The 230,686-nt window shown below is 39.5% G+C and carries 178 protein-coding genes, 2 tRNA genes, 1 other RNA gene, 7 pseudogenes and 4 CRISPR repeat arrays (1 of these 192 cut by a window edge); of the genes and pseudogenes, 100 read left to right on the top strand and 88 right to left on the bottom strand.

Features of this window, described 5'->3' with window-relative positions:
• Window positions 1–206: 206 nt before the first annotated feature.
• From AC504W_RS11680 to AC504W_RS11655, 6 genes and pseudogenes are all read left to right on the top strand, one after another.
• On the top strand, window positions 207–2,486 hold the full coding sequence (locus AC504W_RS11680) for a peptidoglycan-binding protein (RefSeq protein ID WP_494877844.1): 2,280 nt from the start codon (window positions 207–209) through the stop codon (window positions 2,484–2,486).
• Between the two features lie 734 nt (window positions 2,487–3,220).
• Window positions 3,221–4,426, top strand: a complete 1,206-nt coding sequence (locus tag AC504W_RS11675) for a response regulator (RefSeq protein ID WP_494879621.1) — start codon at window positions 3,221–3,223, stop codon at window positions 4,424–4,426.
• A gap of 317 nt (window positions 4,427–4,743) precedes the next feature.
• Entirely contained in the window at window positions 4,744–5,106 is a 363-nt protein-coding gene (locus tag AC504W_RS11670; RefSeq protein WP_096576366.1) for a response regulator transcription factor, read from the top strand.
• A 92-nt stretch (window positions 5,107–5,198) separates the two neighbouring features.
• The gene (locus AC504W_RS11665) at window positions 5,199–5,672 is read left to right on the top strand and encodes a chemotaxis protein CheW (RefSeq protein ID WP_494877842.1); all 474 of its coding nucleotides are present in this window, start codon (window positions 5,199–5,201) and stop codon (window positions 5,670–5,672) included.
• Between the two features lie 90 nt (window positions 5,673–5,762).
• On the top strand, window positions 5,763–9,083 hold the full coding sequence (locus AC504W_RS11660; RefSeq protein WP_494877841.1) for a GAF domain-containing protein: 3,321 nt from the start codon (window positions 5,763–5,765) through the stop codon (window positions 9,081–9,083).
• Window positions 9,084–9,169: 86 nt separating this feature from the next.
• Window positions 9,170–12,707, top strand: a pseudogene (locus tag AC504W_RS11655) (hybrid sensor histidine kinase/response regulator).
• Between the two features lie 82 nt (window positions 12,708–12,789).
• Here the strand turns inward: AC504W_RS11655 and AC504W_RS11650 are convergent.
• The 5 genes from AC504W_RS11650 to AC504W_RS11630 form a co-directional block, all read right to left on the bottom strand.
• On the bottom strand, window positions 12,790–13,353 hold the full coding sequence (locus AC504W_RS11650; RefSeq protein WP_494877839.1) for a Uma2 family endonuclease: 564 nt from the start codon (window positions 13,351–13,353) through the stop codon (window positions 12,790–12,792).
• A 38-nt stretch (window positions 13,354–13,391) separates the two neighbouring features.
• Window positions 13,392–14,294 carry an ABC transporter permease gene (locus AC504W_RS11645; RefSeq protein WP_494877838.1) on the bottom strand — a complete coding sequence of 301 codons (903 nt, stop codon included), beginning with the start codon at window positions 14,292–14,294 and terminating at the stop codon, window positions 13,392–13,394.
• Between the two features lie 64 nt (window positions 14,295–14,358).
• Window positions 14,359–15,438 (bottom strand): ABC transporter substrate-binding protein, encoded by a 1,080-nt coding sequence (locus AC504W_RS11640; protein ID WP_494877837.1) that lies wholly within the window; start codon window positions 15,436–15,438, stop codon window positions 14,359–14,361.
• Between the two features lie 51 nt (window positions 15,439–15,489).
• Window positions 15,490–15,861 carry a four helix bundle protein gene (locus AC504W_RS11635; RefSeq protein WP_103124178.1) on the bottom strand — a complete coding sequence of 124 codons (372 nt, stop codon included), beginning with the start codon at window positions 15,859–15,861 and terminating at the stop codon, window positions 15,490–15,492.
• A gap of 48 nt (window positions 15,862–15,909) precedes the next feature.
• Complete coding sequence (locus AC504W_RS11630; RefSeq protein ID WP_494877836.1) at window positions 15,910–17,037, bottom strand: ABC transporter ATP-binding protein; 1,128 nt, start codon at window positions 17,035–17,037, stop codon at window positions 15,910–15,912.
• Between the two features lie 270 nt (window positions 17,038–17,307).
• On the opposite strand from AC504W_RS11630, the gene mrdA (AC504W_RS11625) reads away from it, so the two are divergent.
• Window positions 17,308–19,149: a penicillin-binding protein 2 gene (gene mrdA, locus AC504W_RS11625; protein ID WP_494877835.1), complete on the top strand. Its 1,842-nt coding sequence runs from the start codon at window positions 17,308–17,310 to the stop codon at window positions 19,147–19,149.
• Between the two features lie 61 nt (window positions 19,150–19,210).
• Here the strand turns inward: mrdA (AC504W_RS11625) and AC504W_RS11620 are convergent, their stop codons facing one another.
• The 3 genes from AC504W_RS11620 to AC504W_RS11610 all read right to left on the bottom strand — a co-directional run bounded on the left by AC504W_RS11620 (window position 19,211) and on the right by AC504W_RS11610 (window position 22,049).
• Window positions 19,211–19,453, bottom strand: coding sequence for a DUF6737 family protein (locus AC504W_RS11620; protein ID WP_494877834.1), 243 nt, complete (start codon window positions 19,451–19,453; stop codon window positions 19,211–19,213).
• 118 nt (window positions 19,454–19,571) lie between these two features.
• Complete coding sequence (locus tag AC504W_RS11615) at window positions 19,572–21,290, bottom strand: DUF1565 domain-containing protein (protein WP_494877833.1); 1,719 nt, start codon at window positions 21,288–21,290, stop codon at window positions 19,572–19,574.
• Between the two features lie 135 nt (window positions 21,291–21,425).
• Window positions 21,426–22,049 (bottom strand): TetR/AcrR family transcriptional regulator, encoded by a 624-nt coding sequence (locus tag AC504W_RS11610; protein WP_096576344.1) that lies wholly within the window; start codon window positions 22,047–22,049, stop codon window positions 21,426–21,428.
• 91 nt (window positions 22,050–22,140) lie between these two features.
• Between AC504W_RS11610 and AC504W_RS11605 the strand changes: the two genes are divergently transcribed.
• The 4 genes from AC504W_RS11605 to AC504W_RS11590 all read left to right on the top strand — a co-directional run bounded on the left by AC504W_RS11605 (window position 22,141) and on the right by AC504W_RS11590 (window position 27,941).
• Window positions 22,141–23,529, top strand: a complete 1,389-nt coding sequence (locus tag AC504W_RS11605; protein ID WP_494877832.1) for an HlyD family secretion protein — start codon at window positions 22,141–22,143, stop codon at window positions 23,527–23,529.
• 96 nt (window positions 23,530–23,625) lie between these two features.
• Window positions 23,626–25,605, top strand: a complete 1,980-nt coding sequence (locus AC504W_RS11600) for an ATP-binding cassette domain-containing protein (RefSeq protein ID WP_494877831.1) — start codon at window positions 23,626–23,628, stop codon at window positions 25,603–25,605.
• Between the two features lie 50 nt (window positions 25,606–25,655).
• On the top strand, window positions 25,656–26,762 hold the full coding sequence (locus AC504W_RS11595; protein WP_494877830.1) for an ABC transporter permease: 1,107 nt from the start codon (window positions 25,656–25,658) through the stop codon (window positions 26,760–26,762).
• A gap of 57 nt (window positions 26,763–26,819) precedes the next feature.
• On the top strand, window positions 26,820–27,941 hold the full coding sequence (locus AC504W_RS11590) for an ABC transporter permease (RefSeq protein ID WP_494877829.1): 1,122 nt from the start codon (window positions 26,820–26,822) through the stop codon (window positions 27,939–27,941).
• Between the two features lie 26 nt (window positions 27,942–27,967).
• Here AC504W_RS11590 and AC504W_RS11585 read toward each other — a convergent pair whose 3' ends face one another.
• From AC504W_RS11585 to AC504W_RS11570, 4 genes are all read right to left on the bottom strand, one after another.
• Window positions 27,968–29,230 carry a sensor histidine kinase gene (locus AC504W_RS11585; protein WP_494877828.1) on the bottom strand — a complete coding sequence of 421 codons (1,263 nt, stop codon included), beginning with the start codon at window positions 29,228–29,230 and terminating at the stop codon, window positions 27,968–27,970.
• Between the two features lie 268 nt (window positions 29,231–29,498).
• Window positions 29,499–29,681: non-coding RNA, 6S RNA (gene ssrS, locus AC504W_RS11580), on the bottom strand.
• A 60-nt stretch (window positions 29,682–29,741) separates the two neighbouring features.
• Window positions 29,742–30,881 carry a 5-(carboxyamino)imidazole ribonucleotide synthase gene (locus tag AC504W_RS11575; RefSeq protein WP_494877827.1) on the bottom strand — a complete coding sequence of 380 codons (1,140 nt, stop codon included), beginning with the start codon at window positions 30,879–30,881 and terminating at the stop codon, window positions 29,742–29,744.
• Complete coding sequence (locus AC504W_RS11570; protein ID WP_494877826.1) at window positions 30,878–31,447, bottom strand: pentapeptide repeat-containing protein; 570 nt, start codon at window positions 31,445–31,447, stop codon at window positions 30,878–30,880. The genes AC504W_RS11575 and AC504W_RS11570 overlap by 4 nt, the downstream gene beginning before the upstream one ends.
• 689 nt (window positions 31,448–32,136) lie before the next feature.
• On the opposite strand from AC504W_RS11570, the gene AC504W_RS11565 reads away from it, so the two are divergent.
• On the top strand, window positions 32,137–32,460 hold the full coding sequence (locus tag AC504W_RS11565; RefSeq protein ID WP_187308075.1) for a slr1957 family protein: 324 nt from the start codon (window positions 32,137–32,139) through the stop codon (window positions 32,458–32,460).
• 173 nt (window positions 32,461–32,633) lie between these two features.
• On the opposite strand, the gene AC504W_RS11560 is transcribed toward AC504W_RS11565, so the two are convergent.
• Entirely contained in the window at window positions 32,634–33,869 is a 1,236-nt protein-coding gene (locus AC504W_RS11560) for a tetratricopeptide repeat protein (protein WP_494877825.1), read from the bottom strand.
• A gap of 311 nt (window positions 33,870–34,180) precedes the next feature.
• On the opposite strand from AC504W_RS11560, the gene AC504W_RS11555 reads away from it, so the two are divergent.
• The 3 genes from AC504W_RS11555 (at window position 34,181) to AC504W_RS11545 (ending at window position 38,457) form a co-directional block, all read left to right on the top strand.
• On the top strand, window positions 34,181–35,323 hold the full coding sequence (locus tag AC504W_RS11555; protein ID WP_494877824.1) for an IS4 family transposase: 1,143 nt from the start codon (window positions 34,181–34,183) through the stop codon (window positions 35,321–35,323).
• Window positions 35,324–35,870: 547 nt separating this feature from the next.
• On the top strand, window positions 35,871–37,676 hold the full coding sequence (locus tag AC504W_RS11550; protein ID WP_494877823.1) for a CHAT domain-containing protein: 1,806 nt from the start codon (window positions 35,871–35,873) through the stop codon (window positions 37,674–37,676).
• 190 nt (window positions 37,677–37,866) lie between these two features.
• On the top strand, window positions 37,867–38,457 hold the full coding sequence (locus AC504W_RS11545) for a chromophore lyase CpcT/CpeT (RefSeq protein WP_494877822.1): 591 nt from the start codon (window positions 37,867–37,869) through the stop codon (window positions 38,455–38,457).
• Between the two features lie 49 nt (window positions 38,458–38,506).
• On the opposite strand, the gene cpdA is transcribed toward AC504W_RS11545, so the two are convergent.
• A complete protein-coding gene (gene cpdA / locus AC504W_RS11540; RefSeq protein ID WP_494877821.1) occupies window positions 38,507–39,304 on the bottom strand; it encodes a 3',5'-cyclic-AMP phosphodiesterase in 798 nt (265 codons plus the stop codon).
• A 500-nt stretch (window positions 39,305–39,804) separates the two neighbouring features.
• Between cpdA and AC504W_RS11535 the strand changes: the two genes are divergently transcribed.
• Both AC504W_RS11535 and AC504W_RS11530 read left to right on the top strand, forming a co-directional pair.
• Complete coding sequence (locus AC504W_RS11535) at window positions 39,805–40,254, top strand: protein tyrosine phosphatase family protein (protein ID WP_494877820.1); 450 nt, start codon at window positions 39,805–39,807, stop codon at window positions 40,252–40,254.
• A gap of 135 nt (window positions 40,255–40,389) precedes the next feature.
• On the top strand, window positions 40,390–40,674 hold the full coding sequence (locus AC504W_RS11530; RefSeq protein WP_096576318.1) for a DUF5132 domain-containing protein: 285 nt from the start codon (window positions 40,390–40,392) through the stop codon (window positions 40,672–40,674).
• A 15-nt stretch (window positions 40,675–40,689) separates the two neighbouring features.
• Here the strand turns inward: AC504W_RS11530 and nblR are convergent, their stop codons facing one another.
• The 4 genes from nblR to petM form a co-directional block, all read right to left on the bottom strand.
• Entirely contained in the window at window positions 40,690–41,376 is a 687-nt protein-coding gene (gene nblR / locus AC504W_RS11525) for a response regulator transcription factor NblR (RefSeq protein WP_096576316.1), read from the bottom strand.
• A gap of 163 nt (window positions 41,377–41,539) precedes the next feature.
• Window positions 41,540–42,457: an NAD(+) kinase gene (locus AC504W_RS11520; RefSeq protein WP_494877819.1), complete on the bottom strand. Its 918-nt coding sequence runs from the start codon at window positions 42,455–42,457 to the stop codon at window positions 41,540–41,542.
• A gap of 142 nt (window positions 42,458–42,599) precedes the next feature.
• Entirely contained in the window at window positions 42,600–43,589 is a 990-nt protein-coding gene (locus tag AC504W_RS11515; RefSeq protein ID WP_494877818.1) for an SDR family oxidoreductase, read from the bottom strand.
• Between the two features lie 163 nt (window positions 43,590–43,752).
• Entirely contained in the window at window positions 43,753–43,857 is a 105-nt protein-coding gene (petM, locus tag AC504W_RS11510) for a cytochrome b6-f complex subunit PetM (protein ID WP_494877817.1), read from the bottom strand.
• Between the two features lie 294 nt (window positions 43,858–44,151).
• On the opposite strand from petM, the gene pdxA reads away from it, so the two are divergent.
• From pdxA to plsY, 3 genes are all read left to right on the top strand, one after another.
• Complete coding sequence (gene pdxA, locus AC504W_RS11505; RefSeq protein ID WP_494877816.1) at window positions 44,152–45,237, top strand: 4-hydroxythreonine-4-phosphate dehydrogenase PdxA; 1,086 nt, start codon at window positions 44,152–44,154, stop codon at window positions 45,235–45,237.
• A 64-nt stretch (window positions 45,238–45,301) separates the two neighbouring features.
• Window positions 45,302–45,375 (top strand) — tRNA-Val (locus tag AC504W_RS11500).
• 295 nt (window positions 45,376–45,670) lie between these two features.
• On the top strand, window positions 45,671–46,360 hold the full coding sequence (gene plsY, locus AC504W_RS11495) for a glycerol-3-phosphate 1-O-acyltransferase PlsY (RefSeq protein WP_494877815.1): 690 nt from the start codon (window positions 45,671–45,673) through the stop codon (window positions 46,358–46,360).
• Between the two features lie 141 nt (window positions 46,361–46,501).
• On the opposite strand, the gene AC504W_RS11490 is transcribed toward plsY, so the two are convergent.
• Complete coding sequence (locus AC504W_RS11490) at window positions 46,502–46,783, bottom strand: hypothetical protein (RefSeq protein ID WP_494877814.1); 282 nt, start codon at window positions 46,781–46,783, stop codon at window positions 46,502–46,504.
• Window positions 46,784–47,004: 221 nt separating this feature from the next.
• Between AC504W_RS11490 and AC504W_RS11485 the strand changes: the two genes are divergently transcribed.
• A complete protein-coding gene (locus AC504W_RS11485) occupies window positions 47,005–48,666 on the top strand; it encodes a CocE/NonD family hydrolase (RefSeq protein ID WP_494877813.1) in 1,662 nt (553 codons plus the stop codon).
• Between the two features lie 5 nt (window positions 48,667–48,671).
• Entirely contained in the window at window positions 48,672–49,157 is a 486-nt protein-coding gene (locus AC504W_RS11480; RefSeq protein WP_494877812.1) for a YcxB family protein, read from the top strand.
• A 24-nt stretch (window positions 49,158–49,181) separates the two neighbouring features.
• Here the strand turns inward: AC504W_RS11480 and AC504W_RS11475 are convergent, their stop codons facing one another.
• On the bottom strand, window positions 49,182–54,350 hold the full coding sequence (locus AC504W_RS11475) for a PAS domain S-box protein (RefSeq protein WP_494877811.1): 5,169 nt from the start codon (window positions 54,348–54,350) through the stop codon (window positions 49,182–49,184).
• Window positions 54,351–54,884: 534 nt separating this feature from the next.
• Between AC504W_RS11475 and AC504W_RS11470 the strand changes: the two genes are divergently transcribed.
• From AC504W_RS11470 to AC504W_RS11460, 3 genes are all read left to right on the top strand, one after another.
• Window positions 54,885–55,508 (top strand): 4Fe-4S single cluster domain-containing protein, encoded by a 624-nt coding sequence (locus AC504W_RS11470; protein WP_494877810.1) that lies wholly within the window; start codon window positions 54,885–54,887, stop codon window positions 55,506–55,508.
• Between the two features lie 258 nt (window positions 55,509–55,766).
• Complete coding sequence (locus AC504W_RS11465) at window positions 55,767–56,042, top strand: hypothetical protein (protein ID WP_494877809.1); 276 nt, start codon at window positions 55,767–55,769, stop codon at window positions 56,040–56,042.
• 271 nt (window positions 56,043–56,313) lie between these two features.
• Window positions 56,314–57,060, top strand: coding sequence for a DUF429 domain-containing protein (locus AC504W_RS11460; RefSeq protein ID WP_494877808.1), 747 nt, complete (start codon window positions 56,314–56,316; stop codon window positions 57,058–57,060).
• 68 nt (window positions 57,061–57,128) lie between these two features.
• Here AC504W_RS11460 and glgP read toward each other — a convergent pair whose 3' ends face one another.
• Together glgP and AC504W_RS11450 are read right to left on the bottom strand one after the other, a co-directional pair.
• On the bottom strand, window positions 57,129–59,693 hold the full coding sequence (glgP, locus tag AC504W_RS11455; protein ID WP_494877807.1) for an alpha-glucan family phosphorylase: 2,565 nt from the start codon (window positions 59,691–59,693) through the stop codon (window positions 57,129–57,131).
• Between the two features lie 278 nt (window positions 59,694–59,971).
• Window positions 59,972–60,283 carry a hypothetical protein gene (locus AC504W_RS11450; RefSeq protein WP_494877806.1) on the bottom strand — a complete coding sequence of 104 codons (312 nt, stop codon included), beginning with the start codon at window positions 60,281–60,283 and terminating at the stop codon, window positions 59,972–59,974.
• Between the two features lie 836 nt (window positions 60,284–61,119).
• Between AC504W_RS11450 and AC504W_RS11445 the strand changes: the two genes are divergently transcribed.
• The 9 genes from AC504W_RS11445 (at window position 61,120) to hpsP (ending at window position 73,819) form a co-directional block, all read left to right on the top strand.
• Window positions 61,120–61,248, top strand: coding sequence for a hypothetical protein (locus AC504W_RS11445; protein WP_281259093.1), 129 nt, complete (start codon window positions 61,120–61,122; stop codon window positions 61,246–61,248).
• A gap of 644 nt (window positions 61,249–61,892) precedes the next feature.
• On the top strand, window positions 61,893–62,603 hold the full coding sequence (locus tag AC504W_RS11440; protein WP_494877805.1) for an acyltransferase: 711 nt from the start codon (window positions 61,893–61,895) through the stop codon (window positions 62,601–62,603).
• Between the two features lie 402 nt (window positions 62,604–63,005).
• Window positions 63,006–63,092, top strand: a complete 87-nt coding sequence (locus AC504W_RS11435) for a hypothetical protein (RefSeq protein ID WP_494878632.1) — start codon at window positions 63,006–63,008, stop codon at window positions 63,090–63,092.
• A gap of 200 nt (window positions 63,093–63,292) precedes the next feature.
• A complete protein-coding gene (locus AC504W_RS11430; protein WP_494877804.1) occupies window positions 63,293–65,821 on the top strand; it encodes a glycogen/starch/alpha-glucan phosphorylase in 2,529 nt (842 codons plus the stop codon).
• Window positions 65,822–66,266: 445 nt separating this feature from the next.
• A complete protein-coding gene (locus tag AC504W_RS11425; protein ID WP_015114068.1) occupies window positions 66,267–66,383 on the top strand; it encodes a photosystem II reaction center protein I in 117 nt (38 codons plus the stop codon).
• 614 nt (window positions 66,384–66,997) lie between these two features.
• Window positions 66,998–69,601, top strand: coding sequence for a DUF3769 domain-containing protein (locus AC504W_RS11420; protein ID WP_494877803.1), 2,604 nt, complete (start codon window positions 66,998–67,000; stop codon window positions 69,599–69,601).
• 195 nt (window positions 69,602–69,796) lie between these two features.
• Window positions 69,797–71,458 carry a hormogonium polysaccharide biosynthesis protein HpsL gene (gene hpsL, locus AC504W_RS11415; RefSeq protein ID WP_494877802.1) on the top strand — a complete coding sequence of 554 codons (1,662 nt, stop codon included), beginning with the start codon at window positions 69,797–69,799 and terminating at the stop codon, window positions 71,456–71,458.
• A gap of 86 nt (window positions 71,459–71,544) precedes the next feature.
• Window positions 71,545–72,567 carry a hormogonium polysaccharide biosynthesis glycosyltransferase HpsN gene (hpsN, locus tag AC504W_RS11410; protein ID WP_494877801.1) on the top strand — a complete coding sequence of 341 codons (1,023 nt, stop codon included), beginning with the start codon at window positions 71,545–71,547 and terminating at the stop codon, window positions 72,565–72,567.
• Window positions 72,568–72,646: 79 nt separating this feature from the next.
• Entirely contained in the window at window positions 72,647–73,819 is a 1,173-nt protein-coding gene (hpsP, locus tag AC504W_RS11405; RefSeq protein ID WP_494877800.1) for a hormogonium polysaccharide biosynthesis glycosyltransferase HpsP, read from the top strand.
• Window positions 73,820–73,876: 57 nt separating this feature from the next.
• Here the strand turns inward: hpsP and AC504W_RS11400 are convergent, their stop codons facing one another.
• From AC504W_RS11400 to AC504W_RS11390, 3 genes are read right to left on the bottom strand one after another with little or no spacing between them, the layout of a single operon-like run.
• A complete protein-coding gene (locus AC504W_RS11400; protein WP_494877799.1) occupies window positions 73,877–75,010 on the bottom strand; it encodes a substrate-binding domain-containing protein in 1,134 nt (377 codons plus the stop codon).
• Window positions 75,011–75,018: 8 nt separating this feature from the next.
• The gene (locus AC504W_RS11395; RefSeq protein ID WP_494877798.1) at window positions 75,019–75,741 is read right to left on the bottom strand and encodes a hypothetical protein; all 723 of its coding nucleotides are present in this window, start codon (window positions 75,739–75,741) and stop codon (window positions 75,019–75,021) included.
• A gap of 9 nt (window positions 75,742–75,750) precedes the next feature.
• A complete protein-coding gene (locus AC504W_RS11390) occupies window positions 75,751–77,463 on the bottom strand; it encodes an extracellular solute-binding protein (RefSeq protein WP_494877797.1) in 1,713 nt (570 codons plus the stop codon).
• 291 nt (window positions 77,464–77,754) lie between these two features.
• On the opposite strand from AC504W_RS11390, the gene AC504W_RS11385 reads away from it, so the two are divergent.
• A complete protein-coding gene (locus tag AC504W_RS11385) occupies window positions 77,755–78,393 on the top strand; it encodes a peroxiredoxin (RefSeq protein WP_096576096.1) in 639 nt (212 codons plus the stop codon).
• A 139-nt stretch (window positions 78,394–78,532) separates the two neighbouring features.
• Window positions 78,533–79,117, top strand: coding sequence for a Uma2 family endonuclease (locus AC504W_RS11380; protein WP_494878631.1), 585 nt, complete (start codon window positions 78,533–78,535; stop codon window positions 79,115–79,117).
• Between the two features lie 5 nt (window positions 79,118–79,122).
• On the opposite strand, the gene AC504W_RS11375 is transcribed toward AC504W_RS11380, so the two are convergent.
• From AC504W_RS11375 to AC504W_RS11360, 4 genes are all read right to left on the bottom strand, one after another.
• The gene (locus tag AC504W_RS11375; protein WP_494877796.1) at window positions 79,123–80,601 is read right to left on the bottom strand and encodes an NB-ARC domain-containing protein; all 1,479 of its coding nucleotides are present in this window, start codon (window positions 80,599–80,601) and stop codon (window positions 79,123–79,125) included.
• 69 nt (window positions 80,602–80,670) lie between these two features.
• Complete coding sequence (locus AC504W_RS11370; protein WP_494877795.1) at window positions 80,671–81,096, bottom strand: HNH endonuclease; 426 nt, start codon at window positions 81,094–81,096, stop codon at window positions 80,671–80,673.
• Window positions 81,096–81,482: a hypothetical protein gene (locus AC504W_RS11365; protein ID WP_494877794.1), complete on the bottom strand. Its 387-nt coding sequence runs from the start codon at window positions 81,480–81,482 to the stop codon at window positions 81,096–81,098. Before AC504W_RS11365 ends, AC504W_RS11370 begins: the two co-directional genes overlap by 1 nt.
• A gap of 162 nt (window positions 81,483–81,644) precedes the next feature.
• Window positions 81,645–83,198, bottom strand: coding sequence for an HNH endonuclease (locus AC504W_RS11360; RefSeq protein ID WP_494877793.1), 1,554 nt, complete (start codon window positions 83,196–83,198; stop codon window positions 81,645–81,647).
• A gap of 205 nt (window positions 83,199–83,403) precedes the next feature.
• On the opposite strand from AC504W_RS11360, the pseudogene AC504W_RS11355 reads away from it, so the two are divergent.
• Window positions 83,404–85,807 (top strand): annotated as a pseudogene (locus AC504W_RS11355) (VIT domain-containing protein).
• Window positions 85,808–85,871: 64 nt separating this feature from the next.
• Here the strand turns inward: AC504W_RS11355 and AC504W_RS11350 are convergent.
• The 3 genes from AC504W_RS11350 to AC504W_RS11340 form a co-directional block, all read right to left on the bottom strand.
• Window positions 85,872–88,085, bottom strand: coding sequence for a dynamin family protein (locus AC504W_RS11350; RefSeq protein ID WP_494877791.1), 2,214 nt, complete (start codon window positions 88,083–88,085; stop codon window positions 85,872–85,874).
• 136 nt (window positions 88,086–88,221) lie between these two features.
• On the bottom strand, window positions 88,222–90,303 hold the full coding sequence (locus AC504W_RS11345) for a dynamin family protein (RefSeq protein ID WP_494877790.1): 2,082 nt from the start codon (window positions 90,301–90,303) through the stop codon (window positions 88,222–88,224).
• A gap of 16 nt (window positions 90,304–90,319) precedes the next feature.
• Window positions 90,320–90,646: a DUF3040 domain-containing protein gene (locus tag AC504W_RS11340; protein WP_096576079.1), complete on the bottom strand. Its 327-nt coding sequence runs from the start codon at window positions 90,644–90,646 to the stop codon at window positions 90,320–90,322.
• Window positions 90,647–91,333: 687 nt separating this feature from the next.
• Here AC504W_RS11340 and AC504W_RS11335 point away from each other — a divergent pair.
• The 3 genes from AC504W_RS11335 to AC504W_RS11325 are packed head-to-tail and all read left to right on the top strand — an operon-like array spanning window position 91,334 to window position 93,564.
• A complete protein-coding gene (locus tag AC504W_RS11335; protein WP_096576076.1) occupies window positions 91,334–92,308 on the top strand; it encodes a cysteine synthase A in 975 nt (324 codons plus the stop codon).
• Between the two features lie 53 nt (window positions 92,309–92,361).
• The gene (locus AC504W_RS11330; RefSeq protein WP_103124209.1) at window positions 92,362–92,694 is read left to right on the top strand and encodes a (2Fe-2S) ferredoxin domain-containing protein; all 333 of its coding nucleotides are present in this window, start codon (window positions 92,362–92,364) and stop codon (window positions 92,692–92,694) included.
• A 54-nt stretch (window positions 92,695–92,748) separates the two neighbouring features.
• Window positions 92,749–93,564, top strand: a complete 816-nt coding sequence (locus AC504W_RS11325) for a DUF5331 domain-containing protein (RefSeq protein WP_494877789.1) — start codon at window positions 92,749–92,751, stop codon at window positions 93,562–93,564.
• Between the two features lie 249 nt (window positions 93,565–93,813).
• Here AC504W_RS11325 and purU read toward each other — a convergent pair whose 3' ends face one another.
• The 7 genes from purU to AC504W_RS11290 form a co-directional block, all read right to left on the bottom strand.
• Window positions 93,814–94,668 carry a formyltetrahydrofolate deformylase gene (purU, locus tag AC504W_RS11320; RefSeq protein WP_494877788.1) on the bottom strand — a complete coding sequence of 285 codons (855 nt, stop codon included), beginning with the start codon at window positions 94,666–94,668 and terminating at the stop codon, window positions 93,814–93,816.
• A 64-nt stretch (window positions 94,669–94,732) separates the two neighbouring features.
• The gene (locus tag AC504W_RS11315) at window positions 94,733–95,347 is read right to left on the bottom strand and encodes a DUF4340 domain-containing protein (protein WP_494877787.1); all 615 of its coding nucleotides are present in this window, start codon (window positions 95,345–95,347) and stop codon (window positions 94,733–94,735) included.
• A 66-nt stretch (window positions 95,348–95,413) separates the two neighbouring features.
• The gene (locus AC504W_RS11310) at window positions 95,414–97,138 is read right to left on the bottom strand and encodes a GldG family protein (protein ID WP_494877786.1); all 1,725 of its coding nucleotides are present in this window, start codon (window positions 97,136–97,138) and stop codon (window positions 95,414–95,416) included.
• A gap of 70 nt (window positions 97,139–97,208) precedes the next feature.
• On the bottom strand, window positions 97,209–98,021 hold the full coding sequence (locus AC504W_RS11305) for an ABC transporter permease (RefSeq protein WP_494877785.1): 813 nt from the start codon (window positions 98,019–98,021) through the stop codon (window positions 97,209–97,211).
• Window positions 98,022–99,014 carry an ABC transporter ATP-binding protein gene (locus AC504W_RS11300; protein ID WP_494877784.1) on the bottom strand — a complete coding sequence of 331 codons (993 nt, stop codon included), beginning with the start codon at window positions 99,012–99,014 and terminating at the stop codon, window positions 98,022–98,024.
• A gap of 930 nt (window positions 99,015–99,944) precedes the next feature.
• Window positions 99,945–100,292 (bottom strand): hypothetical protein, encoded by a 348-nt coding sequence (locus AC504W_RS11295; RefSeq protein WP_494877783.1) that lies wholly within the window; start codon window positions 100,290–100,292, stop codon window positions 99,945–99,947.
• A 183-nt stretch (window positions 100,293–100,475) separates the two neighbouring features.
• Window positions 100,476–102,179, bottom strand: coding sequence for an iron uptake porin (locus tag AC504W_RS11290; protein WP_494877782.1), 1,704 nt, complete (start codon window positions 102,177–102,179; stop codon window positions 100,476–100,478).
• Between the two features lie 185 nt (window positions 102,180–102,364).
• Between AC504W_RS11290 and AC504W_RS11285 the strand changes: the two genes are divergently transcribed.
• Window positions 102,365–103,777: a hypothetical protein gene (locus AC504W_RS11285; RefSeq protein WP_494877781.1), complete on the top strand. Its 1,413-nt coding sequence runs from the start codon at window positions 102,365–102,367 to the stop codon at window positions 103,775–103,777.
• 20 nt (window positions 103,778–103,797) lie between these two features.
• On the opposite strand, the gene AC504W_RS11280 is transcribed toward AC504W_RS11285, so the two are convergent.
• Both AC504W_RS11280 and AC504W_RS11275 read right to left on the bottom strand, forming a co-directional pair.
• On the bottom strand, window positions 103,798–104,184 hold the full coding sequence (locus AC504W_RS11280) for a hypothetical protein (protein ID WP_494877780.1): 387 nt from the start codon (window positions 104,182–104,184) through the stop codon (window positions 103,798–103,800).
• A gap of 327 nt (window positions 104,185–104,511) precedes the next feature.
• Window positions 104,512–104,703, bottom strand: coding sequence for a hypothetical protein (locus AC504W_RS11275; protein ID WP_096576031.1), 192 nt, complete (start codon window positions 104,701–104,703; stop codon window positions 104,512–104,514).
• Between the two features lie 424 nt (window positions 104,704–105,127).
• Here AC504W_RS11275 and thrC point away from each other — a divergent pair, with 424 nt between their 5' ends.
• From thrC to cas5, 9 genes are all read left to right on the top strand, one after another.
• On the top strand, window positions 105,128–106,219 hold the full coding sequence (gene thrC, locus AC504W_RS11270; protein WP_494877779.1) for a threonine synthase: 1,092 nt from the start codon (window positions 105,128–105,130) through the stop codon (window positions 106,217–106,219).
• 151 nt (window positions 106,220–106,370) lie between these two features.
• Complete coding sequence (locus AC504W_RS11265) at window positions 106,371–109,421, top strand: PAS domain-containing protein (protein WP_494879617.1); 3,051 nt, start codon at window positions 106,371–106,373, stop codon at window positions 109,419–109,421.
• A gap of 514 nt (window positions 109,422–109,935) precedes the next feature.
• Entirely contained in the window at window positions 109,936–112,668 is a 2,733-nt protein-coding gene (locus AC504W_RS11260) for a type I restriction endonuclease subunit R (RefSeq protein ID WP_494874843.1), read from the top strand.
• Window positions 112,669–112,710: 42 nt separating this feature from the next.
• Window positions 112,711–114,483, top strand: coding sequence for a type I restriction-modification system subunit M (locus AC504W_RS11255; protein ID WP_494874844.1), 1,773 nt, complete (start codon window positions 112,711–112,713; stop codon window positions 114,481–114,483).
• 1 nt (window position 114,484) lies between these two features.
• Window positions 114,485–115,858: a restriction endonuclease subunit S gene (locus tag AC504W_RS11250; RefSeq protein ID WP_494874845.1), complete on the top strand. Its 1,374-nt coding sequence runs from the start codon at window positions 114,485–114,487 to the stop codon at window positions 115,856–115,858.
• A gap of 157 nt (window positions 115,859–116,015) precedes the next feature.
• Window positions 116,016–116,678, top strand: a complete 663-nt coding sequence (gene cas6 / locus AC504W_RS11245) for a type I-MYXAN CRISPR-associated protein Cas6/Cmx6 (RefSeq protein ID WP_494874846.1) — start codon at window positions 116,016–116,018, stop codon at window positions 116,676–116,678.
• A 2-nt stretch (window positions 116,679–116,680) separates the two neighbouring features.
• Complete coding sequence (gene cas8a1 / locus AC504W_RS11240; RefSeq protein ID WP_494874847.1) at window positions 116,681–118,258, top strand: type I-MYXAN CRISPR-associated Cas8a1/Cmx1; 1,578 nt, start codon at window positions 116,681–116,683, stop codon at window positions 118,256–118,258.
• On the top strand, window positions 118,236–119,207 hold the full coding sequence (locus AC504W_RS11235) for a CRISPR-associated protein (RefSeq protein WP_494874848.1): 972 nt from the start codon (window positions 118,236–118,238) through the stop codon (window positions 119,205–119,207). The genes cas8a1 and AC504W_RS11235 overlap by 23 nt, the downstream gene beginning before the upstream one ends.
• Window positions 119,204–119,842 (top strand): type I-MYXAN CRISPR-associated protein Cas5/Cmx5/DevS, encoded by a 639-nt coding sequence (gene cas5, locus AC504W_RS11230; protein WP_494874849.1) that lies wholly within the window; start codon window positions 119,204–119,206, stop codon window positions 119,840–119,842. Before AC504W_RS11235 ends, cas5 begins: the two co-directional genes overlap by 4 nt.
• Window positions 119,843–120,091: 249 nt before the next feature.
• A CRISPR array of direct repeats spans window positions 120,092–120,486; the repeat unit is 36 nt; unit sequence GTGATTCGTGGCTTAATGCCGTTAGGCGTTGCTCAC.
• Window positions 120,487–120,597: 111 nt separating this feature from the next.
• On the opposite strand, the gene AC504W_RS11225 is transcribed toward cas5, so the two are convergent.
• Window positions 120,598–120,903 carry a hypothetical protein gene (locus AC504W_RS11225; protein ID WP_494874850.1) on the bottom strand — a complete coding sequence of 102 codons (306 nt, stop codon included), beginning with the start codon at window positions 120,901–120,903 and terminating at the stop codon, window positions 120,598–120,600.
• On the opposite strand from AC504W_RS11225, the gene AC504W_RS11220 reads away from it, so the two are divergent.
• Window positions 120,902–121,027 carry a hypothetical protein gene (locus tag AC504W_RS11220; protein WP_494874851.1) on the top strand — a complete coding sequence of 42 codons (126 nt, stop codon included), beginning with the start codon at window positions 120,902–120,904 and terminating at the stop codon, window positions 121,025–121,027. The two genes, AC504W_RS11225 and AC504W_RS11220, sit on opposite strands and share 2 nt — an antisense overlap.
• Window positions 121,028–121,031: 4 nt before the next feature.
• Here the strand turns inward: AC504W_RS11220 and AC504W_RS11215 are convergent, their stop codons facing one another.
• Both AC504W_RS11215 and AC504W_RS11210 read right to left on the bottom strand, forming a co-directional pair.
• Window positions 121,032–121,325, bottom strand: coding sequence for a helix-turn-helix domain-containing protein (locus AC504W_RS11215; RefSeq protein ID WP_494874852.1), 294 nt, complete (start codon window positions 121,323–121,325; stop codon window positions 121,032–121,034).
• A gap of 122 nt (window positions 121,326–121,447) precedes the next feature.
• Window positions 121,448–122,101: a hypothetical protein gene (locus tag AC504W_RS11210; RefSeq protein WP_494874853.1), complete on the bottom strand. Its 654-nt coding sequence runs from the start codon at window positions 122,099–122,101 to the stop codon at window positions 121,448–121,450.
• A gap of 60 nt (window positions 122,102–122,161) precedes the next feature.
• On the opposite strand from AC504W_RS11210, the gene AC504W_RS11205 reads away from it, so the two are divergent.
• The 5 genes and pseudogenes from AC504W_RS11205 to AC504W_RS11185 all read left to right on the top strand — a co-directional run bounded on the left by AC504W_RS11205 (window position 122,162) and on the right by AC504W_RS11185 (window position 124,885).
• Window positions 122,162–122,515: a hypothetical protein gene (locus AC504W_RS11205; RefSeq protein WP_494874854.1), complete on the top strand. Its 354-nt coding sequence runs from the start codon at window positions 122,162–122,164 to the stop codon at window positions 122,513–122,515.
• A 90-nt stretch (window positions 122,516–122,605) separates the two neighbouring features.
• A pseudogene (locus tag AC504W_RS11200) lies at window positions 122,606–122,704 on the top strand (DUF723 domain-containing protein); the annotation flags it as partial.
• Window positions 122,705–122,905: 201 nt separating this feature from the next.
• Window positions 122,906–123,763 carry a GIY-YIG nuclease family protein gene (locus AC504W_RS11195; RefSeq protein WP_494874855.1) on the top strand — a complete coding sequence of 286 codons (858 nt, stop codon included), beginning with the start codon at window positions 122,906–122,908 and terminating at the stop codon, window positions 123,761–123,763.
• Window positions 123,764–123,983: 220 nt separating this feature from the next.
• Window positions 123,984–124,445, top strand: coding sequence for a Panacea domain-containing protein (locus tag AC504W_RS11190; RefSeq protein ID WP_494874856.1), 462 nt, complete (start codon window positions 123,984–123,986; stop codon window positions 124,443–124,445).
• Window positions 124,445–124,885 carry an MAG6450 family protein gene (locus AC504W_RS11185; RefSeq protein WP_494874857.1) on the top strand — a complete coding sequence of 147 codons (441 nt, stop codon included), beginning with the start codon at window positions 124,445–124,447 and terminating at the stop codon, window positions 124,883–124,885. Before AC504W_RS11190 ends, AC504W_RS11185 begins: the two co-directional genes overlap by 1 nt.
• Window positions 124,886–125,011: 126 nt before the next feature.
• On the opposite strand, the gene AC504W_RS11180 is transcribed toward AC504W_RS11185, so the two are convergent.
• On the bottom strand, window positions 125,012–127,426 hold the full coding sequence (locus AC504W_RS11180; RefSeq protein ID WP_494874858.1) for an NACHT domain-containing protein: 2,415 nt from the start codon (window positions 127,424–127,426) through the stop codon (window positions 125,012–125,014).
• 107 nt (window positions 127,427–127,533) lie between these two features.
• On the opposite strand from AC504W_RS11180, the gene AC504W_RS11175 reads away from it, so the two are divergent.
• From AC504W_RS11175 to AC504W_RS11165, 3 genes are all read left to right on the top strand, one after another.
• Window positions 127,534–127,833 carry a TRADD-N-associated membrane domain-containing protein gene (locus AC504W_RS11175; RefSeq protein ID WP_494879452.1) on the top strand — a complete coding sequence of 100 codons (300 nt, stop codon included), beginning with the start codon at window positions 127,534–127,536 and terminating at the stop codon, window positions 127,831–127,833.
• Window positions 127,834–128,690: 857 nt separating this feature from the next.
• Window positions 128,691–129,176 (top strand): hypothetical protein, encoded by a 486-nt coding sequence (locus AC504W_RS11170; protein ID WP_494874860.1) that lies wholly within the window; start codon window positions 128,691–128,693, stop codon window positions 129,174–129,176.
• Window positions 129,130–129,555, top strand: a complete 426-nt coding sequence (locus AC504W_RS11165) for a hypothetical protein (protein WP_494874861.1) — start codon at window positions 129,130–129,132, stop codon at window positions 129,553–129,555. The genes AC504W_RS11170 and AC504W_RS11165 overlap by 47 nt, the downstream gene beginning before the upstream one ends.
• A gap of 418 nt (window positions 129,556–129,973) precedes the next feature.
• On the opposite strand, the pseudogene AC504W_RS11160 reads toward AC504W_RS11165, so the two are convergent.
• From AC504W_RS11160 to AC504W_RS11150, 3 genes and pseudogenes are all read right to left on the bottom strand, one after another.
• Window positions 129,974–131,107: pseudogene (locus AC504W_RS11160) on the bottom strand (ISAs1 family transposase).
• Window positions 131,108–131,489: 382 nt separating this feature from the next.
• Window positions 131,490–132,479: a TniQ family protein gene (locus tag AC504W_RS11155; RefSeq protein ID WP_494874862.1), complete on the bottom strand. Its 990-nt coding sequence runs from the start codon at window positions 132,477–132,479 to the stop codon at window positions 131,490–131,492.
• Between the two features lie 65 nt (window positions 132,480–132,544).
• Window positions 132,545–132,790, bottom strand: a complete 246-nt coding sequence (locus AC504W_RS11150) for a helix-turn-helix domain-containing protein (protein WP_494874863.1) — start codon at window positions 132,788–132,790, stop codon at window positions 132,545–132,547.
• Between the two features lie 173 nt (window positions 132,791–132,963).
• On the opposite strand from AC504W_RS11150, the gene AC504W_RS11145 reads away from it, so the two are divergent.
• The 5 genes from AC504W_RS11145 (at window position 132,964) to AC504W_RS11125 (ending at window position 141,922) form a co-directional block, all read left to right on the top strand.
• The gene (locus AC504W_RS11145) at window positions 132,964–135,660 is read left to right on the top strand and encodes a TnsB C-terminal domain-containing protein (RefSeq protein ID WP_494879545.1); all 2,697 of its coding nucleotides are present in this window, start codon (window positions 132,964–132,966) and stop codon (window positions 135,658–135,660) included.
• A gap of 2 nt (window positions 135,661–135,662) precedes the next feature.
• Window positions 135,663–136,814, top strand: a complete 1,152-nt coding sequence (locus AC504W_RS11140) for an AAA family ATPase (RefSeq protein ID WP_494874865.1) — start codon at window positions 135,663–135,665, stop codon at window positions 136,812–136,814.
• Window positions 136,804–138,192 carry a TniQ family protein gene (locus tag AC504W_RS11135; RefSeq protein WP_494874866.1) on the top strand — a complete coding sequence of 463 codons (1,389 nt, stop codon included), beginning with the start codon at window positions 136,804–136,806 and terminating at the stop codon, window positions 138,190–138,192. The genes AC504W_RS11140 and AC504W_RS11135 overlap by 11 nt, the downstream gene beginning before the upstream one ends.
• A gap of 92 nt (window positions 138,193–138,284) precedes the next feature.
• Window positions 138,285–140,240, top strand: a complete 1,956-nt coding sequence (locus tag AC504W_RS11130; protein ID WP_494879616.1) for a PAS domain S-box protein — start codon at window positions 138,285–138,287, stop codon at window positions 140,238–140,240.
• Window positions 140,241–140,245: 5 nt separating this feature from the next.
• On the top strand, window positions 140,246–141,922 hold the full coding sequence (locus tag AC504W_RS11125) for a hybrid sensor histidine kinase/response regulator (RefSeq protein ID WP_494877777.1): 1,677 nt from the start codon (window positions 140,246–140,248) through the stop codon (window positions 141,920–141,922).
• Here the strand turns inward: AC504W_RS11125 and AC504W_RS11120 are convergent.
• Window positions 141,914–142,789: a shikimate dehydrogenase gene (locus tag AC504W_RS11120; RefSeq protein WP_494877776.1), complete on the bottom strand. Its 876-nt coding sequence runs from the start codon at window positions 142,787–142,789 to the stop codon at window positions 141,914–141,916. The two genes, AC504W_RS11125 and AC504W_RS11120, sit on opposite strands and share 9 nt — an antisense overlap.
• Window positions 142,790–143,030: 241 nt before the next feature.
• Between AC504W_RS11120 and AC504W_RS11115 the strand changes: the two genes are divergently transcribed.
• Window positions 143,031–144,458: a hypothetical protein gene (locus tag AC504W_RS11115; protein WP_494877775.1), complete on the top strand. Its 1,428-nt coding sequence runs from the start codon at window positions 143,031–143,033 to the stop codon at window positions 144,456–144,458.
• A gap of 136 nt (window positions 144,459–144,594) precedes the next feature.
• Window positions 144,595–145,530: an alpha/beta fold hydrolase gene (locus AC504W_RS11110; RefSeq protein WP_494877774.1), complete on the top strand. Its 936-nt coding sequence runs from the start codon at window positions 144,595–144,597 to the stop codon at window positions 145,528–145,530.
• A 118-nt stretch (window positions 145,531–145,648) separates the two neighbouring features.
• Here the strand turns inward: AC504W_RS11110 and AC504W_RS11105 are convergent, their stop codons facing one another.
• Complete coding sequence (locus AC504W_RS11105; RefSeq protein ID WP_494877773.1) at window positions 145,649–147,268, bottom strand: tetratricopeptide repeat protein; 1,620 nt, start codon at window positions 147,266–147,268, stop codon at window positions 145,649–145,651.
• A gap of 326 nt (window positions 147,269–147,594) precedes the next feature.
• Between AC504W_RS11105 and mrdA (AC504W_RS11100) the strand changes: the two genes are divergently transcribed.
• Together mrdA (AC504W_RS11100) and AC504W_RS11095 are read left to right on the top strand one after the other, a co-directional pair.
• The gene (mrdA, locus tag AC504W_RS11100; RefSeq protein ID WP_494877772.1) at window positions 147,595–149,415 is read left to right on the top strand and encodes a penicillin-binding protein 2; all 1,821 of its coding nucleotides are present in this window, start codon (window positions 147,595–147,597) and stop codon (window positions 149,413–149,415) included.
• Between the two features lie 462 nt (window positions 149,416–149,877).
• Window positions 149,878–151,467 carry a B12-binding domain-containing radical SAM protein gene (locus AC504W_RS11095; protein WP_494877771.1) on the top strand — a complete coding sequence of 530 codons (1,590 nt, stop codon included), beginning with the start codon at window positions 149,878–149,880 and terminating at the stop codon, window positions 151,465–151,467.
• A gap of 211 nt (window positions 151,468–151,678) precedes the next feature.
• Here AC504W_RS11095 and AC504W_RS11090 read toward each other — a convergent pair whose 3' ends face one another.
• Window positions 151,679–152,350 carry a LuxR C-terminal-related transcriptional regulator gene (locus AC504W_RS11090; protein WP_494877770.1) on the bottom strand — a complete coding sequence of 224 codons (672 nt, stop codon included), beginning with the start codon at window positions 152,348–152,350 and terminating at the stop codon, window positions 151,679–151,681.
• A 99-nt stretch (window positions 152,351–152,449) separates the two neighbouring features.
• Between AC504W_RS11090 and AC504W_RS11085 the strand changes: the two genes are divergently transcribed.
• Both AC504W_RS11085 and AC504W_RS11080 read left to right on the top strand, forming a co-directional pair.
• A complete protein-coding gene (locus AC504W_RS11085; protein ID WP_494877769.1) occupies window positions 152,450–153,298 on the top strand; it encodes a sulfurtransferase in 849 nt (282 codons plus the stop codon).
• Between the two features lie 71 nt (window positions 153,299–153,369).
• On the top strand, window positions 153,370–154,053 hold the full coding sequence (locus AC504W_RS11080; RefSeq protein ID WP_494877768.1) for a methyltransferase family protein: 684 nt from the start codon (window positions 153,370–153,372) through the stop codon (window positions 154,051–154,053).
• 53 nt (window positions 154,054–154,106) lie between these two features.
• Here the strand turns inward: AC504W_RS11080 and AC504W_RS11075 are convergent, their stop codons facing one another.
• The gene (locus tag AC504W_RS11075; protein ID WP_494877767.1) at window positions 154,107–156,236 is read right to left on the bottom strand and encodes a protein kinase domain-containing protein; all 2,130 of its coding nucleotides are present in this window, start codon (window positions 156,234–156,236) and stop codon (window positions 154,107–154,109) included.
• A gap of 118 nt (window positions 156,237–156,354) precedes the next feature.
• Window positions 156,355–158,040 carry a protein kinase domain-containing protein gene (locus AC504W_RS11070; protein WP_494877766.1) on the bottom strand — a complete coding sequence of 562 codons (1,686 nt, stop codon included), beginning with the start codon at window positions 158,038–158,040 and terminating at the stop codon, window positions 156,355–156,357.
• Window positions 158,041–158,254: 214 nt separating this feature from the next.
• Between AC504W_RS11070 and AC504W_RS11065 the strand changes: the two genes are divergently transcribed.
• Both AC504W_RS11065 and AC504W_RS11060 read left to right on the top strand, forming a co-directional pair.
• Window positions 158,255–159,838, top strand: coding sequence for a phenylacetate--CoA ligase family protein (locus AC504W_RS11065; protein WP_494877765.1), 1,584 nt, complete (start codon window positions 158,255–158,257; stop codon window positions 159,836–159,838).
• Window positions 159,839–159,979: 141 nt separating this feature from the next.
• Complete coding sequence (locus AC504W_RS11060) at window positions 159,980–160,618, top strand: TetR/AcrR family transcriptional regulator (RefSeq protein WP_494877764.1); 639 nt, start codon at window positions 159,980–159,982, stop codon at window positions 160,616–160,618.
• Between the two features lie 88 nt (window positions 160,619–160,706).
• Here the strand turns inward: AC504W_RS11060 and AC504W_RS11055 are convergent, their stop codons facing one another.
• Together AC504W_RS11055 and AC504W_RS11050 are read right to left on the bottom strand one after the other, a co-directional pair.
• On the bottom strand, window positions 160,707–161,144 hold the full coding sequence (locus AC504W_RS11055; RefSeq protein ID WP_494877763.1) for a hypothetical protein: 438 nt from the start codon (window positions 161,142–161,144) through the stop codon (window positions 160,707–160,709).
• Window positions 161,145–161,157: 13 nt separating this feature from the next.
• Window positions 161,158–162,126 carry a hypothetical protein gene (locus AC504W_RS11050; protein WP_494877762.1) on the bottom strand — a complete coding sequence of 323 codons (969 nt, stop codon included), beginning with the start codon at window positions 162,124–162,126 and terminating at the stop codon, window positions 161,158–161,160.
• Between the two features lie 417 nt (window positions 162,127–162,543).
• Here AC504W_RS11050 and AC504W_RS11045 point away from each other — a divergent pair, with 417 nt between their 5' ends.
• The 4 genes from AC504W_RS11045 to AC504W_RS11030 all read left to right on the top strand — a co-directional run bounded on the left by AC504W_RS11045 (window position 162,544) and on the right by AC504W_RS11030 (window position 166,597).
• Window positions 162,544–162,858, top strand: a complete 315-nt coding sequence (locus tag AC504W_RS11045; RefSeq protein ID WP_494877761.1) for a DUF6825 family protein — start codon at window positions 162,544–162,546, stop codon at window positions 162,856–162,858.
• Window positions 162,859–163,046: 188 nt separating this feature from the next.
• Window positions 163,047–164,735 (top strand): ABC1 kinase family protein, encoded by a 1,689-nt coding sequence (locus AC504W_RS11040; protein WP_494878630.1) that lies wholly within the window; start codon window positions 163,047–163,049, stop codon window positions 164,733–164,735.
• 18 nt (window positions 164,736–164,753) lie between these two features.
• On the top strand, window positions 164,754–165,479 hold the full coding sequence (locus tag AC504W_RS11035) for a Stp1/IreP family PP2C-type Ser/Thr phosphatase (protein WP_494877760.1): 726 nt from the start codon (window positions 164,754–164,756) through the stop codon (window positions 165,477–165,479).
• 920 nt (window positions 165,480–166,399) lie between these two features.
• Window positions 166,400–166,597 carry an NblA/ycf18 family protein gene (locus tag AC504W_RS11030; RefSeq protein ID WP_015113604.1) on the top strand — a complete coding sequence of 66 codons (198 nt, stop codon included), beginning with the start codon at window positions 166,400–166,402 and terminating at the stop codon, window positions 166,595–166,597.
• 405 nt (window positions 166,598–167,002) lie between these two features.
• Here the strand turns inward: AC504W_RS11030 and AC504W_RS11025 are convergent, their stop codons facing one another.
• The 4 genes from AC504W_RS11025 to AC504W_RS11010 form a co-directional block, all read right to left on the bottom strand.
• The gene (locus tag AC504W_RS11025) at window positions 167,003–168,568 is read right to left on the bottom strand and encodes a serine/threonine protein kinase (protein ID WP_494877759.1); all 1,566 of its coding nucleotides are present in this window, start codon (window positions 168,566–168,568) and stop codon (window positions 167,003–167,005) included.
• Window positions 168,569–169,028: 460 nt separating this feature from the next.
• Window positions 169,029–169,478 (bottom strand): hypothetical protein, encoded by a 450-nt coding sequence (locus AC504W_RS11020; RefSeq protein WP_015113606.1) that lies wholly within the window; start codon window positions 169,476–169,478, stop codon window positions 169,029–169,031.
• 318 nt (window positions 169,479–169,796) lie between these two features.
• Window positions 169,797–170,972 carry an anhydro-N-acetylmuramic acid kinase gene (locus AC504W_RS11015; protein WP_494877758.1) on the bottom strand — a complete coding sequence of 392 codons (1,176 nt, stop codon included), beginning with the start codon at window positions 170,970–170,972 and terminating at the stop codon, window positions 169,797–169,799.
• A gap of 452 nt (window positions 170,973–171,424) precedes the next feature.
• Entirely contained in the window at window positions 171,425–174,109 is a 2,685-nt protein-coding gene (locus AC504W_RS11010) for a DUF3536 domain-containing protein (RefSeq protein WP_494877757.1), read from the bottom strand.
• A gap of 694 nt (window positions 174,110–174,803) precedes the next feature.
• Here AC504W_RS11010 and cax point away from each other — a divergent pair.
• Both cax and AC504W_RS11000 read left to right on the top strand, forming a co-directional pair.
• The gene (gene cax / locus AC504W_RS11005; protein ID WP_494877756.1) at window positions 174,804–175,895 is read left to right on the top strand and encodes a calcium/proton exchanger; all 1,092 of its coding nucleotides are present in this window, start codon (window positions 174,804–174,806) and stop codon (window positions 175,893–175,895) included.
• 413 nt (window positions 175,896–176,308) lie between these two features.
• On the top strand, window positions 176,309–176,911 hold the full coding sequence (locus AC504W_RS11000; RefSeq protein WP_494877755.1) for a peptidoglycan-binding domain-containing protein: 603 nt from the start codon (window positions 176,309–176,311) through the stop codon (window positions 176,909–176,911).
• A gap of 68 nt (window positions 176,912–176,979) precedes the next feature.
• Here the strand turns inward: AC504W_RS11000 and AC504W_RS10995 are convergent.
• Window positions 176,980–179,401 (bottom strand): annotated as a pseudogene (locus AC504W_RS10995) (sucrose synthase).
• Window positions 179,402–180,473: 1,072 nt separating this feature from the next.
• Window positions 180,474–180,546, bottom strand: a tRNA-His gene (locus AC504W_RS10990).
• 129 nt (window positions 180,547–180,675) lie between these two features.
• Between AC504W_RS10990 and AC504W_RS10985 the strand changes: the two genes are divergently transcribed.
• Genes AC504W_RS10985 through cobA form a run of 3 tightly spaced genes read left to right on the top strand, consistent with a single transcriptional unit; the run spans window position 180,676 to window position 182,614 of the window.
• Entirely contained in the window at window positions 180,676–181,056 is a 381-nt protein-coding gene (locus tag AC504W_RS10985; RefSeq protein ID WP_096575960.1) for a DUF4359 domain-containing protein, read from the top strand.
• A gap of 59 nt (window positions 181,057–181,115) precedes the next feature.
• Window positions 181,116–181,838 (top strand): sirohydrochlorin chelatase, encoded by a 723-nt coding sequence (locus AC504W_RS10980; protein WP_494877753.1) that lies wholly within the window; start codon window positions 181,116–181,118, stop codon window positions 181,836–181,838.
• Entirely contained in the window at window positions 181,835–182,614 is a 780-nt protein-coding gene (gene cobA, locus AC504W_RS10975) for a uroporphyrinogen-III C-methyltransferase (protein ID WP_096575956.1), read from the top strand. The genes AC504W_RS10980 and cobA overlap by 4 nt, the downstream gene beginning before the upstream one ends.
• Before the next feature lie 77 nt (window positions 182,615–182,691).
• On the opposite strand, the gene AC504W_RS10970 is transcribed toward cobA, so the two are convergent.
• Window positions 182,692–185,751, bottom strand: a complete 3,060-nt coding sequence (locus AC504W_RS10970; RefSeq protein ID WP_494877752.1) for a CHAT domain-containing protein — start codon at window positions 185,749–185,751, stop codon at window positions 182,692–182,694.
• Window positions 185,752–186,315: 564 nt separating this feature from the next.
• Here AC504W_RS10970 and AC504W_RS10965 point away from each other — a divergent pair.
• Window positions 186,316–187,167, top strand: coding sequence for a universal stress protein (locus AC504W_RS10965; protein WP_096575952.1), 852 nt, complete (start codon window positions 186,316–186,318; stop codon window positions 187,165–187,167).
• Between the two features lie 104 nt (window positions 187,168–187,271).
• On the opposite strand, the gene psbM is transcribed toward AC504W_RS10965, so the two are convergent.
• From psbM to AC504W_RS10935, 6 genes are all read right to left on the bottom strand, one after another.
• A complete protein-coding gene (gene psbM, locus AC504W_RS10960) occupies window positions 187,272–187,388 on the bottom strand; it encodes a photosystem II reaction center protein PsbM (protein WP_015113622.1) in 117 nt (38 codons plus the stop codon).
• Window positions 187,389–187,510: 122 nt separating this feature from the next.
• Window positions 187,511–187,807 carry a 2Fe-2S iron-sulfur cluster-binding protein gene (locus AC504W_RS10955; protein ID WP_015113623.1) on the bottom strand — a complete coding sequence of 99 codons (297 nt, stop codon included), beginning with the start codon at window positions 187,805–187,807 and terminating at the stop codon, window positions 187,511–187,513.
• A gap of 196 nt (window positions 187,808–188,003) precedes the next feature.
• Entirely contained in the window at window positions 188,004–188,141 is a 138-nt protein-coding gene (locus AC504W_RS10950; protein ID WP_006195022.1) for a photosystem II reaction center protein K, read from the bottom strand.
• Between the two features lie 195 nt (window positions 188,142–188,336).
• The gene (locus tag AC504W_RS10945; RefSeq protein ID WP_096575948.1) at window positions 188,337–188,702 is read right to left on the bottom strand and encodes a phage holin family protein; all 366 of its coding nucleotides are present in this window, start codon (window positions 188,700–188,702) and stop codon (window positions 188,337–188,339) included.
• Between the two features lie 275 nt (window positions 188,703–188,977).
• The gene (locus AC504W_RS10940; protein ID WP_494877751.1) at window positions 188,978–189,634 is read right to left on the bottom strand and encodes an ExbD/TolR family protein; all 657 of its coding nucleotides are present in this window, start codon (window positions 189,632–189,634) and stop codon (window positions 188,978–188,980) included.
• Window positions 189,635–189,780: 146 nt separating this feature from the next.
• Window positions 189,781–190,536 (bottom strand): MotA/TolQ/ExbB proton channel family protein, encoded by a 756-nt coding sequence (locus tag AC504W_RS10935; RefSeq protein WP_494877750.1) that lies wholly within the window; start codon window positions 190,534–190,536, stop codon window positions 189,781–189,783.
• A gap of 236 nt (window positions 190,537–190,772) precedes the next feature.
• Here AC504W_RS10935 and AC504W_RS10930 point away from each other — a divergent pair, with 236 nt between their 5' ends.
• A complete protein-coding gene (locus tag AC504W_RS10930; protein ID WP_494877749.1) occupies window positions 190,773–191,693 on the top strand; it encodes a class I SAM-dependent methyltransferase in 921 nt (306 codons plus the stop codon).
• Window positions 191,686–192,702 carry a PrsW family intramembrane metalloprotease gene (locus AC504W_RS10925; protein ID WP_494877748.1) on the top strand — a complete coding sequence of 339 codons (1,017 nt, stop codon included), beginning with the start codon at window positions 191,686–191,688 and terminating at the stop codon, window positions 192,700–192,702. Before AC504W_RS10930 ends, AC504W_RS10925 begins: the two co-directional genes overlap by 8 nt.
• 1 nt (window position 192,703) lies before the next feature.
• On the opposite strand, the gene AC504W_RS10920 is transcribed toward AC504W_RS10925, so the two are convergent.
• Window positions 192,704–195,097: a helix-turn-helix domain-containing protein gene (locus AC504W_RS10920; RefSeq protein WP_494877747.1), complete on the bottom strand. Its 2,394-nt coding sequence runs from the start codon at window positions 195,095–195,097 to the stop codon at window positions 192,704–192,706.
• Between the two features lie 255 nt (window positions 195,098–195,352).
• Window positions 195,353–195,907 carry a pentapeptide repeat-containing protein gene (locus AC504W_RS10915; protein ID WP_015113631.1) on the bottom strand — a complete coding sequence of 185 codons (555 nt, stop codon included), beginning with the start codon at window positions 195,905–195,907 and terminating at the stop codon, window positions 195,353–195,355.
• A 258-nt stretch (window positions 195,908–196,165) separates the two neighbouring features.
• Here AC504W_RS10915 and AC504W_RS10910 point away from each other — a divergent pair, with 258 nt between their 5' ends.
• Both AC504W_RS10910 and uppS read left to right on the top strand, forming a co-directional pair.
• Window positions 196,166–197,095, top strand: coding sequence for a ferritin-like domain-containing protein (locus AC504W_RS10910; protein ID WP_494877746.1), 930 nt, complete (start codon window positions 196,166–196,168; stop codon window positions 197,093–197,095).
• Window positions 197,096–197,153: 58 nt separating this feature from the next.
• Window positions 197,154–197,897 carry an undecaprenyl pyrophosphate synthase gene (gene uppS, locus AC504W_RS10905; RefSeq protein ID WP_494877745.1) on the top strand — a complete coding sequence of 248 codons (744 nt, stop codon included), beginning with the start codon at window positions 197,154–197,156 and terminating at the stop codon, window positions 197,895–197,897.
• A 171-nt stretch (window positions 197,898–198,068) separates the two neighbouring features.
• On the opposite strand, the pseudogene AC504W_RS10900 reads toward uppS, so the two are convergent.
• The 3 genes and pseudogenes from AC504W_RS10900 to AC504W_RS10890 all read right to left on the bottom strand — a co-directional run.
• A pseudogene (locus AC504W_RS10900) lies at window positions 198,069–198,155 on the bottom strand (molybdenum cofactor biosynthesis protein MoaE); the annotation flags it as partial.
• A gap of 30 nt (window positions 198,156–198,185) precedes the next feature.
• Window positions 198,186–198,311 carry a hypothetical protein gene (locus AC504W_RS10895; RefSeq protein WP_494877744.1) on the bottom strand — a complete coding sequence of 42 codons (126 nt, stop codon included), beginning with the start codon at window positions 198,309–198,311 and terminating at the stop codon, window positions 198,186–198,188.
• 2 nt (window positions 198,312–198,313) lie between these two features.
• Entirely contained in the window at window positions 198,314–198,859 is a 546-nt protein-coding gene (locus AC504W_RS10890) for a hypothetical protein (RefSeq protein WP_494877743.1), read from the bottom strand.
• Between the two features lie 364 nt (window positions 198,860–199,223).
• On the opposite strand from AC504W_RS10890, the gene cas10 reads away from it, so the two are divergent.
• Genes cas10 through AC504W_RS10845 form a run of 9 tightly spaced genes read left to right on the top strand, consistent with a single transcriptional unit; the run spans window position 199,224 to window position 208,173 of the window.
• A complete protein-coding gene (gene cas10 / locus AC504W_RS10885; protein WP_494877742.1) occupies window positions 199,224–201,608 on the top strand; it encodes a type III-B CRISPR-associated protein Cas10/Cmr2 in 2,385 nt (794 codons plus the stop codon).
• A complete protein-coding gene (locus AC504W_RS10880; protein WP_494877741.1) occupies window positions 201,605–202,318 on the top strand; it encodes an RAMP superfamily CRISPR-associated protein in 714 nt (237 codons plus the stop codon). Before cas10 ends, AC504W_RS10880 begins: the two co-directional genes overlap by 4 nt.
• Window positions 202,315–203,592, top strand: a complete 1,278-nt coding sequence (gene csx10, locus AC504W_RS10875; RefSeq protein ID WP_494877740.1) for a type III-D CRISPR-associated RAMP protein Csx10 — start codon at window positions 202,315–202,317, stop codon at window positions 203,590–203,592. Before AC504W_RS10880 ends, csx10 begins: the two co-directional genes overlap by 4 nt.
• Window positions 203,589–204,098 (top strand): hypothetical protein, encoded by a 510-nt coding sequence (locus tag AC504W_RS10870; protein ID WP_494877739.1) that lies wholly within the window; start codon window positions 203,589–203,591, stop codon window positions 204,096–204,098. Before csx10 ends, AC504W_RS10870 begins: the two co-directional genes overlap by 4 nt.
• A gap of 5 nt (window positions 204,099–204,103) precedes the next feature.
• A complete protein-coding gene (gene csx7, locus AC504W_RS10865) occupies window positions 204,104–204,973 on the top strand; it encodes a type III CRISPR-associated RAMP protein Csx7 (protein WP_494877738.1) in 870 nt (289 codons plus the stop codon).
• A 2-nt stretch (window positions 204,974–204,975) separates the two neighbouring features.
• Window positions 204,976–205,953, top strand: coding sequence for an RAMP superfamily CRISPR-associated protein (locus AC504W_RS10860; protein WP_494877737.1), 978 nt, complete (start codon window positions 204,976–204,978; stop codon window positions 205,951–205,953).
• A complete protein-coding gene (locus tag AC504W_RS10855) occupies window positions 205,950–206,387 on the top strand; it encodes a hypothetical protein (protein WP_494877736.1) in 438 nt (145 codons plus the stop codon). The genes AC504W_RS10860 and AC504W_RS10855 overlap by 4 nt, the downstream gene beginning before the upstream one ends.
• A gap of 19 nt (window positions 206,388–206,406) precedes the next feature.
• Window positions 206,407–207,495 (top strand): RAMP superfamily CRISPR-associated protein, encoded by a 1,089-nt coding sequence (locus AC504W_RS10850; protein WP_494877735.1) that lies wholly within the window; start codon window positions 206,407–206,409, stop codon window positions 207,493–207,495.
• Window positions 207,496–207,519: 24 nt separating this feature from the next.
• The gene (locus AC504W_RS10845; RefSeq protein WP_494877734.1) at window positions 207,520–208,173 is read left to right on the top strand and encodes a hypothetical protein; all 654 of its coding nucleotides are present in this window, start codon (window positions 207,520–207,522) and stop codon (window positions 208,171–208,173) included.
• A 43-nt stretch (window positions 208,174–208,216) separates the two neighbouring features.
• Here AC504W_RS10845 and AC504W_RS10840 read toward each other — a convergent pair whose 3' ends face one another.
• The 13 genes and pseudogenes from AC504W_RS10840 to AC504W_RS10780 all read right to left on the bottom strand — a co-directional run bounded on the left by AC504W_RS10840 (window position 208,217) and on the right by AC504W_RS10780 (window position 218,852).
• Window positions 208,217–209,032 carry a hypothetical protein gene (locus AC504W_RS10840; protein ID WP_494877733.1) on the bottom strand — a complete coding sequence of 272 codons (816 nt, stop codon included), beginning with the start codon at window positions 209,030–209,032 and terminating at the stop codon, window positions 208,217–208,219.
• A 114-nt stretch (window positions 209,033–209,146) separates the two neighbouring features.
• The gene (locus AC504W_RS10835; RefSeq protein ID WP_494877732.1) at window positions 209,147–209,485 is read right to left on the bottom strand and encodes a XisI protein; all 339 of its coding nucleotides are present in this window, start codon (window positions 209,483–209,485) and stop codon (window positions 209,147–209,149) included.
• The gene (locus AC504W_RS10830; RefSeq protein WP_494877731.1) at window positions 209,473–209,889 is read right to left on the bottom strand and encodes a XisH family protein; all 417 of its coding nucleotides are present in this window, start codon (window positions 209,887–209,889) and stop codon (window positions 209,473–209,475) included. Before AC504W_RS10830 ends, AC504W_RS10835 begins: the two co-directional genes overlap by 13 nt.
• A 117-nt stretch (window positions 209,890–210,006) precedes the next feature.
• Window positions 210,007–210,336: direct repeats of the CRISPR family, unit length 35 nt; unit sequence GTTTCCATCCCCGTGAGGGGTAATTAATTGAAAAC.
• A gap of 295 nt (window positions 210,337–210,631) precedes the next feature.
• A pseudogene (cas6, locus tag AC504W_RS10825) lies at window positions 210,632–211,746 on the bottom strand (CRISPR-associated endoribonuclease Cas6).
• Window positions 211,747–211,901: 155 nt separating this feature from the next.
• Window positions 211,902–212,132: a hypothetical protein gene (locus AC504W_RS10820; protein ID WP_494877729.1), complete on the bottom strand. Its 231-nt coding sequence runs from the start codon at window positions 212,130–212,132 to the stop codon at window positions 211,902–211,904.
• Window positions 212,133–212,260: 128 nt separating this feature from the next.
• Window positions 212,261–212,560, bottom strand: coding sequence for a hypothetical protein (locus tag AC504W_RS10815; RefSeq protein WP_494877728.1), 300 nt, complete (start codon window positions 212,558–212,560; stop codon window positions 212,261–212,263).
• Between the two features lie 125 nt (window positions 212,561–212,685).
• A complete protein-coding gene (locus AC504W_RS10810) occupies window positions 212,686–212,955 on the bottom strand; it encodes a hypothetical protein (protein ID WP_494877727.1) in 270 nt (89 codons plus the stop codon).
• Between the two features lie 128 nt (window positions 212,956–213,083).
• The gene (gene cas2 / locus AC504W_RS10805; RefSeq protein WP_494877726.1) at window positions 213,084–213,362 is read right to left on the bottom strand and encodes a CRISPR-associated endonuclease Cas2; all 279 of its coding nucleotides are present in this window, start codon (window positions 213,360–213,362) and stop codon (window positions 213,084–213,086) included.
• A 2-nt stretch (window positions 213,363–213,364) separates the two neighbouring features.
• Complete coding sequence (cas1, locus tag AC504W_RS10800) at window positions 213,365–214,402, bottom strand: CRISPR-associated endonuclease Cas1 (protein ID WP_494877725.1); 1,038 nt, start codon at window positions 214,400–214,402, stop codon at window positions 213,365–213,367.
• Window positions 214,403–214,488: 86 nt separating this feature from the next.
• The gene (locus AC504W_RS10795; RefSeq protein WP_494877724.1) at window positions 214,489–214,650 is read right to left on the bottom strand and encodes a hypothetical protein; all 162 of its coding nucleotides are present in this window, start codon (window positions 214,648–214,650) and stop codon (window positions 214,489–214,491) included.
• 22 nt (window positions 214,651–214,672) lie between these two features.
• Window positions 214,673–215,796: a CRISPR direct-repeat array (repeat unit 35 nt; unit sequence GTTTCCATCCCCGTGAGGGGTAAGTGATTTAAAAC).
• A gap of 328 nt (window positions 215,797–216,124) precedes the next feature.
• Window positions 216,125–218,143: a CRISPR-associated endonuclease Cas1 gene (cas1, locus tag AC504W_RS10790; RefSeq protein WP_494877723.1), complete on the bottom strand. Its 2,019-nt coding sequence runs from the start codon at window positions 218,141–218,143 to the stop codon at window positions 216,125–216,127.
• 287 nt (window positions 218,144–218,430) lie between these two features.
• Window positions 218,431–218,709 carry a hypothetical protein gene (locus AC504W_RS10785; RefSeq protein WP_494877722.1) on the bottom strand — a complete coding sequence of 93 codons (279 nt, stop codon included), beginning with the start codon at window positions 218,707–218,709 and terminating at the stop codon, window positions 218,431–218,433.
• Window positions 218,709–218,852, bottom strand: a complete 144-nt coding sequence (locus AC504W_RS10780) for a hypothetical protein (RefSeq protein ID WP_494877721.1) — start codon at window positions 218,850–218,852, stop codon at window positions 218,709–218,711. The genes AC504W_RS10785 and AC504W_RS10780 overlap by 1 nt, the downstream gene beginning before the upstream one ends.
• 150 nt (window positions 218,853–219,002) lie before the next feature.
• Between AC504W_RS10780 and AC504W_RS10775 the strand changes: the two genes are divergently transcribed.
• From AC504W_RS10775 to AC504W_RS10765, 3 genes are all read left to right on the top strand, one after another.
• Window positions 219,003–219,746: a DUF4384 domain-containing protein gene (locus AC504W_RS10775; protein ID WP_494877720.1), complete on the top strand. Its 744-nt coding sequence runs from the start codon at window positions 219,003–219,005 to the stop codon at window positions 219,744–219,746.
• 554 nt (window positions 219,747–220,300) lie between these two features.
• Window positions 220,301–220,987: direct repeats of the CRISPR family, unit length 35 nt; unit sequence GTTTTCAATTAATTACCCCTCACGGGGATGGAAAC.
• Window positions 220,988–221,080: 93 nt separating this feature from the next.
• Window positions 221,081–222,198 (top strand): IS630 family transposase gene (locus AC504W_RS10770; RefSeq protein WP_494873173.1). Its coding sequence is split into 2 segments (ribosomal slippage): window positions 221,081–221,501 and window positions 221,501–222,198, totalling 1,119 coding nucleotides; the frame shifts between segments, so codons are not numbered across the junction.
• Window positions 222,199–222,323: 125 nt separating this feature from the next.
• Window positions 222,324–226,121: a tetratricopeptide repeat protein gene (locus tag AC504W_RS10765; protein ID WP_494877719.1), complete on the top strand. Its 3,798-nt coding sequence runs from the start codon at window positions 222,324–222,326 to the stop codon at window positions 226,119–226,121.
• A gap of 28 nt (window positions 226,122–226,149) precedes the next feature.
• Here the strand turns inward: AC504W_RS10765 and AC504W_RS10760 are convergent, their stop codons facing one another.
• Together AC504W_RS10760 and AC504W_RS10755 are read right to left on the bottom strand one after the other, a co-directional pair.
• On the bottom strand, window positions 226,150–226,284 hold the full coding sequence (locus AC504W_RS10760; RefSeq protein ID WP_494877718.1) for a hypothetical protein: 135 nt from the start codon (window positions 226,282–226,284) through the stop codon (window positions 226,150–226,152).
• The gene (locus AC504W_RS10755) at window positions 226,259–226,744 is read right to left on the bottom strand and encodes a molybdenum cofactor biosynthesis protein MoaE (RefSeq protein ID WP_494877717.1); all 486 of its coding nucleotides are present in this window, start codon (window positions 226,742–226,744) and stop codon (window positions 226,259–226,261) included. Before AC504W_RS10755 ends, AC504W_RS10760 begins: the two co-directional genes overlap by 26 nt.
• Before the next feature lie 442 nt (window positions 226,745–227,186).
• Between AC504W_RS10755 and AC504W_RS10750 the strand changes: the two genes are divergently transcribed.
• Together AC504W_RS10750 and AC504W_RS10745 are read left to right on the top strand one after the other, a co-directional pair.
• Window positions 227,187–229,994 carry a hybrid sensor histidine kinase/response regulator gene (locus tag AC504W_RS10750; RefSeq protein ID WP_494877716.1) on the top strand — a complete coding sequence of 936 codons (2,808 nt, stop codon included), beginning with the start codon at window positions 227,187–227,189 and terminating at the stop codon, window positions 229,992–229,994.
• Between the two features lie 57 nt (window positions 229,995–230,051).
• Window positions 230,052–230,686 carry the 5' end (the start) of a PAS domain-containing protein gene (locus AC504W_RS10745; RefSeq protein WP_494877715.1) on the top strand. 1,846 nt of this gene lie beyond the right edge of the window, so 635 of the gene's 2,481 nt are visible here — the first part of the coding sequence; its start codon is at window positions 230,052–230,054; its stop codon lies beyond the right edge, outside the window.

Here is a 230,686-nt window from a genome sequence, read left to right as displayed (position 1 = left end):
CAGAATTCAGAAGCGTTGATGTAAATACACGCAGTTAACCTCAAGACTTTTATCTTTTGTAAGCTGGCATTAGCATAGTTATAAAAAGTGTTATATGATACTTGGTTGTAAGTAAAATCAATGGTGTCTAAGCATCTCAAAAGTTTTTCAGTTCCTATGGCGGCAAAATATCTTAACTTTTACTTAATCTTGGGTATTCTTTAACTATGGATACACTCGCTTACCTGCATTTAGCTGAAATCTACGAAACGTCTGTGAATTCAGAACAGGAAAATATTGCCGATTCTGATTTATGTTATCCAGAACTAAGTTGGGTAGCAGAAGGACGTGGAGCGTTTACGCTATTTATTTCTTGTGCTTTTGGGATTAGTTCTTTGGGTTGGAGTAACCCGGCGCAGGCGCTAAAAAAAGGCGAAAAAAATTCACAAGTCGCATCGTTACAACAAAAACTGCAAGCATCTGGATATTTCAAACAACCTGTAACTGGATATTTTGGCCCTGTGACAGAGGCTGCTATCGTCAAATTTCAAAAAGCGCATGGATTAAAAGCTGATGGGGTGGTTGGTTCTCAGACATTGGCTGTACTAGAATCTGGTTTGGGAACGGCGACTGCATCTGTTGTTAAAACAAAACCTTCTGTAACTAAAAGTACTCCGAAAAAGTCACAACCTCTTAGTTCTCAGGTAGTTTTACAAAGGGGTGATCTTAGTTATGAAGTGATGTCAATTCAGCGGAAATTGCAAGCAGCAGGATATTTTGACCAACCCATCACCGGAGATTTTAACGCTGCGACGGAAGAAGCAGTGATTAAATTTCAGAAAGCTTACGGACTATTTGCTAATGGAATTGTTGATGCTCGGACATTAACAGCAATAGAATCTGGTAAAACTCAGCAAGCTGCTGCACCGTCTCAGCCTATCACACCTGCTGTAGTTAGTTCACCAAAAGTGCGATCGCCTCAGATTTCACTGTTACGCAGAGGTGATATCAGTGCAGAGGTGAAGTTGATTCAACAACAACTGCAAGCATCTGGATATCTAGAACAATCAATTACAGGGTCTTTTGATGCAGCCACAGAAATAGCTGTGCTGAAATTCCAAAAAGCTCATGGACTGATAACTGATGGGATTGTTGGGCCGAAAACATTCGCAGTCATGAAATCTAAATCTATTAAATCTGCTTCCCCAACTCCTCAAACTGCACATCAAAATTCTCTAATTCCAGATAAATCTAAACAACTCAAAAATCCCATCAAAGAACAAACCAAACCATCGCCAAAAGCTAATTCTATAAAATTCGCCAATGATACTAATCAACCTACCAATGACAATTCTCTAGTTAAAAATCAGACTCCACAATTAGAAAATTCAAACATAGAAAAAACATTAATAGCATCTGCGTCTGAGTCTGATTTAACTCAACTCGTAAGTGAAAATTTTCCATTAGACACTTCTGCCCAAAAAGACAATATTCAGAAAACTGCCACCAGTCATTCTAGTAAAATGACAATCAAGAAGACTATTTCTGGCAGAATTTCACCAAAATCTATTGTACATTCAGGAAATGGGTTATTTTTTGCCCAAAATATGATGTACAACCACACAATAACTGTATACAATCGCCAACATAAATTAGTCAAAGTTATTCCTGATAAAGTTGATTTATCAAAATTTGGTTACTCTAAATTTAAAGGTAATTATCAAGGCGCACCTGTTGAAGCTAGTTTTTCTCAAGATGGGAAGTACGCCTGGATTTCTAACTACCAAATGTATGGGACAGGATTTAATAATCCTGGTAGTGATAAATGTAATCCCTCGCAAAAAACTGATAAGAGTTTTTTGTATCGGATAAACACTGACTCTTTAGAAATTGACCACGTTGTTCAAGTCGGGTCTGTGCCTAAATTTGTTGCTACATCTAATAATGAAGGTTTGGTACTCGTTAGTAATTGGTGTTCTTGGGATTTGAGTGTTGTAGATACTGCCAAAAATAAGGAAATCAAAAGAATCCCCCTTGGCCCTTATCCTCGTGGTATAGCAATAGATACAGTTGCAGATAAGGCTTATGTAGCTGTTATGGGTTCTTATGATATTGCTTCAGTTGACCTAAAAAACTTTTCAGTCAAATGGCTGAAAAATATTGGTAATGCACCAAGACATTTAAATATAGACCCAACTGGTAAATATCTCTATGCTTCTTTAAATGGGGAAGGCAAAATCGCCAAAATTCAGTTACCACAAGGTAAGTTAATAGGTAAAGTTTCTACAGGTAATGCACCACGCAGTATGGTGTTATCTGATGATGGACAACGGCTTTATGTTGTTAACTACAGCGATAACACAATTAGTAAAGTTCGCACTAATGATATGAAAGTCATGCAAAAGATTACTGTTGGTGCTAATCCTATTGGAATTACTTACGACCCACAAACAAGAGAAGTTTGGGTTGCCTGTTATTCCGGTAATATTATGGTATTTCAGGATTAAGTGATAGTTTTGCATAAATATTAACTGTCTCTCACTATCAGATTTTAGTGACTGCTATGGATAGGAGAGACAGCTTTCTAGAGTTAAAATTTCCAACTCAAAAAACCAAGCCTATAGATGATTGTACTAAAACTCTAAAACCTTTTTTCTATAAAGGCGAACAGTTTTCAGCTTTTGGCAAATCAAATAATTTTCCTACTTACTAAAATTAAGAGGTATCATGCGTAAATAAACTTATTTATCCAATTGATTAATCAAGAACTATTAACTAACCTGAACATTGATAACACTAAATATTTCGTTACAAAATTTAAATAATAAAAGCATTATCTTGATAATATATAAGTTGCTTGATGATTTAAAAATCAGGATTTACACGGTTATTTCTGGAATTAAAGTTGTTTAAGATAATATTAATAAAATTTTATTGTTGAAATATAACAATTCAACTTTTAAATAAAAAATTAGCTTAGTTGGGTAATAACTGACCAAAAGTTTGTATTAGATAAGTTTTTTACTAATATAAAATTTTCTTTGACTGTTTTTCTGACTCTATTCCATTTTGCTGAACGAAGGCGAGATATCAATATCCATAAAATAGCCATATAAAAGCGAAGGTTGCAAACAATTTGGCAAGCTTCTAAGTGCTGGAAAAGGACTCTATGGCTAATGTGGATTTTGGTAAGCTAACTTGTGCATCAGATGAAAAAGTATGACTCACCCATCCGGAACTAATGGTATCAATCAACATAATTAATGAATTTAAAACTTGCACTCAGCTGCAATACAATGGTCAGCTGAATATTAAAAGTGTTAAAGGACAAAATTGGTCTTTTTATTATCGCTTAGGGCGGATAGTTTGGGCTGTAGGCGGTACTCATCCTTTTCGGCGCTGGCGAAGATATATGGCACAATATTGTCCACAAATTGATCTGGATAAAATTCAGTTTCGCCAGCAAGATTTCGTAGTTAATTATTGGGATTATCGCCTGTTAGAAATTCTATACAAAAGGCAAAAAATTCAAAGAGAACAAATTCAAGCGATTGTAGAAAGTACAATTACCGAATTGTTATTTGATTTAGCCCAGCATACAGATTTTGTTGCGTTTAGTTGCGATCGCAACCAAGATACCATTTTAGAAACACCAATGAGTTTCACTAGTGCAGATTTATCTGTTAAACAGATGCAAGACTCGTGGAAAAGTTGGTCAGAAGCAGGCTTGGCAAACTTTTCTCCCGACTTAGCACCAATTCTCAGGATACCAGAACAACTCCAACAACAGGTAAGTCCATCTGTTTACAATAACTTCGTCAATTTGATGAATGGTAAACAAACACTGCGAGATTTAGCTGCAAAAATGAAGCAGAATGTTCTACCTGTCACTCGTTCATTACTTCCCTATATTCTCAAAGGCATTATTGAATTAATAGAAGTACCAGACTTACCTTTATTGTCTGCTGAAGTTGATAGTACATCTGTTTCCACACAAACCAAAAAATCTGATATTCCATTGGTAGCCTGTGTAGATGATAGTCCCCAAGTCTGTAAAATGCTAGAAGATATTGTGACTTCTCATGGCTTAAGATTCATCAAAATTCAAGACCCCATCCAAGCACTCCCAACTCTCATTCAAAATAAACCAGATCTAATCTTTTTAGATTTAATTATGCCAGTTGCAAGTGGTTACGAAATTTGTACTCAGTTACGACGAGTATCTACTTTTGCTAATACACCTGTGATTATCTTAACAGGCAATGATGGTTTATTAGATAGAGTCCGCGCTAAAGTTGTTGGTTCTACCGATTTTTTGACTAAACCTGTCGCTGCGGATAAAGTCATGAGTGTGATACGTAAATACCTGCAAGTCCAAACACCTTCAAAAGTTACACCATCCACCAATCAGAATACATCTAGTTTAGAGATATCTTTAGGACATTAGTTATCGACTACAGATTGTTACTCTGATGAAAATTGCTAGTAACTAGTTACAAAACATATAAATAGATATTTATCCAGCTTAGTCTAGTAGTTTAAACAAACTTTAGTTTGTTTAAACTATGTCACTTTCTCTTTGTTTTGAGAAAGTGTTAATTTTTTCTAGATTTTTTACAAAACAATCTAAAAGTAAGTGTTTTTTCTATAACATTTATAAAAATAATCAATCAAAATTAAATAAAGAAAAAACTCAGATATCTCGGTGAATATATATTTGAAGTTTTTGTTTTTATTTGTAAGTTAATTTAGTAGGAAATTTCTATGAATACTATTTTAGTTGTTGAAGATGGTTTAACAGATATGGAAATACTCAGCCGCTATTTACAACAAGCTGGTTATTCGGTAATCAGTGCAACAAGTAGTGAAGAAGCTCAAGACAAGATACAAAGAGCTAAACCAGATGTAATATTTCTAGATGTAATTTTGCCAGGAAAAAGTGGGTTTGAAATTTGTCGGGAGCTAAAAGCTAACACCGAAACTAAAAAAATACCTGTTGTTTTTTGTTCAACTAAAAATAGTGATGTAGATAAAATGTGGGGCAATATGTTAGGCGCAGAGGCTTATTTATCTAAGCCAATTGATAAAGAAGAATTAGTGAAAACACTGAAGCAATTACTTCCGTAAGAGCGTTAAGTATGTAATTCAAGTTATTGATCAATATTTTGATTAATTTGAATTAAATAAAAATATCTCACTAATTAAAGGGCTAATTAATCTTGGAAACTCAGCAAAAATTTTTAAGTTTTACTTTAGGTAGTAATGATCAGGCTGTCATCTCATTACAACACATTGCCGAAGTTTTACAGGTCTCATTGGTAGATATATGTGGTGTACCACAAATGCCTAGTTGCGTTCTAGGTATCTATAACTGGCGGGGTGAAATGCTTTGGTTAGTTGACTTAGAGGAGATGCTAGGTTATCCATCACTTTTGCGAGGAGTTAATTTTCTTTCCAAAATGATGGCAATCATTTTAGAAGTTGATGGCAAAAATCTCGGATTTTTAGTCAGAAATATGATGGATATTGAGTGGTTAGAATCTCAGCAAATGAAGCAGTCATCTGCTGATTTATTTTCACCTAAAATTTCAGCTTTTCTCCAAGGTTACTTTATCAATGCTGTTGAAGAAATGGTTCTTAGTTTAGATGCAGTAGCGATTGTTAAATCTCCTATGTGGGTGAGCATTAATTGAGATGGAGATTTGAATCTTTACCACAAGTACAAGTACAAGTAAAAGCGGAAATCGACAAATAATTTAATAAGGGAAGAGAGGTAATTTAAAATGACATTTACATATCATAACGGTCAAGAAGGACATGAACACATACTCACTGAAGTAGAAGGAATAGAAAATCAATATACCAATGAGATAACTACAAAGATTCAGAATAATGAATTAACTACAGTCAATACAGTTGCTCAAGAATTTAAAATGTGGCGGCAGCAACTGCAATCTGTAACAAATTTGATGCGTCAAAGCACAAATATAGATACATTGCTTAAAGTTACAGTAAATCAAGTTAGAGAAAAATTTAATTGCGATCGCGTCTTAATTTATCAGTTTACTTCTATCGATTCTGGCACGATCTTAGCAGAATCGAGAACTCTAGGTTGGACACCTATGTTAGGTGAAAATCTTCCAGGAATGCTGTTTGGTTTACATAACAATCAAGATTATTTAGAATCTGTAGCAATTGACGATATCGACCAAATCCAAGTTACACCTTATCAAAAACAATTACTTGATAAATATCAAATTAAAGCGAGTTTAAGTTTACCAATTGTACTTGAAGATAAAGTCTGGGGATTACTTGCTGTTAATACTTGTTCTTATATCAGACAATGGCAGGAAACAGAAATTACTTTTTTAGCTCAAGTTACCACAGAATTAGCGTATAAATTACACAGTTTTGAATTCCATAGAGAATTACAACTGAGAACTCAGGCTAAAAAATCAGTAGCGAAAGTTATTGATAAGATTATTCAAGTATCCGATATTGAAAAGATTTTTCAAACCACTACTCAAGAAATTAGGCAGTTATTACGCTGCGATCGCGTAGGTGTATACCGCTTTAATTCTGATTGGAGTGGCGAATTTGTCGCCGAATCAGTTGGGCATGGTTGGATAAAATTAGTAGGGCTAGGTATTAAAACTGTTTGGGAAGATACCCATTTACAAGAAACTCAAGGCGGACGTTATCGCCACCATGAAAGCTTTGTTGTTAATGATATTTATCAGGCAGGTCATTTTCAATGCCATATCGAAATTTTAGAACAGTTTGAAGTCAAAGCTTATGTGATAGTTCCTGTATTTGCCGGAGAAAAATTGTGGGGTTTGTTAGCAGCTTATCAAAATTCTGGTACTCGTAATTGGCAAGAGTGGGAAGCTAACTTTTTAGAGCAAATTGGCTTGCATTTTGGTGTAGCGATTTCCCATGCAGAGTATCTCGAACAAATGCAAGTGCAATCGCAACAATTAGTCCAGATTGCCCAACAAGAAAAAGCTTTAACCAAGATAGTCAACCGTATTCGCCAATCTCAAGATGTAGAAAGTGTTTTTAAAACAACTACCCAAGAAGTTAGACAATCATTAAGATGCGATCGCGTTGCTGTTTATCGTTTCAATCCAGACTGGGGCGGTGAGTTTGTTGCTGAGTCAGTAGGTAACAATTGGGTAAAATTGGTAGGGCCAAATATCAAAACAGTCTTAGACGATACTTATCTGCAAGAAACTCAAGGAGGTCGATATGTTAGAGGTGAAAATTTTGTAGTTAATGATATCTACAAAATTGGTCTAGCTTCCTGTCATATCGAAATTTTAGAACAATTTGAAGCTAAAGCTTATATTATTGTCCCTATCTTTTTTGGTGAACAATTATGGGGTTTGTTAGCAGCTTATCAAAACTCTGAAAGCCGTGAATGGCACCCTTGGGAAGTCAACTTTTTAAATCAGATAGCCTTGCAATTTAGCATCGCTAAATTACAAATAGAGCATTTAGAACAAGTGCGACTTAAATCTGAAAAATTAACTCAGATAGCTGAACAAGAAAAAGCTTTTACTAAGATAGTTAACCGAATTAGACAATCTATAGATGTAGATGAAATCTTCAAAATTACAACTCAAGAAGTTCGACAATTATTACGATGCGATCGCATGGCTGTGTATCGCTTCAATTCTGACTGGAGTGGTGAGTTTATTGCTGAGTCAGTTGGTCATAATTGGGTCAAACTTGTAGGACTAGATATTAAAACAGTCTGGGAAGATACCCATCTCCAAGAAACTCAAGGGGGACGATACGCCAAAGGTGAAAACTTTGTCGTCAATGACATTTACCAGGTAGGTCATTCTCAATGTCACATCGAAATTTTAGAGCAATTTGAAGTTAGAGCTTATGTAATTGTTCCTATCTTCTTTGGTGAAAAATTATGGGGTTTATTGGCAGCTTATCAAAATTCAAGCACTCGTGAATGGGAAGAATCACAAGTCAGCTTGTTAGCCCGGATTGGTGATCAATTAGGATTAGCATTACAACAGACTGAATATTTGCAACAACTACAGGCGCAGTCAGCACAATTAGCAGAAGCAGCTGCACGAGAAAAAGCCGCCAAAGAATTATTGCAACAAAGATCTATTCAACTGTTAATGGCACTTCGGCCTGCTTTAGATGGTGATTTAACCGTCCGTGCGCCCATCACAGAAGACGAACTAGGCACTATTGCCGATGCTTACAACAATACTCTACAAGCACTGCGGCAAATAGTAATTCACGTCCAAATAGCATCTCAACAAGTAGCGCAAACTTCTGCCAATAGTAATGCTTCTCTTGCTGGACTAAACAATTTAGCACAACAACAGTCTGAAGAAATTACCTCTGCTTTGGGCGATATTCAACAAATGGTAGATTCTACTCAAGCAGTGGTAGCTAACGCCCAATTGGTACAAGTAGCGGTAAAAAAAGCTAACCAAACGGTAGAGTCTGGTGATACAGCTATGAACCAAACTGTTAAAGCCATTGAAGCAATTCGTGAAACTGTTGCTCAAACCAGCAAGAAGATTAAGCGGTTGAGTGAATCTTCACAAAAAATCTCAAAAGTAGTAAATTTGATTAGCAATTTTGCCACCCAAACTAACGTTTTAGCACTAAATGCAGCCATTGAAGCAACCCGTGCTGGTGAATATGGTAAAGGCTTTGCAGTAGTAGCTGATGAAGTCCGTTCTTTATCTCGTCAATCAGCAGCAGCAACAATTGAAATTGAAAAATTAGTTCAAGAAATTCAAGCAGAAACTGGAGAAGTTGCAGTAGCAATGGAAACAGGTATTCAGCAAGTTGTAGAAGGTACAAATCTAGTCAGCGAAACCCGACAAAACTTGAATGCCATTGTTTCGGCAACTGCTGAAATTAGCCAATTAATCCAGCAAATTACCGCAGCTACTCAAACACAAATGGGTCAGTCTGAAACTGTTACTAACTCAATGCAAGATGTTGCAGAAATTGCTAACAAAACCTTTGCTGAATCTCAAGAAATTGCTGCCATTTTCCAAGATTTATTAGGGATGGCGCAAGAACTATTAACAGCTGCAAGTAAGTTCAAAGTTAATTAAGTAATCGGGATAAGGGAGTAGGCAGTTTTGATGATTTACCACTCCCAACTCCCAAATCTCCATCCACCACTCTCCATTTCCCAATTATGATTACAGATGCTGAAATCCGCGAACAAGGTTATGTTTATTTTCTATCAGAAGCCCCAGAATTGTTACAAACAATTGAGCAAGAGCTTATAGGTTTTGCAGAAGAGGATGGTAATAGAAAGAATAAAGTTCATGCTTTAATGCGGGCAACGCATACACTCAAAGGCGGTGCTGCTACTGTTGGACTAGAAGCAATTCAAATAATTGCCCACTCTCTAGAAGATGTATTTAAAGCTTTATATAATCCAGATATAATTATTGATGCTGATTTACATACACTCTTACTTAAATCTTATGAGTGTTTGCGTCTAGCCTTAACCGCAGAATTAACCAGCAGTGCCATTAATGTTGAAGAAATTATTGGAAGAGCAACTGATATTTTTACACAGTTACAAGAAAAACTTGGTGATGCTTTTGGTACGGATAATTACATTCCAACTTCTCAAGAATTAGGATTTGATGTTGTTCGGATCAATCTTTGAAGTAGGAGTCCAACAACGCATTGAAAATATTAGTGCAACTATTAATCATCCTCCTAATGATGAAGAATTTAGAGAGTTTTTAACCTCCCAAGCAGAAGTATTTCTTGGCTTGGCACAATCTCTAGATTTACGTGGATTAGCAGAATTCGCGCAAACAATTATGGCTGCGCTGCAAGCCAAACCTGCTGAAGTTCAGCAAATTGCGAAACTGACGCTGCAAGATTTACAAGCAGTACAGACAGCAGTATTATCAGGCGATCGCACTTGTGTTGATATAATATCTCCAGCTTGGCAAAATCTCACACAACTAGTTAAACCAGAACATTTATCTCCAGACGTTCAAGATAATTCGCCTACTTGCCATTTACTCAAAACTGCGGAAGAATTTTACCAATTTTTAACTATATCTAGCAACCACAATCATGAACGGATTCAGCCAACAACAGCTGAATTTTACCTCAAGTTAGTTCAATATATTTTGAGTTGGTTTCAGCATCAGAGACAGATACCTAAGCAAGAACTTAATTTATCTCTACTCATTCCCAAGTTAGATACTGAAAATCAAATAAATTATATTGAAAACTGGTTAAAAGAATTTTTAAATTTTGTGCAGAATCAAGAAGACAGTTATAGCCTTTGCTTGTATCGCCACGGAATTATTTTAATTTTGCTACTTGCAGTTGCTAAATTTGAGTACAGCAATGATAAGCATGAGAGTTATAGTCTTTTAACCAGAAAATTGCAAAAACAAATTCTGATATTAGCCCAAGAATATAAAAATTATCCACCTGTCAATAGTCAAGAAAAGAATTGGTTAGATCATCCAAGATTACAAAGTATTTTAGTTGTTGATGAAATATCAAAACCTATTTTTGCTGAGACAGATAACTTTTTAGAATCTATCTGGGGAGGAGAAACGGTAGATGGAAATATTCAAAATGAACAATTAGTTAAAATTACTGAACAAGTTAAAGAACAACCAAGTTTAGAGCTAGTCACAGAAACAGAAAGTAAGCTTAATAAGCTAGAAGATGAAAATATTCATATTAACAGAACTCAACATTCACGCCAAGCTTCATTTGTCCGTGTTGATGTTGAAGGATTAAGAAACCTCAATTACCTAGCAGGCGAATTGCTGATTCATCAAAAGAAACGCACCCTTCATGATGAACAACTACAAGAAGTAGTTGAACAATTATCAAAGCAGCTTGGTAGACATCAAATATTATTAAATCAGTTAAAAGATTTACCACTACAGTTGCCAAATATTACTAATCAATCCATACAAAATTTTGCAGCAGTGAAATTTGACTCACTGGAAATGGATGTATACACAGAATTTAATTTATCACTACACGCAGCACTAGAAGAAACTCTACAACTACAAGAAACTACAGAATCTCTGGATTTAATTATTAAACAAGCCGTTCAAGTAAGTGATCAAAAACAAAATTTAGTTTTTACTATTATTGATAAGTTGGTAGAAGCCAGAATGTTACCTTTGGGTGATATCTTGCATCGTTTTCCCTCAATGGTCAAGAAGTTAGCCAATCTTTATCATAAAAATGTAAAATTACAACTTATTGGTACAGAGGTGCTAGTGGATAAAGCGATCGCCGAAAAACTGTATGATCCACTATTACACCTAGTACGCAATGCTTTTGATCACGGGATAGAATCTCCCCAAATACGCCGGGAACAGGGTAAGCCAGAACAAGGTTTAATTACAATCCGAGCATATCATCAAAGTAGCCAAACTATAATTGAAGTTCAAGATGATGGACAAGGATTAAATCTGGAAAGCATTCAGAAAAAAGCTATTGAGATGAATCTTGCTACATCTAATGAAGGTAAATCAGAATTATTAGATTTGATGTTTGCGCCGGGATTATCTACAGCCGAACATGTGAGTAAAATTTCCGGACGCGGTATAGGATTGGATATTGTGCGTTCTCAAATGGAAGCGCTTGATGGTTCGATTTCAGTCCAAACTTTGCAGCACCAAGGTACAAAATTCACACTCAAAATACCTTTTTCTATGACTACTGATCAATTGATGCTAGTTCAAGCGGGAGGCGTTGTTTATGCACTATTACTAGATAGTGTGGAAAAAATTGTCATTCCAGCCCCGCAACAAATTAGGGAATTTGAAGGTAAAAAAGTTTTACACTGGAATACAGACCAAGATGAAACTTTGATCAATTTACATCCACTTTCTGAATTAATAGCTTATAACTGTTCTTCTGTTAAGAGTAATAGTTTTCATAATATACAAACTACTCTTGACACAAGATTGATGAATAATCCTGTATTAATACTCAGGTGTAATCAGAGTATTTTTGGATTAGAAGTTGACCAAATAATTGGCGAACAAGAACTAGTAATTAGACCATTGGGAAATGCGATCGCGCCACCAAAATATGTTTACGGTTGTAGTAGTTCTGCTAATGGAAATCTCATTTTAGTGATTGATGGCGCTCTACTGTTAGAGTCTTACCATATACAAGCCGCGCCTGAACTGACAGTGCTACCAATGGTTGCGCCTGATCAAGCCGCTTTGCCAATATCTGAAAATTTATCTATATCTAGTAATTCAAATGCTCAAGAAATACCATTATCTGAGCCAGTAGAACCTATTTACCAAGCCCCAAAGGTAGTTTTAGTAGTGGATGATGCTATTAGTTTGAGACAAACTCTCTCTCTGACTTTGCAGCGAGATGGCTATCAAGTAATTCAAGCACAAAATGGTATAGAAGCTCTAGAACAGCTACAAAAATATCCAGATATTCAAGTGATTATTTCCGATTTGGAAATGCCCCGAATGAATGGATTTGAACTATTAACCAGTATTCAGCAAACCCCAAATATTGCTAAACTTCCTGTAGTAATTTTATCGTCTCGTAGCGCTGAAAAACATCGTCAACTAGCTCAAGAACTTGGTGCTAAAGCCTACTTAACTAAGCCTTATTTAGAGCATGAATTACTCTCGACAATTTCATCTTTAATTAATAAAAAAGATGTAGTAAATAATTTGATAATGGAATTAACTTGTTAACCTTTTGGAAAGATAGAATAGGATGTCGCAAATTTTCATCCTGTTTCCTATTTCCTTTCTCTATGAAGGAAATTAATTTTATCTAACCGCCCATTTTTAACCAACTAAAAATTTGATTAACAGTTAGTCTTAGTTCAATTTCTGGTAGAACAGGTAAAGTATCTTCTCCTTGAAATAACTCTGGTTGCTGTTCTGGTAAAAAGACAAGAACACTCAGGTCATCAGGATCAAGAAACCATCCCAAACGACTACCAAATTTTAAACAATATAAAATATTACCAATTACTTTGTTTGGTTTTTGTTCTGGGGAGAGAATCTCTATTGTCCAGTCTGGTGGTAGTTCAAAGTTATCTGGTACTTCTTCATTAATAGTTAACGGTATTCTGCGCCATTGAAACACTGCTACATCTGGTACAATTGAGCGATTACCAAAACTACATCGTAATTCAGGAAATGCGTAAGCAATTTTTGGCTTTTCAGCAATTTCATTGACTGCGCTACATAGTTTACCTTGTAAACGACTATGTCTCCCTTTTGGCATTGATTTAGGTATAATTTCTCCATTAATATATTCCAAGCTCGGCTTAGTTTCTGGCAGTTTGAGAAACTCTTCTAAAGTTAGAGCTTGAGTTGGAGCAATATTCATAGCTCTGTAAATTTGGGTTGAATGTCTATAGATTTAGTTTATCGGCTTGGTGTTGGTTCACCAAATTTAATTAAAAAGGCGATCGCTACACTCACCGCTAAAATTAATGACATACTCAATGCTGAACCAAAACCCCAATTTTGAGTAACTCCCAGGAATTGGTTGTAAACTAACCGCGCCGCTGTCATACTCGAAGAGCCACCCAAGAGTTCTGGGTCAATAAAATCTCCTAAACCTGTAATAAAGACGAGAATTGAACCAGCCGTTATTCCTGGTGAAACTTGGGGTACGGTTACTTTCCAAAAAGTCTCGACAGGATTTGCACCTAAATCAGCAGCAGCTTCTAGCAAACGCTTATCTAATTTTTCTAGAGAAGCATATAAAATTAAAACCATGTAGGGCAATAAGCTGTAACTCATACCAATGAATACAGCAGGGATGCGGTTAAGTAAGTCTAAAGTTGGTAAGCCTAAATTACTCAGAATACTATTTAATAAACCAGTTCGACGCAGAATTGTAATCCAAGCATACGACCGGAGTAAAGAAGAAGTCCACAAAGGTAAAACAAAAGCTAATAATAGTAAATTACGCCATTTTTTGGGGGCGATTTGCGCTAACCAATAAGCAACAGGGAAACCGAATATTAAACAAATGATCGTTGTACCCAAGGCTAACCAGAGCGATCGCAAAATAACATGTAAATAAAGCGGGTCAAATATCCGTATATAATTCTCTAAGCTACTAGGATTGACTAAATCTCCCGGTCTAATATTGGGAACTAAACTTAGCTGGAAAATTATCAATGCTGGTAGCACTAGTAATAATAGTAACCAAATACCTGCCGGAGCTAGTAATACTAAGGGTTGTAGAAAGTTAAATGTAGGGCGATGTAATTTTTCAATGTTGGGAATCTCATCTGTATGATTAATTGAAGAAGACATATTTCTTATGAATACAAGTTTAAAGTTTGACTTGGGAAACTTATAAGCCTTTGTTTTATTTGTCTTAACCGCTAGTTAATTGAGTCCAGTAGCGCTCATAAACTTCCTCAAAGTCACCTAGAGGAGTAATCCGTTCACACTTTTCTAAAAGGGCGGCTTCAGGAAATAAATTTTTATTATCTTGAAGTTTTTTGGGTAATTGTTCAAATCCAGAACCATTAGGAGTAGAAATATTCAAATTTTGACTAATCATTGCTGCAACTTCAGGTTGCAAAATAAAGTTAATCCAAGCATAAGCACCATCAATATTTGGGGCGCTGTTGGGTACGACAATTGTATCAGTCCATAAGGAAGAACCACTGCGAGGAATCACATATTTAAATTTAGGATTTTCTTTAATCACCCGAATAGCATCGGCTGAGTAACACATAGCTAAGAGTAAATCTCCCGCCAGAATTTGGTTTTGCCAAGCATCAGTATCAAAAGAGGCGATCGCAGGTTTTAATTGCTGTAATTTGTTATATGCTTGTTTCAGTTCTTCTTCCTCTTTAGAGTTGTAAGAATAACCTAACATTCTTAATACTGCACCCATCACCTCCCGTACATCATTGAGTAAGGTCATCCGCTTGTTGAGTATGGACTGATTTTGCCAGAGATAATCCCAATCTTCTGGTGCTGTTTGCAGAACTTCAGAATTGTAAATTAACCCTGTAGTTCCCCAATTGAATGGTAAACTATAACGATTATTTGGGTCATAACTAGGATTTTTAAATTGCGGAAATAAATTATCTAAACCAATTAAGCGATTATGATTTAATTCGATTAATAAATTTTTCTCTACCATCTTCTGTACCATATAGTCAGAAGGGTAAATTACACTGTAAGCACCACCACCTCCAGCTAATAGTTTGGCTAACATCACTTCATTAGAATCATAAGGATCTACAAGCACTTGCAGCCCCGTTTGGCTGCTAAAAGTTTGGAGTAATTTTTTGTCGGAATATTGTGTCCAGGTATAAAGATATAATTTGTCACTATGAGTAGATTTTGTAGCCGCACGGACATTAGCTAATTTCCAACCACAACCAGTTAAAGATAAGCTAGAAAATGCTGCTATTTTTTGTAAAAAGTTTCTTCTTGTCATTAGTCAAGAGTCAATAGTCAATAGAGAGTAGTTTAAAAATGGCATACTTAATTAATTTTCAGGTATATTGCCGATTGATTTGAGATAAGCGTTTAATTGTGGTGCTAGTTCGTTAATCATACGTTTGAGTGTTTCTACTTGTTCAACTGTTAATAAATTACGGCAATATGCTCTTCTTAACCAATGTTGAGTTTCATTCAGCGAGCCTCTTGCCATTCTGACAAAGCGTTTATTATCTTGATAACTACCTCTGCCAACTCCCTCTGCTATATTTGCCCCAATACTATCTGCTGAACGTACCATTTGTGTACCCATTGTATTTTTGGCAAACATATCCCATTCATTAACTATTTGCCAAATTTCATCAGATAATTTTTCTGATAATTTATAAACCCGTAATTCTTTAAAATACTTGCTAGACATCTCATCCGTATAAACATGGACTATTGACCATTGACCATTGACTATTGACTATTGACTAATAGCCAAACAATCACTTTCAGCCCATAAAACGTAAATTGGTGTGTCTCTGTCTGGCAAATTACCAAAAGTATTAGGTTGCAAAACGTTGATATTTATCCCATTAGTTAGTTCCACCACATAAGTAACATGGGTTCCCAAATACATGACATTAACTAGTCTGCCTTCAAAGGAATTACTTGGTAAATTAGGCGGATATAATGATAGTTGGATTTTTTCTGGACGCACACTTACCACTACTGATTGTGACAATTCTATTGGTGTGTCTTCATAGCGGGTAACTATAATTTTCAGTCCGGTTTTGGTGACAACTTGTATACAATCAGCTTCGACAGCAGCAATTTCACCACTAAATAAATTAGTATCACCAATAAAATCAGCCACAAAAGCTGTTTGGGGACGTTCGTAAATTTCGCTGGGAGTACCAATTTGCTCAATTTTGCCTTGATTCATCACCGCAATGCGATCGCTCAAAGACAATGCTTCTTCTTGGTCGTGAGTAACTAAAATAAAGGTTAAGCCTAACTTTTTATGCAGGTTTGATAATTCAACTTGCATTTCTTTACGCAGCTTTAAATCTAAAGCGCCTAAAGGTTCATCTAACAGCACAACAGTCGGATGATTCACTAACGCCCTAGCTAATGCTACCCTCTGCTGTTGACCACCAGACAGTTGATTGGGAAAGCGCGATCGCAAACTTTCCATTTTGACGAGTTTTAAGGCTTCTGTAACTCGACTTTCGATTTCTGATTTGCGAATTTTTTTTAAGTGCAGTCCAAAGGCGATGTTATCCCAGACATTCAAGTGATTGAACAGGGCGTAACTTTGAAATACAGTATTGACTGGGCGGCGATAAGGCGGAACATTAGTCATAGACTGACCTTGAATCAGTACTTTACCTGCATCCGCTGATTCAAATCCCGCAATTAAACGTAATGTTGTGGTCTTCCCACAACCGGAGGGGCCTAAAATACTAAAAAATTCTCCTTTGCGGACATCCAAATCTATTCCATGTACTGCTGGTTCTTGCTTGAAAAACTTAAACACGTTACGTAGTTCCACATCCAGTGGCTGAAACGACGTAATCCCTCTCTGATTCTGCACAACAGATTGAGCCATAATCCTCAGTAGAATGCTGTGATTTAACCTGATTTTCCGTGAATGTAGCCTATTAAGCAGACTTAAATAACACTTTGGTTTATTGTATCCGCCAAAAACCCCAGATCGGGAATATACGTTTGTGATTGTTACAAGCTTAATATCAAGTGTAAGATTCGGGCATTCTATACCAAGCATCTGAATTGCAGAATTTCTATACTCTTAGGAGTTGGGAGTCGGTAGTGGGAATATTATTCAATCTAAAATCTAAAATCTAAAATTATTTGTTCTATGGCTTTATTTCCATCATCTTTACCGAATAGCAGAAAAGATACACGGACTGTTGGACGTGGTATACAGTCAATCTTCTTAATTGGATTCACTTTATTGACGCTGGCGGGGATTGAAGCACGGTTAGCATATTTACAAATCGTGGAAGGATCTCAACTGCGGAAACGTGCCGAATCTAACCGCGTTCGCACCATTCTGAAACAACCAGAACGAGGTAATATTTTTGACCGCAATGGTAAGTTGTTAGCCACTACCCGATATCCCCATTCTGTATACTTATGGCCGCTGGCACATACTAAGCCATCTTGGTCGGTGGTGGGGCCAAGATTATCCCAAATTCTGGGTATCCCACAAGAAGAAATGGAACATAAGCTAGATGCAGCGGGTGCTAATTCTGCTTCCCTGATTCGGATTGCGCGTGATGTCAGCGAAGCCCAAATTACAGCTTTAAAAGAGTATGAAAATGAACTAAAAGATGTAGAAATTAACACAGATGCGGTGCGCTACTATCCACATGGTCAAGAATTAGCCCATGTACTAGGTTATACACGAGAACTGACACCTGATCAGTTGAAAGATAAGCAAAAAGAAGGCTACCGTCTGGGTGATGTCATTGGTCAGATGGGCATAGAAAAGGCCTATGAGAAGACTTTACGCGGCGAATGGGGTGGTCAGCAGGTGGAAGTGGATGGTGCAGGTCGCCCAATCCGCATTTTGGGAGAAAAACAAGCCAAATCAGGTAAAGATTTACATTTAACGATAGATTGGGAACTACAAAAAGCAGCAGATAAAGCTTTAGGTAAGTATCAAGGTGCAATTGTCGCTCTTGATCCCAGAAATGGTGCAGTTTTAGCGATGGTATCTCATCCTGGCTTTGACCCAAATATTTTTTCTAAGCAAAAACTCTCGCAAAAAGATTGGGAAAGTGTACAAGGTAAAAACCATCCTTTAGTAAATCGAGCTTTAAGTGCTTTTCCTCCCGCAAGTACTTTCAAAATTGTCACCACAACGGCTGGCTTGGAGTCGGGTAAGTTTTCCCCTGGAACAGTGCTGCAAACCTATGGTTCCTTGACTGTTGGTGGTGTGACTTTTGGGGAATGGAATCACGCAGGGTTTGGGCCTTTGGGATTTCCTAGGGCGATCGCTATGAGTAGTGATACATTCTTTTATCAAGTTGGTAAAGGTGTTGGTGGCCCGACTTTAATTGCATGGGCGCAGAAGTATGGTTTCGGTCAAAAAACTGGAATCGAGTTCCCCAGTGAAGAATCTAGGGGTTTGGTTCCCGATGAAAATTGGAAACAAAAAGCTTGGAAAATTCCTTGGACTGTGGGCGACACAATTAATATGTCCATTGGTCAAGGCGCTTTGCAAGTGACACCACTACAATCAGCAATTATGTTTTCTGTTCCCGCCAATGGTGGGTATCGTGTGAAGCCTCATTTGTTGAAAGACAACGAAGAAGCAAAAAGCTGGCGCGAATCTTTAGATATGAACCAGTCAACTATTAACGTTCTGCGGGATGGACTACGAAAGGTAATTACTGAAGGTACAGGGAAACGCTTAAATTTGCCAACCATCGCTCCATCATCCGGTAAGAGTGGTACAGCAGAAGCTGGTGTTGGTCGGCCTAATCATACTTGGTTTGGTGCTTATGCCCCAAGCGATCGCCCAGAAATTACCGTTGTCGCCTTTGGCGAAAATTCCGGGGATCATGGTGGTACAGTCTGTGGGCCAATGGTTTTACAAGTATTGGAAGCGTATTTTCAGCATAAATACCCCGGTAAGTACCAAAAACCAGAATCAGCCAATTCTCAAAACGCTAATGGTGTTAACGGCGATTAATCATCAATCAATGTGATATTTAGGGGTGTTAGGTATATATCTAAGCAAAACCCTTACGCCCCTATTCCAAATTCTCCTTTTGATACGATTCCAAAATTCCACTACGAATCATCAATTGTGGCCAAATAAATACAAAAAAGCCCATCCAAGTGAGTACAGGAATAGACACAAGAATTGTTAACCAAACAATTTTAAATAGTAACCAACTACTACTAATCAAAATTATAGATGTCAAGACTATAGACCAAGGCTGACACCACCAAGGTTTATAGTCCCAAGGATTTAAAGGCTTTTGTTCAGACATAAAACATCATAGACTGCGTGAATCAAACAGGGATGAGGAGCTAGGGATTAGTGTTTTTCAAAACTCAATACTTTTCTTACTTTACACCCCTACACCCTTACACCCCTGTGTTGTTTAATCAACCATTCACAATATATTGCGAATTAATCGCCGCTACACGGTCAGCATCAACCAAAGCTTGATAAACCATCACCGCTACTTCCGCCCGTGTCGCATCGCGGGTAGGGTTGAGTTGCTTCAGGTTAGGATGATTGACGATAATTCCCTTGTCTATAGCTTTTGCTACTTCATCTTTGGCATAGTCAGGAATTTTGGCTTGGTCATCGAAAATTTTGATCGCGTTGGCAACATTACCAGATGTGCCTAACTCTAGTCCATTAACCAGAGAAACCAGAACTTGCACACGCTGAATATTTTGGTTAGGGCGGAATGTATTATCTGGAAAACCAGAGAGAAATTGACCCTGATATGCTTGCTGAATGACTTTAGCTGCCCAGAAGTTTGCTGCTACATCTTTAAATTGAGTTGCTGCACGCTTGGAGGATGGTGCAAAAGCTTTGACAATTAACGCTGCATACTGCGCCCTGGTCATCGTGGCATCTGGTTTAAAGGTGCGGTCTGGAAAACCGTTAACTATACCTTGTTTGACTAATTCCCGAATAAAGCCCACTGCCCAATGATTAGCAATATCGGTTAAATCTATAGGGTTGGGTGTAGGTGTTGGTGTCGGTACAGGGGTCGGTGTGGGAACTGGGGTAGGTACGGGTACAGGGGTCGGTGTAGGTGTTGGGGTTGGTACAGGAGTAGGTGTAGGTGTTGGAGTTGGTACAGGGGTAGGCGTGGGCGTTGGGTTTGGTATAGGGGTAGGCGTGGGTGTTGGGGTTGGTACAGGGGTAGGCGTGGGCGTTGGGTTTGGTATAGGGGTAGGCGTGGGTGTTGGGGTTGGTACAGGGGTCGGTGTAGGTACTGGTGTGCTGGCAAACTGGATATTACCGCTGACTTTGCTAGGGTCAATTTGATTACCAACGGAAATCAGTTGATTAGAACTGGCATTTTGTAAATCGAATTTAGCGTTATTGCGGAAAATGTTACCTCCAGGACTGGAAGCACTGCCTAAGTCTGGTAGGGCAGTGGAAATTACAGTCAGACCATCGTCGGTATTATTTTCACTGACATTGTTGCGTAGTACGGGGCGGGCGCTACCAGAAACGACGATACCAGAACGATTTTCGGTAAATTTATTATTTAAAAGTGTGGGTGAGGCTGTATCACTGATGGCTATGCCAAAACCTGTTTTAACGCAGGTATTATCTTGAATTTGACCTTGGGAATTTTTAGCGATCGCAATTCCATTGGCAGCATTTTCTGTAAATACATTACCTTGAATTACTGGGTTAGCATCACCAGTAGCGAATACTCCCTCACGTTTACAATTTTTGAAGGTGCAATTGGCAATGGTGGGAGTAGTTGATTCCGCCCAGACACCACTACCACGACTGGCTGGGTTTGTGACACTCACTCCCCTGAGTACAGCACCATCCAACATAACAAAGGTGACGTTTTGAGCAGCAAAAGTCCGGCTGAGGTAAGTACCACTACCTTCAATTAAAATACTGCTGCCTTTGTTAGCTTCGTTACCAACTACTTTCACACCAGACGGAATCGTTAAGGGAAACACTTCTCCACTAGCTACGCTGTAATTTCCATCTGTGAGTTGAATTGTGGTGTCTGGCGTGGCTACCTTGAGGGCTTGGGTAATTGTTTTAAAAGGTGCTTGTTGGCTACCAGAATTCGTACTATTTCCGGTTAAAGGATTTACGTAAAAAGTTTGAGGCATATTTATACCGCTAAAAAATACATAGTCATACTATTAGCGCTAACTTTGCGAATGGCTAGTTATCGCTAAAATTTGCAACATTGACTACCAAATTTAGCTAGTAGATTCCAGAAAAGCTGCTATTTGCTACTTATTTTACCTTGATTGGCTCATTACCAAATTCATCAAACTATCTAACAAGCGATCGCGCGATAAGTCCATGAGTTCTTTACCGTACAGCATTTCCTGTATAATTACGTAAGAAACTAGGGAACCCATGAAAATATGGGCGATCGCTTCTGGATCGGTAATACCTAATTCGGGATGGGATGCAAAATACTGACTCAGCAACAACCGACCGCGTTGTACAACTGTTTGGTTATAAAGTTTGGCAAGTTCGGGAAAGTTTTGTGCCTCAGTAATAATCAAGCGTAACAGCGCCAAATAATCAGGATTCTCAGCAACTTTGGTTAAGTAAGTTTCACCAACTTGACGCAATAAACTTTCAGGTTCGCCGTGCAGTTCTGTGTTAGAAAAAATACTTTGAAAACAAGTGAGCGTTAATCGTTCCATCAACGCTTTAAATAGTCCTTCTTTGTCTCGAAAGTGGCTGTAAATCGTTTGTTTTGCAACTCCAGCTTCTGCACTTACTCTATCCATACTGGTTCTGGCGTAACCTTCGCGCAAAAATACTCGAATCGCTCCTTGCAAAATTTGTTCTTGTTTTTGCGTAATTGCAGGTAACACAGTTTCCAGTTGAGAAGTAAAGGAGTTAGGCATGAAAAGTAAATTTTTTTGCTAATCTCTTGCCGTATCATACTGGACAGTCTAGTATGATGACCAAAATATTTTGACAATCCAGGATGCTACTATGACTCAGACTACCCCAATCCCCCCGGAAAGTCTTACAAATGTCCCAGTATCCAAGCAACAGCGCCGCAAAAAACCAATTCCTTTACTGGTTGGAGGTTTGCTAGTTATAGGTGGTATTAGTTACGCAGTCTGGCATAGTCAACCCCAAGGTGCAGTAAATATACTGAAAGTTAGCGGTCGGATTGAGGGTTATGAAACTGAGATTGGGGTAAAGCGTTCTGGCAGAATTGAGTCAATTGCCATGAGGGAAGGCACAGCAGTCAAAAAGGGACAAGAATTAATCACAATGGATGACAGCGATGACCAACTTCTGCAAGACCAATTGCGTGGTGCAGAAGCCAGGATAGCATCGGCTGAATCGGATGCACAGCAAGCAATTTCTGATGTTGAGCGAGTAGAAAGAGAAATTCAAGAAATTACCAGCCAAATTAACGAAGCCAAACTGAATGTGCGCCAGTCTCAAGGCGATACCCTAGGACGAATTGAACAAGCACAATCAAACGTTGCAGCCGCCAAAGCCCAGTTAGTGCAAGCACAAGCCCAAGTTAAACAAGCAGCAGCAGAAGTAAATTTAGCGCAAATTAACCGCGATCGCTATGCCAAACTAGTCAAAGAAGGCGCTATTAATCAACAACAATTTGACCAAGCCCAAACCACCCTGGACACAGCCATAGCTACCTTAGAAGCAAGACAAGCCGCAGTTAACGCCGCACGTCAGCAGTTAAGCGCAGTTGAAGGGGCGTTAACTCAAGCCAAAACCACAGGCTTCAACCCTGATATTCGCAACGCCCAGTTAACAGCTTTATTCAGAAAACAGCAGCAAAGTTATGCCCAACTAAAATCTGCACAAGCTAAAGTTAAATCTGCACAAGCTAAAGTCAAAGATACCCAAGCCGCAAAACAACAAATCCTCACCCAAATTGCCGACTCTAAAAAAGATTTAAACGTCCTCAGCCCGATAGATGGTGTAGTCACAGCCCGGAGTGCCGAACCAGGCGCAGTAGTAAACAGCCAAACGAAGATTTTGACAATTGTTGACCCCAAAACATTATATTTTCGCGGTTTTATCCCCGAAGGTGACATTGGCAAAGTGCGTCTAGGACAAACAACTAAAATTATTCTGGATTCTGCCCCAGATAAGCCTCTGCAAGGCAAAGTCATTGCCATTGATCCCCTAGCTTCCTTTACACCAGAAAATATTTATTTCCAAAAAGATCGAGTCAGACAAGTAGTAGGAATTCGCGTCGAAGTCACAAATCCCGATGGTTGCTTTAACCCCGAAAATCCCTACGCCCAATCAGATGTACCCTGCGCCAAAATTGGAATGCCAGCTGATGCAGAGATTAATTTGAAGGCAGGAGGCAGGGGGCAGGAGGCAGGAGGTTGAAGAGAATAAACCTCTTGTAAAAATCAGAGTTTGTTTATTCAACAAATAACCCTCTCAAAACTCTCTCTGCGCCTCTGCGTCTCTGCGTGAAAAATTATGAAACAGCCACTCACCATCTCACCGCCATCATCCAGCCCCACCACAACCGCCATCAAAGTACAAGCATTACACAAGCACTATGGCAACTTAGCAGCCGTTCGAGGGATTGATTTCAGCGTCCAAAAAGGCGAGATGTTTGGACTAATTGGCCCTGATGGGGCGGGGAAAACTACCACCTTTCACATCTTAGGCGGTGTGATGGAAGCAACCGCAGGGGAAGTGCAGATATTTGGACAGCCTGCGCGAGATGCCAGATTAATAACGGGTTATCTCACCCAACAGTTTTCGCTGTATTTAGATTTAAGTATTGATGAGAATTTACGTTACGCAGCAGGATTACGGCAAGTAGCGGATGATTTGCTGTGGGAACGTCGCCAGAAATATTTAAAGTTAATGAATTTAGATAGATTTGGCGATCGCTTGGCGGGACAATTATCTGGAGGGATGAAACAAAAGCTGGCTTTGTGTTGTGCTTTAGTTTCTCAACCAGAAGTTTTGTTATTAGATGAACCTACCACTGGTGTTGATCCCGTTTCCCGGCGAGAATTTTGGGATGTGTTAGCTGAACTTTCCGCCGAAGGGATGACAATTGTCGTGGCGACACCTTACCTCGACGAAGCCGAGCGCTGTCACCGTGTGGCTTTGATGTACACTGGACAAATTCATGAAATTGGCACACCCGCAGATTTACGCGCTAACTTGGGCTTGCATCGCTTAGAAGTGCGAACCGCCAATTTAACAGCCACCGAAGAGATACTTTCCCAGACTGCACAGAACAATATTATAGATGTGCAGATTTTTGGCGATCGCTTGGATGTCCTCGTTCCAGATTTAGATGCTGGAGAAACTGAAGTCCGCCAACTCTTGCAACAACATGATTTACCCTCACCCAGTATCGAGCGTGGCGAACCCACATTAGAAAACGTCTTCGTCACCCGCCTGCGTCAACAAGGTTCTGTACCGCAGTTTTTTCCTTTCCCGCGTTCTCGCAAGCGGGAAGTAGGGAGCAGGGGAGCAGGGGAGCAGGGGAGCAAGAGGAGTATTGAATGCTCAGAACTGGCTATCTACGCCCACAACCTGAGTCGGATTTTTGGCAAGTTTCAAGCTGTCAAAGATGTCAACGTTGAGGTGCGCTACGGTGAAATATTTGGGTTATTGGGTGCTAACGGTGCGGGAAAAACCACCACAATTAAAATGTTGTGCGGACTGTTAGAAGCCAGTGGTGGGGAAATTTCTCTGGGTGGGGAAACGGGAAATTTGCGGAGTGCAGACTTACGCCGACGCATTGGTTACATGAGTCAAAAATTCACCCTCTATGATGATTTAACCATTCTGCAAAACCTCGAATTTTATAGCGGAGTTTACGGCGTACCACGCAAACTCCGGCGAGAAAAAATTGATTGGGTAATTGCTACTTGTGGCTTAGAAGGACAAGAAAATCTCGTTACTGGACAATTACCCGGAGGTTGGAAACAGCGAGTTGCTTTCGGTGCTTCCGTGATGCACGAACCAGATATTTTATTTTTAGATGAACCAACATCAGGAGTAGATCCTTTAGCGCGTCGCCAGTTTTGGAAGCTGATTAATGACTTCGCCCGTAACGGTACAGCGATTTTAGTGACAACTCACTATTTAGAAGAAGCAGAACAGTGTAACCGCATGAGTTTTATGGTTGCAGGCGAAACAGTCGCCGAAGGTTCACCCAGTTCCATCAAAGCCTCTCAACCAGGAAAATTAATCGAAATCAAAGTCAATCAAAATCAAGCAGCTTCTAAGTTACTCAAACAACACTTAGATTCTTGGCGAATTTCAATTTTTGCTGATAGTTTACACGTTGTTCTCGACAATCCCGAACAGGAAGTAAACCAAATCACTCAACTATTAAAAGCCAATCAAATTCAAGTTTATTCTCTCCGCCCCATACCCTTCTCTTTAGAAGATGCCTTTATTGGCATAGTAGAACGCTCCCAAACCTAAAAACTCCGCGCCCCTTTGTGTTTACCTCCCCACACCTTTGCGTTAAAAAAATGAAAAGAATCATCGCTCAATGTATTAAAGAAATAGCCCAATTCCGCCGCGATCACCTCACTTTAGCCTTAGCCTTTATCTTACCATTTATCACCCTAATTATTTTTGGTTTTGCTATCCGATTAGAAAGTAAAGATATCCCTTTAATTGTGCAAGATTTTAATCACACAAACCTCAGCAATAGCTACATTGAAAGATTATACGCCACTAATCAATTTACCCCTAAACAATGGTCAGGTGGCAACCCTACACGAGATGCTATAGATAAAGGAATTGCTAAAGCTGCCGTAATTATTCCCCCTGAATTTAGCCGTGATATTCAAGCAGGTAAAAGTACAACATTACAAGTTTTAATTGATGCGACTGATGTTAACAACGCGCGAGTAATTAGAAATAGTATTCAAAGAGTTACAAACTTTTTCATGCAGGAGCATGGATTGTTACCACCGACTAATAGTATTACAGCCAGAATGCGTTTGTGGTTTAATCCCGGCAGATTAGAATCACTTTATATTGTGCCGGGCGTATATGGTGTTGTGCTGTGGATTTTTCCGTCATTGTTGGCTGCGATCGCAATGGTCAGAGAAAAAGAAAAAGGTACAATTATTCAAGTCTATGCTTCCAATATTAGCGCCACCGAACTCTTACTTGGTAAAGGATTAGCCTACTTATTAATTGCCATAATTGAAACCTTAATAGTGATGATATTAGGCTCAATAATTTTCCAAGTTGGTATAGTAGGCAACCCTATAACTTTATTAATTGGAACTCTACTATTCTTGATGGATAGTGTACTATTCGGCTTACTTTTAGGAGTACGCAGTAGTAACCAAAATGCTGCTGTTCAAGGCGTTTCTCTCGTGGGTTTTATCACATCATTATTATTATCAGGTTTTATTTATCCCCTCAATAACATTCCCTTCCCTCTTTCATTAGCGCCTAACGTAGTTCCAGCGCGTTATTACATTGATATTACTCGTGATGCCTTTGTCCGTGGTACAGGATTTGCCGGAGTTTGGTTTGATTTAGTCATGTTGACAATCTTGGGTTTATTCTTCTTTAACGTATCGCGCCGAGTCTTAAGCCGAATGCAATTACCTAATTAATCTGAAAAAAACTGCTTCTTCTCTTTGCGTCCTTAGCGTACTTTGCGGTTTGTTAAAATGAAACTTATTCGTCAACTATTCGACAGTCCATTTTGGGCATTAGTCAGAAAAGAAATCAATCAAATCTTACGTAACAAGCAATTAATCGTTTTACTAATTGTCCCACCCACAGTCCAACTATTGCTATATGGATTTATCCTCAATCCTGACGTACATAATTTACGCTTAGGTGTTATTGACTATGCCAACGTCAGCGCCAGTCGTGAATTAGTTTCAGCCATGACATCCAATCGAATTTTTACACTTGAATCTGTACCAAGTAGTGAAAAAGATTTAAGTCGGCAAGTAGAAGAAGGTAAGCTAGATGTCGGCGTGATCATTCCCCCGGATTTTCCTCGAAAACTCGCACAAAAATCAGCAGAAATTCAGGTATTTATTGATGCCGTAAATGCCAATACAGCCGGAATTACGGGTAATTATATGAATCAAATTATTCAGCAATATAACTTGCATTTAACTCAAGCGCAAGTTAGTCCCCCAATTTCCCCAGAAGTTGTCTTTCTTTACAACCCCGGATTAATTAGTAGCTGGTTTTTTGTACCGGGAGTTATGGGTTTAGTTCTCACATTAATTGGCACATTAGTTTCTGCAATCACAGTTGTGCGCGAAAAAGATACGGGAACATTAGAACAATTATTGATGACTCCGGCGGCGAACTGGCAAATTTTATTGTCGAAAATTGTGCCTTTAGCTGTGTTATTACTCGGCGATGTTCTACTTGCTTTAACATTAGCCACAGTAGTATTTCATGTCCCATTTCGGGGAAATTTTTTCCTGTTTTTTGGCTTGTCGAGTATGTATGTGTTTGTCGGGATTAGTTTAGGAATTATGTTGGCGACTGTTTGTCGTTCGCAACAACAAGTTGTACTTACATCTTTTTTTATTAATTTACCAATGGTACAGACTTCTGGTGCGATCGCACCAATCGAAGCCATGCCACCTTTTTTTCAAGTTTTGTCTCTACTCAACCCCCTACGTCATTACATCGCCATTGTCAGAGGCATTTTACTCAAGGGAGTTGGTTTAGATGTATTATGGATTAATGTTCTGGCATTAGTTGCTTTTGCGGTTGTTTTATTAACTATTAGTATTAACAAATTCCGCAGTCAATTAAGCTAAATATATTTCTCAACTTCTTGCATTGGTTAAATTTGCAACGTTTTTTTAACAGTAAAAAAGAATGTACTACCTTGATTAACTGTTGATTCTAACCAAATACTACCACCATACATTTCAACAATTTTTTTGACGATAGATAAACCGATTCCCGTACTTTCTGAATCGTCTGTAGTAGATAATTTTTGAAAAATCTGGAATATTTTTGTAAAATATTTTTCTTCTATACCAATTCCATTATCAGTCACACTAATTTGCCAATAATCATCTTCCTCTGTGCAACTAACTAGAATTTGTCCTTGAGGTTTATCTATAAACTTGATGGCGTTACTTAGTAAATTCTGAAATACTTGTTCAAGTTTAACCTTTTCCCCATAAATTATAGGTAAAGTCTTAGTTATTTCGATTTGAACATTCTTGTTTAGTGCAATAGTTTCAATTACATCTCTCACCAACTCATTTAAATCAATTTGGATTTTGTCTTCTCTAATTCTGCCAACTCTTGAATATTCTAAAATGCCATCAATCAAATTTTGTAACTTATTCACCCTGTTAATAAGTCTATTAACTAAGCCTTTACCTTCTTCATCAAATTTATCTGCATAGTCATTTAATAACCATTCAGATAATAAACCAATTCCTCTTAATGGAGCTTTTAAATCGTGGGAAACTATATAAGCAAAGTCATTCAATTCTTGATTAGTATTTTTTAAATCTTGTAATAATTTACTCATTCTTTCTTGAGAATTTTGGCGTTGCACAATCTCCATTTGTAGTTGTTTATTTGCTGTGGCTAGTTCAGCAGTCCGTTGTTCTACCAGTTCTTCTAAACGTTCTTTGTATTGGCGTAACTCATTTTCTACTAATTTACGTTCTGTAATTTCAATTTGTAACGCCTGATTTGCTGCTTCCATTTGGGCTGGACTTGGTAAAGCCAGTGCTTGTGGAACTAAAGGTATTAATGTTAATGCAGTGTAAAAAGAAATAATCGCTGTCAGTGCTTTTATACTTCCAGATAACCAATAGTAAGGATGCCAAAGTGTCCAAATTTCGATTAAATGAGTTGTGCCACAAGAAATAATAAAAGCACCGAATAAAATAAAAATATTTTTAAATGGTATATCTTCTCTTTTACGGACAAAATACACCAACATCAGGGGAATTGAATAATAAGAGAAAGCAATTATAGAATCTGACAGAATATGTAGCCATACTAACTCTGGCTGCCACAAGTAACAATGACCATGCGGAATAAAATTTTCTGATAGAAAAGAATTGAAAAATTCTTCCATTTAAAGACTCCTATTCTATTTTTATTATCATAATTAGGTTCAAATATTACCTAATTATAAAGTAAGTATTACATAAAGGTTAGTTTTGCTATCTAGCTGTATAAGTGAATGCTAATACTAGTTTTGAGTAGCTCAATAATCAATTTTTAAACTTTTAAGAAATATGAGGAGTAGGCAAAGAAAGAAACTGTTTCTGGAAAATTTTTCATACTGATGGCAATAACTAAAGCTCCCAAATTTAGTTAAAATTTGGGAGCTAAAAAATTTTAAGTTCACCGCAACGCCGTTTTACCTAAGTTTATGACCTGGTTTAACCAGGTGGGTACCGCTGTTGCTCGTTTAAAGTTTCCGGGTACATGCCCGGTCTACTGCCACGATAACTGTTGGTTCCCTTTTCTTTAAAGACATAGATCAAAAAACTTGATGGCAGTCACCAACGTCGCAGTGCAACTAACTCATTATAGCTTTCTCAAACAACTTGTGTGTTCAATATAAAGATTTTCTGACCAATTTAACTGGGATACCAGATAGATTCTAGGGTGTGGGCTAGATGATTTGCAGTTGCTGGGTTATGCTCATCTAGCAAAACTGTAACGTGTCCCAATTTTCGCCCAGGACGAGATTCGGTTTTGTTGTACCAATGAACGGTTGCGTGGGGAATGGCGGCTAATTGTTGACGCTGGCTTTGATAGCCACTCGCGGAATTTTCATATCCCAACAGGTTCACCATAATAGCCATGCGACAGTGTAAAGTTGGATTACCTAAAGGCAAACCACACACGGCTCTGAGGTGTTGTTCAAATTGAGAAGTTTCGCAAGCATCAATAGAGAAATGTCCCGAATTATGGGTGCGGGGGGCTATTTCGTTGACTAGAACTTTACCATTTTTGGTGAGAAATAGTTCTATGCCAAACACTCCAACAACTTCTAGGCTATTTAATAAGGTATGGGCGATCGCTTGACTTTGTTCTATTTGATTAAGTGTAATATCCGCAGGTGCTATCACGCGCCGACACACTTGTTGTTCTTGTTGAGTTTCTACCACTGGATAGATGACAACTTCACCATTTACCGAACGGGCGGCAATTACCGCTAATTCCCGTTCAAATGGCACAAATTCTTCAATTAAGAACTGTGATTGATTTGCTGTTTGAGCTAACTTTTGCTGTAAACTTGCTAAATCTTGAATAATAAATGTGCCTTGTCCGTCGTAACCATGACGACGAGATTTTAAAACAACAGGAAAAGTTAAAGCTTCTAGCTGAGAGGTTAAATTCTCTATATCATCTGCAACAAAAAATTGCGGAACAGGTAAGTCTAAATCTCGCAAATAACAACGCTGATGATATTTATCTAATAACGGCGATAACGCTTCTAACCTCGGACGGAAGCAAACACCTTGATTAGCTAATAAAGATAAAGCATCGAGGTCAACAAATTCATTTTCAAAGGTGATGACATCACTTTTTTGAGCTAAAATTTCTGTGGCTTTTGCATCATCAATTGCCGCAAAAACTGTATCTTGGGCAATAGCTACAGCCGGATCAAATTTACTAGGAGTCTGTACAATTAATTCTACTCCTAGTTTTTGCGCTGCATCTCCCATCATCCAGGCTAGTTGCCCACCACCAATTACACCAACACGCTTCATCGACATCCTAAAGATTCACGAGTTTCTACGCCAGTTTTGGAATTTACTCCACTAGCTTTACTGCACAGTTCTTTGATTTGCGCTTTATCCAAAACTGCATCAGTGAAGTCTGCACCTTGAATATTTACATCTGTAAACAGGGCGCGAAGTAACAAGGCTTCTTTCAAAACGGCATCGCTTAAATCAGCCCCTGTTAAGTTTACCTGATCGACCATCGCATTAGTTAAATCGGCATGGTGAAGATTGGCTTTAGTCATTACTGAAGCACTCATGACGGCTCCACGCAAGTCGGCACCTGTAAAGTTAGCCATCTCCATATTCGCGTTAGAAAATTCCGCAGCTTGCAACATTTGTCCCGAAAAATCTCGTCTCGCTAACTCTGCATTACTAAATGACAAGGGATGAGTCCAGTCTACTGCAAGGGCGTTAAGAGGCAGGAGGCAGAAGGCAGCAGGCAGGAGCAAGAGGGTAAGAATAGTTATTACTGTGTAGTGATTTTTGCTCAGGCGAATCAGACAAAATAAGAAAATTCCTAAAAGTAATGTTAATCCTGTTAGCCAAAACATATTGTTTTTTTAAGTATTGTAGATTACCTTAGCTTAACATTTTGTAACTTAAGTCAGGCGATCGCTAAATTATTCATGAGACATAAGATATCCAGCTTCGTTGCGAGTGAGTATCTAGAAACTACTAATATTCACTACAGCATCTGCTCACTTTTATATTTACAATTCTTGATTTTATAAATTGGATTTTGCGATATAAATATTCTTATTAAATAGAATTCAGAAGTCAGGATATCAGGATGAGTGGTAGATAAACTAGTGGTAGATTCGGAAACCCACACTTTATTGTTGAGAAAGCCTTATTCTTATTCAACTTTATTCATCTATAAATAGAGTTATTTACATTTCTTTATGATGGATTTTCTAAGTAAAGTTTATTAACTTTTGCTGTTAACCTCAATTATCCCCTGTTAGTCTTCTTATTAAGGTGATTAGTCAGCGTTGCTTGAGCATATTGATTATCTGTCTGGAATGCTTGGCTACCTGCACAAGAGGAGAATTAACTTGAGTTTCATAATAGTTGCTTGGCAAGTATAAAAAGATAGGAGGAAGGTGAAAGTTTAAGAGGTTACAAAATAGGCTTTTTAGCCTTCTCTAACAGTCGGAGTATTTCTAGTGCCACTTGTTAGTTAGAAACCTATCAGTTTATATTCAGCAACTACACAAAATTCGTAAGCAGCATTACACAAATGATGAAACATTATTCTCTGGAATGGATTGAGACTTGGTGCCAAGAAAACGGCTGGACAGAATTATTTGTTGAACGCCGGAATAATTATTGGGCATTTCCTCCAGGCGGAGTAATGCCAGAACCAATTCCATCTCATGTGTTGAGAGGAATTAAAGCAGAAAAAGGACTCACCTTTGAAGAAAGAATTTGGTCAATGTCAGCGGTAATTGGTACGGTTGTAGCTGTCGCAAGCACCTTTATACTTAGATGTCCAATGCCTTTGGTAGTGGCCTTTGCCTTTAATGCTGTTACAGTAGCTCAATTAGAATTAGAAGATGTTTAATCGGAATCAAAGGTCAATAGTGAGCCAGCGCGGTCTTCTCCCAAAGGGAGAGGCTAACGCCCGCCGTAGGATGCCCCAAGGGCTGTAGGGCGTTTTCCCCATGAGCGACTGGCGTTAGCGATGTTAGGAGCGTCACCCCGAAGGGGTCAATGGTAATAAAAGTTGACAAATGATTATTGACCAGATTCTTTGGAGATTTTTTCAATTTGTTGGGCAAAGTAAGATTCCTCATGTTTAAGTTGTTGAGCTAGTTGTAAGCCTTGTTGAAAGGCTGAGAGTGCTTGAGGATAGTCTTTTTGTTGTAGGTAAATTTGCCCAATTTGATCATAAGCTTGCATTAAGCCATAAGAGTTAGAAGTTTTTGCTTGGGTTTCGATGAGAATTTGACTGGTTTGTAATGCTGCGTCGATTTGTCCTTGGGAACGATAGAGGGCAATTAATTTTTGTAAAGCTTCCGCAGCTATAACAAATTGTTGTGATTCCCAAGCAGTTGTATAAGCTTGTTGATAGTTATTAAAAGCTTCTTGAATGAGGTTAGGGTTTTGTGTGGCTAAAGATTCGTAATTAGCAGCGATCGCTAATTTTAATTGTGGTATTTTGAGAATATTTTCCGGGTCAGTATACAGTAAAGCTAACTTATTTAATGTATCGATAGCCTGTTGCGGTTGTTTGCCTTGCTGGTAAATATAAGCTAACTGTTTTAGATATGTTAGCTCACTGGTGCGATCGCCTCCAGCGGTAGCTATATTAAATAATTCTTGATATGTGGCGGCGGCTTGGGGATAATCAAACCAAGCTAAGTTTAATTCGGCAATTGTTTGCAGGGTTGATAACTCTGCGGTTTTATCTTGTTGCTGGCGTACCGCTGTCAAAATTTGATTGTAAACTTCTAAAGCATTTTTAGGCGATCGCACATTTTGATAAGCTTCACCTAAAGCCTGCAATAATTCTACATTTACGCCTTGTTGAGCAATGGTTTTTGGTAATAAAGCCTGTTTTTGAATTACTTGCAATCGCTGATTTATATAAAATAACTCTTGACGGTCATTTTGATTCCACGCGATCGCACCTACCCTAGATAATGCTTGAATTTCGGGTATTGTACCTAAATAACGCCGCAAACGGATTTCCCGGTTCCAAATTTCCCACGCCGTTACCTTATCTCCAGCTTGCAATGTCGCTGCTGCTTGTTGATTTAATTCATTCAATGCAGTGTTTAACTGTATTTGTTCTACCAGAGTTAACGGTTCTTTATTCGCAGAACTTCGCACCAGAGGATCAGGTGTAGTAATTTCTAAGGGACTGGGGGGAAATTTATCTGCTTGGTTAGGGTCTTTAGGTGCAGCCAGTGTGAAAGAGTTATTTAATAATATAGAAAAAATTGCGATCGCACATAAGGGCCTGAGCATAAACACTTTACCTTTTTACTTTTACCTTGTTGTACCAGCTCAATAATGACGACATTTTTATCAAAATTCTCCAGACGCGAGGATATTTGTTAAATACTACACACAGATGAACCTCTCTCCAATCTCAGATACTTCAGGGGGCGACAATCGCCTCTAAACCATGCCAGATAATGGTTTTGGAGACACAGACCCCTTGAAAAAATTGGGTACTTATTGAGAATGAACTGTACAGTTATTAAGCAGCTACCTGTAGGGTACAGTTTAATGGTAAAAAAAAACGGTCTCGTAATTTGATCAAGACCGTCATCAAAATGCTGGCATCATTCTACCAAAACTTCTTAGAAAAATACCTAAATAAAGCACAGTTATTCACCCTAAAGATGTTGGTGTGGTTATTACAAAATCAGAAACAGGTGAAGATAGAAAGACTGGCAGCAACCTTACCTCTACCAATACAACAAAACAGTCGTAGACGGCATATACAAAGGTTTTTAACATCGAATACTTTGAGTGTAGTCTTATTGTGGTTTCCCATCATTGAAGCCATAATTAACCAACATTTTAAAATAGGGTCACAATTAACCATTGCGATGGATAGAACACAGTGGAAAGAAAATAATGTGTTGATGGTGAGCGTGATTTATCAAAAAAGAGCTTGGCCAATATATTGGTGTTTGTTAGGGAAAGATGGTTGCAGTAACCTAGAAGAACAGCAAAAAGTATTACGCCCAGTAATTCGCTTATTAAAAAAATACAAACTAGTAATTATTGGGGATAGAGAATTTCACAGTGTAGAACTGGCACAATGGCTCCACAAGCAGAACCTGAGTTTTGTATTCCGTCAAAAAAAAGATACTACTTTTCGGAAAAAAAGACAGAAGTTTCAGCCTTTAAGTAGCATTGAGATTTATCCTGGTATTCGCTCCTTTTATACCGATGTTAAAGTTACTCAAAAACAAGGTTTTGGTTGGTTCAATTTAGCTGTTTATTGGAAAAGGAAGTATCGGGGAAAGCAAGATAAGGAAGCTTGGTATTTATTAACTAATTTACCTGATTTAAACACTGCCATCAAAATATATGCTCAACGTTTTGGGATTGAGGCGATGTTCAAAGATTGTAAAACAGGCGGGTATAATTTAGAAAGTTCCCAAGCCAACCCTGATAGACTTGTACGTTTAATATTCTTAATTGCTTTAGCAATGACGAGTGCTTGGTTACAAGGTCAAAAAATTAAATTACAGCGACAACAATCTTATGTCTGTCGTTCTCAAGAGCAAAGTAAAGCTGAAAAAAGGCACAGCAATTTTTGGATAGGTTTGTATGGTTTTAATTGGATAGTTGCTTGGCAAGGGTGTCAAGCATGGGTCGAGGAACTGGTCACTTCCATTCGCAATAAGCAAGCATATTATCAGCGAGGTTTAAGGGCTATGGAGCTTATACAGCAAGCACTTTAGGGAGCTTGTCGCCCCTTGAACTCAGATACCTATCCATCACCTGGATCTTTCTCAACATTTGTGAAGATATCAAAGAATATGCTGAGAAAAGTGTAATTTTAGGTCTTGTCTTTCCAGAGTTAAGTAGATGCTGACGATATCACCTTTTTGTATTTAAAAAATATAATTAACATTTGTTGTAATTTCGTTTAACTTGTTTATTACTTATTCAAGTAATTACGTACACATAATTATTGAGCTGTTTTTTAACATAATAACAATCGCTACATTCCTTTTTATTCCTTATTCACTTTCTCCACTATAAAATGTATTTTGTCTAGCTACTTAATATATTTTTCATGAAAATATGATAAATCTTTATCATATTTATCAAAGTATATCTTTACATACTTAAGTACGTAGTTGTGTTAGTATTTTTTTTAAAATCTATGTAAACATTGCTTCTGTATGAAACAATCGTTAGCTCGTAATTTGAGAGATGAGTGTCATCAAATTCTGACGAGAAGATAGTAACAAAACTCAAGATTTTGACGAAGGCTAAATAGCAATGCAAGACACTCAACTTCAAAAAATTTTGATATTGTCGGCAAACCCCCTAGGTACAAGTAGGCTTCGTATAGATGAGGAGAAGCGCGAAATTAGGGAGGGTTTAAGACGGTCAAAACAACGCGACCAGTATTCCATCGATACCGCAGAGGCAGTACGCTATCGAGATATACATCGAGCTATCCTCGACTACGAACCTCGCATAATCCACTTTTGCGGACACGGAGCAGGGGAAGAGGGTTTAGTTTTTGAAGATGAGACTGGGCAAGTCAAATTAGTTGATGCTCAAGCTTTAGCTGGATTGTTTGAGCTATTTGCAGATCAAGTTGAGTGTGTTGTTCTCAATGCTTGCTATTCAAAGTTGCAGGCAGAGGAAATAGCCCGACACATCAATTATGTAGTTGGTATGAGCAAAAAAATTGGGGATAGTGCAGCGATTGAGTTTGCAGTTGGTTTTTATGATGCACTAGGAGCAGGTCGTTCATTTGAGTTTGCATATAAGTTGGGACGTAACGTGATAAGAAATGCAGGGATTACAGAACACCTAACACCAGTTTTGTATCTCAACAGTAAAACAATTTCTTCATCTCCAGTTCCTAAAGAGCTTGTAGAAATTCAGTGTAAGATTGATTGTAAAGTTCAGAAATACGCAGGCTTGGTATCTGTTGAAAATACGCTCCAAATGCTTCCTCAAGATGTTAGAAGATATATATCTGTACAATCTCCTAACTTACAAGCATGGGTGGAAAATAAACTAGAAAGAATTATTAAACCTATACTACTTGATAAAAAATATGTAGATATATTACTTGATTTTCAAGCAGAATCTCAAAAAATAAAGCGAGAAATGCAAGCTGAAGCAGAGTATATTGGTTATCAAGTCCAACATATTGTTTCTCTTCCTAAACTGGAGCATGATTCAATCAAAGAGAAGTTAGAAATTAAAGCTGAAAAACAAGTGTTTTCTACTAATGATGCTAGGCTAAAGATAGCACTTAGTACTGCTATAAATGTTAAGTTTGAAAAGTTCGATAAAATAGAAAACTACCTAAATCAGACGATTTATGAACTAAAAGACTTAATGAAGGAAACAATCAATAGTACTACCACAGAAATTTTACGTACTATTGACCCAGAAAGATTTTATATGCGTTTCTATGAGCCTCAAAAAGATGAAAAAGGAAATCTGGTAGAAATTTCTGTTGAGAAGGAATTGAAAAATAAGATTCAACAAGCATTAGAAGAACGATTTGGTGCAAAAGTACTTAGTGTAGTTCCTATTCCCGAACAAACAGATATTATTAATTATTTGCAGAGACTAATGGGAATAGTATGTTCTTTTAAATGTGAAGTACCTTCCCTAACAGGTGGAGAACCTGTTAAGTTCCAGGGGGATTTCAATATTTTAGGTATTCAAAAAGAGAGTTGGTATATATTCCAATCTGCATTCCAATCTATGCGAGAATCGCAGCAAGAATTACTGCAAGAACTTGAGGCATTAAAAAAAGCATATTCTAAGGAAATTAGTGCAGGAGACATTGAAGGTAGTAGAGATAAACTTGAAGAAATTAATCTGAGAATTCGCACTATAGAAAATAAAATATTTGGTATAGATGATGTTAGAAGGTCTATTGAAAAGAGTGTCATTGCAAAGTTGACGATTGTGGATAATCAACTTTTTCGATATATAGACATGAAACTATTTTCTACTATGAAGCGATACATCAACCAGTGGGCAAGAGAGAGTGTTCTTGAGCAATATGGACTGGAAGTGAACATCAGAAATCTATACATTACCCGCGGTTAGATTAAACTTGGTGCTGTAAATAAAAATTTTGTACTAAAACTGTTAAGAACTCCTAATTCAAGCACTATCACCCATTCGCGTAGAATTCAATCTGAGTTCTGCTTCACAAAATTTCATACTTTAGACTTCAGACTTCATACTTCATTAAAATACTCAAAGAGATTTTTAAACAACGAAAGATAATCTATAAATGACAAGCTCTACAGATATTACTACCCTAGCGCGGTGGATGGCAGCTGATTTTAGCAACCAAGCGCAGGCTTTTGAAAACCCGCCATTTTATGCACATATCCGCGTGTGTATGCGTCCCTTACCTTTGGACTTGTTATCAGGGGTAAGTTTTTTTGTAGAACAAGCTTATGACTATACCCTGAATGACCCCTATCGCTTGCGGGTGTTAAAGTTGGTAAATGCAGGCGATCGCATTCAAATTGAAAACTACACTGTTAAACAAGAAGAAAAATTTTACGGTGCATCCCGTAACTTAGAAGTCCTCAAAACCCTCACAGCCGATGACTTAGAAAAATTACCAGGCTGTAACATGATTGTCGAATGGACTGGTAATAGCTTTAAAGGTACTGTAGAACCTGGGAAAGGCTGTATTGTGTTTCGTAAAGGTCAAAGAACTTACTTAGATAGCGAATTTGAAATCGACGGCGAGAAATTTATCAGCCTTGACAGAGGACGCGACCCAGAAACCGACGAACATATCTGGGGTTCCGTCGCCGGGCCATTTTACTTTGTCCGGTGGGCGAGTTTTGCCGATGAAGTTAAGTTATGAGTGCTGAAAGCCGAGTAAATAGGGATTTGACTTTTAACTTTTGACTTATTTAGTATCCCGTTGCTGCTAACTCCAGTGGATGAAAATAGGGAACTCGTTCTATCGATGTTTCCCAACTACCACTGGGGTATAGTTTCAGCAGCCTAAATCCTGGAGATTTTTCATCAATAGCAAAAGTGGAACTATGAGAACGAAACTGAATACAAGTTGAGGGAGTTCCTAAATACCCGACGTTGTGGCGTTGGCGTTGGAATTGTTGATGAATATGACCGAATAAAACTAATTTAACTTGTGGGTAGCGATCAATCACTGCAAATAATTCTTCGGGATTTTTCAGGCCACTGCTATCAAGCCATGCAGAATTCACTAAAAAAGGTGGATGATGAAACGCTATCAATGTTGGGTTATTACCTAGTTTTGCTAATTCCGAGTCCAGCCAACTTAGAGTATTAGTTGTCAGATGACCATGTACACATCCAGGTACAGCCGAATTCAGTAAGATAAAATTCCAATTACCGCGTTGGAAAGACTTGCGCCGGGAAATCATTCCTACATTCAGAATTTCATTCATAGCGATCGCACAGTCATGATTTCCTGGTAGCCAGTAAGTAGGTATTTGTAACTGATGAATTAAACTTTGCAGATGTTCATAAGAATCAGAAGTACCATCCCCAGATAAATCTCCGGTTAATAATAGTAAATCAATTTCCGATTTTAACTCCTTTAATCGCTCCAGCACTACCTTAAATGACTCAATGGTAGGCATTCCCAGTAGTTGATGGCTTTCTGAGGCAAACAGATGTATATCTGTTATCTGAGCGATCGATACGGTAGATACTTGATTCATCCTTCACTGCTCACACTATGCTTATCTTTGTACCCTGATGTTTGTTTCTGGCAGAATCTTGAAATTTAATTCAAGTAGCAAAACTAGCTTGATATTAAATGCCTGCCCTATAATTAGTGTGGCAACTTACCCCTGAAGCTGTCAGCTTTAACTCAAAAATATGTTGCCATACTTTAAGTAATTTTTATACTTAAAGCTGTTTATAAAAATGCAATTTTAAACAAAATTTTTTTGCATCTATCTTAAGATAGAAATTTTATTTTTTGTAGTTGACTTGCTCAAGGTAAATATAGCTAGTTACCGATGAAAATCAACCTTTTATAGCAATAACTAAGGTTGTGAGGACATCAGTAAATGAAGCAAAAGACTTTTAACTCTGTAACCTGTAACCTGCTCTATCAGGTCTGAGTAAAATAGGTTGAATATTTTGTGTAATTACCCTAGCTTTTTTACATATTCATTCTTATACTACGTTAAACCCATGAATATACCGGGCTAATATGAGTAACAGCAAAAAAGTGAGTGAAAATCTGAGTACTGGGGGACAAGTAACTCCTGAAGAATTACAGCAGTTAGCACAAGAAGGTTTTAAGTCGGTGTTAAATCTACGTTCCCCTGACGAAGCAGGTTTTTTAAATGATGAGCAACAACAAGCAGAAGAAGCAGGACTAGAATACGCCAACATCCCATTAAAACCTTCACAAGCAAATCAAGAACTAACAGAGTTAGCCATTGAAAAGATTGACAACTTACCTAAACCAATTTTGATTCATTGTGCGGCGGGAGCAAGAGCAGGTGGTATCGCCTTAATAGCCACTGCTGTGAATGAAGGTTTAACTTATGAACAAATCATTCAAAGATCTAGTGAACTTGGGATTAATTTGGAACAACCACACCTCAAGCAATTTTTACTCGATAAATATATTGCAGATCAAGCCGAGAACGTTTAGTTCAACTTTAACCAAATAACCTCAACTGTCATCAAATACACGTTACATTACTTTGCAGTCTGAAGCTTGTTTGCCTAAGTACTAACGAAAAAGAATTAAAATAAACTGAGGTAAAACCAGGGAGGTGAACATAATATGTCAGTAAAACTTTTACCAGACCTTGGAGATTTAGCCGAAGGACTAGGAATTACAGGTATTGTCGGAGTTGTGCTTGTGCCTGTATTGTTGCCAGTAGTAGCTGGTGTTGGTAGACCAGTAGCCAAAGCAGTTGTCAAAAAAGGAATCTTGTTCTACGAAAAAAGCAAAGAAGCGATCGCAGAAGTTAGCGAAACCTGGGAAGATATCATTGCCGAAGCTAAGGCCGAAATTGGTGAGGAACGGATGAAATCAGCCGAACCCAGAGAAACACCTTTGCGTTAAAAAATCAATCCCATACTAAGACTCTCGCAAAACATATCCCACACCCCGCACTGTTTGAATCAGGCGTTTTTGCCCCTCATCTTCAATTTTGAGGCGTAAATAACGAATATACACCTCAATCACATTTGACTCACCCATAAAATCATAACCCCAAACATTTTCTAATATTTGTTCACGGGTTAATACCTCACGGGGATGTTCCATTAAAAACTTTAATAACTCAAATTCTTTCATTGTCAAATCAATTACCCGTCCATTATGGATAGCGCGGCGGGTTGAGATATCTAAAACTAAATCTCCAAAGCGTAACTGCTCTGTTGTATCAATATCAGGTTTTAAATAAAGGCGAATTAGCTTTAAAAATTCTTCTGGGCGGTAAGGTTTAAGAATATAATCATCGGCTCCCGCTTCTAGACAAGCTACACGGTCATCCACGGTATCTCTAGCCATCAAGACCAGTACAGGAGAACGCATTCCTGAACTTCTAATATTTTTACATAACGAAAGTCCAGATTCTCCTGCCAGCATCCGGTCTAGAACAATTAAAGCAGGTTGACAATCACGACTGTATTGCAAACCACTGGCTGCATCATGAGCCAAAATCGCATCATAACCAGCTTCTTGCAAATCAGAAGATAGCTGAGTTGCAAGGCTTTCATCAGTTTCAATCACCAAAACACAGGGACTGTGAGCAACTGTCATAAATTAAGTCAAAAGTCAATGGTCAATGGTCAACAGTCAAGAGTCAAAAATCAATCTCTCTTTTTATTCAGCACTTTGCTATAACTTTGTTTTCCAATTCTATTTATAAACTAGCAATTCGGGAAAAAACAAAGAAACAATTTTGACTATTGACGTTTGACCATTACGGTAACTCCACAGAAGTGGGTTTGGCTATATGCGGAAGACCCCATCCGAGTTTTTCGCGCAAGATGCGGAAAAATTCTGGTGGTTGTAAACGAATAAATCGGACACTATATTGCGATCGCTCTAAATATACCCGATCTTCCGAGAACACATAACATCCGCCATTACCATCTACCACCATCACCAAACGCGGAATATTTACCGGATAAATATTTACCGTCTCTGTATCTGGGAACACCAACGCTCTAGAAGCTAAAGAGTGAGGGCAAATCGGCACTAACTGTAAAGCTGAGATACCAGGAGTGACTACCGGGCCGCCTGCACTGAGTGAATAAGCCGTAGAACCAGTAGGTGTAGAAACAATTATGCCATCAGCGGCAATATCTACTGGCGCGTGCCGACCAATAGCAATTTCAAAATGGCACATACAGGTCAATGGTTCCCGATGTAGCACCATTTCGTTTAAGCACAAGGCTTCCCATAGTACCGACTCCCCGCGCAATACCTTCACAGTCAGCATTGCCCGCTCTTCGATTTCATACTCACCTGCCATTGCTTGTTCAAGAGCTTGAGGCAGTTGATTGAGATAGGCTTCCGTCAAAAACCCCATGTGACCGGTATTCACCGTCAATAGAGGAATACCAAGAGGCGCAACCTGACGAGATGCAGCTAAAACAGTCCCATCTCCCCCAAGTACAACAGCAAACTTCATGTCTGAGTCAAAACCTGGGGGTGTCAAACCGTCAATGGGAGTGTGGCATATAGGACTATCTGGATTAGCGTAGCCCAATATTCCACCGATGCTACTTGTGACACATACATCCCAACCAGCAGCGGTGAGTTTTTCTTCTAATTCGATAGCGACACGGCTGGCTATCGGTTTTAAATCATTGTAGATAATGCCTGCTTTCGGCACATTCAAATATCCAAACTTTTAGCGATGCTTTGTACTATGTAATCCTTACATATTTTGAGTCTGTGAGCAAAAGTCAAAAAGAAGGCAGGAGTAAAGTGTATACATTACTCAGCACTATTGACCCTTGACCCTTGACCATTGACTATTGACTATTGACCTTCTTAAACGGAGAACGTTTGTTTTTTTCCTTTTTGGTCTTGGTTTTTTCGTAATTTAGCTCTTTGAGCTTTTTCATAATTCTACTGAAATACTCTTGTAAGTAACTTTCAAGAGTAGCTGTTTCTCTTTGGTCTAAGCCAAAAACTTTGTATACCTCATCCATTTGGGCATTTAATGGCTTACCACTAGCCAAAACTTCTGTAAACGCCAGTCTGTCTGCCACATTCCATCCCCACTGAAAGAAGCGGACAAAACCGCGCACAGCACGCAATAAGTTTAAGGGCATCCGGGTGACTTTGGCATCTTTCCCCGACAAGCGCTCACACAAGCTAATAATTTCTTCTGCACTCCAAGCACGAGTTCCCACTATTGGGAAAGCTTGTTTTTGTGTTTCTGGCACACTCAAAGCCCGCACAGCAAATTTAGCAATATCTTGAGTATCCATGTAGGCGATGGGGGATGACTCACCAGTTACCCAAACTGGTTGTCCTTCTAAAATCGGAATGCCATATTGACCGATTAACCCTTGCATGAAGCCAGCTAAACGTAAGATTGTGTAATTTAATCCAGACTCAGCTAAAAATATTTCTGTACATCGCTTAATTTCCATCAGCGGTACTTCTGGGTATTTATCGGCATCAATTATCGAAAAGAAGACAAAACGCTCTACACCCGCAGCTTTTGCCGCTTGCATTAATGCTACTTGGCCTTCCCAGTCTACCTGTTTGATAGTTAAAGAATCAGTGGCACGGGATGTTGCCGCGTCAATAATTGTAGTGACTCCTTCTAATGCGCCTGGAAGAGTTTCGGGATAACACAAATCTCCTAGGACAAGTTCTGCACCCCACTCTTTGAGAAATGCCGCTTTTTTACTACTCCGAACCAGACAACGTACTTTATACCCCTCATCGATCGCACGACGAGCCACTTGTCTTCCTAAGGTGCCAGTGGCACCGACTATTAGTAATGTCATGAGGGTTTGTATTAAATCTTAAAGTTTTATGAAAAGAATCTTAACAGAATTATCTCTGTAAACAAAAGTTTACACTTTTCTTAGAAGTTATTTAATACTAGAGAATTATGGAAACAGCGTTGTCCGTTGTCCGGACACGCTATTTTGTCAGACTCCAGAAGGATTATTCTTCAGCACCCTGAATTTTTAGCAATAAAGTGCCTAAAGCCCAACCGACGAAGATTAAACCAAAAGCCAAAAAAGCTGCGTTAAAAATTTCGCCACCCATTATTATGTTTCTCCTTTGTGAAGGTTTGTAATAATTCTAAAGCCTAACCTTGAGATTGCATATCTTTTGGGCTGTCTGTTGCCATTAGACTTGCTGGCTCAAATCTAATTTTTGTCATTCTGGTAATTCAGAGGTGGAAGTTTTACTTTTACCAATTACCCCAGATAGACTGAAGTTGCTCAACAGCTACTATTGAATTAAACCTGTGTAAATAATTCTAAACTAGTTTGATGGTTAATCCCTAGGGCTGAGGAATCAAGCGAAGTTTGTACCAAATCCAGATAAAGTAGTCCTATGTATCACAGTGAGCAAAACTTAATAGTAAAACCACACAAAGAAAGTCGTCCGCGGTTAGCACTGACTTTGGGAGATCCCGCAGGAATTGGTACAGAAGTAATTTTAAAAGCTTTGGCAGATCCAGAAGTTAGTCAAAATTGTGATGTCACAGTCGTAGGAAATCGAGACTGGCTGGTGCAGACTTATGACGAGTTAAATTTATCAGGTAATTTAGTAGCGTTAGCGAATCCTAATAGCTTAAAAGTTGTGGATGTGCAATTAAATCAAAATTTTGATGAGATTGTCACAGGTGTTGGTAATGCAGGGAGTGGTGCGGCGAGTTTTGCTTATATGGAATATGCGATCGCCCAAACATTAGCAGGTGAATTTGATGGTATAGTCACAGCGCCCATCGCTAAATCTGCCTGGAAAGCCGCAGGATATAATTATCCCGGACAAACAGAACTTTTGGCAGAAAAATCTGGTGTAGAACGATTTGGGATGTTATTTGTAGCGCGATCGCCTTACACCGGTTGGACACTCCGCACCTTGTTAGCAACGACACATATTCCCCTGCGTCAAGTAGCAGACGCGCTGACACCCCAGTTATTAACCAAAAAACTAGATTTGTTAGTAGAGTGCTTACAGCACGATTTTGGCATCAGCAAACCGCGAATTGCGATCGCCGGCTTAAATCCCCACAGTGGCGAACAAGGACAATTAGGAACAGAAGAACTCGATTGGCTCATTCCCTGGATAAACCAAGAACAGCAAAAACGCCCTCATCTGCACTTAGAGGGGCCAATTCCTCCTGATACAATGTGGGTGAAACCAGGTCAAGCTTGGTATGGCAACTCTGCTATAGATAATCCAGCCGATGCTTACTTGGCACTTTACCACGACCAAGGCTTGATACCTGTGAAACTTATGGCCTTTGATCGGGCTGTTAATACTTCTATTGGTTTGCCATTTGTGCGGACTTCACCCGACCACGGTACAGCATTTGATATTGCAGGTAAAGGAATTGCTGACTCTACCAGTATGAAAGCCGCACTACAATTAGCCGCTGAGTTAGCTACGGCTAGAAAACAAGATGATTTCTAAAAAAATATCCTCAGTCTTGACTAGCCGGATAAATATAGGCTAATATAGACAATTGTGTGGTTAAGGACGTATAGCTCAGTTGGTTAGAGCGCTACGTTGACATCGTAGAGGTCACTGGTTCGAATCCAGTTACGTCCATTTGTACAGTGACTAATTATTTGTCACATGATTTAAAGCATAACTTTGCCGCGATGGCAAGCTTATGGTTCCAATTTTCCACCTGTAGAGAAAGAAGTTAACTAAGTTTACTCTTATAAATCTAGAAAGTGGCTGAAAATTGCCCGTTAATGTTTCAAGCTGCAACTTATTTACCCCTATCTAATTATCTTAAGGGATATTTAGTGAAGAGAATGAATTGTCTCTAAATCTAATAGTCAACACTCAAAAACCCTTACACTATTGACTACGAACTCTTGACTTGTTTGGATTGTTTATGGCTATTTGGTTAAGTTTGTGTGGAGCTATTTTGGTAGTAGCTTACTTGCTGGGTTCTTTTCCCACTGGCTATATTGCTGTTAAACAGTTAAAAGGTATTGATATTCGAGAAGTGGGTTCAGGCTCAACTGGCGCGACTAATGTACTAAGAACCTTGGGTAAAGTTCCGGGAGCTTTCGTTTTAGGGATTGATTGCTTGAAAGGAGTATTAGCGATCGCCCTAGTTTATGCTTTATTTAACTATGCTGCGACTTCAGAATTTATCCCTGCAAATTTAGATTTGAAATTATGGCAACCCTGGATGGTAACTTTAGTTGGGTTAGCTACCATTTTAGGACACAGTAAATCAATTTTTCTCGGCTTTACAGGTGGTAAATCTGTGGCTACCAGTTTAGGAATATTATTGGCGATGAGTTGGCAAGTTGGTTTAGCAACTTTGGGAGTATTTGCCGTTGTTGTGGCTATTTCCAGAATTGTATCGTTGAGTTCGATTACTGGTGCGATCGCTGTTGCGATTTTCATGGCTATTTTTCACCAACCATTACCCTATATTTTGTTTGGGATTGTAGGGGGATTTTATGTAATTATCCGCCACCGCAGTAATATAGAGCGCCTTTTAGCTGGTACTGAATCAAAAATTGGTCAGAAAGTAGTTACAGAAGTCGAAAAAACAGAACAGACTGTTTAATTTTTGATTTCGATATCTCAACTTGTAGCTATTTACTATAGTAGTTTGATTTAATTTTTGTACTATATGTAGGTGGGCAAACCTAAAATATATTAGTGAATGCCCACCCTACAGATTACTGAATGCTGTTTGAGCGAATAACTACTGAATTTGGAATGCAATCAACCCAATCAGTACAATTAGACCTAATGCTCTACGAAAATAATTAACGCCTTGAAATAATTCTAGCCATGCCCAAGTAAATAAAGCACCATTGGCTAGTATCTGCAACACTACATTGATTGTGCCACTCTGAAAAACTAAAGTTAGTAAACTTGCTACTACCCAAAGAATCAGCGGTGGGTTTGGCGGTTGGGCAATTACAATATTGCCATTACTATCACGGAAGATTTTATCAAATAATGTACTTTCTGTATTTTCCATAGGATAATTTCTATTCACCTAACAATAATTAACTTGCACAAGTTTCAGGCTGGAATTTATTACCAGCACCTTAGTTACATTAAAACATTCAATAAAATATCGAACATACATCTAATTGCTGAAATTAGCTCGGTAAGTCATATCATAGATTCAGATATAATTCCCCCAATAGGTACATCTCATAATCTGCGTTATTTTAGCTTGCTCATCTGTGGTTATATATGTACAAAGTCCTGCCTAAACAAACTGCATCTATGTATACCCGCGATGGTGTGAGACTAGATGCAGATATCTATCGCCCTGATGCAGCAGAGAATTTTCCGGTATTATTAATGCGACAACCTTATGGGAGAGCGATCGCCTCTACTGTTGTTTATGCTCATCCCAGTTGGTATGCTGCCCACGGTTATATTGTCGTGATTCAAGATGTCCGTGGACGAGGTACTTCCGCTGGAGAATTTAAGTTATTTGCTCATGAAATTGCTGATGGTGAAGATAGCATTTATTGGGCAGCACATTTACCTGGGAGTAATGGCAAAGTCGGGATGTATGGTTTTTCCTATCAGGGAATGACCCAACTCTACGCTGCTGCTGCTCAACCCAGCGCTTTAAAAACAATTTGTCCGGCGATGATTGGTTATGATTTGTATACAGATTGGGCTTATGAAGGCGGCGCATTCTGTCTGCAAACTAATTTTGCTTGGGCGATTCAATTAGCTACAGAAACGGCACGTCTATGCAATGATCAACCAGCTTATCAAGCTTTGTTGACTGCGGCACGTAATTTGCCTGTAAATAATCCCGAAATTCTGCAACAACTTGCCCCTGAGTCGTTTTATCATGAATGGGCAGCGCATCCCCAACCAGATACTTATTGGGAAGAACTTTCTCCCAAGAGCCACTTGCAAGCTGTTGATTTGCCAATGTTTCATATTGGGGGATGGTTTGATACGTACCTGCGTGGCACGTTGAATTTATACAAAGATATGGCAGCGCGGAGCATCACAGCCCAACATTTATTAGTCGGGCCTTGGGCGCATTTACCTTGGGGTCGGAAAGTTGGTGAAGTAGACTTTGGGGTGAAAGCGGCTAGTCCGGTAGATAGAATGCAAATTCGCTGGTTTGACCAGTTTTTGAAAGATATAGATACAGGCTTATTGCAGGAGTCGTCAATTTGCCTGTTTGAAATGGGAAGTAATATTTGGCGGACTTTCCCCAGTTTCAGTACAGCTAACCAACAATCTTATTTTCTGTCAACTACAGGACTCGCCAGCATCCGCGAAGACTCAGGAATACTCAGCAACGCCAGTCCGCTCAAGTCGGAAAACCCGCCCACGCGGCTGGCTCCTCAGCACCCAGCACCCAGCACTCAGGACGTTTTAGTCCACGACCCTTGGCGACCAGCGCCATCTTTAGGCGGTCATGCTGGATTACCAGCGGGTGTATTTGAGCGATCGCATATTGATTGCCGTTCAGATGTGTTAATTTATACTACTCAACCCCTTACAGAAGACTTGCATTTATTAGGAGATGTAGTAGTAGAAATTGATTGCAGTGCCGATCAACCTAGTTATGATTTATCTGCGGTGTTATCACAAGTGCAGCCTGATGGCAAAGTATATAATTTGACTCAAGGGTATATACATTGTCCACCAACAACTGCTGTCCCGATGAAGATTCAACTGCAAACAACTTGTGTACGCATTGCCAAAGGTAACGCCTTGCGTTTGAGTTTAAGTGCGGCATGTTTTCCTGCCTACGCCATGAATTCTGGTAATGGCGCAGTGCTAAATAGTGATGATTTACGCAATGCTCAGGTTATCACACTGACAGTAAATTGTGGTGGCGATCGCAATTCTCAAATTTTACTCCCAATAATTTAAATATAATGCACATCAAAACTAAAACTTTTCAAATTACACCAAAAGAATTACGCTCATTGTTAACTGTTGACTATTACAGGCGGATGAAGATTACCTTTATCCTTTTAGCAGTTTTATTACTAATAAATATTATTTTTTCTGTTTTACAAAATCGCTTTGATTGGTGGTTGATATATTTTGTCGCTTTAATGGCATACTTTGTATCTCTGCCTTTGTTTTTTCAAGTCCAAAAGCGCAATTCTACATTAAACTTTCAAAATCGCTACTGTGAAATTGATGAAAACTTTTTTGCCGTATTTTATGAAGATGGCAGTATTGTTAAACTTAATTACTCACACTTTATTCAAGTCACAAAAAAGGCAGACTATTATTTTTTGTACATGACTAAAGGTCAATTTCATTATTTACCAGTTGCTGCTTTTGAAAGTGAAAAAGATATTCACAGATTTGATTTGTTTTTACAAAGCAAGCAATTAATTAAATTATGGTAATGAAATTAGATCAAGTATTAGTAGCTAACTATCTTGTATATACTTTTTGGTTAAATCCATAATTTTTTCAAACTGAAAATTATGAGCTAAATCGGTTAAATATTGTTGAAAAATTATATTTTTGATAGGAATATCTGGCATTAATTCTACAATTAGATCATCACTGCATTGAGCCGCAGCATTGTGTAAATTTGCCAGCCATTTATCTGGCATTTGAGATAACCAAGACAATAAATCTTCATAGATAATCTGAGGCTGATAATTTGGCTGCATTGCATGAATAATTTGTTGATTTTCTTCCTGATAAATATATTTGACATCTAAATATTGGCGAATCTTTGTGAATATTTCTTCTTCTCGAAAAGGCTTGTTAATTAAATCATCACAGCCTGCTGAGATGATAGCTTGTCTTTGTTCCTCAAAAGCATGAGCAGTTATAGCAATAATAATAGGATGAACATGAGAAAAAACTGCTGCTTCATTTCTCTTTTTAATCACTTTTGTAGCGGCATAGCCATCCATAACAGGCATACGCATATCCATAAAAATTAGATGTGGTTGCCATACTTGCCACAGAGTTATAGCTTCCTGACCATTTGCAGCTTCACGTACTGCAAAACCCTTGATTTGCAGCAATTTAACCAATACTAAACGGTTTTCTAAAACATCATCGACAACCAAAATTCGATACTCTGTTTGTTCTGGTGCTAAACCCAGAACTCGGCGTTGAATTTGTCTAACTGGCTCTTGACTAGTTGAGGCAAAAGCAATATCAATTTGAAAAGTGAAAATACTACCAATACCTTCTTGACTGCGGACAGTTATATCACCCCCCATCAATTGCACATATTTCCGACTAATGGCTAAACCTAGTCCAGTTCCTTGTTGAGACTTGCGACCGATTTCCGTTTGTCCAAAGGCTTTAAACAACAAGCCAATTTCTTGTGGAGAAATGCCAACACCTGTATCTTGTACCTCAAAAATCAGGGACTGGGGAGTGGGGAGTAAGGAGTAGGGAATAATTGCTGTGTTTGTTTGTGCTTGAGTGATTTGATCTGCTAATTTGACACGCAGAATTACACTGCCTGTAGAGGTAAATTTAATTGCATTGCCTAACAGGTTAAGTAAAACTTGCCGTAGTTTGTTCTCGTCTGTTTGCACATATTGTGGTAGCTGCGGTGCATATTCAAATCGCAGTTGTAAACCTTTGGACTCTGCACGCAAACGCAACATTTCTTCGAGGTTTTCTAATAAAGAAATTAAGTTAAAACTACTGATGTTTAATGTGGTTTTGCCTGCTTCAATTTTAGACATTTCTAAGATGTCGTTGATTAAGTTGAGCAGATGTTCGCCTGCACGATTGATAATTGCTAGGTTCTGTTGATGTTCTTTTGACAGTTCATGGTCATAGCTCATAATTTGCGTAAAGCCAAGAATTGCGTTCAGTGGTGTGCGTAATTCATGACTCATATTGGCAAGAAATTCGCTTTTGGCTTTGTTAGCAGCATCAGCAGTAATCACCGCTGCTTGTAATGCTTGTGATTGTCTTTGCGTTTGTGCTAACAGTTCGGCTTGTTGTAAAGCAACTCCTAAATGATTACCAATTTGAACGACAATGTTAATTTCTCCGGTTTTCCATTGCCGAGGACTAGAGTTTTGATAACTGGCTAGTAATCCCCATAGTTGGCTACCGCAAAAAATTGGCACAATAATATAAGCTTTTGCTTGGAAGCGTTCTAATAAATCTATATAACAAGAATCAAACTCGGCTTTGTAAATATCTGCAACACAACGAAAACTGGCATCTTGGTTATAAACACCACCTTGGTTTGCTTGCAGATAAGTATCTTGAATTGGATAAGCTGCACTTTCTAAAATCTTTTCTAGACATCGACCATCTTCTAAAGCATTGTTGGTCACGATGGGATCAGTTCTCTGTTCTAACATTAGAGAAATCCAACCTTCGTTCATTGATTCTGAGACAAATTCACCACTCCAATCGGCATTGAACCGATAGACAACTACTCGATCGCAATTAAGTATTTGTCTTAATTCTTCAGTGGTTGCGGCAAAGATTGTATTTAAATCTAAAGTCTGGCGCATTCTTTGAATTACTTGGGCGATCGCTTTTTCTCGTTCGGCACTCTCCCTTAAGGCTGCTTCTGCTAGTTTACTCTCAGTAATATCTGTAATTGTCCCTATGTGTCCAGTAATTTCTCCATTTTCGTCAATTTCGGGTATGGCTTGGCAAATCACCCAAACACTTGTACCATCAGGACGCAGAAACCGATGCTCACATTTATATAGAGATTTAGCTGCTGTTGCTTCATACCACGTAGCAAAAACGCGATCGCGGTCATCTGGATGCAAAGCCTTAGCCCAGCCAGTACCCATAGCTTCTGATTGATTTAAACCAGTAATTTCACACCAACGCTGATTTAGATAAACGCAATTACCAAATTTATCGGTATGGTATATTCCCACAGGTGAAGTCTCGGCTAATGTTTGGTAGCGCAACTGACTTGCTTGCAAAGCCAGTTCAGCCAGTTTGCGATCGCTAATGTCTACTACAACTGTACCTACACCAGAAATACAGTTATCTTCGCCAGGAATGGGAAAATACGAAGCCAAAAAATAACCTAGTGTTTCTGGTTGCTTGGGCTTGGGTGTACAAATTTCTACATTGAGAATTCTTTCTCCAGTTAATAAGACATGTTTGTAAAATACTGCTACTAAAGGTGCAATTTGGGGGATAACTTCATATATCGTCTTGCCAATATGTTCTGCTTGAGACAAGTTATGAATTTCCGCTAAAACTTGATTAATCTGCACATACCGCAATTGCTTGTCTAGTATATTCATCCCTACAGGCACACTACTAAAAAAGGCATTAAGCCGCGCTTCTCGCAACGCCAATTCTCGTTCTAAAGTTTTGCGTTCTGTAATATCTTTATGAGTTCCGGTCATTCGCAAAGGCTGACCCCAATCATCACATTCGACAATTTTCCCGCGAGACTGAATCCACTTCCATTCACCATTAGCACAGCGCATCCGACACTCAACTTCATAAACAGCACTCACACCTTGAAAATGAGCTTCCAAAGCAGTAGTAACTATTGCTAAGTCTTCTGGATGGATATATTGCTCAAAAACTTGCGAAACATTTGTAACGCCATTTTCTTCATACCCCAGCATTTTTTTCCACTGCAAGTCACTATAGATTTCACCAGTGCTGAGATTCCAATCCCACAAGCCCAAATCACTAGCTTCTAGAGCAAGTTGTAAACGTTCTTCACTTTGTCTGTGGGCAGCTTCGATCATTTTACGCTGAATCAAACTGCCCAACTGGGTAGCAACAGCCCCGACTAACATCAGCAAACGCTTATCTATTAATGCTGCACTGCGTTTAAAAAATACTAAAACTGCTAATACTTCACCATCAGCTAAAATTGGCACACCAAAAGCTGCTTTTAATCCTACTTTGGCCGCTTGGGGCGATCGCAAAAACACTGGTTGTTCAGCAGCAGAAACATTTTCAATCCATTCTGGTTGTTTAGTTTCCCAAATCCTTCCTGGTAGTCCCTCACCCACAACAAATTTAACAGTTTGACTAATTATTGAGAATTGCTCTAAACTAATGTCCTCTCCATGCCAAACTAAGCTATGTTCTAAAACTTTACTATCATCGCTAGGTAGCCATGCTTCACCAAAATCCCAGTTGATTGAATGACAAATTAAGCGCAGCACTACTTTTAAAGCACTATTCACATCAACTGCACGGGTAATAGCTTGAGATGTTAACAGCAGTAACCTGCTTTCATTTTCTGCCTGTTTACGTTCAGTAATGTCTTTAGCTGTGCCTAAAACATATTTTTGCCTATCAATTTCGATTATTTCTGCACTGAACAACATTGTTTTGATTTCTTCATTTGCAGTACGGAAATCCACTTCATAGTTGCGGAGAGATTTTGTTTGTTGCAGAATTTGGGTGAGAAAAATACTTTCTTGACAATTAGCCCAAATCTGTAATTCTTGGTCAGTATGACCAATCACTTGGTGACGAGCATAACCAAATAGCCGACAAAAACTATCATTAACTTCGATGTAGCGAATTTCTGGCAATGTACATAAGATAATTGGGTCAGGAGAAGCTTTAAAAGCAGATGCTAACTTGGCTTCAGACGCTCGACGTGCAGTTTCGGCTCGTTGACGTTCCCGTGCTTCCAGTACCAAAGAAGCTAAATTTGTCAGAGAACGAGCAAAATTTTGGTCTTCTAATGTCCACTCACGCAATACTCCTACCATCTCCAAACACAAAACTCCCACGGTCTTTCCCGCTAATCTAATTGGTATATCGAGAATAGAAATAATGTTCAAGGCTGAGTAAGGTTGAGAGAATTCTTTAGTTCGAGGATCAGTGTGAACATTCTCCACAGCAATTACTTCTTCTTGCTGCAAAGCTTGAAAATAAATCGGATAATCTACTACCGCTAAAGTGCATCCTTTGCTATGTTGATGACGGCTTTGCTCAAATAAGTCTAGGCACTCAATAAAAGTTGCATTTTGCTTATATAACCAGATACTAGCTCGTTCAATTTCCAAATTTTTAGTAGCTGCTTCTGTAATTTCTCCAAATGCTGCCTTGATATCACCTTGATACAATATCTGATTTTTAGCTAATTCTGTTAATACTAAACTGTGATTACGCAGCTTAATATTAAGTAGTTTGAGAGTTTGTTCTGTGGATTTATCTTCTTTTTGTGTTAACGCCAACGTTTGCTGCTGAAAATAAGATATAGCTGGCTTTTTCTGACCTTGAAGATGAATGCAATTTTGCACGCGAATTAAAATTTCTGGCGCACAAAGTGGTTTAGTAATATAGTCAACAGCCTGTAATTTAAAGAATTTCTCTTTATCCTGTAAAGTTTCTATAGGACTAAGAAAAATAATGGGAATATTTTGAGTTTGTTTATCAGTTTTGAGATGTTGACATACTGCATAACCATTCATTTCTGGCATGAGAACGTCAAGTAAAATTAAATCAGGCAATGTTTCTCGCACTGCATCAATTGCCAGTTTAGCCGAAGTGAATTTTTTGACTTGATAATTTTGACCTTCCAGAAGTTGAGTTAAAAAATTTAAATCTTCAGGTTGATCATCAATTAATACAATTTTTATCAATTGATCATACATAATTTTTAGATAATTTTATATTTTATTAAGAATGTATGGTAATCAAAGTTAAAATAAAATATATTTTTAAAATTCAAAAATCATTAATAAATATAACGCAATTAGAAAAAATTCGTGTTTTTCCAAGACTTCTTGATGGACATAAAATTTTGAGAAAGTTACTCCCCCAATCAATAAGCAAGATACTCATAAGATAAATTTAATTGTTTTGTGGATGTTGATATGAAAAATAGATACTAGGCGTAAGCAGTGGAGAATAAACATTTTTCTGTTGACTTGTAGGTTTTTCTGGTGATACACAGTCTTGACCAGCTATCCTCACAAGTTCTTCATTTTTTTAGTGTTCAATTTTTGTTGGGTTTGGTATTTGCTGCGTAACAACCAAAATTAGATGCGGTTTAGTCAAATCAAATGCAGCAAATCAAGTAACTTGTAGCGATAATTGCTTTCATCAAGATTTTGACAGCGATCGCGCCACATAATTCAGATCAAAACATCAAGACTATTGGGTAATTTAAGCACAGGAGGAAACAGATGGAAACTCAACCAACTCGCCCATCACCAACACTTCCAGAAATTCCCCTTGGCTATCTCAACATTATGGGTTATGTTGACGAGTCAGAAGTTAATGGCCCTGGTTACCGTGCTGTTGTCTGGGTACAAGGTTGTCGTCGTGAATGTCCCGGTTGCTTTAATCTTGAGTCTTGGCCATTTGAAATTAACCAACTGATTTCTGTTGATACCCTAGCCGAACAAATACTGAGTAAACCACAAAACACAGGCGTAACCTTCTCTGGTGGTGAACCCTTTTGGCAAGCATCTGCACTAGCCGCTTTAGCACGTAAACTGAAAGCAGCTGGCTTAAATGTTATGTCTTTTTCCGGTTTTACCCTTAAGCAACTCCAGTCTGAATCTGCACCTCCAGGTTCGCAAGAATTATTAGAACAGTTAGATATTTTAATTGATGGGCCATTTGTAGAATCTTTGGCGATTAATTCTCCCGACTCACCAGTTTCTTCTAGCAATCAACGCGTGAATGTCTTTAACCCAGCTTTAGCAGACCAAATTACTTGGGCTAGTGACCAAATCGAAATCCATATTCTCAAGGATGGTAGCCGTATTGTTACTGGCTATCGTGGGCGACTGGAATTGACTTAAATTTTTTACAGATAACTATAAATTAACGTGTGTCTCTGTTGGTGGCGCACGTTAATTATATTCTTTCTGCAAAAATCATCAATAAATATTTTTTTTAGTACGTAATTATAAGCTGAAGATTTTTTGTGCAATATCTCAAGATAGAATTTTGACTTATTTTTTTATAGCTAAAGAATAATTTTTAACGGAATCAATCAGTTTATAACAGAAGCATAGGTAATTAATACATACCTATGTCAACTAAGTGAGGTCAAGATTATGTTATTACAAACAACTGCATCCGATTTACTCGTAGATTTATCTACCGAAAAACAGCAATTTTTAGCTGGTGGATGTAGATACTATGGTCGTAGTCAAGAACAAACTCAAGGATCATCACCAGCAGAAACATCACCTGAAATGTCATCGCCAGTAGTTGTATCGCAACCGATAGCACGTTTAGCTGTAGGTAGCATCATTACAGTTACACCATTTGCCAAGTGTTTACCTGGACAAAGTTGTTATGGCACACAAGGTTCTCAAACTCAAGATTAATAAGATTTTGAGAAGTCCTCTTGAAGACTTAAATTTTGAATCATTAGGAAAAGCCTCTTTGGTCTTTTCCATTAATTAAGTAAATGAAGCAGAGAAATAAATTAAAACTTATTTCTCTGTTTACTTATAAATATAAATATTATATTTAATTAATTGCTAAAGACGTATAATTATGCGTCCTTACAAAAAAGTTACCCATATCAGAGTTTGAGCGCGATGGGATTAAAATTAGAGATGGGTAAATTTTTCATTTGCAAGTAATTAGATATAGATGAAATTTATTGGGATTGATTTAGGTTGGAAATCGCAACCAAGTGGCTTATGCTGTTTACAATTAATAGACGGAAAGTTGCAATTAATAGATTTAGATCGCCAAGATGCGATCGCAGAAATTTTAGCTTGGATAGATACTTGGGTACAACCAGAAGAACCAGCCATCATTGCTGTTGATGCACCGACTCTCATTCCTAACGCTACAGGTAGTCGCCTACCAGATAAACTCAGTCATAAATACTTTGGCAAATATCACGCAGGCTGTTATCCAGCAAATCAAAATTTGCCTTTTGCAGCACGGACAATTAACTTTGGCTTAGAATTAGAATCCCGTGGTTATGCTCATGCACCAACCATAGAAGCAAAAAAATTTGGCAGATATCAAATAGAAGTTTTTCCTCACCCTGCAATAGTCCATTTATTTGGTTTAGAACGTATTCTTAAATATAAAAAAGGACGCATCAATGAGCGCCGCCTAGAATTAATTAAACTCTATCAATATATTCTCGAAATTTTACCCAATCTCGAACCTACCCTGAAAGTGCCACAATCTCATCTTTTTCCTTTTGACTTTTTCCTTTTACCTTCCACAGGTGCAGCCCTCAAAGCAATTGAAGATAAACTAGACAGTCTAATCTGTGCTTATGTAGCTGCACACTGGTGGTATTGGGGAGAACAACGCAACTTAGTATTAGGCGATCGCACCACAGGTTACATTGTCATCCCCAATAAAAGTCAAAAGTAAAAAGGTAAAAGTAAAAAAAGAATATTTTGCCTTTTACCTTTTACCTTTTGCCTTTATATTTTTGCCTTCTATTCCGCCCAAGCAATTAATCTTGGTTCATAAGCATTAGACAAGTGTGGGTGTTTGGGTAATACACGCAAGGACAAGCCTTGAAAACCAGAGGTAGTGTAGATAATATCTGCCGTGTAGACACTCAAGCCTTGAGAATCTTGGCCTTGGTAATCCATAACTACTGGTGTCGCATTGACGATTTCACCGTTAGCATCGATCGCACCTTGATATAACTCTACTTGTACATCATCATTGCTCAAAGTTGCTAAATCCACTTTGGCTTTGACAGTAACGCTTTGGTTAACCTTAATATCTGAACCGACTGAGACATCAATATCTTTGATAATGAGGTTAAACCAGTGGTCGCTGAGTTTAGCTTTCCAAGCAGCTAATTCCTTAGCTGGGGCGTAATTATCAGCAATCAGAGTATGACAGCGATCGCTGGCTGGGAAATAAGCCCGTTGAGCATAATCGCGCACCATCCGCGCTGTATTAAAGAACGGACAGTTCAAACGAATAGCATCTTTCATTTTAGCGACCCAAGGTCTGGGCAAACCATCATCGTCGCGGTGGTCATAAAATAGAGGCACAACTTCTTTTTCTAACAAATCGTAGAGAGCGTTAGCTTCCACTTCATCTTGATAATTGGGATCTTCGTAATTTTCGCCGTGTCCAATCGCCCAACCGGTGCGGACAAAATCAGCTTCATCCCACCAACCATCTAAAACACTTAAATTTGGCAATCCATTCATAGCGGCTTTCATCCCGCTAGTACCGGAAGCTTCTCGTGGACGACGGGGTGTGTTCAACCAGATATCGCACCCGGCTACCATTAGCCGAGCGATATGAATATCGTAGTTAGGAACAAAAACAACCTGTTTTTCTAAATGGTGTTCGCGGATAAAGTGATTGATATCACGAATCAGTTCTTTTCCAGGAATATCTTTGGGGTGGGCTTTACCAGCGATGACAAATTGGACTTTACGACTTTTATCACCAAGTAAGATGTGTTTAATGCGTTCTAAATCGCGCATCCACAGGGTAGCACGTTTATAAGTAGCAAAGCGTCGGGCAAAACCAATGGTTAAAACATAAGGGTCTAATACTTCTTGGGCTTGGGCAATTTCCGAAGCCGAAGCACCGCGATCGCGTAAATGTTTAACTAGATGCTCCCGCACGTAAAGTACCATATCTAAGCGGCAGCGTTCGTGATTGCGCCACAACTCCTCATCGGGAATGGCTTCCATACGCTCCCACAGTTGATTCTCTGGTGGTACTGACGACCAGTTTGGCCCTAAGTAGCGATCGTACAATTCTTGCGTTGATTTCGCTACACAACTGCGAGCGTGAACACCATTGGTAATAGCGGTGATTGGAACTTCTTCGACTGGGACTTTCTTCCACAATGCCTGAAACATCTGCCGCGATACCACACCATGTAGCTGCGCCACCCCGTTAGAAAACGTCGCCATTTTCAACGCCAGCACTGCCATACTAAACGGTGCAGATAAATCGCCAGTATTTTCTCGCCCTAATCCTAAAAATTGCTCTTTGGGCAAACCAAAAATATCTGCATAATATCCCAGATAATACAAAATCTTATCGGGAGGGAACAAGTCAATCCCCGCAGGTACAGGTGTGTGAGTCGTAAAGATGTTGCTAGACATCACCACCTGTTTAGCTTGGGCATAGCTCAACCCTTCTTCTTGAATTAAGAGCCGAATACGCTCTAAAGCCGAGAAGGCAGCGTGACCTTCATTCATGTGATAGGCAGTGACATCATAACCCAGAGTTTTGAGCATCTGCACACCACCGATCCCCAACATGATTTCTTGGTGGATACGCATATCGATATCGCCACCATACAGCTGATCCGTGATGTCGTGATCGTATTGGTTATTGGGTTCGATGTTGGTGTCTAACATATACAAAGGCACCATTCCCACCTGTACCCGCCACACTCTGGCGTACACCTTACGCCCCGGATAATCAACGGCAATCTGCAATTCTGAACCGTCGGGATTGCGTTCCAAATGCAAGGGCATATTATAAAAATCGTTGATGGGGTAGCGCTCTTGTTGCCAGCCATCAGCGTTGAGATATTGAGCAAAATACCCTTGTTGATAAAGCAAGCCTACACCAACTAGAGGTAATCCTAAGTCACTGGCTGATTTTAGGTGATCACCAGCGAGAACGCCCAAGCCACCAGAATAAACAGGTAAACAGTCAACCAAGCCAAATTCTGCCGAAAAATAGGCATAACACTCTTTGGGCTTTTGACTGCGTTGTTTCTGATACCAAGTTCCTTCTTGGAGATAATCTTCTAATTGTCGGGCGGCGCGATCCATTTGTGCTAAAAAGCCATCATCTTCCACTACCTCCAACAGCCGCGCTTGGGAGATAGTACCCAGCATCAACACTGGGTTATGGCGGCTAGATTCCCATAAATCTGTATCTAAACGGCGAAATAAATCTTTTGTCTCAACATTCCAATCCCAATGCAAGTTATATGCCAGCCGTCGCAGTGGTTCCAGGCGCGGTGGTAGTGATGGGGAAACATTAAAAGTGCGAATTGGCTGCATAGGTTAGCAACTCTCCAAGTTCAGCTATGGTTATTGTTTACCTTCTTTCTGCAATGTTGCCAATTCTTTATACTGTGTTTGTAAAGTACTGATGACTTTGTTAAGTATTCAAAACTTGCACGAGAATTATGGCTAAATCTTGCACCAAGCATCTTTGTTATTGTTCTGTGTTCTCTTTGAGTATCTGCTTGGTGAGCAAAATTTAATAATTGACATGTATCACATGACAACTCCCCATTCCCCCCATCACAGAGAGGTGAATGTCTGAGTAGCAGTGTTTAACTGCCCAAAGAAGGCTGATCTTGGGGGTTTGTTGGCATTTTGAGAGTTTGAGCCGCTGCATAAGCCAACTCTGCGGCTATCTTATAAGCAAGCTTTATATTAGAATTATGATTAGCAGGATTGGCTTGTCGATGCTTTAATTCTTTTTGAACCTCACCAGAGGCGATCGCTCGCTGCAAAATAATAAAAGCATCCAAGTCCTCTGAATCATAATCTTGCCGTAGTAACACTTGTATCTGGTTCTGCTCGGCGATACTCAAATAACCAGTTCTAAAAGCTTGCTGGACGATTTGTTTAATTTCCACCATAATTTCAACCAGTGTGGCAGTTAATGAAAGGAGCTTAGTCTGTAAATTTGGGTTTCTTGTGAGGATTCCTACTAAGAACTTGCATCTTCTCTAGATTTCAAAATTTATAATGGCGGATATTCCAGACACATCGTCCATTTGGCTCACCTGATCGGGTGATTTACAATTGTGAGATTATGGTTATTGCTCAATCTAGTTCAATTTAGACAGTTTCTCTATGAAGAAAAGGTAACAGCTTTTTCTAAATTGTGTTGATATAACTGCCCAATAGTAGCGCAGTTATCATTTACTAAATTCCAGACCTGCTATGTGTTTTTTGACTGACAAAAATTCTATAAAAAAAATTAAATTTTTTCTAGTGTAGTCAACATAGAACAACGGGTAACATCCCAATTTTGCCAATTGACCAAATGAGGAGAAATAGTCATTGCGTAGGCGTTAGCCTTCCCGTTCGCGTAGCGTCTCCGTCAGGAGAAGGGTAGGGAGCGAAGCGGAATGTCGTAATTGCAGCAGCTAGACTGTGCGATTGCTACGCTTCATTTCATTATGATCGCCAGACAAAATATGTTTTTACACCTTTGGGATGCTCCCGAACAGCAAATTGTTTCAATGTACTTTTGATGACCAAGATAAAATTTTGAATCCAGCTATTGATCCGCAAACGAATGTTGTTTAAATTACCAATTTCAGGCAATTAATTATATTTTGATTATCTTCCTACTTGGGAGTGAGACATTAAAAATAAAATGTGTTATTCTGGGAGGCAATTATTATGAAAAGCCACCCATCTAAATGAAATCGTGACTTGGTTAAGTTATAAATCATCTGTGTGCAACATGAGCGTAGCTCCATACTCTAAAAATTCATTGCAAGAAATTCGCCATTGCAGTCGGGGAAGCGCTTACTTGTTTGCACCGATGGTAAATTTTAATGTGATGGCTGAAGTCGGTGATACTCCACCTTAGTAAAATTTAATTAGCTGAAAAATATAACACAATTGGCAGCAATATAATATTATGATTGCTCAAAAATCAAGAGTAGATTTTGAGGTTCATCAATTAAATATATATTGGTGTGGAAAAAGTTTGTGCTTGTGAAATTATTTCATTGAACATCATTCAGAAAATTACATAGAGCAACTTGCGGGTAAATATAGCAGATTGCAGGTGAATAAAAGACAGATTTTCATCATAAAGGCATATATTCAAAGCCTTGTAAATCTGTGATTAGTTCTCTGCTCTCTGCTGAGTATATCCAGCGAATCAAACTATTGAATAGTCTGATGTTTGAGTTTGCCATATTAGCTGGAAAAATATTTCAGCAGTATAGTAGTATCTTTCTTTCATCAAGATTGAGACTAAGCAACAAGTTGGTATTGATAAAAGTAATTAATGGGAGATAAATGATCTCCGGCGATCGCCAGAACTGGACATTCCGCAAATATAGCTATTTAATGCTATTTTTTGCCTAAAAATAGCGCATTAGTTCGACAATGTTTGCCTAATTTCTTCACAGAAACATAACTTGACTAATTCCCGATCAGCAGCACTACCAAAAAATACCCATCTTCAATTCAGCTAACATAAACTTGTCTCAGAGATAAGCAGTCATGAGTAACCAAAAACATTTTTCCAAATCCCAGCGCTTCAAGGAATTACTGCTGATCACATTGTTAGGGGATATTCCCACCCTTGCCCTGGGTACAAAACTCCGGAGTTGGTTCTATCGCATTATTTTTGCTCAGTTGGATAGCTCAGTTTACATACAAAATGGTGTGGAATTTCTGGGAGCAGATAAAATTAGCATCGGTAAAAAAGCGCATATTTTTAAAGGTGTGAGAATCGATGCTCAAGGACACTCAAATAATCAAATTTCTTTAAGTCATGGGGTAGCTATAGAACGTAACGTTGATATTGGCTGTTTAGACAACACATCCATCTACATCGACGAAGAAACCTTTATTGGCCCTGATGTATGTATTGCGGGGCCAGGCGATATTACCATTGGCAAGCGCTGTCTAATTGCTGCCCACTCAGGCATATATGCTAACAATCATAATTTTTCCAATCCTCTAGAACCAATTAAATCTCAAGGCATTACTCGTCAAGGAATTGTCATTGAAGATGATTGTTGGTTGGGACATGGAGTGACGGTATTAGATGGTGTAACTATTGGTGAAGGCAGTGTGATTGGCGCAGGTGCAGTTGTCACTAAAGATATTCCGCCATTCTCCGTGGCCGTAGGTGTACCTGCACGAGTTGTCAAAAATCGGATGAGTCAGCAATTATCCGAGAGAGGCGTAGGCATTTCTTCACCATAATTAACGCGATGTGCGACTGATTTTTGAGCAAAAGTTGCACACGGCGTTAATTAACGCGAATTCGATGGCATTAAAAACCCCTCTCCAAACCTCTCACGCCAGTCGCCTCTCCTCCTCGGAGACGCTGCGCGAACAAATCGGGAAACCCGCCCACGGCGATGGCTCCCCGACGCGGGGAGAGGCTTAAAAGTCTGATTATTTCGTACTAAGTTGTAGATGTTTAGTTTAACCCCTTCCCATGTAGGGAAGGGGTTGGGGTTAGGTTTCATCGAACTCACGTTAATTACCACCGCATCTAAAGAAAAGTGTGTCTTTTTTTTCCTTCAGAAAACAAAGCCGTAGAATAACGATGACTTAAGTTATACCGACCCTGTTAATGGCAGCGTTAGTCATAAACAGGGTATTCGCATTGGCTTTACCGATGGTTCTCGCATTGTGGTGCAACTTTCCGGTACAGGTACTCAAGGTGTAATTCCAAGAGTTTATTGAGTAAGCTACGAGCCAAATCCAGCCAAACACAACCTTGATACCCAATCAGTACTTGCTTGTTTCATTACTCTGGCTGAAGAAGTAGTTCAGCTTTGAGAACTAACGGGACGAGAACCAACTGTGAGGACTTAGGGCTGAGTGCTAAGTCAGGAGTTAGACGTTCTGATTTGCCTACTCTCTATTCTCGATAGGAAATAATTATGACCACATTTGAGCAAGTTCCAGTATTTCAATGTGAATTTGAAGACGATCGCACCGGGTTAAGTAAAGAAACCATCAAACGCGCCTTGGCTGATAATCTTTTTTACATCCAAGGTAAAGTTCCGGCTACAGCCACGCCCAACGATTATTACATGGCGTTGGCTTACACAGTCCGCGATCGCATGTTGCAACGCTGGTTCAAAACCACTGAAGTCTATACAAAAAAAGGTGTCAAAGTTGTCAGTTATCTCTCAGCCGAATTTCTCTTAGGGCCGCACTTGAGTAATAACTTGATCAATTTGGGAATTTACGATCTAGTGCGTCAAGTAGTCGAGGAATCTGGGCTAGATTTTGTCCAATTACGGGAAACTGAAGAAGAACCAGGACTAGGTAATGGTGGACTGGGTCGCCTTGCAGCCTGTTACATGGACTCCCTGTCAACTTTAGAAATTCCCGCCATTGGCTATGGAATTCGTTACGAATTTGGCATCTTTGATCAAGAAATCCGCGATGGTTGGCAAGTAGAAATTACAGATAAATGGCTACACTTAGGCAACCCTTGGGAAATTCCTCGGCTAGAAGAAACCATAGAAGTTAAGTTTGGCGGGCGCACCGAAGCTTATTATGATGAAAAGTGCCGCTATCGCGTACGTTGGATTCCCGATAAAGTGGTGAAGGGTGTTCCCTACGATACACCCATCTCAGGTTATAACGTCAACACTGTCAATACCTTAAGGCTATGGAAAGCTGAAGCTCCTGAGTCCTTTGAATTCCAAGCGTTTAACGTTGGGGACTACTATGGTGCAGTCAACAGAAAGGTAGTTTCCGAAAATATTACCAAAGTTCTCTATCCGAATGATGAATTGATGAAAGGCAAAGAACTGCGGTTAGAACAACAGTATTTCTTTGTTTCTTGTTCTTTGCAAGACATGATTCGGCTGCACTTGCAAAAAGGTGAGAGCTTAGAGACATTTCATCAGTCCTTTGCGGTGCAACTCAATGACACCCACCCATCCATCGGTGTAGCGGAATTAATGCGGTTGTTGGTAGATGAGTATGAAATAGAGTGGGATCAGGCTTGGCAAATCACGCAAAACACCTTTGGCTACACTAACCATACGCTGTTACCAGAGGCTTTAGAAAAGTGGACTTTAAGCCTATTTAAGAATTTACTGCCCAGACATCTGCAAATTATCTATGAAATTAACCAGCGTTTCTTAGGTCAAGTGCGGGCAAAATATCCCAACGATAGCGATCGCCTAGCACGGCTATCATTAATTGATGAGAGTGGTGAAAAGTATGTCCGCATGGCAAACTTAGCCAGTGTGGGTTCTCATGCAATTAATGGTGTTGCAGCCTTACATACAGAGTTACTCAAGCGTGATGTGCTGGGCGATTTTCACGAACTTTGGCCGGAGAAATTCAGCAACAAAACCAATGGAGTCACACCACGCCGTTGGATAGTAGTCAGTAATCCCTTACTAGCTAACTTGATTACTCGCAAAATAGGGGCAGATTGGATTAGTCATCTAGAAGATCTCAAGCAACTCGAAGCCTTTATCGAAGATGGTGAGTTTCGTCGAGAATGGCGACAAACCAAGCAAGATATTAAGGGATATTTGGCGACTTATATCAAGGAAAACCACGGAATTGAAGTGAATCCCGAATCACTGTTTGATGTGCAAGTGAAGCGATTGCATGAGTATAAGCGCCAACACCTAAACGTGCTGCACATCATTACGCTCTACAAGCGGATTAAAGATAACCCCAACATTGAAATCACACCCCGCACATTTATTTTTGGTGGTAAAGCTGCTCCTGGCTATTTCATGGCCAAATTGATCATTAAACTCATCAACTCCGTTGGTGATGTAGTTAACAATGATCCCGATGTGCGCGATCGCTTAAAAGTAGTATTCTTACCAGATTACAATGTCAGGTTTGGTCAACGAGTTTACCCAGCCGCCGACCTTTCCGAACAAATCTCCACTGCTGGTAAAGAAGCTTCTGGCACTGGTAACATGAAATTTGCTATGAATGGGGCGCTGACTATTGGCACACTTGATGGTGCAAATATCGAAATCCGCGAAGAAGTCGGAGAAGAAAACTTCTTCTTGTTTGGACTTACAACCGAACAAGTATATGAATTAAAGTCCAAAGGTTATAACCCTTGGGACTATTACCATAACAATTCGCAACTCCAACAAGTAATTGACCTGATCAGTTCTGGATTTTTCTCTCACGGTGATACTAATCTATTCCGTCCCCTAGTAGATTCGCTCTTGTACCACGATCCTTACATGCTGTTTGCCGATTACCAGTCTTATATTGACGCTCAAGACCAGGTAAATCAAGCCTACCGTGACCAAGAACACTGGACACGGATGTCAATTCTCAATGCAGCACGTATGGGCAAATTCTCTTCTGACCGTGCCATTCTAGAATATTGTCAAGAAATCTGGAATGCTGTACCAGTGAAAATCGAACTAGAAGAATATATTCAAGGGAGGGCTGGTTTGAAAGTGTAACCCTCATTTCTCAAAGGCTTCAGGCGTTTGATGGGGCAGAGAGGCAGGGGAGAGGTTACTTTCATTCCCCCCCTGCTCCCTTGCTCCCCTGCACAAGCGCAGACTTTGAAAGGTGTGGTGAGAAATCCGGATGTAAGGGTTTAAGGGTTTTGAACACCTACACCCCCATATCCTTAAACTTCAGGAAACCTCTGGCATTAATTAACGTCACAACATTAGCCAGTCAAAAAATACATCTCAAAGGCATCTACGAATCAAATAAACCACAGTATGAGATAATAGCGAAACTTGTGCCATACTCTATGGGTTGGTCACGACATAGCCCTCCACTCTCAATAGAGTGCGCTCAAAACGAGGCAAGATTTGGGTAAGATATAGGAGCTATCTTTTCTGCATAGCAGATACTGAGAGAAGCTTTTTTCCGACCCCCTTTGGAGATATTTCTATGCTGACTTTAAAAATCGCTGTTTATATTGTTGTTGCCTTCTTTGTGACTATCTTTGTCTTCGGATTCTTGTCAAATGATCCTGCTCGTAACCCCGGTCGTCGGGATTTAGAGTAAGAACAAGACAAATTATCCGCGACTGCCGGAAGGTGGAAAACACCCAAAGTCACGGACAATTGCTTGCTATCCTACAGGAAAGCTTTACGCCTAAAACTGAATGGCAGTTGCTACAACAGGGAAAATCCGCAGCCAGTGGCTCAAACGGAGTTTCCCTTCGCAGTAACTGGGTTTCGACACAAAGTAAATCATGGTGAAGTATCCTACCTCAAAAACTCCAACAGACACTAGTACAGGTTGGCGTAAATAAACAGACCATCTGGAATTGCTAAGAGGCTCGTGTTATCACTATTCTTTCTTTTTCCTTTTGACTCTTGCGAGTTCGCCAGTTGCTTTATGCCGGGGAACCCGTCCACCGCACTGGCTCACTTTTTACTTTTGCCTTGTTGTACTAGCTTTTCATGAGTTTAGCTGATGGCAAAGTTGCTACCCAGTAGGAAGCCGCCTTCTGTCACAAACACAGGGCATTTTGATAAAGCAATCTCCTTGACAATGCAATTTCCTCTTTTTAGCAGCTTGCTGCATGTAGGCAGAAAGCAAAAGTCGGAAGACAACAGGTGAGTTCATCTTTCCGGCTATTAGTTGGCTATTTGTTCGGTTAATTTTGCCCAGATATGCTTCATCCAGTTCTGCCGCCTGCACCGCCTCCTGTTCTTGAACCTATAAAATCTACAAATTCTCTGCCATCGGTTAGTAATACCCAAGTTCATGCGTTTGTAGAGCCAGTTAGTGATACCCAAAACCTTCCAGAAAAGCCCCAAAGTACCAAAATTGCGGATAGTAAAAATGTACCGCCTCAGACATTAGTACCGATCGCATCGGCTGCCGATAATTTAGGCACTGCGAAAACTATACCCACTCCCAATACACCAGAAACTCTACCCCCAGCACTTTCGCCGTTTTCTCCATCGAGAAATGCTGCAACTTTAGGACAACCTTTAGGCATTGGCTATGGCATTCAGACAGTGAATGTAAGTGGTGAGAATCCACCTCAAACTGGCTCAAATATTCAGCAATTCCCCTCACCAAAAAAAGTTGTCACTGAAAAAATTGTCCAGCCAACATCTGTTCAGCAATTCCCATCACCAGAACAAGTTGTTGCGGAAAAAGTAAATTCACCAGCATCCCCAACGCCAACTACTGCGCCACCACAAAAACCAGAAACTATCAATCTCTCTGGTAAATTTAGCGATGATGTACCGAGTACTCAGCCAGTCCAAAATATTATTGAGTTTAAATCTCGTAACCTCAGCAACGAATCGACTACCCCAACAAACATAGAATTCAAATCACCCAACCAACCAACTCAAGCAGCACCTAGTTCTCCCACTCCCCAACCATCATCTCCCACAACCACACCAGTAGTGCGGGAGAGAATTGTCGAAGTTATCTCAGATCGGCAAGAGTATGATGAGCAACGGCGAATTGTCACGGCTGAAGGTAATGTAGTAGTGCGATTTGATGGGGCTGTAGTGGATGCCGATCGCCTACAAGTGAATTTAGCAAATTTAATTGCTGTTGGTGAAGGTAATGTTGCCCTGACTAGAGGCGATCAGTTGTTGCGTGGGCAACGCTTTACGTATAATTTCTTGCAAGACAGTGGGGAATTAGAAAATGGTAGCGGTGAAATTTATATCCCCACATCTTCGACAGATTTAGGCTTTTTACCTGCTGAGAACACCCCTGTTGGTTTGCAACTTAGACCACCAAGCGATCGCATTCGCGCTAATCAGCCACTCACAGATGTCAAAAGTCCGGGACAAGTTAATGTGGTTGTCGGGGGTCGCAGCGCCAGTAACTTGCCAACACCACCACAAGGTGGACAAGTTAAACGAGTCCGGTTTGAAGCCAGACACATCGATTTTTATCCGCGAGGTTGGCAAGCTAGGGATGTGCGCCTCACCAATGACCCATTTTCGCCGCCCGAACTAGAATTACGGGCGAGTAAAGTTACCCTGACACGTCAAGCCCCCTTAATTGACCGGATTAAAACCGAACGTCAACGTTTGGTATTTGATCAAGGTCTTAGCTTACCCATACCCATAGATAACCAAACTATTGACCGCCGGGAACAAGAAGTCACTCCCGCAATTGTGTCTCCTGGCTATGATGGCGATGACCGGGGTGGTTTATATGTAGAACGGAGTTTTACCCCGATAAATACAGAAACAGCACGTTGGATCATCACGCCGCAGTTGTTTGTGCAGAAAGCAGCACAGGGTGGTTTTAGCGATCCAGCGTCTTTGTTTGGTGTTAGAAGTAAAGTGAATGCAGTTTTAAGCCCAAAAACCACATTGCGCGGTTCTGGGGAATTAACCAGTTTTGACTTGAGCCAATTAGACTCAAATCTCCGGGCAAATGTGCGACTGCAACAGCAATTGGGCGATCGCAATCCCCATCTTTTAAATTTAGAATATACCTATCGCGATCGCTTATATAACGGTTCTCTTGGCTTTCAAACTGTCCAAAGTAGTTTGGGTGCGATTGTCCTCTCTCCTCTTATTCCTTTGGGGAAAAGCGGTATTAACCTCGACTATCAAGCAAGCGCACAATATATCAACGCCAATAGCGATCGTCAAGACATATATGGATCTGACCGCAGTTTTGAACGAGTCTCGTTAGGTCGTCTGCAAGCCAGTGCTGCTCTCAGCACAGGTGTGTACCTCTGGCAAGGAAAGGCATTACCAGCAACAGCTACCGAAGGATTGCGCTATACAGGTAATCCTGTGGTTCCCTACTTACGGGCGGTGGCTAATCTTAGAGGTACTACTAGTTATTACACAAGTGGTGATGACCAAACCACTTTAATTGGTACAGTTGGATTACTCGGACAAATTGGCCATTTTTCTCGTCCCTTTTTCGATTACACAGCCTTTAATATTAGTTACGCCCAAGGTTTCAACAGCGGATTGTCGCCTTTTTTCTTTGACCGTTCCGTAGATGTGAGAGTTCTCAGTGCCGGAATTGTGCAACAAATTTATGGGCCATTTCGGATCGGTTTTCAAACCTCAATTAACTTGGATACAGGCAGAGAAACCAGTACCGACTATGTTTTAGAGTATAGTCGTCGCACCTATGGCATTACCCTACGCTACAATCCTGTTTTAGAATTAGGCGGCTTCAGCATTCGCATTAGTGACTTTAATTGGACTGGTGGTACAGACCCATTTTCTACGAATCAAGTTAGACCAGTTGTTGGTGGGGTGCGACAAGAATAATCCACTTGAGTAAGTTTTTGAGTCTCATTAGACACCAGCTTTATGTATGTTATTATCAGGTTTTAGCTTTGAGGATAAAGTAAGTAGCCGTTATAAAACAAGAAAAAGCGCTAGGAAACTAGAGGCTGGAAAGCAGTATTTCTGACTCAGCAATCAGCACTTTTTATACAAAGGCTAATAGGCTAAAGCGCTGCTATGGCAAAAGTAAAATCAAAATTCCAGAAATCAAAAAACTCAAAAAAGCAGCCTGCAAAAAAGGAAGCACCTACTCTTAGCCTCCAAGAAAGGTTAGCCCAAAAACGTCAAGCAACTAAAGCCCGCAAAGAATTCATGGATTTGCTGAGTAAATCCTTATCTATAGGGCTATTTTTAGGTTTTTTGTTATTTTTATTCGGCGGAATTAAAGCAGCATTACCTGCTGTCTTGGGGATTCTGGTGATGTCTTTTTCTTATAAATATCCCCGTCAAGCGTTAATTGGCTTTATGATTTATGTTCCCTTTGGAGGAACAATTACTTATTACATTGGCAATAGTCCCATTTTGCAATTAGCGAAAGATTCATTTTATGTACCAGTGGCGATCGCACTTTGGCAAATTTGCCGTAAACAGAAGCTACCCTTCATTGTCCCCCAACAAATTAAAATTCCTCTGTATTTTGTATTAGCTTCAAGTTTATTAACTTTGGTGTTTATCAATGGCGGACAACAACTTAACCCACCGCCTGTTGGGCTATTACAAACACCAGTTAAAGAAATACCTATAGGCTTAGGAATTCTAGGATTAAAAGTATTTTTAGGTTATGTGCCTTTAATTACTTGCGCCTATTATCTCATTCGCGATAAAAAAGATTTTCTATTGTTAACTCGCTTACAAATTGTTCTAATCATCATTTGCTGTGGGCTGGGGCTGCTGCAATACATATTATTAGTGGTGGGCATTTGTGAAGGTACACGAAATTTAGAAGGTGCGGCTTTATTTAAAGCTACACTTGATGCCCGATGTTATTTTGGCGGAGCTTTAGTCTACAGTCCCAGTCAAGGAATTATTCGCCTCCCAGGAACATTTGTAGCACCTTGGCAATGGGCATGGTTTTTAATTTCTAGCACCTTTTTTGCCTTTGCTACAGGTTTTTCTGACCCATCGGTTTTGTGGCGACTAACAAGTTTAGGTTCTTTGGCTTTAATCTTTGTCAACGCAGTAGTTTCTGGACAGAGAATTGCTTTAGCCTTAGTACCCACTTGCTTTGTGATGCTGTTATTACTCACTGGTCAAATTGCTAACCTCAAACGGTTTATCCCTATTGGGGTGGGGCTAGTGATGATTTTGGGAATTGCAGTTGTGACTAACCCTGTAGTTGTTCAAGAACGACTAGATAGCTTTTTGGTTCGTTGGAATGCTTCACCACCACAAGACTTTATCATCCAGCAATTTGAGGAAAACTGGAAAAACGTCGATACCCCTTTAGGGAGTGGCTTAGGTCGAGCGACTAACTCAGCGCGTGCATTAGGTGAAACCAAGTTAGTAGAGACATACTATCCAAAAGTCTTATATGAGGTGGGTATTTTTGGTGTGTTGGGTTTTTTCGCTTTAGTTAATGTCCTGACATTTACAGGCTTCAAGACTTATCGTTCGATAAAAAACCGTAATTTCCGCAGTTACGGAGCATCTATGTGGGTGTTTATATTGTTTATTAGTTACAACACCTACTACTATCCTCTAGATGTTGATCCGGTCGCTGTATATTATTGGTTTTTTGCGGGAGTACTCTTCAAATTACCAGCACTGGATAAACAAGAAAAAGAAGATGCCGATCCTGAAAAAGCCAACAAGAAAAAACGCTTACAAATCAAGTTTTAATTGATTATATTTATCTTGGCAGTGACAGATATCATCACAGGTCATTCTACTACCAAAACAACCAATTTAGTTGAGCAGAAAATTACATGAATGATTTGCCTTTAATTTCCGTAATTATACCAACCTACGGACGAGAGGAAGCTTTAAGGGATAGTATTGCAGATGTTCTGATTCAAGATTATCCCCATTTTGAAGTTTTGGTAGTAGACCAATCGCCAAAACACCAACTAGAGGTTCAAGCTTATTTAGAAGAAGTAGCTGCACTAGGTAAAATTCAATGGTTTCGTCTAAATTGGGCTAGTTTACCTGGGGCGCGTAATTATGGTGTGCGGCGGTCATCTGGAGAAATAATTTTATTTATTGATGATGATGTGAAATTAACGCCTGGGTTTTTAATGGCTCATGCAAAAAATTATTTACAGAATCCAGAAATTGGGGCTGTAGCTGGGCGAGTATTTGACCGAATGAAGTTGGGCGAATCTGGGGGAAAATTACAGATTGAATATCTCCCTCCCCAAGCGATGAATCCTGGTCTTGCTTGGTATTATATCGATTTAGTACATACAATTAAACCCCAACAAGTGTTAACAGCTAGGGGTTGTAATATGTCATTCCGCCGCGAGATTTTTAGTAAGTATGGACTGAGATTTGATGAAAGATTTCGCGGGAGTGCGGTGCGAGAAGAATCTGATTTTTGTTTGCGAATTCGGCAGACAGGATATAAGATTTGGTATGATCCAGAAGCACATTTAGTGCATTTAGGTGAGGAGACGGGTGGTTGTCATGATATTAGTACGCGATCGCTCAAATATCAATTCACGTTCTATCACAATAATTTTTTGATGGCGTTGAAGAACTTGAATTTTAGCGAATTTTTACAACTATCTACTAGTTTATTTGATTGTCAGGTTTTGGGTCATCCACCTTGTAACAAAAGCGGTTCTTTTGTTGCTGTTTTATCTCGTGCTATGTTCTACGTTTTAGGCTTTATCAATGCGTTATCTAGTGTAATTCAATCTATCTGGAATGATGGGCAGATTTATACTAAGTTGGATGAACAGTCCCAAATGGTAATTGTTGATAAACAACCTTCTATGTCTACTAATTGAAAATCGCTGTTGCAGTTTTTATATCCCCGACTTCTTAAAGAAGTCGGGGATATGAGCTTATCGATAATCTTAAATTAAAATGCATATACTACAAATTGTTCCATCTATTTCTTTAATTTATGGTGGCCCTAGCCAAATGGTATTAGGGTTAGCTCCAGCTTTAGCAAAAGAAGGTGTAAAAGTTACTATTTTGACAACTGATAGTAATGGCGATAATGGTCAAAAACCTTTAGATGTACCGTTAAATCGCCCAATTCAACAAGATGATTATGAAATAATTTACTTTCGCTGTGCGCCATTTCGTCGTTATAAATTTTCGCTGGATTTACTCAAATGGCTAAAAAGTCATGCTAACGAATTTGATTTAGCACATATTCATGCTTTGTTTTCGCCGATTAGTAGTGCAGCCGCGACGGTCTGTCGTCAACAGAAATTACCTTATATTTTACGTCCTTTAGGAACTCTTGACCCGGCTGATTTACAGAAAAAACAACAATTAAAAAAGCTGTATGTAGAGTTGATTGAACGCCAAAATTTAGCAGGTGCAGCAGCAATTCATTTTACTAGTGAACAAGAAGCTAAAATATCAGCCAGATTTGGGGTAAACACAAAAGATTTAGTAATTCCTTTGGGTGTGAAACCGACTAAAAAAATGCAATCAAACGCAATGCGCCATCAGTTAGGTATACCTGAAAATATGCCTTTAGTTTTGTTTATGTCGCGTATTGACCCGAAAAAAGGCTTGAATTTGTTAATTCCGGCTTTAGAAAAACTGTTGGTAAATAATTGCAAGTTTCATTTTGTTTTAGCTGGGACAAATCCACAAGACCCAGACTATGAACAAAAAATCAATTCTCAAATCGAGAATTCACCATTGCGATCGCATACTACCATTACAGGCTTTGTGAGTGGTGAATTAAAAACTGGTTTACTGCAAGCGGCTGATTTATTTGTTTTACCTTCTTATTACGAAAACTTTGGTATTGCGGTTGCTGAAGCGATGGTTGCCGGCATACCTGTAGTTATTTCTGACCAAGTGCATATTTGGCAGCAAGTAAGTGATAGTCAGTCGGGATGGGTTGGTCAAACAGAGGTATATTCATTATTTGAGTTATTACAACAAGCTTTACAAAATCCCCAAGAATGCCAACGTCGGGGACAAAATGCTCAAAAATATGCTTTAGAACATTTTAGTTGGGATGCGATCGCTCGCCAAATGATTCAAGCTTATCAACAAATTCTAATTAAGTAACGAACCACAGAGGCACAGAGAAGTCAGTACGCTGCCTCCTCTGCGTGAAAAAATTTCCTAGTTTGCTCTTTCCCACTGGCGTTGAATTTCTGTAATTGTTTGAATATCTGGTGGTGGCAGAATTTTCACACTCGGCTTAACTTCTGCACCAGGAATATTTTGACTCCACGGACTATTCGGTACAGTTTTTAAATCAACATTACTATTAACTGGACGGAAACCATATTGTACAAATACTGCTTGTTGTTCTGGTTGGGTGAGAAAGTCTAAAAACTGCTTTGCGGCTTTTGCTGTACCTGCATCTACGTCTCGTCGAACAATTGCGGCTGTGGCGGTAGTTTCAATTGAGGGGTCTAAATAATAGATTTGGTAAGGTTTGCCTTTAGTCGCAGCTGACTGTTGCCAACGATGCAGGACTATACTTTCATATACAGTCGCAACATCAGCATCGTTAGGGCCTCTGACAATAAATTCTTGCAGGAGAGTATCGGTGGAACGAGGTGGTTGATAAACTGATTTTTTAATTAAACTAAACAGTGATTGCACAGATGAATTACTGAAACTATTGGCGTTGATAGTTCCACCTAATTTTGATTGTGTCCACAAATTTAAAGTCAACTGACCACTATTAGACCGCGTGGGGTCTGTAGTGACAAAATCAAAGCTACCCCAATTACTTACACCGCCAACTTTTCCCCAGTTACCGGCTTGCATTGCTTGTTCTAGTCTTGACCATTGAAAGCGTCCATTGGGGAAGAGAATTTTACCCCGTTCTGGCCACGCGATACCTACTAATAGAGTTTTTGCCAGTGGTCGAGGAGAATCGTAAAAAGGTTCAGTTTGATTTGTGGCGCGGAGGCGATCGCTTAGTTCTGTTAGAATTTCTCCATTGGCGGGAATTAAGATGGTCGGTTTAAAATCATTTTTCTGGTCAAGATAATTGTTAACTAATTCTTGAGAACCTTGGAATTTTAACTCTAATTTAATATTAGGATTTGCCTGCTTGAATTTTGCTTCTAATTGTTGCAAAGGTTCTTGTAGTTCTGTACCACTAACAATAACTACAGTTGTTTGCGAACCAGGAATAGGAATATAAGTTAGACCTAATGCTGCAATAATAATCGCAACGGAAGTAATCACTTTTGAAGATTTTGATTTTGCTTGAGAAGTATTTTTTAATCCTGGTGACATAAATTTGTTTATTTCCCAACTAATAAATCAAGATTTTCTACTAAGCTAGTTAGCTCATTGCTAAGTGATTGCATTTCGTTCAGGTGTTGAGAATCACTTAAATCAGAGTTACGCAATTTAGTTTGTAATTGTTGCAATATTCCTGTACAATCTTGAATTAAAGTCGAAATATTAATAATTCTGGCTAACCGCGTATCTTCACCATCTTGGGCTAATTTGAGATTGCGTTTAAGGCTTGCGGCTAATTGATTAAGATGTTCTTTTGCTACACCAGAACTCGCGCTAAGTTTTTGTTGTACTTCAACTAATTGCTGTTCTAGAGAACTAACCGAAAGTATTGGGGTGTTGCCGTATAAGTTCCAAGCTAGGCTGTCTATTTGATTTGGTAATGTAGCAGTGCGATCGCAATTTATATCTACGGCTGTTAAAAGTTCTATTTGGAATGAATCAGTTAATAGTTTTTTGGCTTCTGAACGCAAGTTTTCTGATTGATTAACTAATCCTAAAGCAGCCATCTTGACGGCATTTACTTCTCTTTCTAATTCAGGATTCGCTAATTCAAAAGTGCTGGGTTCACGAGATTTTATCAAACTTGCGCCAAGTATAGTAATACCAGAAGCGACTGGTAACATAACTAAGCTGGGCAATTGCAGTAAACGTACCCCGAAGAATAGAGAAATTCCTCCAGCTAATACTGCCAAAGGATAATATAGAGGATTTACTAATTTCATAATTTAAGTTTAAAACTCTACCTGTAAATTTGACATTAGCTGCAAAATAGTCTCAGGATTTCCTTGAGAATAATACCCCCCATTCAACTCAGCAATTTCTTTCAAAACATCAGCTTGAAATTCACCTTCTTTACCATAGCCAATAGTAAAAAATCCAATTCTTTGGTCAGTTGCAAAACCACTTTTTTTCAATTCTTCCTCTAACTCATTCAACTTAATTTTTGAACCTGCATCCTCTCCATCAGTTAATATCAACACAGCGTTAATAGCATCTTTACGCAGATTTTTTTGTAGCCAATTCCTAGCTTCTAGGGCAGCATCGTATAATTTTGTCCCACCATCAGCCTGAAGACCATTGATAAATTGCCAACCGCGATCGCGTCCTTGGGGTGTTCCATCTACTAATACAGGCGGACGAATTACTGAATCAAAATCAATCAAAGCAATTTGCTCTTTTGGCCCCAAATTCTTAATGTAATTTTGTAAAGTATTTTGTACAGCAGGTAATTTATCTCCTGACATTGACCCCGAAGAATCAACAACAACCACCACCAACGACGGTTTTTTTGCTGATTCTTGCCATGATTTCAGCATTGCGTCTACAACTTCTGGCTTTGGTGGACGCAAAGAATCATACTTAGCTTGGGCTTCTACACCGAATTCGGGAGTAAACTTAGCACCTAAAGCAACCCCTGGCGTTCCGGGACGTAAACCCAAATCAGTGGCAATTTTTTGAGTTTCTGGCGATCGCCAATAGGTGATAAACTTTTCCGCAGCCGCCTTCTCATCCGCGCTTACCCAAGGTGCATTCGGTACAATCGCCCGCATATTAGAAGTAAATGTAGCTTTGGGATAAACTGCTTGATAACGCTGCTGTCCCGTTGGTAAGCCTGAATTAGCAACAATTACACTAGATTCATACACTGAACCAACGGAAGCCCAAAATGGGCCATTCTTCACCATTGCTTGGGCGAGAGAATTAGTCGAAACACCGTAACGGGTAATTTTGCTTTGAATTTGTTGAATTTGGGATTGAAACTTCTGCACATCCGCCACTGTGACATCTTCAGGACGTTTACCCGATACACTGACGTATTGTGCTACCAGAGTTTGTAACCCAGAATTAGAACGCGTCGGCGCAGAATGTACATAATGAACTGTTAACGGTGGTGAGGCTGGGTCAATATCGCGGTGAGTTTTTGCTGTCACCAACACCTTGTAAGGGTCAGCTACTTTTCGTAATCCAGCCGCGACATCAGCTTGCGCCATAAATACCATTGGCGTGTTAGCAATGAGTGGTGATTCTATAATGTCTGGAATGTAATTTTTCCCCGGCGAAATTTGGTTCATCCGGTAAATTAACTGGCTTTGATATATATCTCCATCCAGAGAAATAATTGTGGGAAAATCTGCTGCATCCGCTTGTACTGTCCCTTTTTGTAATTGATCTGCTAGACCAACTATCTCAGTCACAACATCGCCACTACCTAGTGCTTCGCATTTCACCTGAAAAGCTGTACCATTATCTAGTTTTGGTTGTGTAGCATTAAAGTTTTTTGCCGCTTGGTTACAGAAGTCTCCCAAAGCACTACCAACTAATAGTTTGACTTTTAACCCTGTAAAATTATCGTCAGAAGTCGAGTTAGTGTTACACCCTGTCACGAACGCTAAAGCAGAGATTACTACAAGCTGCGTCAGAAACCGAGACCTTTGAAAAATCATGCACTTCTCCGAGAACGATTAGTGATTTAACAATCTCTGCAATAAGTTATGTTCCGATTCTATTGTGTGTTAGAAAAGTTAATTTTCAGTTAACTTTATTGAGTGCAAAAGACAAACATTATATCTGTATAATAATCAAGCCTCATCTAGTTACACTGCGCCTATCCCTGTCTCTACGCTGAGAAATTAAAATTTTGTAAAAAACAGCTACAAGTCGATAGGGAAACCGATGTTCTATGGGATGATGGCAAAGTAGACTACATCTGCCTCTTTATCTACAGGGAATCTCTCATGACTCTCCATCTTGGTGATACAGTACCCAACTTTACACAAGCCTCTACACATGGCGACATAAATTTTTACGAATGGGCAGGTGACAGCTGGGTAGTGCTGTTTTCTCACCCTGCTGACTTTACACCTGTTTGTACTACAGAACTAGGCACAGTTGCCAAACTAAAACCCGAATTTGACAAGCGCAATGTGAAAGCGATCGCCCTCAGCGTTGATGATGTAGAATCTCATAACGGTTGGGTAGGCGACATTGAAGAAACTCAAAGCACCACACTCAACTACCCCATTTTGGCAGACGCAGATCGTAAGGTTTCTGACCTTTACGACATGATCCACCCCAACGCTAACGCGGCTGTAACAGTGCGTTCAGTGTTTGTAATTGACCCCAACAAAAAACTGCGTCTTTCTTTCACATACCCCCCCAGCACCGGACGCAACTTTGACGAAATTTTGCGCGTAATTGATTCACTGCAACTTACCGACAACTACAGTGTGGCTACCCCAGCTGACTGGAAAGATGGCGATAAGGTTGTCATCGTCCCCTCCCTCAAAGACCCGGAAGTCTTAAAAGAAAAATTCCCCAAAGGTTACGAAGTAGTCAAACCCTATCTGCGGTTAACTCCTCAACCTAACAAGTAGTGATTGCTGAGTGAGAATAACTACTTAATATTGAGTAGATAAATTTTTAAGTCAATTCGTTTACAAGACGCAAAGCTTTATCTTTGCGTTTTTTTGTATTTACGTAAGAATGGAAAATAAAGTCAGATGTTGAACTATGATGCTGTCATCTTCCTTTGTTATACAAATGCCGCCATCAATGCAAATGACAGACGAACAATTCTTTGATTTCTGTCAAGTGAATCGTGATCTACGCATTGAGTGTAATCAATTTGGAGAAATATCAATTATGCCCCCGACGGGTACAGAAACAGGCAATCGTAACTTTAATGTAGCTTTACAGCTAGGAGTTTGGTCAGAAAAAGATGGCACAGGTATTTGTTTTGACTCCAGTACGGGCTTTACATTATCCACAGGTGCAAAACGCTCTCCTGATGCTTCTTGGATGAAAATAGAACGGTGGAATACTCTCTCACCAGAACAACAACAAAGGTTTGCACCTATTTGTCCCGATTTTGTCATTGAACTGCGATCGCCTAGCGATAGTCTCCAACCCCTGAAAGATAAAATGGCAGAATATATGCAAGAACTAGAGGTGCAGCTAGGTTGGTTGATTGACCGCAAGCATCGCCGAGTTTATATTTATTGTCCCGGTCAATTAGAAGAATGTTTAGAGAGTCCTGATACAGTAAGTGCAGAGCCATTTTTACCAGGATTTGTCTTGAATATGTCTAAAATTTGGTAGCCATATCATGAGCCTAAGCGTTTAATAATAGTTGTAATATTGCAAGCAATGTAACCAATTGCTAAGGGAGATTTACCCTTCAAAAGCAATAAAATATCCTCAAGAGTTTGCACAAGATTTGCACCATAAATTTGCCACAGTTTTTCTTGAAGTTGATGCAAAATGCGATCGCCTACAATATCATCGCTACCTGGACGTAATAACCAATGGGTTCGCAGGATTTTAAAATTACAAATATCATGACTCTGCACCACCTGAATAATCTCTTGAGCAGCACGTTCTACTAATTCATCAGTGACAATTTTCATCACCAGTGGTTGTAAAGTAAAAGCGGGTTCACCACTACAGATCCATTTTTCCAAAAGCGATCGCCTTTCCAAACTGACGATTGCTGATAAAACTGTGGCTGGATCAAGAGAAATGAGTAAATGAGTTTTCAATCGGCTGAAAGAGACTGGTTGTTGCCAGATTGCTAACCAATAGAGAATATCTTGTTCTAAATCAGCAAGTTGCTCAAACTGTTGCTTGAGGATAGCACGCAAGCGATCGCCAATTACTATAGTATTTTGACTGAGGAAGGCGGCGATATTCCCACCAAACACCGACTGAATCAATGGCGTAACAAGTTTCAATGCTAAGGGATTGCCGCGATAAAGTTGAATCAAGGTTGATAGTCCGAGTTCTTTACCTGTCAATCCTCTACTTTGCAATAATTCTATAGCCGAAGCTTTTGGTAATCCTTTTAAGGCAAGATGGCGAACTGTCTTTGTATTAGATTCAATTATGTTTGCTTGCTCACGACTGGTAAGGAGAATGCAACTTTGATGACAATCGCGGCTTAATTGCTTGATAAGATGATAGTGGTTTTCTGGTTCATCTAAACCATCAAGGATTAACAAATATCGCTGTTGTTGCAGGTGGTGGATAAGTTTTGCTATGTCTTGTGGAATAGACTGAACAGCAGTTTGCTCAAAGGTGTTGAGAAGTCCATTTAGCAGAGAATTTAGGGATGGTGCAGGATGAAGCGATCGCCAAATTAAACCATCAAATTGTAACTGAATGCGGTCGGCTAAAGCTAGTGCCAGAGCCGTTTTACCAATGCCAGCAATGCCTGTTATTGTAACTAATTTACAGCGATCACCTAAAATCCATTGCTCTAACTGAGCTAATTCTTGGTTGCGTCCATAAAAGCTTTCAATATCAGGTGCTTCATTCCAATCAAGGTATGGTGTAGAGATTTCTTCGGAATCTGCATTAGAGGTGTCTGCAATACTTTCCCAATTGTTGATACCAACAGTCTGACAGATAGCGATAAAAATTTCTTTTTGAATGCGATCGCCTTGCCAAAATCGCCGTAAAGTTGCTCTAGAAGTATGAGCATCTTGCCACCAACGCGCCGTGCTGGTTTTCGTCCAGCCAAGACGTTTTCGCGCCTTGTCTACAATTGCCAGTCCAGTCGTTGATGCTTTGAGCGAGTTTGACATATATCTGTTAACTGAGCAGATTGTCTCTATTTTGGCTCAACAGCAACGCTGGAATTAAAGTAATGTTACTCAGGTTTCAGTTGGTGGATGCCAACCAGCAGACACCCAAGCTTGCCTGACAGTAACAGCATAGGGATTGTTCAGTTGCAAAGCTACGACAGTTGCCCGGCCACAGGCAGTTAGACCTGTAATTTGAGTACCATCATTTGTCCAAATGAAATGATCAGGCCATTTTTGTTGACGAGGATTGAAAAGTTTTACTTTACGATTCGTTACTGTATCTCTTGCATCGGTCTGGATACCTTTGTAAGAATTGCATAATCGACAGGCAAGCCACAAATTTTCCTCATCATCACTACCGCCTGCTGCTTTAGGAATTATGTGTTCGATTTCTAGAATTCCCAGAACATACTTTTGCAGACTAAGACAGTAACCGCATTGATTATTTGCCTGTGTGCGAATTCGCGCCCTGACTTCTTCTGGAATTTGACTCACTAGCTTAAAGGTTCAATCAACCCACGTTTCACAGCTTCATTGAGCGCAGTTGCTTTGCGTAAGAGTCCTTCTTGATAAATTTGCATCAAGGTTTGTAACTCTGAACGTTCATTTTCTGTCATAGTACCTGCTTGTTGGCGATCTAGCAGTTCACTCAATCGAGAATCCTGTTCAGCTTCCATTTGCAGTTCTGTCAATTCTAGAACTTGTTCGTTGGAGAGAACAGAGATAGACTCTAGGCTGTTAACTTCTGCTCTCACTTGTGGAATCGAGAGTTGAATTGTATCTGCTAAAACACTGGCAATATCCCGATTTGCCAGTCGTGCAAAGCGTTCAGCGCGTTGGTAAATCTCGTCAGGCAATGTAATGGTGATTTTGGTACTCATGACTTTGAGATGGATATTCTTATTTAATTTTTACCTGCGATCGCGGCTGGGGTGCTATCACTGTTTTTTTACTCATCAATTTTGCCAGTTACTGCGATCGCTTTCATATTTGTTCTACCAAATTTTGTAGGATATCCTAACACGCCCCAATGCTTTTATTACTTAATTTTTATATCCTGTATTACAGTATGGATGTGTTAGCTGTCCATTTTCTATAGTTGCCAAGCCACCATCTTCTTTGCGTTGTATATGATCAATCGAAATTGAATTTCTATGAATCAGACCATTACAAATCTGACATCTAGGTGCGTTTGGTAATGTATTTTTTATATAAATTTCACTTTTTTTATGGCTATCAAAGTCTTTTTCTGATGAATTAATTTGTTGACTTACTTGACGAATATTTAAATAGTTAAAATCACTTTTAGACGTGATATTCTGTATTACATCATCTATTGTTTGTCCTAGTTTTAAATGATTCACTATCTCTTGAAAGAAAATAGATAGATATTTATAACTTTTTTGTACAGACCTATATTTGACATATATCTGCTGAATCAAATAATCGTTATCAATGAGAAATTCTTCAAATTTCTCCCTAACTTCAATAAAGTAATTGATTTTTTTGCGTTTATCCAGTTCCATAACAAAATCAACAATAGCGAGTAAAGATACGGTTCTATGCCTTCCTTCTTTTGAATAAAAATATACAATAGGGTGCAATCCTAAAGATGAAGGATGATTACCATTGAGTCTATATGAAATTTTTCTGACATTCTTCAGAATTTGTATTGTTGTTTCACCTGTTGTGTCATCATTAACACCTTTATTATTAAAATCTATATTATTAACAATATTCACAAAATCTAAAATTAGCGGTAGTGTTTGAGAAGAATATAGTTTTCCTCCCATTGGTATATCCAAAGTTTTTATAGTATTATGCAATTTGGGTTCAAAAAGTATCTCATTAATCTCTTTAGCTATTCCTTGTATTTGGTTTTGGATTTCATCTGGAAAAGATGACCAATACTTATGACCTCTGTCACTTCTAATTATTGCTCGTGCTGCAATGCTATTAGGTTTTCTTCTAGACTCTAGAAGTTTTAGTTCAGTTTTATCAATTGGTGCAGCTTGCTGATTAATTTTAAAAAATGAGCTTTCTGCTTTACTTGCATCACCTTCAACCCATTGAAGCTGTATTGCTAATGCTCCTAAATTTTTTGTATATTTGACAACTTCCGGTTTAACTTTATCAGGTCGTGTAAGAGCTAATCTAAAATCTTCGTAGGAGCCGACTGTTTTGTTAACTAATTTTCGTGTTTCGTCAGCAACCTTAATTTGTTCATCAGGAATGACTCCATCATAAAAGAGCTTTGATATCTTACCATCACCATAATCATCATTTACCCAAGCAGACAAAGCACTCAATCTATGGCTACCGTCAATTACGAATAAATAGCCACCTTTACTTCGCCACAAAATAATAGCTGGTATTAAATCACCCTCAATAAAACTTTTAATAAATTCACAGACTTTGAGTTTATCCAATTCGTTTGTTTCTCTTTGGAAATCTGGTTTGCGGATGTTTGTAAAGAAAAATGAATCTGCTTTGATATCATCAATATCAATTCTGTCTTTTTTTGTACCAGAATTTATATTTTCTTCTACTTCAAAATCTTCCCGTGGAATCAAAGCATCTAAATTAACTTTAGCCATGAAGTTTTACCCTGCTATTAATACTGTATATTATTTAACTAAAAATTATACAGTCAAGCTAATCTATGATAATTAACATTCTACTAAACAGCCATATTTGGCAATCAACCAACCACTGAGCATCGACTGAACACAAAACTGAGCATATCTGCCAAATCAACGCGCTTACGCTAGAGACATAACAAAACAGCGTGAGGTAACAGATATGACTCAAACTATAGAACGCCAAGCTGGTGGCTTATATGTTCAAACTCCTGAACAACGGCAAATTGCTTTTCCTCTGAAGCATACGGAAGTGCAAGCTAAAATTGCAGGGAATATCTCGCGGGTGGAAGTTACCCAAAGCTTTGAAAATCCTTTTACAACTACGTTAGAAGCTGTCTATATTTTTCCGTTACCGGATGAGGCGGCTGTTGATGATATGCTAATTCGGATTGGGGACAAGACTATTAAAGGTAGTATTAAAAAACGCCAAGAAGCACAGCAAATCTACGAGCAAGCGAAGGAACAAGGACGCACCGCCGGACTGTTGGAACAAGAACGGGACAACATTTTTACTCAATCTCTCGCCAACATTCAACCAGGTGAGCAAATTGATGTGATTATTCGCTACTCTGAAAGCTTGAAATTTACTGCGGGTAATTATGAGTTTGTTTTCCCGATGGTGGTTGCTCCACGTTACATTCCAGGGATACCCATTGAGGGAAACGCAGGCGGTGTAGGTTCGGCTACTGCACCTATGACTCAAAATCAAGATACGGATATAGTTCCAGATGCTTCACGGTTGAATGCACCTATCTTACCATCGGGTATGCGATCACCCCACGATATTAATGTAACAATAGAAATTGATGCGGGAGTTGAGATTCAGGATGTGCGATCGCCTTCTCACCAAATTCAGTTAGCTTATGAAGGTAAACGGGTGTTGGTGAAATTAGCAGGCGGGGATAAGATTCCTAACAAAGACTTGATTTTACGCTATCAAGTAGCAGGCGAATCTACCCAAGCCACCGTACTCACCCAAGCTGATGAACGGGGTGGACACTTTGCACTATATTTAATTCCTGCGCTCCAATACCGTCTAGATCAAGTTGTTCCTAAAGATGTAGTGTTTCTCATCGATACTTCTGGTTCACAGATGGGTGCGCCATTGATGCAATGTCAAGAATTGATGCGCCGCTTCATCAACAGACTGAATCCTGATGACACCTTCAGTATTATTGATTTCTCAAATACTACTCGGCAAATATCGCCTGTTCCCCTCGCCAATAATTCTCAAAATCGTACACGAGCTATCAATTACATCAATCAATTGAGTGCTAATGGTGGAACAGAGATGTTACATGGAATTCGCACCGTCTTGAATTTCCCTGTCACAGATCCCGGACGCTTGCGGAGTATTGTACTGCTGACGGATGGTTATATCGGCAACGAAAACCAAATTCTCTCAGAAGTGCAACGACATCTCCAACCTGGAAACCGACTCTATAGCTTTGGTGCAGGTAGTTCTGTCAATCGTTTTTTACTCAACCGCATTGCGGAACTAGGACGAGGTATGGCTTGCATCATTCGCCACGATGAGCCAACTGATGAGGTAGTCGAAAAATTCTACCGTCAAATCAATAATCCTGTTCTCGCTAACATTAATTTGCAATGGGAAGGTGATGGCGAGTCCCCAATTATCTATCCTTCCACCCCACCAGATTTATTTGCTGAACAGCCGTTAGTGTTATTTGGAAGGAAGCCTGACGCGCGTGCGGGAAAACTGCACATCACTGGAATGTCTGCGGGTGGTACACGCTATCAGCATACTTTTAACCTGAACTTTGAAGAAACTGGTAATGCTGCGATCGCTCAACTTTGGGGACGTTCCCGCATCAAAGATTTGATGAATCAGATGGTGAGTGGTGAAACTAAGTTAGGCGTGGAAGCAGTGACAGATACGGCGCTGGACCTATCAACTTTTATCGCAGTATACAGCTTTCGTTGCTGTGAGTGATGATGTGCGAGGTAATGCGGCTGAGGGTGCGATTTCAGTGCAAGTACCTGTAGAAATGCCTGAAGGTATCAGCCATCAAGGTATTTTCGGGAGTGCTGTTAGTGCTGCTGCGCCAATTATGGCAAGGGCGATATCTGCTGCACCTGAGTTTTTACAACGCAAAAAAACCCCACCTCTTCTAGCATCACCTCAAGCAGCGATGTCTCCCCTTGCACAACCTCTAGGAATGTCACCAGTTGAAGAAGAGAAAATTGAACTCCAATACGGTGGTATGTCTTATGAAAGTCTTCAGGATGTCACAACTCCTTTACCAAGAATTTCACCTGTTCAGCTTCTACAAGTTTTGAGTGTGACAGGATTAAATGAGCAGATGATTGCTCTTTTGACTCAGTATTTAGAATCTATCCAATTACCTACAGGTTGCAGTGGCGATTTAGTGTTTGAGTTGCAGATAAATAAGGGACGAGTGAGACAAGTAGTGCTGGATGAGCAGGCTTCTTCTTTTAAGGAACAAACTGTAATTGATATTATCAGGCGATCGCTTGTCTCTTGGCGACCCCCTCAAATGCTCACAACTACCGTGTCTTTAACACTGCGATCGCAAACGTAATACAAAATTATACCGGGTTAATCCCGGTTTTTTTCTCCCCTTACACCCGTATACACCCACACCCCTATTTCTTCTCAGATAAAACTGTATAAGCTTCATTCAACAACCGCATTTTTTCCTGAGCTTGTTTTTGCATTTGAGGTTGGTTGACAAATAAATCTGGATGCCATTTTTTAACTAAAGTTTTATAAGCTTGTTTAATATCAGTAAAAGCAGCATCTTGTGGTAAATCTAAAATTTTATAAGCGCGAGTAATTTTATCTTTTTCAGTTTGGCTTTGAGGTGGTTTAGGCGCTTGGGTATGTTGATTTGTCTGCTGTTTAGGATTCGGAGAACGCATCTCGGCTTTCATACGAGCGATTTCTTCATCCAGTTCCCAATTGCGAAACTTTGCTTCTACTTCTGCGGGTTTGGGTGAAGGTGTAGTTTTTGGTGGTGGTGGAGGTGAGTAAACTTGCTGTTTTGGCGGTTCTACCTTTTTATCAGAAGTTTTGGCTGTATTTTCCTGTTGTGGTGGACGAGTATAAACTCTTTCTGGCTGTCGATAAGATTGTTGTTGAGGTTGAGGAGGAATAAATTTTGGTGTTTCTTGATAAGGTTGATAGTTAGTAGTAATTTTGGCTTTTTCTAACTCATTCAGCAATTGATTAAAGCCTTGTTGAAGTTGTCGTAATTCCGCACGCTTTTGAATTAATTCTTGAGGTTCTTCAGGAACTTGAAAGTAAATTACTTTTTCAGCTTGAGTTTCAAATACAGATAATATTGATAAAGCTTGATTACTAAATTGAGAAAAATAATCTTCAGTTACATTTATGCAAATTTTAGCGACTTGTTGATGATAGGATTCATTATTTGATTTTTCTTCTTGTTTTTGAATATTCTTATTTAAAATATATGAAATACTCCCAACGACAGCAGCACCTACTGGCCCACCTAACAACCAACCAATTCCACCACCTACTGCGGCTGCACCAGGTTCACTTAACAGTTCATGATTATCTGACTTAGGCGGTAAAATAATTTGTGGTTCTGGAGGGAAAGGAATTAATAAATCTTCGGGACGTTCTTCTTTAAAAAAATCATAAGCTTGATATAGCCATTTCATTATAGGTAACTGTAAATTTGTCAGGTCTTTTTTGAGTTTACCTATTTGCCAAGATTTAAAATTATTTTCTGCTAATGCAACAGCCGCATCAGCTTGATATTTAGCAAGTAATTTTGGTAAAGATAGCCAATCACGTAATTCAGACAGACTCTGATTAAATCCTTGTGTAATCAGATTTTTGGCTTTTTGTTTAATTTCTATTTTGGCAGTTTGTTTGTCATTAAACTCTTTAAATTCGTTAGCAATAGGGTCAATTTTATTTTTTAATGATAATTGAATTTGGGATGCGATCGCCTGCACTCTCGGCAACCTCACACTACCCCGATTTTGTTGTAAAATGCCCACAATATTTTGTAGTGCAGTTTCAAAAGCCACTAAGCCGCTACTACTCGCAGCACTCACATCACCTTTTAACCTGGCGCGTAAAGCAGGTAAAGCATCCACACGATATAAATTGCTGAATCCTGGTGGTAACTCAGCACGAAAACTTTCTGCAACAAACCGCAGACGACTTTGCACTTGTTGTTGTTCTTCTGGTTCTAGTAAGTTCAGAAAATTCGCAACAAAAATAACTGTTTTAATATTTCTATCTAATAGCCAGTCGCGTAAATTTTCTCGCTCACCTAAAGTCATCAACTTACGTGCATCTAGTAATTGCACAACTAAATCTGCACTAAGTAATTGTTCTTTAACTAAATTATCTTGTTCATCTCTATCATTCGTTCCTGGTAAATCAAGAAACTCTACACCAGTTTCTAAAAAAGTATGGGGAGAAAATACTTCGACAGATACCACATCTTTTCGCATCTGTCTATCACCATCTAGAATTGCATATTGCTGTAAAATTTCCGTTCCACTGCGATAAATTTCCGTCCCATCCCGCAACATAATGCGAGTTCTGACATCAGAAGCATATTTGACAGTAATCGCTGCGCCTGTGGTGGGAATCAAATCAATTGGTAATGTGCGCGTCCCTAAGATGGCATTTAGTAAGGTTGATTTGCCATGATTAAAGGGGCCAAATACGGCAATTGTGAAGTTTGGGTTAGTTAGATAATTGCAGATGGAATTTATATCTTGATACAGTTTTGATGTGCGTTCTAAGTTGAGTAATTTAGATGCAGATTTGAGAGATGTTGCTAAGTTTTGGTAATTCTCATCCGGCTTTGGCATATTTCCCTGATTATTGTCTGCATCTAAATTTAGTTTAGCTTTGTTTTAACGCAAAGTTGCACGGAGGATTTTTCAAATAGTGAGGTGAATCTAAAAACCACAGATAAATAATTTATTTGTGGTTTAATTATCTAACTTAACTATAGTAAGCAAGCAGATTACTATAGGATGCTTCTATTTTTTGCAATTGAGTTATCACATCCTCTTGCAAGGTTTTTAACCGTTTTAACTCAGTCTCTCGATTAATTTCGTGTGTTTGTTTCTGCTTGACTAAATTATCTAATTCAGATTTACGAGAAGTAATATCATCGTTAATGCGTTGGCTTACTTCTTTTTCGTAAGATTCAAAACATTCTTTAACTGCATTGTAGACAGTTTGTGATTGTTCGTGCGCGACTTGGGGTAAGTATCTTACTAACTCTTTTTTGGCAGTTTTAACTAGCTCTTTACGTGCTTGGTCTGCTTGCAAAAAGCCTACACCTAAACCGAGTAATGCAAAGCCAATTGGCCCCAGTAAAACCCCTGTGACTGCTGTAATTACACCGCCAATTCCAATTACAGTAAAATAATTCAGCAGGATATTTTTCCAGTCAAATCCTGCGCCAGCTAATGCTACTCCAGCTAAATTACCTTTTGTTAAAGATAACAATCCCATTGCCCATTTTGCCCAGCCTGGAGATTTATCCTCTTCTGTGGAAGTGTGAGCGTTAACATTAACTTTTTGTCCTGTGAGTTTTTCGGTGATTTCATCTGTAATTTTGTTGTATGATGCACCATATTGTGCAGCACTATGAGATAGTTTTTTAAATGCTGCATCAATATCTTTCTCAGCAGTTAAAGTCCAAGCCGCAGATTTATCGGTAATGTATTGTTCAAAGGCTTTTTGTAGTGCATTATTAAAGGCTTCACGTTTACCATTACTAAGAAAATCTAACAGATTTAGTTCTGGTTGATAGCGTAAAAAATCAGTTTCAAATGTATTACCGAGATTTAAAACATAGCTGCGAAACGATTCTGATATTGTTCTCGCTTGAGTATCTCTAGTGTTGATGATTTCTTTTTGAAATTGATCGCGGATATCGGTGAGTTTGTTAAACTCTGGTTCTACTGACTCAATGCGTTTTTTTAATTCGTCTACATCTTGGTCGAGTAAAGGTATGCGTCTAGCTATGGCTTCGTGGGTATGATTACAGGCTTGTCTGGCTAAAGTTCTTACTTGACGGAGTTCTGCGATCGCCCGTTCTCTGGTAAGAAAAGTATTAATAGCACTCATAAACTCTGGAAAGCCAGTCCCACTCAAATCAGCCTGGGAATTCTTCAACCGTCGTCTGAGTGCTTGAATTGACGAAAGCTCAAATACTCGCTCATCATAAATATCTTGACCATCTACATAACAATAATCAGCTAAATTTGCTTTAAATACTTGTCTGAGTCTATCTTCTGCGGCTTGCAATTCTTCTGTATCATCAGGATCAATCAATGATTCTTTTACTTGATCCCAAGCATTGATTAAAAAGAAAACAGATAAACCTCGACCTTTAATATAATTTTCTAAATAACGTCTTTCTCCTAAAGTACAAGGTTGCGAAGCTCTCATGACAAATAAAATTGCATGACAGTTATTGACATAACCTAAAGATAATTCATTCCGCGCTTCGGTATCATTCAATCCAGGACTATCAACAATTTCAATTCCCTTTTCGAGTAATGCTAAAGGATACTCCACAATAGCGTAATCAACATCAGGAAATGCTTGTTTTTTCTCTTGTTCTAATTTCTTAGCTTCTGCTGGGTCAATAGTATATTTATACTTAAAACTCTGAAAATCTAGCTGTTGCGGACTCTTCCCATCATTAAAATGAATAGTAACTTTCTTTTCGGGGCCGTAGCGTAAAATTGTTAATACAGCAGTACAAGGATTAACATCACTCGGTAAAAGATTTTCCCCAATTAAAGCATTTAAGAATGTACTTTTACCGCGCTTCATATCGCCTAACACTAAAAGGCGAAACACACCTTGACGCAGATTTTTACTCGCTAATACAATATCTTCAATATTACGTTCTAAGCTCAATTTACCTGATGAAGAGTCTCCAGCTAACTCTGCTTTGGTAATTGTTTCAGCCAGATTATTCAAATGTGTAGAAATATCAGAACGTACTTGGGCTACTCGCTCTAAATCTTTCAGAAATTGGTCAGTTAGTACTTGATTACTCATGATAATAATACTCTAATTAAGGATTCTGCTTTGGTGATTCAAAAAATAGTTTGTAAGACATCCATACCAATCCTGCAATAATAATTACACCAGCAACGGCTGAGGCTATTTTGGCAGCAACCAGCACCGCCACACCCAAAGCAAATAACTTTCCGGCGAGGATAGCTTTTTTTACCCAAGGTTTGTGAGAATCTTCTGGCTGATGCTTCACAGTTTGATGAAAAGGTGCTTGAGAACCGTGAATGTCAGTTTCTATTTCTCGAAGTCGTAATTCAACTTCTCTTTCGCGCAGTATTCGTTCTCGCTGTTCTAGTTCTTGACGGCGATCTTCTTCAGATTTCATCAGTGTTTACTCCGTTGAGAACAAAGAAATGATATTGGCACTCAAAATCTAGTCACTGTGTATGCTAACTTACTATAAACTTCATAAACTCCAGTAATATTACGGCTTTAAGAATGGGCGTTTGTTCAATCAAGTTAGAAGTTAGATTCCCTAAAATCTCTTGCCATTCCAGAAATTTTTGGGAAGAAAAATTTATTCTTGAGTTATATTTAGTAGTATTTAATTACTTAAGTAACTCAATATAAATGACACAGGAGGTTGATAAATGTTCCTCCTGAAAACGGCGTTGCTGATTAACTTGATGAAATTTGTTTGGCGTTAATTATGGTTAAACATCTCAATTCATCTTGCATTTATGCAACGTCGGCTGGCTAATTGACCGCAAGCATCGTCGGGTTTATATTTATCGTCCTGGTGTACCTGTAGAAACTTGAGAAAATCCTGAGACTGTCAGTAATGAACCAACGGGGAGAACCCCCGCAAGCAACTTCTCTCTGTGGTTTGATAAATTAAGCCTTTTGATAATTTAATTTTTGCGTAAGTTCTGTTTAAGTAAGATTAGGTAGTAATTATTGCATTACATATATAATTTCCTATTGTTTGAGTAGAAAATCCATATAGAAGCCGTAAATTCTACAACCGCCATAAGCCAAAATTTTTATAGGTAAGAATTCGAGAAGATGGAAAATGGACATTAAAAACGGCTTTATTGGCACAGTAGGTAATACACCTTTAATTCGGTTAAACAGTTTTAGTGAAGAAACAGGATGCGAAATTCTGGCTAAAGCAGAGTTTCTTAACCCTGGTGGTTCCGTTAAAGACCGCGCCGCACTGTATATCATTGAAGATGCGGAAGAAAAAGGTTTGCTCAAACCCGGTGGTACTGTAGTTGAGGGAACCGCAGGTAACACTGGTATTGGACTGGCGCATATTTGCAACGCCAAAGGCTACAAATGCTTAATTATCATTCCTAATACCCAGTCTCAAGAAAAAATCGATGCACTAACAGCATTAGGCGCGGAAGTTCGTCCTGTTCCTGCTGTTCCCTATAAAGACCCAAATAACTACGTCAAGCTATCTGGTAGAGTTGCTGCTGAGTTAGACAATGCCATTTGGGCGAATCAGTTTGATAATTTAGCTAACCGTCGCGCCCACTACGAAACCACTGGCCCAGAAATTTGGACACAGACAGATGGTAAAATAGACGGATGGGTAGCGGCAACTGGTACAGGTGGAACCTTTGCTGGTGTTGCATTGTACCTGAAATCAAAAAATCCGGCGATTAAATGTGTTGTTGCTGATCCTCTAGGTAGTGGACTTTACAGCTATATCAAAACTGGTGAAATCCATTTAGAAGGTAATTCTATTACTGAAGGTATTGGTAACAGTCGAATCACAGCAAATATGGAAGGCGCACCTGCTGATGATGCTATCCAAATAGATGACACAGAAGCTTTGCGCGTCGTTTACCAATTGCTACGGAAAGATGGCCTCTTGATGGGTGGCTCAACAGGTATTAATGTGGCGGCGGCTGTTGCTTTGGCAAAACAATTAGGACCTGGACATACGATTGTTACAATCCTCTGTGACAGTGGTTCCCGCTATCAATCACGCATATTTAACAGTGAGTGGCTGGCCTCTAAAGGGTTATCAGTAAATTAGTCAATGGTTAATAGTCAATGGTCAAATGACCATTGACAAAGGACAAAGGACAAATGACAAACATAACTCAACCACCAAACTCAGCAGTCAGCGGACAAGTATCTACTCACAGGTGTGTGCGGGTGTGCCACAATCGCACCTGTAAGAAGCAAGGCGCGGCTAAGGTTTTAGCAGCTTTGACAAATTTACCAGTACCAGATGTGACGGTCACAGCAAGTAGCTGTTTGGGACAATGCGGTAACGGGCCGATGGTACTAGTTCTACCTGATATGGTTTGGTATAGCGGTGTGCAACCCCATGAAATACCTCTATTGGTAGAACAACATCTACGATGTGGTGAAAGAGTCAAACAGATGCTTTATTATCGATTTCATCCCCAAGGATAAATCTAATTACAAACAACCAGGTCTGCACTATTTTTGACTCAAGAGAGGCATCCGATGAATATTCAGCAGCTACGTCAATCATTGAAAATGAAGTGGCTGGGTTACTATCAACAAAATCGTCCCTGGCTGGTGAAAATGCGAGTTTGGGGAAATTATAATGGTCTGCGCCGACCCTCATCTGGCTTTATTTTGGCGACTTTATCGGTTTTAGAGCCAGAGTTTGAGCAGATGCTGACTTTTATGATGGATCTAAATAATAATCCTGATGCTATAGTCACAGCTTTGGGGCTGAACTTCAATCCCGATGATGAGTTACGTTTGACAAAGTTAGAGGAAGTTGTGGCTATCAACCAATGTCAGAGCGAGTTTACTGAGGAAAAATCTCTTGAAGAAAAACCTGTGCGATCGCTTGCCACGGCTAATGATATTATTCCTCAATCTCTAGCTACAATCCAACATCCCGAAAACATCATTTCAGATTTACCACAGGCACACAAACCTTTACCAGCCTTTACACTCGCTACCAAGGTAACTCGGCAATCTTCTGGTAAATCACGCCAAAATCAACCCATATCATCTTTAGCTTTGGCTACCACAGTTCCCAGCAACGGTAAAACCATCGCCTTAGCGGAAGTTCCCAATCATGTCAAACTTATGCCCAGAAGCATTGTAGTTTCTCGCCAAATAGTGGTGGATAGTCAAGCAAAAACTCCACCATCATTGACTGTGACTAATGAAGTGTCTGCCAATGGCAAATTACCAGAAAAATCCCAACCACAAAATTCACCTAGCAAAACTCAGCCATTTCTTAGTACCAATGCTCGTACTATAGCTTCTTGGGTAGATGAATTTTGTCAGGGTAGAGGGTGATAAGCTGTTAAGCATTTAATTTGCACATTGAGGCCGCAGGGGGGCAGGGAGCAGGGAGTAGGGGAGAGGGTTTGCAGCTTTTATTACCATGAGCATGGTGCAACTTAAATGACGATTAGCTTACCGTTTCACTGTAATTTTGATACAAATAGACCGCAGAGGTGCAGGGGAGCAGGGGAGCAGAGGAAGGAGCAGAGGAGACATTGTTTGCATCATTATTTGGTGAAATGGTGTGACAGCAAAAAACACTTACTCAAAAACGACGGTACGATTACCATAAACCAATACACGATTTTGTAAGTGTAGCCGTACCGCCCTTGCTAATACGACTCGCTCTAAATCTTTACCTTTTCTCACCAAATCTTCTACCTCATCGCGGTGGCTGACTCTCACTACATCTTGTTCAATAATTGGCCCTGCATCTAAATCTTGAGTAACATAATGAGAGGTAGCACCAATTATTTTTACGCCTCTTTCAAAAGCCCTATGATATGGATTTGCGCCAACAAAAGCTGGTAAAAATGAATGATGAATATTAATAATTTGGGGAAATTGACCAATAAAATCAGAACTAACAATTTGCATATATTTTGCTAAAACAACCAAATTAATTTTGTATTGGTGTAATAATTCTAGCTGTTTAGCTTCTTGTTCTGGTTTGTTCTCTTTGGTAATAGGAATGTGATGAAAATCAATACCAAATTGTTCAGCTACTACCTTTAAATGAGGATGATTGCTAATAATTAAAGGAATCTCTGCGTTGAATTCTTTAGCACGGTGTCGCCAAATTAAATCGTAGAGACAGTGGTCTTGGCGGCTTACCCAAATCGCTATACGTGGTACAGAGTCAGAAAAATGAAGTTCCCATTTAGCCCCTAAAGGTTGAGCGATCGCATTAAAAGCTGGAGCAATTAAATCTTTAGGTAAATTAAATCCGGCTAACTGCCATTCTATGCGTGTTAGAAATAACCCCGCCGAAAAATCTGTGTGCTGATCTGCATGAATAATATTACCGCCATTGGCATAAATAAAGTTAGCAATTTTGGCAACTAGTCCTCGTTGATCAGGGCAGGAAATGAGCAGGGTGGCAGTTGTCTTGGACATAAAATAATTTGTAATTCGTAGTTAAAGAAATTTAATTTCAGTCAATTCATACTTCATACTTCTTCTAAGGTGTTGGTAGAGGAAGATTAGTAGGTAAAGGTGTTGATTTACTGTTATCAACAGTTTGTCGCCATTCTGACAACTCCCGATTGACAGCATTGGCAAAATCTGTAGATACTAATAATACATTGATATTGCCGTTTGGTTGTGTAGAGGAGTCAGTTTGAGCATACACAAAACGATTATTAAAATCAGATTTGCCTAAAATCAACTGATGGGTTTGCTGATTTTTTAGTTTAATATCAATAGTGGCGTGGGGTTGAGCTAAACCAAATTCTGTTAGTTGGTTAGCGGGGGTTGATACGGTGCGATCGCTTTTACCTTTAACCAACAAATCCGTTAAATAAGAAACAATCGCATCATTAGCTGACTCTGATACTGGATATTTCAGCAACCATTTGGGATTACTACCTTGAGAGTTGCGTTCCAACATTAGAGTGTAAGCTTTTGTTTTTACTGTCAAAGACTGCACATCATCTTCTGCAAAAGTGAAAATTTGCTGCTGTTTCTCTTTGACTTCTTCTTGCTGAGTTGCACCTCGAATTTCATGAAAATACACGAAAGCACCTAAACCCAGCGCCAAAAATACCAAAATTAAAGTCGTTTTTGGAATAGTCATTGGTTAATAGTCAAAAGGTTGAAATTTCATAATTCACACTTCATACTTCATACTTCATACTTCTTCCTACCGTCTTCGCCACCAAATGAAAGCTGCCGTTAAAAAGCCAAGCAGAGGTAATACCAACAAAGATGACAATGTTAAGACATTGGCTTGTGATGTTGATAAAGTAATTCGACGGTTTTTCGGTTCTTTGGGGCGAATGGAAAGGGGTTGCTGGTCTTGTTGACTCAGCCAGGTGACAGAGTTGAGAAATACATCACCATTTAGTTGCTGTTGAAATACTCCATCGGTAGCAAAATCCGAATTTCCAAAAACTACTAACCGTGATTCTTTTGGAGATTGTTCAGATTTCTCTTCTGTTGCAGGAGTAGTGGCTGGTGAGGGTAAGGAAGTAGTGGTGGCTGTAGGAGTGGGAGTTGCTGGAGATGTCGTAACTGTGGGAGTGGGAGTTGCTTGATTTTGCGTTGTTGGAGTGGTTAAAGGCGAAGGAGTTGTCGCTGCTGTCGGAGTAGGAATAGAGTTAGATGTAGCTGGCAATTTTCTTGTTAACGCTACACCTAAAGTCAGCGGCCCTTTGAGGTCTTTATCAGGATTGAATTCTAATTTTTCGCTTTGCAGGTCGCTTTCAGCCCAGCTATTGGGATAGGCTTTGGTTTGCAGTAGGGGTGTGGACTGGATACCAGCAACGGAGGTAATTTCTATTGGTCTAGCCAAGCGATAAAAAGAAATATTTTTGCCAAAATCTTTGGTAATTGGGTGTTGTCCGTAGTCTGTGATGATGGGTGCTGCGGGGCCAAGTCCCACACCTGCACCGGAGACATCAACGGCTAAACGATTATCGAGGCGCACACCCCACTCTTGTAATAAAGGGCTGAGTTTGGGGTCAGTATCAGGATCAATCATCAGCAGCAAGTTACCGCCACGATTGAGATAATTTTGTAAGGCTTTTACCTCTGCGTCGAATAGTCCGCGTTTAGCGCCTGCTACCACTACAGCCGCAGCATCGTTAGGAACTTGCAGTTTGTCAGCTAAATTTAGTGGTTCAACGGTGTAACCTTTTTCGGTTAATCCTTGCACAGCCTGAGAAATTGCACTTTCGCCACCAGTCAGAGGATGTTCACCGTGACCTTGAAGAAAGTAAGCTTTAACAACGGTGGAATTAGTAAGTTGCTGTAGTCGATTCGTTAATTTAATTTCTGATAGGCGTTCATTGACGTTCAATGATTGTACTAATTGGCGTTTATTTCCAGATTCTAAATAAACTTCTCCATATTCTTTCACCCCAAATTTTTCAGCAATTCCGGGTCGGCTTTGGGGGTCAACATATTCAAATTGAAACTTAGAACTTTGCCGTTGATAGTTTTCTAGTAATTCTCTATCTTGGGGATTTTGATTAGTATCAAATACCCAAATTTTCACAGGTTGTGGCAAACGACGGACTAATTCTTGTGATTGGGGTGCTAGGGTAAATAACTGAGTTTCGGTTAAATCTTGGCGTAGTTGATAGCGAACACTCAAAAAGTTAATTAACCCTAAAATTACCAAGATAGCTAATGTAGCAACAACCGCATTAGTTCCTGCTTGGGTAGAACGACTAGCCCACCAACGGCTTTGCTGGCTTTGCCAAACTACCCAAAATATAATAACGGCAATTCCAGGAATCATAAAAGCTAGGGGTAATAGTCCCCAGCTACCAGATACTAACCCTGCTGTGAAGCCGACCATGAATAGAAACGGCCCCAGCCAAAATAAATATTTCCAAGGTTGCTTTTTTGTGATTTTTTTCATATTTTGTCAATAGTCAATGGTCAATAGTTGATTAGTCAATAGTCTAAAGTCCTGACTATTGACTAATCAACTATTGCCTTTGAAAACGTAGGGCATCAATTGATTGTGCTGTGAGAAAGATACCTAAAAAAATGTAACTAGCAAATAAAATTATGGCGCTGGTGTCAAAAATTCCTTGGATGAAGGTGTTGTAATGTTTGAGTAATGACAAATGACCCAAGGCTTCGCCGAAAGGGCCGCCGATACTTTTAGCGATTAAATCAACAAATAACAGTAACAAAACCAAGCCAAAGGTCAGAACAGCTGAGAGGATAGTGCTGTCTGTTAAAGAGGAAATAAACATTCCCAATGATAAAATTGCGGCTGCCAGCAAGATTAAGCCAAAATGACCGAGTAGGGGAATAGCTGGCGACATAGGTGGATTGGAACCACTAAGAGCGATCGCTTCAAATATCAACAGTGGTGCAACCATTGTAATTAAGAATGTCACCACGCCTAATAATTTTCCAACCGCTACTGCCCAATTTGTTAAGGGTGAGGTGGCTAAAAGTTCCAATGTGCCGCGTTTGCGTTCTTCGGCGTACAGTCCCATCGACAGAATTGGCAAAATAAATAGCAATAACCAACCCATTCGGTCTAAAAATGCCCGAATAAATTCATAGGGGACATCAATTAACGGTACTGGGACACCCAGTTGTTGACCTTGTAAGTCGATGGCTGCAACCGAGGGCAAAATTCCATCGGGGCCAAATAAAATGGTGACGAAAAATAACCCGGAGATGAACCAAAATACCCCAGCGATCGCATAAGCTAATGGCGAGATAAAGTAACTCTGTAACTCTCGGCGATAAATGGCAATAATATTCGCCAGTACTATACCCATTTATGCTGTTTCTCCTTCGTTGGCTGCTTCAGGTTCAAAATGCTTTTCTTCGGTGGTCAGTTGTAAGAACACATCTTCTAAGGTAGCGCTGACTCGCCGCATTTCTTGTAAACCGAATCCAGCCCGGATTAAGGTGGCGGCGATTTCTCTTCCCGGTTCTGTTCCCGGTTGAGCAATCACTCGCAAATAAGCGCGACCGTCTGTAGCATGGATCAGATGCTGACCAGGAATTGATTCTACCAGACTCACACCCGCAACGTTTTGCAAGACTTGTTTGGCTAGGTTTGCTTCGCCTTCAATTTCTAATTCATATCCTGACCCGCCTGTCAACTGTGTCATGAGGCTTTCTGGAGTATTGGTAGCTACAACCTTGCCACGATTAATAATAGCGACACGGCTACAAGTCATACTCACTTCCGGCAAAATGTGGGTAGACAAAATAATCGTGTGTGTCCCCGCGAGACTTTTAATCAAATTTCGCACTTCGATGATTTGGCGGGGATCAAGTCCAACGGTGGGTTCATCCAGGATGATGGCTGGTGGATCATGAACGATCGCCTGAGCAATGCCCACTCTTTGGCGATACCCTTTAGAGAGTTTGCGAATAATGACTCGCTGTTTATCTTGTAAGTTACATCGGGCGATCGCTGCTTTCACCTTGGCGGTGCGATCGCCTGCTGATACACCTTTGATTCTGGCGACGAAATGCAAAAACCCCTCTACTGTCATCTCTGGATATAACGGCGGTGTTTCTGGTAAATAACCAATTCGTTGACGCACAGCCAAAGAATTATCATGGACATCAAACCCAGAAATTTTCGCTGTACCGCTAGTTGCAGGTAAATAACCTGCTAAAATTCGCATCGTTGTGGTTTTACCAGCGCCATTCGGCCCTAAAAACCCTAAAATTTCCCCTGGTTCAACCCGAAAAGTCACATCTGTAATCGCTGGGGTAGAACCGTAAGTTTTACTGAGATGTTCAACTTCAATCATCGGTCTATGGGCGATCGTCAACTAGAGAATACCCAACAATCTTAGATCATCATGGAATAGCAATTGGTTTTGTGCCTAAAGAATACGCAAAAAAATTAGTAATTTTTACTACTGAATGGTGTCTGAGGAACTTGCACTCCAAAAACATAAATAAATTACACAAATTACTAATATTGTTTGTCTAATAAGACTTATAAATAAATTCAAAATGCTGTTTATATCTTAAATATTTTGGCATTTTGGCATTTAATGAAAATTTGATGGTGCTAAATTGATCAACAGTACAAGTATGACTTTGGTGAAAACAGTAAGTAGAGTATGAATACTGTTCTTATTGCCTAAATCCTGAGTCTTCTTGACAACCTCCTAATTTTAATTTGTATGATTCTTCTTTAATCCAAGGTGTATCGCCACTTTCAAGCTATTTTGACGGGTGAAAACCCGTCTTTTATTTTGCTGATTGTTATCAATCAAGCCATAAATACTATCTATAGATGCCAAAATTCGGTGAATTATATCAGCATTTTTGAATTTTAAAAGAATTCATCTTAATGATTTTATTTTAATGTAATCAATAATACCTAGTTAGCGTATTATCAGTTTTTATAAGTTTTGGATACATCCTATAGGAAGATGCTCGGAAGGAAAAATCATGAGTAAATAAATGCGGGATGTTGTTATGCACTGGATTTATAGTCAGGTTTGGTGGTGAGCCAAACCTTTTTTCTTTTTCCAGGTATTAAAATCATTTGACACTGATAAATCAGCCAAAAACGGTGATTGAAATTCCTGTAACTTGTATATACAAGAATTTATTTTTTGTTATAGCTTCATCTCAAAAATTTGGCTGATAAAACTGTTCCATCCGTTGATTAAATTAAATACTGTTGACTTTTAGACATCACTTAAGACACTCGCGTAAGTCCAGTTTTAATCTCTATATTCTCCAATTACCTCAATTTGACCGACTATGTTTTCGTTCAACTGTACTAGTTCCTCTGCCGGAATCCACCATTCTGTATGATATGAAGCTCCTACTTGATGAACTTCATATTTATCCATAAATTCTTTCTTGACTTGAAAACGTGTCACATAACCTACACCACTATCTCGAACATTCCATTTAGTAGCAATTTCTTTTGCATATTGCTCGTTTGTCACTGGGTAAAAAATTGGCTGTTCTGGCAGTCGCGGAGGCCATTTTGTATAGCCGCTTTGTTTTACCAATTCTAACTCTTTGGGGCCAGTTGGACGATATAAAGTTACTATTTCTTCCATTTACTTGGTTTTGTATTATCTTATGTATTATTATAGTAATATGTTTTTAATAGCTTTGTCTTTTAAATCCATTTTGACCTAAAAATAAAACTTGTTTTCTAGTTAAATCCAGCGGGAGATATGACTCCCGCCTTTCTTATTGCGCCCTAGTGTATGTTGGTAAAACTGATAATGAAATTTTCGCTAAAACAAAAAGGTACTACGAAGAATACCAATCGTAATTGGGTCGCTGTCTGGTGTATGTCCAGGTTCCAAGATATGAATTATCCCTGGCGTAATGTAGATGTTATCTGCCATTCGGAAACGATAAAAAGCTTCGATTTGAGTGGTGGTTCCTGGTTGTCCACCTGCACGTCCTAAACCTGTATTCTCAAAATCTGGCACATTATTACCCACAGGTAAATTACTACTAGTAATTTTTGGTGGTTGTCCCACATAAATACCGCCTAAATTTCCTGGAGCAAATAAATCAGGGAAATTCAGAAATACCATGTAATTCGTCGTGTCCACACTACCAGATCGCCCAGGAATAGACGAAGTAGTATAACCACCCCATGCGCCGACAGTGACGCGGGGCGAAATTTGCCAACTGACTGTCCCACCATAGGCATTGGTTTGTAAGGGTGCATTAGTCGCTGTTAAACATTCATCACCAACAAAGGTAAGCAAACAACCATTAGAAGCATAATTATTAACGTAATACAAACTCAAATCAACACTATCAGTTGGTGTTAATAACAATTGCACTGCTGTCGTCGTAGTTCCATCAAACAAACCATTGCGTTGACTGGGATTCCCCGGAGTGTAGCTAGTATACAAAGCTTGCACACTGGCGCGTTTGGCAAATTGCCAATCTACAGCAATTCCACCATGACCAAAGCCTATGTCTAAAATTGGGTTTCTTTGTGCTAACCAAGATAAAGGCCCTGTAGCTGCACTCTCGACTCGAACGGGGCCACGGAAAGCGTTGGTCATATTTACGCCTTCTGTGCCTACCATCACCGCTAATTTGTCAGTGACTAACCAGCGATAATTCAAGTCAGTAACAGTTAATATGTTATCTGTGGGATATTCGTAACTTAGTGCAAAGTCATTACTCAATTTAGGTTTTGTGGTACCATCGGCAGCTATCAACCCTGTAAATAGATAACTACGAGGTGTGAGTTGAGTAGTTAAACTCAGGTAAGAAAAGTTAACAACATTAAAGTTTGTTCCATTATCATCTGAGTCTTTTACACCATCTCTGGGATTAACATCACCACGGTTAGAACTCCGCCCTTGAACACCTACAATTAATAGTCCGTTAAGTTTTGTTGTGGTAGAAAATTGGTTAGCTTGAATTTCGGCGCTACGTGCTTCTAAGCTATCTACTCGTCCCCGCAAGGTAGCTAATTCGCTACTAAATTCTGTTTGTAAGCGTTTAATTGTCTCTAAATCTGCGCGGGTTACGAGTTCGGCGCTGGGTGCTGCTACTGCAATAATTTGGTTAATTTTATCTAAGCAAGCATTCATCCCTGCGGCAAATTCATATCGAGTAACAGCGCGATCGCCACGAAATGAATTATTCGGATAGCCAGCAATGCAGTTATAGCGCTCTACTAAAGATTGTAAAGCCGTAAAAGCCCAATCGCTGGGTTGGACATCATTCAATTGCGACACCGATGTGACTTGTGCCATCGGTTCTGTGTCTTCTTTTACACCCTGATTTGTTGCAGCGGTAGGAAATATCGAGGAATTTTGATTGTCTAAACTTAGACTTGTTTCTGTCTCTGTATTTGTATAATCCTGGGCGGATGCTGTTTGTGATCCGCCGTTTAATCCTGCTATCAAGAAAGATGCGATTATCCAGAATTTCAGATAATTATAGCGAATCACGTTAAGTTTCAATTTCTTAAACTCTACCTACAATACTGAAGTTCGAGTGTAAGCAAAAATATCAGGTTCGGCATGAGAAATTTTACCGACTTTGTACTAAATGAGACAAAACTTATTCTGGGCAACAGGAGAAAACGCGAGTATAAAAGTAAAAATAACCAGCCTTACACCACCTACTAGATTGACCGAGAAGCAATATGGCACATCCCTCGCGCAGATTATCGCTCAAATTTTTTAGACGCAATCAAACTTCCACAGACATTGTAGAAAAAACGCCGCAACAAGTAAGTTTGCTGACATCAACAATAGCAGTCACTGTTTTGTTCAGTAGTGCTGGGCTAATTCTGGTGTTTGCTTGGATTAGTTGGCTGTTTATTTTTAATCCCGACAAGATAGTTTGGCTGAACAAGTTTTTACCAGAATGGGCGCAAATTCCCTTCGGTTACAGCGAACACCCGCACACATTACCAGAAATTCAAGCCAGCTTACAAGCACAAAAACAAACATCCGGGGCGACTCTAGCTTTAGATAAAAACGAAAACGCATTTTTATTACCAATTTTTCAGCAACGCACCGATTGTCAGTCTAATTGTCAAGAACTAGCAGCACTGCGGGTTTATCAACTAGCAACAGATTCAGAATTTCAATCAAAAAGAGAAAAATATTATCGTCTAGCGACGCAACTATCTGTGACTGGAATCGAAAAATCTTTGATTGAAGGAACAGCAGAAAGTGATGATACTAATACTCTGCTACCTTTGAATACAATTAAAGGTTTTGATGACGAAACACCAGCATCAGGAGCATGGTTTAATTTACAGGGGCAATATAAAAAAGGTACAACTGCGATCGCCTATGGTCAGATTTTGTATTACAATCCAGAACGCTCTAACTTAATCCAACTTCTGTCTTGGAAGAATTCTAACGGCCAATTACCAAAATGGCAGCAAGTTACTGGTAACGATACTAAAGAGTTAATTCTAGATCAAACAGTCGGTTTAGAACCCCAATTACGCGTTTACCAAGTTAAACCTACCAAGCTTTACCTAAACCCAATTGAGCTAGATAAAATTTCTCTAAAACCACCAGCCATCAAGGATACTGCTTACCAAAATGCCATATCAATTGCGCGTAGTGGTTTGTGGACACCAGCCTCAGAATCTTTAAAATCTATTCAACAACAAGGCAAAATCGCTTTACCAGCCACAGCACAAGCTCAAATAGATTTAATTCGCCTACATGCTCAATTCACTAAAGCCCAAGCAGAAAAAACCTGGGCTAGTCCTAGTGAACAAGTCTTGGCCGATTTAATTGATGGACGTTGGTCTAAAGCTTTAAAAGTATTTAAAGCATCACCTCAAAATGTACAAGAAATTTCCATCCTTTTAAAAGCAGAAAAAGGCAAGTTGTGGAATCGTGTAGCAGCAACATTAGAAGTTAATCCACAACAAACAGAGGTATTAGCTTGGGGGGCCTTAATTTTAGCCGTTCAACAAGGAAATGAAAGTGCTAATTCTTGGCTAGAGAAACAGCCAAAAATTACTAAAGATACCATTGCAGAGATTCAAGATTTGCTCAAACGATTAAATCATGAGTCAGCCAAGTCTTAAATCTCAACAAATCACTACAACTACCTTTTTTGAAGGTAATTTTTCCGCTTATATAGCAGTAAAGTTATACCACTTGCGACTAAAACTGCTCGTAGCGAATCTGATTCAGGAATTGGGATAATTTTACCCGCACCACTAATTGAGTTGGTAAAAACACCAAAATCAGCTATTCTCCGACCAGTTGTGACTAAAAAATATTTTCGTTGAGAAGTTAATTCTCTACTGAATGCAGCAGTACCACCAGTTGTGGTAGTACTTGCTATTAGCACATTATTTAATTGTTGAGAGGGATGGAAACTGTCTTGATATAAAGCCAAAAAGATATCCCATCTTGTACGGAATTTTTCTAAGAATCCACCAGCACATTTATTTTTGCCCACGGAGCAGGTGTTTCTTGTTTTTGCCAAGGTAGAATATTTAGCTGTTTGAATATAAAACTGCTCAAACAGCTTTTGTCAGCATATTTATGTAGAAAATTACTCAGCAAGTACATAAAATCAGTACCTTACTACTATCCTAATTTTTTTTGATAGTGGTAATGTTTATGTATAAAGATTTTTTAGAAAAACAACTCAACGGGTCTTGATAGCGATCGCCAAACTTAGATTTGCTCAAAAAAATTATCAAAATTACGGTTTTATGTTTTGGTTAGCTAAAAACAGGCGTTAATCCAAAGCCCTATGCTCACAAACAGACTGATATAGTACAGGCGATCGCTTTTGCTAAAAATGAATTTATTCTTCTTCTGGATGAGCAGCAGCTAACTTTTGCTCTTTCAAGTTTTGTAATTGCTGTAACAGAGAATCTACCTCTGCTTCCAGGTTTTTCAACTTTGCTTGCTGATCTGCTTGATAGTAAGACTTGTTCAGATCACTGATTAAAGTAGCTTGAGACTGCCGTTCTGAAACACTAGATAATGTAGACATTGTTTATTAAATAGATACACAACTCAACTCACACCAATATTAAATATTATAGTAATGTCGGTTTAAGGTTTGTTAAATTATTGTGTAGTTTTCATCATATCATCTGATAGGTTACGAGTTTTGTGATAAGTGACGGCGATGAGAAATTAATGTTCCACTGTTCCTATCGCTACAAAAAATCGAGGTTCTTTATGCTTGAGGGTATAGGAGTTTGCGCTTGACGAGAGTTGCTATTCGGGTTTAGGAGAGCAAAAGGTTATGTTAAACTAACGATCTGCACAAATGTAAAAATCTTCTAAAAAACTACACCAAACAAAGATAATATTTTTCTGGAATACAAAGTGTAAACCGTGGAGAGACAAAGCTAAATACTAGCTTTCATCATCCATACCCATAAATCTTTAGTGAAAAACTTTTAAAACCTGTGACTGTGAGCTTGTCTGTTGCTAAATCTCATCGCCAACCTTGGCCCGGACTGATAGAAGCCTATCGTGATTACTTACCTGTCAGTGACAATACACCCGTTGTTACCTTGTTAGAGGGTAACACTCCCTTGATTCCGGTGCCGGCGATCGCAGAACGCATTGGCAGACAAGTCAGCGTATTTGTTAAGTACGACGGTCTCAACCCGACAGGGAGTTTTAAAGACCGAGGAATGACGATGGCCATTTCCAAGGCCAAGGAAGCTGGCGCGAAAGCAGTAATTTGCGCCAGTACAGGGAACACTTCCGCCGCCGCCGCCGCGTATGCCAAGCGTGGGGGAATGAATGCTTTTGTGCTGATTCCTGATGGTTATGTTGCTCTGGGCAAACTAGCGCAGGCTTTATTATATGGAGCCGAAGTTCTGGCAATTAAAGGGAATTTTGACCGCGCCTTAGAAATTGTCCGGGAAATGGCCGAGAGTTATCCCATAACGTTGGTTAATTCCGTTAATCCCTACCGTTTAGAAGGACAGAAAACGGGAGCCTTTGAAGTAGTTGATGCGCTAGGTAACGCTCCAGACTGGTTATGTATCCCAGTGGGTAATGCGGGGAATATTTCAGCATATTGGATGGGATTTTGCCAATATCACCAAGCGGGTAAATGTGATCGCTTGCCCAAAATGATGGGATTTCAAGCCGCAGGTGCAGCACCCTTAGTTAATGGTCAACCAGTCGCCCATCCCGAAACCATCGCCACAGCCATTCGCATTGGGAATCCGGCCAGTTGGGATAAAGCGATCGCGGCTCAAACTGCTAGTCAAGGAAATTTTCAAGCCGTCACCGATGCCGAAATCTTAGATGCTTATCGGCTTTTAGCTGCATCAGAAGGGATTTTCTGTGAACCAGCCAGTGCAACTTCTGTAGCCGGATTATTAAAAGTCAAAGACCAAGTACCAACAGGCGCAACAGTGGTTTGTGTGCTGACAGGTAATGGACTCAAAGATCCAGATACAGCTATTAAGCACAGTAATAGTCAATTTAAGCAAGGTATCCCCGCCGAATTAACAGCTGTAGCTACAGCAATGGGATTTTAAATACGCACAGTCAAAGGTTAATACTCAAGTCATTGATGATTAACCTTCCCAGCAACCTCTATAATCTGTTAACAGTTTTGTCTCAGCATTCCCTATTGCCTATTTTTAGGATAGATGTAATTTTTAGGGAGCTTGTGTTTGAGAGAAATTTATGCTGGGTTTTTTTAAAATTTTTTTAACTACTCAACAGTTTATTCCTCACGGTCATTGCTATCTTTGGCAATCAAATTTATTAGGGTTGCATATTGTATCTGATAGTTTAATTGCCCTTGCTTATTATTCCATTCCCTTGACGCTATTTTATTTTGTCCGCCAGCGTCAAGACTTACCATTCAACTGGATATTCTTGCTGTTTGGAACATTTATTATTACTTGTGGCACTACCCACCTAATTGACATTTGGACGTTGTGGTACCCAACCTATTGGCTAAGTGGGGGTGTTAAAGCGATCGCGGCTGTAGTCTCACTGTACACAGCTTGGAAATTAATACATTTGATGCCCCAAGTACTAGCTTTACCCAGTCCTGCACAACTAGAAGCCGCTAACCAAGAACTCAAGCGAGAAATCAGCGAACGCCAACAGATAGAAGCCGCCTTGCGATGTAGTGAAGAACGTTGGCATTTAGCTGTTGCTGGTACCAATGAAGCAATTTGGGATTGGAACATATCAACTAATCAAACTTTTAGGTCTGAGCGTTGGTATGAGATGTTGGGATATGAACGTTATGAACTCAGCAGTGAAGATGATGAATGGAGCAAACGCATACATCCTGATGATTATGCACAAGTCATTGCTGCCCAAACAGCTTATTTATGGCAACAAACCCCAGATTATAACGTTGAATATCGGCTGCGGTGCAAAGATGGGAGTTACAGCTGGTTTAGATCACGGGCAAAAGCTGTCTGGGATCAACAAGGAAATCCAGTACGGTTGGTTGGTTCATTAGGGGAAATTACAGACCGCAAACAAGTAGAACTAGCATTGCAAGAGCGAGAAGCAATGTTGCGGCGAATTGGGGATAACCTACCAAATGGTGCCATTTATAAAGTTATTCGAGAATTAGATGGGAGCGATCGCTTTTACTATCTGAGTGCCGGAATTGAAAAAATTATGGAAGTTAGTGCAGCAGATGCACTCAGGGATGCAAGCTTACTCTATCGTCAGTTTATCCCAGAAGATATGCCCCGAATGGAGGCAGCTGTTAATGAGTCAATGCAGCATCTCACCATTTTTAATATTCAACTGCGAATCTGCACACCCAGTGGTCAAATTAAATGGTGTCATTTTCGTTCCTCGCCACGTCAGTTAGAAGATGGTCGAGTCGCTTGGGATGGTTTGGTAGTAGATGTCACCGAACCTAAACGCACGGAAGAAATACTCCGCAAAAATGAAGCCTTGTTAGAAGAATCGCAGCGAGTAGCGCGTTTGGGTAATTGGGAGTATGATCTGGCAACTGGGAAAATTACTTGGTCAAAAGGGCTGTTTGAGCTTTTTCAACGAGATCTAAATCTGTTGGCTCCCAGCTATGAAGAAAATTTACAACTATATCATCCTGAAGATCGGCAACAATTAGACCAAGCTGTCAAGCGTGCTATTTCAAAAGGTGAATCTTATAAACTGGTTTTACGTGCTACCAGATCTGACAAAGAGGAAATTTATGTTGAGGGGATTGGCTATGCTGAGTTTAACGCTAATCAAGAGGTAGTTCGTCTTTACGGTACGGCTCAAGATATTAGCGATCGCAAGCAAGCAGAATTAGCCTTACAAGCAAGCGAACGCAGATTTCGGGGCATTTTCAATAATTCATTTCAGTTTATCGGACTACTGAATATTAATGGAACTTTGTTAGAGGCGAATCAGACAGCACTCGATTTTGCCGGACTTCAGCCTGAAGATGTAATTAATCGACCATTTTGGGAAACACATTGGTGGACAATTTCACCAGAAATCCAAGAGCAACTGAAACAGGCAATTGTTTCAGCGGCTCAAGGAAACTTTATCCGCTATGAAGTTGATGTTTTAGGAGCCAATAACGAAGTAGCCACCATTGATTTTTCCTTGCGACCACTTCAAGACGAAAATGGCGAAGTGATTTTGTTAATTCCTGAAGGTCGGGATATTACTGAAAGACAAGTAGCGATGCGCGATCGCATCCAGGCGGAAGAAAAATTGCGCCGCAGTGAAGCCCAGCTAACTGCTGCCCAGCATATCGCCCATGTTGGTAGTTGGGAATGGAACTTGGGTGATGAACAACAAATTTGGTCAGCGGAAACCTTTCGGATTTTTGGTCTCTATCCCGTGCAACCAGTACCAACTCAAGCAGAATTACTGCGAATGGTTCATCCAGATGATCGCCCCGCTTTACAGTCCCATTTTTTAGCAGCAATTGTCGATGCCTGCCCAATAAATCTTGAGTATCGCATTATTCGACCTGATGGCTCAATCCGCTATTTGGAGTCTAGAGCAGAGGTAGCATATAATACTCAGGAAAAAACAATTAAGTTATTTGGAGCCATTCTCGATATTACAGAGCGTAAACAAACTGAATTAGAAATTATCAAGAGCCGCGACTTGCGCGAAGCCATTTTTAACGAATCTGCTGATGCTTTATTTTTAGTTGATCCAAAAACATTACTAACTACCGACTGTAATAATCGAGCAGTAGAATTATTTGCCGCTGCATCTAAAGCTGACTTGATTGGGATTGAAGGACACACTCTGCAAAAACGACCTTTTGGTTTTCACGAGGTAGCTGAAATTCTGGCACAAATGAATCAGCAAGGATTTTGGAGCCAAGAAATTGAGTACGTTACAAAACAGGGTAATAATTTTTGGGGAAACATCGCAGCGAAAGAAATTAGAATTGCTGATCAAGTGATGAATCTGGTGAGAATTACAGATATCAGCGATCGCAAATGCACAGAAGCAGCCTTAACCAAAAGTGAAGAACAACAGCGACTCACACTAGAATTCACTCATATTGGCATCTGGGATTGGAATCTTCAAACAAATGAAGTTATTTGGAATGATAAACTCTATCAGTTACTAGGCTTAGACCCAGAAACATCAACAGCTAACTATCAGCTATGGCATGATGCTATCCATCCAGATGATGTAGAAAAAGTGGAAAAAGCTGTATTGCAAGCTTTGACAACACATACTGTGACTTTACCCATAACTTTGCCGCTACTGGAAGCATAACTTTGCCGTCAACAACGCTAGAAGGCTCATTCTTGCGTCAGCTAATTTTGGATGAAATTGACAGTTTGGAACCATAACTTTGCCGCTAGTACAAATTGGAAGTATAAGCTTGCCGTGAGTCCAAACAAGCATAGAAAGCAGGAAAGCAGAGGATTTTTGAGAATGGAGCAGAAGCGGTTAATGCTGGTATAGGATAGAAACTTTCGGCTATCCATCTTTTCTAAGTAACTACTGGAGTATTAGAAGATCCTCTTAACCAGTGAGAACATTGCGAACAATAACCTAAACTGTATTGCCAGTCTAACCAAAGTAGTTAGCGATCGCAGTGTCATCGCTGGCAAACTCTCGCTTACATCAACCCCGCTCAACTCAATGCCGAACAGCACTTACATTTACAAGAAAACCCTGAACTTGTTGATATACTTAGATGTGATTTACACAGGGTTTTGAGGGAACACTAATAGGAGACAAAACTCTGACTCTTCTTGCTAAGTCACTGTTCTAGGATGCTGTAATGTCTTTAAGTGAAGCCAATACCAGAGAGAAGTTAGTTGATCCGGCGTTAGAAAAAGCAGGATGGAACCTCACAAATCCCGATCAGGTGAAAATTGAGATTCCGGTAGATGGCTACGATGCAGCACCTTGGAATGGAGTAACAGACTACTGCTTATATCAGCCTAATGGGGAAGTTATCGCTGTTGTCGAAGCGAAAAAACAAAGCCGTGATCCCCTGATAGCACAAGCACAGGTAGAACATTACGTTACGGAAATTGAAAAACATCAAAGTTTTCGTCCTTTTGCTTTCCTAACAAATGGTGTAGAAGTCTATTTCTGGGATGTGGGTAACTTTGCCAAACGGCAAGTTGCCGGATTTTTCTCACCAGCAGATTTAGAAAATTTGCTTTACCTCCGCCAAAATAAAATACCCCTGATTGAAGTACCGATTAATAGCCAAATTGCGGGGAGGGCGTATCAGCAAGAGGCGATTCGGCGGGTTTGTGAGGCGTTTGATCAAGGGAAGCGTCGTGCTTTGTTGATTATGGCGACGGGTACGGGGAAGACGCGCACGACAATGGCGATTATTGACTTGTTTCTGAGGGCAAACCAAACCCGTAAAGTCTTGTTTGTAGCCGATCGCGATAATTTGGTAGATCAAGCTTTGACGGATGGTTTTAAGCCGCATATCCCTAATGAACCATGCGATCGCATTTTTACCCACAATATCGACAAGACAAAACGCCTGTATACAGTCACTCTGCAAACTTTGGCGCGTTGCTATCAACAATTCACCCCGGCATTTTTTGACCTGATTATTTTTGATGAGGCACATCGGTCAATTTTTAACCGCTTTCAGGAGGTGATGGAGTACTTTGATGGCCGAATGATTGGGCTAACAGCTACTCCAGCAACTTTTGTTGACCGTAATACTTTTAACACCTTTCACTGCTTTGATGGAACCCCTACCTTTCTCTACGATTTCACCACAGCAGTTAATGAAAAATATTTAGTCAACTTTAGCCTTTATCGCGCACAGACGAGATTTCAACGCCAGGGAATTCAAGGAGCAAATCTCAGTGAGGAAGACCGCAATGCTTTGATAGAACAAGGTCTTGACCCGGATGAACTGGATTATTCCGGGACAGAGTTAGAGAAAACTGTCAGTAATAGAGACACTTTGCGAAAGCAATGGGAAGAAATATTAGATAAATGCCATAAAGACGAGTCTGGACAACTACCAGCGAAAACAATTGTATTTGCTCTGACTCAGCCTCATGCTCTACGGCTTTGTCAAGTATTTGAGGAAATGTATCCCCAGTATTCGGATTTGGTGCGGGTGATTACTCATGAAACCGAATACAAGGGAAAGTTGACAGGCAAATTCAAAAATGAGGATATGCCTCGGATTGCGATTTCCGTTGATATGCTGGACACCGGGGTAGACGTACCAGAGATCATGAATCTGGTATTTATGAAGCCAGTACACTCGCAAATAAAACTCTGGCAGATGATTGGGCGGGGAACCCGCAACCAAGAGGCTTGTAGACGTTTGGAGTTATTGCCAAATCGTACCAAGCAAGAGTTTTTGATTATTGATTTTTGGGAAAACGAATTTGAGGCGCAGCCACAAGCAGCAGTGGCGCAAACTATTCCTGTACTTCAGCGAATTTTTAACACACGCTTGGATTTGCTGGAGTTGTATTTGAGTGAGCAGGAGTCGCCAGAGTGTCAAGCGGTAATTGCCAGTTTGCGCCAACAAATTGCCGAAATTCCTATGGATGCTTTTACTGTCAAGAAGCAGCTAAATGAAATCGAGGAAGCTTGGACGGATTCATTTTGGGCTTACATTACTCAAAATAAATTGAAATTTCTGCGACTAAAAATTGCCCCACTGCTGCGCTTTGTTCCAGGAGTAGATGTAGCCGAAGCTACCTTTACTAGCAAAGTTGAGCGATTGAAATTGGAAATTAAGACTGAGGCGGCAAAGCCTGATACATTACAATCTGTTGCTGATGATGTAAGCCGCTTACCAGACTTTGTGCATCAGGACACCCAAAAGCAAGGCGCAGTAAAGTTGTGTTTGTCGTCTCGGTTGAAAAATGCAACTGTGGCTGAATTAAATCAGGTGATTGCTGCTTTAGCCAATCAGATGAAGAATCGACGACAACGCCCCAGTGTGTTTTTAGAGTTAGACTTGCCTGATTTTGTGGAAACCCGTGGCTTCATTACTCTGGGTGAGGGTGCTGAACAGGTGTATGTGGAAGAGTACAAAAAACGTGTGGAAGGCAAGATTACAGAAATCGTGGAAAATCACCCCACAGTTGCAGCAATTCGCCAAGGGGAAGTAGTGACAGATTGGCAATTAGTAGAGTTAGAACGAACTTTGCGGCAAGGTTTGGGGGGTGGTAATACGCAGCTTTCGGAGTCAAATATTCGCAAGGCTTACGGGTTGAAGGTAGGGAGTTTGTTGGCGTTTCTGCGATATCTTCTAGAACTGGATGCGATTCCTGATTATGAGGAGGTGGTGAAGCGTCAGTTTGAGGAATATATTGCTCAACATCAGTATAATGCAACTCAGATTAATTTTTTGCGGGCAGTGCAAAGTGTATTTTTGCAGAAGCGCAGGTTAGAGGTGGCTGATTTATATGAGGGTGCATTAGCAAGGTTTGGGAAGAATGCGGTGGATAGGTTGTTTTCTGAGGATGAGGTGGATGAACTGTTAGGGTTTACAGAGCAGTTAGCAGCTTAGATTTATTAGTTTCAATAAGTTAAAAATAATAGATATTTAATTATGCTCACTGACACTAACCTAAAATCAAAAGTTGATCAACTTTGGGATAAGCTATGGACTGGTGGCTTATCTAATCCAATGGATGCGATCGAGCAGTTCTCTTTCTTGCTCTTTCTTAAACGCTTAGACGAGGCTGAAGATTTAAGGGAACGACAAGCCAAGCGACGTAAACAAGAGAATTATCAGCCAAAATTACCGTTAGAAATGCGGTGGCGACATTGGACACAGATGAAGGCTGATGATGCTTTAAGTCATATTAAAATTAAGGTCTTCCCCTGGCTGAAAGAAATCGGTAATCCTAAAACTCAGGAAGAATCCAATGAAATAGATAATCCTGAAACTCAGGAAGAACCTAATGAAATTAAAAATTCCTTCAGTCAGTATATGCAAACTGCGGAATTTAAAATTAATAAACCAAGTCTGCTAATTGAAGCCTGCAAAGCCATTGATGAGATGAAAATCTCGGAACAGAATCAGGATGTGCAGGGGGATTTGTATGAGTATTTATTATCAAAGCTGAGTATTGCTGGGAGAAATGGACAGTTCAGGACACCCCGCCATATTATCCAGATGATGGTGGAAATGGTGGAGCCTAAACCCACTGACAGAATTGGCGATTTAGCTGCGGGTACTTGTGGGTTTCCTGTCAATGCCTATCAATATATTTTAGAAAAACACACCAATCCAGAAATATTGTATGACGACAAAGGGCAAAAGCACCTAGTTGGGGATCTGCTCTCTGCTGAGGAGGCGGAGTTTCTGCAAACTCAAGCTTTGACTGCATACGATAATGATTCTGGAATGACGATGTTACGCATCGGTTCCATGAATTTGATGCTGCATGGTATTGAGCATCCCCGGTTCTTTTATATGGATACCCTTTCTAAATCTTTTAATGATGAAAAAACTCTGGATTTAGTATTGATGAATCCGCCTTTTAAGGGAGCAGTCGATCCTGGTGATGCTCATTCCACTCTGGCGGGTAAAAGCAAAAAATCAGAATTGCTATTTCTGCACCTAATTCTGCGCGTCTTGGATATGGGTGGTAGATGTGCGGTAATTGTCCCGGATGGGGTGCTGTTTGGTTCCAGTAAGGCGCACGTCGAGATTCGCAAAAAGATTATAGAAGAAAATCGCCTTGATGGGGTGGTATCAATGCCTAGCGGCGTGTTTAAACCTTATGCGGGGGTGTCTACAGCCGTGCTGCTGTTTACTCGTGGGGGAACCACTGACCGGATTTGGTTCTACGATATGGAGCATGATGGCTTTTCTCTGGATGATAAGCGCCAACCTGTAGCTGAGAACGATATTCCTGATATTCTTAATTGTTGGCGGAATCGGTTTAATGCTGATTTCACTAAGCAAAGGGAGGAGCGTTTAGCCGAGTTGAAAGAGCAAATTGCACCTTTGAAGACGGAACGGTTGCGACTGCACAAGGAAATTAACCGCCTGACTTTTGAAAATGCCATTGCACCCGCCGATGATGAGGATACCCGTCTGGCGTTGGAAGCAGATAGGCAAAAACTGGCACAACTTCATGAGCAAATGTCACCTTTGCAAGCGGAGATTAATCAATTAAATCGTCAGTTTTGGGTGAGTAAGGCGCAGGTGAAGGGAAATAAATATGATTTGTCAGCAAGTCGTTATCGTCAAATTGAGCAGGATGAAGCATTTTATGATTCGCCACAGGTGACTCTTGAACGAACTTTGAAGTTAGAGGCAGTGATGACGGCGGAAGTGAAAGAAATAATGGATTATTTAGCATCATTCTAATATGGAAACTGCCACTTTTGAAACCAGAACTATTGAGGAAGTCATAGAAAAAGTCATAGATTACCGAGGTAAAACACCTCCAAAAACAAAAGATGGTATTAAGCTTATTACGGCAAAAGTAATTAAGGATGGTTGGATAGTAGAGGGTAATCATGAATATATTGCTGAAGATACGTATAAATCATGGATGACTCGTGGTTTTCCAAAAAAAGGAGATGTTCTAATCACAACTGAAGCCCCTTTAGGAGAAGTAGCTCAATTAAGAACCTCTGAAAAAGTAGCACTTGCCCAGCGAGTTATCCTTTTACGAGGAAAGCAAAATGTAATATCACAAGAATATTTACTTTATGTTCTTAAAACAGCATTTGTACAAAAGCAACTGTATGAACGCTCAGCAAGTACAACTGTATTAGGAATAAAGCAGAGTGAGTTACTGCAAGTTAAACTTCCATATTTCCCTTTAGCAGAACAAAAGCGGATTGCAGCAGTCTTGGAAAAATGCGATCGCCTGCGCCGCACACGCCGCTACGCCCTACAACTCAGCGACACCTTCCTGCAATCCGTCTTCTTGCAAATGTTTGGTGATCCAGTTACTAATCCAATAGGTTGGGATATTCAAAGTCTAGATGATTTCATTCTTGATACAAAAAACGGTATTAGTAGACGAAGAAAAACTTTTGATAATGTTGGTACTATAGTTTTAAGAATTAAAGATGTTGGTTGGGGAGTAATTGATTATTCCGAACCTAATCGGATAGATTTAAGTGAAGAAGAAAATAAAAACTACTGCCTTTATGATAATGACCTATTATTAGTGCGAGTTAATGGCAACCCTGATTTAGTTGGCAGATGTGCTGTATTTAAAAATATAGACGAACCAGTTGCATTTAATGATCATATTATTCGCACCCGACTAAATCATAAAGTTGTCAACCCCCTTTATGTTGTACATTTGTTGAATTCTCCATACGGAAGACATCAATTTAAAGGTTGTATTATTACTACTGCTGGACAATTCACAATTAATCGCACAGGTATATCAAATATTGTGGTTCCAGTTCCTCCTCTCCCCCTTCAAGAAAAATTCGCCCAAATCGTCCAAAAATTTGAACGCTTCCGCACCCAACAACGGGAAGCCGAACGCCAAGCAGAACACTTATTTCAAACCCTGCTGCATCGTGCCTTTCGGGGTGAACTCATATCTTCTGATTTCGATGATGAAGCAGTATCAGCCTTATCTAAAGAGATTGGCGTAAAACAGGCAAAACCAAAATCTACAGGTGACGTTTCTGAATATATCCATACCAAAATCAGTCAACAAGAAACAGAAGCAGTTCAGCTAACCTTGCCAGGATTGGAATGGATAGAGGAATGAAGTGCGATCGCAACTTATCCCTCTGCGAACAAATAGCGATTACAAAACTTTTCAGTCTAGTGAATGAAGCAGAAGCGTTTACCCTGATCTAGAATAGAAACTTTCTGCTATCCGTCTGTTGTGAGTAGCTACTAAAGTTTTCTCAAAATTTCCATTTATGGCTGCCATATTACTTCAAAGTGAGGAATATGTAGACTTAACATTTAAACTTAGAGGCGCACCTATTCCTCTTGACAACGGTTATCTTACCTACGCTGCTTTATCCCGTATTTGTCCTCCACTACATGAACTAAACAATATTGGGATTCACCCGATTGCTGGAATACCCACCAGAAACAATTTGCTTGAACTCACTGCTCAATCTCGTCTCAAAATTCGGATTCATCATCAACAGATTCCTTTAATTTATCCTTATTTAGCAGGTCAAGCTTTTCATATCGGTCACAATTCTTATCAACTAGATATTCCCGACTACAAACCGTTAATTTCTTCAGAAAGTGTCTATTCCAGATTAGTGATAATTACAGGCTTTCAAGAAGCTACTACTTTTATTGAAGCTGTGCAACGGAAACTGGATAATAAAGGAATACAAGGAAAAATTGAACTACTTACCCGACAAGATGGAACACCTCAAAAAAGACAATTAACCATCAATAAACAAGGGAGACAGTTTAAAGTCAGAGGATTTGGCGTAAAAATCAGCCAACTCAACCCAGAAGATTCCTTAATCCTGCAAGAACAAGGAATAAGTGGGAGACGAAAGATGATGTGTGGAATATTTGTCCCAGCGACTCGCACCAAGGAAGAACAGGAAACCTGATCATGGTTGCTACCCAACCCAAAATTTTCCTATCTCTCGATGCTGCGGATACGACAATAATGCACCGTGTCGGAATGACGGGACTTTATATGACTTTAAAGCGATTAGAAAAGCAATATCCCTCATCTCGTCAACGGGGAGGAAATATATCATGGTATTTGACTGCTGATACTATTGAATTATTCTGGCAAGGAAGTGATTATGTCGCCCTATCTTGGTTAATTAAGGAGTCTTTTCAACTAGATGATACAGGTTTAATTCATTTAACAGGATTAGAAAATGATGCAATAGATTTAAGCCAGAAAATCCACATTCATGAGGGAATGTGTGTTGTTTTTCTTCGTCATAATCAGTTTTATCAAGCAGGAGAGATAGTTAACACTGAACTGACGGTTGAAGAACAAAAAGTCGAGTATCAATATAAATCCCTAACTTGGTACGCACATCAAATCTTTACAGAGAAGTTATGCGATACAAATACCCAACAACTCAGACAGGATTATGTTCAAATAACCAGTTGGTTGTATTTAGGAGGAATTGTTCGCCATGCTAGAACGCAGAACGCTACAAAACTGGAAGAAAAACCTAAATATGCCTTAGCATTATTATTTGTACCAGTAGTTTGTCATTATTGCTTACTTCATATTCCATCAGAAGACTTGAAGGAAAAGAAACCCCATCGCTACCTAGTGGTGATTCCAGAAATCAAGGATTTTGAAGATGCTTCTCAAAGAAGATGGCGATTACAGCAATTAAAAACCAAACAGCTTCATGTTAGTAGCGTTGGTGAAGCAGGATTACTTTACTACAGCTTAGACGATACTCAGCCCCAAGGCGACTACTATCAAGCTTGTCAAGTTTGGTTATATGAAAAAATGAATAAAGATTCTCGTCAAAGAACATTGATGAGTATAGACGAAATTGAAATTGATAAGAATACTTTAATCACTTATCAACAGGTTCAAAAATACTTTCAAACTAACTATCAGCAAATTAAACCTAAGCAAATTTTTATTAAAGTGAATCCGATTCGTTCTTTGATTGCTGATAATTTAGTAAAAAGAATCCATTGGTGGTCTAATTTTTGGGAAAAATTGGTGATAGATGATTCAAAAGGATATTTATTTAACCAGCTATTTTTCAACCGCGAAGGATTCATAAGAATGGCAGAAAATAGTGAAGAAGACAAGCAGTATCTGATTTTCATCAAGGTATTTCAGCAAGCGATGAAGGGCAATTTTGCTAAAATGTATGCCAAAGCCCAGAAAGGAAAAGACCCTCCGATTAAGAAGAAAGTTGAACGGTTAAGGGCAGAGCTAAACTATTGTTATGATGAATTGTCGTTTAAGGAGTATTTGTCCGACTTTTTAGTAAGAGGAGGATTAAATAAGTACTTTAATGAGCATCAAGAAGAAATTTCACTATTAATTAAAAAATCACCTTGGCAAGAAATAAGAATTTGGGCATTGTTAGCGATCGCCAGTTATAAACCCAAAGATAAACTCACCAATAGAGATGATAATTCATTGCCAAACAATCAAAACCCAGAAGAAGTGAATGATGAGTCAGAAGAAGAGTGACAGTAATATCCCCAATTATTATCTTTATGGAACAGTCCTCACTCGTTATGGTTTAGCTTCCTTAAATCATGACATGAGGCGAGGAAATAAGACTACTCTGCAAAAAGGCTATTGGAATGATGGGAAGATTTATTCTATTGTAGGTTCGAGTGCAATTCGTTGGGCGTTACGTTTTTATCTGCAAAAGCAAGGTTATTTAGTTAATCGAGTTTGGGATGAAGACGAACATATTAATCGGTTAACAAGTGAAGATTTCGACCCGGAAAAATTTTATGATGATGATATTTTTGGGTTTGCTTTATTAGAGTCTGCTGAAACAGAGGAAGAAACTTCAAAAACCAAGAGAACAAAGAAACAAACAAAAACCAGCACTCCTAATCAGCGAATGGGTGCTTTAGGAATGAATCACGCTGTTTCACTAACGCCTTATGATGGTGCAGTTAAGTTAGGCGCGAAAAGTGGCAGAGATAAGGATAGTACATCGCTTCATTTTACAGAATATCATGCAACTCGATATCAATATTATTTTGGAATTAATGCCACTCATCTCAGAGATTTTTCGCGGATTTTACCTCTGATAGATGGGATTATGAATCTTCCCAAGGTAGGAGGAAGTAGTAATATTTTTAATTATCCTTTTTGTCCTGATAGTTTTGTATTTCAATGGACAAATAATTTGCCTTCATATATTTCCTATTGCTTTGAATATTGTGATCCTAAGAGTAAGGACGTAAAACTTACACAAGAGTTTATAGATGAGGTGGAATGCGGGCAGATTGACCCTAGTAAATTATGGATTGGGGGAACAATTGTTAAGGAGTTACAGCAATTGGATGATTTTGATAATTCTCCTTTTAACAAGGCGCATATCTATCGTAATCGAAATGAACTGATTGAAGAGTTAAAAACAGTCATTAAAAGAGATTTGAGGTTAAAAGAATCAAAATGACTGCACCATTAATTCTCTATTTGGATGTTCCATTTGCGACTTTTCGGGAGTCCCATGCAAGGGAAATGGGAAAAACCTATCCTGTCCCTCCTCCAGCAACAGTGTATGGGATGTTGTTGTCTTTGGTAGGGGAAACGGATGTCTATCGCCACTGTGGGGTAGAATTGGCGATCGCAATGTTATCTATCCCTAAAAAGTCCCGAATTTTGCGTCAAATGAGACGGTTTAAGAATGCTGATTTTAGCCATCCAGAGAATGTTATTCCCGGTTATCAAGAAATTTTGTCTAATGTGAAGTGTTTGATTTGGGTTCGTTCTGACGGGGAGAAGATACAACCAAGTTTAAGTGAGAGGATACAGTTAGCCTTTGACCATCCTGAGCTAGTAAGACGGTTTGGTTGTTTATTTTTGGGAGAAAGTGACCAGTTGATTAAAACGATTAAACTTGTGACCCAAGATTATTTAGAAGGGGTGAGACAGTGGGTGATAAGGGATAATCGAGGCAGGTTAACCTTACCTTATTGGGTTGACCATGTGGGGTCAAGAAATACCCGATTTTTGAGGTGTGGGATTGAGGAAATGCCAAGCTCACCACCTCCTGATTTAGCGTGGACAATGATTCAATCTCCAATTTGACAAGTATCTCTATATAGGAAAGGGAATTTAAGGTAGAAGAATGGCGGGAAGGTTTACACGCTAAGGGATATGGTAATTAAGGTAAGGAAAAAGGTGCTTGCCATTTTTGGAAAAGTTTATCAGCACTGGGTTTGAGGGGCTGAAAGTAAGGGAAACTTTGGTAAGTTTTGTGTTTTTGGTTTCTCGATCTGGAAGGTACTTGTAAGATTGTAAATGAGCCTTCCTCAGTTAAAGGTTTTCACCCTTGCTGTGATTCGTGGCTTAATGCCGTTAGGCGTTGCTCACTAATGCGATCGCCTCCCCTCCAATGTCCAGCGCAGGTGATTCGTGGCTTAATGCCGTTAGGCGTTGCTCACTTTACTGCTTAGAATATCGTCACGCGAAGCATCACAAAGTGATTCGTGGCTTAATGCCGTTAGGCGTTGCTCACTTGTCCCCGTTAGCATATTGAAGCCGAAATATAGCGTGATTCGTGGCTTAATGCCGTTAGGCGTTGCTCACCGCCAAGAGTTAGATACATACTGGAGTCGGATTACTGTGATTCGTGGCTTGATGCCGTTAGGCGTTGCTCACAGAATTAGCCTATCCGGCACGCAGCTACTGTATACGTGATTCGTGGCTTGATGCCGTTAGGCGTTGCTCACAGATATGAGATCAAATTATTGACTGCTATCGCAGAAGTGATTCGTAGCTTTAGAAGTAAAGAGACGTGAACTGAATCACGTCTCCAAGTGATGGGATAAATGCTTTGTGTGTTAGGCTGCGTCGTCTACCAGTAAGCCATTCACAGCGATGATGATGATTTGTGCTGCTAAAGGAGTGTCACAACGTAATCTATCGTCGCTATTACAGGGTTGTGCTACCCATTTCCCCTCTAGATTTTGGTAGAAAGTGCCAAGTAGTTGAGAAGCATTCCAGACTCGATACAGTTCACCTAAGTCATCTGGTACTGAGTCAATTTCAATTTCTGGTGCTACTGGGTCGGCAAGCTGGTCAAGATATTCCTCAAACTCTGATTCAGCCAAGGCTGGGTTATCAAATTCATCTTGTACAATCATCATGAGTGACCTCATTAATGGGGTTGAACAAAAGGCGATCGCATTTCTCTTGGCCGAGGGCGATCGCCTTTTTGAGTACATCAATATATTAGTAACTTTAGTAGCTAAAATCAACGAGCCTATTTAAAACTTTAATTTGTCACTTCGACTGTGCTTAAAAAATTGTTTACCGAGATTCCTAATGCAGTACAAATAGCCTCTAATACTTTTAAAGAAACGCTTTCAGACTCACCATACTCTAATTTCTTTAAGTTTTGATGCGAACACTCACCACCTCTGGCAGCAATTTCATCAGCCAGTTTCTGGCGTGATTTTTTTCCACGTAGTCGCTTTAAAACTGTTCCTCTATCTTTATTCCAGGCTACAGATACAACGTCTTCAATATAAATATAAATTCTGGTTTCTTTTTCACCCTTGTTGGACATATAATAGCTACAGCAGTAAACAAAATATAAATTTCTGAGCTACTACAGTTTACAAACTATAACGATCTAGAGTAAAAGTGAGCCTCCTTTAGAAAAACTGACGCTGAACCACCAAAAGTCATTTAGTTTTCATTCTTATCAACAGAAGCCCAAACATGCAGATTTGCCTTGCTATGGATAAAAATGCGATCGCAATGTTGAGATTTTGATTCCTGGTAAGCCATTAGTATCTTTAGCGGCGTTTTGTTTCGCGGGTCAATGACTATAAACTTGCCATGTTCATCTAGCACAACATAATTGATGGCGCAATCGCGTATCAGGTCAAAATAACTATAGCCATCTTCATCCTTGCCAGCTTTACCACCAGTAGCATAGAAGGATTTCTCTAAAGCATTAATGATTTGATTCTGCTTAAGATTTTCTTTTAACTGCCCAATTTCCTGTTGCAATGTGGTCTTTTCGCCACTCCAGCGTTCTTTGAGTTCTTGGAAATTGCGCTGTTCTTCCAGTTTGCGCTCTTCGTAGGTTTGGGCTAATTGCTCAAGTTCCTGGAATCGCTTCGGGTCAATTCCTTGGATTTTTTCAAGCTGTCCCGAAAGTTCAGCAACTTTGGTTTCTAAATCTTTGGCTCTTTTAGCGGCCTCGTCTCGCTCCGTGCGGTTGGCTTTGGCTGTGTTGAGGATTTTAGTAACTTCGTCGTCACTATATTGTTTTACTGGTGTTGATGAATCTTCTAATTCAGAAGGCATACGCATCACGCGATATATTGTCGCCACCAGAATTCCCAATAGTTTTGCAAATTATGAGCTTTGCTTGAGTAAGCAGAATGGTAGAATTTGAGCGCATCCGCATTCACGTTATCTCAGGATGACTCAACCGCAAAACCCTCCACCTTCCCAGTCAGCCTCGTCATCTGGGCAAATCCCTGCTCAATCAACCGTGCAGATGCAAACTACGGCGGGCAAACGCACAGGGAAAATATTAATCAGCATTTGGGAGCCTGTGAATTTGCTGGGTCAAAGCTTGATGGGGGATTACTGGAAAACGGTTTATCTGTCCATTCAGGATGCGATCCTGTTGAAAATGCCTTTTTTGGAGACAGCACAGGACTTACAGAGGATGCCAAGCGTGACCTAGAGCAACAAGGGGCTATTTTTGGCGATCGCCCCCCAGTTCCCACTTCCAGATAAAACAAAGATGAAAAATTTGAGCCAGTCGCGTGGGCGGCTCTGCCGACTTGAGCGAACTGGCGTTCGCAAGCACTAACAACAGAAGAATTCATCCAAAAAGCTCGTGCTAAACATGGCGATAAATACGACTACAGCCTAGTAAGGTATGTTAATGCAGAAACCAAAATAACTGTCATTTGTTCTGAACATGGCAGCTTTGATCAACTTCCTTACAATCATCTTCGGGGAAACGAATGTCCTGAATGCTCAAGGGAAAATATAACCGAGACGAAGCATAGTTTTGAGTACAAAGGAGTTCAGTATCGAAGTATTAAACACGCTTGCCAAAAATTAGGTAAAGACTACTGGGTTGTCCTCAAGCGATTAGATGCTGGCTGGACTTCAGAGCAAGTGTTTGATGATGCACCTCATAACCCCCGACATCCTTTCGAGGTAAATGGCATTGTTTATAACGGTGTAGAAGATGCTGTTCGGCAATTAAATTCTCCTGTCAGTTCTGCAACTGTAAGGAGACGGTTGGCGGAAGGCATGAAGCCAGAGGAAGCCTTGTTTGCCCCTCCCAAGTTTGGTTATGACAATGGCGTTGTTTATTTAGCCACTAATCTCATCAATGGTAAACAGTATGTTGGCTTAACTACAACATCTTTAGAAGAACGCTGGGAAAGACATTTAGATCAAGTTTCTACAAAGGAAGCTTCGCTAATTCATAAAGCGATCGCTCTCTTTGGGGAAGAAAACTTCACGCTTGAAATCATTGATTCTGCTTCTAGCATTGAAGAGCTTAGAGTTAAAGAACGTCAATGGATTAAACAACTCAAGACTTTAGCTCCTAACGGCTACAACGTCAGCAATGGTGGAGAAATGGGGGGCGCGCCTGGTAAACCAACAAAGCTACCTGGAGATTCTACTGTTTATTTGTCTGTTAAAGCTGCGGCAGAAGCTTTAGCCAAGCGAGAGGGGATTAGTGTAGCTGCTGCTGAGAAGCGAATTTACACAGGTAGAATTGAGGTTAAAAAGCCGCATGGAATGTCAAAAACGCGGCTGTATAGATATTGGGATCGGTTAATTTATCAACTAAGCAATCCCAAGCCAAAACACTACGATGGCTCAATAGTCTGTGAGCGATGGAAGAATTTCACAGATTTTTACCAGGACATGGGAGCGACTTACAAAGATGACGATCGCCTCAAGTTGATTAATCCTGAGCTTCCTTATTCAGCTGAAAATTGTGCGTGGGAGAAGCGTTGAAAGGCGATGGCAATCACTTCCTTTAAAACCTGAAAAATTTTCCAACAAGTGGAAGTCATAACAAGGTTAGGTGCTACACAGTTGGCTTCATTTGCTTAAAAAGTGAAGCCAACTGTGTAGCACGCAATTCTTAAATTTTCTTCTAAGTCGCGCACTTCGCCTTTGATTATGCGAAAATAGAATTGTCAGAACACTTGTACTACTTGAGCAGTAAACTGGTATGCGAAGCGCCCTTGATGTTGCCAAATATTTTCTTTGTCGTGTTGACAGAGAAGCTGGCGACACAATATCCCCATTGAAGCTTCAAAAGCTTGTGTATTATGCTCAAGCTTGGAGCTTAGTGTTGCGAAACGAGCCTCTGTTTCCTGAAAAAATTCAAGCATGGCCTCACGGGCCTGTGGTATACGAAGTATGGAATCATTACAGAGATTATAAACATACTGCTATCCCTGAACCAGAAGCGTGCGAACTAGATTTTTCGGAAGACGAGATTGAAATATTAGAAGAAGTTTGGGATGCTTACGGTGAGTTAAGTGCTAGGCAGCTTGAAAAGTTAACTCACGATGAACAGCCGTGGAAAGAAGCCCGTGAAGGCTTAGACCCCGGTGAAAAATCACAACAAATTATTTCTCATGAGACAATGAAATCTTATTACGAGAAATACTTAGTTGTTGTAGCTTAATGGGGAAAAAGCATCTCCCAAAACAAAAGACTGAAAACAAATCTAGAAAAATCCCTGAAGCGGCTACAGCTAAAGCCACTCAGGGAGAGCCGAGCGATCACTTAAATCCAAGCTTTAGATTTACGCACGCAGATACAAATCGATACTGCTTGTCAGAATGGAAGGCAGATGAAATTAAGGATTTAATGCGTGCGTTAAAAAAAATTGAAAAACATACTTGGCATCAGATAAAAAGCCAGGGTTCTAAAACTAGAGGCGAGTCAGTTGGTTGTGGATTTAAGATTATTAAGCAGCATCCACTACTTCCAGATAGTGTTAGCGACGACGTTACTATCACAGAAATGCGCGTTTGTGAGAAGAAGCGGATTTTTGGTTTTAGGGTAGATTCAATTTACTATATTGTTTGGTTTGATAGAGAACATAGTATTTGCCCAGAGTAAGAAGCGATCGCACTTCCCCAAAGCCAACAAAAAGAAAGCGCCTCGTTTTTTTGAAGCGCATTCTTCACTCACTATGGAATTTTTATTATCGCATTCGAGCGATCGCCCTCATACCTGAAAAATTTTTCAAGATGAGCTAGTTTTAGCTACTGGCAACAGCAATGTATCTTCAATCTCCTGTCGCACATTTCGGCTTACGTAACACTCGCTGTTAAGACAATCAACTAGTAGCTTATTAGCGTCATAGTACTGCTGTAACAGTTCTTCTTGTTCGACGTTAAATTGCCAATCATGACCGATATTACGATGCTCAATCATTACTGCTCTGAGTTTTTTAATCCAAGCTTGACCATTTGTCTGCCACCACTGTTTCAGTTCTACTAAGTTTTTTGGTTTTAAATCTAGTAGTTCTTGTATCTGACGCTGCAAGTCGCGGGCGTGGTCGCGGTCGAGTTTGAGGGCGAGGACGCGGGCGCGGTTGAGGGCGCGGTTGAGGTCGAGGGCGCGGACGCGGTCGCGGCCGAGTTCGCGGTCGAGTTCGAGGGCGCGGTCGAGGGCGCGGACGCGGTCGAGTTCGCGGTCGAGTTCGCGGTCGAGGTCGAGTTCGAGGTCGAGGTCGAGTTCGCGGTCGCGGTCGAGTTCGCGGTCGAGTTCGAGGGCGCGGACGCGGGAGCGGTTGAGGGCGCGGTTGAGGACGAGGTCGAGTTCGAGGTCGCGGTCGAGTCCGAGGGCGCGGTTGAGGGCGCGGTTGAGGACGGAGGCACGGTCGAGGGCGCAGTCGAAATAGAAAACTCGAATAGCTGCTCTTTTATAGGACGCTTCCACAGAACTGGATTTTAAATCAACCCAAGTGAGAAACTGCTTTAATTCATCATCATTTACTACGAGTTCATCAATGCGATCTTTCATTAACTTTAAAAGGTCATCAGCATTAGCCAACATCCCCACACTCAACAAGAAAACTTCTCGCCAACGTTTGTTGGTGATATGACTCTCTAATTTTTTAAACACCTGTTGAGAATTAGAATTTAAGGTTATTTGTTTAGCAGTGAAAAACTCATGAAAGGTTAAATGAGAAAATGAATAAATTCTTCTTGCCCGTTCTACCAGTAATCCATGCTGTGCTTCAATCGATTTCAGTACTGCTTTACTTTCTAACAGTAGTGCTTCTGAGTCGGTTTGTGCGTCAGGTAAGTTTTCAATGTAATCAGTAATGTATTTTTCTGCTTTCCCTTCCTTGAAAAAGTAATCTCCTTTCTCAAAGGTTTCCAAGGCAATCATGCTTAGTAGGTCTTGTTTGCGTCTAAGAGAGAGTTTTTGATATACCTGATCGCGTTCAATGCTGCGCGTACCATCCCATTTTTTCAGTAATACTTCTACTCCTTCTTGGTAAAGCTCAGAACGACTGGATGGGAAATCTGTTGCTCCCTCAAACAACAAACACAGCAGCGTCAAGAGCAAGGGATTGGTTGCTAGTTGTTTAATCCTTGGATTTTGTTCAAGCTTTTCAATAAATTTTTGGGCTTTTATGGGGTTCTTTTTAGCCTGAAACCATTTGGCAGCAAACTCGGCAATCTGTTTTTCATCAAAGTCAGCAACCTCGACCTCAGTAAAGTTTTTAAATTTATGTTCATTGGCAGCAATCCGGCAGGTGATCAAAAAACAGTTGCCATAATAATGAGTAGAGACTTTTTCAACTTCTCTGATAACTCTATCGTTGTCTGCTTGTCTAACTTCGTCTAACCCATCAAGTAAAATAATTGCTCGACCTTGACGCAATAGCGTTTCAGTTATCTTCTCGTCGGAAATATCGTTGAGAGCAAATTGGTCATTGATATATTGCAATAAACTCGGTTGCTGAGATTCTTCCGCAAAGGCTTTGAGTGTGATGAAAATAGGGACGCGATCGCCTAAAAAGCAGCCTAAGTTACACTGCATAGCTATTCGCTTTAAAAAGGTGGTCTTACCCGCTCCCGGCTTTCCTAAAATCATCAGTTTGGAGTATTGGTTAACAGCTGTCAATCCAGATACTCGCTCTTGTACTACCCGACCGAAACCAATGCGATCAAAGTCTTCCAGATTAATGTTTTCTAAAAGTTGAGATATTTCATGCTGTTGGAATGCTGTAATTTTTTCCAAAATATTGACATCAGTGTAAATGTCATTTAACCCAATGGGCTGAGTCATTTCCAGCACTTGCATTTTGCCGCAAAGCTCTTGGATGTATGGTTTTATCTTTTCCCGTACCTGTTGTACCAGTTCATCAATGCTTGGGATTTGGACTACTGGTTCCTCTGCCTGAACGCTGCCAGTTACCTCCTCCAAGTCAAGTTCTAGTTCTCGGCAAATAGCGCTGAAATTGTCGTTTCTTACTGCTTTACCAGCAAAAAAATTATCAACAGGTTGGCGGCTTATGTCCAATTTTTTTGCTAACATCTGCCGGCTCCAACCTTTATAATCTAGAGCGGTTTTTGCTTTTTCAATACCTGCTGGGCAAGCTATGAGCGAATTTTGTGGCATAACTTCATTCGGATCAGCCACCCCAAATTTTATGATAAAAGCCAAACTCATGCAAAAGTCATGCGGTGTAAAGCAGAACTTTGGCTGAACTCAAATTGCCTAACTGCGAGACTTAAAGCAGTTGAGCGATGGATAAATTAATGACTAAGTTAACGGTATCTCAAGAAGGTGAACCCAATTTCAACCAGGAAGTTTTGATGGAACGTCTGCGCCAAGCTCGTTACAGTTTCAACCTGACTCTATTTGCCACTGCCATGTCTTTGTTTGTAAGCTTAGTGGGTGCTGGGTTGTTACTGTCAGGCAAAGCTACAGAGGGAACTGTCACCACTGCTGGAGGAATAGTTGCTAGTGTGCAATGCACTAAACTTGCCAAGGAAGCCAACGATAGACTTGACAAAATTCTAGTCGAGCTTAACGACGCTCCTTAGAGAAGTGTTGCATTACCCAAGAGCGATCGCTTAGACATAACTCTAGAATTGGAGCGATCGCCTCAGCCCTCTTCCCTTTTCACTTGCTTTCATCGAAAATGCTGATAGTAGTTGAAAGCACAGCTATGACAGACAAGCCAGATCCACAGGTATTAGAGACAGCCATAACAGCAGCCAGTAATCAGTAATGCTCATACAGGATTGCACCAAGCCATTCATGAACTGAGGTATGGCTCAACAACCCAAGCGAAGCAAATAATCATGGAGTTCGTGTAAGTTTCGCGGCTTTGCTTGATTGCATAACTAGTTATGCAATTGTAAAACACAAGCGATTGCTGTAGAGAGGTAATTTAGCAAAACATGATCAATAATTGATTAATGTGATCATCAAGCTAATTATGATCATGTTTTTCAACTTAGTAACGTCGTTATTGCTCTACAATAGTGCCACTATGATACGGTTATTCAACTAGTGTAGTGCCACTATGATCGAGTTATTGGTTTACTGTAGTGCCACTATGATAAGGTTATTCAACTAGTGTAGTGCCACTATAATGCGTTTATCGAACCACTGTAATGCCATTATGATACTTTGAAGTTTGTGAAAAGTTTTTCAAAAATGCCTTAATAGGCTGATATATTGAGCCTGTAATGGAGTTTTGATAATTATAGTGACAGGTATCATCATTGCTTATGCCTCTGCTTTATTGCGGAAGACAGCCAGCAACTGGTGTTTTAGAATAAATGAGACAACTAAACATACAATAAGACAACTTAAAAAACTAATTAATTTATCAAGCTCAAGTAGTTTTTACCATTGATGTTGTCCAAGAGCAGAGTAGTAGGAGAGTGTAGCGGTGTCCACTGCAATCGTGATTTTTACTCATGAGTTTGAGCAGATTCGGAAAAGAAAGATAAGTTCATCAACAAAATTTGAGAAATTAACTGCTAAAGCTCGTAGGTTGACCCACCAGGTTAACCAAGAATGGAACAACCTTTCTACTGAAGACCGCGAAGAACTAAAAGACTTTGCATACTATTGGCTGGAACCAGCTACACAAGGCGTATCTAGCTTGAAGCTTACAGTTCGAGCAATAATTTACTATTTATTTTTGCGCGTAACTAATCAGACAGAAGCTTTCCGTTCTTGCATGAGAGCTTTAAACACTCTGTCTGAGACAATTTTAGATACAGCAACACGTCACGACCCTAGCTATCAAGCGGTTTTATCTGATACTCTAGAACAATTGTATTCATACCCAGAGCAGGGTAAAGTTTTGAAGGCGGAGGAAACCCGTGACTGGTTGCGAAGCTTATCAGATAGTGCCATTGGAGAGGTTTGAGATTAGCCTCAAGAAGCTGATTAAAAGTCATTACCGCAAAAACGAAAGAGCTAGAGATTCTTTTTTGGAGTTAGTAGAGGATTACATCAAAAAACTCCGTGAGAATCCTAGCTCTAATTCATTTTCAGAGGATGAAGGTTTTCCCAAAGGAACGTATAGAGCAGACTTTAAATTCAGAAAAATCAAATTTAGAACACCAGAGTTAGACGGATCTGCTGGGCAATGTCGCTTCATGTATGCAGTTAATGAAGTAAAGCGCATTGTTTATCTGGTCTGGATATACACCCATGAAGAATTTCGCAAAAGACCATCTGATGACGAATTGAGAGCAGAACTTGTGGCTATTCAGCAAGAAGAAGCCGAACAAAGTCAAAATTAAACCCACCTTCCTGAAAAGTTTTTCACAATCTTACAACCCCGCTCCCTTCACTGCCTACCTTGATACATCGTTCATGATTTTAGCCGCATCATCCACAGGGTTCGGAGTTGATACACTCAAGCTTCTGGGTGTGTTGGCAAGTTGGAGGATTCGATCGCTCAAAGTATCCAACCTCCAGGGAAAACGCACCTTATTTCCTAACAAAAACTAATACGGATTTCAAAATCATCTATATAAGTGCAAAATCTGACAAAAACATAAACAGAACAAATCGATTATTCTACTAACACATAAATTAGCTTATCTCTAAGGAAATAACTCTTGTGTAAAGATAAACTAGCTAACTATTTAGCCATGAATAAGTAAGCTTAGTTCTGAAAATAAACAATAATTTTAACTAAATTGTTGACAAGTTATTTTACGCTAAATCTAAAACTCTTTCTAAATAATTATTATCCATTGCTGCCAGAAACTGTTTATTTTTGATTCCGCGTTTTACACGCTTCTCTTTACCTAAAAGATTTACTGCTATCTGCCGCATTACTGCAAAATTTTGTGGAGCATTATCTTTCCTAATCCTACAATCATCTTCTTTTAAAGCTACATCTAATACCCAATGCAATGAGTTTTCTATCCCCCAGTGGCTGCGAACAGCATTAGCAAGTTGTTTGACATTATCTTCAAGACTACTAATAAAATAACGAGTCTCTACTGTTGTTTTACCATTCACTTGCCGGACGGATTCTACCATTCCAATACTATTAAGGTTTGACCAAACTGAATCAGGGTCAAGTTGAGATTAAATTCCTGATAACATCACATAATTACGAATTTCATGACGACCATGCCCAGTTTCTTCTGTTTTATATGTGCTATGTTGAAACCCTTCAAAACCTTTACTTATGCCTGATAAAAATAGGTTTTCTACTGACTCATACAGATTACCTTGGTTCTTTTTTAGAGTAATTACATAATCTGCGTTTTGTTGCGTAATTAACCTCACTATTTCTTTCTGACAACCGATAGCATCAATCGTTACGATACAACCGTTAAGCTCTAAAACTTTGATTAATTCTGGTATTGCTGTAATCTCATTTGATTTAGAGTCTACTTTTACCTGTCCCAGCACCAATTTATTTGTGGTTGCCCATGCGCTCACCATTTGAATTGCACTTTGCTCAATACTCTTGTCATGAGAGCCGCATAACGTTTTTCCGTCAATTGCTACAACTTCACTTGCAGTTATTTTCTGAACTGTTTTTATCCAGTTTAAGAAACATTCCTGAAATTGCTGCGGATTCAATTGTGCAAATACTCTTGCAAATGTATCATGCGATGGGATGCCATTTGGTAGCTCTAAAAATGTTTTTAACCACTCATACTTTGTGCAGCCATACAACTCTATCGCCACCCAACTATCTGCTCCACATATCACTGCACAGATGGCAATCGTTAAAATGTCAATTAACTTGTGCAGTTTTGTACGATCTATTCGTGGGTCTGACATTTGTGCGAAGTGGTCAGCAATGGTGATTTTGGGCTTGAGTTTCACACGAATTAGGCCAATCTTACTACTTTTACAATGACTCTACCATCAAAGCTTGAATGCTTACTTATCTGTCACCCGCGATCAATACTTTCTTCTGACTTTAGTATCTTTGTACTATATTTAGATGCGTTCGCCCTGATCCAACCTCTGCTCAATGCCTTGGTTTGCTGTTTTTAGCGAATCAGCGATTTAGCTGACGGTTGGCACAACCTTGGTAGCGTGTCTCCTATTATGGCGGCGGGTTTCCAAAGGTGTGATCACTGCATCAGACAACGCTTTAAATTAAGTTGTAGCCACTTTCTTCAAGCTTGCCAGTGCGCTCTAAACTTTGATTTTAAAGTTCTAACCCAGCTTTTTGATAGTCTTGGCATCAAATACTAAATTGCTACAACTTTAATTCCAGACTAAAATTCCCAAACAATATCTTGCTCAATTCCTGAAAATCTAACCCAAACAACTGGGATACACTAATCTTCGCCTTTTCGCACACAGGAATAATCAACTTCACCAAATGATAAGGTTGACTTTGGTTTGTTGTTGAGGCTATCCTCAAAGATTCCATGACTCTCCCTAAATCTCCCAATAACTTCACATCCTTTCCAATTGCTTGTTCAAATACAAACAAAATTAATTGTAATTTTCGGGTTAACTCGATTGGAATGGGTTTATATCCTAATTGGGGAGTCAGTGCAATTAACTCGCTAATTCCTTGAATATTAACTCGATATTTCTCCATATCCTCTTCGCCTTTAGCTTCCTGTCCTAACCACCCGTAACAACGAGAACAAAATCCCGCAGGTGAAAACTTAGCGATTACAGGTAAACGCGAACCACAATGAGGACATTCTTCTACCAATCGCTGTTTGTGAATCAAACAAAATTCTACATCCTTAAATGACCATAATAATGGTTCATAGATAGTTTTGTTCTCCTGCATCCACTCTTCCCAACAATAAGGACACCAAGCGCGGTAGTTCCGAAATAACCCCTTGTCATAAATCATTCCTTTCCAACTTAAAAGGGTCAAAAACCGCAAATCCTGACGCATTGTTAACTCTTCTAAGACAGTGACTAACTTTCCTGTCATTTCTCGCATTCCATTGATAGCCGGTTTCGCGTCGCTATTTCCTAATAAGTGACTCAGATTTTTTGCCAATAGCTCAGATTTATCCTCATCCTTAAGGATAAGTGGCGCAATCTCTCCCATAACGAGCTTTTGAGTGGTTAAACAATGTGCCTGTGCCAAACGATGAAGATAGCTACTAAGACTTTCTGTGTAGGGAGTTCCCACCGCCGCAGGTTCAAGAGAAAATAACCGACTCCGTTGCGGGATTTCTGGAGGTTTTAGGCTCCAATGTTCTAAGTCAATAGTCATCCTTCTTGGATTAACCTAAATTCTGGTACTTTAGTTTTAAAAGTCAAATTTCAGGAATTAGTTTCCTAGTCACTTTTAACCTCAATACCGTAATTAACGAAGAGATCGGAGACAGATATCTCCAAAGCTATCGCTAACTTAACAATATTTTTTAACGAAGGGTTACGCTCCCCGTTTTCGATACCTGAGATGTAGTTGCGATGAAGCCCTGACTTTTCAGCCAGTTCTTCTTGGGATAAATCTAGCTCTCGCCTTCGCCGCCTAATTGCTTTGCCAAAGCGGTACTCAATACTGAAGTGTTTCTGTGTCACGAAACAATACTGAACCAGTATCGCTGTTAAATCTACCTACTATCAGTAGATTTTTGCACACTATAAGTGTTATAAAGTTAAGTAGTATAGTATCAAGTAAACAAGTTCCTAACTTTATGGTCTGATTTTGATAGATTCAGAAAATTAAGCGCAAAGCGCTTAGTAAGGACTATATGAAAGAGCAATTTGAACAATGGGTTGCTCGCCTTCAAATATCCGAGGCAGGGCAAAAAATTATTGAGAAAGTCCGCGCATCTGAACCATCCCGTCGGGTTGGTGGAGGTAGCAAGAATGTTTCGGGACGCTACCCTAGTTGCAAGATGGGAGTCACGATTCAATTTGAATCTCATCGGGTTGAACTGCCAATTATCTATCAGTTAGAACACGATGATGATGTTCTAGAATTTTACGATCAACCACCACAAATTAAACTTGACTATCAAGCAAGTAACGGACGTAGATTAGGCGTTTTACACACCCCAGATTTCTTTGTCATCCGAACCAATTCGGCTGGTTGGGAAGAGTGTAAAACTGAGCAGGATTTAAAAAAATTATCAGAGAAAAACCCCAATCGTTACTTTTACTCTCAAGAAGATAATCAATGGCATTGCCCGCCTGGGGAAGTCTATGCTGACCAATTTGGGCTTTATTACCGCATTCGTTCAGATAAGGAAATCAATTGGATTCTGCAACGTAATTTGCAATTTTTAGAAGATTATTACCGAGCCGAATCCCTAGCAGTGGAAGAAGCGATCGCTCAATCATTACTTGCAATTGTGTCATCTCAACCAGGAATCACTTTAGCAGAACTAATCCATCAGCCAACAGGAGCTAAATCTGACGATATTTACACCTTAATTGTTCAAGAGCAAATCCATTTTGATTTAAATGCTGCACCACTTGCTGAACCAGAAAGATGTCTCGTCTTCCGTGACGAACAAACTGCTAGTGGTTATAGATTAATGCTTGAGCAACCAAGTATAAATGTTCTGGCTATCTCTCATGTAATCAATCTTACCACTGGAACGCCTGTTAGTTGGGACGGCAAAGGTTTAAATATCATCCATGTTGGAGAAACAGAGGTGATACTTGGCGCAGAAAATAATCAGTTAATTGAACTCAAAAAAGTTGTATTTGAGAATCTGGTTCGTCAAGGAAAAATTACAAGTCTCCAAACACCAGAAAATACAGCTATTAGCACAGAATATTGGCAGCAATTTTATCAAGCTAGTCCTGAAGACCAAGCAAAAGCCGTTGAACGCTACAAAGCTATCGAACCTTACTTAAACGGTTATCCCCCAGAAAACGAAACAATACCAGCCCGTACCATTCGTGACTGGAAAGCTAAATATCTAACGGCACTTCAAAAATACAGTTGTGGCTACATTGGACTTTTGTCCCATCGCAGTGTCAAAGGTAATCGTCAGCGCAAGTTGCCCGAAGACACCTTAGCAATTATGGAGAAATTTATTTTAGAAGACTATGAAACTCTGAAACAAAAAAGAATGTTGGAGGTTTACGGGGCTTTAGTTCGAGCTTGCGAACAATCTAGTGTAATTGCTCCGAGCTATAAAGCATTTACCAAAGAAGTAAAACGCCGCACTGGTTACGAACAGACTAAAAAACGCCAGGATCATCGTGCCGCCTATCATCGTGAATCCTTCTATTGGGAGCTTACCCAAACTACCCCAAGACACGGCGATCGCCCCTTTGAAATTGGACACATAGATCATACTCAGCTAGATGTAGAACTAGTTTGCTCTCGTACAGGTCGCAATCTTGGCAGACCTTGGGCAACATTTCTCGTAGATGCTTACTCACGGCGATTGCTGGCAGTTTACCTAACGTTTGATTCACCTTCATATCGTTCTTGCTTAATGGTGCTAAGAATTTGTGTCAAGCGTCACGGTAGACTTCCCCAATTTGTAGTCGTAGATAACGGTACTGAATTTCATAGCGTTTACTTTGAAACACTACTAGCTACTTTTGAATGTACAAAAAAGCAAAGACCCCCAGCTAAGGCTCGTTTTGGGTCGGTCTGCGAACGTCTATTTGGAACTTCAAACACTCAATTTGTCCATAACTTACTCGGTAATACGCAAATAACGCGTAATGTGCGCCAAGTCACCAAGTCAGTTAACCCTAAAAATCAAGCTGTATGGACACTTGGTTTGCTTTATGAATATCTTTGTGCTTGGGCCTACGAAGTTTACGATACAGACGAACATCCAGCACTTTTCCAAAGTCCCAGGGATGCCTTTGCTGCGGGTATGGCAATTGGTGGCAGTCGGGTTCACCGCATGATTCCTTACGATGAAAACTTTCAGATTCTTACCTTACCTACAACTTCAGAGGGAAAAGCTAAAGTTCAGGTTGCACGCGGCGTAAAAATTAACTACATCTACTATTGGTCTAATAGTTTTCGCGACCCGCAAATTGAAAATACCTCTGTTCCAATCAGATATGACCCGTTTAATATTGGTATCGCTTACGCCTTTGTTCGCGGACAGTGGGTACAGTGTATTTCTCAATATTATACAGAACTCCAAGGTCGTTCAGAAAAAGAACTGAAGTTAGCTAGCGCTGAGTTACGCAAACGCTCCTCAAATTATGGACGACAATCTCAAGTTTCAGCTAAGAATCTAGCAGAATTTTTAACATCAGTAGAAGCTCAAGAAGCTCTATTACAACAGCGTTCCTATGATGTAGAAGTTAAGGAAGTATTCCGAGTAATTGAGGGCGGAAAAGCGACAACAATCCGTAACGAACAACCACAACTTATTCCAGTTACTTTTGAAAATACTGATACTCAAGTAGCTGAAGATGAAGCGATCGTCCCAGAAATACTTGTAATGTATGAAGAGTTTTAATTATGACAAAATCTACTGGATTTCCCCTTGAACTCCTCACACGGCCTACTACAGAAAGGCTTGCTTATTTTAAGGATTACACCGTAGCGCATCCTCGACTTAAAGAAGTCTATGAAATTCTCATGCGAACAATTGCTGAACCCGCAGGGGCATCATTCATTTTTGTTTATGGCCCTAGCGGTATCGGTAAAACAACTTTGTGGCTCCGCGTTGAGCAGAAATTAAAGGAACTAGTATTACCTCAACTGGAAAGCGATCGCGGTCGTGTTCCTGTTGTTGGTATTGAAGCTCTAGCCCCAGAATCGAGATACTTCAACTGGAAAGAATACTATACACGCGCCTTAATTACCTTGGAAGAACCATTAATCGATCACAAGTTTGATTACGGTGTGCGTGGTATCTCTCGCGATAATTTTGGCAAAATTAATGTTGAGTCGAAAGTAGTTGCACCTGCTCTACGCAGAGCTTTAGAAAATGCTCTCATCCATCGTCATCCAGAAGTGTTTTTTGTAGATGAAGCACAACATTTTGGTAAGGTGGCAAGCGGATACAAGCTACAAGATCAATTAGACAGTCTCAAATCTTTAGCAAACATGACAGGCATCTTGCACTGTCTATTAGGAACATACGAACTACTGACATTCCGTAATTTGAGCGGTCAACTCTCACGTCGTAGTGTTGATATTCATTTCCGCCGTTATTGTGCTGATAGCCCAGAAGATGTACAGGCTTTTAAGAGTGTGTTGTTAACTTTTCAACAGCATCTGCCACTAGCAGAAACTCCAAATTTAGTCGATCAGTGGGAATATTTTTACGAACGTACTTTAGGATGTATTGGCACACTGAAAGATTGGCTGAAGCGTGTTCTGAAAGATGCCCTGGATCGAGAAGCAACAACAATCACTGTTAAAGATTTACAAAAACGTGCTTTGTCGGTTTCTCAGTGTCAGAAAATGTTCAAAGACATTCAAGAAGGCGAACGACAATTATCTGAAACAGAAAAAGATGTTCAAGACTTACGCTCTGCATTAGGACTTGGCGCAAAACCAATCGCACTACCAGAAGAAAACCCAAAAACTACTCGTCCGTCAGGAAAGGTTGGCAAACGCAAACCTAAAAGAGATCCCATCGGAGTGCAGCAAGATGTTAGCTAATGAACTAACAACATACGAATCTTGGGATTTAAAAAAGCCATTAATTCCACAACGTAGTCGTCTCTATCAACCTCAACCTATAGGTCTTGGTACACCTTACATAGAGAGTTTAACAGGTTATATCGCACGGATAGCAGAGTTGCATAGAGTTCTTCCAGGTATCTTGATGACTAGAGAAATTGCTCCACTGGTCAATAAACTGTATTTCCAAAATGGAGCTAATCGAGGTTTTCGTGAAATCTTCAATCGTAGTCAAGCTTTAAATGGCATGGGAGAGATGGCAGCAGATTTAGTTCAAGTGTTACAAAAACTGACGCTTAGAGATGACTTGCGTTTTTTAACCATGCTGTTTTGGTCAGACATTTTGACTCCACGCAATTTATTTCGCACTAAAAAAGCTTGGTGTCCAATTTGTTACCAAGAGCAATACCAAAACGGGCAAGTAGTTTATGAGCAATTGCTTTGGACAATCAAACTAATTACAATTTGCCCTCAGCATCAAAAACCCTTAATTGAGGTTTGCCCTCACTGCAATCATCAATCACTTTTATTAAGCTGGTACTCAAGACCTGGTTACTGTTCAAAGTGTGGAGAGTGGTTAGGCATAAATCAATGCCTTAAAACATTTACAGATGATGAAGTATCAATAAATTTACAGTTGGAGTGGCAGTCTTGGACTGCCAATGTTGTAGGAGAGTTAATTTTAGCTACTCAAAGCTTTGAATCTCCCCCATCCAAGGAAAATATTACAAAATCATTAAATTTAGTTATTGATAAAGTTGCAGAAAATAATGCAGCTGCATTTTCTCGTCTTATTGGAGTACCAAGAAATAGTTTGTGGATGTGGCAATCTACTAAAACTTTGCCAGAGCTAAATATACTTCTGAAGATTTGTTACGAATTAGAGATATCGTTGGTAGAATTTCTTGCTCCAAAAAATCTAGTCACTAAATCTTTTACAAAAATCTCGCAGAAGTACCTCCAACTTTCTCACACACCAAGGGTATCTCCAAAAGTTTTCGACCAACATAAAGTAAGAGATGCTTTATTAGCAATACTTGCAGCTAATGAAGAACCACCACCAACAATGGAAGAAGTTGCAAAGCGGTTAGGTCATCACAATAGAACTATTTCTAGACACTTTCCAGATTTGTGTAGTGCTATTTCTGCTAAATGTCATGATTACAACAAAGCTTGTCGTCTCAAAAGCATAGAAAAATTATGCAATGACGTTAGAGAGATTGTCCTTAGCCTTAATGCTCAGGGTATCTATCCAACAGAAGCTCGCGTTTGTGAATTAATTACAAATCCAGGATGTTTTAGATATAAACAAATCCGCGCTGCTTTTAATAATGCACGACGTGAGTTTGGTTTATAAGCTGTTATAGTTTTACCTATACGCTTTAAAAACTGGAACCATAACTTTGCCGCCTTTTATTGGAAGCATAAGCTTGCCGTTGCGGCAAAGTTATGGGTAAAGTCACACATACTAACTTTGATGCAGAATATCGGGTAATTCTTCCGAATGGCGAAATTCTCTGGCTGCTAGGAAAAGGACGAGGAATCTACGACACAGCAGATCAGCCTATTAGGATGTTAGGTGTGATTATTGATATTAGCGATCGCAAATTAGCAGAAGAGAAGCTCAAACAAGCCGAATTACGATATCGTACTGTCGTTGAACAAATTCCGGGAGTAGTTTACACATCACCAATCTGCGATAGTTTGGAATTTGCCTACATTAGCCCGCAAATTCAAACATTACTCAATATTCCGCCACAAGAATGGGAACCAGGCTTCTGCAACAGTTGGGCAAACTTTGTGCATCCCCAAGATCACCTACGTGTCTTACAAGCGGTTCAAACCGGGATCGCTACTGGAGAATCTATCAACATTGAGTATCGGATGGTGACTAAGGATAACAAAGTCATTTGGGTACAAGATCAAGCGAGTTTAGTTTTAGCACCTGATGGCAAAACTCAAATTTTACAAGGGGTGGCTTTTAATATTAGCGATCGCAAACAAGCAGAACAAGCACTGCAAGAAAAGGAACATTTTTTACGCAGTATCTACGATGGTGTGGGACAGTCAATTTTTGTGGTTGATGTTGTAGATAATGATTTTCGCTATGTGGGTTTGAATCCTACTCATGAAGCACTCACAGGTTTGAGAACAGATGAGGTACAAGGCAAAACCCCAGAACAAGTTCTGCCGCCGACTGCGGCAGCGATGGTTAGACAACATTATCAAAATTGTCTAACTGCTGGCACAACCATTACTTATAACGAATGTTTACCTTTTAAAGGACAAGAAACTTGGTGGATTACCAATCTTACACCCCTGAGAGATGAAAATTTACGTATTTACCGCATTGTAGGCAGCAGTATTAATATTACAGAGCAAAAACGCGCTCAACAAATGCTAGAACTGCAAGCAGTCATTACTCGCAACATGGCTGAAGGGATATGCTTAGTTCGTGCCAACGATGGAATTATCGTCTATGCGAATCCTAAATTCGAGAAAATGTTTAGCTATGACACTGATGAATTAACTGGCTTACATATATCAATTGTTAATTATGCAGATGATCAAGCTCAAGCAGAAGAGGTGAATCAGGCCATTCGTGCAGCGGTTTTAGAACATGGTGAAGCTAGTTATGAAGTCCACAACGTGAAAAAAAATGGCACTCCCTTCTGGTGTAGTGCTACCACCTGTGTCTTTGAACATCCTGAGTACGGAAAAGTTTTCGTTGCTGTTCACCAAGATATTACCGAACAAAAGCAAGCAGAAGAAAAAATCAAAGCATCTCTCAAAGAAAAAGAAGTTTTACTTAAAGAAATTCACCATCGTGTCAAAAACAATTTAGGCATTGTCAGCAGCTTATTACAAATGCAATGCCGACGCACACAAGACTCGCAAGCATCAGAAATTCTGCGCGATAGCCAAAACCGCATTGCTTCTATTGCCTTAGTCCATGAAAAACTCTACCGTTCCGCAGATTTGGCTAATATTGATTTTTCTCAATATATCCCCGATTTAACAACTCATTTATTCGATTCTTACAATATAACGCCCAATTGTATTAAACTAAAAATCCAAGTTAATGGTGCCAGCCTAGACATTGAAACAGCAATTCCCTGTGGTTTGATTATCAACGAATTAGTTTCTAACGCTTTAAAATACGCTTTTACTGATCGAAGTACAGGCGAAATTCTAGTCAGTTTAGCACAACAAGAATATGACAATTTAATACTTACTGTTCGAGATAATGGAATCGGGCTACCTCAAGATTTTGACAGTAAAAACCCGAAAACTCTAGGTATTATTCTTGTCCAAGGTTTAGTTAAGCAGTTAAGAGGAAAGATTGAGATTAACTCTCAACAAGGGACAGAATTTAAAATTACTTTTACAAAAAGCAGGGCATGAATATTATGATGAACATCTCGTCCGATACAAATAAAACCAACACAGTTCAGGTCTTGATTGTTGAAGATGAGTATATTCTTGCTCTTAATTTACAAGAAAGTTTAGAGTCTCTGGGATACATTGTTGTTGATATTGCTGATACCGCAGCCACAGCTATTGCTAAAGCAACTGCACTACGCCCAACATTAATTTTAATGGATATCCGACTGCAAGGTGAGGCTGATGGTATCCAGGCGGCAGAAAAAATTTGGCATGATTTACAAATCCCGATTATCTACGTTACAGGACACTCTGATCAAAGTACTGTAGAACGGGCAACACTCACCTTTCCTTTTGGTTACATTCTTAAACCTATTCGGGAGCAAGAACTCTATGTGTCCATTCAAACAGCGCTGAATCGCTATGAACGAGAACAGTTTTTGAGTACTGTACTGCGAGGTATGGGGGATGGGGTGATTGTGGTTGATACCCAGTTGCACGTCAAGTATCTGAATCAAGTAGCAGAAACTCTGACAGGCTGGCAATTACAAGAAGTCCAAGACCAGATATTAGATCAAGTTTTTCCGATTATTGACGAACAAACTCGGCTACCTGTAGCAAATCCGATTCATGCTGCTCTAGAACAAGAAACTATTGTATATTTAAGCGATCGCACTTTACTCATTACCAAAGATCAAAAAACTATTCCTATTGCTGATAGTGCAGCACCTCTGCGTGATAACAATGGTAAGGTTAGTGGTGCAGTGATAGTATTTCGAGATGATACGCAACGCAGGTTAACTCAAGAACGCAATCTCGCACATGAACGCGCCCGTCAGTTAGAAATTCAAATGACAGAAGTTAAACGGCTGAACCAGTTAAAAGAAGATTTTTTAGCCGCTACTTCTCATGAAATGCGTACACCGTTATCAAACATTAAAATGGCGATTACAATGCTTGAAAATATTCTCGATCGCCGGCGCATCATTCAGTCAGGTAAGCCCCCAGAAGTAAATGCCGTAGCTCGTTACATCAATATATTACGTTCTGAATGCGAACGTGAGCTAAATTTGGTAGACGATTTATTAAATATGCGTTTCGTTGATGCAGATATGTATCCCTTGGAATTAACTTCCATTCATCTGCAAGACTGGCTACCTCACATTACTGAAAGCTTTCAGGAATTTGCTCAAACTCAGCAGCAAATTTTGCAAATAGATGTTCCCCCAGAATTACCTAATATCATGACTGATTTGGCTATCTTGACGCGGATTGTTTCTGAGTTATTAACGAATGCTTGCAGATATACTCCCTTGGGAAAACTGATTACAGTGACGGCTCAACTGACTACAACTTTGAATTATGCAAACCTACAAGATGAATCATCTAATGTCAAAATTCCTGGGGTAGAAATCATCATCAGCAATTTTGGGGTAGAAATTTCACCACAAGAACAATCTCAAATCTTTGAACCGTTTTATCGTATATCCCAAAATCAAAACCAAGATAAATCTTCGATTTTTGATTTTAATTACCAAGTTCTGCAAAACGAATCTGCACTCAATAGTAGTACAGGTTTAGGGCTGGCTCTGGTAAAAAAACTAGTGGAATATTTACAAGGTACGATCGCAGTTACTAGTTCTCAAGGTTGGACAAGGTTTACAGTTCAGCTACCATTAACCTTGCCAGAAAGTTCAGACTAAACCTAAATGTTGGCGTAGTGCTTGGCGCATCACGTCAACTGGTACAGTTTCTTGTTGTAACCAAATTTTTAAAGCCGCTGCGCCTTGTTGTACGAGCATTTCTAACCCATCAATAACAATTGCGCCTTGTTTTTGCGCCTGTTGGAGAAATTTTGTCGGCTGGGGAATATAAATTAAATCATAGGCGATCGCACCTGATGGCAGATCAATCATTTCCGCAGCACTCAAAGGCGAGTCATCAACTTTCGGATACATCCCCATTGGTGTAGTATTCACTAATAAATTAGCTTGGGGAATTAGTTTGGCAAGAGTAGGCCATGTATGAACTTGCAGTTTCTCAGCTATGGGTGAACTTCCCCAACTATCCCGGAACTCGATTAATTTTTGTTCATTGCGTCCTACAACATGAATTTCGGCAAAACCCAATTGATAACAACCTGCAACTACAGCCCTCGCCGCACCGCCATTACCTAAAATTACCGCTACTTTCTGACTCCAATCTTGCTGATATGTTGTTTGTAATGGGGCGATAAATCCTTCAATATCAGTGTTTGTTCCTATCCATTGCTGATTTTTACGGGTAACAGTATTAACTGCACCTATCGCTTGCGCTACGGGTGTAATATCTGAGAGTAAAGGCATAATTGCCTGTTTATGGGGAATTGTCACACTAAAACCTGTCACCCCAATTGCCGCAAAACCTGCGATCGCTATCTGCAAATTCTCTGGTTCAATAGGAAAAGGTAGATAAATATAATCTATGCCTAACGCTGCTAACGCTGCATTGTGCATCACCGGCGACAGCGAATGTTCCACCGGATGTCCAATTACACCTAATAATTTGGTAGTGCCTGTAACTTTGGTCATTGATTAATGGTCATGGGTCAAGAGTCAAATTACTATTCAACAGTGGTAAGTAAAGAAGTATATTCTACCTTAGACCACCTAATATATTCAAAGCTTAAAGCTTAGGCATTAGATGTGGCTGTAGTATTATTTCAAACTTAATCGACTTAGCTCAACAGGTGAATGGAGATGCAGCTTGCCAAACGCCACTTGGTATGCCAGAACCTAGAGAATCGCCAGAATTCACCTACAATCTATCCTGATGATTTATAAAACTTTCAATCGATTGGCAGTTAAATGTAGTGCTTTATCATTTGTATTCTTGATTACTCTACTGAGTTGTGTACTGCTCAACATATTAGTTGCTCATGGCACTACTAGCCCTCTTGATGAGGTACAAATTGTTTCTCAAACAGTAGTTGGTAAACCGGGTTTTTTCCAAGTGGGTCAATCAACCAAAGGTCGTTGGTGGTTTATCGCTCCTGATGGCAAAGCTTTTTTTTACAAAGGAGTAACTTCTGTCAATTTTGGCTATCCAGATGCTTATGTACCTATTGTGACCAAAAAATATGGTAGATATCCTGCGAAATTCCGTCAAGCAGCTTTTGCGCGACTGCGAAGTTGGAATTTTAATGCTCTGGGAGCCTGGACTCCTGCTGAGTTATGGGATCAGGATATGCCTTACACTGTGATACTGGATTTTGTGAAAGTAACTCCACCAGCAGGATTGAAATTAGATGATTGGAAATTGAACTTACCAGATGTCTTTGACCCAGAATGGATAAAAGCAATTGATGCCAAAGCAAAAAGTGTAATTACTTCTATACATCAGAGCAAACTTCTTGTTGGCTATTTCACTGATAATGAACTGAGTTGGTACGATTTGGAAACACCAGATCTCAAAGAAAAGTTGAATCCAGAATTGTTATTAACAGATCAAGTTAAACCTGCATTGCTGCAATTGTGTCTGAGTCTAGATCCAAAACAACCTGCATATCAGGCAGCATGGAAATTTGTACTTCAGCGACATGGAAATAATTTAGAGCAATTAGCTCGTGATTGGCTGCTAAATACCAAGACTCTTAAACACATCAAGCAGTTAACAAAGGCAGAAATTGGTATTATCTCTCAACCATACTTGCAAGACCTCAGATTATTTGTACAAGAATATGCCAGCAGATATTTTATGTTGACAGCGGCAGCTATTCACCGCTATGACCGTAATCATTTAATCTTAGGATGTAGGTTTGGTAAACCGCCTAGTAAAGAAGTTTTTTCAGCTGTTAAAAGACCTTGGGTCGATGTAGTATCTGCTAACAATTATCGCTACGATATGTATAATCGGATGGATATTTACTACCAATCAACACATTTACCTGTGCTGAATACTGAGTTTAGTTGGGGACATAATGTTTTTTCTCAGCATCTTTTAGCAGAAGAAGCAATAGATGATTTATCTCCGACAGAACGTATGCTTCGTAATGGCGAAAACTCCTTGACACTAGCTCTAACTCATCCTGGTCTGGTTGGTTACACTTGGTATCGTTGGGTTGATTTGAGTAGTTATAAACCACCAATTAGTCATGGTCTTGTTAATCTTCAGGATGAACCTAATCGATTACATACAGATTTATTGACAAATTTGAATAGCAAAGCTGAAACAATAGCAGTTTCAAGTTCAAATAACTGATGTTATTGGTTAGAGCGATATCACTGCATCATCTCCTGCAACGCCACCGTCTTAACCAAGGAGCCTGTACACACCCCTACTCCTTCTTCTATCCTGCTCTACAATTATTAATAACTACTTAACATTTCTTATAACTATGCAGGTAAGTACAGCACCCTCTACAAATGCAGTTCCTGGTCAATATTGGCAGTGGCGAGGGCAAAAAGTTTACTATGTGCGTGCAGGAAAATCACAACCGCAACGTCCGCCTTTGTTGTTGGTGCATGGGTTTGGCGCTTCCACAGACCACTGGCGCAAAAATATCAACGGATTAGATCAAGATTTTGAAGTGTTTGCGATTGATTTATTGGGATTTGGGCGATCGGCTAAACCCAAATTGCAGTACAGTGGTGATTTATGGCGTGACCAACTCCATGATTTTATTAGTGAAGTGATTGGTCGCAAAGCTGTCATAGCAGGTAACTCTCTAGGTGGCTATGCCAGCTTGTGTGTTGCAGCCCAATATCCTGATAGTGTTGCTGGGGTAGTATTACTCAATAGCGCTGGCCCCTTTAGCGAAAACCAAACCACCGCCGAACCAGAAGCTTTACAATCACAAATTCAACCGCCAAAACAACCGTCACCATTACAGCAAATTTTGGGTAATGGTGTGAAGTGGGTTTTGAAACAATCTTTCTCCCGATTTTTAATATTTCAATATGTGCGACAACGTTGGGTAATTCGCCGCACTTTAGAAAAAGTTTATTTAGATAAAACTGCAATTACAGACCAATTAATAGAAGACATTTATCGCCCTGCTTTTGATACTGGCGCTTTTGATGTGTTTGTTTCTGTTTTTAGTAGTCCTCAAGGAGAAAAAGTTGATGTGCTATTGCAGCGATTAACCTGTCCTTTATTATTATTATGGGGCGAAGCTGATCCTTGGATGAAGGCAAAAGAACGTTCCCAAAAATTTCAGCAATATTATCCTCAACTGACGGAATATTTTCTCAATGCAGGTCATTGTCCCCATGATGAAATTCCAGAGCAAGTCAATCAACTTTTAAGAGATTGGGTTATATCTATTTCTTAGCAATATTAGGTTGGGTGCTTTACCCAATCTAATTGAGATGCGATCGCACTTAGTTCATTTGAATATCTGAGTTAGAGTTTTAATTAAATTTTGATAGAGAATTATATAAGCAATTAATTTAGAAATTTAAAATATCTAGTGATTCTTCTATTTGTAAATCTAAGACTCGTCCTCGCGCATCTTTCAGCGCATCTAATTTTCCTTCTTGACGATAAAGTTCTACAGCCTTTTGAAAGTCGGCAATTGCTTCTTGTTTATCTCCAATTTCTGATTGCACATTGCCACGGTTGTAATAAGCATCAGCATAATTAGGATTAATTTTGATTGCCTGAGTATAATCTTCAAAAGCTGCGGCGTTATCGCCTAAATCATAATGAGCGTTACCGCGATTATAATAAGCATGGGCATCATGAGGATTAATGGCAATGACTTGAGTGTAATCATCAATTGCACCTTCATAATCGCCTATATCAGCGCGAGCATTACCACGATTTTTGTAAGCAATAGCATCATGCGGATTCATTTTGATGGCTTTAGTAAAGCTTTGCTGATATCCTAAAAAATAACGTGCCATGCCACGGTTTTTATAAGTTAAGGCATAGTTAGGATTAATTTTGAGTGCTTGGGTATAGTCTTCGATTGCACCTTGATTATCTCCTAAATGAGAACGAGCATCGGCACGGTTTTTATAAGCAACCGCCATATTAGGATTTAGTCTGATAGCTTGAGTATAATCATCAATGGCTGCGGTATAGTCTCCTAATTGGTAATTAGCTAAACCACGTTTGATATAGATTTTGGCATCATTGAGATTAATTTGAATAGCTTGAGAATAATCTGCGATCGCTTCTGCATAATCTCCTAGTTGATAATAGCTTAAACCCCGCTGATAATAAATTTCCGCATCATTTGGATGTAATTTTAAGGCTTGGCTATAGTGAGCGATCGCATCTGAATATTCTCCTTTAACTAAGCAATTATGCCCTAGTTTTAGATAATCAATTTCTTGTGGATATATTAATGAATTCTCAGGTTGATTAACTGGTAACTTAGGTGAAAATAACTGAGAATGATTAGTTGATAAAAAACTCTGAGGTTTGTTGTGATCTTCTGACTTTGCTAAGTTGTAATTAATGGCGGGTTGATACTGTTCTAAATAGCAACGTAAACCACCACCATATAATAATTGTTCTATCCCAAAGGCGATTCTCCCTGTTTTGAGTTTAATCATTCGTGTCGGTAGAAACCCGGCCAAAAAAAGATGATATTCAGATTCAGCTTCGTGTACTTCTTCTTGAATTAAGATGCAGACGACAACTGCATTTTTTTCTACTTCTTCGGAACTGACAGACCATCTTACTTTATCAAGGCTGCCATGCCGAGATTTGACTTCAATGCCGACTGATGGGTTAGTAGTTAGGGTAAAATCAATTTTACCGTCACCGCCGAAACGTTTTTCATAATCGACTTCGGTAATTAAATCAGCCAAACGTTCTTTGACAACTTCCTCACCCAATTTACCTTTGAGATAGCTGATAAAAACGTCACGCACTGGCGAAACCCGCTTATATTTTTCCGCCATCAGCCAGCAAAAATCTCGGAGAGTTTTTAATCTTTCTCCAGAGATTATAATTAATTCACTATATTGAGCTTCTGTTTCGCAATGAAGCAGAGAACCGGATGTTAACCTTTGAATAAAATCAGACTGTAGCGATCGCAGTAGCGTAATCCAGTCCATTGATATATCTGCGAATCTTTGAATTTTAGATTATTGTATTCAAATATCCCAACCGCGTAAACATTTAATAGTGGGGAAAACTCATATTTCCCATATCCCCGACTTCTTGAAGAAGTCGGGGATTTAGATTTGCATGAATAATTTAGGGTAGCTATAGACGTTGTGAATAGCTAATTGCAATAATTGTTGATAAACTTAATCAGCAGTCTAGTTTGACTCAGCTATGTCAAACTATATACAAAAAATTATTGTAATTTACAGTAATACCCGGTACAATCTCAGACTTATTGAATACATATAGTACTTATCAGTAAATTAATCTATTTATGGCAATATTACATCCCTCTCCTCTTGGTGGTAGAAAAAATACACGTACAGTCGGGCGCAATTTTCAGTCGGGATTTTTAATCCTATTTACTCTCTCAATGTTAACGGGCATAGGGGGGCGGTTGGCATATTTGCAAATTGTTGAGGGAGAAACGCACCGCCAACGGGCTGAGTCTAACCGCATTCGAGTAATTGCTAAACAACCAGAACGGGGAAATATTTTTGACCGGAATGGCAAACTGTTGGCTAGTACACGTTATCCTCGTTCTGTGTATCTTTGGCCGATGGCACATACTAAACCTTCTTGGCCAATTGTTGGGCCAAGGTTAGCCAGCATTTTAGATATTCCCCAAGCAGACATCGAAAAAAAGCTAGATGAAGCTGGTGCAAATTCATCTTCTTTAATTAGAATTGCCCGTGACTTGAATGAAGCGCAAGTCACGGCGATGAAAGAGTATGAAAACGAACTTCCGGAAGTAGAAGTTCACACGGAAGCGGTGCGTTACTATCCCCACGGCACAGCCCTCGCCCATGTACTGGGTTATACACGAGAATTAACGGCTGAACAGTTAAAAGAAAGAAAACAAGAAGGCTATCGCTTAGGTGATGTCATCGGTCAGATGGGAGTCGAAAAGGCTTATGAGAAATTATTGCGGGGTGAATGGGGCGGTCAGCAAGTAGAAGTAGATGGGGCTGGGCGACCGTTGCGGGTGTTAGGAGAGAAACAAGCCAAAGCCGGAAATGATCTGCACTTGACCTTAGATTTAGATATACAGAAAGCTGCCGAAAAAGGCTTGGGCGATCGCGATGGTGCTATTGTGGCGATTAACCCGAAAAATGGTGCAGTTTTAGCCTTAGTTTCCCATCCCACTTTTAACCCTAATATCTTTTCTAAACAAAAACTCACGCAAAAAGATTGGGAATCTGTGCAAGGTGAAGACCATCCTTTAGTAAATCGCGCCCTCAGCGCCTTTCCCCCCGCTAGTACTTTTAAAATTGTCACTGCAACTGCGGGGTTAGAATCAGGTAAATTTTCTCCCAGCACAGTCTTACAAACCTACGGTTCCTTAAACATTGGCGGAACCAGATTTGGCGAGTGGAACCATGCAGGTTTCGGGCCTTTGGGATTTGTCGGCGCATTGCAGTGGAGTAGTGATACATTCTTTTATCAAATAGGTAGGGGTGTTGGCGGCCCAACTTTAATTGAATGGACTCGCAAGTATGGATTTGGTCAAAAAACTGGCTTTGAGTTCACCTCAGAAGAAACCAAAGGTTTAGTTCCAGATGAAAATTGGAAGCAAAAAGCCTGGAAAATACCTTGGACTGTCGGCGATACAATTAATATGTCTATTGGTCAAGGTGCTTTACAAACCACACCTTTGCAAGTGGCGATTATGTTTGCAGTTCCAGCTAATGGCGGCTATCGAGTCCAGCCGCATTTACTCAAAGATAATGAAGAAGCTAAAAGCTGGCGTGAATCTTTAAATATGCAGCCGACAACCATTAAAGTTCTGCGCGATGGACTACGTAAGGTGGTTGCTGAAGGTACGGGTAAGGCTTTAAATAAGCCGACAATTCCCCCTGTAGCTGGCAAAAGCGGTACAGCAGAAGCCTGGAAAAATCGCGTCAAGCAAAATCATGCTTGGTTTGGTGCATATACGCCAGCCGATAATCCAGAAATGGTAATTGTCGCTTTTGCAGAGCATTCTGGTGGTGGTGGTGGTGCGATCGCTGCGCCGATGATTTTAGAAATTATGCAAGACTATTATCAAAGAAAGTATCCAGGTAAATATCAAAAACCAGAGGCGAAACAACAATAGTTTGAAAGAGTGCTAAGTCTGGCAATATTGGTTTTGTCAAAACAGAATTCAGGAGTCAGGTGCGAGAATTGAGAATTGGATTCTCGGCGATATTCTTGATTTTGACTTCTGAATTCTTCTGCAATTCAATCCAGTTTAATGAATATTCCGCCTACCGACTAGGAATTTTAGGTTGTTCTTACTTTAGACAGAGAGAAGAAAAGCTTTTCGATCTGTATTATTTAAGATGTCTTTGTTGATTCATTTAGCAAGAAGATATTCTCAATCTTCTGACAGATGTATTGCTAATTTAAAAGACTCAAACAAATTAAGGCTTTTATTATTTTTATCATGCCTATATGCCTAACTTGTAGTGCAGATATTAGGTGTTAATTTGTTTGGAGCAACATATCAGTTCCCAAACGGATCATGTTGGCTATTGATGGGAGTCCGAGATAGCAGAAGTTTTGCAACCAGGATTTTATGAAAGCATTATTGCTCTACCCTCAGTTTCCCCAGTCCTTTTGGTCTTACGATCGCTTCATGGAAATCGCCGGACTTAAAGCTGTTTTACCGCCACTAGGAATTATCACAGTTGCCGCACTGCTACCCCCAGAATGGGAAATTAGATTTTGCGATCGCAATGTCAATCTGGAAACAGAAGCTGATTGGGAGTGGTGCGATCTCGTCATCTTGTCGGCAATGCTGGTGCAGAAACCAGATTTTCACGCCCTGATTCAAAAAGCAGTGCGCTTAGGTAAAAAAGTAGCCGTAGGTGGCCCTTACCCGACATCTATTCCACAAGATGCTTTGGACTCTGGAGCGCATTATTTAATTTTGGATGAAGGGGAATTGACTGTTCCTCAGTTTTTAGCAGCCCTCAATCAAGGTCAAGAACAGGGAATCTTTCGCTCCCTGGAAAAACCTGATGTCAGCCAAAGCCCAATGCCTCGTTTTGACTTGCTAAAACGGGATGCTTACTTAATGATGGCTATCCAGTTTTCTCGCGGTTGCCCCTTTAACTGCGAGTTTTGCGATATTATTACACTCTACGGTCGCAAACCACGCACAAAAGAACCTCTGCAAACCATCGCTGAGTTACAAACTCTGTATGATTTAGGCTGGCGAGGGTCACTGTTTATCGTTGACGACAACTTTATTGGCAATCAACGGAACGTCAAACGTTTCCTGCGGGAGTTGATTCCTTGGATGAAACAGCATTCCTATCCCTTCACATTCATCACTGAAGCTTCTGTGAATTTAGCTGAAGATCAAGAACTGTTGCAATTGATGAATGAAGCAGGTTTCTATGCAGTCTTTCTCGGTATAGAAACTCCTGACCAAGAAAGTTTGCACCTAACACAAAAAGTGCAAAATACTCGTAGTCCGCTTGTGCAAGCCTGTCAGAAGATTAATGAAGCAGGCATACTCATCTATGCAGGGTTTATCCTCGGTTTTGATGGAGAACGCCCAGGCGCAGGAGAGAAAATTCAAGCTTTTGTCGAACAAACCAATATTCCTCAACCAATGTTGGGCATTCTTCAAGCCTTGCCCAATACTGCTTTATGGAACCGTCTGCAAAAAGAGCAGCGTTTGTTAGAGAGTAAGGGTGTTGGTGGGACTGAAGTAGGAGACCAGAATACCTTAATGAATTTCATCCCCACACGCTCCATTGATGAAATTGCTAGAGAATATGTAGAAGGCTTATGGACTTTATATGAACCCAGAAACTATCTAAGACGCTGTTTTCAACAATGTCTGAGTCTTGGTTCCCTCCCCCAGCGAAAACAAACTATGCAATTGTCTCCAGGAAAGGCATTGCGGCTGGTTGTGCAGTTAATCTGGCTTCAAGGCTTACGTCAACCAGGAATTCGTGTGCAGTTTTGGCAACAACTCTGGGCAATTCTGCTGACAAAACCGCAAGTTCTGAATATGTATTTAGGACTATGCGCTGCGGGAGAACATTTTTGGGAGTACCGAGTTTTAGCTAGACAACGAATTACTCAACAATTAGGCTACGACCCACTCACAGCCTCTGTGTTACCCAAGCAAGAACCAGTACTAGTCAAGTAGGATATGCGATCGCCTACCCTACTTAACTGGCTATACTAACCTTTGTGGGCGATCGCGCTATTTAAAGTTGACTAGGCGAGATCCCCGACTTCTTTAAAAATTCGGGGATCTGAACGCTGCGAATTTTGAGTTTGAGATTTATCACTATTTACTGTTTATTAATTCATCTAAAGAAATCTCAAAATTTATATTTTCATGATAAAAATTACAATTACCATTTCGGCAATTGCTGGGACTGTACAACTGTCGAAAGTTTTGCCAGCATTTGAGTACGAGATGAAACCTCAAGCTTGCGGAACATTCTTTTTAAAGCTTGCTTAACAGAGTTTTCTGTAATCCAAAGTTCTTTACTAATTTCTGCATTGCTGCGTCCTTGGGCGACTAGGGAAGCAATTTCCAGTTCACGAGGTGTTAAACGCGCTGTTTGTAATGGTGGGTGTTGGGATTTTGTCATTGTTACCCAAGTGGAAATGTGCAGACAAATCGCACTCAAATCTGTGAGATTTTGCGAATCGAATGCAGGTATGTTTTGTTGACGGGTAAAACCTAATGCACCTACTAATTTACCAGTGCTGACAATTGGCCCAGCCATGACATGATAGTGATCAGGACGGGGACAAATCAATTTCCATGTTTTTGGTTCAACTACTAAAGCTTCGTGAACTGGGGCGTGGCGTTCTAGTAAGTAACGTGCAACTGGGTTGTATTGGGGTGATAAAGCAATTAGTATTGCTTTGTCAATCAGATGAGTTTGATCAAAGAAAAACAGCCCACTGCGTGTAGCGGCAAAATATTGACTGATATCTGTGAATATATGCGATCGCAATGTCTGTTCATTTTCAGTTTGAGCAATTGTCCGAAATATATCTTGTAATGCCAGCATAGGCAAATTGTACACTTTTGAGGTCTAGAAGCAATACAGCCACCAGCTTTATCTTAGCTGTAGTCAGATGCAGTATTTACCTGTTTGGATAAATTAACTATGACCGCAAATTCTGATTACGCTTACCCATCAGTTCTAGTTGATACTCAATGGTTAGCAGATCATCTCCATGATCCTCATGTTCGTATTGTTGAAGTAGATACAAATCCAGAGCCTTACAAAAATGCTCACATCCCTGGTGCTGTATTTTGGAACATTTTTACAGATTTACTATTGCCAAATTTGCAGATAAATTTTGATGCGATCGCTTTTGCTAAACTCATGGCACGCTCTGGTATTACTAATAATACAATAGTCGTTGCCTACGGCAGTTATCCCGGTATAGGCGGCTGGATTTTTTGGTTGTTAAAAGTCTTTGGTCACGATAATGTTAGAGTTCTCAATGGCGGCTATCAAAAATGGAAGTTAGAAAATCGTCCACTCGCAACTGAGTTATCTACATGTCCCACCACTGATTATCAACCTCAAGCGCTTGATCATAGTTTAAGAGTCCTACACCCTGAAGTTGAAGCAGCAACTCATCAACAGGAACGCATTTTATTAGATGTCCGCACAATTCAAGAATATAACGGCGAGTGGTTTTTTAATCAACCACCCAAAGGCAATGAACGCACTGGACATATCCCCGGCGCAGTTCATCTTGAGCATACTCTCACACTGAATGAAGACGGTACTTTTAAATCATTTGCTGAGTTGAAAAATCTCTATACCAGCCAAGGTATTACACCTGATAAAGAAATTTTCCCCTATTGTGCGATCGGTGGACGTTCGGGATACACTTGGTTTGTCTTAAAGTATCTACTTGGCTATCCAAATGTTCGCAATTACGATGGCTCTTGGAATGAATGGAGTCGATTAAACGACTCATCTGCACATGGCAAATGCTGATGATGACTGGGGTTGAAAAATTTGGATACAATAAAATAATCCTTTGGTGAACAACAAGGAGGGAAAAGAGTATGTTTGTTCTTAAGGTTCTGCTTGCTCTTTTCTGGAATCTTTTGATTTTTGGGGGACTATTATTTATCCCCGCAGGAACACTTTTTTGGTGGCGTGCGTGGATATTTCTTGGGGTTGTTTCTGTGAGCGTGATTGCAGTGATGATCACTGTGTTCCGCAAGAATGAAGAATTATGGAATGAACGCCTCAAACCATTCATCCAGGAAGGTCAACCTATTGCTGACAAAATTATTATTAGCCTTTTCGTCATTACATTCTTCTGTCTAATTGCTATTATCCCTCTAGACTTGTTCCAATTTCACTTATTGAGCAAACCAAGTACACTAATTTCCAGCTTAGGAATGTTGCTTTTTATTGTGGGTTGGTGGATTATTTCTCTTTCTTTCAAAGAAAATACTTTTGCTGCGCCAGTAGTCAAGCATCAGATAGATCGACAACAAATAGTCATAGACACTGGAGTTTATAGCTGGGTAAGACATCCTATGTATGCAGGTGCGATTTTATTGATGATTGGGATGCCTTTGTGGTTAGAATCATACACAGCATTTTTGTATTCGATATTACCTATAGTACTGTTAATTGTACGCGTTCAGTTTGAAGAAAAATTCTTACGCCAGGAATTAAAAGGTTACGATATTTATACCGAAAAAGTTCGATACAAGCTTTTACCATATCTTTGGTAAAAGCAATTAATTAAAATTCCATCGTGGACTGATAAGTAGAGAAGCGTAAATATTTACTGTTCTGTTCCTACAGGCGTAGGTGTTTCTGTAGGGGTTTCTATCGGCGTGGGCGTTTCTATGGGTGTTTCTGTAGGTGTGGGTGTAGGTGTCTCTACAGGAATAGGACTTTCCGCAGCGATGGTGAGTTGATAATCTACTGATGTTGAGGCTGTAGAAGCGATCGCAAATTCATAGTATCCTTTTTCTGGTAATTCTGCGGTTAAAGTACGTTTTGTCGAGTCTTCTAAAAGTCTGATTTTGCCGGAAGGGGAATAAACTGATAGCAAAACTTTGTTACTTGCTTTCAGGTTTAAATCTAAGGTTTGCCCTTTAGCCAGTTCAGCGATGAATACTTTACCAGTTCCTGGTTTGAGAGTCCCACTGACTGTTTCACTTGTCGCGCCTATATCAAAAACAATCTTGGCGAAAGCACTCCCATCAAGGATAGCACTCAGTTGATCGTTAACAAACCCATGCCAAACTTGTCCGATGGGTTCCTTCATAAAATCTCGCCCACGCTGTTCGGGAAATGTGCGGTAAAAGGCTACGTCGCCTAAATCATATAAAGCGCGACTACCAACGTTAATTTTATTGACTGAGGCTTTCCAGCGATCGCGATCGGCTGCGGTATAATTTCCGAGTTGCCGTCGTGATTGATTACTAAGAACTGAAAGTTTACTTAACACTTCATCCGCAGTTTTATCCCAAGCCGCCCGTAAACTTTCATCTTCTGGTTTATCGCTGATGGTGCGCCCTTGTAAACTAGGGTTTCTCCGCCAAAAGATTTGATTAACTAAGTTTACATAAAAGCTTTGATCAATTCCCAACTCTTGACGGCGATCGCTTAATTTTTCTTTGCGTTGCTTTTCTTCTGGGGAATAATTCTCGGAAGCATCAACGGGTTGGGTAACGCTTGGGGTGGGTGTGGGGTCAATATCATTCCTATCACTAATATTCTTATTCCGATTTGTCCCTAACCACAGTACCCCAATCACACCAACAACTGCTAATGTTGCGGCAAAGGTTTTAGTTGTTGTCCACTGACTTTTGGCTTGGGGAATAGGTGCGGGAGATGGGGAGAGAGGACGAGGTTGTGTTGGGTTATTTGCAGGAGAGGGTGCGACTGCAAAAGTAGCTGAGGTTTCCGGCTGAGATATAACAGGTGGTTGAGTTACGGGATATTGAATTGGTGTCGGGTTAAGTGCGTGTAAAACTTGACTAGCAGATTGATAGCGATCGCTCGGACGAGGCGCTAACATTTTATCTAACACTTGGGCTAACATCGGACTCACACTAGCGTCTTGCTGCCATTTCCAAGCCAGAGTGTAATTATCTAATAATTCTTGCGGTTGTTTACCTGTTAATAATACTAATATCGTGACTGCCAAAGCATACAAGTCACTATGGGGCGATACTGCACCAGTTTGCATTTGTTCTGATGGTGCAAAACCGATTTTACCCAATAAAGTCGGCGCGGGCGTGGCTGCTGCACCTGGTTGGTAATATTGTGAAGCAACTGTGGCGACTACTTGTTTCACACCACCAAAGTCAATTAATACTGGTAGTTGATCGGCAGTGCGTAAAATTAAATTATCTGGCGAAATATCTCGATGAATCACATCCTGGGAGTGAATGTAATCTAAAACTGGCAAAATCTGCTGTAATAGTTGCCGTACTTCTGCTTCTGTAAACCTTAGACCTTGCTGTTTGCGGGTATTTAATAAAGAATTATAAGTCTGTCCCTCTACATAATCTTGCACTAAAAACAGGTATTCCTTACCTTGCAGATTTGTGCGAAACAGTTCTCGAAAGCGGGGAATTTGGGGATGTTGCAATTTGTAGAGAACACTAGCTTCACGCTGAAATAGTTCTTCCGCTTTTTGTAAAACGTAAGCCGTTTGTACTTGGGGAGAAAATTCTTTTAAAACACAAAGTTCGCGGAAGCGGTTGATATCTTCAGCTAAATAAGTGCGTCCAAATCCACCTTGCCCGATTTGACGGACAATAACATAGCGATCGCTTAAAGTTAAACCAGCTTGAATACCATTACTTACAGGTAAACCTTGCAAATTCTCACCACACTGGAGACAAAACCGACTACCTGCGGGATTTTCATGACCTTTAGAGCAATAGAATTTAGTCATTGGTCAATAGTCAATAGTCAATAGTGGTGAATGAGTCATACATTTTTCCCCTACACCCCTGCACCCTTGCACCCTTACACCCCTGCTTCCTATCACACTCATCACCCTGACACCTTAACTAATTGTTCGATTGTATTTTACTAACTTTATCAGCCGCGATCGCATACCAAATTTGACCGTAAGTTTGTTGCTTCTGTTTCTCCTGTTGCTTTCCAGGAAATAACTCGGCAAATTTTTGATTAGTCTCTTTGTTCAACTGACTCATTGTATAGTCACCTAACTTTCCAGTTCTAGCTTGCAGTCTCCATCTTTCGTAATCTTTTTGACTGTAGCTTCCCATTTTCCTACGTGCGGCGGAGCTAAGTTCAGCCTGTTCTAGTTTATCCAACAAGTCATCACCAATTCTCAACCACTCATCGCGCAAAGCCTTATCTTCCGATTTCGATGTGATGGTGCGCCCTTGCATTTCTGGCTTCTGACTGTAAAATAAAGCGTCTACCATCCGAATGAAGAAGGCTTCTGATATTTCTAACTCTTGACGACGCGCCAGCACATCCCCATTTCCTTTGTTGCTGACTGGTTGAGCCAGGGGATTAGGTAATGATGGCATTGTGGGCAATGATATAGAAGGTATGGTAATAGATGTGATACCTCGCACTACCGCATTTACCGCAGCCAAAGTGCCAGCAACTGTTAAACCGACTATAGCTGTACCCAGCATACTCACAGCAAAAGGACGTAACCACATAGGTAAAGGTAAAGTCCGGCTTACAGCTTGAGTTCTTTGATGGATTCTACTGACTATCGCGTTAGCGCGTTTTTGTCCTGGCGAGACTATTTGAGTCTTCAGTTTGGTAATATATGGATTACCTGGTTTAGTGACAGCTGGCGATGGTAACTCTTTAAGAACTTGCTCGGCTGTTTGATAGCGATCGCTCGGTTTATAAGCCAGCATCTTTTTCAATACCAATTCTAATTTGGGGCTAACTTTAATTTCCTTACCCCAATACCATAGCCCTTGATAGCTGTCGTATAATTTTTGCGGTTCCTTCCCTGTCAATAATACGAGTATCGTCACCGCTAAAGAATATAAATCACTGCTGAGAAATACTTTCCCTTGACGAATTTGTTCTTCTGGGGCGTAACCTTTTTTACCTAACAGCGTGTGATTCACCGCTAACTTCGTGAACCAAAACCCTTGGGATGCGGGTAATTGCTTCACCCCACCAAAATCAATCAGCACAGGTAAATGGTCAGAACGTCGCCAAATTAAATTATCCGGTGAAATATCACGATGTACAACATCTTTAGAGTGGATATAAGACAACACAGGTAAGATCTGTTGCAGCAGCAGAATGATTTCTTCTTCCGTAAAAGTTTGTCCTTTAGCTTGACGTTGTTCTAATAACTGGCAGTAATTATCACCCTCTATGTAATCTTGCACCAAAAAGAAAAAATCTTTACTACCTATCTGCACCTGTAAAGAAGCATGAAACTGGGGAATTTGCGAATGTTGGAGTTTTTTCAGTACATTTGCTTCGCGTTCAAATAACTCCTTGGCTTTTTGTAAATCTTGTTGTGCTTGTACTTGTGGTGCAAATTCCTTCAGCACACACACTTGATGAGCTTTTTGTTTATCTTCGGCTAAATAAGTACGTCCAAAACCGCCTTGTCCTAGCTGACGTATAATTTGATAGCGTTGATTTACAATCTGCCCAACAGCCAGAGGCAATGGTTCACCACAAGTGGTACAAAACCGATTACTGTCAAGATTTGTGTGTTGTTTACTGCAATAAACCTGCATGGTGCTGAAGGATAAATGAGGGTTTTTATAAATTACTACAACAGGAGTAGTTCTGTTTACGGATAATACTTCATCTAACTCTGCGCCTCTTTGTCTTGAAAAGTTTGCTCAACGCGGGGAACCCGCACACGCAACTTTTCGCTGCGTTTACCTGCATATTCTTCTGCGTTTAAAATCAAATCTAGCTTGATATTAAACGACTGGAGATAGATTTATGAACGCTAATTCCCAACAACAGCGAAGCATCAAGGCATTTGAAGATTTCATCTCTACACCTATAGAAACCCTACTACAAAGACACTGCAACACCGCTAGTTCACCAACAGTCTTAACGTTATTTCACGATGTCGCCGCAAATGTCCCAGCCTACAAGGCATTTTTAGCAGAAAGAGAAATTAATCCTGATACAATTCAGACTTTAGAAGATTTTCAGCAATTACCTGCGATCGCTAAAGAAAATTATATCCAACGTTATCCTCTGCCCGATTTATGTCGCAATGGTCAATTAGCAGAGTGCGATATGATAGCCGCTTCTTCTGGTTCCACTGGTAAACCCACATTTTGGCCACGCTTCTTCACCGATGAACTGCAAATTGCTACACGCTTTGAGCAAATTTTTCATGATAGTTTTTTTACAGACACTAGACGCACCCTTGCAGTAATTTGTTTCACCCTGGGAACTTGGGTGGGGGGAATGTTCACCACTAATTGCTGTCGCTATCTAGCGAGTAAAGGTTATCCCCTCACTGTTATTACACCCGGTAACAACAAAGAAGAAATCTTGCGCGTAGTTCAAGAACTAGGGGAAAATTTTCAGCAAGTTGTCCTTTTGGGATATCCGCCATTCCTCAAAGATGTGATTGATACTGGTTTAAGTCGTGGCGTGACATGGTCGCAGTATCACATTAAGCTAGTCATGGCAGGAGAAGTATTTAGCGAAGAATGGCGCAGCTTAGTTGGTGAAAGAGTAGGTTCGCAAAACCCTTGTTACGATTTCGCTTCACTTTACGGAACTGCGGATGCTGGCGTGTTAGGTAATGAAACGCCTTTGAGTATTTGCATTCGTCGTTTCTTAGCTAAAAATCCCGATGCGGCTAGAGCGTTATTTGGCGAATCTCGTTTACCTACATTACTCCAATATGACCCCACCAGTCGCTTTTTTGAGGCGCAGAACAACTCTTTATTATTCTCTGGCGACAATGGTATTCCCCTAATACGCTACGACATCCTCGACACTGGCGGAATTATTACCTACGATGCAATGCTAGAATTTCTCGCCACCTGGAACTTCAACCCTTTAGAACATCTCAACTCTATTACTCAAAACTCAGCACTCAGCGAGAAGTTGTGTGTGGGGGTTCCCCCTGTTGAGCAAACTTCGGTGACTCAGCACTCATCAAGAGGAATTCACCCCTTACCTTTCGTCTACGTTTTTGGACGCTCTAACTTTACGGTGTCTTACTTCGGCGCAAATATCTATCCCGAAAATGTCAGTGTCGGCTTAGAACAACCAGTCATTCAAGCATGGGTAACTGGTAAATTCGTCTTGCAAGTTAAAGAAGATGCAGACAAAAACCGATTTTTATCTGTAGTTGTAGAACTAGCACCAGGGGTTGAAGGTAGTGAAGACAAACGCCAAGCCATCACCGAGTCAATTCTGGCGCAACTACTACGCCTCAACGGTGAGTTTGCTAATTATGTTCCCCCAGAATATCAAACACCACAGGTGACTTTAACCGCAACAGGCGATCGCGAATATTTCCCCATCGGCGTTAAGCACCGCTATACACGCAAGTAAATGAAAATTTTGTCAAACTTTATTAATCTACGTATTCTCAGGCTTTATTAACTTTACAACTTTTTGCTAAATATTGTAGTAAGTTGCTTAATCAAACATTTTCCCTCTTAAATATAATGCAAGTAAGCACTTGCAAGCAAAATGACTAAAAACATCCGTTCATCCACTCTCACCCGTACACGTTTAATCGCAGCCGCTTCACAAGTATTTGCTAGTTTAGGGGTACAAGGCGCAACTACCCGTGAAATAGCTCGCGTTGCAGGTGTCAATGAGGTCACTTTATTTCGTCACTTTGCCAGCAAAGAACAACTCCTCAAAGCAGTTATTGAAAATGCTCTCACACTCCAAATAGAAGCATTGGCTCACCCTGAAACTTGGACACAAAATTTGCGTGTTGACTTAAGACGCTATGCCAAACTTTATAACAGTATGCTTGAAGCTCAAGAAGACTTAATTCGTACCTTCATTGGGGAAGCTAAACGTCATCCAGAAGCAGCTAAACAAGTTATTCAAGAAGCTGCTCAACCATTAAGCGAAAAACTCATTGCCTATCTCCAATCTTGTCAGAAAAATGGTACTGTCAGACCTGAATTTGATCCAGTACCAGCAGTTGATATGTTTACCGGAATGCTACTTGCCGGTATGCTTTGCCACAATGCCAAACTCAAGAACAAGAATTATAGTTGTGATGAATATATCGATACTTGTGTAGATATTTTTGTCCGAGGTATTAGTTTAGCTCCTGTACCAGTTTTAAGTGCAAATAGTATTCATAATTAATATGTTTAATAGATAAAAATAATTTATTTTCCGATACCAGACCTTATTTAATAAGGTCTGGTATCTTAACTACATAACCAAATTGCTGCTAAAGCAAAATCCTCCCAGATAATAGCTTACGCAAAAAGCCAAATAAACCAATTGCCACATTAATCTGCATTTGGGTTTTGCGTGCTTCATCTATATCTGCTAAGATTTTTTGCATTTCTTGGAGATTTTCAGAATTTACCCCGATAACAATTTTATTAATAATCGCGGCTCTTACACTATCTATTGTGTATTTACATTCATGAATTGCTGGTCTTAATGTATTTACTAAATCCCAATTACTTTTATCTTTCGCTTGCTTCAATTCAAATTGCAGCATCAGCAATATATCTTGTAATTCATTTTCTGTATTTTGTAACTTTTGTAAATCAATACTATCTTTTGGCTCTGCTTGCAACTGGGCAATAATAGTTGATAAACCATCAATTGTTTTGTTACCCACTACAGATATAATGTTATTTACAGGCTCATGATTCATAATGATCACCCTTTTAAATTTGGCATTTAAGTTGAGATTTATCTGGCTTAGATTGACCATTGACAACATCTATAAAGAAACTACTCAGAGTTTTATCTGATTTTATTTCTTGCTCAACAACGTTGATTCTACCTGTCAATGAACTGTAGTTATTTCCAGTAATATTTGTAGTTAAATTTAAAATTTGGGTAATTCTCGCTGAAATTACATCAAAGCTAAGATGGGGATATTCATCAATCAGTTTCGATAGTCTTTGTCCTTTATCTGCTGCTACGATAAATTTAGCGATCGCATTCTCGATCATTTCTCTTTCTTCTAAATCTAGACTGCGCCATTTATTGATTAATCCACCAACTTGATTTTCAATTTCCTGCTTGTCAGTTTCAGATATATTCGCTTCTCTATAAGCTTGACGCAGCTTAATTAACTCTACACCAATCTCTGCTCGTTCTGGATTTTTCGGTTTGGGTGGATTTTTTTGTAAAAGTTGAGCAAGACGGAGCATTTTTACAGTTAAACACCTTGCAGGTTGAGCCGTTTGCGCTACTATCTTGCTACTGCCATAATCAATTGCTTCCAGATTTGTAAATATATCTACAACCTGATCATATTCAGCCTGTAAATTATCTAATGCTGCATCAAGCTCTGACGGTTGTTTTTCTTCACCTAAAATAATTAAATCCAACTGTTGAAAATTAATACTACCATCATCAATATTATTTTCAATAATCGGATTATTGAGTAATTCATTGATCATTTGATTTAGCTCATCACCCGTTGAGTCTCTCAGTTGCAGTTGATTAATTTCTCTATATGATGTAATAGCTTCAAAAGCTTGATAACGGAAGTTTTCTGCTGTTACCCTGAGTATGGCTCGTTTTTCTGGTGTACAGCTACTAATAGTTAAACTAATAGCCACAAAAATTAAAGCGAATTTACGAGATGTACTTTTTAGCCAACCACAAAAATTGATAGACATCATAATTCAATACAAATATGCCAATTTATTAAATCACTGTTATTTAATATCTGCTACTATAGTGTTTTAATAGCTCTAATTTTTAAAACTTAAATATTTGTTTTTAATCTGCCTAGGAAGAAATTATTTAATTTTCGTTACCAAATATAAAAAAATGAATAGATATAATTTATTTACATGATTGCCCTAGAGTTGAAATGCGATTTTTTAATTAAAAATTAAGCAAATCAAAATATCTACCAGAGAAATTACCCAATTTTTTTTAGGTTCTCTAATCTAGGGCTGGCTATCCAGCTTAAGTAGCATATACCTATATAGTTATAGTTGGGGATTGTAAAATTAACTCCAAACTCTCAGATAGAAGCGGCAAAGCATACAGCCAAGTTATAATTCTTTTGCGGACGAACGTAACAAAAATTTATGAGTAACCCCCTTTTACAAGCCTTTTTTGTAGGCAGAGCAGTCGCTGAAGTAATTAATGAGCGTTTCGAGGTTGCTTTAACCGATGCGTTGAGTGAATTAGGGAAATTTGATGCAGAAGCCAGAGAACAACTGCGTCAGTTTACAGAAGAAGTCACACAACGAGCAAATCGTGCAGCAGAAGCGGCTAATGCGGGTCAAACAACTACATCTAGTCAAGACCCCGTTGATTTGCAAGCAAATATTGATGAACTAAGAGCCGAAATTGCACTACTGCGTAATGAATTACAGCGTTATCGCAGCAGTTCTGTATAGTTAACAGTCAAAGTCATCGCCAATGACCTAGACACGTTAGCAGCTACTCTGACGAATTCTCCGCAGGAGTAAGCTCAGGGTATGATAAATGACAAGTAGCAAATGACACCTTTATCAAACACACTTTAGGGATCAGAGTGTCTTATCTTCCAGTTGATTCAGTGACAAACCAACGGTACGCCAAAGATATGGAACAAAGTTATTCAGACAAAGCATACCGTTGGAATCGTGAAAACTACTCTAGCAAACGTCGCTTTGTGGACATTTGGTCTTTTGTATTGACCTTTATGTTCAAATTGTGGCGTTACAACAAATCTTGGAGTTATCCAGGTGGTGTAACGGAAGCAAAACAAGCAGCAAGGCGTAAAGCTCAAGCAATTTGGGTTCGTAACACCCTACTAGATTTAGGCCCGACTTTTATTAAAGTTGGGCAATTGTTTTCGACGCGTGCGGATATATTTCCTAGTGAATATGTTGAGGAGTTATCGAAGCTGCAAGATAAAGTTCCCGCGTTTAGCTATGAGCAAGTAGAAACGATTATTGAGCAAGAACTGGGAAAAAAAATTCCTGAACTTTTCCAAAGTTTTGAACCGATTCCTTTAGCTGCTGCGAGTTTAGGTCAAGTACATAAAGCTGTGCTACACAGTGGGGAAGCTGTAGTTGTCAAAGTACAGCGTCCTGGACTCAAGAAGTTATTTGAAATAGATTTACAAATTCTCAAAGGAATTGCTCGTTACTTCCAAAACCATCCTAAATGGGGGAAGGGACGAGATTGGATGGGGATTTATGAAGAATGTTGTCGCATTCTTTGGGAAGAAATCGATTATCTCAGTGAAGGTCGTAACGCTGATACATTTCGCCGGAACTTTCGTGGTTACGACTGGGTAAAAGTTCCCAGAATTTATTGGCGTTACACCTCGCCACGGGTTCTAACTTTAGAATATCTGCCGGGAATTAAAATTAGTCAATATGAAGCTTTAGAAGCTGCGGGTTTAGACCGAAAGTTAATTGCGCGTCAAGGCGCTCAAGCTTATTTACATCAATTGCTGAATAATGGCTTTTTTCATGCTGACCCCCATCCAGGTAACATAGCTGTCAGTGCAGATGGTGGTGGTTTGATTTTCTATGACTTTGGCATGATGGGGCGAATTAAGTCCAATATCCGCGAAGGACTGATGGAAACCCTGTTTGGCATTGCCCAAAAAGATGGCGATCGCGTGGTAGAATCACTGGTTAATTTAGGAGCGATCGCACCAGTAGATGATATGGGGCCAGTACGGCGTTCTGTCCAGTATATGCTGGATAATTTTATGGATAAGCCGTTTGAAAACCAATCAGTTGCAGCAATTAGTGATGATCTATACGAAATAGCTTATAATCAGCCATTTAGATTTCCCGCAACTTTCACTTTTGTGATGCGAGCTTTTTCCACTCTAGAGGGGGTAGGTAAGGGCTTAGATCCAGAATTTAATTTTATGGAAGTTGCCCAACCTTATGCAATACAGCTTATGACAAACATGAATGGCGCTGACAGTAATAGCTTCCTCAATGAATTAAGTCGTCAAGCAGTACAGGTGAGTACGACGGCATTTGGGCTACCACGTAGGCTAGAAGATACCTTAGAAAAATTAGAGCGTGGCGACATGCGTGTGCGCGTGCGTTCCATAGAATCAGAACGTTTGTTGCGGCGACAGGGGAATATTCAACTAGGAATCAGCTATGCTTTGATAATCAGTGGATTTACTCTGTCAGCTACCATTTTATTGGTGAATCATTATGTATGGTTGTCACTGCTGGCTGGTTTGATTGCAGCAGCAGTCTCAGTAATCCTGATCCGCTTGCTTCTTCGCCTCGACCGTTATGAACGTATGTATTAATTATTGCCTTAAAAAATTATGAAATTGAAATTCACGGGTTTTAGTGATCCGGGACTTATTCGTTCTAGTAACCAAGATGCTTATTATGTCGATCCCGAAGGACGATTTTTTATTGTCGCTGATGGGATGGGCGGTCATGCTGGCGGTGAAGAAGCAAGCCATATTGCAACACGCGAAATTCAAGCCTATTTAGTTGCAAATTGGAATTTGCCTGAATCAGACCCAGAATTACTCGAAAAGGCTTTGTGGCAAGCTAATGAAGCCATTTTGCAGGATCAGCAAAATCATCCAGAACGCGCTGACATGGGTACTACTGTTGTCGTAGTACTTTTTCGCCAAGTAGAAGCTCCTTGGTGCGCTCACATCGGTGACTCTAGATTGTATCGCTTACGTAGGTCACAGCTAGAGCAAATCACTGAAGACCATACTTGGGTAGCAAGAGCAATTAAGGTTGGCGACATCACTCCAGAAGAAGCCAGAATGCACCCCTTCCGCCATGTGTTATCGCGTTGTTTGGGTCGGGAAGACCTAAATCAATTTGATGTGCAACTGCTGAATTTGAGCGCAGGCGATCGCTTATTGTTATGTAGTGATGGTCTCACCGAAGAGCTGATAGACGAAAAGATTGCTGATTATCTGCAACACCCCGCGCTAGAAAAAGCCTCTATTTCCCTGATAGAAGCTGCCAAGGAGCAAGGCGGACACGATAACATTACCGTTGTCATCGTAGAACTACAAAATTGAATTAGCAGACTGTGAATCCTCAATAGTGACAAACATTCCTTTATGCTTCAAAGCCACCAGTTGTTGCTTTGCAAAAAGCCTTTGTGGTAGAGTTGTTTGTTGCTTATAACATTTGCTTGATCAGGACTTACGCCAGAAACCGAAAAATTAAGGTTTTAGAGAAGGGCGGGAGGATACGCTCACAAGCGTAGGTTTTTCACACAGTAATGAGTAATGACTCTAAAAATAACGAAATAATCTGAGTTTGATCACCCCTATCCCCAAATCTTGGTGCGTAAGTTCTAGCTCTATACGCCATAAAACCGACAATAATCTTTTTCGATAGTTCCAAAACGGGAAGCCTTGTGACAAGGCTATCTCTCCTACCCTTGAGCGCAAATTTTTGCCAAATCCAAAATTGCTTGACTCTGAACTTTATTTTTAGTAAATATACTCAGCAATTTGTTCAGCCTGAGCATTTTTATTCTTTACAACTTGATAAAAATACTTTTAACTTCCAAAATTTAGCAGTTGGAGGCTAAGTTTCTATAATTTGTTGAATTGACATCTTGCACCTAATACGATATGGCGCATATAATTCAGGTTTAATACCTTATATTTAACCTTGCACCAATCGCCTTCTCCACATTAGAGAAGCTCAAACTCGGCAAGGCTAAAATTCGGTATTTAATTTCACTATTTGTGAAATTTCCCGGAATATGCCTCAACATACTTGAGTTGTATACCAGTAGGTTTAGGCAAAAGCTGTTAAAGACACTAAAAATTTATCCCAAGGGGTGTGGGCAAATAGTCAAACAATTGTTATCTTTCTTAATACGTAGGAACAAATGTAGAGCTACTGTTAGCCCTCCAACTATCCCTGGTAGGATAGAAATTCTCCCGCTAAATCTCTTTTTTACGCGTTGTTTTCGGAGTTTACTATGAACCAGCCAATTGAATTATCTTTGGAACAACAATTCAGCATTCGTTCATTTGCTACTCAAGTGCAGCACATGAGCCACGACCAAGCGAAAGACTTTTTAGTCAAACTTTATGAACAAATGGTTGTGCGCGAGGCTACTTACCAAGAGTTGCTCAAGCATCAGTGGGGCTTAGATTCTGGTTCCACTCTGGCATAGCATTATTTTTGTGTCGCAGTGGGCGACCTCCTTCTCTTGCTCGGTTCCAAGAAGGAAAGGAGCTGGGGATGCTGGGGCGTCAACTTTAGTTCAGCAATTGTAAATTGATTGTTTTTAACCTAACTCTATGCCAAGCCAACATAAAGGCTCCACATATTTGTTAAGACTAAATTGTATTGTCGGGGATAAATTAGTAATTATCAAGTAGCCACTACACATAAGTTATGGCTATTTAAGTGAACTAATTTATGTGCTGTATTGGATACATAGCACGATTTGCGTAGATCCAATTAATCCTAGTTGACCACTTGCCATCGCTAATCATTATATTTGCTATAACGCAGGGCTTACAACCGAATATAGATTTTTTGTTATAAAAGTTTACATTTTGCAATCAGCCATATCCTAGCTCGAAAGATCCAGGGGAATGTCTGTAGCCATTGCTTCTAATTTAGATAAGATTTGGGGTTTAATTCTTTCGTATTCACTTTTTAGTACATTTTTACTAAGCTGTGGATCAACTGATGAAGCTGAGATTTGACTTTCTTTTGCCCACTGTTCTAGGTTTTGGCGTTGAGCCGTAGCAATACTGCAAAGTAGGATATGAGAACAGCGACTTGGAACTTCCCGCGCAAAGAATAACAATCGATAGTAACCAGTGTTTGCTAGTAATCTAGCTATTTCTTGCCCAAAAGTAGTCTTGAGATCAAGATAGTAAGGCAACCACTTAACACCGTGCTTACGATTGTAGATAACAGTAATCCACAGTGCCATCGGGTGAGGGGCGGGCAGAAATAGAAATTGATTATAACGATCGCAGGCAAACCTTTTGATAATTTCCCGTTGTGGTAGCATCACCCACAGAGTTGGGACAACTTCGTTATGAAGACGAATCTTTTGGGGAAAAACAATATCGGCAATTGGCTTATTGTCTGGCCAAGAAACAGAGCGCAGAATTTCATCATTGGAAGGTAACACCTGTACATCAGCTTTTGTTTTTGGCTGAATCTCCACAGGCATTGTTAAGCTACGACTAGCTACAGGTTTTGGTGCTGGCTTACTTGGCTGAACGATGGGTGAGCGATAATTTTGTTCGATTGATTCTAAAACCTTCAAGATGTCGCTCACCGTTTGAGGGCGATCGCTTGGTGCTTTAGCCAGACAACTCATGACTAAATTTTGTAACTCTTGGGGAATTTGTAACCCAGGATGAACCTCAGTAAACGAGCGTGGTTCAAGAGAGTGATGTGTTTTATACCATGCACCAAAAGAATGAGTGGGTGCGACTAACGGCATCTTGCCTGTCAGCATTTCAAACATCATCACACCTAAACTGTAAATATCTGACCGATTGTCTAGTTCCTTTCCTTCCATCTGTTCGGGAGAAGAATAAGCCAAAGTTCCCAAATAAAATTTTGTCTGGTCTTTATTTCCTTGGAGTAACTTAGCAATCCCAAAATCGAGAATCTTGACTAATTCCCCAAAGCTTGAATCTTGAATTACCAGCATATTGCTGGGTTTAATGTCACGATGAATAATTGGGTAAATAGTGCCATCAACTGGTATACCATCATGGGCGCATTGTAACCCCAAGCTGATTTGACGCACCATACTAAAAAATCTGGGTAAAGCTAGATAGTGCTGACGAATAATCTGACTGAGGCTATGTCCTTGAAGATATTCCATCACATAAAACGGCGTATTATTTTCATCTACGCCATAATCCATAACTCTTACAATATGAATGCTTTTTTGCCCTAACAAAGCACAGGTTTTCGCTTCTCGCTCAAAGCGTTCTTGTAACCGCATCTTTTCATTAAGAATCGACAGAGCGAGGAACTTGACAGCGACAGGTACACCTCCCAACAAAATATCTTTAGCACGATAAACTCGACCCATTGCTCCAGTACCAATTAATTCCTGAAGCTGATAGCGTTTGCCGAGTAAGCGTCCAATGTTGGGGTCTGACATAAAACATTCGACTCCAAAAGCAGATTGATTGTAAGTGTGTAGGAAAATAAGTGCGTTTAAACTGGCATTTTTGATTTGTCTAGAATTTGTTTCTAAACTCATCACTAAAGTTCAGAAGTAGTATCGAGTCCTCTGGTCGAGAACTTCTAGTATTGGCTTGCGGTTTGTCAGCAAGTGGTTTTTACAACTGCTGGAAGATGCCAATTAAAATCTACGGAATGGTAGATTCATTCTGAAGTTGGCTAACATTCCGCATTATGATGTTGATTTATTTTTAGTCTGCCCAAATTTGACTAAATAATTATCTATGGTTTCTATTGATTTGCGATCGCTACAAATAAATTAGTCATTGGTCATTGGTCATTAGTCCTTTGTAAATACAAATGACAAAGGACGATCTAATTTGTGTTTTAGCTAATTTCCAAAAGACGTTGCATTGCAACATATATACAACTCAGTACTATTTCAGCGGTTGACGTTCTAAGCTGGCTTCCATCGTACTAGTGAGAGAATGACCTGACATAACCCCACAACTTAAATAGTAAGTGTCATTGGAAAGACGATAGGCTGTTTCAAAGCCACTGCGACGTTGGCGATCGCTTAATACCCAATAGCGCTGCACAATTGTATCTAGCCCAATCCAACCTTCGCCTTCAATTTGCCCGAAAAGGTTATGCTGAAGTAAAAAAGTATACTGGCGTTCTCCTTCATGCAAACGACCTTTGTATAGTAAAGAGATTTCCGAGCGATCGCTGCCAGGAAAAATCAGCTTTGTTGCCATTGTGAACCAGTTATCTCGATTCCAAGCAACCAAGGTCATACCCTTAACGCTGATTGGCATCCCATTGCGTTCTAGCCAATTGCCTTGTAATGTCCAGCGTCCTGGTTCCATTAAAAAAGTGTGACCCACCTTCTCAGTTCCTTGTCTTGATCAAGTACCCTTACGACTCAAAGATATATTTGAAACCTGAAAATGTCAGGTGTCTAGTACCATTTTAGATTTTGGATTTTAGATTTTGGATTGGGAATTGCTTTCTGCGCCTGGGTTGTGTCAATCTATTTGTCTCAATCATTTGGTGAATTGGTATAAGTCATCAAAACTTATTTTCAAGAGGTTTTACACAAATATGTCTGTTAAAACTTGGTTTAGAGGTGTGAGGGTTTTGAATACTCATACCTCTATAATTTCTCAAACCTTTGATTTTGCGCTTTTATCCGTAAGTCCTAGTTAAGCTGGGTGAATTTCTCCTAGTAGTACTTCATGAGGTGCGCCTGTTGCTGATGGTAGGTTTCCAGGAATACCTAGCTGTCGCCAGTAGGCTAAAACCGCAAATGCGATCGCTTCTTTAAAATCTGCACTCAAGCCGACTTCATGGGTAGTTAAGACGGGGATTGTTTTGAGTAATGATTGTATTCTTTGTTTTAAATATAAATTGTGACTACCGCCACCACATAAAAAAATGCGTTGTGGCATTTGTGGTAAAAAAGTTTGGTAACTGTGAACAATCGAAGCAGCCGTCAGTTCGGTTAGGGTTGCTAAAAAGTCAGCTGGGCTAAGTTGGTATGGCCCGGCATCTTTTAAACATTGATTTAAGTAATCTACACCAAATAATTCACGTCCTGTAGATTTGGGTGGTGGTAGATGAAAATAATCTTGTTGTAACCATTGTTCAACCAAAGGTTGGCAAGGACTACCAGTAGCTGCCCATTTGCCATCTTCATCGTAGGTTTTTGCACCATTGGTTAAATGTTCTACTGCCAAATCTAACAGACTATTTCCAGGGCCAGTATCCCAACCGCGCATTTTTTCTAACCAGTTATCGCGGCGCGGTGGGATATAAGCTACATTACCGATACCGCCGAGATTTTGAATGCAACGTCCTTCTTCTGGGTGACTGAGTAAATAAGCATCTACTCTAGGTACAAGTGGTGCGCCATGACCACCAATAGCAATGTCAGCCACACGAAAATTACTGACAGTTGTGATACCTGTAAGATGAGCAATCAAATCACCACGGCCAAGTTGTAATGTGTAGCCTAGTAGAGAGTTACTCTCCCCTGTCCCCCTGCTCCCCTGCCCCCCTGCTTTTACAGGTGGTCGATGGTAAACTGTTTGCCCGTGGGAACCGATTAAAGTTGCTGGCTGATGACCTGTTTGAATATTTTCAGCAGCTTGAGCAAAGCTGGAGGCGATCGCATCATCTAATTCGGCAAATTCTACCATTGAGATGGCTTTGCCTGCACAAACAGCTAAAATACTTTCTCTGAGTTCAGCAGGATAAGGATATGTTTCCCCTGCTAACAACTCAACTTTGAGATCTAAATCTGTACCAGAAATATCTACTAAAGCAGCGTCAATGCCATCTACGGATGTACCACTAATTAAACCGATAATACGAGTCATAAGTATTTGTCAATAGTTGTATTGGTCAATAGTCATAAATGACAAGCTACACAAAAATTTTCGCAAATCCAACAGCATCGCTATATAGCAGTTAAGTTAGGGAACAGGAAACAAAGAATGTGTAAAGTAATTTGTGAAAATCGAGAGGTTCAGATCCCCGATTTTTTAAAAAAGTCAGGGATCTTTTAGTTAATAAACGATTTAGGAATGCCATGTCAGTCTAATGATACATAGTAAATCTATCCTAAGTCTGTTAATCAAAATTACTACTCAGTACATAATTGCTAATGTTCCACTTTTGTTTGTGCAGCGATCGCTCCCCTAAATTTAGGATAATAGGAGCGATCATTTCTCCACTTTAGATAAAGTAGATAATTTTTCTATAAAAATAGCACAGACAGCAAAATCCCCGATTTCTGTGAGAAGTCGGGGATTTGAGTTCTAGGAATGAATTAATCTAACTGACTCAAAATGGCATTGACATCAACGCCTAACTTTTGACCTAATTTCAACAACTGCCGACACTGGCTAGTATCTTCTTTTTTAATTAGGCTGGTTATACAAGCAGGTGCTATCTGACTGTGCAGACAACTAAAGTAGAGTTCTTGGGAACGATATAGAGAAATACTCAAGTTGAGTTGATATCCCACATCAATCAATCTTTCTAACAATTGGATATCGGTGGCAAAACTACCGTTGGCATCATGTAATAATTGCCAGAGCGATCGCAAAATTAATTGCTCTAGCATTTGCTTACCTTCAGGAATGTTTAAGCGACAACGCAGATGTTTAGCTTCTGTGGCTATTGCTTCTAACTCGACAATGTGATTCCAACAGGATTGCGGTTCAGCAATATCTTGCTCTAGCGATCGCAATGTGGTCATACACCGATAGCCTAAAGCAATCTCCGCTGCGACTTGCAATTCTTGGGGTACTTCTAACTCATCCCGATGGAATGCCATGAGTACGCCGTAATTTTCTCGGTACGTTTGAGTATACAGTTGATCTAGTCGGGTCAATGTTTCTTGATTAATTAACCGCATAATTCGATGGCGTTCTTCAGCAAAGAGATTCTGTAAGCTGAAGGTTTCATTACCAAATAACTGTGTCATTACCAAAATGGTCTGGGCTGCACTTGCTTGTTGGAGTGCTGTAAACAGTTTTTCTTTAAATTGGCTGTAATCACGTCGCCCAGTAAACTGTTGAATGCAGCAGTGAAAATCCCAGCCACCTAAATGCAACACAGCAAATACTAAATGTTCGCTTTCCCAAGTAATATCTGAAACTAATTTTAAATGTCCGACAACCAGAGTCAGCGCTCCCATTCGTTGCAGTTGGTAATCTAACTCATTGGTGGTATAGCAATAAACCCGCTTTCTGTGAGTGCTGAGTTTTGAGTGTTGACCGTTACTATTAAACAGCGAAGTAATGGCATAGTGAGCAGCAACTTGCTTGAAGCTGACTTGAGCCGTTAGCACCAAGTGACGATAGATTTCACCGCCATGTTTGAATAAGTCTACATTACTTGGTGCTAAACCCAGACGTTTGAGGAAGCCTTTTTCTAATTGCACACCAGCCACATCACCCGCCAGTTCTAACGCACGGGAAGCGTAACGGAGAATCTGAGTTCCTTCTGGGCGAGATAGTTCTTCAAAAAACCAGCCGCAACTGGTGAACATTAATAAAGCATGACGCTGCATTTCCAATAAACGCAAAGCATCTACTTGTTCAGCGGCGGTGAGTTTGTGAGTTTGATGACGGGACAAGAAGCGGCTGACATTGGCGCTTGTGCGATCGCGGATGACGTTGATATACTCATCTCTGGCTAACCAAGGATCTTTGAAAAATTGCTGGCCATATTCTTCATACACTTCAATTAACTGATCCCGCAGCCAATTTAAGGCATTACGTAAAGGCCGCCGCCATTTTTGATGCCACACACCCCCTTCACCACCGCAACCACAGTCATCTTGCCATCTATCGACACCGTGAGCGCAACTCCAAGCAGTGATGGGCTTGAGTTCTACTTCCCAGGTGGGAGGATTTAAGCTGAGGTAATGGGCAAAGTTGGTGACTGTCCAATCGTGACGAGGAAATTCTTGTGTAAAGGCGTAAGCTAAGGTTTTTTCCGTACCTTTTTTATGATGTCCAAAAGTTTCCCCATCGGTGGCGACAGAAATCAATTGGGCTGGACGATGATCTCCGCGCACAGCTGAACCAATGCGTCCAGCCAAGTAATTGGAACTATAAGTAACATCTGTAAAACCCATATCCCGTGATATTGGGCCATCGTAGAAAAAGATATCGATATAGGGTAGACCTTCTACAGATGCGTCAATACTTTCTGTGGAAGAGACAGTACTCAGCGGTGAAGCTGCAATCTTTAAAGTTGGCTTTAAATAGCAACGATAGGGACGGGTGGGATCAATCTGACTACCGCCAACTTCGTACCATTCTGGTTGGGGATCATTTTTAGTTGCTAAAGGACGGCAACGCTGTGCTTGCGATGGTGCCAAGATAATGAAACGAATACCTTCAGCAATTAAAGCTTCTATGGTTGCGTAGTCTACACCTGTTTCGGCTAACCATATTCCTTCGGGATCGCGGCCAAAGCGGGATTTAAAGTCTTCTTTGCCCCAGCGAATTTGCGTATATTTATCCCGTTCGTTAGCCAGAGGCATGATGATGTGATTATATACTTGCGCGATCGCATTACCATGACCTTGCAAGCGATCGGCGCTTTTGGCATCTGCTTCTAATATTCGTTGATAAACCTCCACATCGTAGCGTTCTAGCCACGACATCAAGGTAGGGCCAATGTTAAAGCTGAGATATTCGTAATTATTCACGATCCCCATAACTTCGCCTTGATCGTTCAAGATTCTGGCAAAGGCATTAGGACGATAGCATTCATAGTGAATTCGCTCATTCCAATCATGGAAAGGTGCAGCACTGGGTTGACGCTCAATTGCGTCTAGATAAGGGTTTTCGCGCGGTGGTTGATAAAAGTGACCATGCACTGTGACATACACACCAGTAGATGTTTTCAGGGGATCATTCTGGTGAGTATTTTGGGCAGTGGGATGATGAGTAGACGTAGCGCCAGTGCTTCCTGGCAATTCAGCAGCAGAAGTCATGTATGTATATTTATCCAAAATAAAAAACTTTTAGTAACGCGCAAAGCGTTGTATGCCAACCTCATATACACAGGGTTGATGACAAAATCCGGTATAGACTAAAACTATGTGTCTAGGATACAGTCTAATTCCTGAGAAAGCAGTCTGACTAGAGTGGGAAATCTGCGTTATTTGATGGCTGTTTCTCAAGTATCACTAAATTCTTAACCATCTAACAACACCTTTATTAAGGTTTTTACTTTGGCAGTTCCAATGCCACTAAAAATTTCATTGTCTTCTAATCTATTAAACTCGATTTTTTGTGTAGTTTGCTACTGCCAAACTGATATTTTTGCTACAAAAGATTGCAAAAAATCTGTAAAACGCAATTTTAATTTACATAATCTCACAAAACTAATTTTTATCAAGAAAGCTGAGTTTAGTAAATTCTCTCAATGGGTTAACTGATGGTTGAGAGTATCCTATTGGAGTGCTGAGTTATGAGTACTGCGGAGGATGAGAAAGATAAGCCAGATCGGCAAGAATAATTCAGGATTTAGAGAAGGGTGTAAGGAAGTAGATATTCAAAACCCTGACACACCCAGTCTCCACAAAAAATCTTTGTGCGTAAGTCCTACCTGAGTCCCTTAACTTTCTCATTTTCCCCATACTTGATTCAGCATTTTTCTAGGATAACTTTTACTGAAGTAACCAAATGTCAGTTAAAAACATTGTTTTTTTCGTGCTGTTACTGTTTATTCCAGTTTCATTGGCGGCTCATTTTCTTGAATGGGGAGATTTAATCGTATTTGTCGCCGCTGGTTTAGCTATTTTGCCTTTAGCGGCTTGGATGGGGACAGCCACTGAAGAAATTGCAGTGGTGGTAGGCCCAACACTAGGAGGATTATTAAACGCCACCTTTGGTAATGCGACAGAGTTGATCATTGCCTTAATAGCTTTGAATGCTGGACTGGTAAATGTAGTTAAAGCCAGTATTACAGGCTCAATTGTCAGTAACTTATTGCTGGTGATGGGTCTTTCGATGTTTTTGGGAGGACTACGCCACAAAGAACAAACATTTCAGCCGATTGTAGCGCGGGTGAATGCAGCCTCGATGAATTTGGCGGTGATTGCGATTTTGCTACCAACGGCCATGAACTATACTTCTCAAGGCATTAACGAACAAACCTTACAAGATCTTTCCCTGGCTGTGGCAGTGGTGTTAATTTTGGTCTACGCCTTAACGCTGCTGTTTTCCATGAGAACCCACGCCTATCTGTATGATGTGGGTGTTGCTGAGGCGGAAGACAAGGAAGATTCCCACGAAAAACCAAATATTTGGTTGTGGACTGGTGTGTTGTTAGTATGTACCTTGCTAGTCGCACTCGAATCAGAAATGCTGGTTGATTCTTTAGAAGTCGCCACATCTCAGCTAGGTTTAACAGCATTGTTTACAGGTGTAATTTTAGTTCCCATTGTGGGTAATGCCGCAGAACATGCCACGGCTGTTACCGTTGCCATGAAAGATAAGATGGATCTGTCTGTATCTGTGGCGGTGGGTTCCAGTATGCAGATTGCTTTATTTGTAGCCCCAGTATTAGTAATAGCTGGGTGGGTACTTGGTAAACCAATGGATTTAGATTTTAATCCTTTTGAATTAGTAGCTGTGGCTGTGTCGGTATTAATTGCTAACAGTATTAGTTCTGATGGTAAATCTAATTGGTTGGAAGGCATTTTGCTGTTAGCTGCATATACAGTTTTAGGCTTTGCTTTTTACTTCCATCCCGTTATTAGCAGCATTGGATAGTGACAATTATCAGATAGCGATCGCTTGTTACTTTTATACAGCGATCGCTTCTGTTGATCGGTAGAGTTAATTTGATATTTTGTTTGCTATGTAACCATAATTTTGTATCTTCATCAATTCTAAAAAATAAAGTAATTTTCTTATTCAAATCTTATTAACCGTGAGAGATACTGCTTAAGATAGAACAATTTTTTTATGATCTAGAGTTTATTATTTTCAAGGAAAGCAGAGACATAAAAAAAGTAGACGAGTCATAATCGATTGTGTAAGGCATGATTGAGCATCGCCTGGCGATCGCATCTATTTCTTGTCACCAAAAATTATTATATTTTTTGATTTTTAGGACACACCATTCCGGAACCAAGAAAATTTTTCTGTCAAAGGAAATATGGGTGTTAATAACATCAAAAACAATGAGTGATATTGTCCTGCTGATGACGGGTATGTTAATTGCAAAACAACCATCTCCGTCTCATATAAACCAGCAGCCTGTAATTCAGCTAGACAATGGCGTGCAGACAACACCACAGGGGCAGTCATCTCAATTTGATCCAGATCCAAATATCGCGCCATCTGAATTCACGCAGCTTAAAGAAAAGTCTCAAGCTACTCTAGTAGCTTTTAATTCTGATCCTGAAAAAATTCTAGTCAAAAAAACAGAGAAAAAACCTACTAAAGACTTATATAGTGTATCTGAATTTAAAAATTTTCAGCCTGTAAATGTCAAATTCCCACGTTCACAACGCCTGATATCTCAACGGCTTAATGATGAAGAAATTCTGTTAGCCAGGGCTTCAAGATTTTCTGGAAGAACTTTACCTAATCTACGTTTTGGTAATTCCGGTTTAGCTGTCAGAGTTTTGCAAAAGCTACTCATAGCTAATGGCTATGGGATGCGCGTCGATGGGGTTTATGGGGCGGTGACGGAAAGTGCGGTGAAAGCTTTTCAAAGCCGTCGCAATTTAATCACAGATGGGATAGTCGGGCCAAGAACTTGGTTGTTTTTGACAAGATAAAAAGAAAAGGTAAAAGTTAAAAGAAGAGAAGCTTTCGCCTTTTGCCTTTTAACTTTTGCCTTAAATAATTATCGATATTTATGCTGCTCTAGAAGTTGTTGCGCTCTGGGTTTGTAGATTAAATAAAACAAACTTTCTAGATAGCGTAATAAATCCTCGCGGTTTTCTTTAGATGTAAAGTTCCAGAAACCGTAAATTCTGGCTAAAGATAACAGCTTTGTCGTGTGAATTTTCCAAGTATATGTAGTGTAAACTCGGTCAATTGCTTTTTGAGAAACTGTTTCCCAATATTCAGGGTTTTGTTCGCATTTAGTCACAAAATCTAATATTTTTGTGGCTGTTTCTGTTAAATTAGTGGGGTTAATGTAAAATCCATTAACTTTATCTTGAATGATTTCTAAAGGCCCACCAAATTGAGTGGCAAAATTAGGTAATCCAGAAATCATTGATTCTAAAATTGTTAAACCAAAGGCTTCAAATAAAGCTGGTTGGACAAAAATACCTTTATGGTCAGCAATAACGCGATAGATTTCGCCAGAGTCACTTTTTGATAGACGTACACCTAACCAGCGAATTTTGCCGTGAAGATTGTATTCATCAATAATGTGATAAAGTTTGACAATTTCATCGCGTTCTTCATTATCATCTGATTCTTCGGTGCGTAACTTACCTGCTACTAAAATTAAGTTACAATGCTCTTGCAAATCTTTGCTTTGACCAAAACATTCGGCTAAACCAGTTAAGTTTTTAATGCGATCGAGACGCGCCATTGAAAATATCGGTCGTTTGTTGGGGTCATCGAGTTTACCAAAAATTTGACTGGAATCTTCTAGGGTAAATAACATTTCGGCGAGGCGCAAGCGATCGCTTTCTACTCTGTCTTGATTCCGCGTGTAGGGGAAGTAATAATTCTCGTTCACCCCAGGCGGAACAACATTAAATTTAGGACTAAATAATTCAATGCCATTCACTACATGATATAACTCAGGCATGGTAAAGCATTTATAAGATTCATATTGTCCAACACTATCAGGTGTGCCGACAATTTCTTGGTAAGTGCTGCTGACGACAAAGTTAGCCGCATTCATGGCGATCAAATCAGCAGTAAATTGTAAGGAGAAATGATATTTCTCATCTAAATCTTGCCAGTAAAGATTACTAAACAAGTATTTGGATTTTTCTAAAGCATGGGCGATATTACATTGGGTAACTTTCATTCGTCGCGCCAACAGAAAGGCGACTAAGTTCCCATCAGTATAGTTACCCACAATCAAGTCTGGTTTACCGTGGAATTCAGCTAACAGTTCTCTTTCTGAGTCAATGGCGAAGGTTTCTAAATAAGGCCAAAACTCAAATCGAGAAATCCAGTTTTGCGTCATGTTGGGATTGAAATCCCGCAATGGTACACGCAAAATCCACGCATTATCTGTACCGTAGACTTTCTCTAATCTTTCGTTACATAAAGTACCATCGCTATTAGGAATCAAGCGCGAGAGAATAATCACTTTTGGTTGAACGTTCAGTCCGTCTAAACCAGCAAGTAAAACATCTTCTTGTAGTTGCTTTTCTAAATTTCTGGCCTGGTTCGAGAACATAAACAACTTGACCACCTGTATCGGGTCTTCCTAAAACGCCTTCTTGGCCAAACCAACCGTGTGCGGAAACTAAGACGATTCTAAAAATCATCGGGACACGGGAAATAAATGCTTCTAAGGTTTGGGGATCGGGTGAGTCAATTAATTCATCTAAAATATTGAGAGTCTCGTGTACTCGTTGCGCGGTGTTTCCCCAACCTGGTTCAAAACCCATTGTTTGCAATTGAAAGCGGAATTCATCGTAAGGTTCATCACTAGGCCGTTCGGTGACAAATGCGATCGCTTTTTTAACTTGTTGCGATAGTTGCTGCTGTGATTGAATCCGATTATTAATTAGTAGTTGAATACCGTTATATTGATGCAGGCGTAAGAAACTAAATAAGCTTTCTAGCCATTGTTTGGGGTCTTGGAAGAGTTTGCTAGAAAGATAACGATTGAGATATTGTACGCCCTTACCGATATTTTTGGGGTCGCGGATGACTGGTGTGTAATCGTAAAAAGGGCCGAAGTCTAATTCTAGCAAGTCGCCTTCGTTGGGATGATATTTGTTGACGAGGCGATCGCGCAAATCCAGCAGTTCTTGTACTGTCATTGCTTCTACACTCAAATCTGCTGTCACCCGATAAATTTCTTGACTAGCAATATGAGGACGGATAATAAAACAGAAATTGGAGTCTTCTTGAATTATTTCTTGAGTGTAGTAGAGGAGTTTCCCTAAGAGCGAAAAAGTATATAACTTTTCTGACTTCTCGTTTTTAGCGCAGTATTCACTATATACGTGCAGTATGTCATTCCGCAGCAAGTAATTTTTTTCTTGCTGACGTAATTGACTAACGAAAGCACGTAAATCATTTTTTTCTTCACTCTCTAGAACTGCTTGAATCAATTCAGACATACTCACCTCAAAATAAATAAGTACAAACACAAATAAACACAGATAAACTTTTCTATCTGTGTTTCTCTACTTATGCCCTTCATTCCTGTTCTTCTTTACTCAAAGTACCGAGAACTCAGTATTATTCCCTCTAACTAAAGACGGACAATTTTCCTAACTTGAGGATGATTCAGTTTATCTAATGCTTTCACTGCCTGAATTCTAAAATATTGGCAATTTTTATCCAAAAGCTATCTCTCGATGGATTCCGAGTATTTTTATGTAGGTTGATGAGTAGAAAAAAGTTAATTTAAAATTAAATTAGTTTTTATTTTACAATAAAAAATTAATACTTATCTTTAGTCAGTATACTAGTGATTGTCTATACACTTTGTTACAACTTACTATATTAGTAATCAATTCGAGTTTAACTTTTATTAATTGACTAAATTTTTACCAGAAAACAAGCAACAAAAGTTAATCTTTTTATGTTGATGCTAACAATGAGTTTAAACTTAAATCAAATAAAATCAACTTTTGATATTAGTTAAATTAATTCCAATTCGTCTTAGCTATAATTGCACCACAAGTAATTAAACCAGGGACGGTGTATATGCAAGAGCATTCGCATAAATTAACAACTACCGACCACAGCATAGGCAATATCTTGATTATTTCATTCATGGTATTCTGTGGTATGACTTTTATCTTTCTTTTAGGAATTTTCTAATAGTGATTTTTGCGAATAAAAAATTGATTGGGAAGCAAAAAACTAAATTTGCTTCCCTTTTTAATGTTATATTCCATTACATTTCAGTTAAGGCTAACAACCCAACCTACTATGCTCTTAACTGAACTTGCTTGTACCTCAATAGAATGAGAACCACTATATTCCCCACTTCAGCAAGATTGGATAAGTTTTTTTGCATTTAAGTTGTCTGCTTGAGGCTGTTATTTGCCAATACTAATGACAACCTTTATGGGTAGTTATTTATTAAAATTAAAGTTTTGACAAAAGTGTAACCGGAATCACCTAAATCTCATTTAGTGATTCCGGTTTACACCGTTGATGTTAGTAATTTATAGTAATCAGGGCGAACGATGGGAATCGAACCCACGAATGGTGGTACCACAAACCACTGCCTTAACCTCTTGGCTACGCTCGCCATTAACCCATCGACTAATTAATATAGCACCTATCTCGTTATCGATCAAGCACCTTTTAAGAGGAACGGACTTTGCTAATGTTTAGTCCTAGGACTCTAATAACTAATTAGATATGACGGTAAGACAATATGAAGCTCTTGACTATTATGGCATTGGCGATCGCTACAAGTATGGCTGTAGTTGGCGTAGCAATGTCTAAAACAAATCCTACGCCTGATGAGTATGAAGAGTATGCAGTACATCGACTAACACAATATTTAAAAAGTGATGTGTGTAAAAAAACATCTAAACTAATTGAAAGTTTACTGAATTCTAGTTGTGACAAACTAGTTGATTCCACTAATCCACAAATGCGTGAGTTGTTGGCTAAAACCACAGAACGGCAAGACTTTTTCTTGTTTAGTGTGTATCGGACAGATTTAACTCTTGGTGTTTGGCTACCTGGGTATAAATTTGAAACGGTGGGAGCTTTTCATAATTTTTATACTTACAGCGCCGAAGAGCAATAATCTTCACTAACTCCTACATCTAAGATTAAGCTTAGTTAGCAAGAGTTACACGTTTACCAATGTCATCTGCATATCTGCTGGTATCTCATGGAAGCCGTGACCCACGTCCAGAAATTGCTTTACAGCAATTGATAGAATTAATAGATAAAAAACAGCAAGGTTACGCATCAGGTAAAAAACTAGTAGGCTTGGCTTACTTAGAAACACGACCAGAACCTCTGCACGTCCAAATAAAAGAGTTTGCTCATAGTGCTGTGGTGGCTGGATGCGATAGTCTGAAAATTATGCCGCTATTTCTGCTACCGGGAGTCCATGTTATGCAAGAAATCCCTGAAGAAATAGCACTAGCACAACAAGCTGTAGCAAAAGATATCAATCTGGAATTGCTACCATATATAGGTAGTAACCCTGGTTTGACACAGTTGTTATCCCAACAATTGGCTGATATCAAAACTCAGGCATGGATTTTAATCGCTCATGGTAGTCGCCGTCCAGGTTTTCAACAACCAGTGGAAAATATAGCAGCAAATATAGGTGCAATAGCTGCTTACTGGTCTGTACCTCCTAGCTTAGAAACACAGGTAGAACAGTTGGTAGCGGCTGGTCAGGAAAAAATTGCGATTTTGCCATATTTTTTATTCGCAGGTGGCATAACTGATGCGATCGCTCAACTAATAGAGACGCTAAAATTAAAATTTCCGGCTGTGACTTTCCAATTAGCTCAACCTTTGGGAGCAAGTGCAGAGTTAGCTGATATGATTTGGGATTTGATGAACGAATGAACTGCACACAAACACAAGAGCAGAAGAATTTGGGAAAAGTTTATTTAGTAGGCGCAGGGCCGGGAGACCCCGGACTGATGACTCTCAAAGGCAAAAGTTTATTAGAATGTGCCGATGTAGTTATTTATGATGCGTTGGTGAGTCCAGCAATTTTAGCAATGATTAATCCCCAAGCAGAAAAAATCAACGCTGGTAAACGGATGGGGAGACATTCGTTATTGCAAGACGAAACCACGCAATTATTAATTGATAAAGCTCAAGACCATACTATTATTGTACGGCTCAAAGGTGGCGACCCGTTTATTTTTGGTCGCGGTGGCGAAGAAATGGCAGATTTAGTCAAAGCTGGCATTTCTGTAGAAGTTGTGCCGGGTATTACATCGGGAATTGCTGCTCCAGCTTACGCTGGCATACCTTTGACTCATCGTCTGCATAGTTCTTCGGTAACTTTTGTTACTGGACATGAGTCTGCTGGTAAGTATAGACCGAAAGTTAACTGGCAAGCGATCGCTCATGGTTCCGAAACAATTGTAATTTATATGGGTGTTCACAATCTGTCGCACATTATTGAAGAGTTAGCAGCGGCGGGTTTAAGTTTAGAAACACCAATTGCTTTAGTGCGTTGGGGTACAAGACCAGATCAAGAAGAATTAATTGGTCAGTTAGGTACAATTGTAGAGCAAGTTGAGCAAACAAAATTTGATGCCCCAGCGATCGCGGTTATTGGTTCTGTAGTGAATATGCACGATATTTTGTCTGGGTGTCGTCCAGTGTAAATTAATAAAGCTCTGGCACGAATGCAATAATACAATCATTTTCAGAGCCTTACGCAAAGTGCAAGCAGCCAAATAATTTACAACCCATTACCAATCAAAATAAAAGCTGACCAATAATAAGGATGGTTAAATTCACTATTTTTTCCTGTTATTAAAGCAATTTGTGCTTTTTGTAAAGCCTCAGCTTTGGTAATTTTCCCATATTTTAACGCTGCATAAAACTCATTCATTAAAGCTTGTGTACCACCATCAGAAACAGTCCACAATGAAGCCATTGTAGCTTTAGCACCTGCTAGTTGCATTTGATATCCTAAACCTAAGATTTCTTGGCCATTTGCTGATTTTTCTCCTAAACCAGTTTGACAAGCACTTAAAACTACTAAGTCTACATTCGACAAAGACCAATTTTCAATATCTCGCAAAGTTGCGTGTTCGCCATCACCAAATACAATAAATGAATCTTCTGGAGAACCATTTACAAGTTTGCCATGAGTTGCCAAATGCACTATTTTGTAATCATTCATTTGGGGAATTGTCGCTTGAGGATTGAAATCTTTATCTAAGACAACTTTGCTCCCAGGAATAATTTTTGCTACGTTTTCTACTTCTACTTTGGCAAACTCTAAACCACTAAACATCTCTTGGCGTTGACCAACTGCTACTGTATATTCGCCTTTTGTGAAAGCCGCCGCTAAAGCATTGACAGAGGTTTGAGGTTGATTAACTAATTTTGTTAAACTAGCAGCGGTAATATTGTTAATCACAAAGCGTTGAACTAACCAATTTTGTCCATCATATAACGCGGCTAAAGGTACATATCTCAGTTTGCCATCTGGTGCATAAATTATAGTTTTGGCATCGGCTTGTTTTAAATCATTTTCTATAGGTTTTATTAGCCAGTTATACAATTTATTGGCTGGTGCTTTACTATTTTTATAAGGAACAAGTACTGCTTCTCGAAATTCATTAATTGTCTGATTTAATTCTGCGGCTTTTACTGAAACAGTGCGATGAATTGGCGGCGCATCAGCGGAGACAATAACTAGTTCTAGTCTGTCATTTAAAACTAAAGGATATAGTAATACCGCTTTTTGATTTAACTGGCGTAAGTTATCTCTTAAAGAATTGAGTTGACGTAAGTTTAAATTTTCCTGTCCTGATGTGGCAGATAATTGTTGTACTAGCGCCACAACAGAAGGACTTTTAATAAACATATTAAACTCAGCGTTAGTAGTTTGTTCTAGTTTCACTAATTCAGCGATGCGTTTTGCTTGAGTTGCGTTGCGAGTTTGGGGGGGAATTTTTCGCAGGGTGGTGAGTTCTTTACCCAGGGCGATCGCTTTATCTTGAATCGCAGTATACTTCTGAGAGATTTGCTCTTCTTGGGGTTTTAACGGTAATTTTTCTGGTATGGCTGCTACTGTTGCCGAACTTCCCCGCTGAGGATTTCTGTTTGTAACTTTTGGTGTGCTGGTAGTGCGATTTCCGATAAAATCACTAACTTCCTGAATTTTGAGTAAATCTAAAACTTGCTGCGCTTCTGCGGGACGATTTTGTTGCAATAATAAATCAGCGAGGCGGCGATATCTTTCGGAGACAGTTTCGGTGTAAGATTTTTGGATATCGGTATGCACAACTCGTAAACTTTGCCGAATTGTTTCTGTTAAATTGACTGATTGTTTGTAGAATGCGATCGCCAGTGATGGTTGATTCTTAGCAGCTAGTACATCCCCCAAAAATTTCAGCGTTGCAGCTTCACTGACTTTATCTTCAACTTCTCGGTGAATAGCTACCGCTTGCTGATATAGTCCCAAAGCTTGATCATATTGATTTTGCTTTTGATACACTTGCCCTAAGTTACTAATTGTTACGCCTTCGCCAGTGCGATCGCCAACTTCCCGATAATTAGCTAAGGCTTGTTGATTAAACTCTAAAGCTTGGTTATAGTTACCCAAATTTTGGTAAACACGCCCAATATTATTCAGTGCAACAGCAATGCCTAGTTTATAGTTATTTTGTTTGTATATATCTAAAGCTTGTTGATATAACTTGAGCGCTTCGTCGTACTTACCCAAACTCAAGTAAATCTGTCCAATATTGTTTAAGTTTAACGCTGCACCTTGAAATTGAAATGAATCTTTCCCAAACGCATCACCAACATTAGCGCGGTTGGTAACTTGTTGCAAAACTTGGGCATTTTGACCAAGAGCATTATATAGTAACTTGATTGCTTGCTCATCTGTACTTTTATATTCCCCAGTGCCAAGTCTTTTATAAATATTTGTAGATTTTTCGGCAAATTCCAGAGACTTTTGATATTGCCCTAAGCTAAAATATGCACCGGAAATATTATTGAAAATTGCCGCTTTTGTACCATAAAATGTCGAACAGCATTCTTGTAAATCTTTTAATGCTTGCTGATATGAATTAAGTGCCTGAGCATAGTTACCCAAGTTGAGATAAACTACACCAATGTTGTTTAAAGTTTGGACTGCACCACTGTTATCACCCTTAGCTTTTTGAATCCACAAACTTTGTTGATAAAAATCTAGAGATTGAGAATATTTACCTGTACGGAAGTAAACTGAGCCAATATCTGCTAATAAAATAGCTTCGCTACTAGCATAACTATAACCTTGAGGATTAGCTGCTTTTAATTCCTTGAAAACTGTTAAAGCTGGTTGATAAAAATCGATTGCTTTTTGATATTCTCCTAGATTTACATATACTTCCCCAATATAAGATAAAGGTATCCATTCGTTTTCTTTGTCGCGGAGTTTGCGGCGAATATCTAAGGCTGACTGAAAAAATTCCAATGCTTTAGCATATTCTCCTTTGCGGAGGTTAACGTAACCAATATTTACTAAGCTATTGGCTTCTCCCGCTTTCGCGCCATATTGTTTAAATATTGCTAAGGACTGCTGAAAGAGTTCTAACCCGGCTTGTAAATCAGCTAAACCAACTAAATTTTTATAAACCAGCCCTTCACCTTGATTATTTAACAAAATCGCTTCGGTGATGCGTTCTTCTGGTGTTGGTGTTGGTGCTTGAGCAAAGCTTTGTTGTGAATGATACAATACCAAAGTTGGAGATGTAAAAGTCAGCAAGATAGTTGCAAATATTTGAGAAAACTGCATAAGCACAAGTTTTTATTCAGTTAAATAGTTATAGTTTATTGTTCCCATAAACAGAACTAAAGTTATAATTAAAAGCTTAATTATTGATAAAGCTAACTTTTTTTTAAAATGGGCGATCGCTCCAAAAAACAATGGTATAATTGCGCTAATTTTATGAGCCTTCTTTGCAATACTTAACTTGCTTCTAATGAATAAAAGTTAATATAGATTAAAAATAATAAATAACATCATATTTTATAAAGTTAACTAAGCTAAATTAAAAGTAAGCTTAATTATTGAAGCCTAGTTAAAAGTCTAAGTAATAGCTACAAATTAAGCTAAATCTTACTAGTGTATCTCATGTATTTAGTGAAAAAATGCTAGTGATTTAAATTTGATTTGCACTAACTGACTTAGCACAGAAATTTAGGCAGAAATAATTAATATTTCGACAAAAACTTCAGTCGTTTTTGACTGCGGAATTCTGTGTAACAACGCTAGGTTATTGAGCAAGACGTTGATAAATCAACTGAGCCAATTACTAAGAGCAAACACTAAAGCAACATTTACAAGTAAGAACTAACAATGATAGAAAAAATTTTGTTAGCGGTTTCGGGTTTGGGTCATGCAGAAGAAATGCTCAAAACCTTGAAAGAAGTACCATCAATTCAACGTGCTAAAGTTAGTGTTTTGCATGTTGTTCCTCCTCAAAGTACTGCATCTGCAATGACAGATAAATGGGAAGAAGGTGGTAAAATTCTTGCCAATGCCATTCAGTCTTTAAGTTTAGATCCCAGCCAAGTTTCTTCAATTTTACGGCAAGGCGATCCTAAAGACGTAGTTTGTCAAGTCGCTGATGAAATTGATGCTGACTTAATCATTATGGGTTCACGCGGACTCAAGCGTTTGCAGTCAATTTTGTCAAACTCTGTCAGTCAGTATGTTTTTCAATTGTCTTCCCGCCCCATGTTGCTGGTTAAAGATGACATTTACGTTAAAAGAATTAAGCGCATTATGGTGGCGTTAGATAATTCTGATGCAGCAAAACACTGTTTAAATTTAGCTTTATTCTTGCTACGAGATATTCCAGGTAGCCAGTTAATTTTGACTCACGTTAATACTGACCTACGCGGTAAAGCATCAGAAGTCACTGAAATTATTCCCGATAAAAATCCCATTTTTGGCGCAGCTTACGCCGAAGCCCAAAAATATGGTATACAAACTCGCTGCTATAGCAGCAGTGGTAAACCCGGTGAAGAAATTTGCCGCTTGGCTGAAGAGTTGCAGGTAGACTTACTGTTACTTGGTTCTCCAGATCGTCGTCCATCAGTAGCTAAGAGTTTTGTAGATATAGACCGACTCATTGGTGCTTCTTTGTCTGATTATGTGCGAGTCAATGCTACTTGTCCAGTACTGTTGGCGCGAACCACTGCATGAAGAGTACTTAATACTCTTCTTAATCAACATTCAGTACTAAGTCAATGATAAATAAAAACCCCTGCACCAGTGGCGTAGGGGTTTTTTATATTATGCACAAACTATTAACTATCTTTTTTACCTTCGCGGCTTGCTGTTTGGATGTACAGAATTAATAAAAACACAGAGGGAACTAATACGAACAGAATGCTCGCTACGAACCCTAAGTCATTAACTTGCATGGCAAAGAAGCCTCTCTATAATTTCCAGTCAACAACTTTAGAATAGCATCATCGATGCCCGTGTTAGCCTTATTTTTTTACTTCTTATGTCGCCAATGCTGCTGGCGTGTCAGCCCCAAAGTTTAAGGTTTTGTCACCACGCTAACAGGGCCATGTACTACAGTTTGACAGGCTAGGCGGTAATTTTCTGGTTTTTTCTTAAATTTGCGGTTTTCTACCTCTGTACGCGGGGAAAGGTTTTCTAAACCTTCTACTATCTCAACAACACATGTACCACACTGACCATAGCCGCCGCAATTGGTCATTTTGCCAAATAGTGTGTACAAATCAATGCCATTTTCCACCGCTTTTAGCCGTAAGTTAGCACCATTTGCGGCTATTACTTCTTTATCCTCTTTAACAAATTTGATATTACCCATAAATATTTAATTCCTCGTTGACTGTACAACACTCGGCTGAAAAGGCTAAGTTTTAATCAGGCTGTATCAACTATATTACTTAACTTCTAGTTACTTGTTACAAATAATTAAGAAATATCAATTTTTTGCAAAAATATATTGTCAAAAAAATAGGACAGGTTTAGCACCTATCCTATTGATTAAAAATTTACTTAACTTACCTAAATCCCACAGCTGCTTGCCATACAAAAGCAAGTAACAAGAAGAAAACAGGAATTACTGGAAGAACGTCTACCAGAGGATCGAAAATTTGGTAAGCTTCAGGCAATTTAGCTAATAACAGTGCTGCTTCCATGTTCGTTTTTATCCACTCTATCCAACACAGCTTTCATAATTGAGATGTATCTTAACATGGTTTAGGCACTGAGAATTAGTTATTCTTGCCTCTGGCTCAGAGTGCTGAGTTTGGAATCAGATATTCTTCCCCTGCTTCCCGGCTCCCTTCGCCCCTGTGGCTTGAATATACTAAATTAAGGTGTATGAAAGTTAATCAGACACCTAGTAACTTGTAGATTAAGCTGTTGATGAAAGTCAAAGCCAGCGCACCTAATACAGCACTCCAGATACCGAAACGTAACCGAAAGCCTTCGACTAACCAAGCAGCAATACTAAAACAAACAACGGCAATCATAAAGGTAAAGATGCCGGATAATAAATCAAAAGTGAGAAAATTTGGTACTGCAAAGATCAGGCGTAAAATCGGTCTGATGATCGCCGTAACAATACCGAGAACTGCTGCCGAAATAAAGGCTTTTTTGGGTGAGTCAACTTCAACTCCTACGGGGAGTTTACTAATAATCAGCAAGCTGATAGATGTTACGACCCAAACAATTAAAAGCGTCACAATTGCATTCATTGCCACAACCCTTGAAACGCGAATGGCGATTGGCGATCGCTTAATTTAAGCAACCGATTTTAGAATCTTTGAAGCTTTGCCAATTACTTGTAACTTACCAGAGATTTGGCTCTAACTAGAATTTATTTTTTATATCTTTAGGTTTGGGTAAGAAGTTTAGATGTCAGAAGTTAGGAGTAACAATTCCCAATCCCAAATTTAAAAGGGAAGATAAGGAAGTAGTTTCTGCCTCATCTCCCATTACTGCATTTTGAGTTGAAAAATTCTGTTCAAATTTATCTTTTTGGAGCAGAATTAGTATTACCTGGTGCGACTGGAAATTGTGTTGCTGGGGCATTAGGTACACCAGGAATCACACCTTCTCCCGTAGGCGGTATTTGGTTAGGGTTAACAGGGATATTGGGGTCAAAATTCCCCTGTGGATTAATTCCGGGAACTGGTGCAGGTGGAACTCCAGGATTAGTGGGAATATAGGGTTCTGTTGGCAGATTAGGTTGAGAAACTGAAGGTTGAGTCGGCCCTGGGATAATTCCTAAAGAAACGCGATCGCCTCCTACTTGTCGCAATAAATCTAACGTCTCGACGACATCATTATAAGTTGCCGTTCTTGAAGCATTTAACACCAAAATACCATTAGGATTTTGTTGGAGATATTGCTGTAGTCTCTGGGCTAACTCCTCTCGTTTTACGGGTTGTTTTTCTATGTAAGTATTACCAACAGCATCAATGGTGACAATTTGAGTGCTACTTTGTCCGGTCAAATTAGCCGGTGTACCTGTAGAAGCTTTGGGTAAATCAACGTTAATAGCTTGTTGGCGAGTAAATTGCAATGCTGCTAACAAAAAAAATGTCAGAATACAAAAAACAACATCAATTAAAGGGATGATTTGAATTTGTACTTCTTCAACAGGAGTATGCAGATTAACTTTCATGATCTTACAAATTTTAGTTATAGCAAAGTGTTGAGTGCTGATTTCTGAGTAAATCAATTTTTGATTTTAAATTTTGGATTTTAGATTAGGACAATCTTTCAATCTAAAATCAGCAATCTAAAATTCTTCTGCCTCCTGCCTCCTGCTTATTGCTCAGGATCTAATGAATCATTCACATTTGGTTCTTCTGGAGGTTGAGGAAATAGATTTTTAGATTTTTTGCGGGGTGGATTAACACTTTCGCGGGAAGCTTCATGCACAATCGCTGTACTCTTGCTAAATTCTGGTGGCGATTGGCGATAGAGTAATTCCATCTCATTCCCCGCCTTGCGAAAAATCTTAACTTGGTTAACCAAAAAACTTTGAAATAACCGATAAAATACCAAACTAATAATTGCTACTATTAACCCTGTAGCAGTACTAATTAGAGATTCACCAATCCCAGTAGTTACCCCAGCTGTCGATTCTGTGCCTAAATCGCCAATCCGAATTGAGCGCAAAGAGTGAATCAAACCCAACACAGTACCCAACAGCCCCAACAGTGGAGATAGTGCAATCACTGCTTCTAAAAGTTTTTCACCGCGACGCATCCCAGCTAATTCGTCTTCTGCTGAGGCTTCTAGTGCTAAACGAAAAGTTTCCAAATCAACTTTTAATAAGCGTAAAGGTGCGTAGAGAAATCGCCCAATTGGCTGATCTGTGGATTGTTTGGCAATATCTGCGGCCATATCCCAATTCTCTTGGGCTGCGTCTAGCACGCGATTAACTGTTTCCTTTTCTTGATTTAAAATCCGCAACCAAAACCACAGACGCTCTAAAATCACACTTAAAGCTAGTATTGACAAAACTGCCAAAGGCCACATCGCTGGACCGCCCTTTTGAAACAGTTCTAAAATATCCACTGCTTAACTTTCCTCCCTCCGTACCTAGAGCAATTATCCCAAAGCATTTTAATTCTAAAGATTAATGTGCAGTTAGAAACTCAGATAACACAAATTTCATGAAGGAAGCGTAGACAGAAGGCAAAAGTGCAAATATTTATTTACTCAGAACTCAGTTACGTAACTTAATTTATTTCTAGACTGGCTGGCCAGAATTATGTCATAAGTAAAAAAGGCTGTTAAATGCAAATCAACTTATGACCGCTGCTGTACAAAACTCTCCTAACTTGGCTGTTCACTTGGTAAACGGCATTCTGGCAATTAAGCCTTTAGCCAACCTAGCCAAGCACCAAGCCCGGCAAATGATGATTAAACGCGCTGAAAAAATTGGTGTACCTTGGACAAAAGCAGTAGAGAAACTACAAGCGCGTGATTGGTCAACGGATTTAGCCCAGGTGCAAAATCCTCAGCTTGTCTATCCAGATTATTACGTCACTTCATTTCATGCCTACGACAATGGCAATCTAAGTTGGTTGGCGGCTTTTGAAGTAGAACCTGCTGCCCATGCTGTTCACGCTAAAATTTGGCCTGGTGCGGAAGCCCAAGGCGATCGCCAACTCCGCCAAAGCTATCATAATATTCTCAAGCCTCTTCTATCTCAGGAACCACGCGACATTTTGGATATAGGATGTAGTGTGGGATTAAGCACCTTTGCTTTGCAGGAAGTTTATCCCCAAGCCAAAGTTACAGGCTTAGATTTATCTCCCTATTTCCTGGCTGTTGCTAACTACCGCGCCCAGCAACGTCAAGCTAATATCAATTGGGTTCATGCCGCAGCAGAATCAACAGGGCTACCAGATAAGTCATTTGATTTAGTTTCCCTGTTTCTCATCTGCCATGAATTACCCCAAGTACCAACCAGACAAATTTTTGCGGAAGCGCGGCGGCTGTTGCGTCCCGGCGGTCACTTGGCCATCATGGACATGAATCCCAAATCGGAAATTTACAAAAAAATGCCAACCTACATTTTGACGCTGCTCAAAAGTACTGAACCATATCTAGATGAGTACTTCTCTTTGGATATTGAGCAAGCCCTGATTGATGAAGGTTTCCAACGCCCCACAATTACCAGCAATAGCCCTCGTCACCGGACTGTAATTGCCCAGGTGCGTGACTAATTTAGGCTTACTGCTGTGGGCAGCAATTCCACCACTGTTATTTCTAGGTTATTACTATTACCGTGTTGCTTTTGCTCCGGCTTTACCACGCTTGTTGTTGTTTTTTATCGCCGGAGCAATTTCTGGCGGTGTTGCTCTTGGTTTAGAATGGGCGGCGGAAATTGCATTTAACTTTATTGTAAATTGGCAACAAATCCAGCGATCGCTTTTGGGTGCAGCCCTACGCCAAATTATAGAAATTGGGCCAATTGAAGAAGGCTGCAAGCTAATCGGCGTTCTTATCCCGACAATCTATCTCCAACGCAGGTATCGGCTACGCAGCAGTAGTATATTGCTATTCACCATCGCTGTCGCTTTAGGTTTTACCGCTGAAGAAAACTGGGTTTACTTTTACTACGGTACAGCATCATTTCTTGACCGGAGTATCGGTACACTAGTTCATGCGATGTTTTCTGCGCCTTGGGGTTATGCTTTAGGCATTTATCTTGCTTCTACTCTCCGCAGAAATCACCGCAGAAAGTTGATTTTGCCAGCTTTCATTAATTCAGTAATCTGTCATGCGCTGGTGAATGTTTTATCTATTGCTTGGCATTATGCTGCACCAGTCAACTTTCTCAGCTATGGTTTATTTCCATTTTTATTTTGGATGTTTTGGCGATTAGAACAATTACTGCGAAGAGGACAAAAACAACATCCAATAATCTTGATTTCTGGTAAAACACCCCAACATCGTGCTTGGCAAAGAGGCTTAATAGTATTCGCACTCATCCTTGGTGGAAATGCAATTTTTGGATTGTTTCTTTTAGCCAGAATTCTCAGCCCTTTGAGTTGGTCACAGCTTTTTTACCCAGAAATTTGGCAATTTATCTTGAGTCGCTTTTTATTGAATTTCTGTTTTGCAATTGTGGCGTGGATCATTTATCTCTATTTACGCAATTCATTAGTCAAACCTCTGTGTAACTTTGCGCTAAACTCCGCCTACCGTTGCGTTAAACAATTTAGGATTTAGTCTAACTTGATAAATCACTATAAGCACCCGCAATGGTAGATACTTTCACAACTTGTTTTGGGGCTTGGATTTCTGTAAATAACTGAATTGCTTGATGAAAATACATTTGGCTGATATCAGCATTTTCTAGCTTTTGATAAGTTAAACCTAATTGAAAATAAGCTTGGGCTAAGTCACATTTAGCACCGATTTTATCTAAAAGTTCAATTGCTTCTGTATGATGAGCAAGAGCGAATTGATAATCTGATTGTTGGCGATAAATTTCTGCTAAACCATTGAGTGTTTTTGCTTTGACCTGCATATAATGACCTACCTCAGCAAAAGTCAATGCTTGATGAAACATTTGATTGGCTTTGGAAAAATCACCTAAATTGAGATATGTTTGCCCTAAAATCTGCATAAAATAAGCGAATCTTCCCGTCTTGAGAAGTTTTTCGTTGGCAATATTTTGATATGCTACATCTGCTAAATTATATGCAGCATCACAAAAACCTAAATAGGAATTCACTAAAGCTAAACATACCGAAGCTTTTTCTGCCCAGCGATGATGATCACTATTTTGCGCCAGGTAAATGACTTGTTGAAATAACTCTACAGCGGCTGCTAGTTCCCACAAATCTATTTTATATAGACCAATGCTTAAAAGAGAATCTACTTCCAACATTCGCAGATAGTAAACTTTATGTTTATTTTCTGAATGAGGAACAAATGATTTAAGTGCTTGTGTTGCCAGAGTGATAGTCTTTTCTTGACATGCGATCGCCTGACTAATTTTCCCATTTATCCAATATAAATCACCCAATATATTGTATAATTCAGTAATACTTTGTTCATCTTCAATATTATTCACTACTTGAATAATTGCAGCCAAGATAGGCTGAATTAATCCCATACGATATAAAGTACTACCAAGTGGTAAAAACTGCTGCCACTGATTATGGCGACTCTTGAGAATAACTTTACCAGCTAACTCAAATTCATTAATTTCTATATAGTGATAATAGGCTTCCAGTGCTTGCAAAGCATCTTGAAAAGTAGCAATTTTAGGAACACTCGCTGTCCAAAATTCTGCGGCTTTGTGGTGAGTAATTTCCCACTCATCACTATTGCGTAACCGCGCGATCGCCTCAGCTTGAATGACTGGATGCAGCCAATATTCACCTTGATTACACTCTATTAACGAGCGATTTCTCAGAGAAGCAATGATTTGACGATATTCAGCAGGTGGAACATCCCAGAGTAAACAAAACAGTCCTGGAGATGGAATGCTTGGTATATCTTGGTAACGATAACAACCCAAACGGCAAAGTAGGCGGTAAGCTTGGGGGTCAAGGGTTTGCAGACGATTAATTTGACTCACAGCTAAATTTTTTAAATCCGTGGCGGCTAAAGGATCAGCGTGATTTTCTTGCCAATAAAGGGACATATCACCGCCAAAATCCTCTTGCATTGCACCGCAGAGAATACCCATTGCTTTAGCATTACCGCTGTAAGTGCGGTGTATTTGTTGCAAAGTAGAAAGGTTAATAGTTAACCCTCGGTGAGTAAAAAACTTCAGCCATGCACGTTGATCTAAACCTGGAAGCCGATAATGATGTACATTTAACCCAGGTTCACACAGGCGATCGCGGCTAGTAATCAAAGTCACAGACTGCACCCGCGCATCAGCTAAAACCCGCAGCAATTCTACATAGTTGCGGTGCAGCGAAATCAACTTTCCTTGTTGATCTAATGCAGGTTCGAGATTGTCAATTAACACCCCCATCCGCCGATTATGGAGTTGGCGCTTGAGTCGTCCCAACGTTACCCCAAACTCTACCCCTGGTTCTTCCCCAAAGTCTTGTTTTAGCCATTCCTCGACAACTCGTTTCACCGAAGTGATATTTTGGGTTTCCTTCGCCATCAAAAGTTCTAAAACCAAGTCAAAACCCTGATTTTGCAGATATTGTTGGGCGAGAGTAGTTTTACCTAAACCTCCCTCACCTTGGATAACAATTACTTTCGCGCCTTGATTTACCAGAGTATTTAGGTGAGCGATCGCTTCTTGTCGTCCAATAAAACTGGTATCTTCTTGTTGTGGAACAGTTTGCGGTAGCGATGGTGAGTTATCAATCACACCTGAAATAGCCACAGTTTTTCTCAGAACCCGTTCTAAAGTAGCACGACAGTTACTTTTAGTAATCTTCTCTCGCAATACCTGAGACAATAACTTCCATAACTGTGAACTAACATCCTTAACATGACCTTCCGTACAACCGTAAGCATGGGCAATATCTAAATATTTTCTCCCCAACCACACCTGCCCAAGAATAACTTTTTGCAAATCGCTCAACCGTTCCCCGGTTTGAGCAGGAATTATGGTTTCTAACCATGCTAATGCTGCTTCAGCGTCCATTGTGTAACGACAAGGTTAGTTAGGTTCTAGAACTATAGATTAATCTACAGTTTCTACACCCCCATTTTCGGATAAGATTCTATGAATCCGGCTTTTTCCCCGACTTTTTCCTAGTTCATTTAGTTAATTTGTATATCCGAAAATATCTCTTTTGCCTAGCCTGACGACTGAAAATACTGCTTCACAGAAGCCAGCTCCACGTAGCGGCTCGCAGGAAAGCCTATTGTCTCCTGCGAGGTACTTTTATCAAGCTACTCAGTCGTGAACTTTGCCATCAGGCATCATTGTTCCTGCTAATTCGGTTCTCCGCATATTGGCCTCGTAGATATCTGCGCCTCTTAAATCTGCTTGATCTAGATCAGCTCCGTCTAGGTCTGCCTTACGGAGCTTTGCCCCCTTTAAGTTAGCTCCAGTCAGATCCGCTCCCCTAAGATCAGCTCCAGTAAGGTTTGTCTTACCTAAGTTTGCTCCCTTCAAGTTAGCTCCACCTAGTTTGACATAGCTCAAATCTGCACCACTTAGATTTGCGTTAGTTAAGTCTGCGCCACTCAGGTCTGCACCAACCATTTCTGCACTAGTTAAGCACACTTCAATCATTCGCGCATCAGCAAGGGTTGCCTGATTCAATTTCGCTTGACTAATATGTGCATGAGTCAGATTCGCTCCCTTTAAGTTTGCACCAATCAAGTGCGCTCCCTCTAGGTGTGCGCCAATCAAATTTGCATTAGTCAGGCAGACCTGAACTAAGTTGACGTTACTAAAGTCCCTTTCTCCTGCTGCATAACGGCTCAAAAGTTCTTGATTATCCATAAAAAAAATAAATTTTTGGTTTTTTAAAGTTAAGTAAATCTTATCATTAAAATTATCAGGTTACTGTTAACTAATGTAAATAATTCTCAATTATGGACAAAACAGTATATTTTGTTGTGAAATGCGATCGCCAAGCAAAGACGACTTTTTTACCTACCTCTTGCAACAGCATCAGATAAAACTGCCGACTTTCACCGACTGACAAAAGAAAGGGCGATCGCTTAGGCTATTGGGCGTAGAGTAGAAAGTATAAAAAATATGGTTAACACTACTAGCCCACCAATAGAAGATTTGGCAGATCAAAGCTATGCCAGTCCTAACTATTGGCAAATGCAACACTGTCTACGTTCGCTGATAGATAACTACGTAGCTGTCGAAAAATTAGATAACCGCTTGCAAGATTTACCTACACAATTTACCAATCCTCAACCCCGTCCCTGGAAACCCATTGATTGGCAAGCCATCAACCGCAATCAAATCATTGGTATAACACCAGAAGTATTTTTGTCTATCTTGATAGGTGCAATGGATACAGAAGCCCCCATTCGCAGCTACACCCAAACCAGCCGCCAGTATTTAGCACAATTACATCCCCAAATGGCGCGGTTTGTTGGTGGAACAGTCAATAAAGATGGTGAACTCCAAGAAATTGGTTTATGGGAAAAAGAAGAACGCCAGCACACACCTGCATTACTGAAGATTTATACCCAACTAACAGGCGAAAAAATCATCCCCAAACACCGCACCGTGAGAGGCTACCTCCCCACGGATGACCCCCAGGAAGACCTATATCGCCACGGTTTACACCGAGTAGCTACAGAATACGGTGCAACCTGTCTTTACATCTGGATGATGGCACACACAACTGGCGCACTCCAAGACGTTTTAGAAGAACTCGCCAAAGATGAAATCAACCACATGACCAAATTTTGGGGCTTTGGAGTCTGGGCGTACCCCAACACAGGATTCATTCGCATCACCAACACCCTGATCAAAACCCGTTCTCAAAACTATCAACGTAACAACCTCATGCGTACCCTACGCCGCATGATGAATACACTCAACTGGAACGCCTGGACACTCACCAATAAAACCACCCTTCTTTACACCTTCACCCACACCATGCACCACCTCTGGAAATGGCACAACACCCTCACCCCAGAGTATTTACAAAACCTCTTTAAATAATCATCTTTCGTGGCTTTGCGCGAACCCTGAATTAATCCCCTCATCAACACCAAAAACTATGACTTTACCCCTAGACCTAAACCCCGAAAAAATCCCCCAACACCTAGCCGTCATTATGGATGGTAACGGTAGATGGGCAACCAACCGAGGGCTACCCCGCATAGCCGGACATCGCCAAGGCGCAAGAACCCTTAAACAACTATTACGCGACTGCAAAGATTTGGGAATTAAAGCCCTCACCGCCTACGCCTTCTCAACTGAAAATTGGCAACGTCCCATTGAAGAAGTAGACTTTCTTATGCGCTTAATTGAAAGATTTCTGCGCCGGGAATTAGCACAAATGCACCAAGAAGGAATCAAAATTTCCTTTATTGGTGATTTATCAGCCTTACCTCCATCTCTGCAAAAACAAATAGCTCATTCAATGACAGAGACATTCAATAATCAAGCAATACATTTTACCCTTGCTGTCAATTACGGTAGCCGCAACGAAATTACTAGAGCCTGTCGTCAAGTAGCAGAACTCGTTGAACAAGGCAAAATCAATGCAGCCGCAGTTAATGAAACCCTCATAGAACAACACCTCTACACAGTAGATACTCCCGCACCCGATTTACTGATTCGGACTAGTGGAGAAATGCGGTTGAGTAATTTTCTGTTGTGGCAAATGGCATATACAGAGATGTACTTTGCTGATATTCTTTGGCCTGATTTTGATACAGAAGCATTTCATCAGGCGTTGTTGAGTTACCAACAGCGCGATCGCCGTTTCGGTAAAGTGAAGGCTGTTTTTTCAGCCTAACACCCAAGTGCGATCGCTGCTTTTACTTTATTCCTATATCTATTATCGCCATACCCTACGGAAAGCCGCTTACGCGTCTACATCCTCGTTAATCGGTGTTTTTTATCTAAAACTAAAGCACTAAATTAGCTGAAACAGTCCACTCATCGGTTGCTTTTAAATTAAAAAAGATTAACAATTTTCTCCTGACTGTTCACAAGCACCAATACTCACCCAACTGCTAGAACCATTTTGCCAGTGTTCTTTTTTCCAAAAGGGTAAGCAATTACATACTAGAAGTCTACCAAATCAAAATTTTCGGGTGTATGCAACATAACGTGTACGGGTAAAATAATTGCGATCACCCGTACCAAAACTCAGCAAGCATTGCTTTTCCAGAGAACTAATTCGGCAAATATCTCGCCAGATCATCATTGTTACTTATCTTCATAAATAAAAGTAGAAAGAATAGCAAAAATGTCAGAAATCAAGCGAAGGGGACTGGTAGATACAGAATACCACCGATATGTATTTAGTAAGTCCCAGTGATTTTTTTGTAATACCTGACTATCACCATAAGTATAGATAATAATGGGACTTCTCTGTCTTTTCGCTTCATTAAATACGGCTTCAAAGTAATTAAAATTATTTCCAACTCCTAAAATTATAAGACTTCCATGATTTATATTACTGATTTGCATAACATTAGTATTAGGAATTAATATAGGTTCTACTTTTTTGAATAAAGGATTCTTTTGAATTTCTGCAAATTCAGCATTCATATCCCTATTACATTTATTGGGTGGATCGAATATCTTAATTTTTCTTTCCAAATTTTTAAATAATATTCTTTCTCGTTTAAAGATAGTATCGAGAAATTTATAAGTGGTAAATGCACCAACAGCTATTGAAGAAAAAATTGTTAAAATCCCAATTAATAAATCAATATTACTCAGGTGTTGATAAATTGTTTGACCGTTCATACTCTTGTATTCGACTAAAAAGTTTATTTTTTACATGCGTTCTATCTCGCTAATCATTAGATTAAAGCATAAAAACTTTATCCTTGTAAATTGAAGAATTTGTGCTTTATATATAGCAATAGAAAGTATCAATAAAATATATAAATTTACATTTATGTCTATAAGTTAATTGATTTTCATCAGATAAAAATATTGGTCACTTACTAGAGGTAAAACATAAAATATTTTTATTTTGACTGGAAACTCAGTATGAGCTAGTGTAGATACTTAAAAGATAAAAATATTACCTACTAACAAAGTCTGTCGGATTGCAAAATAAGTACTGACAGGTAGTTAATAACCTCTAAATGCCTGATTTAACAACATGAATGATGAATCTCGCACGCGCATAATTACTGCACTAGCCTGGTGTCTCGCTTGGGACGAAAAGCACAATCTCAATCAGGATGAACTCAGTACATTGCATCAAATGCGATATGCTTTGCAAAAGGGGCAGGATGTGCCAGAAAGTACAAAAACTTTTATTCAACAGGCACAGCGACTTTATGATATTCCTAAAAACTACACCCCTAAAACCCTTAATGAGTTGAAGGAAAAAGAGGATTACTTAAAACTTTGGGAAGATAAAAGACGCATTGGCTTGGTTTATGGTGGTGCGACAAAGATTAAACAATATGTTTTTGAAGCTGCAAAATTACCTGATATTCGTGGTGCTTCGGCACTTCTTGACAGAATAAATTTGGTTGATTTACCTGCATTTTTTAGTGAGGGACAACGGTCATTATCAATTGAACATTGGTTAGATACTAATTTTCCGAATTTAAGAAAAGCTTTAATTCCTGAACTAATTATTTATTCTACAGGTGGTAGCATTCTCGCCTTTTGTCCAGCGGAATTTGTTGATGATTTAGCAAATGCTATTGAAAAACGCTACACTCACGAAACTTTAACAGCTAATTCCTGTGCGGTTGGCGATACTTTTAAGTTATTAGAATTTCGTTTTGGTTTGTTACAAGACAAAATAGAAGCTACTTTCTGGTTTGACCAGTACGAAAATAACCAAGATAATCCGATAATTCAGGCTTATTTTGACCAAGCGGAAGAACCAGATCCTTTTGAAAGATTTAAAAATCGTAAGAATTTTAACGAACTGGTGGGGAAGTTAGCAAACCAGTTCACACAAAGACGCAACGGTAATAAACTCACCAAAAAAGAACCCGCACAGAGAGAACGCCCAAGTCGTTGCTATCCACCGATATTTGAAACACATCCGTATGTGCAACGGGATGAAAGCGATCGCCGTTCTCTAATTGCACGAGTTACTGAATTACCCAATAATCCACGATTTTCGGAAGTTTTAGCCCGTAAACGAATTGTGGGCAATATTGGTAAATTAGACATTTTTAAATATAAACTACCAACGTGGTTTACCAAGCTCAATCTCGATTGGCAACCAACTGGTATTCATATCCCAAGTTGGTATACTAAGTTTGAAGTTTTTTTGAAAAAGCCGGAAAACAGGTTGCTGGCAGATCATTATATTGCTGAACTTAAAAAGTTTTTGATTCAGCAACAAAATAGTCAGCTAATAGAGGATAAAAACATACTTTATAGTAGACCAGAAGAAGCGCGATCACTCAGAGAAATTGGTAATGCTAGTAATCCTGTAGGTTTTGTTGCCTATATTTATGCTGATGGTAACAATATGGGTGACTACATCCGCAAGCAAATCAAAACACCACAACAATATAGAGAATTTAGCGACTATATTTTAGATGCTACTCAACAATCTGTATATAAAGCATTAGCAAAACATCTGCAAGCGCATCAACTCAAAAATCTCACCGATCCAGATAACGAAAACCGCAATGGGTTCTGGATTCACCCTTTTGAAATTATTACTATTGGTGGTGATGATGTATTACTCGTTGTTCCTGCTGATAAAGCTTTAGAAATTGCTAAAACTATTGGTGATGAGTTTGAAGAATATTTAGGGAGAACTGGACGATATTCATTAGAGCAAACAGCACCTAATTTATTAGCTCATCGTTATATCACAGGTAACGTACCACCTTCTAAATGTTTGTTGAGTATGTCAACTGGTGTATTGATTACAGCACAGGATACGCCAATTTATTATGCGGACAAATTGGTAAGCCAATTACTCAAATCTGCTAAGAAATATGCGAAAGACCTAAAAAAAGAACACAAATATTATGGTGGGACAGTAGACTTTTTAGTGATGAAAGCTGTAACAATGATTTCCTCAAATATTAAAGAGTTTCGAGAAGAAGGATTAATCAAAAATAAAGATGGAGAATCTAAATTGAAGCTATATGCTTCTCCCTATACCTTATATGAATTGGGAGGATTGCTAGAAACTGCTAAAGCATTTAAAAAAGCTGAATTTCCTCGTTCGCAACTTTACCAAATTCGCAGTTTACTAGAACGAGGTAAGCGTACAGCTATCCTGAACTATCGTTATTTTCGGATTCGACTGACGAATGAAGCAGCTAAACAAGAATTAAAAGACAACTTTGAATTAGCTTGGTGTCAACCCAAGGATTCATCTAATAACGGTAATTTAGCACCTTGGATGTCTTTGCAAGAAAGTAATTCACAAGATGCAGAACAGCCAAAAATGACTTATGAGACTATCTGGCGAGAATTAGTTGATTTGTATCCCTTTATTCCTGAAGAAGCAGAAACTCTTGCTGAACAATCAACTACACCAGAGGTAAGTTCATGATTTATTTGGATAACCTTTCTACTGTTGGAACTGATACTATCCCACTTAAAGCTGTGATTGACACTGCGTTGTGCGTGGGTGCAGGTGGTTCCTCTGGTTCATTGGCAGATAAACCCATCGTTCGCAATGCCCAAGGACAACTTATCATACCTGGTTCGCAACTTAAAGGAAGATTGCGTCATGAATGCGAAAAAATCGCACGTAGTTTAGGATGGCAAATATTTTCTGCACCTTCAGCTACATCACTTTGTCCAACTGAAGAACAGGTAGAACCTCGGTTTAGAAACAATTATCAAGTTGAAGGCTATCGAGGATATCATTGTTTTATTTCTCAGATATTTGGCGATCCAATTTTACCTTCACGGGTGATTGTTGATGATTTAATTTGCTCTTTTGCGGCGAAAGATTTACCAGAAGTTTTGCGTCCTGGCGTGACGATTAACCGCAGAAGACGCACCGCAGAGGAAAAGAAATTGTATTTGTTAGAAACTTCTCCAGTCAATACTCAATTAAGTTTTGAAGGAGATATTCATCTGTTACCAAATCATCCGACTTATGCCAAACCCTTGATACTTGCAGCTTTACATCATATTCACGCCTTGGGTGGTAGCAAATCTGCGGGGTTAGGATGGTTGCATTGGGAAGAACTACCACAGATTTCTAGCGATGATGCAGTTTGGTTAAGTTTATTACCAAAGGCGGAATCATGACAAGACTAGAATTAACCATTACAGCTTTATCGCCTCTCGCACCAGGACGACAAAAACCCGGTGGTTCTGTGAGTGAGGTGGAAAATTATATTTCTGGTTCGGTATTGCGAGGTGCGATCGCCTACCAAATTTTACAACTATCTGGTCAGCAGTCAGCAAATTTAGCAGAGGATGGTGGTAATTTTCAAAGTCTATTTTTAGGGGAAAATCCCGCGATTTTTGGCAACGCTTACCCAGCAGTTACAAAAATAGATAATAAATCGATAGTCATAAATCAGCCTATCAAGGTTTTACCTGCAACTGCTGTTAGTTCCAAAACTAATCCTGGTTTCACTTCTAGTCGCGGCGGACATGGAGTTTTTGATACTCTTATCGATGCCTTTTGTGCCACAGCCTATAATCAACCTTACGACCCTAGCGACCCAAAAGCGATCGCTGAAGGAACTAACCCCCAGGTTGAAACTTACAATAGTTTTTATAGCAAAGTAGACGATAAATATTACAGCCACGATGCAACTAGCCGCTTTTTAACACGAGTGGGAATTAATCGTCGTCGCGCTACTGCGGAAGAAGAAATCCTTTATAGCGTGCAAGTTTTGAATGAGTCTTTTTTGAAAAATACTAAGACGGATGAATGGGATAACTTCGTTTTTCATAGTTTTATTGTAGTTCCCAATGAATCTTTAGCTGAAGAATTGCAAAGATTTATCGAAAGAAATCCCTATAACTTTCGCATTGGTGGTTCGGCTTCTAGAGGTTTAGGTAAAGTCAAAATTGGAGTTAGCAAAGGACAATCACCAGCGAAAAGCATTAAATCTCGAATTGATGAGTTTAACGCAGTATTAAAAAATAGATGGCAACTTTGGTCTGTTTTTGGTCAACCTCAACATGATTTATTAACAAGTCGAACTTATTTTACTCTTGATTTACAATCTGATGCCATTCTTACCGAAAATTGGCAACGCACAACGGTAATTTCAGCCGAAATGTTGAAAAACTTTACCAAAGTTGATTCATCTCTGGAAATGCACGTTGCTTACAGCAGTTATGAATATCGTTCTGGCTGGAATTCTGCTTGGGGATTAATGAAAGATGTGGAATTAGTAACGAATAAGGGTTCTGTGTATTTGTTTAGTACAACAGAACCAGAAAAATGGTACTCAGCGTTAGAGGAATTGGAAAGGAAGGGAATAGGCGATCGCACCTGTGAAGGTTTTGGACAAGTAGAAGTTTGCAACGAGTTTCATCAAGTTTTTCGGGAGAATGCAAAATGACTCAGATATCAGATCCACAGGTGGCGTTGAAGGTGCAAAAAGCAATTCGCAAAGCTGAAGATGATTTAGTAATTGCAATTGAAACAGCTTTGGATAATTGTGAATATATTAAAACGGGCGATAAAAAACTAGAAGAATCACAGTTTAATAATTTGCTGCGAGTTGCTGACACAACTGATAGTCCAGAGGTGATTAAAAATTTTATTTGTTATCAAGTTGGTAGGGATGAAAAATGGGGACGGGGTAGAAATTCTCTAGCAGCTAGAATAATTCAAGATATCGATATTTCTTTAAAAACAAAAGCTAATCAAATTGGTGCAGATAATCCAGGTGCAAATGTGAAATATATCTGGATACAACTAATTCGTCGTTATATCGGGTACGGTTCACGTTATTTAAAATATCTCAATGAAGTGAAAGGCAAGCCAAATTTATCTGTTGTTGACCCTCGAAATGCGGAAGGAAATCGAGATGCAGCAGATGCAATTAATAAAAATGGTAATTAATTATTATGTTTGATACTTTTAAAAATCGTTTAGAAATAACAGGAAAACTCTTTACTGTTACTGCATTACGGATCAGTGCTGGTCGTTCTACCGAGCCGATTGGGGCTGATTTACCTGTCATTAAAGACGCATTAGAACAGCCATTTATTCCCGGTTCTAGCTTCAAAGGTGCATTGCGATCGCGTCTTGAAAGTTTCTTGCGAGGAATTGATACGAGTCTGGCTGAAGACCCTGCTGATTTTACCAGTCAAACTCGCAATCAAATCATTAAAAAATTAAAAGAAGATTATCAAGATGATGATGCTGCTTTGACTAATGAATTACTCAAACAAACTGATTTAATTTCTCGTCTTTTTGGTTCACCTTGGATTGCTAGTAAATTTCAGGTGCGAGATTTGACAGTAGTACCTGGTACATGGTTTGGACAATATCAAGAAAGAGATGGTGTTGCAATTGACCGCGATACAGAAACAGCAGCAGAGAAAAAACTCTACGATTTTCAAGTGGTTCCGTCTGGTACAAGTTTTGATTTAAAAATAGTAGTCGAGAACGCAGAAAAATGGGAATTATGTTTACTGATGATTGGCTTACATCAGTTTGAAAGCGAACAAATCCCACTAGGAGGTGGACGTTCACGTGGTTTGGGTGTTGTGAGTTTAAAAATTGAGCAAATGCAATGGTTTGATACTGAAAGCGATGCGGAAAAGCTTTTAAATTATCTGCAAAATCAAGTCACAAGAAACATGATTAACTATCAATACGGAGAAGAAAAAATAGAAGCACTCAAGGAAGAATGGACGCAAGCTTTAATTTTGCATTTACGATGCTTAATACCTGGAAATTCTGTAACTCAAACCACAACTCAAGAAGTTTAGCCATGCACAAGCGATTAGTTAACCACTGCACAATTGATTTCAGCATTGTTCCTGTCGGGCCGATTTTAATTAAATCGGGAAAAGAAGGTGCAGACCCAACGAAGCCTAACATGGAATTTGTAGAAACTTACCATGCTGGTGGACGTTCGGTTTACCTTCCGGGAAGTTCACTTAAAGGAGCAATTCGCGCTCATGCTGAACGTATTGTTAGAACAGTAGGAAGCGACAAACGTCCAACATTAGATCCCAAATCAGATAAATTTGAACTTTGGGCTGATGATCCCTTGAAAAATGAAAATTACGAATATTACAAAAAATTACCACCTGCTGAAATCTACAAACAATCTTCTTTCACAGACCAAATATTTGGTAATACCAGCATTGCTAGTCGTATCCGCATTCAAGATGCTTATCCTACTACTTCAATACCACTTAAAATTGAAGAACGTAATGGAGTTGCAATTGACCGCGTTTTTGGTTCTGCTGTGCGCGGTGCTTTATTTAATTACGAAGTTTGTACATCTGGAGATTTTCGCACCAAAATTCATTTAAAAAATTTCTCTTTAGCACAATTAGGTTTAATTGGTTTAGTCTTGCGAGATTTAGATGATGGTTGGTTTGGTATTGGTTTTGCCAAATCTCGCGGTATGGGTACAGTCAAATTGCAATATCATTCGGCTGTGGTGCAATATCCTGGTTGTGAGTTACAAGGTGATAGAATCCACGCTATTGGAAAAGATTTAAATTGGTCAAATAAGTTTTTATTAGGAGCAGGAGAATTTTTATCAGGGAAAGATGAAAACCCTTATAAATTTCCTGTTGATGATAAACAAGATACTATAATCACCGCCGAAGAAATGTCTTATGGTTTTGGGGTGCAATTAACTTGGAAGGGAGAAGATGAGAGGGGTGTCCCAGATTTATTTGAGCGTGCTGTTCGTCAATGGCGTGAGATATTACCAAAAGGAGTTAGTGCATGAGTTTTGTGGGATATAAACAAGTCTCATCTTTAGAAAAATTACGAGAACTACTTCAAAGTTATTATCAGCAGCCTAGTTATTATTTTCTGCGTTGGGCATATAAAGTCAGTGGGATTTTAACTGATTTACCAGCAGACTTTCCTAGTCCAGAAGGACAAATGTTTAACGCAGAATTAGAATTACGCTGGAAGCAGAGTAATGACATTTATCAAGTTTTATTGCTCAGTCGAAATCAGCCTAAAATAGAATCAGAATTTACCCCTATTGGTAAAGATTGGATAACTTGCGATCGCAATGCTTATTTCTATGATAAAGATGAAACTAAATTTCCTAAAGAATTCATCTATCCTGACAAACTTTCTTTAGGTCAGCGATACTTTCAAGATACTAAAACCTCAACTATACATTTTGTTGCTTTAACTGTAAAAAAATAAAATTATAATTTTCAGATATATGGCGCGAAACTATGACTTTGTATCCTTGCCACAACAAAAACCTGATAGAGTCAATATTCAAGGAAAAGAAGGAAAGGATAAATTTGGACATGATAAATATCAACTCAATACTCAACGTTTTAGTGGCAAATTATTTTTGGATTTAACAGTTGTTTCACCTTTAACTGTAAATTCAGGGATTACTGTGATGGGCAGCGATTTAGCACAACAAACTCTAGATGCTACCTCAGCTAAATATGTTGCCACAATTAGTTTAATTCAATCTTCTGTACAACAAAATCAGCGACTTATAATTCCGGGTAGTTCTCTCAAAGGAGTTGTACGCTCAATATACGAAGCCATCACAAGAAGTTGTTTATGTAAAACTAAAGCGAAGGTTGCAGATGGCTACAGCGAATGTCAAGATAAATTAAAACTTTGTCCAGCTTGTGTAATATTTGGTGCTATGAGTTGGCTGGGACTAGTACATTTTCATGATGCGAAATATGACCCCGATAATGATAAACCAGGCTTTCACAGAGGGCTAATTCCTCCTTTATTTTCGCCTCAACCCGACGCTGTTGATTTAGAAACTGGTGAAAAAATTTATTATGATAATAACAACAAAATTCGTGGTCGCAAATTTTATCCCCATTCTTACGAAGAAGAAGTAAAACCAACAATTCGTATTCAACAAGCAGAAACAGGTAAAAAGTTCATAACTTATGTGAATTATGTAAACTTAACAAAATCACAATTAGGAACATTATTAATTGCTCTAGGACAAGACCCAGAAAACCGACTAGGATTAAAAATGGGTAGCGGTAAAGCTGTGGGAATGGGAACGATAAAGATAGATGTCGTTAAAATTGAGCAATTAAATATTAATCGTTACTTATCTTATAATTCAAGCTCCTCAGATTTAGAAGGCAATAAATTACAAACCTTCATGTTAGATGCAATTAAATCTGCCAAACCTCAACCCCAAACAGCATCAGCTAAAAATCAACTTAATAAACCTGTAGTTAAATCTGCTAGTCAACCATTAGTACAACTAAAGCAGTTACAAGAAATTAAAGCATTATTAGGATTAACAAAAAACTCATAGTAGTAATTTAAAGGATAATCAACAGTGCAACCTAAACAATCTTTGTCAGAAGACCAAATGTGGAATACTGCTCATAATATTGCTAAAATGCTAGTTCAAGAACAACAACGCATTGAAGCAAGCAAAGATGGTATTCGCTCCCAATTAGGTAAAATAATTGCCTACCTACGTGCGGCTATTAGTCAAAATACATCAGACAATAGTGATAATTTTTTTAAATATTTAAAAACACTTGCTGATAGTAGTCAAAGCGTTAAACAAACTGATAGAACTCCTGATTATTGTCGCAGTATTAATAAAGCTTGTAATGATTATATTAAAAATATAGAAGCAAATCCCAAAGATATATTAGAAATTTTGGGTTGGACTTTTCGCTTATTTAATTACTACAAAGTTACTCCATTAGAGGATTTTGAAAAGTTATCAACATCAAATCGTCAACTGGAAATCAAAATAGCTGCTAAATCTCAAAATTTACAACTTGGTGATGAAATAGAAGCTGATATAACAAACATTAATGGGAAAAAAGTTACATATCAACTGTTGCGAATATTCTCTAAAACAGTCAAAGAGGATAAGCATTATCAATCACTTAAGGTCGGACAAACTGTTATAGTTACAATTACTGAAATAGAGAACGGAGTGCCAAAAAAAGTTAAATATCTTAGAACTAAATGAATCAAACAAGAAAAACTAGCTCGCTACTTCAGATAGATACAAATTATCCTCTATAAGCAACATAAGCGGAATCTGCAACAATTCCCAGCAAACTTATCGGTGCATTTACAGGAATATAATAGTAATCAACTCGCGCTGCTAAACTATCTATTTCTCTAAACCTTCCTTTAACATAAATTACTAAAACAGTATTTTTCTCCAACCAATCTAATGCTAAGTCAATCTGATTTTTTACTTTTTCTTCTCGCTTATTTTCAGCTTCTTTATCTGATAATCCAACAAAGTCCTGCCCTTCCAATAGCTTAGAGTTTATTAAATCTAAAACTAAAATATCTCCTACTGGCTTCTTAGGCTTCCGCTTTTGATTCCAAAACCTGACTTTAGCAAAGCCCCTACTTCGCAACAGCTTACAATCATCGGGTTCTGTTGTCTCATCACTTGGTAAATAATAATCGACAACTGTTGAACCGATTACTCTTTCGCGCTGCAAAGAACGCTTGACACTTTCAACTTCAGTCTGAACTAAATCTGCAATTTTATTTTCTACTTCTCGGTTAATTAATTGACTGGCTAATTTTTTCGCATCATCTAAATTTTTACCCACAGCGAAAGCTAAAAATCCACCTAAAAATGCAAATACTACTAAGGTAAATTGCATTGCTGCAACAAATCTGTTAAAACTTTCACCTAATTGACCATTCGTAGCCTTAAGAAATTCTAGCTGGCTTTTGAGTAGTTCAATATCATTGAGGTTTTTCGCTGGGGTTAATACTGGTGAAGGTGTGGGTGTAGGAGTTGGAGTTTGGGCAATCACCAAATCCCACAGGTGAGATAAATCAATTGTAGGTAGCCAATCCATAGGTATTTTATTGATGGCGATTACTTTTCTATTTAATCATGGGCGATCGCGATCGCACTTCCTAATGCAACTATAACTAAAAGCGATCGCACTTAACTAAACACTTTAACTACATTAAACAACTACTCCGTACCCCGTGTACGGCCGTTTGTATGGTGGCTGTAAACCCAACACAATCTCGTCTTTTTGTACTCCCATCTCTAATAGTTCTTGTGCTAAGTCCACATCTGTCATATTCTGCTGAATCCAGATTTTATCATTTTTAATATCAAAATGAATAACAGCGTGATACACACGACTTAAGCCATTCCAGCCTATACGCATCAATTGATAGTGGTCGTGTATTGTATCAAATATTAATTGGTTTTCAATTTCTTCACAGTGAGATTTATACTTACTGTGTTTTACTAAAATATCTTGGATATATTGGCGATATTGTTCTAGTTTGTCCATTTCACAATCACTTCCATAATTGGATCGTATATTATTAGTTTTAGTTGATGTCGCCGCACAGCAATTTGAGCAAGTTTAGTCTGAAAAAAGGTTTCATAAGCATCAACTGGAACTGCTAAATATAACTGACGTTCTGGTTCGTTTTCTTCCAGTGCAATTTGATAGTTTAAGAATTGTCCCAATGCGGTGTGAAAGTCGCTAACCGCAGAGTTACTCGCAAAACTTTTAATTTCCACGGCTATTTTTTCGCCTTCTCTTTCTGCTGCTATCAACCTTTCTGCACCCAAGTCTATTTTCAGCGTCACCTCCTCAAATTCTATTTGTAGGGGATCATCAGTAACTATCCAATTTTCTTTCTGGAGTGCTTTTTTAACCGCTTCATGAAATAAATCTCTAGCTGACATCTAGCAAAAAACTTTGTTCGTATTTATCACACCACTGCGCGTTTATTATATCAAATGCAGTTTCAACAGTGGTTTTGTTGTGCGATCGCATTATCGCCCAATCCAGTAATTGATGATAGTTACATCCCCGTGAGGGGTAATTAATTGAAAACAACAAACTCACAAGATCAGAATATAATTAAATCTGAGAGTTTCCATCCCCGTGAGGGGTAATTAATTGAAAACTTTTTATTCCACACCCGGACAGGAAAAAAGCCCCACAAAAGTTTCCATCCCCGTGAGGGGTAATTAATTGAAAACCGTGTTTCTTTTCTTCACAGCCGGTTCAATAACCGCTATTGTTTCCATCCCCGTGAGGGGTAATTAATTGAAAACAGGATTTTGGGCTTCACCCTGAAGCCAGAGTCTACATGTTTCCATCCCCGTGAGGGGTAATTAATTGAAAACCCTACCCTTTTGGAACACTTGCTGCGACTGGGTTTGAAAGTGCCATTTTAGCGGGGGGTCTGATTTTACTGTCAATAAGCTTACTTTATTGACAATTAGACATCATCACAGACACCTCAAAGCCTTACTGAGTAAGTGATTCGCGGGGGCCAACGAAAGAATAAGGGTTTCAGGCATTGCCTTACCCCCGCGAAAAATTTGCGTGTGAAAAGTAAAAATTAAGACTTGAACTTTTACCAGGAAACGCAATATTCAGTTTTCAAGGTTCTGCTTTCTTGAAACAGAGTATACCAAACTACTCCTCAGTTTTTAAAGCGCGACGTGCCAATTTTACATAAGTTTTTACAGTTTCATAAGGCATTTCTAAATCTTCGGCTACCACCTGCAACGACTCTCCCATTTCCCGCCTTGCCAAGATTGTAGCCCATTTCGTAGCTATTTCATCTGCTCGTTCTCCACCTGTGCGTTTGCGTCGTGCTTTAAATATCTGTGTTAAATCTTCAATGCGTTTGGCTAAGACAGTTTGCACATCAGGTATATCTTGAACCACTTGAGATGACCAACCCAAACGGGTTTGTCCCAAACCAAAAGTAGTTTTGTGACCAGTACCGCAATAAGGTGCAAGTTTGCCTAAAGCATAAAATAATTGCTTAAATTCTGGCTGCTTGGCGGCTTCCTTTGCCAAAGTTAACTCAACTGCACCAGTAAATCCTGTAACTGCGCCTTTCTTTCCCGCCAGTACCTTTGCGGTTGTAAGTTGACAGCGGGTAATCAATACATAATCCTCTACCCAAGCCAAAAAAGCATCTTGGTCAACAGCCATCCCCGAAAAATCATTCCAGCGTCGTAGATAGCTATGAAATATATTCACTGGTACTGGTAAGGGGAAGTGATGACCTTTGCGGCGAAAACTTGTCGGACTGAGAAATTTTAAAGCAATAGTGTCACTATGCTCACATTCTAGAAGTTGCTGATAAGTTGTAGGAGAATGAGCAATACTCACAGAACGAATCTGCAAAGGTGCATTTTTCAAATCAAGCACCTCTGGCAAATTTCCTATCCACTGTACCATCCATTGTTGCACTCGACGAGATAAAGCTGTGACATACCAACGATAGGAAGTGTTTGCAGATAATTGTATTTGTCTGCCACTACTGGTAATCTCTCCATTTAAAGCTGAGATGGTAAAAGGTTTTTCTGACTCCCCATCATGGAGGTATGCTGAAAGTTCTGGATCTGGGAACGCACTTGTTCCAAAAACCAGGCGTGGAGTCCAATAGTGTACTGCGGGAATAGGTCACAATCTTTTGCTGGGACTAACTCAAATTCCAAGCCGATTAACTCTGTGTCTGGCGGCCATGTAAGCTGAGATGGAGAGGTATCTGCCTTTTTTTGAGAGCGTCGAGGCATGGTGTTATTTGAGTCACAGTCTTTGTATTTTATCTTGTTTTCATCCCCACAAGGGGATAATAAAAAATCTCTAGCAAACGGTTTAGGCGATCGCTAGATATGAATAATAATATTGTTATGCTACGCTACAAAAACGCAGGTGTTTCGGTAGTCAATCAACTTAAAGCTTTATTCTTGGGTAAATTTCTCACTCCTTGCACATCAAAAATAATCAAATATTTGATATTTTTGCTTGAATGTTGCAACACTTGTAAGTAAGCAACTGCATCGTCACGGCGACGAAATCGCGCAACAATATTAGAAATATCGCCAGCATTATCTGACAGTTGTTGATTAGATAAAACCCGAATAATGCACCAGGGATGCAGTTGCTCTTGATAGGTCATAATAACCACCTTACAAATGCTGTAAAATACCCAGAAATTCAGCTTTAAAATTGACTATTATCAACCTAGCTAATGAGTATTTGTTAAGACAGAGCAAGATGCTATTGACAAATTACTTAAGCTATGAATCATGAATGATTAAAACGTAACCAATGCAAAACTTGTTCAGGAATCTCCTCAAAATGTTCGAGAAAAAAATCCATCCAAGCCAGACGAAGTAAATCATTCTGCGTAGGATAGCGTTGATTAGAACCATTTCTAAACCAACCTCGAACGGTTGAATCAGAACGGGAGCATATTAAAGCAATTAGTTCATAACTGACAGCCCATTTCGCATAAAATTCTGTTGGTGTCATGCCGAAATTCCAATTGCTATAGAGAAAAATCAGATGTTGTTCCCGTGTGGTAATTCGACGAAGATTAGACATGATGGACAAGTTAAAAGTAAAAAGTTAACAGGCAAAAGCTAAGAAGTAGTAGGTTGGGTGAAGCGAAGTGGAACCCAACAATATTTGTATTGTTTTTTATCAACCAACCTACATTTATTACTTCATCAATGCGAATCTAAATGCGTGATAATAATGCTCTGTTCCTCCATATAACACCAGTAAAAACGTTTCGCCATTGATGCAGAAGAACTCCAAATCTCACCATCTTTACAGCGATGTCGATGGGTTCTTAAACTGCGATATGCAGGCCCGTTATTAGCGAAACATTCAAAAGCTTTATCGTATTGCTTGCGGTCTTTAACAGATAATGAATCAAGTTGTTTTTGGGCTTTTGCAGCGAAAATCAAACGGAATTTGACAGCTTGAATGTGCATTCAAAAGTTTCCAAATGTGCAAACTTGACCGAAAGCGTAGAGACTGTTGCACAGGTGGAGCGCGTGATTTTTTCTCAGCGTTCATTTTGTGATGATTTGTGTGGTTAAAGCTTTGTTAGGTGTTGCAGTTAAACGATAAATGCTGCGTCGTCTACTATAAACTCAGGTTGCGTTCCCAATACTGCAACTTTGCAACGATTGTGTGCAGACATAGGGTAAAATCTCACTTGGTCTTCGCGTTTATTGACAAGTCGGAAGAGGTATTTGGATAAAGTTTCATATTGATTTTCATCCAACACGCACTCAAAAACCGACTTTTGCACCCGCAAACCATAAGACTCTAATAGTTTTGCTACCTTGTTGCGACGGCGATCGCTCACAATGTCGTAACATACTAGATAAAACATAACTACTTCACCAAGGTTAACCGTGTTTTTTGGACTTCAGTAACGCTTGTGAGGCTGGAATGCGCGGGATGATGTTTAAAAGCGAGGGGACGATAATATTCTACGTTCCCTAGAAGACAGGCGAGATATTCACGCACCTGCAAGTCCAAACATTGGCGGAAAGTCACTTCCCCTATATATGGATGTAAGACAAAAGTGCGTAGTTTTGCTTCCCAATGTTGGAGAAACTTTTGTAGAAGTTTGTGTGAATGGTTTTTACCGTTACCGTTACCATTAGTATTAGCTATATTTCGGACAAAATTTAGCACCAAGTCATCAACAATCAGTGCGCGAAATTCTGCGGTGAAGTCCCATGCTAAAGGCAATTCGTGATGCTCATCGCGGTGTAAAATTGCATAATTGGGGTCGAGTCCTGCTGTCTTCAGCAGTGTGTAAATATATTGATGTAGCAGTTGGTTGCCTAAATCTATGAGTCCACTAATACGCTTACTATTGATATAGGAAGAGCTATTGTAGAAGCTGAGTAAAGCAGTCAAGGCACAGTAATAAATATTATCAGCTTCTTCACTGTATTCGTGTAGTTCTTCGATTCCTGGTGCTACTGATAAATTATCCATCAAGAGCATTAAATAGTTTAAGGCTCGTTGGGTTGTGTAATTAGCATGATGACGAGTCCAACTTTGCAAAAAGGTATGTTGATTGTGCAGTTTTGCCCAAATAATACTTTCTGCTGTAGCATGATTAAACTCAGTATCGCGTGCGCGTCTACGCTGGTAGCTGAGATATTTGGCTTGTGTTTGTGATGGGTTTTCTAGTCTGCCTAAATATTCACCTGTTGTGGTTAGATATAAAACGGGAATCTGATGTGAGCGAACAATTTGAATGACTTCTTTTGGTAAATTGATATTACCAAAGATGATAAACTGACTGAGATTGCGAATAGGAATACAAATGCGTTGAGTTTGTTGATGAAACACCTTTAAATAATGGTGTTGAATTTGAAATGATATGTCTTGTTCTTTGAGGTAAATGGTAGACATAAATTGAAGCCAACTAGGTTTAGTTGTAGGTGAGAAAGTTTTCTTTCTTTACCTATATTTCAATTTTTTCATGTCGATATATGGGTTCATATTTGCGTCAGGAGTATTTTTATATGACTTGGTATATGAGTTATATGAGTTGCTAAAAAGGCATAAAAAAAAGCCGGAGGTACTACCCCGACTTGTAAAAGCGATCGCAATTTGATTACTATTAATAATGCGATCGCACATTCTCTAGTTACTCTCATGCGATCGCAGCGTCCTTTTAGGTTTTCCATCCCCGTGAGGGGTAAGTGATTTAAAACAATTGGTATCCTAGAATTTTTCATCGGCGGTGGGAAATGTTTCCATCCCCGTGAGGGGTAAGTGATTTAAAACTTCTTGGTTAAAGATCAGTACGCCAACAATGGCATACTGTTTCCATCCCCGTGAGGGGTAAGTGATTTAAAACCGTTTGGAATTTGAACTGCGTACTGCAAAATTGGCAACAGTTTCCATCCCCGTGAGGGGTAAGTGATTTAAAACCATTCCCATTAAAAATGTTTTCTTCTTCTATGAAGAAGAAGTTTCCATCCCCGTGAGGGGTAAGTGATTTAAAACTTTCTGTACGCATCCAGTTTGGATGCAGGGAAATATGAGGGTTTCCATCCCCGTGAGGGGTAAGTGATTTAAAACAGATGAGGAAATAGAGATAGTTTACGGAGACGCCTATGGTTTCCATCCCCGTGAGGGGTAAGTGATTTAAAACAGGGTGGATGTTAAACACTGCGCTAGAGGTGCCTTTCGTTTCCATCCCCGTGAGGGGTAAGTGATTTAAAACACCAAGTCTATAAAATCCAACAAAACGTTACCCTCCAGTTTCCATCCCCGTGAGGGGTAAGTGATTTAAAACAAAAACTATCTGTATGAACTTACGATTGATGTAAATAATGTTTCCATCCCCGTGAGGGGTAAGTGATTTAAAACAAACAAGCAAAAAAGAGAAGAGAGGAAAGAAGAAAGAAGTTTCCATCCCCGTGAGGGGTAAGTGATTTAAAACCCTCTTGTAGGCGGCAAAAACGCCTCACTTGGAGAAATGTTTCCATCCCCGTGAGGGGTAAGTGATTTAAAACAAAAATGGCAATTGTTTCTATGGGGAATCCTAGGGTTTCCATCCCCGTGAGGGGTAAGTGATTTAAAACAACCAACACAGCAGAATGCTCCCGGCGTTCGGTTTGGGTTTCCATCCCCGTGAGGGGTAAGTGATTTAAAACCAACACTATCACATTTTTGCGAAAACCGCTGACCAGTTTCCATCCCCGTGAGGGGTAAGTGATTTAAAACAGAATTGAAGCAAGATCTGGGTGTATATCGCATCTTGTTTCCATCCCCGTGAGGGGTAAGTGATTTAAAACCCTACTCTTACAGAGGGCTTACCAGATAAGGCTTACAGAACCATAAAACTGAGGGGGGTCTATTTTTATTGTCAACAGGCGACAATTATTGACAATAAAGCATTCTCAAAGCCACTCAAACCCTTATATAGTAAGCCACCTGAGGGGGTCTACGAAAGAATCAGCTTTTAAGCTTTTGCATGACCCCCTCAGTTTACATTTCTTAACAAAATGGCTTTAGGAAACTAACCATTAGGTTACAAGTGAAGAATGTTACTTGATTAAATTTTCATGGTGCTGGTGTTGGTATAAACCATACCATACTAATCAACATGATGCCATTTTTTAACTAAGGTTTCCAAATCATTGGTCGATAGATTTTTACCTCTCCCATCAGACAAGCTACATACTCCCGCACTTGTAACTCTAAACACCTGCGAAAACTAACTTTATATCCTGTATTTGGGTGCGTTAACTCAGATTGCAGCTTTTCTTCCCAGTGCTTAAGAAACTTTTTCAACGCATGGGGTTGAAGATATACGCCTCCTTTTTCATCAGGAAGGGTAAAATCTTCTTCTGTGAAAATATTAGAATTAATCAAATAAGCAACTAAAGAATCAACTAGTTGAGCGCGAAATTCCTCCATTAAATCGCTAACCAAAGCTGGGTGATTATCGCGGGGTACATGAAGATTACCAAAGTGACTGTGCAATCCTACAGTTTGAATAAACGAGAAAATATTATGGCTGAGTAACGTATATCCTAAACTTAAAAGGCTATTTACCGGATCAGTTGGTGGCCGTTTGGTACGCTTCTCAAATTTAAAAGCACCAGAAAATAAACTTCCCAATGCTTGAAAATAAACTGTCGCGGCTTTTCCTTCATACCCTCGCAAAGCATCCATACTTTCTGCAAAAGGTAATTTATCCATCAAAACATCTAAATTTTGTATTGCTTCTTTAACAAGATTGTCGTCAAATTCTGGAGATTTTCGGCGTTTTAATCGCATCAATAAAATTCGAGAGTTATGAATTTTAGCTGTCACAATTACTTCTGCTAGAGTTCGTGTAAACTCAGGATTTTGGCAACGTTCAACCTGTAACATCAAATATTCAACCTTAGCATCATCTGAAACTTGTAACCTCCCAAAATATCTACCCTTTTGCGATAAATACATAATCGGAATTCGTCGTCGCAAAGCCATACTCACCGCCCCATGCGACACATTACAACAACCAAACAGCACAATATTACTCACCCGCATTACCGGGATTTTAATTCGCAATTGACCTTGATAAAATACCTGAAACTGCTGATTTTTGATACTTAAATACGCACCTTGGTCAGTTATATATAAAGTAGTCATATTATCCTGCCAGTAATGAGATAAAGATGCTCTAGGAAAATTAATTGGCTTGTCAATACTGCAAGCTTTAGGAGGACGAGAAACAGGTTTTGTTGGTCTTGGTTTAGTGCGAAAATAAGGCGTACCCGAATCATTAACTACCCATTCGCCTTTGAGTACAGGTTTAGGCGGTGGTGGTGCATAAACTTCACCGCCAGCAAAGCGATAACCTAAAAAAGTAAACTCATCATTAGGTGTGAAAATCTGTGTTTTTTCTGGTTGGAGAGTTAAATAAACTTCCCCCAACCAAGCCGTAGTTTTGTCAAGGATACGGTTAGCTTCTTGCCAACTATTACAGGCAATCACAAAATCATCACCATACCGCACCAAGTTAATCTCTTGACTCAGACATTTTTTATCAAAATTAGTCAAATATAAATTAGCTAAAGCACCAGAAAGTATGCCACCTTGTAAAACTCCCTTGCCAAAATTACAATATTGTCCAGCAATGATCATTCCTGATTGCAACTGTTGTTCTAGTAACTGTAAGATAATTGGTTCTAGTGATAACTCCTCCAAAAAAGTTAATAACAACGCCCAAGCAATATTGTCAAAAAAATCAGCAATATCAGCTTTAACTATCCATTTTGGTTGATGCTGATAGTACCTGTATAAATGTTGTACTGCTTGCAGAATATTGTGTCCCGGACGATAAGCATAGCTGCAATTGAGAAATGTATCTTCTAACGAGAAATACAACTCATCCAGTAACAAACGCTGAATAATTCTATCTCGCACAGTAGAGATACCAACTAACCGCTTATCGCCATTTTTTTTAGGTACATAAAACCCTTTGGCGGGACTTGCAGTATAAGTTTCATTGTTGAGTTGATAGACGATATTCTGTAATTGTTCAGTAGCCATCGACTCGAATAATTCAACAGAAATTCCATCAATACCCGCAGTTTTACTCCCCGCACGAACTTGTAGCCATGCAAAATGCAGATGTTCTTGAGTGAACATGATGAATAAGTTAAAAGTTAAAAGTTAAAAGTAAAAAGGTAAAAAAAGATGTTTTGAAGCTGGAGTTAGATCCCCGACTTCTTGAAGAAGTCGGGGATCTAGCTAGGTGCTTACAAGGTGTAAAACTTCTTTTAGTACCTTGAATTTAATTGTTGCAGTGCTATATATGAGTTCGTGTATGGGTTGTTGACTCTTGTATATGAGTTCGTATATAACTTATGGCAATTCAAAAAATTATGATTACATTTGTTTAAAAGACGTTGCAATGCAACGTCTCTACATCTAAATTACTGCATCAAAATTTGACGGCTTAAGATACTCATCACCTCATCTGAATTACCCGTTGGTTGCAGTGGACTCCAATCTCCCACACTTGCGTAGCCGATGACTTGCAAGTAGTGAATTGTACTAGTGACGGCTTTAGGAGAACCAATGAGTAAATGTTTAATCGGTTCTCGGTGGGGAAATGGTTGTTGGGTAATTTGCTTGGGAGTGGGGAGGTGAAAGTTTTGTCTTAAGAACTGGACTAATTGGGATTGGGCGAATTCAAGTAATTGTGCCATCATTATCTGTATGCTCCTTTTGTGAGGGGTATAAAAGCGATCGCTCTCTTTCTTGCCGGAATCAGACGATCGCTTTTACCTTTTGTGGGGTTTAGATAAAGGCGGTTGCTTTGTTCTTTAAGGAAGGAAGCGATCGCCTTTATCATGACTTTTATATTAAGGTATAAAATTATACCTGTCAACCATTAATTCCAAAATTTTTATGACTAATTTCCCAATTTTTACAAACACAAATTATCTTGAAATAGCAGTCAAATTTTACCTTTTACCTTTTACTTTTTTACTTTTTACTTGTTATGTCTCGAACTTTGGTAGCATCACCTGAAGGCATTAAACTAGCAAGAAAAGCCCTAAAAACTAGAAATTTAACTCAAACAGATTTTGCTATAGAAGTAGAATTAGCTTATTCAACTGTTAGTAATTTCTTCAACACTAAACCGATATATCGCACAAACTTTCAAGAAATATGTGTGTTTCTGGGTTTAAACTGGAAAGAAATCGCCGTGTTTAGTAATGAAGAAACAGAAGAACTATCACCCCTCGATAAATTATGGCAACAACTTCAATCATTAGGTTCCCCAACTGAACAAATGGGGTTAGTTTTAGTTAAAGAAGAAACACTTGGTTGGGGGAAGAAAATTCCCAGTCGGTATGAAAAATCAGTGCAAGTCGGTAGTTACATTCAAGTTGAAATAGATTTGTCAACTCCCGGTTATTTATTACTATTACAAAAAGATACATCTGGGCAAATGTGGTGTTTTTGTCCCTCATGTTTTGCTCAACAACCACACCTACATACTGGTAAAACAAGTTTGCCTCAAGAGGGTTCACCTATGACAGCTTTCCCAGTCGAAGGAAACCCAGGTAAGGAGGAAATTATTGCCATCATTACTCACCAAGTACCTGCATTAGACTGGTTAAGCCAAGATAATGATGAGGTTTTAGAACTAGAAGCCAGCCATTTGACAGAGTTACTAGAATATATGACCAAACACGGAGAATATCAACTTTGGCATACAGATTATGTGATTACTGCTTGATAAAAAAGTTAACGCCGTGTGCAATTTTCTCTTAAACCTAACCCCCAACCCCTTCCCTACGAGGGAAGGGGAGCAAGACTCAAAGTTGCTCGTAAGGAAGCTCTAGTAGCTGCCTAATAGCCTCTTCCTTCCCTACGAGGGAAGGGGAGCAAGACTCAAAGCCTCTCTCCGCGTCGGGGAGAGGTTTGGAGAGGGGTTTCAAACATAAGTTGCACATCGCGTAAAGTTAATGTTTTCAGCTTTCAAAATTTAAGGTATTTTGTTATACTGCCCTTTAAAAGCACAGAACCTTGAAAACTTAATCTAAAGTTTCCAACTGGAACTTAAAGTATTGATTTTGACTTTCTTTACATAAGTTTACCTGAGGGGGTCAGGCGATCGCTGAAACACTGATTATTTCGTTGACCCCCTCAGGTAGCTTACTGTGTAAGCTTTTGAGGACAGTCTGATAGTCTACTGTTCTCAATAATCTATACTTATTGACAGGTAAATTAGACCCCCCTCAGAAATGCCTATCTCTAACCCTCTCTGGCTAAGGCTTCTAAAAGGGTAGGGTTTTCAATTAATTACCCCTCACGGGGATGGAAACAAATTGGCACAGCGTGCATTTGCCCAGAACAAAAGAGGTTTTCAATTAATTACCCCTCACGGGGATGGAAACCGATTAGCGGTCTGGAACGCCGCCTAATTCGCCGCCCTGTTTTCAATTAATTACCCCTCACGGGGATGGAAACGAATGTTGAATTGACCAAATAAGTTCTTGGATCATCAGTTTTCAATTAATTACCCCTCACGGGGATGGAAACAATGAGAAAATAGAGAAAAGCGAGAGTACTTAATCGCCGAGTTTTCAATTAATTACCCCTCACGGGGATGGAAACTAAAAGTATCTTTTTGGGAAAGATTATCTTTTAGAATTTGTTTTCAATTAATTACCCCTCACGGGGATGGAAACACTTTTCAAAATCCTTCATCTGCCGAGAAACCTCGTTTTCAATTAATTACCCCTCACGGGGATGGAAACTTGTTGTTGGATCAACGTCGATTGAGTTACCGCTCTGTTTTCAATTAATTACCCCTCACGGGGATGGAAACTTTCAAGTCGTCAATCGACTTTTGGAATGCTTTTAGGTTTTCAATTAATTACCCCTCACGGGGATGGAAACTACTGTGTTTTAATTTGTGGTAAATTACCCATCCCAAGTTGTTTTCAATTAATTACCCCTCACGGGGATGGAAACTCCCTTATTTCCATTGGGACTAGTATTCCACCAGAGTAATTTTGACAGGTAGTGTTCTAAGTGAGAACATAGTCTAAAAACACTTAAGACACTATGCCAGTTAAATATACTGTTAACCTGACTCAAGAAGAACATCAACAGTTGGTTGATTTAACCAAGAAAGGAAAAAATTCAGCTCGTGTTTTAAAACGATCGCAGATTATACTGTTGGCAGATCAAGGTTATCAAGACGAGGCGATAGCTTCAATGCTAATGGTAGGAGAATCAACAGTTCACCGTACACGTCAAAGATATGTAGAAGAAGGAATCGAGTTAGCCTTAAGCGAACGGCCTCGTAAGGGGAGAGAGAAAAAATTAACTCCAGAAGCTGAAGTTTTTTTGATTGCAACAGCCTGTAGTGATCCACCATCTGGACGTGAGAGTTGGACAATGCAACTATTAGCTGACAAGCTGGTTAGCTTGGAAATAATTGACAGCATTTCGGACGAAACAGTACGTACAACACTTAAAAAAACAAGATAAAACCTTGGCTGAAACAGGAATGGTGTATTGGCGAAATAAATGCTGAATATATATATAGAATGGAAAACTTACTATACTTATATGCTGAGTATTTTACGCCGTTTAATCCGATTGTTTGTTTTGATGAAAGACCCTACCAATTATTGGCTGATATTGTAGAACCATTACCTTGTCAACCAGACCAACCACCACGCATAGATTATCAATACTCTCGTGAAGGAACTTGTAACTTATTCGTATTTTATGCTCCGCATTATGGTTGGCGACACGTAGAAGTCACTTCATCAAGAACCAAAAAAGATTTCGCCCACCAAATGAGAGATTTGGTAGATACTCACTTCCCAAGAGCAGATAAAATTCGAGTTGTTTTAGATAACTTAAATACTCATACTCCTGCTGCTTTATATGAAACTTTTCCTCCAGGTGAAGCTAGAAGGATTCTTGAGCGTTTAGAGTTTCATTACACTCCCAAGCATGGTAGTTGGCTTAATCAAGTAGAAATTGAAATCTCTGTTCTCTCACGTCAATGTCTAGACCGTCGCCTTAGAGATATTGAGACTTTACGCCAAGAAATCAAAGCTTGGGAACAAGAGCGTAATCACCGAAAAGTAAAAATTGATTGGCGTTTTGTTGCTTCAGATGCCAGAGTTAAATTTCAACGATTTTATCCTACTTTAAACCTGTCATAATTTTCTTGGTACACTACTAGATTAGATGGAACTCCAGTTTTCCATTAATTACCCCTCACGGCGATAAGAAATTTTAGATAAAATAAATAATTGATAAAAAATATCCAAACATCTGGAACTAGCAGATGAGAAAACTTTTAAAAAAATTAAATCAACTTAACTTACAAGTTGTAGAACTAGCTGGAAAAGGAAACTTAGAACAAGCGATAACTCTTGCCCAACAAGCTGTAAATATTGGCAAAAATCAACAGCTAATAGAACATCCTGCATATTGTGATAGCTTAAATAACCTCGCCGAACTATATCGGATGCAAGGATACTACTTATTAGCCCAACCCCTATACTTGCAAACCTTAACTCTCAGGAAAAATATTCTAGGTTTAGAACATCCTGATGTTGCTCAATCTTTAAATAATCTCGCAGCTTTATACCATGCACAAGGCAATTATGTAGAAGCAGAAAAACTATTTTTAGAAGCATTGGAATTGTGGCAAGATATCTTTGGTGAAGAGCATTTTCAAATTGCGACTAATTTAAATAATCTGGCAGAAATATATCGAGAACAAGGAAAATATTACCAAGCCGAACAAGTACATTTAGAAGTTTTAGCAATGCGAAAACGCTTGTTTGGTGAATCACATCCTGACATTGTCCAAACATTAAATAATTTAGCCAACATTTATACATCACAAGGCCGCTATGCAGATGCAGAACAAATGCACCTAAAAGTTTTGGCGATGAAACAAAGCTTATTTGGTGCATCACATCCAGAAATTGCTGTTAGCCTGAATAATTTAGCTGCATTATATGACTCTCAAGGGCGTTATTTAGAAGCTGAAGCAATGTTTCAGAAAATTCTCACTCAATTGAAAAAAATCCTCCCAAATGAACATCCATACATAGCAACTATCTTAAATAATCTTGCCAGCAACTATAAAGAACAAGGACGTTACCGAGAGTCTGAACAAAAATATCTCGAAGCTTTAGCAATGCGGAAACGTCTGCTAGGAAATCAACATCCTGATGTAGCAGCGAGTTTAAGTAACTTAGCTGATGTGTATGTCATCCAAGGACGCTATTTAGCAGCAGAACAAATTTATTTAGAAGCTCATGAGATGAGGAAGCAGTTGTTCACTTCTGAACACCCTGATATGGCTGAGAGTTTAAGGAATATCGCAGTAGTTTATACATATCAAGGGCGCTATTTAGAAGCAGAGCAGCAATATTTGGCAGTCTTACCTATGCTGGAAAAATTTTTAGGGAAAGAACATCCAGTTATTGCCGATAATTTAATTAATCTAGCTGCACTTTATGAAGAACAAGGACGTTATGCAGAAGCGGAACAGAAATATTTGAGAGCTTTAGAAATTCAAAGAAATATTCTAGGATTAGAACATCCGGAAATTGCTCATACTTTCAATCAGATAGCCGTAATTTATCGCATTCAAGGAAGATATGCAGAATCTGAACAACTGCATTTAGAGTGTTTAAATATGGCAAAACGTCTGTTAGGAGAACAACATCCATTTGTTGCAGTTGTTCTGAATAATTTAGCAGTATTATATGATGATCTAACTCAATATTATAAAGCAGAGTCATTATTTTTAGAAGCTCTAGCAATTGTTAAAACTGCCTTCGGTAATGAACACCCGCAAGTAGCCACTACGATGAATAACTTAGCCGTTATTTATGAATTTCAAGGGCGTTATCAAGAAGCAGAACAACTCCATCTAGAAACATTAAGACTGCGAAAGTCATTGTTAGGAGAAGAACACCCAAAAGTTTCTATCAGTATTAATAATCTAGGAGAACTCTATTTTTCACTGGGACGCTTTGCTGAAGCAGAACAGAAATATATCGAAACTTTGGCGATGCGAAAACGCTTGTTGGGGGATGAGCATCCTGATGTGGCGTTTAGTATGAATAATCTGGCTACTGTCTTAACTGCAATTAACCGCCCAAATGAAGCTTTAGATTATCGTATTCAAGCCAGCAAAATAGAAGACAAGATTATTAGTAACATATTTGCGTTTAGTTCCGAAAGCGATCGCCTCTCCTTTCTCGACAAAATCAGAAATAACTTTGATTTATTTCTCTCCTTAGTCTATAAACACCTATCAAACTCAGATAACGCCAAACTTGCAGCACTAGATTTTGTCTTCAAACGCAAAGGACTCACAGCGTCGGCTCTTGCTGCTCAAAACCAAGCACTCTATAGTGGTCGTTATTCCCAACTTCAAGAAAAATTTCGTCAGTTAAGTGATTTAAATACGCGACTCATATATTTAACTTTCTCTGTCCCTCAACCCGATGTCACCGTCACAGCAGAAAAAACCATCAACCAGTTCAAAATCTATCGAGAAAATATTACTCAACTGCAAGCACAGTACAATTACTTGCAAAAACAACTAGCATCGCAAGTACCAGAAATTGGTTTATCTGAGGAAACTTTTGACAGTCAAACTATAGCCGCAGCCTTACCGCTTGATTCTATTTTGGTCGAATTTGTCCGCTTTGATGTATTTGATTTTCAGGCTATTGCGGCAAATGGAGAAACTCAATGGTATCCGGCTCGATATCTAGCATTTATTTTAAAAGCCGGACAACCAGATACCGTCCAAATGATTGACTTAGGAGCAGCTGACACTATTGATAGTCTAATTCAGGTATTTCGCCTGCAAGCCTCTGACTATCACCAGCCAACATTAGCTTTGAGAAAAACCCCCAATAAACCAAAGCTACATATTCAATCTTACGATTCCACAGCCGCTATTCAACTGAGTCAACTGCTTTTTGCACCTATTCGTGATTGCGTAAAAAATTGCAGACATCTAATTATTGCACCCGATGGCAACTTAAACTTAGTGCCGTTTCAGATTTTGCCTGTCGATAACACTGGTAAACGACTGTTAATGGATGAATGTACCATCAGTTATCTCAGCGTTGGCAGAGAAATTCTTTGCAGCAAAGTTCAGCCACCGACACGTTCCATATCTGCACCACTCATCGTTGCCGATCCTGATTTTGATTTAACAGCAGAGTCAACCACAAATTTAGCTTCCGATAGGGAAAATACAATTCAACAAACCATCCCAGAATTAGTTAATACTCTCCCAGAAAAAAGCTTACGCCGCGCTGTGGGAACAAGATTTTTGGGTGAAAGTGTGGCAAAAAAACTTCTATATGCAAAATTATACTTAGGTGCAGAAGCATTAGAAACCCGCCTAATTAATAGTGAGTGTCCTAGTATCATGCTGATTGCTACTCACGGCTTATTTTTGAGTAACTCTGAAATAAAACCAAGCGATCGCCAGCGTACTTTTTTGAGTATAGAACGTCTGCGAACTACCAAAGTAGAAAACCCGATGATGCGTTCTGGACTAGCGTTAGCTGGTGCTAACACATGGCTATGCGGTGGAACTCTCCCCCCAAATGCAGGCAAAGGCTTTGTTTTTGCCCAAGATATCGCTGGTTTAGATTTGTGGAACAATGAACTGACGGTTCTGTCTGCTTGTGATACCGCCAGAGGCGACATTAAAATCGGCGAAGGTGTGTTTGGTTTGCGTCGTGCTTTTGCCGTAGCTGGGTCACAAACCCTGGTGATGAGCCTATGGCCAGTTCCAGATAGAGTAACAGCCTTCTTGATGGAACGTTTGTTTGATAATTTACAGTCTGGTATTGGTCGTGCCGAGGCCTTACATCAAGCTCAGAATTATGTGCGTAAAACTACTGTTAAAGAATTACGGCAATCAGCTTTGGGTATTGAGGTACTAAAAGAACTTTTAAGAGCTAAGGAAGTATCAGCAGACAGCCAGATTGATTGTCAAGAAGAAGACACACCATTGCAGCATCCTTTTTACTGGGGAGCCTGGATTTGTCAAGGAAATACACAGCCACTAACAGTTAGAGCAGTTTTTAGCTAATAAATTAACGTGAGCCTCCGTTGGAGACTCACGTTAATTTAGGATAGAGTAATACCAAGATATTATCTGCGATCGCCACCAAATTCTGTGCCTGTTCTCTAGATAAAACACGGGCATAGGCAACCACTTCAGCAATTTTAACAATTTTCTCCTGACTGTTCACAAGCACCAATACTCACCCAACTGCTAGAACCATTTTGCCAGTGTTCTTTTTTCCATATTGGTGCGTTGTGTTTCAGGGTATCAATAGCATAGCGACACGCTTCAAACGCCTCACCCCGATGGGGACAACCAATAGCAACTAAAACGCTGATTTCTCCAACTTGTAACCGTCCAATGCGGTGATGAATTACAACTCGATTAATCTCAGGCCAAAACGTGCGAATCTCAGCAGCAATTTGATAAAACACCTGCATAGCCATTGGTTCGTAGGCTTGATATTCTAAAGCAACCACAGGTTGTCCATCAGTATTATTGCGTACCATCCCACTCATCACCACCACAGCACCATTAGCCGACGCATCAGCCTTAGCATAAATTTCCTCTAAAGATAATGGGGCAAAGGTAATCGCAAAACTATCTTCGATTCTCGGCTTGACTGGTGCAGTAAATGTATTGGTCATAGCGAAGTTAATAATAATTCGTATAAGTAAGCATAGCTACTACTTAAGTATATTGCTCTGGGGCAAAATGCTACCTCTTCCCTAGATTGATAAATTTTGGGACATAACAATCTGGTAGCTCTTATTTATCAAAACAACCTCAAAACATTGACTGAAATTCAAGATAATTGATGTAAATTTACTTTAAAATCAAATTTGTTTTGTCATCCTCCTTAAGGAGTATTACTATAATTAAAATGATAAGACCTGCTTGGTCTGTTATTTAGTTTTGCTTATAGTTCTGTTTGGACTTGAGAGCATTCACGACAAAATTTAACATCAATACTTTGACAATTTTTCTTCTTGATTAATATCTTTTGACACCAAGGTCATAATGAAACTTTTTTCACCTATTGAATCATGATGCCAGCGGCAATTATATAAATAATTTGGGTAAAATTTGATGGAAACTTTAATATGTAACTACGAAGTAGCAAGGTTAGAAGCTTTACAGCAGTATCAAATTCTAGATACTCCCCCAGAACAAGCATTTGATGATTTGGTATCATTAGCAGCACAGGTTTGTGACACACCAATAGCCTTAATTAATTTTATTGATGTTAACCGTCAGTGGTTCAAAGCTAAAGTAGGGTTAGATATTCAGCAAATACCTGTCGGTATTGGCTTTTGTCGCTTTTGTCTAGAGAAAAAAGATGTTGTAGTGATTCCTGACACTCTATTAGATGAAAATTTTGCTCAAGAAGTAGTTGTCACATCACCACCTTATGTGAGATTTTACGCTGGTGTGCCTTTATTTGCGCCAGGAGGAGAAGTCATTGGGACTTTGTGTGTAATAGATAACGTACCACGAGAAATTAGTCCCAAACAGGTAGAATCACTACAAGCTATTAGTCGCTTGATAGTTAGACAATTAGATATTCGCCGCAATTTGGGGGAACTTTCTCAGATAAAAACTGAGTACCAGCAAGCACAAGTAGCACTGCAAGAAAGTCAATCTACCCTGCACAGTTTCTTTGATAGTGCGCCGATGATGATGGGTATTGTGGAATTAGGCGAAAATGATATCTTTCATGTTTCTGATAATTTGAGTGCAGCGCAGTTTTTTGGACTTACCCCCAAGATAATGCAAAATCGCTGCGAACAGAAAATTGGCGTAGCACATTCTTATTTGCAACGGTGGCGACATTACTTTGACCAAGCGGAACAAACCCAATTACCTGTGAGGTTTGAAGATGTTTACGATACTCCGCAAGCAAGAAAATGTTTGTCAGCCACTATCTCTGTAATTGCTGGCAGTTCCTCTGGGCGATCGCAATTTGCATATATAGTAGAGGACATTAGCGATCGCCAGCAAGCAGAAACCCAATTACGCTGGAAAGAAACACTGTTACACTCCATGAATAGTGTCTCGCCACTGGCATTTTATGTTGTCGATAAATATACCGATAACATCTTATATTTTAATGATCGCTTCTGTGAAATTTGGGGCATTGTCCACCTCAAAGAACTGATGGAACATCAACAATTGTTCCACCAAGATATTCTTGCTGAAGTCTGCAAATCAATTGTAGATCTGCCGCAATTTATGAATTCTTGCCAAGTATTACAACAAACAGATAACTGTTGTGTTGCTGAAGATGAAATAGCCTTGACTGATGGGCGAACTATCCGGCGATTATCAACACAAATTTGCCAGCAAAATCATCAATATTGCGTCCGTTTATATATTTTTGAAGATATCACAGTTCAGAAACAAACAGAACAAAAATTTCGGGAACAAGCTGCATTATTAGATGTGGCAACAGATGCCATTATTTTACGAGATTTATCAGATAAAATTTTACTTTGGAACCAAAGTGCCGCCAATCTTTACGGGTGGACAACAGCAGAAGCATTGGGTAAAAATGCCAATCAATTATTAAATCATAACGGTTTACCACAATATTTAGAAATTCGTAATCTAGTTTTAGAACATGGGCATTGGCAAGGAGAATTGCAAAAAAATAACCGTTCTGGAAAACAATTAATTGTTGAAAGTCGCTGGACATTGGTACGCGATGAACATAATCAAGCAAAATCAATTTTAGTCGTAGACACTGACATTACCCAGCGAAAACAATTAGAAAATCAATTTTTACGTACCCAACGTATGGACAGCATTGGTACTCTTGCTAGTGGGATTGCTCACGATTTAAATAATGTTTTATCGCCAATTTTAATGGCTGTGCAACTATTAAAAAATAAAAACACAGAGCAAAATCAGCCGCAGATATTATCAATTATTGAAACTAATGTCAAACGTGGGGCAAATTTAGTTAAACAAGTGCTTTCTTTTGTGCGAGGAACCGAAGGCGATCGCACCATCATTCAAGTTAAGCACTTGATCATGGATATCCAGCAAATTATTCAACAAACATTTCCCAAATCCATAGAATTTATTGCAGAAATTCAACCAGATTTATCAACAGTTTGTGGCGATAGCACCCAGCTACATCAAGTTTTGCTGAATTTATGTGTTAATGCGCGTGATGCTATGCCCACCGGGGGAAATTTGCTTATTTCCGCCGAGAATATTTGGCTTGATGCAGATTATGTACAAATACATCTTGATGCTCAAGTTGGTGCATACATTGTCTTAACAGTGAGTGATAGTGGAATTGGCATTAATAGTACTTTATTAGATAGAATATTTGAACCATTTTTTACCACAAAAGAATTTGGTAAAGGTACAGGGCTAGGTTTATCAACAGTCATGGGTATTATTAAAGGACATGGTGGTTTTATTACTGTGTCAAGTTGTATGGGTCAAGGCACAACCTTTAAAGTTTACTTACCAGCAGTGCATACAGATGTAACTGAGATATGGGCAGAAGCAGAAATACCCAAAGGTCAAGGAGAATTGATTTTAGTTGTGGATGACGAGACTGCAATTCAGTCAATTACCGCCTCCGCCTTAGCCAACTATAACTACCAAACAATTTGCGCGAGTGACGGTATGGAAGCGATCGCAGTTTATACTCAGCATCAAAATAAAATTTGTGCGGCAATTATCGATATGATGATGCCTAACATGGATGGAGCCACAACCATTCACCAATTAACCACAATTAATCCTCAAATTCCGATCATAGCCGTCAGTGGACTAGCTACCAGTGAGCAAGTTCCGACTGGTCAAATCGTCTTTTTACCTAAACCCTACAGTACCCCAGAGTTACTGGCAGTTCTGCATAAAATTCTGCATTCACAGTGATAAATCAGTAAACACTAAAGGAGAGAGCAAAAAATTGATGATCAATGACTAATCACCATGACTAATCAAGATTCGGCGCTGATTCTGATTGTCGATGACGACGATATAACGCGAATTCACTTGCGTCAACTTATGGAACATGCAGGATATCGAGTCGTAGAAGCTAGTAATGGTTACGAAGCTATTAGTACCTACACAGATTTACATCCAGATATGGTGCTATTAGATGCTATTATGCCAGTCATGGATGGATTTACTTGTTGCTCTCAGTTGCAAACATTCCCAAATATTCAAGACACACCGATATTAATGATTACAGCTGCTTATGAGCCAGCCGCTGTAGAGCGAGCTTTTGCTGTAGGTGCGATCGACTACATTACTAAACCTATTCAATGGGTAGTACTATCCCACAGAATCCGCCATCTTTTGGCAGCATCTCGCGCCATCAAGCAATTACGGCAGCAAAACCAACAGGCGCAACTTCGAGAAGCCCAAATTAAAATTGCCTTAGAAGCCGCCCGTTTGGGTACTTGGGACTGGGATATCAGCACCAATCAAGTTACTTGGTCAGATAACAAAGAAATGCTATTTGGCTTAAAGCCGGGTAGTCTTGATGATCGGTATGAAACTTTTTTGAACTGTATTCACCCCCAAGACCGTAATTTTGTCAATATCTCGATCATGCAAGCTGT

Source organism: Nostoc sp. C96 (genome assembly GCF_059384975.1).
Note: the sequence above shows the minus strand (reverse complement) of the source record. Positions and strands in the feature narration are given on the sequence as shown.

Bases quoted from the DNA above. Each gene is read 5' to 3' on its own strand.
- AC504W_RS11680 (WP_494877844.1), top strand. From the start codon at position 207: ATGGATACACTCGCTTACCTGCATTTAGCTGAAATCTACGAAACGTCT.
- AC504W_RS11675 (WP_494879621.1), top strand. From the start codon at position 3,221: ATGGTATCAATCAACATAATTAATGAATTTAAAACTTGCACTCAGCTG.
- AC504W_RS11670 (WP_096576366.1), top strand. From the start codon at position 4,744: ATGAATACTATTTTAGTTGTTGAAGATGGTTTAACAGATATGGAAATA.
- AC504W_RS11660 (WP_494877841.1), top strand. From the start codon at position 5,763: ATGACATTTACATATCATAACGGTCAAGAAGGACATGAACACATACTC.
- AC504W_RS11650 (WP_494877839.1), bottom strand. From the start codon at position 13,353: ATGAATATTGCTCCAACTCAAGCTCTAACTTTAGAAGAGTTTCTCAAA.
- AC504W_RS11645 (WP_494877838.1), bottom strand. From the start codon at position 14,294: ATGTCTTCTTCAATTAATCATACAGATGAGATTCCCAACATTGAAAAA.
- AC504W_RS11640 (WP_494877837.1), bottom strand. From the start codon at position 15,438: ATGACAAGAAGAAACTTTTTACAAAAAATAGCAGCATTTTCTAGCTTA.
- AC504W_RS11635 (WP_103124178.1), bottom strand. From the start codon at position 15,861: ATGTCTAGCAAGTATTTTAAAGAATTACGGGTTTATAAATTATCAGAA.
- AC504W_RS11630 (WP_494877836.1), bottom strand. From the start codon at position 17,037: ATGGCTCAATCTGTTGTGCAGAATCAGAGAGGGATTACGTCGTTTCAG.
- mrdA (WP_494877835.1), top strand. From the start codon at position 17,308: ATGGCTTTATTTCCATCATCTTTACCGAATAGCAGAAAAGATACACGG.
- AC504W_RS11620 (WP_494877834.1), bottom strand. From the start codon at position 19,453: ATGTCTGAACAAAAGCCTTTAAATCCTTGGGACTATAAACCTTGGTGG.
- AC504W_RS11615 (WP_494877833.1), bottom strand. From the start codon at position 21,290: ATGCCTCAAACTTTTTACGTAAATCCTTTAACCGGAAATAGTACGAAT.
- AC504W_RS11610 (WP_096576344.1), bottom strand. From the start codon at position 22,049: ATGCCTAACTCCTTTACTTCTCAACTGGAAACTGTGTTACCTGCAATT.
- AC504W_RS11605 (WP_494877832.1), top strand. From the start codon at position 22,141: ATGACTCAGACTACCCCAATCCCCCCGGAAAGTCTTACAAATGTCCCA.
- AC504W_RS11600 (WP_494877831.1), top strand. From the start codon at position 23,626: ATGAAACAGCCACTCACCATCTCACCGCCATCATCCAGCCCCACCACA.
- AC504W_RS11595 (WP_494877830.1), top strand. From the start codon at position 25,656: ATGAAAAGAATCATCGCTCAATGTATTAAAGAAATAGCCCAATTCCGC.
- AC504W_RS11590 (WP_494877829.1), top strand. From the start codon at position 26,820: ATGAAACTTATTCGTCAACTATTCGACAGTCCATTTTGGGCATTAGTC.
- AC504W_RS11585 (WP_494877828.1), bottom strand. From the start codon at position 29,230: ATGGAAGAATTTTTCAATTCTTTTCTATCAGAAAATTTTATTCCGCAT.
- AC504W_RS11575 (WP_494877827.1), bottom strand. From the start codon at position 30,881: ATGAAGCGTGTTGGTGTAATTGGTGGTGGGCAACTAGCCTGGATGATG.
- AC504W_RS11570 (WP_494877826.1), bottom strand. From the start codon at position 31,447: ATGTTTTGGCTAACAGGATTAACATTACTTTTAGGAATTTTCTTATTT.
- AC504W_RS11565 (WP_187308075.1), top strand. From the start codon at position 32,137: ATGATGAAACATTATTCTCTGGAATGGATTGAGACTTGGTGCCAAGAA.
- AC504W_RS11560 (WP_494877825.1), bottom strand. From the start codon at position 33,869: ATGCTCAGGCCCTTATGTGCGATCGCAATTTTTTCTATATTATTAAAT.
- AC504W_RS11555 (WP_494877824.1), top strand. From the start codon at position 34,181: ATGCTGGCATCATTCTACCAAAACTTCTTAGAAAAATACCTAAATAAA.
- AC504W_RS11550 (WP_494877823.1), top strand. From the start codon at position 35,871: ATGCAAGACACTCAACTTCAAAAAATTTTGATATTGTCGGCAAACCCC.
- AC504W_RS11545 (WP_494877822.1), top strand. From the start codon at position 37,867: ATGACAAGCTCTACAGATATTACTACCCTAGCGCGGTGGATGGCAGCT.
- cpdA (WP_494877821.1), bottom strand. From the start codon at position 39,304: ATGAATCAAGTATCTACCGTATCGATCGCTCAGATAACAGATATACAT.
- AC504W_RS11535 (WP_494877820.1), top strand. From the start codon at position 39,805: ATGAGTAACAGCAAAAAAGTGAGTGAAAATCTGAGTACTGGGGGACAA.
- AC504W_RS11530 (WP_096576318.1), top strand. From the start codon at position 40,390: ATGTCAGTAAAACTTTTACCAGACCTTGGAGATTTAGCCGAAGGACTA.
- nblR (WP_096576316.1), bottom strand. From the start codon at position 41,376: ATGACAGTTGCTCACAGTCCCTGTGTTTTGGTGATTGAAACTGATGAA.
- AC504W_RS11515 (WP_494877818.1), bottom strand. From the start codon at position 43,589: ATGACATTACTAATAGTCGGTGCCACTGGCACCTTAGGAAGACAAGTG.
- petM (WP_494877817.1), bottom strand. From the start codon at position 43,857: ATGGGTGGCGAAATTTTTAACGCAGCTTTTTTGGCTTTTGGTTTAATC.
- pdxA (WP_494877816.1), top strand. From the start codon at position 44,152: ATGTATCACAGTGAGCAAAACTTAATAGTAAAACCACACAAAGAAAGT.
- plsY (WP_494877815.1), top strand. From the start codon at position 45,671: ATGGCTATTTGGTTAAGTTTGTGTGGAGCTATTTTGGTAGTAGCTTAC.
- AC504W_RS11490 (WP_494877814.1), bottom strand. From the start codon at position 46,783: ATGGAAAATACAGAAAGTACATTATTTGATAAAATCTTCCGTGATAGT.
- AC504W_RS11485 (WP_494877813.1), top strand. From the start codon at position 47,005: ATGTACAAAGTCCTGCCTAAACAAACTGCATCTATGTATACCCGCGAT.
- AC504W_RS11480 (WP_494877812.1), top strand. From the start codon at position 48,672: ATGCACATCAAAACTAAAACTTTTCAAATTACACCAAAAGAATTACGC.
- AC504W_RS11475 (WP_494877811.1), bottom strand. From the start codon at position 54,350: ATGTATGATCAATTGATAAAAATTGTATTAATTGATGATCAACCTGAA.
- AC504W_RS11470 (WP_494877810.1), top strand. From the start codon at position 54,885: ATGGAAACTCAACCAACTCGCCCATCACCAACACTTCCAGAAATTCCC.
- AC504W_RS11465 (WP_494877809.1), top strand. From the start codon at position 55,767: ATGTTATTACAAACAACTGCATCCGATTTACTCGTAGATTTATCTACC.
- AC504W_RS11460 (WP_494877808.1), top strand. From the start codon at position 56,314: ATGAAATTTATTGGGATTGATTTAGGTTGGAAATCGCAACCAAGTGGC.
- glgP (WP_494877807.1), bottom strand. From the start codon at position 59,693: ATGCAGCCAATTCGCACTTTTAATGTTTCCCCATCACTACCACCGCGC.
- AC504W_RS11450 (WP_494877806.1), bottom strand. From the start codon at position 60,283: ATGGTGGAAATTAAACAAATCGTCCAGCAAGCTTTTAGAACTGGTTAT.
- AC504W_RS11445 (WP_281259093.1), top strand. From the start codon at position 61,120: ATGAGCGTAGCTCCATACTCTAAAAATTCATTGCAAGAAATTCGCCAT.
- AC504W_RS11440 (WP_494877805.1), top strand. From the start codon at position 61,893: ATGAGTAACCAAAAACATTTTTCCAAATCCCAGCGCTTCAAGGAATTA.
- AC504W_RS11430 (WP_494877804.1), top strand. From the start codon at position 63,293: ATGACCACATTTGAGCAAGTTCCAGTATTTCAATGTGAATTTGAAGAC.
- AC504W_RS11425 (WP_015114068.1), top strand. From the start codon at position 66,267: ATGCTGACTTTAAAAATCGCTGTTTATATTGTTGTTGCCTTCTTTGTG.
- AC504W_RS11420 (WP_494877803.1), top strand. From the start codon at position 66,998: ATGCTTCATCCAGTTCTGCCGCCTGCACCGCCTCCTGTTCTTGAACCT.
- hpsL (WP_494877802.1), top strand. From the start codon at position 69,797: ATGGCAAAAGTAAAATCAAAATTCCAGAAATCAAAAAACTCAAAAAAG.
- hpsN (WP_494877801.1), top strand. From the start codon at position 71,545: ATGAATGATTTGCCTTTAATTTCCGTAATTATACCAACCTACGGACGA.
- hpsP (WP_494877800.1), top strand. From the start codon at position 72,647: ATGCATATACTACAAATTGTTCCATCTATTTCTTTAATTTATGGTGGC.
- AC504W_RS11400 (WP_494877799.1), bottom strand. From the start codon at position 75,010: ATGTCACCAGGATTAAAAAATACTTCTCAAGCAAAATCAAAATCTTCA.
- AC504W_RS11395 (WP_494877798.1), bottom strand. From the start codon at position 75,741: ATGAAATTAGTAAATCCTCTATATTATCCTTTGGCAGTATTAGCTGGA.
- AC504W_RS11390 (WP_494877797.1), bottom strand. From the start codon at position 77,463: ATGATTTTTCAAAGGTCTCGGTTTCTGACGCAGCTTGTAGTAATCTCT.
- AC504W_RS11385 (WP_096576096.1), top strand. From the start codon at position 77,755: ATGACTCTCCATCTTGGTGATACAGTACCCAACTTTACACAAGCCTCT.
- AC504W_RS11380 (WP_494878631.1), top strand. From the start codon at position 78,533: ATGCTGTCATCTTCCTTTGTTATACAAATGCCGCCATCAATGCAAATG.
- AC504W_RS11375 (WP_494877796.1), bottom strand. From the start codon at position 80,601: ATGTCAAACTCGCTCAAAGCATCAACGACTGGACTGGCAATTGTAGAC.
- AC504W_RS11365 (WP_494877794.1), bottom strand. From the start codon at position 81,482: ATGAGTACCAAAATCACCATTACATTGCCTGACGAGATTTACCAACGC.
- AC504W_RS11360 (WP_494877793.1), bottom strand. From the start codon at position 83,198: ATGGCTAAAGTTAATTTAGATGCTTTGATTCCACGGGAAGATTTTGAA.
- AC504W_RS11350 (WP_494877791.1), bottom strand. From the start codon at position 88,085: ATGCCAAAGCCGGATGAGAATTACCAAAACTTAGCAACATCTCTCAAA.
- AC504W_RS11345 (WP_494877790.1), bottom strand. From the start codon at position 90,303: ATGAGTAATCAAGTACTAACTGACCAATTTCTGAAAGATTTAGAGCGA.
- AC504W_RS11340 (WP_096576079.1), bottom strand. From the start codon at position 90,646: ATGAAATCTGAAGAAGATCGCCGTCAAGAACTAGAACAGCGAGAACGA.
- AC504W_RS11335 (WP_096576076.1), top strand. From the start codon at position 91,334: ATGGACATTAAAAACGGCTTTATTGGCACAGTAGGTAATACACCTTTA.
- AC504W_RS11330 (WP_103124209.1), top strand. From the start codon at position 92,362: ATGACAAACATAACTCAACCACCAAACTCAGCAGTCAGCGGACAAGTA.
- AC504W_RS11325 (WP_494877789.1), top strand. From the start codon at position 92,749: ATGAATATTCAGCAGCTACGTCAATCATTGAAAATGAAGTGGCTGGGT.
- purU (WP_494877788.1), bottom strand. From the start codon at position 94,668: ATGTCCAAGACAACTGCCACCCTGCTCATTTCCTGCCCTGATCAACGA.
- AC504W_RS11315 (WP_494877787.1), bottom strand. From the start codon at position 95,347: ATGACTATTCCAAAAACGACTTTAATTTTGGTATTTTTGGCGCTGGGT.
- AC504W_RS11310 (WP_494877786.1), bottom strand. From the start codon at position 97,138: ATGAAAAAAATCACAAAAAAGCAACCTTGGAAATATTTATTTTGGCTG.
- AC504W_RS11305 (WP_494877785.1), bottom strand. From the start codon at position 98,021: ATGGGTATAGTACTGGCGAATATTATTGCCATTTATCGCCGAGAGTTA.
- AC504W_RS11300 (WP_494877784.1), bottom strand. From the start codon at position 99,014: ATGATTGAAGTTGAACATCTCAGTAAAACTTACGGTTCTACCCCAGCG.
- AC504W_RS11295 (WP_494877783.1), bottom strand. From the start codon at position 100,292: ATGGAAGAAATAGTAACTTTATATCGTCCAACTGGCCCCAAAGAGTTA.
- AC504W_RS11285 (WP_494877781.1), top strand. From the start codon at position 102,365: ATGGCACATCCCTCGCGCAGATTATCGCTCAAATTTTTTAGACGCAAT.
- AC504W_RS11275 (WP_096576031.1), bottom strand. From the start codon at position 104,703: ATGTCTACATTATCTAGTGTTTCAGAACGGCAGTCTCAAGCTACTTTA.
- AC504W_RS11265 (WP_494879617.1), top strand. From the start codon at position 106,371: ATGCTGGGTTTTTTTAAAATTTTTTTAACTACTCAACAGTTTATTCCT.
- AC504W_RS11260 (WP_494874843.1), top strand. From the start codon at position 109,936: ATGTCTTTAAGTGAAGCCAATACCAGAGAGAAGTTAGTTGATCCGGCG.
- AC504W_RS11255 (WP_494874844.1), top strand. From the start codon at position 112,711: ATGCTCACTGACACTAACCTAAAATCAAAAGTTGATCAACTTTGGGAT.
- AC504W_RS11250 (WP_494874845.1), top strand. From the start codon at position 114,485: ATGGAAACTGCCACTTTTGAAACCAGAACTATTGAGGAAGTCATAGAA.
- cas6 (WP_494874846.1), top strand. From the start codon at position 116,016: ATGGCTGCCATATTACTTCAAAGTGAGGAATATGTAGACTTAACATTT.
- cas8a1 (WP_494874847.1), top strand. From the start codon at position 116,681: ATGGTTGCTACCCAACCCAAAATTTTCCTATCTCTCGATGCTGCGGAT.
- AC504W_RS11235 (WP_494874848.1), top strand. From the start codon at position 118,236: ATGATGAGTCAGAAGAAGAGTGACAGTAATATCCCCAATTATTATCTT.
- cas5 (WP_494874849.1), top strand. From the start codon at position 119,204: ATGACTGCACCATTAATTCTCTATTTGGATGTTCCATTTGCGACTTTT.
- AC504W_RS11220 (WP_494874851.1), top strand. From the start codon at position 120,902: ATGAGTGACCTCATTAATGGGGTTGAACAAAAGGCGATCGCATTTCTC.
- AC504W_RS11225 (WP_494874850.1), bottom strand. From the start codon at position 120,903: ATGATGATTGTACAAGATGAATTTGATAACCCAGCCTTGGCTGAATCA.
- AC504W_RS11215 (WP_494874852.1), bottom strand. From the start codon at position 121,325: ATGTCCAACAAGGGTGAAAAAGAAACCAGAATTTATATTTATATTGAA.
- AC504W_RS11190 (WP_494874856.1), top strand. From the start codon at position 123,984: ATGCGAAGCGCCCTTGATGTTGCCAAATATTTTCTTTGTCGTGTTGAC.
- AC504W_RS11185 (WP_494874857.1), top strand. From the start codon at position 124,445: ATGGGGAAAAAGCATCTCCCAAAACAAAAGACTGAAAACAAATCTAGA.
- AC504W_RS11175 (WP_494879452.1), top strand. From the start codon at position 127,534: ATGGATAAATTAATGACTAAGTTAACGGTATCTCAAGAAGGTGAACCC.
- AC504W_RS11155 (WP_494874862.1), bottom strand. From the start codon at position 132,479: ATGACTATTGACTTAGAACATTGGAGCCTAAAACCTCCAGAAATCCCG.
- AC504W_RS11145 (WP_494879545.1), top strand. From the start codon at position 132,964: ATGAAAGAGCAATTTGAACAATGGGTTGCTCGCCTTCAAATATCCGAG.
- AC504W_RS11140 (WP_494874865.1), top strand. From the start codon at position 135,663: ATGACAAAATCTACTGGATTTCCCCTTGAACTCCTCACACGGCCTACT.
- AC504W_RS11135 (WP_494874866.1), top strand. From the start codon at position 136,804: ATGTTAGCTAATGAACTAACAACATACGAATCTTGGGATTTAAAAAAG.
- AC504W_RS11130 (WP_494879616.1), top strand. From the start codon at position 138,285: ATGGGTAAAGTCACACATACTAACTTTGATGCAGAATATCGGGTAATT.
- AC504W_RS11125 (WP_494877777.1), top strand. From the start codon at position 140,246: ATGATGAACATCTCGTCCGATACAAATAAAACCAACACAGTTCAGGTC.
- AC504W_RS11120 (WP_494877776.1), bottom strand. From the start codon at position 142,789: ATGACCAAAGTTACAGGCACTACCAAATTATTAGGTGTAATTGGACAT.
- AC504W_RS11115 (WP_494877775.1), top strand. From the start codon at position 143,031: ATGATTTATAAAACTTTCAATCGATTGGCAGTTAAATGTAGTGCTTTA.
- AC504W_RS11110 (WP_494877774.1), top strand. From the start codon at position 144,595: ATGCAGGTAAGTACAGCACCCTCTACAAATGCAGTTCCTGGTCAATAT.
- AC504W_RS11105 (WP_494877773.1), bottom strand. From the start codon at position 147,268: ATGGACTGGATTACGCTACTGCGATCGCTACAGTCTGATTTTATTCAA.
- mrdA (WP_494877772.1), top strand. From the start codon at position 147,595: ATGGCAATATTACATCCCTCTCCTCTTGGTGGTAGAAAAAATACACGT.
- AC504W_RS11095 (WP_494877771.1), top strand. From the start codon at position 149,878: ATGAAAGCATTATTGCTCTACCCTCAGTTTCCCCAGTCCTTTTGGTCT.
- AC504W_RS11090 (WP_494877770.1), bottom strand. From the start codon at position 152,350: ATGCTGGCATTACAAGATATATTTCGGACAATTGCTCAAACTGAAAAT.
- AC504W_RS11085 (WP_494877769.1), top strand. From the start codon at position 152,450: ATGACCGCAAATTCTGATTACGCTTACCCATCAGTTCTAGTTGATACT.
- AC504W_RS11080 (WP_494877768.1), top strand. From the start codon at position 153,370: ATGTTTGTTCTTAAGGTTCTGCTTGCTCTTTTCTGGAATCTTTTGATT.
- AC504W_RS11075 (WP_494877767.1), bottom strand. From the start codon at position 156,236: ATGACTAAATTCTATTGCTCTAAAGGTCATGAAAATCCCGCAGGTAGT.
- AC504W_RS11070 (WP_494877766.1), bottom strand. From the start codon at position 158,040: ATGCAGGTTTATTGCAGTAAACAACACACAAATCTTGACAGTAATCGG.
- AC504W_RS11065 (WP_494877765.1), top strand. From the start codon at position 158,255: ATGAACGCTAATTCCCAACAACAGCGAAGCATCAAGGCATTTGAAGAT.
- AC504W_RS11060 (WP_494877764.1), top strand. From the start codon at position 159,980: ATGACTAAAAACATCCGTTCATCCACTCTCACCCGTACACGTTTAATC.
- AC504W_RS11055 (WP_494877763.1), bottom strand. From the start codon at position 161,144: ATGAATCATGAGCCTGTAAATAACATTATATCTGTAGTGGGTAACAAA.
- AC504W_RS11050 (WP_494877762.1), bottom strand. From the start codon at position 162,126: ATGATGTCTATCAATTTTTGTGGTTGGCTAAAAAGTACATCTCGTAAA.
- AC504W_RS11045 (WP_494877761.1), top strand. From the start codon at position 162,544: ATGAGTAACCCCCTTTTACAAGCCTTTTTTGTAGGCAGAGCAGTCGCT.
- AC504W_RS11040 (WP_494878630.1), top strand. From the start codon at position 163,047: ATGGAACAAAGTTATTCAGACAAAGCATACCGTTGGAATCGTGAAAAC.
- AC504W_RS11035 (WP_494877760.1), top strand. From the start codon at position 164,754: ATGAAATTGAAATTCACGGGTTTTAGTGATCCGGGACTTATTCGTTCT.
- AC504W_RS11030 (WP_015113604.1), top strand. From the start codon at position 166,400: ATGAACCAGCCAATTGAATTATCTTTGGAACAACAATTCAGCATTCGT.
- AC504W_RS11025 (WP_494877759.1), bottom strand. From the start codon at position 168,568: ATGTCAGACCCCAACATTGGACGCTTACTCGGCAAACGCTATCAGCTT.
- AC504W_RS11015 (WP_494877758.1), bottom strand. From the start codon at position 170,972: ATGACTCGTATTATCGGTTTAATTAGTGGTACATCCGTAGATGGCATT.
- AC504W_RS11010 (WP_494877757.1), bottom strand. From the start codon at position 174,109: ATGACTTCTGCTGCTGAATTGCCAGGAAGCACTGGCGCTACGTCTACT.
- cax (WP_494877756.1), top strand. From the start codon at position 174,804: ATGTCAGTTAAAAACATTGTTTTTTTCGTGCTGTTACTGTTTATTCCA.
- AC504W_RS11000 (WP_494877755.1), top strand. From the start codon at position 176,309: ATGAGTGATATTGTCCTGCTGATGACGGGTATGTTAATTGCAAAACAA.
- AC504W_RS10985 (WP_096575960.1), top strand. From the start codon at position 180,676: ATGAAGCTCTTGACTATTATGGCATTGGCGATCGCTACAAGTATGGCT.
- AC504W_RS10980 (WP_494877753.1), top strand. From the start codon at position 181,116: ATGTCATCTGCATATCTGCTGGTATCTCATGGAAGCCGTGACCCACGT.
- cobA (WP_096575956.1), top strand. From the start codon at position 181,835: ATGAACTGCACACAAACACAAGAGCAGAAGAATTTGGGAAAAGTTTAT.
- AC504W_RS10970 (WP_494877752.1), bottom strand. From the start codon at position 185,751: ATGCAGTTTTCTCAAATATTTGCAACTATCTTGCTGACTTTTACATCT.
- AC504W_RS10965 (WP_096575952.1), top strand. From the start codon at position 186,316: ATGATAGAAAAAATTTTGTTAGCGGTTTCGGGTTTGGGTCATGCAGAA.
- psbM (WP_015113622.1), bottom strand. From the start codon at position 187,388: ATGCAAGTTAATGACTTAGGGTTCGTAGCGAGCATTCTGTTCGTATTA.
- AC504W_RS10955 (WP_015113623.1), bottom strand. From the start codon at position 187,807: ATGGGTAATATCAAATTTGTTAAAGAGGATAAAGAAGTAATAGCCGCA.
- AC504W_RS10950 (WP_006195022.1), bottom strand. From the start codon at position 188,141: ATGGAAGCAGCACTGTTATTAGCTAAATTGCCTGAAGCTTACCAAATT.
- AC504W_RS10945 (WP_096575948.1), bottom strand. From the start codon at position 188,702: ATGAATGCAATTGTGACGCTTTTAATTGTTTGGGTCGTAACATCTATC.
- AC504W_RS10940 (WP_494877751.1), bottom strand. From the start codon at position 189,634: ATGAAAGTTAATCTGCATACTCCTGTTGAAGAAGTACAAATTCAAATC.
- AC504W_RS10930 (WP_494877749.1), top strand. From the start codon at position 190,773: ATGACCGCTGCTGTACAAAACTCTCCTAACTTGGCTGTTCACTTGGTA.
- AC504W_RS10920 (WP_494877747.1), bottom strand. From the start codon at position 195,097: ATGGACGCTGAAGCAGCATTAGCATGGTTAGAAACCATAATTCCTGCT.
- AC504W_RS10915 (WP_015113631.1), bottom strand. From the start codon at position 195,907: ATGGATAATCAAGAACTTTTGAGCCGTTATGCAGCAGGAGAAAGGGAC.
- AC504W_RS10910 (WP_494877746.1), top strand. From the start codon at position 196,166: ATGGTTAACACTACTAGCCCACCAATAGAAGATTTGGCAGATCAAAGC.
- uppS (WP_494877745.1), top strand. From the start codon at position 197,154: ATGACTTTACCCCTAGACCTAAACCCCGAAAAAATCCCCCAACACCTA.
- AC504W_RS10895 (WP_494877744.1), bottom strand. From the start codon at position 198,311: ATGATGATCTGGCGAGATATTTGCCGAATTAGTTCTCTGGAAAAGCAA.
- AC504W_RS10890 (WP_494877743.1), bottom strand. From the start codon at position 198,859: ATGAACGGTCAAACAATTTATCAACACCTGAGTAATATTGATTTATTA.
- cas10 (WP_494877742.1), top strand. From the start codon at position 199,224: ATGAATGATGAATCTCGCACGCGCATAATTACTGCACTAGCCTGGTGT.
- AC504W_RS10880 (WP_494877741.1), top strand. From the start codon at position 201,605: ATGATTTATTTGGATAACCTTTCTACTGTTGGAACTGATACTATCCCA.
- csx10 (WP_494877740.1), top strand. From the start codon at position 202,315: ATGACAAGACTAGAATTAACCATTACAGCTTTATCGCCTCTCGCACCA.
- AC504W_RS10870 (WP_494877739.1), top strand. From the start codon at position 203,589: ATGACTCAGATATCAGATCCACAGGTGGCGTTGAAGGTGCAAAAAGCA.
- csx7 (WP_494877738.1), top strand. From the start codon at position 204,104: ATGTTTGATACTTTTAAAAATCGTTTAGAAATAACAGGAAAACTCTTT.
- AC504W_RS10860 (WP_494877737.1), top strand. From the start codon at position 204,976: ATGCACAAGCGATTAGTTAACCACTGCACAATTGATTTCAGCATTGTT.
- AC504W_RS10855 (WP_494877736.1), top strand. From the start codon at position 205,950: ATGAGTTTTGTGGGATATAAACAAGTCTCATCTTTAGAAAAATTACGA.
- AC504W_RS10850 (WP_494877735.1), top strand. From the start codon at position 206,407: ATGGCGCGAAACTATGACTTTGTATCCTTGCCACAACAAAAACCTGAT.
- AC504W_RS10840 (WP_494877733.1), bottom strand. From the start codon at position 209,032: ATGGATTGGCTACCTACAATTGATTTATCTCACCTGTGGGATTTGGTG.
- AC504W_RS10835 (WP_494877732.1), bottom strand. From the start codon at position 209,485: ATGGACAAACTAGAACAATATCGCCAATATATCCAAGATATTTTAGTA.
- AC504W_RS10830 (WP_494877731.1), bottom strand. From the start codon at position 209,889: ATGTCAGCTAGAGATTTATTTCATGAAGCGGTTAAAAAAGCACTCCAG.
- AC504W_RS10820 (WP_494877729.1), bottom strand. From the start codon at position 212,132: ATGACCTATCAAGAGCAACTGCATCCCTGGTGCATTATTCGGGTTTTA.
- AC504W_RS10815 (WP_494877728.1), bottom strand. From the start codon at position 212,560: ATGTCTAATCTTCGTCGAATTACCACACGGGAACAACATCTGATTTTT.
- AC504W_RS10810 (WP_494877727.1), bottom strand. From the start codon at position 212,955: ATGCACATTCAAGCTGTCAAATTCCGTTTGATTTTCGCTGCAAAAGCC.
- cas2 (WP_494877726.1), bottom strand. From the start codon at position 213,362: ATGTTTTATCTAGTATGTTACGACATTGTGAGCGATCGCCGTCGCAAC.
- cas1 (WP_494877725.1), bottom strand. From the start codon at position 214,402: ATGTCTACCATTTACCTCAAAGAACAAGACATATCATTTCAAATTCAA.
- AC504W_RS10795 (WP_494877724.1), bottom strand. From the start codon at position 214,650: ATGAGAGTAACTAGAGAATGTGCGATCGCATTATTAATAGTAATCAAA.
- cas1 (WP_494877723.1), bottom strand. From the start codon at position 218,143: ATGTTCACTCAAGAACATCTGCATTTTGCATGGCTACAAGTTCGTGCG.
- AC504W_RS10785 (WP_494877722.1), bottom strand. From the start codon at position 218,709: ATGATGGCACAATTACTTGAATTCGCCCAATCCCAATTAGTCCAGTTC.
- AC504W_RS10780 (WP_494877721.1), bottom strand. From the start codon at position 218,852: ATGATAAAGGCGATCGCTTCCTTCCTTAAAGAACAAAGCAACCGCCTT.
- AC504W_RS10775 (WP_494877720.1), top strand. From the start codon at position 219,003: ATGTCTCGAACTTTGGTAGCATCACCTGAAGGCATTAAACTAGCAAGA.
- AC504W_RS10765 (WP_494877719.1), top strand. From the start codon at position 222,324: ATGAGAAAACTTTTAAAAAAATTAAATCAACTTAACTTACAAGTTGTA.
- AC504W_RS10755 (WP_494877717.1), bottom strand. From the start codon at position 226,744: ATGACCAATACATTTACTGCACCAGTCAAGCCGAGAATCGAAGATAGT.
- AC504W_RS10750 (WP_494877716.1), top strand. From the start codon at position 227,187: ATGGAAACTTTAATATGTAACTACGAAGTAGCAAGGTTAGAAGCTTTA.